Source organism: Vibrio mytili (assembly GCF_049563345.1).
GTDB lineage: Bacteria > Pseudomonadota > Gammaproteobacteria > Enterobacterales > Vibrionaceae > Vibrio > Vibrio mytili.
The window spans coordinates 2,016,884-2,247,569 of record NZ_CP110481.1; the positions used below are offsets into that span (position 1 = coordinate 2,016,884).

The following is a 230,686-nucleotide window of genomic DNA, read 5'->3' on the forward strand; positions in this document are numbered from 1 at the left end:
CCTCCCCAACCTGAACCACCGCGATGCGCTCTTTTGTCCCGACGGGAAGCTGACTTACAATACGTAACCCTTTGTTGCCTCCCATGGCTGGCACTTGCATGCGCTTGAGTAACCAAGCAAGCAAAAGAATGACGCCAATAACCAAAACCAGCGAACCGAGCGTTGCCACTAAATCAAAGCTACTTGGTGCCGACGGAGATTGAGTTGCAAACGCAGAAGCAGAAAAAACACTGAGCATTAAACTCAGTGCTCCAACGGTGTTTATCGGTATGACACGCAAAATTCGGCTCATCGTTAACGCAACTTTTTAATGCGTTCGGTTTGGCTGATCACGTCGGTTAAACGAATACCAAATTTGTCGTTTACCACCACCACTTCACCATGGGCAATCAGCGTTCCGTTAACCAGCACGTCCAACGATTCCCCCGCAAGACGGTCAAGTTCAACCACTGAACCTTGGTTCAGTTGCAATAAGTTTCGAATACTGATCTGTGAGCGCCCCACTTCCATGGATATCGTCACTGGGATATCCATGATGGTATCAAGCTTACGCCGCTCGTCATCAGTAATAGGGTTTGATGTATCTTTTAGTTCCTCAAGCGGGGCTGCCAATACTTCATCCACATCAATTGAAGGCGCAGAGGGATCTTCGCCCAGAGCGGCTGCCCATTCATCTGCTAGCTTTTGGTCGTCACTTGGTTCCATTGTTTTATCCTGTGTTTCTTCTAGGCCCAAACTCAGTAAGGCGTCTTAATCTTCAGTTTCGTCGTCTTTTTCAAGTTCAGACATGATGTCCTTACCTAAAAAAGCTAAATCAGTTTTTACTACGTGAGGACGTTCAATTTCTTCCGATATTTGCACGGCTAACTTTTCGTCAGAACGCCCCATTTTGACGCGATATGTCGGTAAATCTTCGACGAACATGGTCGCATGTTCAGGCATCACGATTGGAATCACATCACCCGTTTGCAGTTCCATTAGATCCCGTAGCGAGATGTTTTTTTCCAGTAAGTTGACGCGGAAGTTTACCGGACAATCCATAATCTCTTCACGCAGCGCAGAGCTCCAGCGAACGTCTGTTTCCATCTTGTCCGACTGTACACCGGCATCCAGTAGTTCTCGGATGGGCTCGACCATAGAGTAAGGCATAACCACATGGAAATCACCGCCACCACCATCCACTTCGATATGGAAGGAACTCACAACAATGACTTCTGTTGGGCTGACGATGTTGGCCATACTTGGATTCACTTCTGAATCGAGATATTCAAACTCGACGCCCATCACGGGTGACCAGGCTTCTTTGTAATCTTCAAAAACCACTTTGAGCAGTAACTGAATGATACGACGCTCTGTTGGAGTGAACTCTCGACCTTCGATTTTGGCATGGAACCGACCATCCCCACCAAAAAAGTTTTCTACCAGAATAAACACTAACCGTGCTTCCATGGTAATCAACGCCGTGCCTTTTAACGGTCTAAAGCGCACCATATTCAGACTGGTAGGAACATACAGAGTATTCTGGTATTCACCAAACTTCATCATCTGTACGCCATTAATCGACACTTCCGCTGTTTTTCTCAGCATGTTAAACAGGCTAATACGCATATGTCGCGCAAAACGTTCGTTAATAAGCTCGAGCGTCGGCATTCGACCACGTACAATTCGGTCTTGAGACGAGAAATCAAAATTAATCGCACCTTCCGTCTCGTTTTCTACCGGCTCATCAACGTCATCAACATCGTCAACGCCGTGCAAGAGTGCATCAATTTCGTCTTGGCTTAATAGATCAGTCACGTTTTACCTATTGAATTACAAAATCAGTGAACAGTACTTTCTCAATGACGGGCTTACCGACTGCTGCATTGAGTGCCGCTTTAATGTCTTCGGTTGCTCGATCGCGTAACTCCACACGCCCGTTAGGAGCACGCAATTGTTCAACGGTAGCAGTCGCGAACGTGGATATTAGTGCGCTCTCAATCAATGGGGAATGGTAACGGGCCAACTGCTCGTTTTCGCTGCCACGCACCATCAGCTGCGCTTTGATTTGAACTAACCTTGAGCGCGAATCTCCAGTGACATTAAACACAAAAGGCTGCGCAAGATTGACATACGCGATGGGCTTTGCCACCTCATCTTGTTGAGTGTTCTCAACTGACGCAGCTTGCTCCGTATTGTCTGAGTTCATAAAGAAGAACGCCGCTGCACCGCCGCCGCCCAGTAATACTACTAGCGCGATAATGATAATTATGAGCTTACCTTTACCTTTTGGGGCTTCCTCACCTTGTAGCTGTTGTTCTGCCATTATTGTCTCTTTTTTTGTTCTCTAAACTTGTAGTTATAATACAACGTGTTATGCGTAAAAGCTGATCCCATCACGCTTTTGCGCAACTTTCAAATCAAGATTAACGCCGCCATCGACACTTTCATCAGCAACGCCCGAAAAGCCTTGCTCTGAGCTACCTTGACCACTTCGGTGCGATGCCGCATACCCACTTTGCTGCTGACCACTACTTTGTTGCTGGACCGAGGAGTCTGCTAATTGCATCCCCTGCTGGGCAAGCATTTCTCGCAAACGCGGCAGTGTCTGTTCGATCATATCTCGAGCTTGTGGGTTGGTTACCGTAAAATGTACGTTAGCTAAGTCGTTATTCATGGTCATACGGATCTGCATACGACCTAGCTCGGGTGGGTCAAGACGAATATCAAGATTTTTTAGGTTCTTCGACATCATCATTTGGACTTTTTCCGCAACTTGGTCATTGGCAAGCTCTTTCGTCAATTGCAATGGGAGTTGCGCTTGTTGAGCGAAATCCACACGCGCTTGTTGAGGTGTCGCCACTCCTTGCTGGCCCGTAGCCGCTTGCAGTTGTCCGGCTAGACCATGCTGTGGTTCAATTTTGTCTTGCTTCTCCGTCGCCGCTTTCAACACGCCCGCTGTTGCCGTTAATGCTGCGCGACTGTCTTCATTATGGCTCACCATTTGAGCGGCTGAATGGACGTTTGCGGCCACTAATGCCTCCGGCATGACAGATAACGCTGATTTTTCTATATTGTTTACTGGTATCTGTAAAGCGGCTTGCTTCACATCTTGTGATACGAGTTGTGAAGCCGCTTGCGCCACCGCTGCTTGGGAGGAAGAGCGTACTGCAGGCTGATCCAAACGTGCTGCATTATGTTCTGAAATTGCTACTTTTAGCTCATTAGGCAAGGCAACAAACTGCGCCAACTCCTGTTCAGGAATATCCGCGACTAATTCACCTGTCTGTAAACCTTCAATGACGTCTATTTCTTGCGAGGTCAGTGGTTGACCTTGCGCTAGTTTGGTATCAATCAAATCCAGCATTTGTAACGGCACTGTCTGCACGAATTGTACAGGATTGAATTCACTTGATACCGCATCAATTGGCATGGTCACTGCCTGGGCGCTTGGCTTAACCTGATTTACGTCTTGTACATCGCTCATTTGCCACTCAATTGGAGATGACTTAACTTGCCGTTCAGTCATCTCAATCGGGTTCCCGTCTGAATCTAACACAGGTTTGACGAATGCTTGTGATTCAGAGTTCGCACCACTTTGTTCAGGCATCGGCGTAGTACCATCAGAAGTAAGCCCACTATTTGCTTGGGTCCCATTATTTGCTTGGGTTAGCTGGGTATTCGCATCAAGGGGCAAATTATTGCCATGCTTTTGTGCCATGTCATCAATGGCCACACTCGTAGAGCCAGACATAGCAACACCTAAATCCGTGGTATCAACACTTTTAGACTCTGGCGAAGTAGAAGCAAAGTTTTCAGCGCGAGAGTGACTCATTTCTTTCGCCTGAAGGGTTTGGTTTGCTTGCGATATACGGCCAAGCAACTGTTGTCCCTCACCCATTGCATCAGCAACGCTGTGAGCATCAACATCAGGCTCTTGAATGTGAGTTTTGACCTTTGCAGAGGCATTCAGGTTGCCTGTGTCGGCGTCAACGCTAGCGACAACGTTGTCACTGCCATTGACCTCGTCTTTAGCCGTTGGGGTTGCAACTGGATTTGAGGTTGTGGCTGAAATTGGGGTTGAATCTTGAACGGATTCAGGTGCGTCTTCAGTCAACAGTACATCTGCTGTTTGCGAGGCATGTTTGCCTTTACCATCGGACGGCATTTCTTGATTGGATGAAATGGTTTGACGAGATGAAGAGTCGTTACTTTCACCAGTTTTCGCTGCGCCCTGGGCCGTGAGCGTTTCTTGTGAATCGTCAGAGCTTTTAGCCGCGGCATCTAACTTAGCATTTGATTGTGCTGGCTTTTGCGCATCAGTAAATACTTCAGATAAGGTTTGCAAAAAACCTTGTTTCTCTGAGTTTTCTGCAGACGCTTTTGACGAAGGCTCGGATACTGAGCCTTTAGGAGTTGCAGAAGCACCAGACAAATTCACATTCATAGAAAACCTTCTCGTTCATAGCGCGCATCACGTTGCAGACGAATAGCGCGATAGAGGCATAAACCGTAAAATGACTGCTTAAATAAGTACATGATCACTGACTTATCCAGATTGGTATAAACCACATTGCTAAGGTTCGAATTTGATTTTCACGCCCTTGCAACACACTTACCATGCAGTTACCTTGCAAAAATTACGCCAATAAAAAAGTAAAATTCCTGACGGAAATAGACGGAATGTAAAGGTAGGCGTCAACAATGCCTCGCTATAAAAAATGCCTCGCTTTAAAAACGTTTTGGTTTTCTGCTATAGAGCAGTGTAGAGAACTCATCCATCAGCTTCTGGTCTCGCTTTGACTCAGCCAACTGTTTTTCTTTCGCTCGTTTTTCCATCATCCATTGGTAGGATTGACGTTCTTTACGCACGTTGAGCCAATATTGTTGGCAGTTCTCGACTTGTTCTTTGAAATGGTTTTCAGCTTGTTTCTGTTTGGATAAGGTTTCATCAAGCTGAGTCAGGAAACGATTTAAGTGGCCGTATTGGCTGGCGGTTAAACCCGCTTGACCTCGGTCCACCAACTGCTGGCAATAATCGAGACGATACTTCTCGATTTGCTCAACTTGCTGGTAATAACCTTCTAACTCAGCGCGTGCTTTGCTTAAAGCCAATACCGCTTGATCTTCTCGCTCTTTCGCCTGTTCGAGCAGGAAGTCCATTGCATTTTCCATGATTGACTAACCACCTTATCTCATCACGTCTTAACCACTTAAGATGCTTTTCAACATGTTGACGCACATATCGTACGGCACGGATTCTTTCATTTTCTGTTGCAAGTATTCATCCAGCTTCGGCTTAATGGTAAACGCACCATCAATAGCAGGGTCGGTTCCAGGTTTATATGCGCCAATAGAAACCAGGTCTTGGTTTTTACGACAAATCGACAATACCTGACGTACGGCTTTGGACATTAGTACGTGTTCTTCGGTGGTAATTTGTGGCATGACACGGCTAACGGACTTCTCTACATCAATCGCAGGGTAATGACCCGCATCCGCCATTTCACGGGATAATACAATGTGGCCATCAAGTATAGCTCGGGAAGCATCCGCGATAGGATCTTGCAGATCGTCCCCTTCGGTCAGAACAGTAAAAAATGCGGTTATCGAGCCTTGTTCTGCCCCACCATTCCCTGCACGCTCTACTAGCGCTGGCAGTTTTGCAAATACCGATGGCGGGTAACCTTTGGTTGCAGGCGGCTCGCCTACCGACAGGGCAATTTCACGCTGCGCCTGCGCAAAACGCGTTAACGAGTCCATCAGTAACAATACATCCAAACCCTGATCGCGAAAATACTCCGCAATGGTTAAGGCGGTTTGACAGCCTTTTAAACGCATTAAAGGCGAAGAGTCCGCTGGCGCGGCAACAACAACGGAACGACGTCGTCCATCTTCACCGAGTATTTCTTCAATAAATTCTTTGACTTCCCGTCCACGCTCACCAATAAGCCCGACCACCACCACTTGCGCGGTCGTACCACGAGTCATCATACCCAGTGTCACCGACTTACCGACGCCTGAGCCCGCAAACAGTCCAATACGTTGTCCTTTCCCCACCGTCAATAAACCGTTAATGGCTTTCAAGCCAACATCAAGCGGTTCAGAAATCGGCTTGCGGGAGAGCGGATTGATCGGATCTGCACTAAATGATGCACGGTGCTCTGTATAAAGTGGACCAAGCCCATCAAGCGGGTTACCGACTCCGTCAATCACGCGCCCCAGTAGCTCCATACCAACTGGCAAACCTGCATCACTGGTCAGAGGCGTTACCTTCGCGCCAGGTAAAATTCCGGTAATTTGTTCACTCGGCATCAAAAACAGATTGTCACCAGAGAAACCAACCACTTCGGCTTCCATTTGACCAGACATGGTTTCCACCAAACACAAACTGCCGATGGGCGCACGACATCCTGTCGCTTCTAGCGTCAAGCCAACGACTCGCACCAATTTGCCAGAGGCAACAGGTCGCGTTGTTAAGCCTTCTACTTTGTAATTTTTTAAACGATCAGCGAGCGCTTGCATGGATTATTCGCCCTCTTGATGACGATTGGCACCACAAAAACTGTGCAGGACATTTTTGATGCGTTCTTCCATGCGGTAATGAATACTTGATTCCCCGGCTTCGATTTGGACATCACCTCGGTTTAATGACGGCTCTGCAACTAACGTCCAGTTTCGTCCTTCAAGATCCTCTTCGCCATACGAAGAGCGGATGATGGTGACATCTTCGGGATTGAGGTGTAGCGTGATTGGATGACCCGAAATCGGCAACGCCTCCACCGATTGCTTCACCGTATCAAGAATAATTTGAGGGTTGGTTTGAACCTCAACATGCACCACTTCTTTGACCAAACACAGCACCATGTCTACCAACTGTTTCTCAACTTGAGCATTCATAAGCTCCAGTGGCTGAGCAAACTGATTTGCAAGATTCATAAATACTTCAACCTGTTGCTGAATGTATTCTTGTCCTGCAGTGACACCTTCTGCTTTGCCTTGTTCTAGGCCTTCTTCATGCCCGGCTTGTAACCCTTCTTCCTTACCTTTTTCGTAACCTTGTTTAAAACCGGCTTCCTGACCCTGGTACAGACCTTCTTGATAAGCACCTTGCTTAATCAATTCAATCTGTTCTTCTGTTAATGCAAGCTCAGGCTCTTCTTCCGTTTCTTCAAAATCAGGTACCCAGCTGGGATCGTAGTTGAATGCTGTCGATTTAGCTTGTTTAGTTTTGGGATTGCCATAGTCCGGTAATCCCCAGCGCTGTGCTTCGACCATCTGATCGTCTTCATCAGGACGGATAAATCCACGTTTTCTCTCGCCAGTCATGGGTTACCTACTGTGTATTCAAGTTTGGAATGAAGGGACCTTGCCACAAATTTGGCAAGGCTATGGTAGTTGCAATGAAATTATAGGAATTCGTCGGCGCCGCCAGACAGCATGAGATCCCCAGCATCGGCCATACGACGTGCAATCGCCAAAATTTCTTTTTGCGCCGCTTCCACATCGGCGACACGCACTGGTGGCATTGCTTCTATGTCATCACGCATCATCTCAGCGGCACGCTTAGACATGTTCTTGAAGACTTTCTCACGCAGTGAATCATCCGCACCTTTGAGCGCTCGCTGCAACACGTCTTGTGGAACGTCACGCAGCAGCTTCTGAATACCTTGGTCGTCGACTTCGGCCAAGTTCTCGAAAACGAACATCAAATCTTGAATCTGAGTTGCCATGTCTTCGTCTTGATCGCGAATTTGATCCATCAAAATACCTTCGACGTTGTTGTCTAGGTAGTTCATGATCTCTGCTGCCGCCTTCAAGCCGCCAATTTTGGCCGCTTGCGCCCCAGCTTGACCCGCAAACTGTTTCTCCATGATTTCATTCAGCTCAGCTAATGCTGATGGCTGAACTTCTTCTAGGTTGGCTATTCGCATCATCAAATCCAAACGTACACGCTCTGGGAATTGGGACAGTATCTCTGCCGATTGATCCGCTTCTAGGTAAGAGAGAACAATGGTTTGGATCTGCGGGTGCTCGTTTATGATAATACTGGCGACTTGACGCGGGTCCATCCATTTCAATGAATCCAAACCTTTTGATCCAGTCCCCAACAAAATTTGGTCAACCAGGTTATTCGCTTTGTCTTCACCCAGCGCAGCAACCAGCGCATTTCGCATAAAGTCTTCGCTGCCCATGCCGATATTGGTGTACTTCTGAATGTCTTCTAAAAAGGCACGATGGACGGCAGACACTTTGTCCTGACTCAAATCTTTGGCACGAGCCATCGCACTACCCACACGTTGAACCTGCTTTGGCTCCAAGTGACGAATGATGCCTGCTGCATCTTGCTCATTTAAGCTCAACAACAGAATTGCCGCTTTTTCTTCACCGGTAATGGTTGAAGCGTCAAACTCAACTGGCAAGCCAGCGCCATTATCATCTTGAGGTACGATATCGTTAGCCATTATCATTCATCCAGTTTTTCACAACTTGAGCGGCAAGCTCAGGTTCATTTGCTACCAGTGCACGAACCGCTTTTAACACGTCTTCATCTTTATGCAGGTTCGGTAAGTCAATACTTGAGCCAAATTCAAATAGCTCACCACTTTCTATGTCACTGCCAAGTAAGCTGGTTTCACCATCGGCACCAATTGGCAATCCATCTGGTCCGTACATTTCTTCGCCATCATCACTCGCTGGGTTAAGCAGTTTCTTCATCGCAGGCCGCACCAGTACGAGTATCACAACAATGATCACTAGCGCACTGGCAAACCAGCGTACCCAATCATTAAAGTTTGGATGCTCCCAAATCGGTTGTTCGACAAGAAGCTCTTGTTCTGGCTCTGCAAACTTCACACTCAATACATTCAGCAGATCACCACGAGATTGATCGTAACCGACGGCTCCAATCAATACTTCTCTAATCGAATTGATTTGTGACTCGGACATGGGGGTATAAGTCACTTCGCCAGTATCTGGGTTAACCGCACGGTGATCTTTAATTGCAACCGAAACCGTTTGACGTGCAACCGTACCGGTCTGTTTACGTTCATGACTGATCGTAGTATCGAGTTCAAAGTTGCGTGTTGACTCTTTGCGCACGGAACCTTGACCAGTCAGTGAACCATCCTTCATTTGTGCGACATCTTGAGGAATCGAGGCGTCTGATGGCGGTTGGTTACTTAGCGCTCCTGGGATACCAGCAACCATATTGCCATTGTTGTAATCTTCAAGAGCGTATTCGCTTCGCGTTGCAGGAGTATTAGGATCAAAGCGCTTGCGAGTTTGCTCAACGGCACTGAAATCCATTTGGATATCAACTTGGGCAGTGTAATTGCCATATCCGAGAATCGGTAACAATACAGAATCGATTTTTTCACGCAGAGCCTGCTCTTGATTGCGTTCCAGCTCTTGCTCTTTACGACGAGCAGCAGAGGCTGGATCTTGAGAACCAGAGCTCAGCAAACGCCCATGCTGATCAGTGACAGTAATGCGTGAGGTTTTCATCCCTGGCACCGCACTCGCAACCATATCGACGATGGAATCCACCTCTTGCTGCTTGAGGTTTGCTCCTGTAGAAAGCGTAAGCGAAACCGAGGCCGATGCTTCTTGGTTATGACGCACAAACACGCTTTGTTTCGGTAATGCTAATAAGACGCGGGCTTTGCGAACTTGCTTCATTTCTTCAATGGCTTGACCGAGCTGACGTTCACGACTGAGCTTAAGACGCTCCTGTTCAAGACGCTGCGAAACCCCGAATCCCATATCTTGTAGTAAGATGTCGTCACCCGCAGCGGTTGCTTGGTTAACCCCCGCACGAACCATGCCCAGCTTGATTGAGTTGTAATCATTCGCCTCAACGGAAACGGTATTGCCGTCGAGCTTGTAATTGATTTTTTGTTGATCAAGATAGTCTAGAACGGGGATGAGTTCTTCAGTTTGATAAGCGCCAAGAGGGCGCATTTCTGGCTCTTTGACCCAAAAAAATAACATCACAATCAATGCAACGCAGATTGAAATCGACAGAACAAGTACAACCTGTCGAAGTAAATCGAGGTCACCTACTGCCATGTCAAATTTTGATGCACTGCGCTCTTCGAGATCTGGATTTTGACTTTCCATATCCAAATCAGAATTCGCGACTAAAGCAGCATCTGAACCACCGTCAGTAACGGTTAAATCTGTAGACTTGTCTGCCACAATTAATTACCTAAAATTACACTGGCATGTTCATGAGGTCTTTGTAGGCCTCAACGAGCTTATTGCGGATTTGTACAGTCGCATCGAATGCGACACTGGATTTGTTACGAGCGATCATCACGTCAGAGAGCGAGACATCCGCGTCACCGCGGTCGAATCGGGTTTGTAGATCGCCAGAGGCTTTTTGTAATGAGTTAACGTTGTTGATAGCGCTCGTAAGGAGTTCACCAAAATCCGCGCCAACTTTTGCACCCGTTGCTGCCGGTGCGGTATTGGTTGCTTCTACCATCATGGTGCGCATTTCTGCCTGAATACCATCAACTCTCATTACTACCTCGAAGCCAAAACTTTGACTATTAATAAAATTGTTTATTTATATAGCAATTTATATGCCATAAAAAAAAGATAAAAGCTCAACGCTTTTACCTTTTTTGTGTCGAGACAAGAGCTGTGTTTAATTAGGAATATCGATTCCGGCATCACGCATTTTGGCGAGCTTATAGCGTAGCGTTCTTGGGCTAATCCCCAATTTTTCTGCCATATCCTTGCGCCGACCCTGACAAGCAGTCAACGTTTCTAAGATGATGGCATACTCCTGATCGCGCAACTCTCCACCTAACCCTTCGCCAGCAGCCACGTTGCGATTCATTGTTTCAGCTTGAGCGACAGGCTTAACATCTGGCACCAGGGATTCCGTGTTCTGCACAGCAGCTTGAAGGCTATTGGCATCTTGCCAATCTAATCCTTCTAGTAAAATGTGTTCAGCGTCAATGTGGCTATTACTGCTTAAGATCAGCGCCCGTTGGATAACATTGTCTAATTCACGGACATTACCTGGCCACGGGTACTGCAATAGTTTGGCAATCGCAGACGCAGAAACTTGAGGAACAGGCATCCCCATCTTACTGCAATGACGCTCAACAAGGTGTTTGGCGAGCGGTTCAATATCACCTTTACGCTCAGTCAGTGCTGGCCATGTGATCGGAAATACGTTTAAACGGTAGTATAAGTCTTCTCGGAAATTACCTTCTGACACGTATTGCTTCAGGTCTCGGTTACTCGTTGCTAGTACGCGAACGTCTAATTTGATGCTTTTTCTGCTGCCCAGACGCTCCACTTCGCGCTCTTGTAAAACACGCAGCAATTTAGCTTGTAGGCTTAAGTCCATTTCACTGATTTCATCCAGCAAAATTGTCCCACCTTGAGCTTGTTCGAACTTACCTGGACACGCTTGAACGGCACCAGTGAACGCACCTTTCTCATAGCCGAATAATGTCGCCTCAAGCATATTGTCAGGAATCGCAGCACAGTTAATGGCAACGAATGGACCATCTTTACGGTTTGAAGCATTGTGAATGTAACGCGACATGACTTCTTTACCTGAACCACTTGGCCCCAGAACCATCACATTTGCATCGGTTTTTGCTACTTTGTCTGCGAGCGCCAGCAAACGTAGGCTCTTTTCATCAGCAACAACAGCATCACCATTATCATCCGTTTTTATTGGTGCGTATCGGCTGACCATATTGAGCAACACCTCTGGTGCAAATGGTTTTGCCATATAGTCAATCGCACCATCTTTCATGGCTGATACCGCGTCTTCAATATTGGCATACGCTGTCATAAGCAGGACGGGTAAATTCGGCCAATTCTGTTTAATGTTCTTGAGCAGCGCTAAACCACCCATTCCGGCCATTTGCACATCAGACACGACGATGTCAACGCAGTTCGCCTTCAGTTTCAGTAAAGCGTCTTCCGCACAATCGGCCTCCAACCACTCATAGCCTGCTAGAGCTAGAGTATCGACTAGGGCTTCACGAAGACCTTCATCGTCTTCTACGATCAGCACTTTGCTTTGCGCCATTATGATTCTCCTGTTATTGGCAAAAGCCGCTTATTGCGCTTTTGCTTGCATTCGCTCTAGCGGAATGCACATGGTGAAGCAGGCCCCATCGCCCTGCTCTGAAATGAGCTCCACTCGACCGTCATGGGCACGACATACCATTTGAACCACAGCAAGACCAAGCCCAGTACCTTGAGAGCGCGTGGTAAAAAACGGTTCCATGATCTTGGCTTGCAACTCTTTTGGAACGCCCGGACCGCTGTCTTGCACAGAGATACGTAATTCGCCGTTGACTGGACGGAAAAAAACATCAATTTGTGATGCTTTGCCAGCTATCTGAATAGCGTTCATGACGAGGTTGCTCAGTGCTGAGGCAACAGCATTCGAATTTCCCATCAACTCCGTGTGCTCTTGTTCCACTTCGAGAAAGTAGTCGATGTTATTATTTTTTAACGCGGTCTCAACCATAGGTTGGTACTCTGCAACGAGCTGAGCAATCGTAAAAGGTTGGATGACTTTGTTGTCCCCGCCTTTTGCAAACAACAGCATATCGTTGACCTGCTTTTCTAGATCGTGCAATCGATCCATTAACTTGTTCTGAAAGCGATCGCGTGTCGCAGAAGGTAAATTAGGTGCAGACAAGTTTGACGCGTAAAGCATCGCACTCGATAACGGCGTTCTGACTTGATGAGCGAGTGACGCCACCATTCGACCCAATGACGACAAGCGTTGCAAATCACTGACTCGAGATTGCAACAAGCGTGTTTCGGTTAGATCCGTAATCAAGATAAGTTGACCTGTCGCGGAAGCAGAAATGGCTAAACGAACTTTACGACCATTGCGCAAGGAAATTTCATGACCGTCGTCTTCCCGTGGATCAAACACGGTTTGAATGATGTTAAACCACTTTTCATCGACCAATTGAACTTCTAGGATTCGATGTGCTTCTGGATTGGCCTCACGAACGATTCCGTGCGTATCAAGAAGAATAACTCCAGCAGGCATGACGTCTAACACCTGCTTGTAGCGTTCGACTTGGTTTTCTACTGAGTCTAAATGGGATTGATTCGTGTTGGTGTCCATTCACTGCCTGTCGGAATATCGCCGTTAAAAACTAAAATAGCTTAGTAAGCAATAAGCGTACCAAGCTATTTTTTGTTAATAATCAACACATTAATATGGTGACAAGAAGTTGACACAGAACGAGGACGGAACAAAAGCTTAACGTTGTAGATTATATTTACGCATTTTCTCAACCAAAGTGGTACGGCGCATACCTAGCATGTCTGCCGCTCTCGCCACGATACCCGCTTGCGCTTCAAGCGCTTGGCTGATCAAATTCACTTCCATATCAGCTAACAACTCTTTTAAGTTTACGCCTTCTGGGGGTAGCTCTTTTGGAGCATCTACGTTGTGTACGATCTCGCTTTGCTCTTCGAGAGAGAAAGTCCCAGAGAAAATATCTTGGAATACATCACGCTCTTGTTCTTCAATGGAAGCGAAGGCATTGTCTTCTGGTTGAAACTCTGGGATATCGCTATAACGGTATTTTGTCGGCAAATGATTCACGTCCACCAGGCTATTGGGATACAAAATAACCATTCGCTCAACTAGGTTCGCCAATTCACGTACGTTGCCAGGCCAAGAATGTTCCATCAAAGAATTGATTGCACGCGGCGTGAAACTGATTGGGAGTCCACCCTCCGCTTCCAAGCGAGCCATCAACTCTCTCAGCAAGAGAGGAATGTCTTCTTTGCGATCTTTTAAGCCAGGCATTTCGATTGGAAACACATTGAGGCGATAGAACAGATCTTCACGGAATGTCCCTGCTTCAATCATACTTTCTAGGTTGCGGTGCGTCGCAGCGACCACACGAACATTCACTTTGATGGTGTTATTACCGCCCACTCGCTCAAAACAGCGCTCTTGAAGGACACGCAACAACTTCACTTGCATTGGCATTGGCATATCGCCAATTTCATCAAGGAATATAGTACCACCTTCAGCAAGCTCAAACCGCCCTTTACGCGCTGTCAATGCACCAGTAAATGCGCCTTTTTCGTGGCCAAACAATTCACTTTCTAACAGCTCTGCGGGAATGGCTCCACAGTTTATCGGCACAAACGGCCCATCACGAAAAGCGGAGTGATAATGAATATTACGTGCCACCACTTCTTTACCCGTTCCCGATTCGCCAAGAATCAATACATTAGCCTCGGTTCCCGAGACTTGTTCGATAAGGTGTCGAACTTCTTGAATGCCGCCGCTTTGACCTACTAAGCTACGAAACAGCGTATTGTCTCGCGTACTAGGCACAACATTTACGCCTTTGCGACCAAGGAAGTTTTTACAGTGACGTAATGCATCGCTTAACTGCGGGTAATTTAAAGGAAGATCCAGCTCTCCAACAAAGTTTGGTAGGTGATCAACAGACAACGGAAAGTCGCCCATTAAAAGAAGTGGGATATGGTTGGCACGACTAAGATGAGTCACCACGTTGGTAGATGCTGAGCCAGCCTCTATATTGCCCACGATACAGCCAGACCACAAACCAGACCAATCTAATTCGATCAGTTGATCGGAGCTAACGGCCTCGCAGCTTTCTCCAACAAACTCCAATATATTGCTCAGATTCAAACGACTCGTTGCGTCATCATCAATTACAAGCAGCTTTGCCAAACCTTGCATAAGTTAGATTGATCGCCTTTATTTTAGGTGCGTTGCAGCCAAATTTGATACTGTGCTTTGAGAGTGTTTATTAGGGAGAATCGACAACATTCAAACACGACAAAAAATAAGAACAGCGGCAACAAAAAAGCCATTAGGGCTACTAATGGCTTCTATTTTATTTAATTCTATAAATAAGGCAACCAAGCAATGCAAAGCACTATGTTTGATTGTGACCTTGATGCACAATTAGTTGCGCAATTAACGTTTATACCAATAACAACTGTAACATCCTGTTTTAAATATAAAATAAACGTAAATAAACTATATTCCGACTTCAGTTGCGGTTAGGTTGTGATATTCCGTAGGAATCTGGTCCCAAGCAGATTTTATCTCGCGAATGATCTCGATCACATCGTCGATTGGTTGTGGATCATTCTGGTGATTTGCCGCTGAAATTTGCGTAATCATAAACTCGTACAGCGCATCCAGATTCGTTGCCACATCACCACCATCATCCATAGATAAACAACTGCGCAATGCGATGACAATATCCAATGCTTTACCTAGGCGCTCCCCTTTTGCGGGAATGTTGCCGGCTTGCATGGCAGCTTTACCTTGAATCAGGCGCTCGATGGCTCCTGCCATAAGCATTTGAATGACTTTGTGCGGAGAAGCCGCGCTTAGCTGGCTGTCGACTGATACCTTTTTGTATGCTTGCAATGAACCGCGCATAGTAATCCTCTTTTATGTAAATTTTTTGTACTGCTGAAGCGAACGCTGACCATATCGAAACTTGTGCAGCTCTTTTCCGACTTTAGACGTTTCTGATTGCATCAGCTGGACAATATTTTTGGTTCGAGTAAGCAATTTCTGCCACTCTGCATCCTGCTTTACCAAAGGGTTTTGTTGAATTAATGGCAACAGGTTTTGCAATAACTGTTCCCTAATATCGACCAAGCGAAGAATTTCTTCAGTGTTGACCACTTCTTTTTCTAATTCTTGAGTAATTAATTGATCTAGGTCGTTAATTTCTTTCAGTTCAGCGTGCATTTATCACCCCAAAGCACTCATCAATGCACCAAGCTGACCTTGCATTTTGCCTGTCGCATCTTGCATCGCGGCAAATTTATCGTGCGTGCGCTGCTCTAAACTGTCCATGCGGCGATCCAGTGCCACCTGATCATCGTTTAAACGATAATTTTGTTCGGTAAGGCTTTTTTCTCTGGTGCGGATACTACCTGTGATACCCGTAATGCCATGAATAGCATCTTCCACGCGCTTAGCGAAACCGGCATTGCCCCCAAAAAACTTTTCCAACTCATTAAAGTTGTTGTTCAACTGACGATCGAGCATATCGTAATTGATTTCCAGGGTTCCTTGACGCGTGGTAGTGATACCAAACTCCGTTAGGGACTTGAGGTCTTCTGGCGCGTTCTCAATCCTGCTAGAGAAAACCGATTTTAACCGGGTATCCGCACTACGTACCGTGCTGTCTCCAGCTAATGGTCCTTTTTGCCCTGTTACTGGGTCAACACCAGAAAGCGCTTTGGACGTTTGATAGAACGCGTTGTAAGCCTGTACGAAACTCTCGATATCGCTACGCACACTTTGACGGTCATATTCAACACCGATCTCTGCGGGTGGCTTATTCGGTTCTGATTTCCCTTTTAAGGTAAGATCCACACCTTCAATAGCGTCTTCAATGACATTATTGTGGCTTGATAACTTCGCCACACCATCTAATAAAACCATCGAATCTTGGCCAGCTTGGACTTCGCTCATGCCTCGATAGCCATCAAACATTGTTTGAGCGAGAGCAATTTTTGCTTCTGCTGCGTCGATCTTTTCTAACCGTTCACGCTCTTTAGGCTCAAGCTTAGCGCGTTGAATCGTCTTGGCTTGCGCTTCGGTCAGTTCACCCTTCGCGACTCTTGCATCCAGCGCTTGTTTTTCTTCCGCGATCTTACTTTCTATTTCGGCTTTTTCTTGTTCAAGAAGCTGCTTTGCTTCTTGGCTGGTCACATACGAATCCGTTAAAGTACCGGAGGCTGAATTGTTCCATCCAGGCACATCTGGCGCTTTCTCGATCGCTTTTTCATCCAGTTCTAATTCCGGCTCTTCATAAGAATCGAGTAATGTACCGGATGCGGTTTCGGTCCAGCCTGGAATACGGTCTTCAGGACGCCAACTTGCACGCTCTTTCGCTGCATCTAACGCCTCTTGCCCAGCTTTTGCCGCTTCAGCACCAGCTGAAGAGATCGGCGTACTCGATCCGCTATCTGCCGCTTTTTCCGCTAGAGGAGGTATAATATTGCCGTCGGCATCACGGATTGTAGACGAATCAGATTGCTCCGGTGCTTGCAATGGCCCCAACACTTCTTCAGCCGCCGCACGGGCTTCGGCAAGTGCATTAGTACGATCTTCTAGGGTTTGGAATTCAAAATATTTTAGTGGGTTACCCTTTTCGGCATCCACACTGACTTTGAGCTGATGGTCTTTACCCGAAAGATTCGAGGCAAGAATAAGACGTGGTCCATTGACATCATTGATGAGGGAGGCTCGCACGCCGGGGTTATGTTTGTCGCCATTAATGCCACGAACGATATCAACAAGCTTGGCATTGGAACGAACATTAACATCAAAGCTGTCATCACCCATCGAAATCTGCAGCTTACCAGGACCAAACTTTGCGTCTTCAGGTAAAACATCAGACGCAACTTTATGGCTCTGTGCAAGCTGCAATACATCGATAGCATACTTACCAGCTATGGCATCCGTCGTTGCTGAGGCTGATACGATATTCTCGTCCGTGGTATCTACGGTCCGAACAGCGAACGCTTTCTCCTGACGAAAATTCATCATCAAGTTTTTCATCGTATCTAACGATTCTCTGAGTCGCCCGTAAGCACTGATACTGGCGTCAATCGTCATTCGCTCATTGTCGATGCGTTGCTGCTTTGGCACACGCTCCGCATTGACAATTTTGCTGACCATGGAATTGATATCCATGCCACCAGACATCCCCAAAGGGCCTAAACTCATCAAATCACCTCAAAAAACAACTACACTTTATCAACTAACAAACCGCTGTTGGCTGTGTGTTCAGCTAAGCGACGCAGTACCACAAGCATTTCTTCATCAGGAATTTGACGAATCACGTCACCGGTTCTGGCTTCGTAAATCGTCACGACGTCTTTGCCGGATTCTTCATCCACGCGAAACGCCAGTCCTTTGTTTATGGAACTCACAAATTCATTCATTTGTGCGACCATTTTTTCACGCTCTTCTCTGTTTAGCTCCTGACGGCTTTCTGCCATCTTAATCGCAGCTTTTACAGAGAAGTCGTGTCCGAGGTCTTCGGTTCGCTGAGACGCTCCCCCCTCGTTTGAAGTTGCTGTGTTAGGCGCGCCTATGCCCATGTCATTTTTGAAAGCAACATTTGTGCCATTAGGTGTACCGTAAGGCTGGATGTTCGATGTATAGGAGGATATATCCATTACAATCTCCCTTGAACCTTATGGTCAGTGACAGAAACTATCACCTAAATGACCTATACGGTTTACCTAATTAGCCTAACAAGCTAAGCGCGGCAGACGGTGACTGCTTAGCTTGAGCTAAGATAGAAGTACTGGCTTGTTGAAGGATTTGCGACTTAGTCATCGCGGTGGTTTCCTTCGCGTAATCCGTATCTTTAATGCGGCTCTTAGAAGCATTAACGTTTTCGTTAATGTTGTCTAAGTTGCTAATGGCATGGTTGAAACGGTTTTGGAAAGCACCAAGAGATGCTCGTTGGCTATCTACTGACTTCAATGCGCCATCAATAACCGCAACCGCCTCTTGAGAACCCGCTACCGATGTCACGTCAATATCTTTAACTGTCACGTCTTTTGCGTCACCAAAACCGATTTCACCAGCAAGGTTGCCTGAGAACTCAACATCGCCAGTTACTTTCTGTGATGAAGCAAAAACTTGTAGCTTGCCATCTTCACCCACTGAGGCTTTTACATCTTCGTTTTGACCGTTGATGTACGTGGCAAGCTGCTCAATATCATCGCCCTGTTTCGCGTTGATCTTGATCTCTTGCTCTTCACCTTGTTTGTTGGTGTAACTCAATGTAAGTTCAGTGTTATCACCAACAGCCCAAGATGCATCTTTACCTTCTTCAGCAGCGTAGCTTTTGCCACCCATCGCTGTAGTATCAGAGCGTAAGTTACCCATAGAAAGCATCACTGCTTCACCAGAGTCGGCACCGATTTGGAAAGATTGTGTACCGTAGGTACCATTAAGAAGCTTGTTACCACCAAACGACGTAGTCTCAGCGATACGGTTTAGCTCGTCATTAAGTGCAGTCACTTCTTCTTGAATCGCAACGCGCTCAGCTTTTGAGTTAGAACCATTCGCAGATTGAAGCGATAGATCACGCATACGCTGTAGGATATTAGTCGACTCATTCATCGCACCTTCAGCAACTTGTGCAATAGAAATACCGTCGTTTGCATTTTTCACCGCCATGTCTAAACCACGGCTTTGTGCAGTCAAACGGTTTGAAATTTGTAGACCTGCCGCGTCATCTTTCGCGTTATTGATTTTATAACCCGAAGACAAACGCTCCATGGATTTTTGCTGACCTTCAGCGGCTTGGTTTAGGTAACGCTGTGCGGTCATCGCAGAAACGTTAGTATTAACGTTAATCGCCATAATTGATCTCCTTAAGGCTGTAGTGAATGTACCGTCGTGTCTCTCACCTCACTTAGGTACATCTCATTTCTCTCAGTCCCTTTAACGGCGCCCGACGAATATCCTTTAGGAGATTTTTTGAGTTTTTTCGATTTTTTTCTTTGACTTACAAAAATGTGATCGTTGTAAATTCGCCCTCATCTCTGGCCATGAACACCGATTAATCTCCGACCCAATAAAAAACCCAGCCGAAGCTGGGTTTTAGTCGCTCATCTCTCACCACGAGCCAATGGGGTTCTAGGGTCTGTTAAGGCTTAACCTAGCAGACTTAGCGCTGAGTTTGGCGCTTGTTTCGCTTGTGCCAGGATAGAACTTGACGCTTGCGATAGAATTTGTGACTTGGTCATCGCGGTGGTTTCTTTCGCGAAGTCAGTATCTTTGATACGGCTCTTCGACGCGTTCACGTTTTCGTTGATGTTATCCAAGTTGTTGATGGCATGGTTGAAACGGTTTTGGAACGCACCCAATTCTGCGCGGTGGCTGTCCACGTACTTCAATGCTGCATCGATAATCGCGACTGACTCTTGCGCGCCACCCACGGACGTTACATCAATAGTGTTAACTGTGACTTCTTGTCCATCACCAAAGCCAAGCTCACCCGCCAAACCACCAGATAGTGATACTTCACCATCAACTTTGTTGTTACCGGCAAAAATTTGCAGTTTGCCATCTTGGTCCACTGACGCTTTCACTAGGTCTGTTTGACCATTGATGTAGGTTGCAAGCTCTTCAATATCATCGCCTTGCTTTGCGTTAATGGTGATCTCTTGCTCTTGGCCAAAGCTGTCTGTCAGGCTGATGTTAAGATCAGAACTGTCTGCAGACACACTCCAGTTTTTGTCTTTCGCGTTTTCAGCTTGGTAGCTGACACCACCCATCATTTTGTTGTCTGAGCGCATGTCTTTTAGCTCAAGCATCACGGCTTCACCGTTGTCTGCGCCGATTTGGAACGACTTAGCACCATGAGTACCGTTTAGCAGTTTGTTACCACCAAAAGACGTGGTTTCTGCGATACGGTTTAACTCATCATTCAATGCCGTCACTTCTTCTTGAATCGCCACACGCTCTGCTTTTGAGTTCGAGCCGTTTGCTGATTGTAGCGATAAATCACGCATGCGTTGCAGAATGTTGGTCGTTTCGTTCATTGCGCCTTCAGCGGTCTGGGCAATGGAAATACCGTCATTCGCATTACGTACCGCGACATCCAAACCGCGACTTTGGACATTCAAGCGATTGGAAATTTGCAGACCCGCTGCGTCGTCCTTCGCGCTGTTGATTTTAAAGCCTGAAGATAGACGCTCCATCGACGTTTGTTGAGCGGAGTTTGCGTTGTTTAGGTAACGCTGAGCGGTCATTGCTGATACGTTTGTGTTTACATTCACTGCCATGGTGATTTCTCCAATTGATTTTCCGGTGTAGCGGTTTCCGACGTCTCGGAAAACCAAGTAGTTCTCTCAAAGTTACTTTTATTAACGACACGCACCCTGATTTCTTTAGAAAATTTTTTGGATTTTTTCGAAAATAATTCGTTTTGAGGACAAATTGCACTGAAGTAAGTAAAAACACAAAAAAACGTTAATTTTTGCTAAAGCTTGTTTTCAATCTGTCGATACAAGCTGTTTTTTCCCTAATTTTTCAGCGGTAGTGACAATAGGAATGATAGTGAAATTAACCTAACAAAGATAAAACAAGATTTGGGCTTTGTTTTGCTTGAGCTAAAATAGAGGTGCTGACTTGCTGCAAAATCTGCTGTTTCACCATTTGCGTGGTTTCTTTGGCGTAGTCGGCATCTTGGATACGGCTGTTTGAAGCCGCTAAATTTTCGTGGATATTATCGAGATTATTGATCGCGTGATTAAAACGGTTTTGATACGCACCTAACTCTGCACGACTGCTGTCTACGTACTTCATTGCCGTATCTAATACTGCAACCGCACGCTGAGCGCCACCAACACTGGTGATATCGATATTATCGACCGCTTCATAACCTGATAACGCCAAGTCTAGCTCATTCGCCAAACCACCAGAAAAGGACACCGTTCCCGATGTTTCTTCTCCAGCCATGAAAATCTGTAGCTGCCCTTTTTCATTCACCGAAGCTGATACTTTATCCGTTTGACCATTAATATAAGTGGCCAGTTCTTCTATATCATCACCAGCTTTGGCATTAATCTGAATTTCTTCACTATCACCGAACCGGTTGGTAAAAGTCATGTTTAAATCGCTGTCATCCGGTTTTACGCGCCACAACTCACTCGCTCTACCTTGTGAAACATAACTAAAGCCACCCATTTCGATACCATCCGTTCGCATCGACTTCAGTTCGATTTGCACCGCCTCTCCAGACGCGGCGCCGATTTGAAACGCGGACTGGCCAAAAGCGCCATTCAATAGCTTTCGTCCACCGAAAGATGTGGTTTCCGCGATGCGATTTAATTCGTCATTCAGTGCCGTCACTTCTTCTTGCAACGCAGTCCGTTCCGCTTTGCTGTTTGAGCCATTAGCCGACTGAAGCGACAAGTCACGCATACGTTGCATAATGTTGGTCACTTCATTCATCGCCCCTTCGGCGGTTTGCATTATTGAGATTCCATCGTTCGCGTTACGTACGGCCACGTCTAAACCTCGCATTTGAGCCTGCAACCGGTTGGAAATTTGCAAACCTGCAGCATCGTCTTTTGCGCTGTTAATACGCTTCCCTGAAGACAAACGCTCCATGGATTGATTCAACATATCGGTTGCACTGGTCAAATGACGTTGTGCGACAAGTGCTGCAACATTGGTATTAACGGTGATCGCCACGAATAAAGGGTCCTAAAATTAAGGCTCTGGACTGTTATCGACCATACGTGACAAAGGTTTAGTGATTTTTAAGCAGGCAAGATGAGAGGTAATAAGACTAAGCGGCAACAAAAATGGAAACAAAAAGCCCTCCGGTTGGAAGGCTTAGGGCATCGTATGCAAGACGATTATTTGATAGCCAATTCCGCTAACATTTCTTGTGAGGGAGCGAAGAAATAAGCGCCAGTGACTGCATTGGTAAAACGTAACAGTTGATCGGTTTTACCGTCAGTGACGCCATACATGCTCTCAAGCATGACTTTGATATTGTGTAACGTGTGGCAGTAACAAATGAACAGTAGACCATGGTCGCCCGTGGCAGTGCCATATGGCAAACTGTGGCGAACGATCTTCAAGCCTTTGCCTTCTTCTTTGATGTCCACGCGACCAACATGCGACGCTGCTGGAACATCTTCTAACTCAATGGAATCTGGCTTCGTTCGACCAATCACTTTTTCTTGTGCTTTTACATTCAAACGATCCCATGCTGGCAAATTGTGCTCAAAACGCTGCGCCATGACATAACTACCACCAGCATAGGGACCATCTGCAACTAATGCGACTTCGGCGCGAGCCATCCCTTTGGGGTTCTCTGTTCCATCAATGAAGTCGGTCATATCACGAGCGTCTAGATAACGATAGCCGTAGGTTTCATCAACAACCGTGACATCGTCTGATGTCTCCATCAGGAATTTACGCAAAATATAAAAGTGTAAATCGTGACGAGTAGAATGACAGTGAATTAGTACATCAACATCTGAAGCTGGCGCGACAATGTCACCTTCGCCTAACTGTGGGAAATCGATCAACTCTTCTGGTGCATCAATGTTTAGGTGCTGCCAGAATGACTTAGTAAATGCGATAGAGAGTGTCAGGTCAGCACCTGGCTGACTGATATTTAACTCTTTAACCAGATCGGGAAGTGCCTTAATTTTCGCCAGTACACTTTCACGATTTTGATTAACTTTCAATTGAGTAAACAGTGCAAATGGTCCGGCTTCTGGCACGATTGCCGTTTGAGCTTGTGACATGGAGGTTTCCTCTATACTTTTGCCCAGATGGGAAGTTCTTGTTTAATGCTTTGATGACTGCTTTTCATTCTGCTCGAAGTGTGGAACATTGAAGCAGTCCTTTACCCACCGTCCGTTGAGAAGGTAGATAATAAACCAAGTTAATAGTGTAATGGTCAGCGCATTCGCCCAGTTGAAAACACCGTGTTCTAGATAGACATGATACATGGTTTGGACGAGTTGGACTCCAGATAAGATCAAAGTCACTTCACGTCCGTACTTTGTAAGCGAATTAATCTTCGGTCGGTCTGGGTGGCGTAATCCCATAAACCACATCAATAACAAACTTGGAATACCCATCGACAACCCCAAATACAGGGTACTGGAATCGGGGTATGCGATCGCCAAAATTTTACTACCGCTATCACGACTGACGCCAGCCATGGCAAAAACCACCCAAGAGCGCGCAAGGAACATCCATCCTAACCACACCATCACCGGCGCTTTCAAAAATCCATGAGTGTCATATTGATCAAAGGAATAGCGCACAATATTGTCTTCTTTGTTTCTATAAAGCACTGACTTTACCTGATTCGCTCCGCCCTGAGAAGTCACGGTCTTGTCGTCATTTACTGATAACGTCGCACTCTGACAGTGGGAGGTTCATTTCAACGCGTTGGGCAGGTAGACTAGGCGCAGATAACCATCCATATTGAATACAACCATGAAGAAAAAAAGCACAGCAGTTCCCTCTCAAGAAACCCAAACAGAAGCCATGAAGATAGCAAAAGCGACCCAGAAACCTGGACAAACCAAGGATCAAACCAAGCTGATCGCACAAGGCATAGAGAAAGGCATTGCGCTATATAAAAAGCAGCAGAAAGAAAAAAATCGCCAGGCAGACAAAGTAAGAAAAAAGCAACAGAGAGAAAAACAGCGTCAACCACAAGAATCAACCGAGAACGAAGCTCAAATGACTGTGGAGACAAAGTCAACGAGATCGAATATTCTGCCTTGGGGTTTACTTATCCTAAGTTGGATTGGTTTTGCAGCTGCTACTCTTATAGAACATTCTTTTTTGTAAGATAGGGTATGCGAAAACTCATTGCTTTAAGCGCGACGCTGTCGCTTTTGGGTTGTTCAGCGACACCACTGAAACCCCATGATGAAACTCAACGGGTTACCGTACGTATTGATAGCCAATTTGATCCAGAGCACTGTGAATACTTAGGTGAAGTCACCGGCAGTGAAGGACATTGGTATAACTACTTGTTCTACACTAACCCAGACATGATAAAAGGTGCTATCAACGATTTAAAGAATAATGCTTTGGACATCAACGCAGATACGGTTTTCATGGTTTCTCCACAGTATTTCGTCACTTCTTTCACGTTATTAGGAAGTGCGTACCGCTGTCAGTCGTCATTACGAAATATACCAAAATAACCTCAAGCGAGAATGATAAAAAAGCCAGCAATTGCTGGCTTATGCACGAAATCCAAGGCTGTTAGCGATGTCGGTTTCCCTCTCTAAGACCCATTGACTATCAAAAGGACCCCAGTCGGAAAGCTGATAGTAGCCGTCATTATGGCGACGACCATCCTGAACAAATATAAGCTCAATGCCGATCCCGGGTAGTGCCTTGAGTACATCTTGAATTGTACGACGAGGCCACCCCGTTTTTTCGATTAACTTTGGTACGTTTGGCCTTTCTAGATTCTCCACTAACAAGGCCAGATACAGCCGCCTTGCAAAAACAGGACTCAATTCCATTGACACCTCCTAAAATTGTGCTGACTCATTATTTCGTTTTTGCACAGCGAGATGTTGCGTTTGATCAATAACTCGACGTATCCAAGCGATTTAGGTGGTTCTTTAATCATATTTAAGAAAATAAAACGCAAGCTAGGCATGGAATGAAATTTATTCACACTCTGCCTCTTTATCAGCTTGATTGCTTCTTGGTAGGATGCTGGAATAGTCAGAGAAACCAAAACAAAAGCATATAGACTGCCTTTCTAAGATAAAAGGAACCATTATGACGATTACCATGTTCGGTATTCCAAACTGCGATACGATAAAAAAAGCCAAGAAATGGTTGGATGCAGAAAGCATCGCTTATGATTTTCATGATTACCGTAAACAAGGGGTTGACGCAGAGATGGTGACAGAGTTTTGTCACGCTCTAGGTTGGGAGCAAGTACTTAATAAACGTGGCACCACGTACCGCCAGTTAACTCAAGAACAAAAAGACGCCCTCAACGAAGAAAATGCGGTGACTCTACTGATAGAAAATCCAGCGATGATTAAGCGCCCAATCCTCAAAGTGGATGGGCAACTTCATATCGGTTTCAAAGCAGACCAATACGCGACTATTTTTAACTCATAGATCTATTTTTTAACTCATAAATAAAGGAAAACTCAAGGATGACAGACAGTCCAGTATTAGCCCTTGCTAAAGACCTGATCAGCCGCCAGTCCGTAACTCCTGAAGATGCAGGTTGCCAAGACCTGATGATAGAGCGACTGAAAGCCCTAGGTTTTGAAGTGGAAGTGATGGTGTTTGAAGATACCACCAACTTCTGGGCGCGCCGTGGTACTGAAGCGCCACTGTTCGCTTTTGCTGGCCATACCGACGTTGTACCAGCGGGTAAGCTTGAGCAATGGGATACACCACCATTTGAGCCAACGATTAAAAATGGTTACCTTCACGGGCGCGGAGCAGCGGACATGAAAGGGTCGTTGGCCTGTATGGTCGTCGCCGTCGAACGTTTTATTGCTGAGAACCCTGATCACAAAGGCTCTATCGGCTTTTTGATCACTTCTGATGAAGAAGGCCCGTTCATCAACGGCACAGTAAGAGTAGTGGAAACATTGATGGAGCGTGGCGAGAACATTGATATGTGTATCGTCGGTGAACCATCAAGTACTGACATTGTCGGTGATGTGGTGAAAAACGGCCGCCGCGGTTCGATCACAGGTGATCTCACGGTTAAAGGTACCCAAGGTCACGTGGCATACCCTCATTTAGCCAACAACCCTGTTCACGCCTCTTTACTAGCCATTCACGAATTAGCGACAACAGAATGGGACAAAGGCAATGACTATTTCCCGCCTACCAGCTTCCAGATCCCCAATGTTTCTGCAGGAACCGGTGCATCCAATGTTATCCCTGGGGAGTTCAATGTCCAGTTTAACTTGCGTTTCAGTACCGAGTTGACCAACGAAAGGATTGTTGAGCGTGTCACTGAGACACTGAACAAATACGATCTGAACTACGATATCGATTGGACATTTAACGGCGAACCGTTCCTTACCGATACTGGCGCGCTGTTGGATGCTGTTGTTGTAGCGGTCAGCGAAGTGAACAACACGAAGCCTGCTCTACTAACAACAGGTGGCACGTCTGATGGTCGCTTTATCGCCCGCATGGGAGGACAAGTCGTGGAGCTTGGTCCAGTCAATGCAACCATCCATAAAGTCAACGAGTGCGTGAAAGTAGACGATTTAGAAAAGCTAACGGACATGTACCAGAACACGCTGACTCACTTGCTCGCAAAATAGCGGTCTATCGCGCAACCAACGAGAAAAATATGACGCCATCGCAACTCACCGGAACCACCAACACTCACCTTCAATCAACGATGATTGGTCAGAAAGCGTTTCTTCTGCATTCAGAAGTCGCCAACGACCTGCTCGCGGTGATTGAGGCCGCGACGCTTGCCGGATTCAAAATGGAAATCGCCAGTGGTTTTCGTGATTTCAGCCGTCAGCGATCGATATGGAATGGAAAGTTTGCCGGTGAGTTGCCTGTTCTTGATTCAAACTCGGCGCCACTGAATAAAGAGGATTTGAGTGATGAAGAAAAACTCATGGCGATCTTACGTTGGTCTGCCCTACCAGGTGGCAGTCGACATCACTGGGGTTGCGATTTTGATGTCTACGCGCGAAATCTATTACCAGAAGATGTCCCATTAAAACTGGAACCATGGGAATATTTACAAGGACATCAAAACGCGTTTTATCAATGGCTGACTGCGCATCTTGATGAGTTTGGCTTTTTCTTTCCCTATCAACATGACCTTGGCGGCGTTGCAGTCGAACCCTGGCATATCAGTCATAAAGTCATTGGCCAACAATGCTTGTCTCAGCTCACACCTGAGATTCTTAAAGGTGAATTGACACGACAAAATCAACTCGGTGCTATTGCCGGATTAGAAGTTATCCTAAATAATCTAGAAAAGATTATGTCGACGTATATTTGCAATATCACCCCACCACCGGAGGCACTATGATTGAACTGCTGACTAACCCGTGGGTTATTATCATTGTGGTGTTAAGTGTCGTTATCGGTAATATCGCGGCACTGAAATACACAGCCAATACGAAGCTTGGCCAAATGGATAAGACTCGTAAAAGCGACTTAGACAAACTGAATGAGCTTGATAAGCATCGTGACGATAATAAAAGCAAGGACAAAAGTCCGCACTAACGCTCGCTAGCCAATGCCACATCCCCATAAAACAAAACGCAATACCAAAACGCACACCAAGAAACACACACTAAAAAGGGACCATAATGAGGTCCCTTTTCTGTTTAAGCACTTATTTACTGTGATTGGTATTACTGCTGTTCCACCACGGCAGACATCACAGGGACAAGCGAGTTCAAGAATTGCTCTTCAACCGGTTTACCAGAAGAATCGGTAATATTAACCGAAGTACGGTTACCCAAATCGCCGAATAGGAACGTATATTTACCCGCTTTCAGATCAACAGGCTGAACGCCGATGTCATTCCAAAACTCATCATCCGGAGATGCGTACGTCGCCACGACAGTACCTTGAGACTGAGTACGTTCGTCAATTTTAAAGCCCATTTTAGGCAGAATGGTTGGTAATCGCTGCCATAACACATTGTATTGTGCACGAGCAATAATAACAGGAAGACCACTACGGTCTTTACCCATCGTAATCGGGATTTGTTTTACTAACTCTTGCGCTTGACGTTGCGCTTCTGCGCGCTGATTTTGATCGTAGCGAGCGGTGACCAAGTTGGTCATGAACACATTGTAGCGTTCTCGATTGGTTGCGGAGACTTGCTTAACCTGATTACCTTCACGCCAGTCAATCAAGCTGACATTAAATCCATATCGACCACCCGAGTCTGTACGCGTGATCTCATATCGGCTGCCAATTTCCATGTCTTCATCAGCAGCGTTCCAAGTCACCCAGCCAGTCTCTATACGACTGTCTGTTTGACTTTCTACTGGAATTTTCTTGGACTCGACCATGCCAAGTACAGTTTGCCAAACCTTGTCCAATTCATTTTCACGCAACAGCCATAGTGTCACTTCACCGTTGTTATTACGCTCAAGGCGTGCGCCTGGAATAAGCTCCAACACTTGCTGTGGTGGTCGAATATCAACGTCTTTACCGATGCCACCAGAAAAATTCCCTTGAGGAATTTGATAATTTGGATACATCTGAGGCTCTGAGCCTTGTGGAACCTTCCACGTGCCCAAACTCGGCGTATTTAAATACTCGAAATCGTCTTTAGCTTGACGACGCTGTGTAGCACCACCCGAACAGGCAGTTAATACGAAAACAGCTAATGAACTTAACACTAACTGGCTTGAAAGCTTCATTTATACTCCTAAAACACTGAGGGCACGTAAGCCCTCAGCATGAACTTCAGTCCTAGGGCCTGTTGATCTTTCCCGGTTAAATTTTGTTCGAAAGGTCAACAGACCCTAGTGTTCAATCTTAATAAATACCGGCGTCTTTCAACGCCTGTTCCACGATCGGCTGCGACTTTTCTGACAGTGTCGTTAGCGGCAAACGCAAATCACCAAATTCAATTAAACCAAGCTTGTGTGCCGCCCATTTTACTGGAATCGGGCTTGCTTCAATAAATAGATTTTTATGCAGCGTCATCAAACGCTGGTTAATGACTTCTGCTTCTTCGTACTGACCTTCACTTGCCAAATGGAACATGTCTGCCATGTCTTTGGCTGCAACATTGTTGGTTACCGAGATAACACCATCACCGCCAAGTTTAACAAAATCCAATCCTGTCGCATCATCACCACTGAGTAAGATAAAATCTTCGCCACAAAGTTCACGATGAATTGCAACTCTGTCTAAATCACCTGTCGCGTCTTTAAGACCGACAATGTTTTTCAGCTTTGATAAACGACCTACCGTCTCTGGCTGCATATCTACGGCAGTACGGCCCGGAACATTGTAAAGAATAACCGGTACGTCGCTCGCTTCAGAAATCGATTTATAGTGTAGGTACAAGCCTTCTTGCGTAGGTTTATTGTAATACGGTGTCACACTAAGGAAACCTGCAATACCTGAATCTGCCAGCAGTTTGCTGAATGTCACGGCTTCGTGAGTCGCATTCGCGCCCGTCCCCGCAATCACTGGGATACGACCGTTTGCAAATTCAACCGTTTTATTCACGACCTTCACATGCTCTTCAATGGTCAGTGTCGCTGACTCACCTGTCGTGCCTACTGCAACAATACCGTCTGAACCCGCTTCAACGTGATATTCCACCAGTTTCTGTAGACCGTCAAAGTCTACTTCACCATCCGCTTTGAATGGCGTGATCAGCGCTACGATACTTCCCGAAAACATGTTTATCTCCCTTATTTAACTCTTTCTGCATGGTACTGTAATGCCATTGACAAACACAAGAGTGTAAACTCGCTTATAAAGTGAATAATTATCAGTTGTTAGATGTCTAGCAACTAATTTACTGCGAACACACAACATTTTGACAATGTTATTCGTTTTTGGCCTGCTCTCTTAGATGAGACAGCGATTTGACTTGTCCCCGAGACAACCCTTTTTTGCTCTATTCCCCTGCCTTAAACAAGCTAAAAAACGCACTGAGTCGATATTTCTCGGCCGTATCTGTGCTAACATCTCTACTATTGAGAGAACGGACAAGAAGCTTATTTATGAAGCAACATCTGGTACTTACAGCAGTAGGAAAGGACCGTCCAGGCATTTGTAACCAAATCGTCAAGCTGGTTACTCAAGCTGGCTGCAACATTGTTGATAGTCGCATTGCGATCTTCGGTAATGAATTCACCCTGATCATGCTGCTTACGGGTAACGCCAACCATATTACTCGTGTCGAAACCCAACTGCCTTTACTTGGGCAAGAACATGACTTGATTACCATCATGAAACGTACCGCAGCACATGAACTGCTCGATAACAGTTATACGATGGAAGTCTTTATTGAATCTGAAGATAGACCAGGCCTAACTGAAAAATTCACTCAGTTTTTTGCTCAGCAACATATCGGTTTAGACTCACTCAGTGCGCAAACCATCAGTAAATCCAAAGTTCAATTAGACAACGACCAATTTCATATTGCTATTACAGCATCGGTTAGCGCTGACTGTAACCTCATGCAGTTACAAGAAGATTTTAATGAACTTTGCCAGTCGCTCAACGTACAAGGTTCACTGAATTTCATTAAAAACACAATATAATATCAATCACAGTAAAGGAAATAATGATGAATACGCTGACAGCAGGCTCGCCAGCACCCGCCTTCTCATTGCTCGATCAAGACGGTAATACCGTTTCTCTAAGTGATTTCAAAGGCAAAAAAGTCCTTTTCTATTTCTACCCCAAAGCGATGACTCCAGGCTGTACAACACAAGCCAAAGGTCTACGTGACATTAAAGCAGAACTCGATGCCCACAATGTCGTTGTTCTTGGTGTAAGCATCGATCCAGTAAAACGTCTGGGTAAGTTCATCGAACGTGATGAGCTAAATTTCACCCTACTTTCTGATGAAGATCATGCTGTTGCAGAACAGTTTGGTGTCTGGGGCGAGAAGAAGTTTACCCTTAGAAAAAAAGAATGACAAAAAACCTTGATATATTTTTATGACAAATCTATCTTTGATGTGTGGGTAGCATATCGAGGATTGTTTTGTGATAGAAACGTACAAAGAAAAATGTTCTGATGTTTATGATGACTACAGACTGCTTTCTATCGAAGTCGATACATTAGCAAAGCTGAAAGTCTCTACAAATACCGATACTGAATCAGGAGAAGTGACATACTCTCCTGACCTCTCTCCCTCCAATCTAAAGTCACGCATAAAGAGAACCGATATCATCGTTGCCCCTGATGGTAGAGTGGTTTATCCACAGTCTCTTTACCTAGTATCTAAATTGCGTGGTGAAGCGGCTGTAAAAGACACAGGTTCAATCGCAAAAGGTTTGCTCGCTTTCACTCGTTATTTGGATTCGACTCACCACTCTCAAGTTGACGAAGATGGTCATGAAATACCATGTGAATACCTAACGTATAAAACCCTATCGAAGTACGAAGAAGAAGGTGCTCCTTGGCGATTTGCTGAGTTCTTGCTTGCGAACTGCAATGATATTGAAGGCTCTAATGGCAGCGAGGCTTTTAGTTTATCTACCGCTCGCACCTATATGGGCGTGGTAATTGGATTCTATAAGTGGATGCAAAAATACGGCTACATTAAAAATAACGATAAAAATATCGTTACCCACTACACCACAGAGACAGTGCATCAGGAGTTAAACCAACACGATATGCTGGCTCACACAAAATCTGGCTCTCAGCGCACTTATGAAACTTCCAATATCATGAGGATGTTCCCTAAAAAACAAAATACGCCTGCTCACAAAAAGCTCAAGCCCATGCATCCCGAGCACAAAGTCTTATTTAATGAACATATAACATCACTCCCAAAGACGATAAAACTCATCTTTCGCCTATGTGTCGAAGCAGGACTTAGAATAGATGAAGCCATTCACTTCCCCGCTCACGATATCGGAAACGCTGACTACAGTGACTTGGAAACTGTACCAGTCGCGATTACTCACACCAAAGGCAGTAAGGCGCGTACCGTAGAAATCCCCATCGAACTGTACGAAGAACTAGAGATACACAAAGAAAGTCACGCGCAACTTAAAAACCTAAACAAGCGCAATGAGCTTATTCAGGCAGGCATCGAAATGGACACCGTTGAGTACCTATTTCTCTCAAACAAAGGTGTGCCTTATTCAGCCAATACATTAGAAACGCACTTTTCAAACCTTAGAAAGCAGATTCACGAAGTGGACTCTTCTTGGTATTACCGAATTCATGATTTACGTTCTACCTTTGCAACTCACTGGCTTTGGGATAAGTCAAAAGAGCGAAATGTTAGCTATGACTACCTTATGGGTGACTTAGCGGAATTGATGGGACACGCCAGTACATCGACCACTGAAAAGTACATTCAGTACATGAATAAGCTAGACGACCAAATCAACACGGCCAAAGGCAAAAACCGCAAAATAAACGGAGGTTGGTCGTAATGGCGAAAAGTAAAATCGCAAAACAGTCCAAAGCCGTCAAGCATGTGCGGAACAATCAAAATGTTGTTCCTTTGAATCTTGATATTCCTTATAAAGATAATAAATCAACTAGAGTAAAGCAGCTCGATGTTTCTCACCTATTGTATTTTGGGGCTAACAAAGAAAACGAAAAAATAGACAGTCGAACCGTATGTATCAGGTCTTTTTGCAAAAAAGCTCATCAATATGTCAGCAATGGCAAGTCTGCACAAAGCGTCACATCATACTATGAGAACTTACGCGCTTACCTTGTTTTTTGTGATGCACTAAATGTTGACCCATTCTCCGAAAGTGGCTATTTGAAGTATGCAGGCAACGATGGCGAGTTAAGGCATCGTATTAAGATTTTTAACCCTTCAAAACGCCTGTGGGAATACAATCATGGAGATGAGTTAGGCATTAAAGAATCGACTACTGCGGCAGTGCTTTCAAACATTCGAACTGCACTTGAATGGTGCGGCCTGCCTATTTCCGATTGGGCTAGGCACCACAGAGGGTTTGCAGGGGATAAATCGCCATTTAAGGGATACTCCGATGAAGAAGAAAAGCTTCTAGTGGAACGATTAGGGGCGTTATTTTTCAGTCTTTCGCCGCAGCTCATAGCCGCAAAAGAAAACAGTACGCCTTTACCTGAAACTCTACCTCTTATCATTAGTCTTGGCTTGCATGAGGAAGCACTTCAAATTCCGACATCATTAAATGTGAGAAAAGGAGTGCGAAAGAATAATGGCATTGCTGTTAATCCAGCCTCAGCTTTTAACCTAACAATGGGCGCGGCCTATCACTTAATGTGCTTTTTTACCTCACTGAATGACGGCAACATACGACAAATCGCCCATCCAATCGATGTTAAAACATCAGAGCGTGATAAGAGCTTACAAGTAGTCAAGGTCTCAAGCTATAAGGCGCGTTCAAGCAGCGAAGTCGATGCCCTTTTGGTGGGTGAGCCGTTTGACGTTGATAAGCGCGATGGCGTGAGGTTTATAAAGCTACTAGAACGGTTATCCAAACTCTACGGCAGCGGTAAAGATGGCTCTGAATTGCTTTTTACTCTCAATAATCGCGCAGATGTCAATGATACCTTTAATTTGCAAGAGATAAATAAAGCGCTCGTCAACCAACTGCACCTATTATCGCCCCACCGAGCGGGTAGCCTACCTTGGTTTAAAGAGCTGTTTTACGCCTACCGAGACCAACAAGCCATTAGGTTAAAAAAGACCGTGAATCATTTAGGTCGCACGGTTGTGCATAAAGAGACACAAGCAACTTCCAAAAGTCATATGGGGCAAGGGGCGACCAATAGTGCCTACTGCATTTTATCTTGCTACACAGACTTGCCACTTAAAGGGATTTTACTACCGCTTACCTATTCTGAAATTGATAACGATGGCAGTGCTACCGTTTCTTTTAACTATAGGAGTGGCGAAGTTGGATATTTCAAAGTCCCCGCTTCTGATTTAACGCTTATTAAAGGTATTGAGCAATTTGCGAAAGAAAAAGCAGACAAGCAGCCTAAGAAGTACGAACGGCTGCTTTTAGCAAGAACCTCCAACAATGTTCCTTCTGATTGGGAAGGTATTAGTCCTATTTCAGCAACTCTCATGAATACTTGGTCAATTGAACCCAACCATTACTATATATCCCTTCAATCAAGTCGCTGGCGAGAAATGAGTAGCAATCAAGCCTATGCGGAGGGCGGTATTCAAGCCGTTCAGAGCTTGCTCCAAAATAAGCGAGACACAATAGAGAAAAGTTACGCAAACGGGCTTCCACTACATAATAAAGTGATTCTTTCTCAAGGCATCGAAGTCATCGGAAATCTCTTTGATAATGACTTAGAGCAAGCAAAAGCTGCTGTGGCTAAAAGGCGCGGCATTCCGATGTTGACATACGAGGAAGGTGAGAAAAAGCGTAAAACCAACCCCAATGGAATTGCTTGTGATGGGAAGCAAGTCATGATTGATGGTAAGAATACACAACGTGAAACGAACTACGCGCTAGGCGCAGACTTACCTTGCGCCGAGTTTGATATGTGCTACAAGTGCCAATCTGCCAAAGCGGTAGATGACGTTGACGCTATTTATAAGCTGATTTCAACCATTGATGTTTTTAAAGAAGGGCTTGATATGTTTCCTGACTCGAAAGGGGATGTTCTAGAAAAAATCGAAGCGTATGAGTATACGCTAGATGGGGCAAGTGACGATGTATTTGATGAAGCCATGAAAAAATTCAATACCCAAGGTCGTCATCCAAGGGTGTCCATCGACCATGCCATTCTATTGATGTAATTGCGGAGGCTCACATGATAAAACTCTCTGACCTAGAACACCAAAACAAGCTTCTTAAAGCGCAACAAAACGTTGGCGCTCATACAAATTACTTAATGGATGTATTAAAGCCAGCGATAGAGCGCGGGGATTGGGATGAACTCGAAGCGCTTGATATAGGCTTTACGGTGACAGGTGAATCATTAGGTAAAATTGGCAATAATGAGGCTTGGAAGAAGTTGCAACTTCATTTTGAGCCGCAGGCAAAGAGGATATACACTCTAGATTTTACCTGTGATGGCAAGGTGATTGAGCGCAACCTAAAAAATGAGCTTATAACTCTCATACTTAAAATGATGTGGCTTTCACCTCATAACCATTCCTTTAGCACTCTTTATCACGCGCTAAAAGATCTAAAAAAAGTCATCAACCCGCTTTTAAATGAAGGAGTTAACACGCTATCAGCGCTTAACTTTGACCGACTCGAAACGTGGGTGCTAACGGGTTTTACCGATATCGACTTTGAAAGAGAGTTAATTTACAACGGGTTAAATCGCCTTTATAAAGAAGCCAAAGGTTTACCCTTTGAGGTTAACCTAAACAAGAAACTGAGCGCCTCAGATTTTGGTTTAACCCTTAAAGAAGCGAAGCAATATACCGTTATTCCACAAAGGCTTTACTATGCGGGGCTTCAAAAATCGGAAGAACTAATTAATCAGGCTTATGCTGTGCGTCACGAGCTAGAGCAACTGGCAGATTACATTACCTCTTATTCTGACAAAGCCTATGCAGGTTATGCTAAGTATCTTGTCAGTGGTGATGCTAGAAAAAAAAACGGTGATATTACATGGTACTTAGCCAAGTCGAAATCTAGTAAAGAGCGCACCACCGCTTTCCAACAAGCTTTCACAGCGCTTAACTCACCAAATGAAGAAGAGACACTGGCTCTCGCACAACTCTATAAACCAGAGATAGAACACGATTATTTAGATAGATTCCATCTTGAGCGAAAACTAACGATTGTGCAGTGGACAATCACCAGCTTAAGAGAGGCGCTAGCACTTTTCAAAAAGCTAAGCGGTGGCTGCCTATGGGGATTAATGGCAAGAGCAGGAATGAGAAGCGATGAAATGTATAACCTGAACACAGTTCAGGGCTGCACCGAAGATATCATTGATCGCCAGACTATACACGTTATCCATGCAAACCTTTCAAAGACAGCAAAAGGCTCTCAATCAATTCAAGATGAGTTTGTCACAACAGAGATTGGCATGAAAGCTTATGAAGTTCTTCAAGCGCTGCATACACCACTTAGAAAAATACACCCTAGTTCACAATCCTTCTTTCATAAAATAACAGGGGATTTCAGCGAATTAGCAAAAAAAGAGCTAGGAAGACACTCTCAGGCTTGGTTTATAAATGCTATGGGTGAAGAGATTGCGCTCACCAATGAAGATTTAATTGACCTAAAAATATCTGACCCTAATTTATCGTTTGAAGTGGGTAAGAATTACGAATTTGCACTACATCAACTTCGCCGCTCCTTTGCTTACTACTTGATAGGCTTTGAGCTATGTCACTTCCCGCAACTCAAACAACAGTTCAGTCATGTGTCTATGGCAATGACACGGCATTACGCTAAAAATGCCAGTAAGTTTCAAAAAATCAGACAGAAGAAAAAGACACTTGCGAACGAAATTGATAACGAGCGAATTGATCAAAAAGCTCGTGTTTATTTGAGTATCTATGAGAGATTGGCAAACAAGAAAAGAGTTGCAGGCGGTAAAGGCAAGGAGTTTGCTAAAAGCATAACCAAAACAGAGCGAAACTTATTCACAGACAAAGTGGATAATGACATGCTTTCTCTTAATTTCTGGAAAAAGCAACTTCGAGATAAAAAACGACACCTTCATGCGGTTGCGCCTGGGATATATTGCACTTCAACCACTTGTGGATTAAGAACGCTTGTTAATCTACTTGAATGTGTGGACTGCAAGAATGACTACATCGTGGATGCCGTATTTGCTGAGGCAAAGCGTAAAGAAGCTGAAATTCACATGCTTTACGATATTGAAAATAATGAACTCACTCCACAAACTGCCGCCCAATCTTACGCTAAGATTCAAGCGGCTGAACGTATTATGAGTGATTTAGGTATCGACTACGAACCTGTTGTTTTCCCTAATGAAGTTACTGAGATACTCATCCCATTTGGAGTGGTTTCATAATGTCACAGGCAACAAAAAAGAAACTCATTGACGCATTAGAAAGGCTGTTGAGCGGTGATGTAGCAAAGCTAACATCGAAAGAGCTACGTAATAAGGCGCGAAAAGGCAAACTCAAAATAAACAACAGCAGCGTTGAAAAAGAAGCTGGGCTTTCTGTTGGCGCACTCAGAAGGCACAACGATGTCGTTCTGATGATAAAAAACAAATCATTAGAGGTACAAGTTGCTCAGGATGAAACCGCTGACTCTCCTGTAGAAGTGCTTCAAAAAGAAATAAAGGCGCTCAAAGGTGAACGAACGCAAGCCAATAAGAAGAAAAAAGAATATTACGATGAGGCTCAAAGTCATAAGGAGGCGTTGGCTACTCAAGCAGCTATTCATGTAAAAGTAGTTCAAGAGCTTATGGATATGCTGCATGAGAGTCAGCGAGAAAAAGCTATGGATAAAATCGTCTCGACTCGTTTAGACAATGTGGTTGCACACCAATTTAGAAAACCGAAGTAGTTAGCACTTCCATTTAACTTCGTCCTGTTTAGAGTAATCACTAGACAGGACACTTAATTGTCGATAAAAATGTATGATCTAACGTAATAAAAATGCTCTAAAAAGGACGTAGTGAAAAACGCTACGCAAATACCATTAATTGAGAAAGTAAGGAAAAGCAAATGGCAATCGAAGCTGGACAACCTGCACCAGATTTCACTCTGAATGACCAAGACAATAACCCAGTGACGCTCTCTGAGCTTCAAGGAAAGAAGGTACTACTCTACTTCTACCCACGCGCTTCGACTCCAGGCTGTACCGTTCAGGCTCAGGGATTGCGTGACACGAAAGCTGAACTAGATGCCCACAATATTGTTGTGCTTGGTATTAGCCCTGACACCCCCAAAAAGCTGACGAATTTTATCAACAAGCAAGAGCTTAACTTCACTCTACTAGCTGATGAAGAACACGAAGTTTGTGAGAAGTACAGTGTTTGGCAACTCAAGAAGTTCATGGGTCGTGAAAATATGGGTGTTGTAAGAACAAGCTTCCTGATTGATGAGTCTGGTAAGCTTGAGCATGTATTTAACAAGTTTAAGACCAAAGATCACCATGAAGTTGTACTGGACTACCTAAACAACAAATAACCGTCCATGAACAGTTAACTCTTCACTTGGGGGCAGGCATGATTGGTTACATTCGAGTATCAGATTCACAGAGAGCCGATGGTGAATCTCAAAGAGAAGCTATCAAGGCGTACGCAGCTAAACATGGCATCCAAATATCAGATTGGATCGAAGAACATGTGTCTGCCACCAAGACAGAACTGAGTGAGCGGAAGTTATATTCCCTCATCTCCTCTCAACAAAGCATCATTGTATCGGATATAACTCGTTTGGGTCGCCACAAGGTTATGGAGTTAGTAGGTGCGATAGGCCAAATCGCCTCATATGGTGAGCTACATTTGGCATATAACGACACCATCATAAGTTCAGGAAACGTTGATAACGCTGAAATCATTTTTACCGTTATTGGGCAGTCCTTTGCCAGCGCAGTAGAGGCTCAGAAACGCTCTGAACGAGCTAAAGCGGGTCATGCTAAACGCAAGGCCAAAGGACTATCATCTGGCCGCCAGAAGGGACAGAAGGTTAGATCCAAGCTTGATGAGCATACAGCGTTCATATTGAATATGCTTGACTCTGACAAGTCGAAGGCTGAGGTTTTAAGAAAGCTTAGTGACAAAGGGGTGCAAGTATCTCGAAGTCGTTTCTACTCTTGGCTGGAAGACCGTGGCCTGCATAACAAGAAAGCAGAGTTTCAGGCTGACATGTTCACTGAGTAGCCAACTCGATGCTGAGTTAGCCCTGAGCATACTTGGCTAGCTCACTTTTGCCCCGAAATGAGTTACGTCTCGCGAAAAGATGCGAGTAGTCAGCTACTTTTTGCAATACATATTTTAGTGAAAAGGCAAGAAGCAATGCCTACCTCCATTACAGGCACTAAACGTTTTGAATATACGCATCTAATTGATTAATCGTCGACATCTAGTAAAGTAGTTGTACCTGAAAATGATCCACCTAATTTCTGGAGAGACTTAAGTGTTTGCTAGGATAGAAAAGCTGTTAAATTCACTTCAGCATCATGTAGATAAAAACATTGATGAAACGCTTTATCAAAACAAGGCGTTTTTATCTAGCGAGTGGAACCTTTTAGAACACAACATATTGCGTTGGTCTCAAAGACATAGGTATTACATCTTTCTTCTCTTCGTCTTATCTAGCTTACTCGTTGCCAATTTATTACTCTGGAAAGAAGAGTTAACCCCATTTGCCCTTGAGTATTTCCCTCACTGGAACAAACTCATTGACTGGCAAGGAGCTTTTCTTGCAGGTCAGTTGACCATTATCGGTGTTGTTTACCCCCTTGTCATTGGTTTGATTGGTGTACTTTTTCAGAATAAGTCAGCAAAGAAGACACTATTTCCTATTTATCAGATGTATTCTGGCTTCATGTTTGCTGGATTGAGTGGATTATTTTTGTCTATTTTTATAATTGCAGGCTATTTCCTCAGTGCTAGTATCGAACAGTCAACTTATCTATCGATTTGCATAACTACTGCACTATGGCTTACATTCAACATCTTATTAACAAGCTGGTTTTTTGCGACCACTTTCTTGATGTTGGATGAAACGAAACGTGATAGGTTAATTGTTAGGTTCACTATTCATGAGCTTTGTGAAATGGATATTAGGCAAAGAATTCATGAACTATTATTACTCAACTCCGTTCGGAATAAGATTCTAGTCAACCCTAATGAAGATCTGCTAAAAGTTAGCACTTATAAGTTCTCTGATGAGAAGTACAACGAAATTATAATTCCGTCAACAGATCCAATTCGGATTACAAATGTTTACTACGCAACAATCAACGCGCTAATTCATTACCAAGTTAAGAAGCTAAAGATACTTCGTTGGTTTAATCGGCAGAGCTTTGGAAAGTGGTTAGTTTCAAGAAAAGGTTTTAGCGGGCTTAGCTTTGACTTTAATGCTAAGCCAGAGTTCGTACTACAACCTGTATGGACGAAGAAAGGTGAAACTGGTCTAGTAGTTGCCAGATATGTAGACTTCAATTTGGGCTGGATATCTAAGCTACTGATTAAGAATAGCGTTACAACAACGAAAAAAGAAGTTGATTATGACAAAAGCCTGACGTCCATGATGTTAGGTCTTGTTGGTTCAGCTAATGATTCTATCCGTGAAAAGAATATCGGCGAATTCAAAACTGCTTTAGCCAATATCGTAAAGTGGCACACTGAGATAGCTTCTGCTTTAAGTTTCTTAAATGATAACAAGGAAGATGACAATTGGCTATTGCTACCAACGACCAACTTTTTCAGTAGAAGTTATCTCGATGAAATTTTGACAGAGTATTATCGAATAGCTAGATCTGCTGTTGAACTAATTCCTGAAAACATCGAATTTTATGACGAAGTTATTTCCTTACATAAGCGCCTATTTGCTGGGCGAGAAAAGTTGGTTACACGTGAAGGTTTCTCATTGATACAAAGCAGTTACTTTACTTGGTCATTATTGATGGAGTGGCGCTCTTACAGTTCTTCTTCATCAGATATACGCTTAGCTAATAAATATGAAGATGTGCTTTTTGACTTCGTTGGCTCATGGGAGTCTTGGCTAGATTATATTGAGCCTAGATATCAACGACTTGATAGCCTAACTGATTCACTACCCTTTTATCTCGCTCATTTAGAATTTACAGCTCATACCGCAATATCTGCATTAAGGTATGACAATGTTGAGGCGGCTGGTTGGGGGGTTGATATGCTAAACAATTGGTGTGAGACACTTTCAGTGAGAGATTACGGCCATGGGTTCGAAGAATATGGATGGCACTCAGAATTAGTGACCCATAATATATTGCTTAAAGGTTTAGATGACAAGTTGTGGGCTATTATATTAAATGGTTATGAATTTAATTCTCGGTCTGCTTTTTATATTGCATTTGAGAATGCAGCGCTTGACCTTAGAGTTATTACAGCATGTTATATTTTGCTCAAGCCTAACTTAAATGATGATCAAGTAAGAAAATATATTAGAGCATTACTTTCTAACGCTGCGATTCATCCAACTGGTGCAATTGCTCGTGGAACGAAGTCCGTATCTAACGCTAGTGATATAGTTGGGGTGTATATTAGGCATAGAGATTACTCTAATAATGGCTATGGCTCATGGCTTTCAGGAGTTCTTGAGTCTTTTGGGCGAGTTAATGAAAAGAGAAGAGTATCAGGGCGTATCTATTCAGGTTGGGGGCGTAATGATCCTCAAAGTATGAATGCGGCTTACATAGAGATAGCCGTTTCACTTTCAAATAGCGAATGGCAACTGGGACGTCAATGGTTCGATATTGTATTTTCGGATGCATTTCGTCATCAAGATCAACAATCCCTTGTTAGTGACTTACAAGAGTGGCTTAGATTGGTCGACGAAATCAAAGAACCATTCCTTATCTCTAGAGAACAGTTTGATAGTTACCTAGATAATTTTAAAAATTCAGTTCAACGAGTTATAGAGCAAATAAATCAAAGACAGAGTGAATTAGTGGCAGAAGCGGAAATTGATGAAGACCTTCTAACACAATTTGGTTTGATTTGTTCCGAGGGTCTTATAGGCAAAACCCCGAACTTAGAATTCCCAATCAGCTTATTTAACTCAGTTGGTTTTAATGGTGATATTGTTGATGATACCTTATATAAATTAAACATACAGGAGTACAGAAAAGAAAGGGTTGCCAAAGGTATTGATACCAATAGAGCAATCAACGAGAAAGGTTGGCTAAAAGAATCAACAAGGTCTAATGTTCAAGCTAACATTTTAAGAGAGATATTACGTTACAAAACATCTGATTCAAAAGTTTATTCCAGTGTCGAAAATAATATTTTTGACATTTTAGATATAGCAAGAACCATTACAAATCCTATTTTGTTTTCAGGAAGCTCAGAGTTAAAAAAGTTGCTTAGAGAAGCTAGGTACAAACCAGAAGTAGCGAATAAATACAATATCTCTTTTATTGATGGCTTCGGAAAAGATTATATATGCAATTTGGGTGGTGTTATTGTATATAATCTTTATTTTTCAGACATCAACTTTAGTTTATTGACTACTAGAGAGTTATTTGAACATATTGAATTTGGCAAGATAATGGATGATCAATTTGTAAAAGTAAGTTACAAGCCATCTCAAAGTGCAAATGTCGGTGAATTATCAATAAATTATTGGATGCAAGTTACTTTAGCAAAAGATCTACCTTGTATTAAAACTGAAATAAAGAACACAGATAAAAGTGATGATAATCAAGTACTATTGAGTAAGGCTACAACACTTTAGGTGGTTTGACGTAATTTTAGTAATCTCTATTTGGTGAGCTAGAGCAAAGAACCTAGCTCACTTTTGTCCAAAAGTGAGCTGTGCGATGTCGAGTGTGGGTGTACGATTAAGTCACACTGTATAATAAAATCTGTCAGATCGTGTATGAGTTAGTACAGCTTATGTAAGTCGTCAAAATAGCTATATTTATGTAGTAAATTGATGCATACGTCTTGGGCTTAATCTTCATCTGGAATCAAATCATAGATAGAACATTTGAGTGCTTTAGATATCGTAAACACCTTTTCTAAAGTCACGTTTTTTTCACCGCGTTCAAGTACACCAATATAGTTCAAACTAAAGCCGCACTGTACAGCCAGTTCTTTCTGTAAAAGACCTGTCTTTTTTCTTTGTTCTGAGAGTTTTTCACCAAACTCAATCGCAATCTTATTCTTCATTCATTCTTGTAGAAAAGAACAAAACACACTATAGTGTGTTTTGTGATTGTATTATCACACAGTTAAGCCAGTTTGCCGCTGATACCTTGACTGTATACCTACCCACTGGCTACTGATGGGAGTCAGACCAGTGGGTTTTCATTTCAAACACTATACACGTAATGATGAAACAAGTTGATTTTATAAGGCTCATTTCGAGTCATCTACCATCTACTTTTTCAACAAAAGAACTTTTGTTGATACTCACGAAGCTATTTCCAGAAAAAAGCGAGCGAGAAATGCGTAAATGCATGCATAACCATCTGTATCGTTTAGAAAAACAAAGATTGGTAAAGCGTCTTAACTCGAAAGGTACGGTCAATGCTTCTTTCGAAGCTCTTTTTCTATTTGAATTACAAAAATCCATCGACCTAGAAGGTGTTGGTGAGAGCCTTCGTAGCATTGATTCGCACCGTGAACGGTTAGAAAAAGACAAAGTCCTTATATTGAAAAAGCAGGAAATCCTAGAGCGGCTAAAACGAGAGCACCACTCGTTCAACCCCCAGATAAACAGTAAGTTATTGGCATTAACTTCAGATTTAACAGATAAAAGTCTTGAGCTAGAAATCATTGGTGAATTATTGAATGAGAGTGAAACTCAGAGCAATCAAGAGCAGTCACTAGCCAATAAATATTGTTATGAGCCTCTGAAGGTGTAACACACATCTAAGGTTATATGGTAGAACAGCAAAAAAGTAGGGTTCTTTAAGAACAGTGCTTTCTTACTGATTAGGATAAAATGGGGTCGATACTGACAAACTCATTTCTGCCCCAAAATTTGTTAGATACGGGAACTAAGCTACATAAATTCCCGCACCACTCCAACCCTTTGGGTATGTTGTTTATTTCCAGCCCCATTTCATGCGGTCGTATAAACACACTAATTTCTTAAAGTTGCTCGCATAACTTGAAACTTTGTAATCGAGCTTATCTTCATTATCAAGTAGAAATTGGCGCAATAAGTCCAAATCAACTTTCTCTGCGGATAGATAAGGAATATATGCTGAAGCGTTCTCCGCAGTGCATTTATCAATAATATCCTGTAATGATGAGTGACGATAGTTCCTAAAAAAGGACTTCTTATACGAGGCTACGCCTAACTTCTTAAAATCACGGTTAATTGCTTTATCCAAAGTGTAGTCAGATGCCTCATACGCGTCTCTATCATCAATTCCTAACTGTCTGAGATACTTGAAGATAGGGACGTTTGGTGAATTTTTTAATGCGCGGGGAGCGACATGTGTCAATACCTGTTCGCAATCATAACCACCATCATCATGGAGAATGTCTCGATACAGGTTTGCTACACATACTTGTTCATAGCCCAAGATAGAAGGCCCAACTGGCTGACTAGTCGCTACTCCGACGCCAACGAGAAACTCCACATCGTCTTTACTCTCTATTTCATCAATATCAACGACGCATATTTTTTTCTCAGGCTCAGAGGATTGCACCAACTCGTATAGTTGCTCTTTGCAGTATCGTAAAACTCTAGCGGGTATCTTTCTTTTAGTTGCATCAATAGCCTCGTAGACTGGAGAATAGTCATCAGTTTTTACGAGAATAAGGGGTATTTGAATGCCATCAATTGAGAGGTAGGTATCAGAGATGTTAGGCTTTTCACCTGCGCTCAATCGTTGTACGAATATTAAGTTTTGGCGCAACTTTTCAATGTTATCTTTACCGATGCAGTTTGAGATAGCTTTGAGCAAGCTGCTAATATTTTCATCCGAAATGGAGTATCCAATGAATACGATAGGGTGCTCAACAAACAATGTAATTAATTTTGCTGCTAAGTAAGTGTTCTTCTCGTTAAAGTCTTGATAGTCTGAGTCTGTTAGGACTAATGAGTCTGCATTAGTTGAGCAACCATGAATTTTGTATATCTCGCCAATTTCTTGTGGATTGGAAAAGAGCAGTTCTTCCTGACCAACGTAAGTGGTGTATTCAGGAAAAAGCTGTTCAATAAACATATCCCAGTTTGTTGTAATCACTCCATCAACATTTAAGTTCGCTAGAAGCTCTACTTCTTGCTGATAACCTGACTCTTTTGCTTTGTCTTGATTCAAAGTTGATAGATAAACCGCAATTTCAATCCTCAATGCTGAGGTTTGGTCTACAATTTTGGACTTATATCGCTCGACACTGGCTTTATACTCTGGAGCTGACCACCAGTATTCATTAAAGTCTTTAGCAAGGAGGCTAGCAATCTTTGGGTAATTTCCATCTGCCGATGCTAGATAATACTCGAAAGGCTTCCCTGCTACACAAAAGCGCGTCAGTAACCCTTTCCAATCTTCCAAGCCTAAGTATCGTCTAGAAAAGCCAGAGCCTAAAAATAGGAACGGCCCAGCAGCCTTACTATTGAAAATATCTATTAACCTTTCTTTTACAGCCATAAAGCCTCCATCTATATAGCTGTAAATTCTACACTTTTCTTTCGGTGAAGTAATCTGGTTAAGCAATAGGTCTCATTGCGCCTAAATTGAACTCATTAGATACTCCAATTCCATTTGTCGGAGTGATTCTAGTAGGCGTTGTAACAGTGTTTTGTCCATAGGTGTGTTTGAAAATACTAAGCATTTTCTAGAATCCTTGCCCAGTCAAACCTCTCAATCTTAGCTATGACTAATTACCCCTGTACGCGGGTAAAATTAACTTTAACCCCTGAAGGGGATAAAGTGCTAATATCCTCTGTGTGGGGGGAGGGAGTTTACATTGGAGGCAGATATGCTCATAACAAGTCCTAAGCAGTTAGGAATATACTTGCGTGATGTACGAAGGAATCAAAGGCGCAACCAAACCAAAGTCGGAGATATTGTTGGCCTAAAACAGACAACGGTATCGAAAATTGAACGTGATCCTGCTTCCTCCAGTATCGAAAGTCTGATGCGCCTGCTGTCATCACTAGATCTTGAGCTACACATTCAAGACAAAGCTGTAAGCCGTGAACAAGCGAATCTTCATGATCCTGATGATTGGTAAATCCTATACAACTCTATCGCTAAGTTGTTCTCACTAGCTGACTCGTCATTGCCCTTTTCCGTGAGACAACTAGGAAGGTATCCTTCTCGGTTGCTTTCCAGTTCTAAGAAACACTTATAATCGTATTCTCGGTCGCTGTAATGAGCTTATCCCACTAAACGTGTGTGAACTACGAATCTTATGGCGTCTCAGTAGATAGTTGTAGATTACGAAAACTTTTCATCAACCCGTGGTGAATCGTGATGAACTTATGATTATTTATCGAATAATCAATAATTTGGATGGGTGAACAAAAAAAGTTAGATTAGAAAAACTTTTCATCAATCTGTGATGAACCTTAATGAATTTTAAAAGAAGAATGCTCCTTGGCTTTGTTGCTTAAATCGATGGAACTAAATCAAGAAGTTACGATCTGATCGGCTACACCCCTCAATTGTCGTAGCTTCATGCCTAATGACTATCACAAGCAGTCGCTATCAGAGACAGCAATGTATCGAGTGAAACAGTTGTTAGGTGGGAAAGTAAGTCTGAGAAACTACAACGCTCAAGTTGGCGAGACTTACGCTATGATCAAAGCGCTGAATAAGCTTCAGGGTTAGGTATACTAGAAACTAAGCGCACGTTTAATAATCAAGCGCTATGGGGACAAGCATGTCTTCTCTCTGAACTAAGCACAACAAAACCGCACATTGCTTCAGATGCTAGCAGAACGGTAGATCATTCATTTTCCAATTTAGTTGAGTAAGTAGCTATTTAATACGTTCAATTTGACGTCTTCATCTAGCCCTCTCATGAATGATTATTCACTTAATCGTAAGGCGCTACCACTTAGTCAGTCACAGAATTCAGATAGAGAACGAAACTACCAGCTAAAACAGTTCTGCCCCATTTCGGTTTAGAGTAAAAGCTCATTTACATGTTATTCATCACTCTTTGCCTTACTAGAAGTAATGGCATGGAGGGATAGGATTATACGGAACCTTTCTGCAATCTACCTCTTACACCCTTACAATAATCACATAACTTTCTAATAATCCTTGAGTTGCTTACCTATGGCGAGGAAGATAGAACAAAAGCACATGTAGAGAAATTCCCCCTAGAAAGCGTCAAATTCAAAAGGAAGCTCGTGGATATACTTAACAATCGAGAAATTGCAATTTCGTTATGGCTGTTGGCAATTACGATTTACATATCGTCATCTTCTAGAATGGCTGAGGTCAGGAGCTGTTTTAAAGAGGTGCTGTCAGCTTTCTTTGTAAAACAGATAATTACTGTCCTTTGTTTAATGATCGCTTATATGGCGATTGTCATTTCTTGGCTTTCCGATTTAGGTCTATGGAATGCAGAACAGCTCAAAAACACCGTTTTTTGGTGCGCTTCCGTAGGGTTCATGTCGTTGTTTAAACTTGAACAGATCAAAAAGGATAAAAGTTTCTTAAAACAGTCAGTCATAGACAACTTAAAACTACTAGCGATTCTTCAATTTATCGTTGGTGTATACACTTTCTCTCTCTGGGTTGAGGTTCTGTTAGCTCCAGTTTTAGCACTAATTGTAGCCATGTTAGCTATTGCTGAAACCGATAAAAAGCATCATCAAGTAAAGGTTCTGCTTGAACGTTGCCTATCTTTATTTGGGGTCGTTTTAATCATTTACACTTTGTACATGTTGACGACCAACTTTGGTGAGTTTAGCAAAGAGAAAACTGCGTATGATTTCTTCGTTCCCCCCTTGTTGACTCTTTGTTATTTGCCATTTATTTACGTCACGCTTGTTTATACGACATACGAGAAAGTTTTCATTAGCCTTAATTCAAAAATAAAAAATGGATTTCATAGGTGGATTGCTAAAGTCTACGCTTTAATATTGTTTAATGTTCAACTTGGCTCGCTGGAGCGATGGTCAAATCAAGTTGGCAGAGTAAATATAGAATCACACTCTGATCTATTGGAGACCTTCAAATACATATTTAAAGTGAGGTCTGCTGAGAAAAAAATAAAGGAAGTTCCAAAAGAACAAGGCTGGAGTCCTTACGAAGCTAAAGACTTTCTCTTTAAAAAAGGACTTAATACTGGCTTCTACAATAGGGTCTTTGAGCAGGAGTGGTCAGCATCATCACCAATGGAAGAATTTGGTGGTGGAGTTATTCAGAATAATATTTCTTACTACGTTGAAGGAACTGAAGAAGTTGCAAATATACTTAAGCTCAAAGTTAACGTGAATGATGATGCTAGATCTCTACAGGCGCGAGAAAAGCTAGAGGAAATCGCGCAAGCTTTGAGCATCTCTAGTTTGAATAAGCCATTGTCTAAGAAGATGAAAATGGCTATTTCACAATGTGAGCCATATTCTGAAATACTTTTGGATAAGAAAATTTCACTGGTTGTAGAAAAGTGGCCAAACCATACGTTTAATGGATATGATATTAAATTTATAATATCCATTACCCAACCAGCCGCTGCTATTAAACAAACTTACCGAAGAGTGCGGCGTTAGCTATTAATTATCAGGTTTAAAATTTGGAGTAGTAAGTGAAGATTTTCTTGGATACGAATGTTTTTTATAACAACTGGTTTGCTAATAACCCAAACTTTAAACTTATGTTCCACTATCTAAATAATGAAAACGAAGATTTGTTACTTTCAGAGCTAGTTGTTAAAGAAGTTGAAAACATTAGGAATCGAGAACTCGAAGAATCAGTACTAGAAATTGAACGATTAGTAAAGAAAATGGAGAAACTTAACTCCAAAAAAATTAAATTCTCCCCAGATGACTTGGGTGTTGATATATATGATTTAAATGAAATCCTGTCTAATAAAGTAGACTGGATTGACTCCATAAATTACGAAAGTATCTCACAATCTTTAGTTGTTAATAGAGCGCTGAAAGGTACGAAGCCCTTTACTGGTCAGGAGAAGGGGTATCGAGATACGTTGATATGGCTTTCTTTCCTAGAATACTTGAAAGAAAAGGATATAAATGGTGAAATAATCTTTATTACAAATAATAAATCTGACTTTTTTGAAGTTAAAAAAAAGAAAATAAGATTTCATCCAGACCTTCAAAAAGATATAGATGAATATGGAATAAAAGCAAAAATTACCCCATACCTTAATCTATATGATTTTGTTAATGATAAAATTGATAAAGATGATCACGCGATCGACAAACTCGCACTAATCAATGAACTTGATGATTTTTTTATCGATGAAACGGATGATTACCTTAAAGGTATGAAAAACTCGCAGCTTTCAGAACTGTTTTCAACAAACTTATTTTCCGATCGATTAACCGATGTTCTAGACATAGATGTTGTCAACTGGGATGGTGTCGAAGATCCTGAAATTCATTCAGTTAGCAAACTATCAGGTGATGATGTTTACATTAGTTGCTACTACGAGATGCGTGGTATTAATATGACAATATCGATTGATGAAGTTGAGTATAATCAACACATGGAAGAAATTGAGTCTCTACATGAGTTTATCGAGGTCGAGATAGATAAAATTAATGGTATCGCAAAATTACTATTTGGGTTCCGTATTAATATCAATGCAAGCTTTATTTATGACATCAAGGATGAGGCTCCTAGGGAATTAAGCGTTGAGTATTTCAACTTGTAGACAGGTAGAAAACATTTAAGAGTGATTCTCAATACTCCGCACATTCGTTTTGCTTGGGTTCAGTGGTTGTCGCGGCTATGCATTGTGTAGATGCTCGTTAGTGCCAACTATGTGTGTTTGCCATACTTGAATTAATTCATTTATAGCTAATTTAGATAATTGAATAAAACGCTTTTGTCCAAAAACGTTTCACAGAGCCAAGCTTTGGGACAAGTGTATATGTGAGCACCAAGCGATGCCATCGTAATGACTATCAACTTATAGCAACGCCTTAGTTTTTATGACAAGTTTGCGCTTGGAAAAGTGTCAAAATCAGCCCGATATACAAAAAATTATGACAACTGCTATAATTGAGGTTCAAAAAGAGAAGTCATTAACCTATCTCACTGTTAAAGATAGATTTTGATGGAAATCGTCATAAATTGAGTCAAAATAAATTTCCAAGGGTAGCACTTTATGGGAAAAATCTACGATGGCTTGCATCGTATTAGCTTCCTAATCAATGAAGACGGTGTGATTGAACATGTTTTCAATAAGTTTAAGACCAAAGATCACCATGAGGTAGTTCTGAACTACCTAAACGAAAACGCTTAATCGTTCGCTCGATAATGACTAAATAAGCGATGCTAACTAAGCAAAGAAAGCCCAACACTTGTTGGGCTTTCTTTTCTTCATGAACGTTCTTCTAATCAAAAGAAGCATTCCGCGCTTTGTTCTTCAATAGGAACGGCTTACTCTTGAACGGGCTCGTTATCTTCAGGGCTTGGTAGTGCATGCCAAACCGCTTTCACTAAGGTTGCCAGTGGAATGGCAAAAAAGACGCCCCAGAATCCCCACAGACCGCCAAACACCAACACAGCCACAATGATAGCAACCGGGTGAAGGTTCACTGCTTCAGAAAATAGGACTGGAACCAATATATTGCCATCCAAGGCTTGAATGATGCCATACGCGAGCAATAGCCAGTAAAATTGTGGTGTCATCCCCCACTGGAACAAGCCGACAATCGCAACCGGTACCGTGACAGCAGCAGCGCCAATGTAAGGAATAAGCACAGACAACCCAACCGCAACCGCTAACAGCGCGGAATAACGCAAATCCAAAATAGCAAAGGTTACATAGCTGACGCTACCGACGATAAGGATCTCCAGCACTTTGCCGCGAATGTAATTGGAGATTTGCTCGTTCATCTCATGCCAGACTTTGTTCGCCAGTCTGCGGTTCTTCGGTAAAATGCCACTAGCCATACTGAGCATCTCTTCTTTATCTTTTAACAAAAAGAAAATCAGTAATGGCACTAAGATCAAGTACACCGCCAACGTTGCTATGCTGACTAAGGACGCTAATGACCCTTTTACAACACTTTCACCCAGTCCGAGTGCCTGATTTTTCGCGTTAGTCACAATCGTCTCTACGATTTCTAAGTTCGCCAGTTCTGGGTGACGTTCAGGCAATGTCACAATAAACTTCTGTAAGCCATTGTACATATTGGGGATATCGTTAATCAGGTTACCGACCTGTGTCCAAATTGTTGGCACTAAACCAAACAGAGCGATTAACATAATACCGACAAAAACCAGCAGAACGATAATCACCGATAGTGTTCGTGGCATACCTAAACGACTCATTTTTACCACTGGCCACTCAAGTAGATAAGCCAGTACGATGGCAACCAATAACGGAGCGATCAAATGTCCAAAGAAATAAATGGTGATAAACCCGAACAGCAAAATCGCGACAAGGCTGACGGCATGAGGGTCTGAGAATCGACGTTGATACCAACGACTTACCATTTCAAACATCTTATTCGGATTCCTTATTGAAAACGGTCAATATGTAGTGCTCTGCTGTAGATTGGCAATCTACTGTGTACCCTTGAGTACGTAGATAATTTACAATGTCTTGTTTAGAGCTACGATCCACCACTTGAATAACAAGCTGATGATTATGCTGCGTTTCTTCATTAAAGACTTGAGCAGCGTGACGCTTCGCAAGTAACAGTGCCATAGGACAGCGTTCCTCACGTAAATCAAGTAACATCGATTCCATTGTTTTGCTCTGCACTTATGATAGGGTTGTATTGTAACGGCTTTTTGAGCTGGAGCTAGCACTTCTGACACGATTTGACCCACACCTCAAAGTTGCTTGGGTATATAAATAATTTACGAAACCAATTCGTGCATCACAGGTCTTATAGTTAGCATATTCATACCCATAAGCAGCTGGAGGAAATACGCCTTCAACCGTATGCAGTAGGTATTTTTGGAGAACCTTTAAACCGTATGTTAAAACGCACTCGATCGCTAGTTTGCTTATGCCTTGCCGCCGCAATGAGTTCGCCTAGTTCTTATGCCAATAGTATTGATTTACCCGATATCGGAACCGCCGCAGGCAGCACACTTTCCATCGATCAGGAGTTGATTTATGGTGACGCATACATGCGTATGCTCCGAGCTAGCAAACCGATCATAGATGATCCGGTTATTAATCAATACATCGATACTCTTGGGCATCGCTTGGTCGCCAATGCCAATGACGTAAAAACACCTTTTAAGTTTTTTATGATAAGGGATCGCAACATCAATGCCTTCGCATTTTTTGGCGGTTACGTTGCGCTGCACTCCGGTCTTTTTTTACACGCGCACACAGAAAGTGAATTGGCCTCGGTTCTTGCTCATGAGATAGCACACGTCACCCAGCGTCACTTAGCTCGTAGCATGGAAGAGCAAGCCAGACGCTCACCAGCGACAATGGCCGCCCTTGCAGGCGCTCTGCTACTTTCCATTGCCTCACCAGAAGCTGGTATGGCTGCAATTACCGCCGCGACGGCAGGAAACATGCAGAGTCAAATCAATTATACTCGCTCCAACGAGAAAGAGGCCGACCGTTTTGGTATTGCGACACTGGCGAAAGCAGGTTTCGATGTGAAAGCAATGCCACGTTTTTTTGGCCGCTTGGCTGATGAGTATCGCTACGCAAGTAAACTGCCGCCAATGTTACTCACCCACCCGCTTCCTGAAGATCGTGTGGCAGACAGTCGACAAAGAGCGGAAACTTATCCACCAATGCGCGTTGTTCCCTCGATTGATTATCATTTGGCGCGGGCACGTATCGTCGCTCGTTATGCAGGAATCGACGGGCAAGCGGCATTAAGTTGGTTTGAGCGTACTCAGAAAAAAGCCTCTGCGGATATTGTTCCATCGTTCGATTATGGAAGAGCGCTGGTTTATCTCGATACTAAACGCCTAGACAAAGCGGAAACGCTGCTAAACAAGCTGACACGTCAGGACCCCAATAACCCGTTTTATCTTGATGCGATGTCTGATTTGTACATCGATAAAAATCAACCAGAGAAGGCAATCGACATGCTCAGCAAAGCACTTTCGCGGAACCCGCAAAATAAAGTGCTGACGATTAATTATGCCAACGCTTTGATAAAAGCGAACCAAAATGCGCAAGCGGTTCGCACGCTCCAGAGATACACTCATAATAACCCAGAAGACGCAAATGGATGGCAGCTCATCTCGCAAAGTTATCATGCTCTGGGTCGTAACGATGAAGAGCTGGCTGCACGAGCCGAAATTTTAGCGCTACGTGCAAACTGGAATAAAGCGATTCAATATTATAGTGAAGCAAGTAAAATGGCCAAACTGGGCAGTCTAGAACAGGCACGATATGATGCTCGAATAGACCAGCTCATGATCTTAAGAGATCGATTCATGGCATTACAATAACGAAACGGAGAAAACCATGTCAGTCGTGATTTATCACAATCCACGTTGCTCAAAGAGCCGTCAAACACTCGAATTATTAGAACAGAATGGCGTGACGCCGGAAGTCGTGAAATATTTAGACAACCCGCTAAGTGTCGACCAACTGAAAACACTTTATGCGCAACTCGGCTTTTCTTCAGTGCGAGAAATGATGCGTACCAAAGAAAGCGACTATAAAGATCTTGGCTTAGGGGACGCATCAGTCAGTGACGAGCAACTTTTTCAAGCCATGGAACAAAATCCAAAACTGTTTGAGCGTCCTGTTGTGGTTGCAAACGGCAAAGCGAAAATTGGTCGCCCACCAGAGCAAGTGCTGGATATTCTATAGATGGATTGCCAGATCCTGATTTTGTACTTCAGCCGTCATGGCTGCACAAGACAACTGGCAAGACAGATAGCAAGAGGAGTCGAGTCGACTCCTCAATGCGAAGCAATTTTGCGTACAGTTGAAGAATTGTCATTTCACTCACAGCCTCAGCCCGATCCAATTGTTACTCTAGAGGAACTGAAAAAATGCGATGGTCTCGCTTTCGGCAGCCCGGTTTGGTTTGGCAATATGGCTGCACCACTAAAGCACTTTTGGGATCAAACAACACCATTATGGGTAAGCGGTGATCTCATCGATAAGCCAGCTTGTGTTTTCACCTCATCGTCATCCATGCATGGCGGGCAGGAAACCACATTGCAAAGCATGATGACGCCCTTGCTGCATCACGGAATGGTGGTGCTGGGTATTCCTTATGCAGAACCTGAATTGCACTCTACGGAGTCTGGAGGGACACCCTATGGTGCAAGCAGTGTCGGCGAAGCATCGAGCCTTTCCGCCGAAGAAGCACGCCTCGCACAAGCATTGGGTAAAAGGCTGGCATCCGTAGCATTAAAGCTCAAGACCAGCGTAAATCAAGGATAGTTCAACGATGTCTGATCATTTAGACCAAACCCCCTTAGGTACACAGGCGAAAACGTATCGTTACCTCGCTTTGTTTGGCAATTTATCGCTGTTAGCTTGGGTCGCGATTTGGCAGCTTGTGCTATCCCCGCACCCACACCTAAGCAGCTCGACTCTGGCAATTGCATGGTGTATACCACTGTTGCTTCCTTTGCCTGGAATTTTGGCCGGAAAGCCTTATACACACGCTTGGGCGAACTTCGTATTAATGCTGTATTTTTTGCATGCGTTAACCATTTTGTATGTGGATAACGGAGAGCGCTGGTTAGCTGCGGTTGAATTACTACTCACGTCTGTGGGCTTCGCTGGCAACATTTTGTTTGCCCGAGCGAGAGGTAAGGAGCTGGGCCTAAAACTCAAACGTTTATCCCAAGTTGAAAAAGAAGAGAAAGACAAGTTTCTAAATTAGTCGGCTTAGTCATAAGTTTTTGATAAAAAAGAGTCGCCATTGCGACTCTTTTTTATTGCTATTTAGCTTCGCGACGACTGCCACTCATAAACTAAATCATACTGCTCTTGTACTGGCTTTTTGCTCGGTTGAACAGGGGACGGGCTATCTTCTAAAGACGACTCAGTCACGTCGGCAATAGCAGGAAGCGCCCCTTCTCCATCAGCAGACTCAGTAGAGGTCGCCCTCTCCTCTTTTTGTATCGTAGTTTCCCCTTTCATTTCGGTCGCAGGAGTAAGTTCAGCCACTGGTTCATCAATCATATGCAATCGAGAGATAGAAGCGGCTTGCTGCTGAAAAGAATCTTTGGACGCAAGCAAGTGAAGTTTTAATGTTAGCTCGTTCCCCTGAACTCGTTTGATCTCACTGCTCGCCACTGAGTTGAGCTGCTTCAATGTATTTTCTAGACGGAAAAAATCCGTTGCTGAATTAACGTTACGCACTTTCATTACCAAAACGTTGGATGGCTGCTCCGTCACAACCACAGCATTCTTTTTCGCATAATAATCAGCAAGACCATTCACCATGGCTTTAATCGCCTGTTCACCCGTTGCAGAGCCACTACGCGGTGGCTTAGGAGAAGCAGAGACGGATGAAGGAGACTGGTCGTATAACGTCCACCGTATCGTATCCTTTTGCACACGTAAGATAAGCAAAGCATCTACCGGATACCGCTGACTCGCTTGGGCGATAGGCGTGATAAAATCGCCCCAAACATCAGAGACCTCTATTCCAGTCACATCATCAAAATCTCCAACAGGAATCGTAACCGGCAACCCGCGCGTCTCAGCAGCACGGCGCAATTTTTTAATGTTCGGAGAGTCAGAGTTTTCCCAAGCGATGGTGCGATCATAGCTTTCTTCTTCAACCATCCAAACAAGAATATTGGCGCGATTAGGTGACCAAGACGGCAACTGTGCCTGATTCAAGAGTGATTGTATCTGCGTACCATTGAACTGCATTTTTAAGCTCGCTTTACCATCCACTCGGCCGTAACCCAACTGAGAAATGTAACGTGAGCTTGACTCCAGCGCCTTTTGAATAACTGGGTTTTGTAAGGAGGAATCCGACCCCGTCGCTCGGACGATAACATCTTTCATACCTTGTTGACGAGCCATAGATTCAGCATCGCTCAACTGACGGTCGATCACCGCTTCTGCATGATAAATATCCACTTGCGTCAGGGCATGTACGGGGAGAGTTAAACAACCTAAAAGTAACAGAGCAAAATAGCGCATAGTTTTCTTCATCCTTAAAACACAACGACAAATGATAAGCAACGCGCAGAGGTCGAGCAAGATAGTGACAGAGGAAATACCGCTAAATATGACACACTTAATATTAATTTTATCAATTTATCATACTGTGTAGCTTATATTTCCTGATAATCAGTTTTATGTCCCTATACGAACGAGCCACAATAATCACCTAATAGCATAAAACACACATACTCTAAATATTTGTAATAAGACAACTCGCAATTCATCCCTCTGTTTTGTAGAATTCACGCGAAATTTTGATCTAAACAGCATTGCAAACGTTTGCTACATGCTAATATCCGCCAAATTTTTTGAATAGGAAATGATTATGAAAAATGCGTTACAAGGCGCTCAAATGCTCTTTGTCGCTTTTGGTGCACTGGTTCTCGTGCCGCTTCTGACTGGTCTCGATCCCAATGTCGCTCTCTTCGGTGCTGGTGTCGGTACTCTTCTCTTCCAATTGATCACTAAACGTTCTGTCCCTATTTTCCTTGCTTCTTCCTTTGCGTTTATTGCTCCTATTATGTTTGGAATCCAAACGTGGGGAATCGCTGCAACCATGGGCGGTTTGATGGCTGCCGGCTTAGTTTATGTTGCGCTTGGTGCCATGATCAAAGTTCGCGGTGTCGGCTTTATTCACAAGATTTTACCTCCCGTGGTCGTAGGGCCGGTGATCATGGTCATTGGTCTCGGCTTAGCACCTACTGCCGTCAATATGGCGATTGGTAAAACGGGTGACGGTGGCGCTCAACTAGTCAACGGTGATGCCGCAATCATTATCTCTTCTGTTTCATTATTAACAACGATTGTGCTCAGTGTCTTTACCAAAGGCTTCTTAAAGCTGGTTCCTATTCTTGGCGGTATTTTGGCTGGATACGCGGTGTCACTATTCTATGGCGTAATTGATTTTACCCCTGTGGCACAAGCGGCTTGGTTAGCGATGCCTAACTTCACTACGCCCGAGTTTAATATCAATGCGATTCTGTTCATGATTCCAGTTGCCATTGCTCCTGCCGTAGAACACGTGGGTGACATGCTCGCTATTTCGAACGTGACAGGTAAAGATTATCTGAAAAAACCAGGATTACACCGCACCATTACCGGCGACGGTATCGCTACGATTGCAGCATCTATGGTTGGTGCACCACCAAACACGACTTATAGCGAAGTAACGGGGGCCGTGATGCTGACTAAAGCGTTCAACCCTGTAATCATGACTTGGGCAGCGATTACCGCTATCGTTCTTGCGTTGGTTGGTAAGCTTGGTGCAATTCTTCAGACCATTCCAGTGCCTGTAATGGGCGGCATCATGATCCTGCTGTTTGGCTCTATCGCGACTGTGGGTCTTAATACCTTAATCAAAAACCATGTTGACCTGCATAAATCTCGTAACCTAGTGATTGTTGCAGTGACACTGGTTTTTGGTATCGGCGGCATGGCTTTCGGCGTTGGCGAGTTCAGTCTTCAGGGTGTCAGTTTGTGCGGCATAGTGGCAATTATTCTGAACTTAGTGCTACCTCATGACCTAGGTGAAAACCACGTCGTTGACAACGCTCAAATGGAAGAACAGAAGTAAACGGTCCACTTTTTCCAATCAAAAACAAATATAAAAAGGCTTGGTTTTTAACCAAGCCTTTGTTTTTAATTCAATTTATAAGAATCAAGGTCGCGCTTATTTAGTACCAAAGATCTTATCGCCCGCATCACCTAGGCCAGGGACAATGTAACCTTTGTCATTGAGTTTCTGGTCAATTGCTGCGGTGTAAAGTTCTACATCTGGGTGCGCTTTTTCTAATGCTTCAATCCCTTCTGGTGCTGCCACTAAAACAAGCACTTTGATTTGGTTACAACCTTGCTCTTTAAGTAAGTCAATGGTTGCAATCATCGAACCGCCAGTTGCAAGCATAGGGTCAACCACAAGAGCGATACGTTCTTCGATGTTTGAGGCCAGTTTGTTAAAGTATGGGACTGGCTCTAGCGTCTCTTCATCACGGTAAATACCGACCACACTGATACGCGCACTTGGTACGTGCTCAAGTACACCATCCATCATACCGAGACCTGCACGCAAGATTGGCACTACGGTTACTTTTTTACCTTTGATTTGGTCGACTTCAACTGGGCCATTCCAACCATCAATGGTCACTTTTTCTGTTTCAAAATCCGCTGTTGCTTCGTAAGTAAGTAGGCTACCGACTTCTGTCGCTAGCTCACGAAAACGTTTCGTGCTGATATCACCTTCTCTCATTAAACCAATTTTGTGTTTTACTAGAGGGTGTTTTACTTCAACAACTTTCATGTCCATCTCCGGCTATAGTTGGCAATATTTAAATAAACCTTCAGATTATACATAATTTTGACGAAGATAGCAGGCGATATCACCAAAGAAAAAAACCAGCGCAAACGTTTGCTATCTGTATTTAAGCACTGGTAGAATAGCGCCGTTTTCATATCCAACTTAAATACCGAGGACTTCCCTGTGAGTGGTAATAACTCTTCTCTTAGTTATAAAGATGCTGGTGTAGATATTGATGCAGGTAACGCGCTTGTCGATCGTATTAAGGGTGCCGTAAAACGTACTCGTCGCCCTGAAGTGATGGGTGGTATCGGTGGTTTTGGCGCACTGTGTGAGCTGCCAACTAAATACAAACAGCCAGTATTAGTGTCTGGTACTGATGGCGTAGGCACCAAACTTCGCCTCGCTCTGGATATGGACAAGCACGACACCATCGGCATTGACCTTGTAGCAATGTGCGTGAATGACCTTATCGTACAAGGGGCAGAGCCATTGTTCTTCCTAGACTACTACGCAACAGGCAAACTGGATGTCGACACTGCTGCAGATGTGGTGTCTGGCATTGCAGAGGGCTGTGTTCAAGCGGGTTGTGCTCTTATCGGTGGTGAAACAGCGGAAATGCCGGGCATGTACGAAGGCGAAGACTACGATGTCGCGGGTTTCTGTGTTGGCGTAGTCGAAAAAGAAGACGTCATTGATGGCTCAAAAGTCGCTGCAGGCGATGCTCTTATCGCGGTAGGTTCAAGCGGCCCCCACTCAAACGGCTACTCACTTATCCGTAAGATCCTTGAAGTGTCAGGTGCAAACAAAAACGAAGATTTAGCTGGTCGTACGATTGGTGAGCATCTTCTAGAACCGACTAAAATTTACATTAAGTCAGCGCTTAAGATGATTGAGAAGTATGACATCCATGCGATTTCTCACATCACAGGCGGTGGCTTCTGGGAAAACATCCCACGCGTTTTACCAGAAGGCACAAAAGCAGTGATCGATGGCAACAGCTGGGAATGGCCTGTTATCTTTAATTGGCTACAAGAAAAAGGGAACGTTACGACGCATGAAATGTACCGCACCTTTAACTGTGGTGTTGGTCTGATCGTCGCCCTACCAAAAGACCAAGCAGACGCAGCCGTTGCGCTTCTTAAAGAAGAAGGCGAAAACGCATGGGTCATTGGTGAAATCGCTCAAGCTGAAGCAAATGAAGAGCAAGTAGAGATCAACTAACTTATAATACCAATTCCAGCAATCTTCTCATCATTCTTGCTGGTTAAAATCGCTGATAGCTGCGTTATAATTTTTGTAATTAGAACCACTAGTTACCGCAAATTTTGTCTTGCTCTAAGCGATTTTTCCTACGCAATTTTATGACAATAAAATTACTGGCATTGGTATATTCAAGCTCAAAAAATGAAAAGAATGAGGATACTAGATGACTAGGTCCTCATTCTGCTATCTGGAACCTCGAAAACCATTTTGATAGTAGGTACTTTTAAAGGATCTACAATTTTAAGGCAGCCTCAACACATGAAAAATATAGTGGTCCTCATTTCTGGTAGCGGTAGTAACCTGCAAGCCATTCTAGAAGCCTGCGATGCCAGCATGCCCAACGCGCATGTTTCTGCTGTTTTCTCAAACAAAGCAGACGCGTACGGATTGGAGCGAGCTAAGCAATTTAATGTGGATGGTCACTTTGTCGATCCTAAAGCATTTGACTCCCGTAACGCCTTTGATGCGGAACTCATGAAACAAATCGACCAGTATCAGCCAGATGTCGTTGTTCTCGCCGGTTACATGCGCATTCTTAGCAGTGAATTTGTCCTGCATTACATGGGTAAGATGATTAATATCCACCCTTCGCTACTGCCAAAATACCCGGGGCTACATACCCACCAGCGCGCAATTGACGCTAAGGACAAAGAACACGGTACCAGCGTTCATTTTGTCACTGAAGAACTCGACGGCGGTCCGGTAATACTGCAAGCCAAAGTGCCAGTCTTTGCTGACGATGATGCAGACACGCTTGCAGCCCGCGTTCAAACTCAAGAACACAGAATTTACCCAATGGTGACTAACTGGCTAGTCGAAGGTCGATTGTCGATGCAAAACGGGAAAGCTTGGTTGGACGGAAAAGAACTCGGCGAGCACGGTTACGCTGCAGAGGACGAGTAATACACTCTCCACCTAGCACAAAATACCCTCCCTACCCCGAACAAAAACAAAAGGCAGTCACACGACTGCCTTTTTCGTTGTTCTAGAGGTTATCTTTACTCTAACGGCTCAGCCGGTGCTTGATTCCCGGGTTTTGGTGCAGCAAATGGCACATCAGCGAGCTCATGCGCATTGTTTTTCACCAGTTCTCCAAAATGAAACAGCCCATATTCACCCGGCTTCATGCGTTGCCATTCTTCATTACCTGTTAACGGTTGAGTGGCGATAACGGACACAATGTCGTTTGGCGTGGTCTCTTCCTGAAAGTTGATTTCGACATCTTCATCAAGCAAAGCAGCTTTGCCAAATGGCGCTCTTCGCGTGATCCAATAAAGGTGATTGGTGCAATACGTCATGACAAATTCGCCATTACTAAGCAGCATGTTGAACACACCTTTGTCTTTTAACTGAACGCAACATTTAGCCACATAAAGGAAGACGGATTCCATATCCTGAGGAGGCTCAGGGTAACGATCTTCCATCTGTTTCAGCAACCAACAAAAAGCGAGTTCACTGTCGGTTTCTCCAACCGGTCGGTGCCCACCTGTATGCAAATCTTGGTAGTTAGATAACTGACCATTATGTGCAAACGTCCAATACTTGCCCCACAACTCACGTGTGAACGGATGGGTATTTTCGAGATTGACCCCGCCTCGGTTTGCTTGGCGAATATGACTCACCACTGCACAGCTTTTTATTGGGTAGTTTTGCACCAGTTCGGCGATCTTAGAGTCACAGCTTGGCTTAGGATCTTTGAAGGTTCGAAACCCCTTTCCTTCATAGAAAGTTATGCCCCAGCCATCGCGGTGTGGACCTGTTCGTCCCCCGCGCTGCATCAACCCCGTAAAACTAAAACAGATATCTGTAGGAACATTGGCGCTCATGCCGAGCAATTCACACATGGTTTAATGAACCTCTTGCCTAGAATTATTCCATTTCTTTTTCAATTAACTGAATGATGATATGGATGATTTTAATGTGTATTTCTTGAATACGATCCGCGTAACCAAAATGCGGAACACGAATTTCAATATCTGCCAAGCCTGCCATTTTGCCACCATCTTTACCTGTCAGCGCGATGGTTTTCATGCCTTTCGCTTGTGCCGCTTCAATGGCTTTTAAAATGTTTGCCGAGTTCCCAGACGTCGACAAGCCAAACAGAATATCACCTTTGCGTCCCACTGCTTCGACATAACGTGAGAATACAAAGTCGTAGCCAAAGTCATTACTCACACAAGAAAGGTGGCTTGGATCTGAAATTGCAATGCCAGCGTAACCTGGGCGATTTTCACGATAACGACCAGTCAACTCTTCGGCAAAGTGCATCGAGTCACAATGAGATCCACCATTACCACATGACAATACTTTGCCATCGTGTTTAAAAGAATCGGCAATCATTTTCGCCGCGGCTTCAATTTGCGCAATGTTATGGTCATCGCTTAAAAATTTGTTGAGCACTTCAGCAGCTTCGTTCAGTTCGCTTCGAATCAGATCTTGGTACATAGGAGGTTCTCTTTTTTATTTCGGTCATCGGCATGCGGTTGCTTTGCCGGTGCAAATGGCTCTGATGCTGAGTCGTTCTCACAGACCCCAACATATTGAGAGTATCTGGGTATAGAGTTTACCCACAAACAAGAATTAGTGTCGATAGAGATCCAACAGATTTGAATTTTTGACACAAATAAACCCCATAACCTGGCTACAAACTCAGCACTGACAATATAAATTTAGAACATTAACTCTACTTGGATCACTTTTTGACCAAATCAGTATTTTACATTTCGTTAATAAATTGGTTACACTTGCAGTAACTGGTTAGACCTCTTACCTAATCGCAGACATACAACACATATAACGTCTGAAAAGGAAATACATATGGATATCTTGCTCTCAATCGTTGCACTGTCAATGACTCTTAGTGTCACGCTCTATCACCGAATGGCACTGGTAAAATCCGTCGCTTCACTGACCTTAGTAATGCTGGTTCTGTCACTCCTTGGCAGTGTAAACATTATCGGTTGGGGCATTTATGCGCTGCTCGTAGCTGTCTTTGCCGTTCCTACCATACGTCAATCTCTCATCAGCCGAAAAGCTCTTGCCCTATTCAAAAAAGTCTTGCCTGCGATGTCTCAAACAGAAAAAGAGGCATTGGATGCAGGGACCGTTTGGTGGGAAGCAGAGCTGTTCAAAGGCAAACCGGAGTGGCAAAAGCTGCACGCAATTCAGGCACCGAAACTGAGTGCGGAAGAGCAAGCCTTTCTCGATGGTCCCGTCAATGAAGTATGTGCCATGGTAAATGACTTCCAAGTCACCCATGAAATGGCCGATTTGCCTCCAGAAGTATGGCAATACCTGAAAGATCACAAATTCTTTGCCATGATCATTAAGAAGAAATACGGTGGATTAGAATTTTCTGCTTATGCCCAATCTCTAGTTTTGCAAAAACTGACGGGCGTTTCAGGGGTGCTTTCTTCTACCGTTGGCGTACCTAACTCATTAGGTCCTGGCGAACTACTGCAACATTACGGAACCGAAGAGCAAAGAAATCACTACTTACCTCGCCTTGCCGAAGGGAAAGAAATCCCGTGTTTTGCCCTGACCAGTCCAGAAGCGGGCTCGGATGCGGGCTCGATTCCTGATTTTGGCGTGGTGTGTAAAGGTGAATGGGAAGGCAAAGAAGTTCTGGGCATGCGCCTTACATGGAATAAACGCTACATTACCCTTGCCCCTGTCGCGACTGTACTTGGCTTAGCCTTTAAACTGCGAGATCCAGAAGGTTTGTTGAGTGACAAAGAAGATCTCGGTATCACGTGCGCCCTGATTCCAACTAACGTAAAAGGGGTCGAAATTGGTAATCGTCACTTCCCGCTGAATGTGCCATTCCAAAATGGTCCAACGCGCGGCAAAGACATCTTTGTTCCTATCGACTTCATTATTGGTGGTCAGAAAATGGCTGGCCAAGGCTGGCGTATGCTAGTTGAGTGCTTGTCTGTAGGCCGTGGCATCACCCTACCGTCAAACTCAACGGGTGGAATCAAGACCGCCGCAATGGCGACTGGTGCATACTCACGAATTCGTCGTCAGTTCAAACAACCAATTGGCCATATGGAAGGCATTGAAGAACCACTCGCTCGTTTAGGTGGTAACGCTTACGTGATGGATGCCGCGAGTAACCTTACTGTCGCGGGAATTGATTTAGGCGAAAAGCCATCGGTTATTTCAGCGATAGTGAAATACCACTGTACCCACCGCGGTCAGCAGTCAATTATTGATGCGATGGACATCGTCGGTGGCAAGGGCATCTGCTTAGGCCCATCTAATTTCTTGGCGCGTGGTTATCAAGGGTCGCCAATTGCGGTAACGGTTGAAGGCGCAAACATTTTAACCCGTTCTATGATCATCTTCGGTCAGGGTGCGATTCGTTGTCATCCTTACGTACTGGCGGAAATGAACGCGGCGTACTCTGAGACAAATGATGCAGTAGAGCAATTCGATAAAGCGCTCGCCGGCCACGTCAGCTTTACTATGAGTAATCTAGTTCGCAGTATTTGGTTTGGTTTGAGCGATGGTCTGGGTTCCTCAGCGCCCACCAAAGACGCGACTAAACGTTATTACCAGCAATTGAACCGCTACAGCGCAAACTTAGCGTTGCTGTCTGATATTTCGATGGCGGTACTCGGCGGTTCACTAAAACGTAAAGAGCGTTTGTCTGCCCGTCTTGGTGATATATTGAGCCAATTGTACTTGAGCTCTGCGACACTCAAACGTTTTGAACAGGATGGCCGTCCGATAGAGGATTTGCCTCTGGTTCATTGGGGCTTACAAGACAGCTTAAAACAGGCAGAAACGGCAGTAGATGAGTTTTTAGCCAACTTCCCAAATAAAGTGATTGGCCGTGCACTGCGCGTTTTAATTATGCCATTTGGTCGCGTACGTAAAGCGCCAAGTGATAAACTAGACAGCAAGGTGGCACGTATTCTACAAACGCCAAGTGCGACGCGTTCTCGTATCGGACGTGGTCAGTACTTAGAACCAACCGAACATAACCCTGTAGGTAAGATTGAGCTGGCACTGTCTGTGATCCTGCAAGCAGAACCAGTGTTCGATAAAGTCTGCAAAGCACAAGGCAAACGCCGTCCATTCTTACGCTTAGATATGGTCGCTCAAGAGGGTTTAGAGCAAGGTATAATCACTCAAGAGGAAGCCGCGCTTCTAAAAGACGCAGAACAACATCGTTTGGATACAATTAATGTCGATGACTTTGAGCCAGAGTTATTAGCCGCAAAGCCGCTTTACCCAAAGATGGAACATGTGGCATAGAACGTCGCGACGTTAACACATCACTAAAATAGCAAAACGGGAGCGTTCACAGGCTCCCGTTTTTTTGTTTGTGTTTTGCTTGTTTGTATAGAGGAGATTTACAAGGGGTCTACCGATGAAGGGGGCTTATTTCTGGACGAATCTATTCGCCTGCTCACCTAAATCCCACGCTCAGATAGTCACTACCCTAAAAATAAGAATCATTCATACATTCTAAAAATAAACTTAAGTTGTATTATTGGGGTTCCAGATTAACCAATGTCATAATATTGAGGTCCCATGATTGAGACAATCTCCCTAAACAAGGTATCTTACTGAATGTACCCCACGGCTTCAGAATTCAGAAGATTGAATTGTCTGCAAGGCAGGTAATTCCCGCTACACCAAGCATCTTTAGGCATTTGGGTTTTAAGGTATTTGGGTATATCGACAAATGGAATTGCCGAGGTTTTGTTGAGTTATGAATACCAATCAATCAGTTAAACTACAGTCATTGGTCTATCGCGATTTCCTACGTAGCTCTCTCATACCGCTATTGGTTATCGAGGTGTTATTACTCGCCTTGTATTTTGGTATCAACCTGTACATTTCCGATAAAAACCGTTCTGCGCTGATTTCTGAAGTAAAACAATCTCTCCGTGAAATCACAACCAATGAAGCACTGCGGGTCAATCAGCACCTCCAAGAAGTCACAAGACTTGCGAAGATAATGCAGTATGACCATGAATTATTTTTCAGTTCAACCCGCTGCTTTCTCCCGAATGGAAACCCAGAGTTTGCGACGCATGCAAACGGGGTTTATTACAAAGTAAACCCTGTTGGTGCGAGCGTCTATTACTCAAGCTCAACCCATATTGGTGAGAAAGAATCGCTAAAGGCTAAATGCAGCGAGTCTCTAGATCCTCTCCTTAAATCCATTGTAGATAACAATCCGTCGGTGACTCAAGCCTACCTGAATACCTGGGATAACATGAACCGGCTGTACCCATTCATGCCAGACGCTCCCGCTCAATACGGGCCTGTTCTTAACATGCAAGAATTTAACTTCTACTACGATGCGGACCAAGCGCATAATCCCAGCAGAGGAAACGTATGGACAGAGGTATATCTAGACCCTGCAGGTCAGGGATGGATGCTCTCAAACCTCGTGCCTATCTATCGGGGGGACTTCCTAGAGGGAGTCAGTGGCCTCGATGTAACGGTAGAATCATTTGTTGAAAACATCTTAAATCATAAGTACCCCTGGGAGTCAGCATCACTCGTCATTGATGCAAACGGCACGATTCTAACCATGCAAGAAGCGGCTGAACGTTTGCTCGACCTTCAGGAAGTAAAACACCACACGTATAAAAGTAGTGTCACTGGCACCGTTAAAAAACCTGACTACTTTAACCTATCGCATATCGTATCGTTCTCAGACGACGAAATTTATTTACTCAGCAACAGCAATGCGACATTAGAGATTAAAATGAACGGCATTAACTACATTGTCGATTCTCAATTAATCCCAGAAACAGGCTGGCGGGTCATCACTTTCGTGAATACCGAGTCTTTTCTTACGCCTATCACCAGCCTAAAGCAACTCTCTGACCATTTAGGTCACTTGGCTATTCTGGCGATGATCATCTTCTATGTCGTCTTTTTTATGTACCTTCATTGGAAATCCAAACGATTGGCCCAAGGCATCGCAACTCCCATTGAAGCCTTAACAGAAGCAACCAGTAAGCTGGGAAAAAACTGGAGCATGGAACGACTCGTTGAGTCACGAATCGATGAAATTCAACGGCTAAACCGAAACTTTCAAAGCCTATTTACAGAGTTAAAATCACGCACTGAAGAGTTAGTTGAATCGGCCACCAGCATCCGAGTTCAGAAAAGAGAAAAAGAACTATTAAAGAAACTTGCCCAAACAGATTCCCTGACAGGCATCCCGAATCGCCTCAAGTTAGATCAAGTTTTGCTAGAAAATCATAACAGAGCGACGAATGAGCAGTGCGCCTATGGCATATTGTTGCTGGATATTGATTACTTTAAGCAAGTGAATGATCGCTATGGGCATCACGCCGGAGATCAAGTACTTAAGGAAATATCGATAGTGCTGACTATAAAAGTTCGTGACTCTGATATCGTCGGTCGTTGGGGTGGAGAGGAGTTTTTAGTAATATGTCAGGATTCAGACATGACAACTTCGCTCGATTTGGCGGAAAGATTACGTCAGGCAATCGAAACTCACGTATTTCCTCAATGTCACTCTTTGACCATCAGTATTGGTGTCGCATCCTATCAACACGGTGATAATATTCGTAGCCTGCTCTCACGGGCAGACAAAGCGCTTTATCAAGCGAAAAGTGAAGGCCGCAATAGAACCTCTTGCTTAAATTTGGATACCTATCCACGCGATACTGATGCTTCTACACAGTTCGTAGCGCCATCACAACCACCACTTTAAAAATGGATTATACTTTACAGTAACTTACCCCTACCAATGGAAGATTGATTGGCTAGACGAATTTTTGCGCAGTGGTTTCCCGGATTAGTTCAGCTCAAGCAGTATGAAAAATCGTGGCTTGCTCACGACTTTAGAGCTGCACTTTCTGTTGTGGCGGTTGCTCTCCCCGTTGCTATCGCTTACGCACAATTAACTGGCGTGCCGGCTATCGTTGGCTTGTATTCCTGTGTATTGCCGATGCTACTTTACGCGTTGATGGGCACGTCAAGGCAACTCATTGTTGGTCCGGATGCGGCAACGTGTGCGGTCATTGCCGCTGTGGTTACGCCTCTAGCAGCGGGTGACCCAACTAAACACTGGCAGTTAGTAATGACCATGACCGCTATGACTGGTATTTGGTGTGTGCTAGCGAGCCGTTTTAAATTAGGGATTTTTGCTGACTTTCTCTCGCGCCCTATCCTACTAGGGCTACTTAACGGCGTCGCGCTCACTATTATTGTCGGCCAATTCGCAAAAGTGGTCGGCTGGCGATACGAACAGCGCTATTTACTCGAACGATTATGGGAAGCGCCACAACGTTTAGCGGATGTTCATTGGCCCACGGTGTTACTGAGTATCACGACCGTTATGGTTTATTTGCTGACGAAGCGCTACCGTCCAGCTTGGCCTGCTGCCATGCTTGCAATTTTGGTGACGACCGCTTCGGTCTGGCTGTTTAACCTTGACAGTATGGACGTAGCGATAGTCGGTATCACTCAAGGCGGGTTCCCACAGTTTCAGGCACCGCAGTTTGAATTAGGAGAAGTGCGGGAACTGGTAATGCCTGCTCTAAACCTCGCCATCGTCAGCTTTGTGAGCATGATGCTTACCGCACGCAGCTTCGCTGCTAAGAATGGTTATGACATCGACGCTAATAAGGAATTTCAAGCACTAGGGTTCGCGAACATTGCCTCCGCGTTTTCACAAGGATTCGCTATAAGTGGTGCAGACTCCCGCACTGCAGTTAACGATGCCAATGGTGGGAAATCACAACTGGTATCAATCATTGCTGCGCTGACGATTGCGCTGATTGCGGTATTTGTCTACCAACCATTGCAGTTTATCCCTATCGCATCCTTGGGGGTGGTTTTAATCATCGCTTCTCTATCACTGCTTGACCTAAAGGCGATATGGAAATTAAGGCAGCGTGATAAAGACGCCTTTTACCTTGCGGTGATTACCTTCGTTTCAGTGTTACTCATCGGTGTGATTCCCGGCATTACTTTAGCCGTGCTGTTGGGGCTGTTTCAGTTTTTACGCATCGTCATGCGCCCAAGCGACCAAATATTAGGGCTGGATGACAAAGGGACCATTCGCACCGTTGATGGCTCAGGAAAAGCATCCCCCATTCCAGGCATGATGATTTATCGCTTTAACTCACCCCTGACTTATTTTAATGCGCCGTATTTTAAGCGTCGGTTATTAGAGAACGTAGAACACACACAAGACGTGGGTTGTGTCGTTGTGGACGCAGTATCGAGTTTCACACATCTTGATTTGAGTGTGATGGCAACACTCGCCGACATTCAAAGCATATTAAAAAAACGAGGAGTCCGCTTGGTCTTGGCAGGACGAAAACGACGCTTACGGAAATGGTGTGAACTGACGGGAATCAGCACGAGTGATGGCGGCATCTTGCTGCGCGCAGACATGTATTTGGCGATCAAACTTAGTGGCTGTTATCAAAACGCCGTCGACGAAGGACAAATTCCAACTCTTAGAAAAGAGCCCGATTTGGATCAAACTCCGAAACCGATACCAGAAGTTGCTTAAGTTTATACTACTTTAGTTAAGGTTAGACTCAATACGGAACGCTTTACAAATTCCAGCGTTGTATAACGGCCTATGTTTGGTTATTATTCGAACAATATTTTTGGAATAAACATCACACCACTCATCCATTAGTTGTAGAACAGGCTTAGATGTAAACAGAACATATTAAATATGTATAACTGGGATGTGTAAATTATAAAAAGGAAAACCAGTGGCTAAAGAAGTTCATAGCTTTGTAGCAGACAGACTATCGGAAGTGGTTCATACCAAGCATCATCGCCAAAGAACGATGATATTTGCGTTGACAATGTTTGGTATTGTTTTTCTCGCTTCATTTTCAGTCTATTGCTTTTACGAAGGAAAGATATTGCTTGCATCGACCTTAGCAATATATACGGCCTTTTCGTTGCTTACCATATGGCTACTTAGAACATGGAGTACCATTGGTTTATTTTTTCTTACTGGCATCATCTATTCTTTAAGTTTGTATCTCATTTATAGTGGCGGATTCGAAGGCACTGGTCCATTGTGGGTTTATCCGTTAGCGGCAATCGGCATATTCATCAATAGCTTTAAGCATGGAATCATACTGTCGTTTCTTTTTATTGTCGTAGTCTTCCTAACGTTTGCACTTCAGCTACCCGTTTATGAATACTCTTCTGTGACATGCATCCGCTTTGTTATTACCCTTATCGCCTTAAGCGGGATGTGTCACATTTTGATTTATTTTCAATCTCAAATGGATGATTACATTCTAAAGATGCACAAAGAAGGCGTACATAAATTGGCGTATATTGACTCGCTAACTAAACTCGCTAACCGTTCAAGTTTCAATTCTATTTTGCATCACTCAAACCAGTTAACACATACTCATCGCAACGCGCTCATTTACATCGATCTAGATAATTTTAAGAGCATTAACGACAACTATGGGCATAGTTATGGTGACATCGTTTTGTCGGAGTTTGGCACTAAATTAAAGGAACTCATTCAGAGTCGGCTTGGGGATAACGTCGGCCCTTACGATGTAGCTCGCATCGGTGGTGATGAATTCGCTATTTATGTAAAGAAATACGTTGATAAGAAACATGTTGTAAGTCTCGCCGAAGAAATCATTGCATTGTTTGCCAGCACACAATTGAAGTCACTACAAGAAGTGGTTAATGATGTTAGTGCAAGCATCGGTATTGTATTTGCTGATACGAAGTCCTCAGACTTAGGAGAATGCTTAACGATAGCCGACAAAGCCATGTATCAAGCAAAGATGGCGGGTAAAGGCACAGTTAGGATAGCCAGTTAACGGCTAAACCAAACAACAAAACGGAGCCATTCGGCTCCGCTTTATGATGATGATGTTGTCTTTAACCAAGCAATCGTTACTTTTTCGGCATCGTCAGTTGCATTTCCGGTATTGCTTCTCGCTTTGCTTTAATCTTGCGCCATACAAACCAGACCAATAAACCAATCAACAATGCAATAAGATTCCCTACAGCAATAATGACAATATTGCGTTTACGTTCCGCTTCGCGCTCTGCAATGATACGCTTTTCTAACTCTATTCTGTGCTGCTCTGCTATCTCTGCTTCTTTGGCTAAACGTGCTTGCTCAATATTTACATCGTTGACGACACTGAATGTCTGTTCAGGTATCGGAAAAACAAGGGGACGCTGGGTTGCAAAGTCAGTCGCATAGATGTTGCCTTGCCATGAGTTCTTACCAAGCAATGCGTCATTACTGAGATTGAGCGTTAACGTCATCCCATCTTTTGATACCTGACCTTGGCTGTAGCTAACAAACCCATCAGGGGAGTCATGCTGAACATTCGCAGCAATTGACCCGGGTTGAATCATGCCTTGCTCGCCACTAATAATCAGTTGATGTGCTTTTTCAGGATCACGAGATTGCACAAAAGTACGGGAGATAGGACTAGGATAAACCAATACGATTTGCTCTTGAGCGCGCAAGAATACACCATTACCTGAGGTAATCCGTGCGCGGTACTTACCCGGCTCTACATCAATTGGCAGTTGAACAGTGAAGACACCATCACCCGCGTATTCATCTAAACCACGACCATCATCAGAAAATTCCCCCACTACTGTACTGAGTGGCCTCGCTTCTTTCACCAGTTCCTCTTCGTTTTCAACAAACTGAGTAAAGGTAACTCGTAGATTCACCCGGTCGAGGAAGTCTCGTAAAATGAGTGGCTTATCATTGGATGTCAGACGAGCAGTAAACTTGAGCGCCTCTCCATTGTATAACTGGCTTGGAAAGACGTCGCTGCTTAACTTTAAATGAGAAATTAAGCGGATATTGTTTTTTGGGGTGACTTTCCCTACCGCTTGCCATGGACCCGGCATTGGGGCGTCCACCGAAATAATATCGAGGGAAGGTTCCTGATACCATCGGACATTGTCATACGAACCCCACGCATAATATTTTTTACCATCCGGGCGGACTAAAACGACTGGCTGAGAACTCTTCTCACGATAAACCAAAAACGTAATTTGCTCGATAGTAGGATCGACGCGAAAACGGTTATCCAGTAAAGACATAGTCGACTCGTTCGATGCACTCACCAAACAAGTCCAAGTCGCCAATAACGTGACCAACAAAGCCCTCAGCATAGTTTCTCCTATTGACCCCAGAGGCAATCTTTCACCAGTTCCATTCTTTTCTGGTGCGCTTCTAGTTCATCGGCACTGGCACGCAAAACCTTTAGTCCTTTTCTTGTTTCGACGCGTCGGATGGTTTCCACCCCACCTTCTTGTTTGTTGGCATTAAACTCAAGACTTGTTTGCCCACCCGTCATGAACAAGTAGACGTCTGCGAGAATCTCCGCATCGAGCAAAGCCCCGTGCAATGTACGGTGAGAGTTATCAATACCGTACCTTTCACAGAGAATATCGAGGTTGTTACGCTTGCCAGGGAAGATTTTCTTCGCCATCGCGAGGGTATCGGTCACTTTACAGAAGTCGCTCGTTTTTCCGATATTTGGATCGAGCATCTCAAACTCATTGTCCATAAAGCCGGTATCGAAGGGGGCGTTATGGGCGACCAGTTCTGCGCCTTTGATGAAATCAAGAAACTCTTGATGAACACTGCGGTATTCTGGCTTATCCACCAAAAATTCATCGGTAATACCGTGTACTTCAACCGCTTCAGATTGAATTTCACGATCCGGCTTTAAGTAAACGTGGAAGTGACGTCCAGTCAGCTTCCGGTTTATGATCTCCACGGCACCGATTTCTATGATGCGATGCCCCATATAGTGTGGACCACCTTCTCGGTTCATACCCGTGGTTTCGGTATCAAGAACAACGATGCGGTTATATTCAGAATTGCTGCTGGTATTCATAAGGTTATGTATGTCAGACTATGCTTTAATAATGTTTAGGCTAATAGTACCAAAAAATATGACCAAACACGTTGAGATTTTCACTGACGGCTCCTGTTTAGGTAACCCGGGACCAGGTGGTTACGGCATCGTTTTACGCTATAAAGAGACTGAAAAAACGCTGTCAAAAGGTTTCACACTTACTACCAATAATCGCATGGAGATGTTAGCAGCGGTTGTCGCATTGCAAACTCTCAAGGAGCCATGCAAAGTCACACTGACAACTGACAGCCAATATGTTCGTCAGGGCATCACACAGTGGATTCATAACTGGAAAAAGCGTGGTTGGAAAACCGCCGATAAAAAGCCAGTTAAGAACGCGGATCTCTGGCAAGCGCTCGATCAAGAAACCGCTCGCCATCAAGTCGACTGGCACTGGGTAAAAGGTCATGCAGGACATAGAGAAAACGAAATCTGTGACGAGTTAGCCAGAACAGCCGCAGAGAACCCTACTGAAGAAGATACAGGCTATCAAACGCCATAACTCCGAAATATAAAGGTTCTCCTATTAAGTACGACTTAAAATTAAGTGCGTCCGTGCCTTTGCTTTGACGCATTCCTGATCCCAGTCCCCTCTCGATTCATCACCCCAAGTGGCGTCAACTTTTTCTTTAATCGCCAATGAGGTTTGATTGGTTTGAGAGGGTAAGTTCGCTTGCGAGCAACGATAAAGTATAAACTTCCCATCGGGGATGCCCACTCTCCTAAACTGTTTTCAAGCCAGGTCCATAGTGTTCGATACCGAGTCATTGGAAACAGAGCATAACGGTCACAATGAATCACCTGATAGTTCAATAAACCTAACCAATCTTTGACACGATTCGATGCAAACATTCGCCCACTCCATGGTAAATTATGCTTACGCCAAGGCAGTAAACTTGCCAGCCCGGTAAAACTGAATGGATTAAAACCGGTGAGAATCAAATAACCATCGTCTATCATCACCCTATCCACTTCTCGCAACAACCGGTGGGGGTCAATTGCATAATCAAGCTGATGCGCAAGTATTACGCAATCAAAACTTTTTTCAAAAAAGGGCAATTCATAACCATCTGCGATAACATTATGCGATGGATTGTGGATATCTACGTTGACTTGGTGTTGAATATTACAATTAACGCTGGTTAGCTCACAGCTCAACCCGCCCAGTTTGAGTAAATGGTAGCCGAAAAGCCTTGGGCACCACTCATCCAGTCGGGTTTGAATCGACTCAAGAACCCAAGGTCCGTTGGTCATATCTGACCACGTTGACGGGTGTGGTATCGTTTTGTTGCTGAGTGCTGGTTTCATTAACCACCTGACTAATAATGGGTGACGGAGAACGAATCGTGTTAGAGATCAAAAGCATACCCGCATTTAATGATAATTACATCTGGCTAATACAAAATAGCGATAAGCGTTGTGCTGTTGTCGATCCGGGCGACGCAAAACCCGTATTGGAGTATTTGCAAGCCAACGAGTTAACTTTAGAAGCTATCCTGATTACACACCACCACAACGATCACATTGGTGGTGTTTCAGACTTAGTTCGTGCTTTTCCGAAAGTAACAGTGGTTGGCCCGAAAGCCGAACCTATCCCAACCTTAACCACCCCAATGGAGGAAGGTGACAAGTTAGAACTATTTGGTGAAATATTTATGGTTCTCGGCTTACCAGGCCACACATTAGGTCATATCGGTTATGTAGGAGACAGCAAACTGTTTTGCGGTGACGTCCTTTTTTCAGCAGGCTGTGGACGTATTTTTGAAGGCACACCAGAACAGATGTTCGAATCGCTCAGCAAAATTGCCTCGTTACCAGAAGAGACTCAGGTATTTTGCGCTCACGAGTATACCGCCAGTAACGTTGCTTTTGCCCTTGCTGTAGAGCCTGACAATGAGCAACTACGCCAATACCGAGATGAAGTTAATCGTCTGCGCGCACGCAATATTCCTACCCTTCCCACCACTTTACGCAAAGAAAAATGGATCAACCCATTTTTGCGAACAACAAATTCAGAAGTCATCAAATCCGTTGCAAATCGTATTAAAAACAGCGACCCATGCTCAGTTTTTACCGCTTTACGTGCGTGGAAGAACGAATTTTAACCAATTTTTGCTTGTAAGTTTACAAGACCTCAGTATCATCTTGTCTGATTTTCGAGAAGCGCCACTGGCGCTTCTCTTACGTTTAGGGAGATGTAAATCTAGTTGAAGTTCTCCCACTTGCATATTGTTCCGCTCAAAAGCCACAGCTTACCCAGTGTAACGGCTTACTTATGTATCAGCCGTTGCGGGTCGCGAACAGTATTTGATAGAGGTTCGCCTCTGTCGTTAATGTTTACAAGATGTCTATTATCTCACAACTGCCACGTAGCTCAGACTGCGCGACATGCAGGAGAAGATAACAAGGCCCTAACGAGGCTGATTTCATGCGTTTGAAGTACAGTTTGGCGTTGGTGTTATTGCTTTCTGGTTGTCAAGTGACCTCTCCAGAATCAACAACAGCAACCCCAGAAACCAACAAAGCGGAGCTTGCTGCAAAACAAGCAGCGAAAGCGGAAGCTAAAACGAAGCAAACGGTGACGAAGAAAAAAATCGTCAAGTTAACGCCAAAAGTGCTTTCTCCTCAGGATCAAGAAGATGTGTGGCAACGTATTGCAATGCAACTTGAAATGGATATTCCTGACAACAAAACCGTCAACTATTACCGTACGTGGTATTTAAAGCACCCAAACCACCTTAAGGTGGTTTCTGAGCGTGCCAAGCCGTTTCTTTATATGATCACAGAACGTATAGAGGAGCGAGGCCTTCCGATGGAATTAGCACTATTGCCTGTGGTTGAAAGCTCTTTCGATGCCTTTGCCTATTCGCACGGTAGCGCGGCTGGATTGTGGCAGTTTGTGCCTGGTACCGGAAAAATGATGGGATTGGAACAGAATTACTGGTATGACGGACGCCGTGACGTTGCCGCTTCTACCGATGCTGCTTTGGATTACTTAGAGCAATTGAACAAACGTTTTGACGGCAGTTGGGAGCACGCTATCGCTGCGTACAACAGTGGCGGTGGTCGCGTGTCACGAGCAATCCGTAAAAATCGCAAGCTTGGTAAACCCATCGACTTTTTCTCACTCGACTTACCGAAAGAGACCAGCAGTTACGTGCCAAAACTTTTAGCGCTTGCTGATGTCATTGCAAATCAAGATAAATACGGCCTTCACATCCCTACTATCGACAATCAGCCAGTATTAGCAAAGGTCGATCCACAAGAACAGTTGGATTTAGCGATCGCGGCGAAATACGCGGGTATTAGTGTTAAGGAACTGCAAAGCTATAACCCGGCTTACAACCAATGGTCTACCTCACCGAATGGCCCTCATGAATTACTTATTCCTATTGAGAAGAAACAAGCGTTTTTGGCTCAAGTGGAAGAGAACCGTGGGAAAGGCATGAAAGTGGCACGCTACAAAGTTAAATCCGGCGATTCACTTGGTGTACTGGCAAGAAAATACGGCACAACAGTCAATGTCATTCGTCGTGCAAATGGCCTTTCCGGAGACAATATCCGTATCGGTCAATACCTGATGATCCCGACCTCGACTAAAGATGACTCTCAATACGCGTTGTCTGCTGATAACCGCTTGAGCAAGATCCAATCAACCGTCCGTGGTCAGTTTAAACTCACCCACGTTGTTCAATCTGGTGAAAGTTTATGGTCCATTGCGCATGACAACCATGTGTCCTATAAGTCTCTCGCCAAATGGAATGGCATGGGCCCCAAAGACACTCTTAAAAAAGGTCAAAAAATCGTTATTTGGAAACAAGCATCCAGCAAGAGCACGGTTCGCACTGTGTTCTATAGCGTTCGTTCGGGAGATACGATCAGCGCGATTGCGAGTAAGTTTAAAGTGAAAACTAACGACATCGTAAAATGGAACTCATTGCCAAAAGGTAAATACCTACAACCAGGGCAAAAGCTCAAATTGTATGTTGATGTAACCAAGGTAAGTGCATGAAACCATCAAACAACCCTCTCGTGATGTTGTTGGACATTTTTCGCTCTCCAACCTCTTGTTTTTTGGCGTTATACCAGCATGGGGGATGGGGATGGCAACCTTTCATCGTCTTGATGATCAGTCCATTCCTATTCTGGGGAGCGTACTTCTCAAATGTCGACTTTACTTGGTTAAGTAATCAGCTTGCGAATCAGTTTCAGCAAATTGACCCGCAACAAGTGGAATTGCTGGAACCCAATACCTTGATGGCGGGAGCGATCATCAATGATGTGGTAAATCGCTTTGCTTCACTCCTTTTGCTGGCGCTCTGGTTCTTTTTAGCCACCAAATCGAGCCAACAGCAATACGGATACTGGAAATGGTTTGCCGCCTCTTGTGCCATCCTATTTCCAGCGGTTTTGGGCGATATCGCTAGCTATGCCAGCTTGCTGCTTAAGTACGGCGAGGTCATGACATATGCAGCAGATCTTAACAGCTTAAACGGCCTGTTAAAGCTACCGTTGACCAATGAATGGTGTCACTTTGCCAGCTCGCTTCCTCTTTTACTGCCTTGGTACATTGTCTTGGGTTACGGTGTGGTGCTGACCTGGACGGAGTTTGAGCGCGGACAAGCGCTTGTCATCGCTAGCCTGCCATGGGTTGTATTTTATCTGGCATGGGCAGCCTACATCGTTGTCACTTAGTTACATAGTGGCTGCAGAGAAAAGCCGTATCTGGGTGTCATCTCACTGTTGCTGCAACGAAAATGACACCAACAATGGATTATGATCGGAAGCGTCGCTCTGCGGCGCTTTCGCGTTTTTAAGCACTAAGCCACGGTAAAAAACATGGTCTAAGGGCTGACCAGTAACGAACTGAGTACGATGATCTGGAACAAAGTTCGCCTCTTTTAATTCCGCTTCTTGCAATGCGAGCTTCATTGCGGCTATCCGCTCTTCACTCCAACTATTAAAGTCACCAGCAAACAGAACTGGTCCCTCGTGTTGGTTCAAAAGCACCTCTAATGTCGTAAGCTGCGACAAATACTCCTCGGTTCCTAGCGTAAAATTAATCGCATGGACATTGATGACGGCAAGTAAGTCGCCATTGCTCAAACGATATTGGCTATACAGCGCTGACTTTGGCAGCCTTAACCAAGGTTCTCTCGACGTATAAGCACACGCTTTGATAGGCAGAGCCTGAGCAATGCTGATCACACCAGCCCCACTTCCTAACGCTTTAAACGCGCTGACCTGATTGCTCATCCAATGACCATCCACTAACCACTGTTTAAACCTGTCAGTCATGCTGGCCTCTTGCAACAGCAATAGCTGTCTATCGGAAGACAGCGCGGTTAATGCACGTTGCCAGTTCGGTTTGTTCTGCTTATAAATATTCCAGATCAAAACATTTATCTCACCATTTTTATCTAGAAAGTGCGAATCATCAAATTCCATACACTGAATATTTTCAGTCACTTGACTCCCTTTCTGGGTAACAATCTGAGGATGTTCAGGTACAGTAAAGACTATTTGAAAACTTACAACAGCGGCGAACATAAGAAACGCTAACGCCAGAAAAAAACGCTTAAACATAATGCTACCTTGAAATATGTAACCTGAAACAAAAAGGGAGCCGCGGGCTCCCTTTTAGCTTAATCAATTTTTTATCTTAGCCTATAACATGACCATATAATGCTGATATTAAATCGCTTCTTCGTCTTCTTCACCAGTACGAATACGGATAACACGATCAATGTCTGTCACAAAGATTTTGCCATCGCCAATTTTACCTGTTTGCGCGGTTTGAATAATTGTCTCGACACATTTATCAGCAACGTCAGCCGTAACAACGATTTCCAGTTTTACCTTAGGTAGAAAATCGACCATGTACTCGGCACCACGGTACAACTCTGTATGCCCTTTCTGACGACCAAAACCTTTTACTTCAGAAACCGTCATCCCTGTGATACCAACATCAGCTAATGCTTCTCGAACATCATCCAATTTAAATGGCTTGATAATCGCTTCAATCTTTTTCATGTTCATCCCTTAAACTTCAGTCGTTTGCGCTTATTATCGTTTAGCGGCCCACAACATTCAATATTTCTCTCCATCAAGAACTAAATATACTCATTTTAGTAACATTTATTTGATCATTAGTCACAGAGCCTCTCGCAATTGAAAAAATCAACAACGCCTGAGGGCTAGCTATCAAAGGCTCGAATAATACGCGGCCAAATTAGCCATATCACTCTCGGAGAGGATTGAAGCCTGAACTTGCATAACCGCAGCCATTCCACCTGCTCGCTGTTTGTTTTTGTACGCTTTCATTGCATTGAGTAGGTATTGCTCATTTTGCCCTTTGAGATTAGGATAACCGGGAATCACCGCAATACCATCAGCGCCGTGGCAAGCCACACACAACCCAGACTTAGCCTTTCCGGCTTCGACATCGCCGCTGGCAAATGCGTGACCACTGAGTAGAGCCAAAGCCACCAGACTGTTCACAACCCATTTATTCGCTATCCATTTGTTCATAATTTTCCTTAGCCATTCACGATTGCTCCTGTCGTATCAATATAATCTGAGAGACTTTACAAATACTTGCGCCAGATCAGTTCACCGTCTTGTCCACTAAACGCACGATCGACAAACAGCCCTGCTACGGCTACAACTTGATCCTGATACATGAGGATTGGTGTTTGACGACGTTGCCAGCTAGGTACCTCATACTCTTGAAAGAGTTTTTTCAGTTTACGGCTATGCACGCGTGTCGTTGGGTGTGCCGATAAGCCCTCGGGGTTAAAGGTCACTCTTAAGCGTTCGGGTTGAGGCGGAAATGCAATGTTTGGCTGACTTGATGATGACGTCAACAGCAACTCTCCGAGATTATTTGGAAGCTTGAGTTCTGTATTAATTTGGATTGGACTTTGCCATCCGCTAACATCTCGACTTTCATCCACCCAATACAACTTGCCTTTGAATCGACGGACTTCCCCTGCTTTCAACTTAAGCTGTGGGTTGGCATCTTGCTGTGCTAATGCCACTTGTTGCCAAATCAACTGCAATTGAACTTGAGTAGGCATTTGAACACGCATCTTTGCGAACCACATGCGAATAAGACGCGCCCTTGCGAGATCACTATGCGCTGTCAGCTCTGCGATATCCAGGCTCATATCTGTTTGGAGAGTGCGAGCAAACGTTGCCTCAAGTAATTCATCCAGAAGAGACTCTTGTTGTGCACATAAAGTAGCACTTCGTTGAACGGCTTGATGGAGGCCTGGCCAACGTTTAGACAATTGAGGCACAATATGATGGCGCAAAAAATTACGGTCGAAACGCGTATCTTGATTACTCTCATCTTCAACCCAATCTAACTGAAGATTAGCGGCTGCAGACTCAATCTGCTCCCGTCGTATGCTCAGCAATGGGCGAACTAAAGTACCACCAGCATAAGGCATGCTTTCCGCCATAGAGGCAAGTCCTTTTGGGCCACTACCACGCTTAAGTGCCAGTAAAAATGTTTCCACTTGATCGTCGGCATGCTGACCCGTAAGCAGGAGATCGCCCTTGTGAACGTATGCAGCTAAGGCTTGATAACGTGCTTCACGGGCCTGGAGCTCGAGGCTTTCTCCAAGAGTGGTATCAATCTGCACATGCTCTACCGAACAGGCGATACCGGCTTGCTGAGCCCACAATAAGCACTTTTCGGCCCATTCATCGGCATTGTTACTTAAACCGTGATGCACATAAACCGCACGACAAGATACTGAGTGCTCATGTTGATAGCGACTTAAGAGGGCCAACAATAGGCGAGAGTCAACACCACCACTGAATGCCAATGTAATATTAGTATTCGGTTGATAATGTTGGCTTAAAACATGAACAAAGTGCTGGTAAAGCGATTCCATAATTCATCCAATCGATATAAAAAAGGGTTGGACATACATCCAACCCTTTCTATTCTAACTCGATTTCAGAAAAATTTATCCGTTATCTTGTCAGAGCTCAGCAGTAACCGTAGCTCATTAGGCGCTGGTAACGACGTTCACGCAGTGAGTCTTCATCCAACTGCTCGAGATCTTCTAGCTGGCGAAGCAAAGTGGCTTTCATGTTCTCAGCCATTTGAGCATGATCGCGGTGTGCACCGCCCAATGGCTCCTCGATGATTTCGTCGATAAGCTCAAGCTCTTTAAGACGCGGAGCGGTCAAACCCATCGCATCTGCTGCTTGTGGTGCCTTATCTGAATCACGCCACAAGATAGATGCACAACCTTCAGGAGAAATCACCGAGTAGGTTGAGTACTGAAGCATGTTCACGTAATCACCGACACCGATCGCTAGTGCACCACCAGAACCGCCTTCACCAACCACATTACAAATGACCGGTACTTTTAACCCTGACATTACTTTCAAGTTTTTCGCGATAGCCTCAGACTGACCACGCTCTTCAGCACCCACACCAGGATATGCGCCTGCCGTATCGATGAATGTAATGATAGGCATGTTGAAACGCTCAGCCATTTGCATTAAGCGCAGTGCTTTGCGGTAACCTTCCGGTTTTGGCATACCAAAATTACGTTTTACTTTTTCTTTAGTCTCGCGACCCTTTTGATGACCAATGATCATGACAGGACGACCTTCTAAACGCGCCATCCCCCCCACAATCGCTTTGTCATCAGCAAATGCACGATCGCCCGCTAATTCATCAAACTCTTCGAATGCATAGCGAATGTAGTCCAACGTGTAAGGACGTAATGGGTGACGAGCCAATTGAGCAGTTTCCCATGCACCTAGATTACTGAAGGTTTTCTTCTTCAGTTCTAGGCTTTTCTTCTCAAGCTGTTCGATTTCTTTATCTAGGTCAACCGCAGCATCACCGCCGTGGCGCGAAACGTCACGTAGGGCTTCGATTTTTGCTTCTAATTCTGCAATTGGCTTTTCAAATTCAAGAAAGTTTAGGCTCATCTATGAATCCTTGTTGACTCAGCGTCTAACACATTGCGCTGAATTTTAGTTAAATTCGAGTTCTACTTGGCTTTTACCAAGCAGCTGTTTTAAATCGTCGATTAGTGTATCACTTGGCGTTACTCGCCACTCGGTGCCCAATGTTAACCGCGCTCTGGCGTCGGCACGCTGGTAGTATACATTGACGGGTACGGTTCCGGCTTTGTGCGGCTCTAAAATACGACTGAACTGATCAAAAAATTGATCAGAGATCTGAGTTGCATCTATCGATACCGACAAGCCACGCGCGTACTTTTCACGCGCGCTGCCGAGATCCATAACTTCACGCGCCGACATTTTAAGCCCACCGTTGAAGTCATCAAAGCTGACCTGTCCAGAAATCACCAAAATTTTGTCTTTTTCTAGTAGTTCAGCGTATCTATCAAGCGCATCAGAGAACAACATCACTTCCATACGTCCACTGCGGTCATCTAGTGTCATAAGACCGATGCGAGTTCCGCGCTTGGTTGTCATCACTCGAGCAGCGATCACTAACCCTGCAACCGTTACCGACTGGTCGCGACGTGTTGGGGTCGCATCTTTAAGTCGACAACTGGTGTATTTATTAAGTTCCTTTAAATAGGCGTTAATGGGATGTCCGGTCAAATATAGGCCTAGCGTATCACGCTCGCCTTCTAACCACACCTTTTCTGGCCACGCCGGAACTTGAGTGTATTTGTGCTCCACTTCATCAGGCGCATCGGTTAACACCCCAAACATATCAGTTTGGCCAAACGCCTCAGCTTGGTGGTGTTGGCTGGCCGCTTTCACCGCGTCGTTCAAAGATGCCATCATTGCCGCCCGGTGTGGACCGAGTCTATCTAATGCACCAGCGTAGATCAGCTTTTCAATCACGCGCTTGTTCACCCGCTTTAAGTCAACACGAGCACAGAAATCAAACAGGTCTTTAAAGTACCCGCCTTTGTTCCTTGCTTCTAATATCGCATCGATTGGACCTTCACCAACCCCTTTGATGGCACCGATACCGTAAACGATGGCACCGTCTTCATCAACATTAAACCGATACAAACCTGAATTGATGTCAGGCGGTAAGACTGTGAGCTTCATGCGGAAACATTCATCCACCAACCCGACAACCTTTTCGGTGTTGTCCATATCCGCGGTCATCACCGCTGCCATGAACTCAGCAGGATAATGCGTTTTCAGCCAGAGCGTTTGATAAGACACCAATGCATATGCGGCAGAGTGCGACTTGTTAAAGCCATAACCGGCAAACTTCTCTACCAAGTCGAAGATTTTCATCGCCAACTCGCCATCAACACCGTTTTTTATCGCGCCTTCTTCAAAGATAGCACGTTGCTTGGCCATTTCTTCGGGTTTTTTCTTACCCATAGCACGACGCAGCATATCCGCACCACCGAGCGTATAGCCCGCCAGAATCTGTGCGATCTGCATGACCTGCTCTTGATACAAAATGATGCCGTAAGTCGGATCGAGTGTTTCTTTAAGAGATTCGTGTTGCCAAGTTTCATCTGGGTAGGAGATCGCTTCTCGACCATGCTTACGGTCAATGAAGTTATCTACCATGCCAGATTGCAAAGGCCCCGGGCGAAACAATGCCACCAGTGCGATGATGTCTTCAAAACAGTCGGGCTGAAGGCGCTTGATCAGTTCTTTCATACCCCGTGATTCCAGCTGGAATACCGCGGTCGTTTCTGAGTTTTGCAGCAAACGGAACGAGGCGGGATCTTCCAGAGGTATCGATTCGATACGAACGGGATCTTTTCCTTCACGTTCCAAACGTGGGTTGATCAGGCCAAGTGCCCAGTCAATGATGGTCAGTGTACGTAAGCCCAAGAAGTCAAACTTTACCAATCCCGCCGTTTCGACATCATTTTTATCAAACTGGGTGACTGGAAAGTGCCCTTCTGCATCGGCATAAATTGGTGCAAAGTCGGTAATAGTAGTGGGCGAAATAACCACACCACCCGCGTGCTTACCAGCATTTCGCGTACAACCTTCCAAAATATGGCACATGTCGATGAGTTCTTTGACCTCCTCATCGGCTTCATAAAGCTCTGGCAGCGCAGGTTCGGCTTTGAAGGCCTTATCCAGCGTCATGCCCGGATCGGGCGGAATCAACTTAGAAATACGGTCAACAAAGCCAAACGGATGCCCAAGCACACGACCTACGTCTCGTATAACCGCTTTTGCCGCCATGGTACCAAAGGTGATAATCTGTGATACCGCATCACGACCATACATCTCGGCAACGTGGTCAATCACTCGGTCACGTTTATCCATACAGAAATCGACGTCGAAGTCGGGCATGGAAACACGCTCAGGGTTCAAGAAACGTTCGAACAGCAAATCGTATTCAAGCGGATCGAGATCGGTGATTTTAAGCGCATAAGCCACCAACGAACCCGCACCCGAACCACGACCTGGACCAACCGGAATATCGTTGTCTTTCGACCACTGGATAAACTCCATTACGATCAAGAAGTAGCCGGGAAACCCCATTTGGTTGATAACGTCCAGCTCGATTTGAAGACGTTCGTCATATTCTGGACGGCGCTGCTTACGCTCTTCTTCATTAGGGAACAAAAACTCTAAACGCTCTTCCAGCCCTTCTCGCGATTTCATGACCAAAAATTCGGTCTCTTTCATCCCTTCGGTTGGGAAGGCTGGCAGGAAGTATTCGCCAAGGCGCACTGTGACATTACAGCGCTTAGCGATTTCGACACTATTTTCCAACGCTTCCGGTATATCCGCAAACAGCTCACACATCTCCTCTTCGGTACGGAGATATTGCTGTGGACTGTAGTTTTTTGGCCTGCGTGGGTCTTCTAACGTGTAACCATCGTGGATTGCGACACGGATTTCATGCGCATCAAACAGATCGGCGCTAAGAAACACCACTTCGTTGGTCGCAACAACTGGCAGATCTTTTTGTTCAGCCAACTCGACTGCAAAATGGAGATAGGTTTCCTCATCTGGACGGCCAGTACGAGTCAACTCCAAATAGAATCGATCTGGAAAGTACTGCTGGTAAAAATCGACACAGTTTTCGACGATCTTGTTGTTGCCTTTGAGCAATCCACGTCCGATTTCACCGCTTTTGCCCCCAGACAAGACAATCAAGCCTTCGGACATTTCTCCTAACCATGATTTGTCAATCACAGGATGATGTTGGATATGACCGCGCAAATAGGCTTTCGAAATAAGTAACGTCAGGTTTTTATAACCGACATTATCTGCTGCTAGCAAAGTCAACTGCGTAAGTTCTTCACCGAACTCATCAGATTGCATTTTAAAATCGGCACCGATGATAGGCTTAACACCGCAACCATGTGCGTTGCCATAGAACTTGACCAAGCCACACAAGTTGGTGAAATCAGTCAACGCCATCGCTGGCATACCGAGCTCAGCGACTTTCTTAACTAACGGTGGAACTTTACTGATACCATCCACCATCGAGTAATCACTGTGAATACGAAGGTGGATGAACTTGGGATCTGACATTAACAGTACCGTTGTAACTCTACTTTGTTTGGAAGTTTAACCTACTAGGCTATGGTTGATAACTGCCATCGCCGCTATTTCTCTTATTCTATGCCAAGCGCTTTCTTTACTGGCTTAAAGCTCTTGCGATGTTCACTGATCACGCCATGCTGCTCTATCGCCTCAAAGTGCGCTTTGGTTGGGTAACCTTTGTGTTTAGCAAAACCAAATTGTGGATATTGTTTGTCGAGCTCTTCCATCTCTTGATCGCGCACCACTTTCGCGATGATTGACGCCGCGCTGATCTCAGCGACCCGTAAATCCCCTTTGACGACAGCTTGTGCATCCATGTCAAGTACAGGACAACGATTGCCGTCAATCAATACTAAGTCAGGGTCCACATTCAGACCTGCGACAGCCCGCTGCATTGCGACCATCGTTGCTTGGAGAATATTTAACTCATCGATTTCTTGTGGCGAACATCGGCCCACAGCCCACGCCAACGCTTTCTCTTTGATCTCAGGGAGCAATGCCATCCGCTTTTTCTCACTGAGTTTTTTAGAGTCGTTCAAGCCCTCGATGGGATTATTCGGATCAAGAATCACGGCTGCAGTGACGACATCGCCAACGAGCGGTCCACGCCCTACTTCATCGACACCTGCAATGCGCTGATAACCTTGCGGATATTCAAACAGCGGTAACTCAACTTTTGCTTTCGTGGTCTTTGCGGCTTTTGATGCTTGGGTTTTCACAACCATGATGTCTCTATTTCTCTATCAGTGTTAATACGGCCTGAGCGGCTTGTTGATCGGCGTCTTTGCGAATCCAGTGATGCATTTCTGTAAACTTGCTTATCATCTCATGGTTATCACTTTCCAATAAACGCGAGACTTCACCAAATAAATTCTCTGGTGTGCAATCATCTTGTAGGTATTCTTTGACCAACGCTTCATCGGCAAGAATGTTCGGCAGCGACACGTATTTTGTCTTGAGCAAGCGTTTGGCTAAGAAGGCAGTCAAAGCGTTAACCCGATACCCCACGACCATTGGACGTTTAAGCAGCATACATTCCAATGCAACCGTACCAGAAGCTAACATCACAACATCCGAGGCGGTAATCACATTTCGGGCAGTATCATCAACCAGCTTAAAGTCGAGATCCGGGGCATACTCCTTCCAAGCTTGTTCAAATTGTTCACGCCGTTTTTGGTTAACCAGAGCCACAACAAAACCCAAATCAGGGTATTTTTGATGCAATAGCTTGCAGGTTTCAATAAACGGTTGCGAGAGCATTTTTAATTCACTCCCGCGACTGCCAGGAAGAACCGCTAACCATCTTTTATTTGGCGCTAAACCGAGTAATTCCCGGGCAGGAGCCTGCTCAGACAGCATGGGGATCGCATCTGCCAAAGTATGTCCGACAAACTCACAAGGCACATTAAATTTGTCATAAAATGCTTTTTCGAACGGAAGAAAAGCGAGAACCAAATTCGTCGCGGCTTCAATTTTAAAAATTCTCTTCTGACGCCAAGCCCAAACAGATGGACTTACGTAATGGACCGTTTTAATTCCGGCCTGCTTAAGATCAAGCTCAAGTCGTAAATTGAAATCCGGCGCATCAATACCGACAAACACATCGGGCGGGTTTTGAGTGAAGTATTTCACGAGTTCGGCTTTCACTTTCAATAGCCTTGGCAGCCTACCGAGCACTTCCACTAGTCCCATCACCGCGAGCTCTTCCATATCAAAGAGTGACTCACAACCCTGAGCTATCATTTTCGGCCCACCAATGCCGACAAACTCCGCGTTAGGGTATTTCTCTTTTACCGCTTTGATGAAGCCTTCGCCAAGCGTATCTCCAGAGAGTTCTCCAGCAATGATGCCGATGCGTAATGGTTTATTCATTTGATTCGTCCTATCCATAAAACACAAAAAGATCGCAGCCCGGTAGAGGGCGCGATCTTTTCCACTTAATTGATCATCACTTGTATATTAACGAATGATGCCACGTTCCGTGGTTTCTAGAATATCAGTGAAGCGTTTTACAGCCGGCCACTCTTGCGCCATTTCAGCAAGAATTGGTTTCACTTCTTCTAACGTCTTACCAGAGCGGTAGATTTCTTTGTAGGCTTTTTGTAGCGCTCGAATCTCTGGTTTTTCAAAACCATTTCGTTTTAAACCAACAAGGTTCAAACCAAACGGTGTGGCATGGTTACCTTGTGCGAGCACATAAGCAGGCACATCCTGAACCACAGCAGAACAGCCACCGACGTACGCATATGCTCCAACGGTACAAAATGGATGGATAGCAGAAAGCGCCATCACACCGGCATGGTCATCAACGGTTACGTGACCACCAAGAATAGCGTTGTTACCGATATGAGTATGGTTACCAACAACGACGTCATGAGCTACGTGAGCATTCACACACAGTAAATTGTCATCACCAATAACCGTTGTCGCTTTGTCCTGAACCGTACCACGGTGTATTTGCACTGCTTCACGAATAACGTTTCGATCACCAATAACGACCGTTGTGTCTTCACCACCGTACTTTTTATCTTGGTTCTCTTCACCAATGACAGCATGTGGGAAAATACGGTTGTCTTTGCCGATCTTAGTATGGCCTTTAATCACAACGTGAGACATGACTTCAGTACCTTCACCAATTTCCACCGTAGAGGTGATATAGGTAAATGGTCCAACAGTCACATTAGCGCCAATTTTAGCGCCATCTTCAACCACCGCTGCCGGGTGGATTTGGGCGGTTTCATGTATCATATTAAAACTCTCGACGAGCACACTTCAACTCAGCTGAACATACAACTTCACCGTCAACTTTTGCTACACCACTAAATGCAGCAATCCCACGGCGCTCTTTTAGAAATTCCACTTCAATGACCATTTGATCACCAGGCACGACTGGTTTGCGGAATTTAGCACCATCGACACTTGCAAAGTAATACAGTTCGTTCTCAGTTGGCGCACCAAATGATTTAAATGCTAGGAGGCCGGTTGCCTGTGCCATTGCTTCCAGAATCAAAACACCAGGGAAAACCGGTAATTGAGGAAAGTGACCAGTGAACTGAGGTTCGTTAACCGACACATTTTTAATGGCATGAAGGAACTTCTCTTCTTGGAAGTCAATCACTCGGTCGATCAATAAGAATGGGTAGCGATGAGGGAGTAGCTCTCGGATCTCAGAGATGTTCATCGTTTTCTTTTCAGTAGTCAAAGTCGTCTTCCTATATCAATACTTACAACCAAATAAGGTGACACCATATTAGCAAAGTATAACTAGCAAGGTGTATACCAACTTGGCAAAGAATATATTATTAGCTTGTCATTATAGAAGAAAAAGACCCGCATTTCGCGAGTCTTTATAAAAAACCTGAGATTGAGGAATTAAGATTCCTCTTTAGGTTCCAGTTGTTTCTCAACCGCTTTAAGGCGCTTATTCATCTCATCGATACGATGAACTCGAGTCGCGGTTTTACGCCACTCTCGGTTCGGTTGTAACGGTATGCCTGATGAATAAAGGCCTTTTTCTTCGACACTGCGCATCACCATACTCATGCCAGTGATCGCCACACCATCCGCGATGGTGATATGACCATTCAGTACCGAAGCGCCGCCGATCTGACAGTATTTACCAATTTTAGTACTGCCAGCGACAATAGTACCACCTGGCATCACTGTACCATATCCGATCTGCACGTTATGACCGATTTGTAACTGGTTATCTAAGATGACGTTGTCTTCGATGATGGTGTCTTCTAAAGCACCACGGTCAATCGTCGTACATGCACCAATCTCAACACGGTTCCCGATACGGACAGAGCCCAGTTGAGGAATTTTAACCCACTCACCGTTGTCGTTTGCATAACCGAAACCATCAGAACCGATCACCGCACCCGATTGAACTAAGCAATCAGAGCCTAGGGAGACTTCGTGATAAACAGTAACATTAGCCCAGAGCTTAGTATTGTTACCGAGCTTAGCGTTCTTACCGATAAAACAACCCGCACCAATGATGACATCGTCACCCAGCTCGACGCCAGTTTCGATCACAGCATTAGCACCGATTGAAACGTTTTGACCGATTTTTACGTCAGCGGCGATGACCGCACTTGGCGCAATATCAGTTGCAGGTTTTGGCGTGGTATCCATTGCCTGAACCGCACGAGCAAAAGCAACATAAGGGTCAGAAACAACCAACGCATTACCAACGCACTGCTCTTTATGCTCAGCTTTTACCATTACAACGGTTGCTTTACACTCAGATAAGTGCTTGGCATATTTTGGGTTAGACAAGAAAGTGACATCACCTTCCTGTGCTTTATCCATCGGGGCAACACGGTTAACAACGAGAGACTCGTCACCAAATAGATCACCGCCAGTAATTGTTGCCAACTCGGCTAATGTTAATGTATTCATAACGTCTTATTTTAGAGCTTTAATTACGTCTTCAGAGATATTGTACTGTGGTTTACCGTACTGTAGTGCTGAGATGTCAATGACAAGGTCGTAGCCTTTGCTCTTAGCGACTTTTTCTACTGCAGTTTGAATCGTTTTAAATAGTTTCGCTTTTTCTTCAGCTTCGCGACGAGCACTTGCTTTGTCTAGTGCTTGTGCTTTCACTTTGTATTCACTGTCGAGTTTTGCGATATCAATACGCAGTTTTTCAATTTGATCTTGACCTAGAAGCTCGCCATCACGCTGTAGCTTTTCAATTTTCGTTTTCGCTTGCGCTTGAATCGATTTCAGCTCATCGGCTTTACCCTTGAAGTCTTTCTGCATTTTTTGCACAACAACTTCACGCTGAGGAAGCGCTTGAAAAACTTGAGCTGTGTTTACATAAGCAATTTTTTGTGCCGCTTCTGCAGCGTTTGCAAACATTGACGAGCTCAGTACAAGAAGGCCAATTCCAGCCGCTTTGATCATTTTATTCAAAATATTTTCCTCTTTAGAAGGTTCTACCGATAGTGAATGTGAAGAATTCTTCGTCATCGCCATCATATTTCTTAACTGGTTTCGCTAGTGAGAATACTAGTGGCCCCATAGGAGACATCCATTGCAACGCCGCGCCATATGAAGAGCGGAAATTGGTTGGATCTGAGTAATCGTAATAATACTTGTCGCCGTACTCTGCACCTGCGTCACGGTAATCAAACTCGGTATCCCAGACACTTGCCATATCAAAGAAGATACTGGTACGAATTTGACTGCGTGCTTCGTCTGATGCAAATGGCGTTGGCACGATAAGTTCCAGACTTGCCAATGCAACAGCGTTACCACCGACCGAATCTTCGGTTGCGGTATCTGCACCATTGTTTGAGCCTGAGTAGTCACGATACACCGCTCGAGGACCTACCGAGTTGGAACCGAAACCACGCAGGGTTGTAAAGCCACCCGCGTAATAGTTTTCGTAGAATGGGAACAAGTTATCGTTACCATCTGTTTGACCATAACCATTACCGTAACCCAAGCGCCCACGGAACAGGAGCGTAAACTCATGCTTTTCTGTCAGCGGCATGTATTGACGAACATCATACTGAAGTTTGAAGTACTGAACGTCAGAGCCAGGTACGGTCATTTTATAAAACGCACGTTGGTGGTTACCCGCTGTCGGGAAGTAACCACGGTTTAGGTTGTTGCGTGTCCAAGAAATATTGATATCAAAATCATTGGTGTTTAATGCACCTGAGGAATCAATATTGTCCGCCTGAGCCTGCAAGAATTGCTCTACCTGTAAGTAAGGCGATAAGTTACCAATCTTGTTGTGAGTATAGCCGACACCAAATTCAAAACGATTGAGCTCATCAAATGGGAAACCCCACGTTAGGCTCGCACCATAACTTTCGTTGGTATAGTCAACGATACCCGCTTCTGACGCTTCAAATTCGTTGTAAAAGACTTTACCACCCAAGCTCACACCATCTAGGTTCCAGTATGGGTCACGATAATCTAAACTCACGTTCTTTTGATAGTCGTTCATCATTGCGTTAATACCAACGCGATTACCACTACCTAAGAAGTTGTCTTGTTGCAAACCGACCTGGAAGCTCACGCCTGATTCTGTACCGTAACCGACACCGAAGTTCACACTGCCTGAGTTGGCTTCTTTAACTGAGTAAACAAGATCGACCTGGTCGTCACTGCCCGGTACGCGAACCGTCTGAACATCGACTTTTTCAAAGTATCCAAGACGGTTTAGACGAGTTTTACCCGTTTCAATCGACTTCGAATTCAACCAGCTTCCTTCCATCTGACGCATTTCACGACGGAGGACTTCATCTTTTGTCGAGTTATTGCCAGTAAAGCGAATATCACGAACATAGATTCGATTGCCTGGGTCCACATTCACAACGAGAGAGACTTCTTTGTTAGTATCATCAAACTCAGGGATGGTATTCACTTTCGGGTAAGCATAGCCAGCTTCACCTAGCTCACGCTTGATCCCCTCTTCCATCGAGGTGACCAGAGAACCGTTGTAAGTTTCCGCATTTTTGAAAGGCACCATGGCTTTAAAATCGGCGTCTTTACCGATCAGATCCCCACGAAACTTGACATCTTTAACGGTGTAAACGTCACCTTCATCAATGCCAAGAGTGACGTACACACCTTTCTTATCAGGAGAAATGGCAACGTGCGTTGACTCGACATTAAACTTTAAGTATCCACGATCTAGGTAGAAGGATTTCAATGATTCAATATCCGCAGCAAGAACTTGCTTTTGATATTTTTCATCAGCTAGGAAGTTCCACCAAGGCACATCAACATTCAAATTAAAGCGGGATAGCAGCTCTTCGTCTGAAAAAGCCTCATTGCCCACAAAGTTGATTTGCTGAATCTTAGCAGACACGCCTTCGGTAAATACGAACTTCAGATCAGAACGATTACGCGGCAACGGCGTAACCACCGCTTTCACTGTTGCGTTGTACTTACCTACACTGTAGTAGAAGTCTTCCAAGCCTTTTTCGATGTTACTCAGCGTAGTACGGTCGAGCGCTTCACCTTCACGAACACCTGATGCGTTCAGGTTTTCTTTCAGCTGCTCTTCCTTAATCGCTTTGTTACCCGAGAAGGAAATGCTAGCGATGGTTGGACGCTCTTTAACCTGAACAACCAACACATCTCCGTTACGCAGTACTTTTACATCTTCAAAGTTTCCAGATGCATAAAGCGCTCGGATAATCTCTGAAACATCACCTTGATCAATGCTATCACCAACACGTACCGGCATTTTCAATAATGCAGCACCCAGTGCGACGCGTTGCAATCCATTGATCTGAATATCTTGAACTACGAAGTTCTGTGCTCCATTTGCAGACACACTGGTCGCCAGTAAACTTGCAAATAGAATTCGCTTAATCGCCATATTTGTTTTAATTATTCCTTGCTACTGCTGTTGTCTCTGAACTATCACAGACGAGTAAAATCGTTAAATAGCGCTAACGCCATGAGCGAGAAGATGATCGCACCGCCAATGCGGAATCCCATTTCCTGTATTTTTTCAGGAACTGGGCGTCGAATAATGGCTTCAATTGCAAAAAACAACAAATGACCGCCATCCAACATTGGTAAAGGAACGAGATTAATAATCCCTAGGTTAACACTAATCAAAGCGAGAAAACCTAAAAAATAAACCAGACCGTAATCTGCGGTTGCCCCGGCACCTTTAGCAATTGAAATAGGACCGCTTAAATTATTTAGCCCTACATCTCCGACAATCAGCTTCTTAAGCATACTGATTGTTAAGCCAATCACTTGACCGGTTTTGTCCATCGCTTTACCAATGGATTCGAATACACCAAACTGCAACTCAAAGCGATAACTTTCAGGCCATTCTGCGACCTCTGGGGCGATACCCGCGAATCCAATTATCTCTTTGTTAGCTAGCTCACGGCTATCAGGCGTCAGGGTCAAAGATTGATGATAACCTTCACGCAAAACCGTTATTTCCATCGGTGTATTTGGGTTTGAACGAACCGCATCAACCACTTGTTGCCAATCACTGATTGTTGCGCCATTTATCGCAACAATTTCGTCTCCAGGTAAAATACCGGCTTTCTCTGCCGCACCACCCTCAGTCACCTGCTGTATCGAGTTATAGATCTCTGGAGTATACGGTGTAAACCCTAATGAGTGCATCGCAGACTCGGTCTCCGGATCAAACTGCCAATCACGCAGGTCAAGCGTTTTTGTTACGTCGGAGCCGATCTCATCATTGGATGCGACAGTAACCGTCATCAAATCATCACCAATATGAGAAATCAATCCCATATTAACTGATTCCCAATCCGGAGTTTTGATACCTGCAATCGCTTTTAGTTCCATTCCAGATTCAATTCCGGCTTCTGCAACGATCGAATTGGGCGTTATTTGACCAACAACAGGCTTAACCGCGGGTACGCCAATAAGAAACACTAACCAGTAAGCAAAAATTGCGAAGAGGAAATTAAAAATAGGACCCGCTGCAACAATAGACGTTCGTTTCCATAGCGGCTTATGATCGAAGGCCAAATGTTTTTCATTTTCCGGCACATCGTCAACACGGCTATCGAGCATTTTAACGTAGCCACCTAACGGGATCATCGAAACACTATATTCAGTTCCGTCTTTACCTTGCTTACTCCAAATTGACTTTCCAAAGCCAATCGAAAACTTTTCAACTTTGACGCCGCAACGGCGAGCAACCCAAAAGTGGCCGAACTCGTGCACAGCGACCAAAATACCCAGCGCAACGATAAAAGAAACAAGATTCCATAAAATACCAGTCATTAGCGTCGCTCACGTTTAGTTTCTAAGACAATAAATAGTTTCTAGGGCAATAGTTCGTGCCATTCTATCTAGCTCAAGCAAGCTTTCCAAGCTATTCACATTCTCACCTTTGCAGCTTGCACTCATTTTGTTCAAAACTGACTCATTGATACGTCCAATATCAGTAAATTTAATCTGATTGTTAAGAAATGCATCAACCGCCATTTCATTGGCCGCATTGAGAGCCGTTGTCGCATGTTGCCCTTCATAACACGCATCAATGGCTAATTTTAAGCATGGATAACGCGCGAAGTCAGGCTGTAAAAAAGTCAGTTCACCAACTTGTGTAAAATCTAGTGGCTTTACACCAGCATCGACTCGGGATGGGTAAGACATCGTCAATGCAATTGGCGTTGCCATATCAGGCTCGCCCATTTGAGCTAAGACGGAACCATCACGATACTGAACCATGGAATGAATAACAGATTGTGGATGAATGATCACTTTAAGCTGCTCTCGAGCTGCATTAAACAACCATTTCGCTTCTATGTACTCCAATCCCTTATTCATCATCGTTGCTGAATCAACCGAAATCTTTGGTCCCATTGACCAGTTAGGATGAGCAATCGCTTGTGCAGGAGTCACATGCTCCAGTTCTGAGATGTCACTGTAACGAAACGGGCCACCAGACCCCGTCAACAAAATATGAGAAACACCGTGCTGCTCAAGACTGCCATGACCTAAACTGGTCTGAATCTGCTCTGGTAGACACTGAAAAATAGCATTGTGCTCACTATCAACGGGAAGTAATTCTGCGCCATATTTTTCTACAGCATCAATAAATAGTTGACCAGACATAACCAAGGCTTCTTTGTTGGCCAAAAGCACACGCTTACCAGATTTGACCGCCGCCATCGTTGGTAACAAACCTGCTGCACCGACAATCGCAGCCATAACGCTGTCGACCTCTTGCAAAGAAGCAACATGACAAAGCGCATCAACGCCTCCTAACACTTCTGTCTTCGGCGAGATGCTGGCAAGTTCAGACTTCAATACCAGAGCGGCTTGCTTGTCAGCCATCACCGCATACTGAGGTTGCCATCTTTGGCACAATGCGACCATTTTTTTAACGTTCGTGCTCGCTGCGAGCGCAACGACAGAAAACCGCTCCGGATTTTGTTCGACTACTTTAAGTGTGCTCGCACCAATTGAGCCAGTTGCACCGAGAATCGTTAACTTTTGCATGTTGTTAGACCGTTAGAAAGACACAGGAGCGGTGAATCCGCTCCTGATAAATTAGAACACGTAGTATAGAAGAGCAAAGACTGGAAATGCTGCGGTTAAACTGTCGATACGATCGAGCACGCCGCCATGACCGGGGATAATGTTACTGCTGTCTTTTATACCTGACGCGCGTTTGAACATACTCTCGACCAAATCGCCAAGCACCGAAATGACAACGGTGACAAACGTAATAAACACCATATGTACAGGGCTTGTAAATTGGATATCAAACCAACACGCAAATCCCCAGCCCACAATCAGTGCGGTAATAATACCACCAACCAAGCCTTCAATGGTTTTGTTGGGGCTGACATTTGGCGCCATTTTACGTTTACCTAAACTCTTGCCAGTAAAGTATGCGCCACTGTCAGCGGCCCAAACTAACAAACATACGTACAACACCAGTTTCGCACCATAATAAGGTTCTACGCCGATATCTGATGCTCTTAATATGATCACGCTCCAAAGGAATGGTAGCAGGGTTAAAAAACCAAATAGGTGTCGCAGTACCCGACTGTTCTGCCAAACCGTGGCATTTTTAGGATAGGTAATCGCCATTAAGCTCGCGATTATCCACCAGCCAAAACCCAAAGACAGCATCACATAATGTGGCAACGCGAGGTGATTGAGGCTATTTACATCCGGCGAGATGTACACGAAACTGAGTCCCGTAGCCACAAGCGCTGGGACAAGAGCAAAAAGACGAGAAGTACTTCCAGTGAACTGGGTCCACTCCCAAAACCCAATGAACGTTATCGCAGTCAGTGCGATAACAAATCCCATTAGCGGTAATTTAAAAATGCCTAAAATAACCAAGGGAGCTAAAATTAGTGCCGTTATTATTCTTTGTTTCAAACTAACTAGTCCTTATTGAGCAGCCATCAGTGCCTTAATTTGTTCACCAGTACAGCCAAAACGACGTTCACGGTTAATAAACCAGGTGACCGCTTCAACAAGACTGTCTTCATCAAATTCAGGCCAGTACTCTTCCGTAAAGTACATTTCAGCATAAGCCATTTGCCACAACATAAAATTGCTGATACGGCACTCACCACTGGTGCGAATCAATAAATCCACTTCCGGTAAGTCTGCCATAGTCAAATGCTCAGTGATTAACTGCTCATTGATATCTTCTACACGAATTTCACCGTTACGAGCTTTGGTCGCCAGCGTTTTCACTGCTTCTGTGATGTCCCATTTGCCACCATAATTGGCCGCAATGTTAATCACCATACCAGTATTGTTTGCCGTTAGCTTTTCTGCCTCAAAAATTTTATTTTGTAAGCGCTCACTAAACCGGCCAGTATCGCCAATGACTCGTAATTGTAAGTTGTTTCTGTGTAGTTTCTTTACTTCACTCGACAGGACTGAGATAAACAGTTCCATCAAAAGACCAACTTCTTCCTCTGGGCGACGCCAGTTCTCACTACTAAAAGCAAATAGCGTCATGGCTTTAATACCAAGTTTTGAAGCTGCGGCTACTGTTTTGCGAACCGCATTGACGCCTTTTTTATGGCCAAATACGCGAGGTTTTCCTTTGGACTTCGCCCAACGACCATTACCGTCCATTATGATGGCGATATGCTTAGGGAGGGAATCAGAGAAGGATTGAGAATTTTGCATAGGGAGTTAAATGAGTTCCATCAGTTGGACAGATTAACATAAAAAAACGCTGAGCTGCGAGCACAGCGTTTTCCAACAGTGATGTAGGTGGGAGTATTAAACTTCCATCAACTCTTTTTCTTTTGCAGCAAGAACTTCGTCGATCTTCTTAACTGCAACGTCAGTCAGTTTTTGAATTTCTTCTTGCGCTTTACGATCTTCATCTTCAGAAATTTCTTTGTCTTTCAACAGCGCTTTAAGATCGTTGTTTGCATCACGACGGATATTACGCACAGCAACACGACCGCCTTCCGCTTCACCACGTACAATCTTAACGAGATCTTTACGACGTTCTTCGGTTAGCGGTGGTAGAGGAACACGAATAATGGTGCCAGCAGACATTGGGTTTAGACCAAGATCTGACATCATGATCGCTTTTTCCACTTTTTGCGTCAGCTCTTTGTCGAAAACTGTGATTGCAAGAGTGCGTGCATCTTCTGCAACAACGTTTGCAACTTGATTTAGTGGAGTTGCAGCACCGTAGTACTCGACAGAAATACCTGACAATAGGCTTGGGTGTGCACGACCTGTACGAACTTTAGAAAGGTTGTTCTTTAGCGATTCTACGCTTTTGTCCATGCGCTCTTGCGCGTCTTTTTTGATTTCGTTAATCACGGTTTCACCTTAAAAATGTCATCTTTCCTAAAGAAAGGCTTATACCAATCACCTTAAAATAAGTGATCAGATATAGCGTAGGACAAATGCTTGAAAACAAGGCACAGATTTTGGAAAAGTAGTGACACTTATCATCCAAAATTGTAACGCAGTTATCGAGTATTTTAACAAGCTAGAATGAGCAGTTATTTACTACGATTAGTATTATAGGGTTGAGCAAGACTCAACGCCACCCAACATAACTGAGCAGCGTATCGTATTATGCGTCAGCGTTGATCAGCGTACCTTCAACTTCACCCATTACCACGCGGCGTAATGCACCTGGCTTATTCATGTTAAATACACGGATAGGCATTTTATGATCTCGAGCAAGAGTAAACGCTGCCAAATCCATCACTTTTAGCTCTTTATCCAGAACTTCAGCGTAAGATAGCTTATCATACAGTTCTGCGTCTGGGTTTGCTACTGGGTCAGCAGTAAATACACCATCAACTTTCGTTGCTTTTAGCACGATATCTGCTTCAATTTCGATACCACGCAGACATGCCGCAGAGTCCGTGGTAAAGAATGGGTTACCAGTACCCGCAGAGAAGATAACTACGCGGCCTTGACGTAGCTCACGAATCGCATCCGCCCAATTGTAGTCGTCACACACGCCTTTTAGCGGAATGGCAGACATAACACGAGCATTAACATAAGCACGGTGAAGCGCATCACGCATAGCTAGGCCATTCATAACCGTAGCAAGCATGCCCATATGGTCACCCACGACACGGTTCATACCTGCTTCTGCAAGGCCTGCACCACGGAACAAGTTACCACCACCGATAACTACACCAACCTGAACACCCAGTTCAACCAGTTCTTTCACTTCTTGCGCCATACGGTCAAGAACCGCAGGATCGATACCAAAACCGTCTTCACCTTGAAGAGCTTCACCACTTAGTTTTAATAAAATACGTTGATACGCTGGCTTAGGGTTCGTAGTCATGGAGTTTACCTTCCAAAGAGAGTTGTTGATTAACAGTCATGAATAAACACAGTTACAATAAACACAGTCACGCTGAATCCATTCATCACGGTTAATCGATTACTTATTGGTCATAAAAAGACCGCAGCCTTGGCTACGGTCTTAACTTTATGCAATCTCTAAGGATTAACCTTTTTGAGCTGCAGCAACTTCTTCAGCGAAGCTCATTTCTTCTTTCTTCTCGATACCTTCGCCTACTTCTAGACGAACGAACGTAGAAACTGAAGCGCCTTTTTCTTTCAGCATTTCGCCAACAGATTTCTTAGGCTCCATGATGAACGCTTGACCTGTTAGAGAGATTTCGCCAGTGAATTTCTTCATGCGGCCAACAACCATCTTCTCTGCGATTTCAGCAGGCTTGCCTTCGTTCATTGCGATTTCAACTTGAACCGCTTTCTCTTTTTCAACTACGTCAGCTGGTACGTCTTCTGGGTTAACGTACTCTGGCTTAGAAGCAGCAACGTGCATTGCAACGTGCTTAAGCGTTTCTGCATCGCCTTCGCCAGCAACAACAACACCGATTTTCTCACCGTGACGGTAAGAAGCAAGAGCAGTACCTTCAACGTACTGTACACGACGAATGTTGATGTTCTCACCGATTTTAGCAACTAGTGCTACGCGAGTGTCTTCAAATTGAGCTTGTAGCTCTTCAACTGATGCTTTTGAAGCTAGCGCTGCAACAGCAACTTCTTCAGCGAAAGCAGTGAAGTTACCGTCTTTAGCAACGAAGTCAGTTTGGCAGTTAACTTCAAGAAGAACAGCAACGCCGTTTTCTTCTTTGATGATGATTGCGCCTTCAGCTGCAACGTTACCAGCTTTTTTAGCTGCTTTCGCTGCGCCTGATTTACGCATGTTTTCAATTGCTAGTTCGATGTCTGCGTTTGCTTCTACAAGCGCTTTCTTACATTCCATCATGCCAGCGCCAGTACGCTCGCGAAGTTCTTTAACTAGAGCAGCAGTTACAGTTGCCATTCTGTCTTCCTCGTTTGATTCGAAATAAGGTAAAAAACAGGGGCCTAACATTGTCGGCCCCCATTACTAACTATAACTTAGTTTATGCTACACAAAGGTTGCATGTAGACTAAGTGTGACTTAGAGCCGCTATTATTCAGCTTCTACGAAACCGTCTTTTTCAGCAACTGCAGCTACGTCTTTGTTACGACCTTCAGATACCGCTGCACCAGCAGCGTTTAGGTATAGCTGTACTGCGCGGATAGCGTCGTCGTTACCTGGGATGATGTAGTCAACGCCGTCTGGGTTAGAGTTAGTATCTACCACAGCGTATACTGGAATACCTAGGTTGTTCGCTTCTTTAATCGCGATGTGTTCGTGATCTGCATCAATTACGAATAGAGCGTCTGGTAGGCCGCCCATATCTTTGATACCACCAAGAGATTTCTCTAGCTTCTCCATTTCACGAGTACGCATTAGAGCTTCTTTCTTAGTTAGTTTATCAAAAGTACCGTCTTGAGATTGAGCTTCTAGCTCTTTTAGACGCTTGATAGACTGACGAACAGTTTTGTAGTTAGTTAGCATACCGCCCAACCAGCGGTTGTTAACGTAGTATTGGTTGCTTGCAATAGCAGCTTCTTTAACAGCTTCAGATGCAGCGCGCTTAGTACCTACGAATAGAACTTTACCTTTTTTCTCACCAACTTTAGCTAGTTCAGCTAGAGCGTCGTTGAACATTGGTACAGTTTTTTCTAGGTTGATGATATGAACTTTGTTACGAGCGCCAAAGATGAATGGCTTCATTTTTGGGTTCCAGTAACGAGTTTGGTGACCGAAGTGAACACCAGCTTTAAGCATATCGCGCATTGATACAGTTGCCATTTTAAAATCCTCTATGGGGTTAGGCCTCCACATCCCCCATAATTCCGACTAAGCTTCTGCTCAGCACCCCGGAACATGTGACGGAATGTGTGTGATTTAAAGATAAAAGTTTGTTGGATAAAAGCATGCTTCGCCGTTCAGTATTCTCTGAACGAAGACAACACTCCTCTATTCCGGCGCGCTTTATATCATATTTTAGCGTACTGTGGCTAGAAAAATAATTTCTTATCCTTGTTAATTGAGGGATATTTACTTCCTATAATCTCTATTAGTCAAATAAGAATGACTCATATTCTTAACTCACTTGGGTTCACCACATGTTGTCTGTTAGAATGCCGCCATTCGCACGCATAAGTGCTATCGAATAAGTAGAGAAAACCAATGTCAATCAAGATTAAAACCGCTGAAGAAATCGAACGCATGCGCATCGCTGGTAAGCTTGCCGCAGAAATTCTAGAAATGATCGAGCCACACGTCCAAGTCGGCGTTACGACAGAAGAACTCAACAAAATCTGTCATGAATACGCTCTAGAAAAAGGCGCGTATTCTGCTCCCCTTGATTACCATGGGTTTCCTAAATCTATTTGTACATCGATCAACCATATCGTATGTCACGGTATTCCTGCTGAGAAAGATGAAATCGGTAGCAATGGACAAACCAAACCGGCCGTACTGAAAGATGGTGACATTATCAACATCGATATCACGGTTATCGTCCCTAACGATGAGAATGCAGATTTAAGTGTTCGTCCTCAAGGCTACCACGGCGACACATCAAAAATGTTCTTAGTTGGTGACGTTTCTCCAGCGAATAAACGCTTGTGCATGGTCACTCAAGAAGCGCTTTACGTAGGTATGCGCACAGTAAAACCTGGCTCAACCGTGGGCGACATTGGTACAGCGATCGAGAAGTACATCAAAGAAAACAATAAGAACAACCCGCGTAACAAGTTTTCAATCGTGAAAGACTTCTGCGGCCATGGTATCGGTGATGAATTCCACGAAGAGCCACAAGTTGTTCACTATAAGAATAAAGATCGCCGCGTACTCAAAGAAGGCATGTGTTTCACGATCGAGCCTATGATCAACGCAGGCAAGTTTGGTTGCAGTGTCGATGCTGAAGATGACTGGACGGTATACACAGGTGACGGTAAAAACTCAGCGCAGTACGAACACACGATAGTGGTCACTAAAGAAGGTTGTGAAGTCCTCACACTGCGTAGCGATGATACGATCCCTCGCCTGATGAAAAACGCCTAAATGTTTTGATGGCCCACTATTTTATATCCCCGCTCATGCGGGGATATTTTTTATCTGCCAAAGATTTGTTAAATTGCTTTAATTAGTCGCTTGCACGGATAGCAAATATGTCACTACAGTCCCCTTTAGCGTTGACCGATGAACAGATCAACGTTGTTGAGCTTAAACAAGAGCTCGAGAAGTTCAGCTCTGATCAAATACAAGACTTCATCAACCACCAGCCGGTCACGGATCTAGTCCTCGCCCGAGCCAAGTACATGGATCAACTGCTGGCTCGCCTATGGAACCATTTTGGCTTCAATGAGATCTATAATATTTCCCTGGTTGCGGTCGGTGGTTATGGGCGTGGTGAGCTGCACCCATTATCAGACATCGACATCCTTGTATTGTCGAATAACAAACTACCATCGACGCTCGAAGCAAAAATCAGCGAGTTCATCACCCTTTTGTGGGATTTAAAACTTGAAGTCGGACATGCTGTTCGTACTGTCAAGGAATGCGCAGAGATTGGTCGTGATGATTTGACGGTTGCCACCAACCTTCAAGAAGCTCGGTTATTATGTGGCAGCGAGGATACCTATCAAGCGCTTAAAGAAGTGGTCCTCTCTGATTCTTTTTGGCCAAGCGAAACCTTTTATCGAGCTAAAATTCAAGAACAACGAGAACGCCACGCTCGTTATCACGATACAACATACAACCTAGAGCCAGACATTAAGTCTACCCCTGGGGGACTGCGTGATATCCATACGTTAAGTTGGGTCGCACGCCGTCACTTTGGCGCGACCTCTTTGCTGGAAATGAGCAAGTACGGATTTTTAACGGATGCTGAGTACCGTGAACTAGTCGAGTGTCAGGACTTTCTCTGGCGTGTTCGTTTCGCCTTACATATGGAGTTACGTCGATACGATAATCGTCTGACCTTTGCTCATCAGGCACAAGTCGCAGAAAATCTGGGCTACGTTGGTGAAGGCAATCGCGGCGTTGAGATGATGATGAAAGAGTTTTACCGAACTCTTCGCCGCGTGGCAGAGCTAAACAAAATGCTGCTCAAACTGTTTGATCAAGCGATCATCAACGGTGGTGTAACTGTCGATGCTGTCATTATTGATGCCGATTTCCAGCGCAGAGGGCCATTAATTGAAGCTCGTAAGCCTGCCCTATTCCAAGCTCGACCAGAAACCATTCTGGATATGTTTATACACATCGCCAATGACTCAACCATCGAAGGGGTGAGCCCTCCTACCCTACGTCAGTTAAGAACCGCTCGCCGTCGTCTGAACAAGTTTTTACATACGATACCAGCAGCGCGTGAAAAGTTTATGGCGTTATGTCGTCACCCAAATGCACTACACAAAGCGTTTACTTTAATGCACAGACTGGGGGTAATGGCTGCGTATTTACCGCAATGGAGCCAAATCGTGGGTCAGATGCAATTTGACTTGTTCCACGCCTATACGGTTGATGAACACAGTATGCGATTGCTCAAGCACATTAACCGCTTCAGTGATCCAGAAAACCACGAAAAGCACCCTATTTGTTGTGACATTTACCCTCGAATGCAAAAAAAAGAGCTGTTGATCATTGCGGCCATTTTTCACGATATTGGCAAAGGCAGAGGGGGTGATCACTCGGTAATTGGTGAAGGAGAGGCTTATGACTTCTGTATAGAACATGGCTTGTCCAAACCTGAAGCCAAACTCGTCAGCTGGCTGGTTAGACATCACTTGCTTATGTCTGTAACGGCGCAGCGCCGGGATATTTACGATCCAGACGTGATTACAGAATTTGCTAAAAAAGTACGCGATGAAGAATCACTTGAGTACCTCGTTTGCCTAACTGTCGCTGATATTTGCGCAACAAACCCAGAACTTTGGAATGCCTGGAAACGTACATTGCTAGCAGAACTGTTCTACTCAACTCAACGAGCTCTTCGACGAGGCTTGGAAAACCCAGTCGATGTTCGTGAGCGTATTCGTCACAATCAGCAAATGGCTTCCGCAATGTTGCGTAAAGAAGGATTCGCTGCACGAGAGATTGAGGTACTATGGCAACGCTTTAAAGCCGACTACTTCCTGCGTCATACTCATACTCAGATTGCGTGGCATTGTGAACACTTACTACGGATGGATGACGCCAGTAAGCCACTGGTGTTGATCAGCAAAAAAGCGACGCGAGGCGGTACGGAAGTGTTTGTTTATAGCAAAGATCAGCCGGCTCTGTTTGCGACCGTTGTTGCTGAGCTCGACCGTCGCAACTTCAACGTCCATGATGCGCAAATCATGACCAGTAAAGATGGACACGCGATCGATACTTTCATTGTTCTCGATCAGCAAGGGGAAGCCATTGATGAGACCCGTCATGCTGCGGTCATTAAGCACCTAACCCACGTGTTAGAAGATGGACGCCCGACCAAGATTAAAACGCGTCGCACACCGCACCAGCTTCAACACTTTAATGTCAAAACCAAAGTGGACTTTTTGCCCACAAGAGGGAAAAAACACACTTTAATGGAATTTGTCGCATTAGATACTCCGGGCTTGCTAGCGAGAGTAGGACGTACTTTTGCCGATTTGAACATCAATATTCATGGCGCAAAAATAACCACCATTGGTGAGCGCGCAGAGGATTTGTTCATCCTGACCAGCGACGCTGGGGGAAGATTAAGTGAAGAACAGCAGGATGAACTACGTAAAATCCTTGTCGACAAACTGTCTGACTCTGACCCTGCGTAGTTGTAGATAATAAAACCAGGAGTGAGCAAGGTTGATAGAGATCTTGCCCACAACTTGTTCGATTAGATTAAAAAGTCGCTATCTAGCGCACAAATAGGCTGCTAAAGTTATTACTGAAATTATTTCAGTAAAATAGAGGTAGCCTATGTATCCACACCTCACTGGTTTGGGCATCCATGATCCAAAACAGATTGAACGTTACTCCCTTCGTCAAGAAGCTCACAAAGACGTACTAAAGATCTACTTTCTTAAGCAACCTGGCGAACTCTTCGCTAAAAGTGTCAAGTTCAAATACCCACGTCAAATTAAAAATGTGCTTGTGGATAGCGGCAGTCATCGATATCGAGAAGTGACAGAAATCAACCGTAACCTCACGCTCGTTATTGATGAACTCAATAAAATAACTCGACCAACAAAAGCACCCGAAACAGACGTGAAAGAAAAAATCCTCTCGGATCTTCGTCACCTAGAAAAAGTGGTATCAAGCAAAATAGCTGAAATTGAAGCCGATCTCGAAAAGCTCAAATAACAACGACGTTCATACCTCCAGAATTCAAATAAACGGTATTTAAGTAAAAAAGAGGTGGATACTAATTCCCACCTCTTTTGCATTGCGCTCTGCTCACTTATTCATTGAGCACTAGACTACGTCATCCCACCCAAAGCGCTCAAATAGCCCTTGCCATGTTTCATCAAAGTTCGCTTTCATCATCATGCTTTCCCCAGTAAAAGGGTGCACAAATTGAAGTTCTGATGCATGCAACAACAGGCGATGTGACACAAACTCATCACGGAAAAGTTTATTGTGTTTACCATCGCCGTGCGAAGTATCCCCGACAATTGGGTGACGTAAGTGCGCCATATGACGACGCAACTGATGCTTACGCCCAGTCTTAGGTTTCATTTCAATCAAGCAATAACGTGTCGTCGGGAACTTCCCCGTAGAATAAGGCACTTCGACTTTAGCGAGTGGCTTGTATGCGGTGACCGCGTCTTGCGCTTCTTTATTCTGGGAAGCAAACTTATCCGCAATCTTATCCAACTCAACTTTTAATGCGTAATCTAATACGCCCTCTTCCTCAATCCAGCCACGAACGATTGCGTGATAGGTTTTTTCCATCTTGTGTTCGGCAAACATTGGCATGACCTGGGAAGCCACTTCACTAGACAGAGCAAAAACCAAAACGCCTGACGTTGGACGATCTAAGCGGTGCAGAGGAAAAACATGCTGGCCAATCTGGTCACGTAAAGTTTGCATCACGAATTGCGTCTCGTGTTTATCTAACCAACTACGATGCACTAACATTCCTGCGGGCTTATTTACCGCGACAAAGTATTCGTCTTGATAAACGATCTCCAACTCAACGGGTGCCAAAGAGATTGCGGTTTCTTGTTCAGTCATACAGATTACTTACATAATTCGTCAATAGAGTGGATGGTAATAAGTAGCTCAGAATATTGCGGAGCTTGCTTCCATGCCTCTGAGAAATAAGGCCCAATGGCGAACCCTTTCGGCAAAGGCTGGTTGTGTTCAATCATTGCACGCATTCTTGCAATAAATATCCACTGCAACCACTCATGGGGATGCAATGTATCAATCGCAAACGGCTCAACACTTTGCAACGCTTGCACCGATGGCTTTGATTGTTGCCAAAGGTCATACTGTTGCAATTGCTGTTCAAGTTGGTGAAGTAAGTCGACCAATTGGGTATTTGTTGCCATTAATTCTGTCTCGAACCTTGAATTAGCCAATAATGATACCATTTCTTGTGAAAAGAACGTTAGGACGTCGTATTTAATGGAAAACCTACATACCCTCACCCAACTGCTGAATAACAGCAATTGTGATTACCAGATCTTCGACCTTGGCCGCCGTATCAAGACCATCGATAAGCTGCAATTTATCGATATAGAAAAAGGTCAGTGCCCTTATCCATTCCCAATGCAACGCAAAGCTCACTTAGCGATAGCGTACTGGAATGAACAGAAACAGCCTTGGATTTGGTTTTTGAAATTCGAATTGGACGAGCGCGGTCTGTTAAAACAAGCCGATATAGGAAACTTCATCAAATATGTCGTCGAGGCAATGGGGACACGCCTGAGTGATGACATGTCAGAGAAACAGCAACAAAAGCTGTCTAACAACCCTTATACTTTCAAGCCATCCGAAGACAAAATGGCCGTATTCCATAGCCAAGTTCGTGCATATCTCGATCTTCCTACTAGCCAATACTATGAGCACGCCCAACACTACTTTTCTGGGGGACTGGGATGGGATAATTGGCAAACCGTTGGCTTGCAAGGCATTACAGATATGGCGGCGAGACTTGAAAGAGAGCAAAACACGGTTACGCTGCGCAAAGCCCTCAAACATCTGCCCAACGAGCCTTTATATGCGTTATTAGGCGCTCTCGAGCATGTGGAATTGCAAGAACGACTCGCTCAACGCATCGCTGAAAAAGCACAACAGGAAATCGACAGCAGTGAGCCTGATCTATTTCTGCTCGCAGCGTTAATACGTGCACTAGCTGGAGCACCAAACAAAACAGCGCTTCCCGTACTAGAGGCGATACTAAAAAGTCCGCGATTCAGCCATCAAGAAGTTCTGATTGGCGTCGCAGGTCGTGCCTGGCACTTATTGGCAAGTAAAGACATTGCCGAGCAGTTTTTATTACGCCTCGCACAAACCGGCAATCAAGCGTTGTTCAATCAGTTATTTGCAGATTTAGTCATGTTGCCTGAGCTGAGAATGGTATTGTTACCCTTGCTTCATTCTAATCCATCTGAAGAGTTAGCTCATGCACTGTTGAGCTTACAACAGGCAACCAAAGGATAAACAATGATTGGTGATCTGTTAGCAATTTTAAGTTTGTGTTTTTTCTGCTTTCTTTTTTGGCAGCAGAGACGCCAATCTGAGTTAGCCAAAGCCGCGATTACACGCAAATGCGATCAACTGGAACTTCAATTGGTTAGCATTGCCTTTGGCGCTCACAAATTAAAAACGCCAGACGGGCGCTGGCGTTGGCATACAGTGTATCACTTCGAGTTTTCTTCTCTTGGTGATGATTGCTACCAAGGTCATTTAACCATGGTCGGATTCAGGCCGCAGAACTTTCATTTGCCGCCCCATCGTTTATAAATACCATCTCAAAGTAAGGGCCATACATGTCCTTACTTTCACCTTTTTTCACAAACCCCAGCTTTTCTAAAACAGCGATCGGCGCATGATGACGACTGTTCACATTAGCGGTTACTTTGTGAAGGTTCAATTCTCGACACGCCTTAGGGAAAAATGCTTTCAAAGCCTCAGTGGCCAATCCTTTCCCCCAGTAGGTTTTATCAAAAATAAAGCCCAATTCCGGTTCTGAGTTCAAATGAGCAATAAAAATATGACCCATATAGTCTCGGCTACGACTTTCTAACACAGCCAAGCTATAAATATTTTCATCGTCCAGCATTTCATCAAATGCTTGCTTAGCTGAAGCGACTGTGAGAGGACCGTTCATTTCCGCTCGGTTTTTTGCACAGCAATTCAGCATGACAAATTCGAGTTGTAATGATTCAGTATAAGGTAGAAGAAACATTCTTCTGGTTACTATGGCCACATCTGTTCCTTGATTACAGCAAACCTAATTTATATCCGCATACCCAAGCTAACAAGTACAAGGGAATGGCGAGACATCATGTCTTTATCTAGAAGCCGAAAAATGATACCAACTGGTTGGAAAGAAAACATGCCCAGTATTGAGTGCAAGCAAATATAACGTTGTTCTAATAATGTACTGTTATATGGTCGATTTTATACTTTTAAGACGAATTCGGTTAGCAACAAATGTGTAGGAACATTCCTTTTAACGGTAAGCGTGATTGTGCTCATAATAAGAAAAACCCCGATACGCTGGTATCGGGGTTATAGTCTTACTTGCAGCAGTCCGGCTACTCATTATGCTCCATGCATCATCCGTAATAGTGGCTGAATCCGTCAGCTTAATCCTTGCATCGCCGTCCTAGCGGTGTCCTTATCATCCTGAAAGCTAACATTCCCCGTTAGCGCACATCACTTGTTCCTTGAGCGGTGTCCCTGGCATCTTCCTGATGCGGTCCTAATCCTCAATCCTATGAGGGGTCCATTGTCTTTCCTTAGTCATCAACATCCTATTGATGATTGTGTCCTTACAATGTCCTTCGCTCCATGCTGATTATTCATCCTAAATAATCAAATCGTCTTCCTGACGATAACCAAGTCCTTGGCTGTTTCCTGTTCCGTGTCTGCTTCCTGCTGACAAGTTCTAATTTACCCTTTTTCCTTCCATTCGCAATCTACGTGAAAAAAATATTTTAATCCCCCTTCAAGCGGAAAATAAATTTTTCCTTTACTATCAAAACTTTAAAAATAAAAAGAACATTTTAACTGATAGCGAAAACGTTTTCTCTCACAACTGGTGTGAGAGATCTCTTACAACCCCCTTTCCAAATTGCCATTCGCCAAAATCAATGACACAACGTATGATGTTAGAAGCCATTTTAGTAGGGACCAAAAATGTTAACTCAAGACGTCACTAAAGAATTAGAAGCAGTGATGACACAGCTGCAACAACAAGGCAAAGAGCCAACTGTCGCATTAGTAAAAGCACGCATGAAAACGCCTGTGCCGATGCCTGCGATCATTGCCACAATCAAGAGCTGGAAAGGCACCAACCGAGTGCCAAAGATTGAAATTGCCGCATCAAGCACGCCAGAACAAACTCGAATTACAGAACTGGAAGCCGTTGTTGCGACATTGACGGCACGAATTGATGCTTTGGAAGCAAAACTGAATGAGAAAAAATCATGAAGCTTTGGATTGATGCTGATGCCTGCCCTAAAGTGATTAGAGAGACCATTGTTCGCGCAGCAGAACGAACCGGAGTTGAGTGTACGTTCGTCGCCAACCATGTCGTTCCCGTTCCTAAAAGAGCCAACATTCACTCGCTTCAAGTACCAGCGGGGTTTGATATCGCTGATAACGAAATCGTAAAACGGGTTGAAGCGAATGATTTGGTGATTACCTCTGATATTCCGTTGGCGGATGAAGTGATCACAAAAGGGGCATTGGCATTGAGCTCTCGAGGGGAGCTATTTACAAAAGACACGATCAAAGCACGCCTTAATGTTCGCGACTTTATGGAAACGATGCGTTCAAGTGGTATTCAAACTGGCGGTCCTGCCGCACTGTCTCAAACTGATCGTCGTGAGTTTGCCAACCACTTAGATAGAATATTAGCGAAACGCTAAACATCAGCCTTCTATCAAACACAGCCTCTTAAATGACAAAAAGCCCGCGCATTCGCAGGCTTTTTTCGATCTGTGTGAGGAACACTCTTACTAAGGTGTGTAGTACGTCGCCGCACCTGGACCGACAGGTAGACCGAAGACGAATACCCATAGGTAGAACAACACGCTCCAACCCACAATAAAGCAGATTGAGTAAGGGAGCATGGTCGCAATGAGCGTACCAATACCAAGATTCTTCATGTAACGAGTCGCCACCGCCAGAATCAGACCAAAGTAGCTCATCATTGGGGTGATGATGTTGGTGGTTGAATCACCGATACGGTAAGCCGCCTGGATAGTTTCAGGAGCATAACCTACCAGCATTAACATCGGGACAAAGATAGGCGCTGTGACAGCCCACTGTGCTGACGCAGAACCAATCATCAGGTTAATGAAGCCACACATCAGGATGAATGCGAAGAACAGCATTGGGCCAGTCAGACCGATGTTCTGCAAGAAATCAGCGCCTGCTACAGCAAACACTTGACCGAAATTCGTCCACTTAAAGAAAGCGACAAACTGAGCGGCGAAGAAGACCAGTACAATGTACATGCCCATTGAAGACATGGACTTCGACATCGCATCAATGACATCACGATCCGTTTTCATTGTGCCGACAACTTTACCATACACAAAGCCTGGAATAGCAAAGAATACGAAGATAAAGGCTACGATACTCTTCAGGAATGGCGAACCTGCTACGGTACCGGCATCAGAGCGTAGCACGCCGTCTGCTGGAACAATTGTCCATGCCAATAGCGCTGATACTGCAAGAACCGCAATACCCGCCATCTTCAGACCTTTCTTCTCTTGATCTGTTAAGCCGCCCATCTTGTCGTTAGACAAATCTTCTGCCGCTTCTTCTTCACTGTATTTACCAAGCTTTGGCTCAACGATTTTTTCGGTCACAAAGGCACCGGTAATCGCAATAAAGAAAGTTGAAACGAACATGAAGTACCAGTTTACTTCAGGACCTACCGTATAAGTAGGATCAATCATCTGTGCTGCCGTTTCAGTAATACCTGAAAGCAGTGGATCAACGGTGCCGATAAGTAAGTTTGCCGAGTAACCACCGGATACCCCCGCAAAGGCTGCTGCCAGACCAGCGAGAGGATGACGTCCTAGAGAGTGGAAAAGCATTGCGGCGAGTGGAATCAGTACCACATAACCTAGCTCAGAAGCCGTATTCGAGATAATACCTGCAAACACTACCGTGACCGTCACCATGCGTTGTGACGCCCCCATGACTAGGCCACGCATTGCTGCTGAAAGAAGCCCTGAGTATTCCGCGATCGCAACACCGAGCATCGCAACCAATACGGTACCTAACGGAGCAAAACCAACAAAGTTTTTCACCAAGTTAGTCACGATAAGTTGTAAGCCTTCAGCGTTGAGTAGGCTGACTACATGAATCATACCATCCGCGGAACGACCACTTGCCCCTTCAGGGCGAGGGTCCACAACCGAGACTTCGAAGTAACCTGCAATACCCGACATCACCAGAATGGCTAAACAGAAAATGGCAAATAGTGTGATCGGATGGGGCAATAGGTTCCCCAAATATTCGACAGTATCTAAAAAGCGCGTGAACAGCGACTTTTTAGGCGAGTTTTGTTTAATTGAAGCAGATGAACTCATCTGTTCCCTCCTTGTTTTTATTCCTGTGCAAAAATGACAAAGATGTCAAAAAGCGAGAGGAGGGTACTCGAGCAATAAGTTAAAACAAAAGTCAAAAAGGTTACAAAGTGTAAATTAAAGTCGAATAATTAACCACTAAAATACACAAAAACCAGATTATTCATCCATATAAAAACCAACAAGTGACATTATAAATTGTGACATAACTAGCATTGCACCAAATTGTTCTACGCTTTATTTCTGTACCGCTTTAAACCTTGGGTTTGTTTTACATAGGACGTATAACCGCCCTATTCGCTTCACTACTTGGCAATCAGGATGACGGCGTAAAGCACTTTTCAATGATTTCACAACTTTCATTCTTTACTCCGAATATCTTCAATCTTGCTGTTACATTATGCCGTACCAACCGACAGTTATTATCAATAATAAAAGCAAGCAAAATTTGTGATATTTTTGATGTAAATAAATCCAGAAGATACCAACTATGTATTCCATTGAGCCTATCGGCATCATTGAAAGCCCATACAAAGAAAAATTCGCAGTACCGCGTCAACCACGCTTAGTTCCCTGTGCCAAAGCCAGAGTCCAATTAGTAGGCGAAGCGAATAGCCCAGAAGCGGTTCGAGGCTTAGAACATTTCTCTCATGTATGGCTGCTATTTTTATTTGATAAAAACTTAGCAGCCGGTTGGAAACCGACCGTTAGACCGCCTCGTTTAGGCGGTAACAACAGAGTAGGCGTCTTTGCTTCTCGATCAACGTTTCGCCCCAACGGCATTGGTATGTCCGCCGTTGAGGTCAAAGGAATCAGCAAAAAAGGGGACCAAATATACCTTGAACTAGGTAGTGTCGACTTAGTCGATGGAACACCGATTATCGATATTAAACCCTATATCCCCTACTCAGATTCCATTCCAGATGCACAAGGTGGCTACGCAACCGAGGAACCAGACAAAGCACAGGTTACTTTTTCACCATCGGCATTGACGATACTGGAGAAGCACGCCGATACTGAATATATGCTCTCCCTGATTGAACAAGTTCTAGCACAGGATCCACGTCCTGCTTACAAGAAAAATAAGCCGGACGACAAAGAATACGCGGTAAATTTGTGCGATATGAACGTGAAGTTTGTTGTATCAGATAACTTAATAACCGTTACCGCGATTGAAAGCTTTTGACGAAGCCAATTGGCTGATATTATAGACGGCTAATTATTTTCCCATTGTGGGATCGACATACACAGATCAACCTTGGAACTGTGTATTTAACTTAAATAAACGGATAAATTTAATGCGTACCAGTAATTATCTTCTTTCAACTCTGAAGGAGACTCCAAACGACGCAGAAGTAGTGAGCCATCAGCTCATGCTACGTGCAGGTATGATCCGTAAGCTGGCTTCAGGTTTATACACCTGGCTACCTACTGGTCTACGTGTACTGCGTAAAGTCGAAAACATCGTTCGTCAAGAAATCGACAATGCAGGCGCAGTCGAAACGTTGATGCCCGTTGTTCAGCCGTTTGAACTATGGGAAGAGACAGGTCGCAGCGAAAAAATGGGCCCCGAACTGCTGCGCTTCGCTGACCGTCATGAGCGTCCGTTTGTTCTCAGCCCAACAGCTGAAGAAGTGATCACTAGTCTGGTGCGCAATGAAGTAAGTTCTTATAAACAGCTTCCATTAAACTTGTATCAAATCCAGACAAAATTCCGAGACGAACGTCGCCCTCGTTTTGGTGTGATGCGTGCTCGTGAATTCTCAATGATGGATGCGTACAGTTTTGATATAGACAAAGCAGGCCTGCAACAGTCCTATGATGCAATGCACGATGCATACTGCAAAGCATTTGACCGTATGGGCCTAGATTACCGCCCTGTACTAGCAGACAGTGGCGCAATCGGTGGCAGCGGTTCTCAAGAGTTCCACGTACTGGCAGAAAGCGGTGAAGACCTCATTGCATTTTCGACTGAGTCAGACTACGCAGCAAACCTTGAAAAAGCAGAAGCGTTAGCACCTGTCGATGCCGCACCTGCACCGACTCAAGAAATGACGCTGGTCGACACACCAAACGCAAAAACCATCGCGGAATTGGTAGAACAACATGGCCTGCCAATCGAGAAAACCATCAAGACGTTATTTGTTAAAGCGTCTGATGAGGTTGAGGCGCCAATCATTGCGCTTCTTGTTCGCGGTGACCATGAACTCAACGAAGTCAAAGCAGAGAACCTTCCGCAAGTTGCTGCTCCATTAGAAATGGCAACAGAAGAAGAGATCCGTGCTCTTGTCGGCGCAGGTCCTGGTTCTCTTGGCCCTGTTGGTCTAAAACTACCGTTCATCGTTGACCGTAGCGTTGCAGTAATGAGCGACTTTGGCGGCGGTGCAAATATCGACGACAAACACTACTTCGGTATCAACTGGGGTCGTGATGTAGAGCTTGGTCAAGTAGAAGATCTACGCAACGTAGTTGAAGGCGATCCAAGCCCATGTGGGCAAGGCACGCTTCAGCTTAAACGCGGTATCGAAGTCGGTCATATCTTCCAACTTGGAACGACCTACTCTGAAAAAATGAACTGTAACGTATTGGGTCCTGACGGTAAGAGCGTCACACTGGAGATGGGTTGTTACGGCATTGGTGTATCACGCGTTGTTGCGGCCGCAATCGAACAGAACCACGATAAGTACGGTATCATCTGGCCTGACGCGATTGCACCATTCCAGGTTGCCATCGTTCCAATGAACATGCACAAGTCAGAAGAAGTCAAAGAAGCGGCTGAAAAGCTATACGCTGAATTGACTGCAATGGGCATTGAAGTGCTGTTTGACGATCGTAAAGAGCGCCCTGGTGTCATGTTCTCAGACATGGAGTTGATCGGTGTGCCACATACGGTGGTTATCGGTGATCGCTCAATGAAAGAAGGCAACTTCGAATACAAAAACCGTGCGACTGGTGACAAAACACCAGTACCGATGACGGATATCGTAGAGCATCTTAAGTCTCAACTGAAACTTAAGTAATTCCGTCGCGATTTCCATGTGATGTCATCGCAAACTAAATAAGAAGGTTGGCTTTTGTCAACCTTTTTTATTATACCAATCACAGTAAATAAGTGATCAGAAATAGCGTAGGAAAAATGCTTGAGAACAAGGCGCAATTTTTCGATAAGTAGTTATTCTACAATCAACCTACTTTATAAACGAAAAGGCAACGAAGTTATCGAGTATTTTAGCAAGCTAGAATGACCAGTTATTTACTACGATTGGTATTACTCACTCGCCTTCCCTATTCACGTCGTTAATCTTTGGTTCAGCTTTTTATTAGTACACTGCTCTCATCATCAATAAGGAGGTCAGTTATGGATCTAAAAAGTCTTCTAAATCAAGCTCTCAAGTCTGACTTACTCAAGCAAGGTGCCGATGCGTTGGGCCAAAAAACCAGTAATACCAAATCACCATCAAACTCAAATAACCTCAAAACGCTAGGAGCAGGTGCGATAGGCGGCGGTCTTATCGGTATGCTAGTGGGCTCAAAGAAAAGTAAAAAGATGACAAAGAAAATAGGCACAGGCGCATTGAAAGTCGGTGGAGCGGCCGCACTTGGGGCTCTGGCCTACAAAGTTTACAACGACTGGCAAGCGAAGCAGGAAATGCATGGCACTCATGAAACGTTTGACCCAGAAGACAGTAAACACAGTGTATTGATCTTAAAAGCGATGATTGGTGCTGCAAAAGCCGATGGACATGTCGACGAAGAGGAGATGAGCCACATTGAGCAAGCCTTAGTAGACATGGGGGCAGATGATCACGTTCGTCATTTAGTGCATCAAGAACTAAACAAACCGCTCGATCCTGCCGAAATCGCCAATCAGGCAACGTCCCCTCAACAAGCGTCAGAAATTTATCTCGCGTCTTTAATTGTGGCTGATGAACAAAATTTCATGGAAAAGTCATACTTACAAGAGCTGGCCAAACAGCTTCAGCTTTCACCAGAGGTGACAAAGCAATTGGAATTACAGATTCAGTGATTAAATATCGCTCAATTCACGCCTCAACTTGAGCCAAAACAATGCTCTTCTTTGAGTTTCAAAACCGCTGTGTGTATATTTGAGAACAGTGATCACTTTTAAGGAATATGGCATGCAAGTATATGGCTGTTGTGAAATGGTTCGTGAACTTTGGGCTCAAATCGGTAGTGGCGATCAGGCCTATATACCTCAGGCAATTGCTTGTGCAGTAAAAGCACTCAATGACATTGCAGCAGATGAGTCTCTTCCCCTAGAAACGCGCGAAAAAGCCGCTTTTGCTGCCGCGAACTTGCTGATTTCTGATTTTGAGGACAAGCAATGAACCTAGCAAACTTTGAGTCGATGGATACGGTGATGCTGATGAGCATCGTTAACATGAAATTGCGTGATGATTTTAACGGTGATCTCGATAAGCTAGTGGCTTTCTTTGACATAGACCGTACCGCATTAGAAGCGAAACTCGCCTCTGCTGGGTTTGACTATCTGCCGGAGGCAGGTCAGTTCCGTTAGTCTCCTTTACGGCGGGGTAAGCAATACAAAAAGGGCTTGATGAAACCATCAAGCCCTTTCCTTTGCCTACGTCTTTTTAAACGAGACATTATTGCGGTTACTTAGCCAAATGAAGCCCAAATTACCGTCGCAACGAGCACCGGACAAACAAACTTCACATACACTGGCCATAACTTACCAAACCAACCTTGGCTGAATTCTGGGAAGCCCTGTTCAAGCTCCTTAACTTTGGAGTGACGACTCCATACCCAGCCACCAAACAAACAGAATAACAATGCCGCCGTTGGCTGAAGATACTGAGTGGCAACCGTGGCGACCAAACCAAACATTTCACCAAAGTTATAGACGATGACCACACTAAACAGAGCAATCAAACCGCCCAGCACCCAGCTTGTAATGCCACGTTTGGTATTAAAACGTTCACTCACAAGCGCAACCGGACACTCCAACATCGAGATCGAAGATGTCAGCGCCGCAATAGTCAGTAGCAAAAAGAACACAATAGAGAACAGTTGACCCAGTAAACCTAAGCTATCGAACATCAGTGGCAATACGGTAAAAACTAACGTGTCTGAGCTGAGAAGAGAGCCATCATCCGCGTAAATCTGGACACCTTTTTGCATCGCGACAAACATCGCTGGCATCACAACCAAGCCGGCAATAAACGCCACTGCGGTGTCTACTAACGTCACGTTCATGGCCATCTTTGGCAGGTTCTCTTTCTTACTTAAATAAGAGCCGTAGATAAGCATCGAACACCCACCAATCGTCAGCGAGAAGAACCCCTGCCCCATCGCCGCCAACATCAGCTTTCTATCCCATATTTTATCAAAATCAGGGACCAAATAGTGCTTAAGGCCTTCCATTGCACCGTTTTGCGTCATGATATATACAAACAGCAATGCAAACAGCACAAACAGAGCCGGCATTAGACGCGTTGACCACTTTTCGATACCTTGTTTAACGCCACCTTGTACGATCAAAACGGTGAGAATATAAAAAACAATCGTACCAAATAAGTTACGCTCGACACTAAAGCCTTTAAACCACGCAGTCAGTGCTTCCATACCCATAATGTCGGTGATTGCGCCAAGTAAAAAGCAAATCAACCACCCCCCAACAATCGAGTAGAACGCCAATACGGCACTCGGGACACTAAGGCCAATCCAGCCAACAAGTCCCCCCAGTTTTTTGCCTATAGGGTTCGGGGTTAACGCACGCATACTGTCTACTGGGTTCGCTTGACCATGACGACCAATCGCCATTTCGACCACCAGCATTGGGAAAGCGACGATAAGAATCAGCACTAAATAAACCAACAAAAACGCACCGCCGCCGTTACTTGCTGCTTGCGTAGGGAAGCCCCAAATGTTTCCCAAACCCACAGCTGCGCCCGCGGCCGCTAAAATGAATCCGAGACGAGAGCCAAAATGCTCGCGAGGCTGAGAAGATGTCTGTTGTGTCATACCACTCACACAAAATATCAATGAACTAGTTAGCTAGTACAATATAGAAATATCAACTAAGCAGCAATAGGAACTAGGTTAAATACTCGACAATCGGGACCGTTAACAGACATTCAGTTTGTAAAGTTATACATACATCTCAGTTTAATTCGAAATGAAAAAAGAGCGCCAATGGCGCTCTTAGTTGTTTACTTATAGGAAATAGGTCTCGCTCAAGCCCTATAAGTAGGGAGAGACAAGTGCCTAACGCTCTTAATTTAAATTGTAAACACTCGGTAGTCGTTGAGTTCTGGAATTTTCTTCAGCAAATCATTTTCTTCATCAGCCATATCATCCAATGACTCACAAAGATCGTCTGCTTGCTTCTCGACTTTTTTCGAATGCTCTGCAAGACGTTGTTCAACTTTCGCACTGAGCTCCGCCATCGCTTCCGACAACGCAGTAAGGTTTAAACCACCATCGTCCTGCATCTTAGTCGACAATGCGGCAAACGTACTTGAAAGAAACTCTTTATTGAAAATTTCTTGTGCTTTTTCGAAATCATCAGTCCAGCTTTTAGTCATCGACTCAAAGCTATCTGCGGGAAGAATGAAATCACCATCTTTGTAATAGCGGGATTCAATATCTTCAAAAAATGCCTTGATAGACACTTTGACGTTGTCGTAAGCATTGGGCGCATCCAAACTTTTGGCAATGTCGTCTATAATGTCATTGGCCAGTTCCAAACCATCACTTGCTAATTGTTTTACCTGAGGAATATAGGCATTCATTTTGTCACGATAGTCGCCAATCGCCGCTTTTTGGTCAGCGTCGAGTTCAATGGACTCACCCTTGATCACTAAGTTACCATCCTCATCCACTACAGCCGTATCACCGCTTGTTTGGCGAATTTCAAGACTTTGTCCGTCCATACGAACTTCATTATGGATGTCTACGCGACATTGAGCTGAGTAGCCACCAAAACTGATCAGCAGCAGAGAGAGCGTAAGCAGTTTGTTCATATATTTCTCTTTAGTTCTAAATAACCCTGTTAAACATAACACTGACTTATCTTTCTGGTGTCAGCAAACCGTTACAATTTCATAACCAATTGTTTTTGAGTCGATGTGAATACTGACCTCTTCGTCTTGCTCTTTTCCGATCAAAGCGCGTCCAAGCGGAGAGCTCGCCGTTAATACGAAGACCTCTTTTCCTTGCCATTCAACCATTAAGCCACCGGAACATGGCCCTATGAAAAAGTGCCGCTCGTGTTCCTCTTCATCAACGAGAACAACATAAGCACCAACATTGATCGGACAATCGGTAAAATCACGACTCGCTAATGATCGATACTGGCGTAGCTCTCCTTCACTTTCTTGCACGCGCATCGCTTGACCATGAGCTAGATAAGAAGCCTCTAATGCTAACGTATCGTATTTATGCTCTGGAACCGTCTCCTCATCCGTCGCGGCGTCAATCGCTCGCTGGGTAGAAGCCTGCGCAATGTGAAGTTTTTCTTCCAATTGTTGAATGATTATTTGGACTAGATCTGCTTTGTTCATACTTTTAAGACGCGTTGTTGGCCTACAGATTATGGTATTGTGAGCGAGTTTATCACTAAATTAAGGTTTCCCTATTATGCAAAGTGTCCAATTGCAGCAAACACTTCAATCGGTTTTTGGCTTCGACTCATTACGTTCAGGTCAACAAACCGTCATTGAAGCAGTAATGAAAGGTCACTCTGCCGCTGCAATCTTTCCCACAGGTTCAGGTAAATCACTTTGCTATCAATTACCCGCTACCCAATTACCTCATTTGACATTAGTGATATCCCCTCTTCTCGCACTCATGAAAGACCAGCTTGGTTTTCTGAAAAACAAAGGGATTGCCGCCGCTTCCATCGATAGCAGCCAAAGCCGAGAAGAAACGCAGCAAATCATGGCAGGGGTAAAAAATGGACACATCAAGATACTGATGATCTCGGTAGAAAGACTAAAGAACGAACGCTTTCGCGAGTTTATTCGTCAGATCCCGATTTCATTGATGGTGGTAGATGAAGCGCACTGTATCTCTGAATGGGGTCACAACTTCCGTCCCGATTATCTGAAGCTGCCGCAATATCAACGCGAACTGAATATCCCTCAGTCTTTATTGTTGACTGCTACTGCCACACCCGCAGTCATTGACGACATGCAGCAGAAATTCAATATCGCGAGGGAAAATATTACCGTAACTGGCTTTTACCGTCCTAATCTAGATATATCGGTGATTCCTTGCCAAGAGTCGGAAAAGCAAACCCAACTCAACGACATCATCGCAGCAGCGCCAAAGCGACCAACCATCGTTTATGTCACTCAGCAACAAACCGCTGAGTACGTGGCAAAATCGCTCATCCATATTGGTATTAACGCACATGCTTACCACGCTGGAATGAAGAGTGACATTCGCGAACAGATTCAATTGCAGTTTATGACCAGTCAAATCGACTGCATCGTCGCGACAATCGCGTTTGGTATGGGCGTTGACAAAGCGGACATTCGTCGTGTTATTCACTTCGACCTCCCCAAGTCTATTGAGAACTATGCACAAGAAATTGGCCGTGCCGGGCGTGACGGGCAACGCTCCGAGTGTATTTTGCTGGGGAATGCATCAGGCTTAATGGTATTAGAGAACTTTGTTTACGGCGACACGCCTGAGCTAAGCGCGATTAATTATGTCCTGCAGCAAGCGCGTGAACATGCTCCTCAATGGGAAGTGGTTCCCCTACGTTTATCTCGCGATAGTAATATTCGCCAGTTGCCTTTGAAAACACTGCTCGTATATTTAGAACTCAAAAAAGTTATCAAAGCAAAATACAGTTATTTCGCTGATTATCGCTTCAAGTTCATTAAAGAACAGTCTTTTATTACCAGTCAATTTCAAGATGAACGCCGCCAGTTCGTCGAGGCGATTTTTACTTGCTCCAGCAAAGCGAAAGTGTGGTGCCAAGTGGATATGGAAGCGTTATGGATCAACTACCGTGCTGAGCGAAGTCGAGTGGTTGCTGCTTTGGATTACTTCCACCAAAAGGGATGGATCGAACTAGAGAGTAAACAGCTGACTGATGTCTATTCCGTTCTACCCATAGAAATGAGCAATGAATCCCTCACCCAAGAGTTATATCAACTGTTCCAGTCCAAAGAGAACAAAGACATCGAACGCATCCGCACAATGTTGGATTTGTTTCAATCTTCACACTGCTTAAGTTATCAATTGGCTCACTATTTTGCCGACTTTAATGCGCCTACTCACTGTGGTCACTGCTCGGTATGTCGTCAGAAGGTTGCCGTTTTTCCTACCGAAAGTAAGCCTGAGCCAGAAATCGAGCAAGTGGAGGTTTGGATTAACGAGTACGTGCAATTGTCTCCAACAACCATCAGCCACGATGCTGTCGCGAGATTCTTATGTGGCATCAGCACACCGTTAGTTAGCCAACTAAAAGCGACCAAATTATCCGGTTACGGTGCAATGGCGAATGTGTCATTCGAAAAGGTGAGACAACAAGTCGAAGCCATACGATCTTAAAAGGGTTAACCAACCAGCTTGTCATGTGGGTAGAGTAGCAGTCTACTCAAATGACACTATCACCAGTTCAGGCTTATCTGCGTATTAGATTGACTTTCCTTGGGCTCTAAACCAACCGACAAACCAATCAAACGAATGCCACGCCCATTCGCTCGTGACAAACCTTCCTTTAGCAGCTCTAAGAAAAAAGACTTATCAAGGCGATTGAATTTGTGCTCTATGGTGGTTTGTTGGAAGTCATCAAACTTGAACTTAAGACCTTGCCGTATGATATTTTTATCATTCGCGATCTTATTAAACCGCCTCTCAAGCTCTAGGTACAACAAATCAATCGCTTGTAAGCATTCTTGTTCAGTATGAATATCTTTAGCAAAGGTTCGCTCCACGCCCAACGACTTCCTTATTCTCGTTGGCGTAACCTCTCTTCCATCAATACCATGGCAACGCTGCCATAACGAGCTGCCAAACTTACCAAACTGTTTCAATAGCTGATGTTGATCATAATTTTTGACATCAACACCTTTATACAACCCCAAACTGTTTAATTTATTGAGTGTTACTTTACCTACTCCTGGAATTTTGCCTAAGTCTAACGCCTCGACAAAGCTTTCTATTTGGTCCGGTGTGATAACACAAATTCCATTTGGCTTATTGATATCTGACGCTACCTTAGCCACAAACTTGATGGGGGCAACGCCTGCACTTGCAGTAAGGTTTAACTCTGACTCAATAGACTGACGAATATCCTCAGCAATGAGTGTGGCTGAGCCTTTAAATAATGGGGAGTCACTAACATCAAGGTAGGCTTCATCAAGCGACAAAGGCTCGATAAGATCGGTGTAGCGAGAGAAGATCTGGTGAATCTGCCTGGATACTGCTTTGTACTTATCCATGTTACCCGGGATAACCTTGAGATGAGGGCAAAGCTTTAAGGCGTGGGCTGTTGCCATTGCAGAGCGAACCCCATACTCTCGCGCTATATAATTACATGTAGAAATCACACCACGACGATCCTGAGAGCCTCCAATGGCTAAGGGGATCGTTCTTAGTTCAGGGTTGTCTCTCATCTCGACCGCAGCGTAGTAGCAATCGAGATCGATGTGAATTATTTTACGAGTCATATCTTTTTTACAGCGGTGTAACACGCTGGCACTCACCAAGCACTGTTTATAAAAACAGTATAATCAATCCTTGTTGAGTATGCATTAAAAATTGACCGAAACCAGTCCCAGCCTGGAGTGACGGTCTATCGCTAGATTCTGACTTTCAACGTTTTTAGTCTTGAGAGCCCTTTATATTCAACTGTTCTCAAGATTCAGAACTTCATTAAGGTGAAAGCTCATGACGTTTACATGAATGCGGAGGGCAAAGACGGTAATGATGAACAAAAAGTGTTTAAGTAAGTTTTTATAAAGAAGGTGAAAACCACTGCAGATTATTAGTTTTTATTAATATACCTTTCAGCATTAGCAAAAAGTTTATCACATACTTTTTTCTGAGTTATATACTCAGACGTACCTTCTACCATAGTATCAAGAATTTCTTTAGCGTCTTGGTAGCTTTTCGCCATGACAGCAAAACGCTCTTCAAAGTTGTTTTTTTGTGTTTTTTTGCTCGACTTTCTTACTGGCTTTCTCATATCTTTTTCTACCTTATCGATCCCAAAGCAATCTTTGTTCTCGTTTTAACAAAATATTTTCGATTTTTCTTGTCTTATGAACGCTGTCAAAGCTTTCATTTGGACATATCAATTATCACCCTTCTCTTATCGACCTTTACTTTCAGGAGGTTTTTGTTCGTTAAATAAACAAACATGAGCAAAGAGGCGGGGATGTTCTCTAGGTAAAGCTTGTGGCTTCAATACGTTGTGAGTTAACCAACGTTTGGGTACAGGCCAGGCTCTTACTGTAATGAGGGGATTTTTATTCTCAATAATTAAGTATACAAATAAAAAGGTCTCGCCAAATAGGTGAGACCTTTTTAAAGAAACTTATGCTAACGTAACGTTGCCTGCTTGTGGGCCTTTGTTACCTTGTTCAACATTGAAAGACACTTTTTGGCCTTCAGCTAATGTTTTAAAACCTTCGCTAGCAATTGATCTAAAGTGAACAAATAGGTCTTCACCACCGTTATCAGGAGTGATAAATCCAAAACCTTTTGTTTCATTAAACCATTTTACTGAGCCAGTTGTTTTATTTGACATATATATCTCGATACATTGATTGAATTAAAAAGAAAGCTACTAAATAAGGAATGAAGAAAAAGGTATCGCAGGATAGACATGACGAAATTAATCGTAAAACTGAGAAAATCTTGAACTAAATATGTTATCAATAGCTCACTATTAGAGCTGACGACACTATACACTAAGTACACATAATAGATATACATTTCTTCATTAAATTTTATCACCTATAAAATCAACAACTTATAATAAAAATATTCGCAACATTTCAAGCTTAATTCAATTAAAATCGACAATATTATGGTTGTAAAACCGATATTCAATATGGGGATTACGCCTGAGCCTCACTCCAAATTCCAAATAGAGTCCATCAGTGCCGAACGGTGAAGCCGGCACGACGATAGATCGTCTAAGCGTTAATGAACGCTTGAAGTGCGCGCTGAGATGCTAATATCTGCTCATTCAGCTTGGCTTTGCATTGACAGTACTCGCTCACAGGTTCTGCCGCTCCCTCAATACGCTCACAGGTTTTCATTAAGGCGATTAACCCCAAACTTCCCGCACTGCCTTTTAGCTTATGAGCCAAGCTTTTCACGTTGGTATTGTCATTAAGGCTGGCTGACAACTCGAATTGTTCAAGGGCTTCTGAGCTGCTTTTTGCAAATAACTCGATAAGCAGCACGATTTTTTCTTTCCCTAGCACATCCAGGTCTGATTGAAGGACACTTGGTTCGATAATGTCTAATTCATCTTGATTTAAGAGTGTAGATTCCACTCTATGAGCGGTCATCATTGACTCTCTGCCATTAACCCTTTCAGTAGCGTCACAAATTTTACCTTGTGGAAGACGTCGTTGCTGATCATCTAATAACGTCTGTATTAAGCTCGCTAGTCGTTCTTTGGAAAGCGGCTTGGGTAAGTATCCATCAAAACCCGCGGCTAAGTAGCGTTCAACTTCCTCTGAAAATACGTGCGCGGATACCGCGACCATAGGCGTGGTTTTCAAATCATGGTTGTCCGCTCTAGTACGCTCTATCTGCTTAAGTTGCTGAATCAATTCTGCTCCATCACAATCTGGCAAATTAATATCCACCAATGCAATATCAAAGTTCTGCTCAGAAAAGCGTTTTTTGGCCTGTTGACCGTCTACTGCCAGCACAACCTCATGCTGCATACTTTCTAAAAAACCTTGAGCAACAATTCGATTTACTTCATTGTCTTCCACAAGTAATACTTTGGCACGCACGTTACAAGGCGAGCTGGCCACAATAGCAGCGTCTATGGCTTCACTAGGTTGTAATGGAACTGAAAACCAGAAACAGCTTCCATGACCTTGTTCGGAGTCAACACCTATCTTGCCATTCATCGCTTCGATGAGACGTTTACTAATAGCAAGTCCAAGACCCGTTCCTCCTGCTTGATTGCAGCCCCCTTGCGCCTGTGTAAAAGGTTCAAAGAGTAATTGTTGGTCTTTCTTAGTCAGACCAATCCCCGTATCGGAAACTTCAAACCGGATTAGGGATTCATCCACTGGATCGAGGCTAACGTAAATATCGACTTCTCCTTGCTCAGTAAACTTAATCGCATTGCCGACTAAGTTGTTCAGCACTTGACTGAGTCGGGTCATATCACCTTTCCAAAAGTGGTTAACATCACTTTCGATATGATAAGAGAAAAGCAGATTTTTCTCTTGCGCTCGACTCTTCATCAATTGATAACTTTCCTCTACCATTTGATGAAGATCGAAACCTTGATTGCGAATGTCTAAATGTCCGGCCTCAATTTTAGAGTAATCTAAAATATCGTTAATAATAGCCAGCAGTGTCTTACCACTGCCGTTGATGATTTCAGCGTATTGCCTTTGTACCGGACTTAACCCCGAATCTATCAGCAAACGAGCCGTTCCTAATACGCCATTCATTGGCGTGCGAATTTCATGGCTCATGGTTGCTAAGAAGGCTGTTTTCGCACGGTTTGCTTGTTCTGCTTGGTTGCGTGCTTTGGCATGATTTAATACCTCCTCGTTCAAGCGATCGTTTGCCTGCATTAACTGTGAGGTGCGTTTTTCGATAAGATTTTCGAGTTGCGACTTGTGAACTTCGAGTTCTTGTTTAGCTGCCGCTTCGCTCTCTGCTACAACCTTGAGTGCTTGTGCAGTATCCCTAGCGGTGATAATTGCCCGCCCCATATGCGCAAGTTCATCTTTTCCCTCAACGTTTACGTCTACCGCTAAGTTACCTTGTGCCACCGACAGCAGTGCAGATGAATACTCAGCTAGCCTTTTCACCACAGAAAGATACACCACTCGCCAAACAATCAGCACCAAAATCACTAAACTCAATATCGAAATGACCGTTAGTGACCATTGGGCTCGTTGCAGTGAATGAGTCAGTTCATCAATGGCGAACGTGGTTGCTTTATTAGAATTGTCGACCAATTCGCTCACGGTACGATTCAGTTCTGCAAACAACTCCAAGGTCTCTTGTTTAAGCTGTTGTGCCTGTTGATTATTTTCATATTTCTGAATGAGCATGGTGAACACGACTTTTCGCTTACCTAGCTCATCAATAAGTTCACTCATTTGCTTCGATCGTGTTGGGTCTTCTACCGCTAATACACGACGTTTCATAATGGTAAGATTAGTTAGAAACTCACTTTGTACTTGCTTTAAACGATCAATATTACTTAGCGTTCTTGCTTCTTCTGTTTGGTTAAGCATCTTGAAGGCAAGAAGGTGGAGTTGGTGCAGACGGTCCGCAAGATCTAAATCTACCTCGACAAGAGCATCAAGCGCCTGATAAGCGCGATTTTTGTCATTTGACTCCAGTAAATCATAAATATGGGTCACGTTCGCGACAGTGATGGTGCTGGTATTTTGTACCTGAGTCCGAGTGAGTTGCTCTAGCTCTTCACTGATTAGCCGCATGTCTTCAACGAGACGCTTTATCTCCTCGGTTAACGACAGCCTTCTCTCTACTGTTACACCTAGCTCGGCTAAATTATTAATCACACTTTGAACATGGCTTGCTAACGTATCCAATACCGCCGTATTAAACGTATCACTGCCTAAAGTTTGAATATGGTTGAGTAACGAATCCAGCTGTTCGAATACAACTCTACCTGCTTCCTTTCGTTCTCGCTCATTTTGCGCATTGGACAATATCTGCACTGAGGAAATGATTTGGGTGCTTAACTCTGATACCTGCCTAGCTTCGAGCATTGAGGGGATGGCAGTATCAACGACATTTCTTTCTGTCTTTGCAACCAAAGAGAAGCCTGATACACCAATAACTGTAGATATAATCACGAGGGTTGCCATCGCAATAAAAGACAACAACAGTTTACGACCGATGCTTGCAGGGGCTAACAGCATAAATGAATGACCTTAAGATTCACGTTAGTTTTGGGTTCGTTCACAACCATAACGGCGAGTATTGAGACAAATTTGCAGTTATTATTTCTGTACTTGTGCAAAGCCTAACGTTACTAAGCACAAGCCTTTATTGTACATCTTAACTTGTGGTATAGCCCCTGTCATTTCATCTAATCACGCAACATGACATCCAGTTGATCAACCAATTCTGCCCAGTCAGCATCTTCGTCAATCGCCTGCTTCAAAAAGGCGGCTTGTGATCGTGTCCAAAAACTGGCTTCATGCAACACAACCGAGTCACGCTGATGACGGTGGTGATTAACGAAGTCTTTGATTTCTTCAGGTGAACTTCCTAACCCCAGTTGCTCAAAAAGATCGGACATTCCATGTTGATGCATTTCCATAATGATCTCCTGTTAAAACGATTGATGACTCTATATCAATCGTAGTAAATAACTGGTCATTTGGTAATAGAGAAAAAATAACCCAGCCGAGGCTGGGTTATATAGTTGGTTTTGTTACCCGTTAGTTTAATGCGAACGATTAAGCAATACGGTCTTTTTCCCAAGCCGCGAGCTTTTCTGCACGCGCCGCTTCACGAGCTTCGCGCTTTTTACGTGCATCACACGGTTCTGGACAGTTACATACTTTCTCGATACCAACGGCACCAAGACCACCACAGCTGCCTTTCACGACTTTCTTTTGAAAGATATAACCGACCGCCATCGCTGCTATCACTGCAACAAATACGGCAAATGTAATTAGAAATGTACTCATAAGAACATGCTCACTTCTTGTAGTTACTTGTTCATAACTTAGTTATTTATTCATAAACGGCTTGTAAGCTTCTGAAGCCAGTTCTTTAAAACCATCATCAGTCTTAACAATCATGAAGGCTGGGATACCATTTTCATTCGCGATAGCCATGCCTTTTTCTGCACCTAACACCATCAAGCCCGTAGCAAGTCCATCGGCTGTCATTGATGACTTATCCAATACCGTCACTGACACCACTTTGTGATGAATCGGCTTGCCCGTCTGTGGGTTAATAATATGAGAGTATCTCACACCATCGCTCTCAAAGTAATTACGATAGTCTCCGCTTGTTGCAATTGCCATATCGCCCGGCTCTATGATTTCCTGAATTGATCGCTCATCGACCGTCGGTTTTTCAATCGCAATACGCCAAGGTACACCATCATGGTTAATACCTTTTAGACGCATTTCACCGCCAACTTCTACCATATAGTTCTGAATACCTTCAGACTCTAAGTAATTCGCAACAACATCAACCCCCCATCCTTTCGCGATCGTAGAAAGGTCGACATATAACTGAGGCAAGTCTTTAGACAAAAAGTTTCCGTCTACCGATAAATGATGGATACCTGTATTCGCTTTGCGCTCAGCGAGCTCTTCGTCTGTTGGTACTACGTCCGGACGCGCTTCCGGTCCAAAGCCCCACAAGTTCACAAGAGGTCCTACCGTGACATCCAGTGCTCCCAACGTCAGGTGATTTAGTCGTATCGCTTCTTTTACTACCGTTGCAGTTTGAGGAGATACTTCAAACGGTTCATCAGTCGCATGCTGGTTGAACAGGCTTAACTCCGAGTCTTGGCGATAAGTTGACATTTGATCATTCACTTCTTCAAGCAAGCGATCAATCTCTGTATGTAGCGCTTTTGGTTCAGGCAAACCGTCTTGTTCGATGTATTTTATATTGTACGTAGTCCCCATCGTTGGGCCACTCAAATGAATTTGCTCATCAGGCTGTTCACAACCAGCCAAGATAATTAAAGAAGCGAATGCAACAAGCCACGTTTTCACTTGTTTACTCCCATTATTGTTGAATTGATATGGGGAATGAGATTGTTTTAGCAATCCAATTTCCTATAACAACTGGTGGTGCTTCGGGTTTAATCTAAAAAATAATGGCTAGCTAAAGTTAGCTAGCCATTCTATCAACGTCATTTCAATCAGTTGAAGCTGCAAACAACAAAACGACAACTTCAAATGAAGCGAAATTTAGCCACCAAAGTCATCAAGTAGGATGTTTTCATCTTCTACACCGAGATCTTTCAGCATGCCGATAACTGCTGCGTTCATCATTGGTGGACCACACATGTAGTACTCACAATCTTCTGGAGCTTCATGATCCTTCAGATAGTTTTCGTACAGTACGTTGTGGATGAATCCTGTGTAACCATCCCAATTGTCTTCTGGCATTGGATCAGAGAGCGCACAGTGCCATACGAAGTTGTCGTTCTCAGCCGCTAGGCCATCGAAGTCTTCTACGTAGAACATTTCACGCTTAGAACGTGCACCGTACCAGAAAGACATCTTACGCTTAGAATGTAGACGCTTAAGTTGGTCGAAGATGTGCGAACGCATTGGTGCCATACCTGCACCACCACCAACGAATACCATTTCAGCATCAGTGTCTTTCGCGAAGAACTCACCAAATGGACCAGAGATCGTACACTTATCGCCTTCTTTCAAAGACCAGATGTACGAAGACATGATACCAGGTGGTACGTCAGGATTATTAGGCGGCGGCGTAGCAATACGCACGTTCAGCATAATAATGCCTTCTTCTTCTGGGTAGTTAGCCATTGAGTAAGCGCGGATAGTCTCTTCGTTTACTTTTGACTCATAACGGAACAGATTAAATTTGTCCCAGTCTTCGCGGTACTCTTCAGGTACATCGAAGTCAGCGTATTTCACGTGGTGAGCAGGTGCTTCAATCTGAATGTAACCACCAGCACGGAACGGTACTGATTCGCCATCAGGGATTTGCAGCTTAAGCTCTTTGATGAATGTCGCTTTGTTATCGTTAGAGATAACGGTACATTCCCACTTCTTAACGCCGAAGATTTCTTCTGGAAGCTCGATGTCCATGTCAGTTTTCATTGCAACTTGACATGCTAGACGCTCACCTTCACGCGCTTCACCTTTAGTAATATGGTCAAGCTCTGTAGGGAGGATATCACCACCACCAGATTTAACTTTTACGCGACACTGACCACAAGAGCCACCGCCACCACAGGCAGAAGAAACGAAAACACCAGCACCAGCTAGAGCGCTTAGTAGTTTACCGCCTGGTTGTGTAACGATCGCCAAGTTAGGGTCGTCGTTCACAGAAATTGTAATGTCACCTGTTGGTACAAGCTTAGACTTAGCGAAAAGAATCACTAGTACTAGAGCCAGTACGATCAGAGTAAACATCACTACACCAAGAATAATGTCCATTGACTATTCCTTAATTGTTGCGGTTTACCCGACTTACAGTTGAACACCAGAGAAAGACATAAAGCCTAACGCCATTAGACCTACCGTGATGAACGTGATGCCAAGACCACGAAGACCAGGAGGTACGTCAGAGTACTTCATCTTCTCACGGATACCTGCAAGAGCAACGATGGCTAGCATCCAGCCCACACCAGAGCCGAAACCGTAAACAACCGATTCAGCAAAGTTGTAGTCACGCTGTACCATGAAAGATACACCACCGAAGATTGCACAGTTTACTGTGATCAACGGAAGGAAGATGCCAAGCGCGTTGTACAGAGGTGGGAAGAAACGGTCGAGAACCATCTCTAGAATCTGTACAAGTGCAGCGATTACACCGATAAAGGTGATGAAGTTTAGGAAGCTAAGATCGACTCCTTCAACTAAAGCGTTTTCTCTCAGCACTAGGTTGTAAACAAGGTTGTTCACAGGAACGGCGATAGTAAGTACTACCACAACCGCGACACCTAGACCAAAAGAGGTCTTAACTTTCTTAGATACCGCAAGAAACGTACACATACCTAAGAAGAAAGACAAAGCCATGTTTTCGATGAAAATCGATTTAACTAACAGACTAATGTAATGTTCCATGACGTCCTTACTCCTTCGCTTCTACTTGTTCTGGTTTCAGAATACGGATTACCCAGATCATGAAGCCGATTAGGAAGAATGCTGACGGTGCGAGAAGCATCAAGCCGTTTGGTTGATACCAACCGCCGTTGCTTACTAGAGGTAGTACTTCCAGACCAAATAGTTTGCCTGAGCCGAACAGCTCGCGGAAGAAACCTACAGTAATAAGAACGAAACCGTAACCCAGACCGTTACCGATACCATCAATAAGTGATGGCACTGGCGCAGATTTCATTGCAAATGCTTCAGCACGACCCATTACGATACAGTTGGTGATGATAAGACCAACGAAAACTGATAGCTGTTTCGAGATATCGTAAAGGTAAGCTTTCAGCACCTGGTCTACCACGATTACTAGCGAAGCGATGATAGCCATCTGCACGATGATACGTACGCTGTTAGGAATGTGGTTACGGATAAGAGAAACAGAGAAGTTAGACAATGCCGTTACAAACGTAACCGCTAGCGTCATAACAAACGCGGTTTCCAGTTTAGTTGTTACTGCCAGAGCAGAACATACACCAAGCACCTGCAGTGCGATTGGGTTGTTATCCAATACTGGCGCTAGAATGCTCTTTTTAACATTTTGTGCACTAGACATTAGTTCAGACCTCCGTCACGAACTTTTGCTAGGAACGGACCAAAGCCCATGTCACCTAACCAGAAGTCAAATGTATGTTGAACACCGTTACTAGTTAGTGTCGCACCTGATAGGCCATCAACACCGTGCTCAGAACCCTGAGGCGCCCCACCTTTCACGACTTTAATCGCTGGCTGGTGGTTCTCATCGTACAGTTTTTTGCCATCCCACTGAGCGCGCCAAGATGGGTTCTCTACTTCACCACCAAGTCCAGGAGTTTCACCTTGCTCGTAGTAAGTAATACCAGAAACCGTGTTACCGTCCGTTTCAACAGCTACAAACGCGTACATCATTGACCAAAGCCCTTTACCGTGTACCGGCAAGATCACTTTTTGAATTTCGTCTTGGCCTTTAACTAAGTACACCACGGCAGTTTTTGCGCGGCGACGAATGTCAGCCAAATCTTCTTCTGGAGTCAATTTAATTGAGCGTTGTGCATCTTTTGATGCTGCACGTTGATCATAAGTCGCTGCATCACCTTCAGTAAAGTTACCTGTTTCAAGGTCAACTAAACGAGGTTCAATGTACTCGGCAAACAGCTCAGGTACTTTTTTACCGTTTGCCTCAATGCCTGCAACTTCAACGATCTTCGATTGCTTATCTAGGACAGCGTTCGCTTTTTGCTTATCACGCAGACCTACCGCTGCTGTTGATACGATGATTGAACAAACAAGGCTCAACCCGATAACAACACCCAGCGTCTTTTTAATGCTGTCGTTATTACTTGCCATATCGTGCTAGTCTCCGCTTGATGTTCTTCTCAATAACTAAGTGGTCGAACAGAGGTGCAAACAGGTTCGCGAATAGAATCGCCAGCATCATACCCTCAGGGTAAGCTGGGTTAACTACACGGATAAGAACACACATAACACCAATTAACGCGCCATACCACCACTTACCTTTGTTGGTAAATGAAGCTGATACAGGGTCTGTTGCCATAAAGAACATACCGAATGCAAAACCACCTAGAACTAGGTGCCAGTGCCATGGCATGTTGAACATTGGGTTCGTATCAGAACCGATCACGTTGAACAGCGTTGACGTCACAATCATACCGATCATGACACCCGCAATGATGCGCCATGAAGCAATTCGCATGTAAACGATCATTGCTGCACCGATCAATAGTGCAAGTGTCGATACTTCACCGATTGAACCTGGGATGTTACCGATGAACGCATCCATCCAAGTAATAGGAGCACCTGAAACTGTGTTTACTAGTGCACCGTTACCACCCTGAGCCCACTGGCTAAGCGCCGTTGCACCAGAGAAACCATCAGCAGCAGTCCAAACGACGTCACCCGAAATTTGTGCCGGGTAAGCGAAGAATAGGAATGCACGGCCTGCTAGTGCAGGGTTTAGGAAGTTGCGACCCGTACCACCGAAGATCTCTTTCGCTACAACAACACCGAAGGTAATACCTAACGCGGCTTGCCATAGAGGAAGTGTTGGTGGAACGATAAGCGCGAAAAGGATAGAAGTGACAAAGAAACCTTCGTTAACTTCGTGCTTACGCACCATACAGAACAGCACTTCCCAGAAACCACCAACGATGAATACCGTTGCGTAGATAGGCAAGAAGTAAGTCGCGCCAAGGAGCATTTTACTGCCAACCCCTGCATCAGCGGATATGGTCCCACCGAACATTTCGGTTAGCCAGTAATGCCAATTACCTGCGACTACTGTTGCTAGTTGGTCACCAGCATGCATGTGAGTCAATGCTGCGATAGCTTGGCCACCCGCGTTGTACATCCCCCAGAACATTGCTGGGAATACCGCGAACCAAACCATGATCATGATGCGTTTTAGATCAACGCTATCACGAACGTGCGAGCTTCTCTTTGTTACAAGACCCGGTGTATAAAACAACGTTGCTGCTGCTTCATAAAGGGCAAACCACTTCTCGTGTTTACCGCCAGGTTCAAAGTGATGCTCGATGTCTTCAATAAACTTTTTAAGAGACATGAAAATTACCCTTCCTTCTCGATCTTATCTAGGCATTCACGAAGCAGTTGACCGTACTCGTACTTACCAGGACAAACAAAGGTGCACAATGCTACATCTTCTTCATCTAGCTCTAGAGCGCCCAGTGCTTGTGCACTGTCAGAGTCGCCTGCACATAGATCGCGAAGTAACAGAGTAGGCTCCATATCTAGTGGCAATACACGCTCGTAGTTGCCAATTGGAACCATTGAACGATCACTACCGTTAGTCGTCGTTGTCATGTTGAACAACTGACCTTTGAATAAGTGACCAAGGAATGAGCGAGTTATCGAGAACTTGTTTTTACCAGGCATTGCCCAGCCAAACAGCTCTTTTTCGTAGCCTTCACGAAGTACAGAAACCTGTACGTGGTAACGACCTAGGTAGGCGTGAGGACCCGTAGCGTGTGTACCGGTTAGTACAGAGCCAGAAATCACACGAACGTCACCTGGCATTAACTCGTTATCCACTACATCATCAAGGCTAGCACCAAGTGTTGTGCGAATAAGGCGAGGGTTATTTACCACAGGACCTGCTAGAGAAATCACACGGTCAGTGTATAACTCACCAGTGAGGAACAACTTACCAAACGCAATAACGTCTTGGTAATTGATGCTCCACGCCACATTTTCTGCATTGACTGGATATAGATAATGCATGTGGGTACCCGCGAGACCTGCCGGGTGAGGACCATCAAAGACATGTTCTTCAATGTTCGATTGAGAAGAGCGAGGTAGGCTAGTACCTGTTTTACATACGTAAACCTTGTCTTCCGTGAGGGCTGAAAGAATATCTAAACCCGCAATGAACGCTTCTTGTTGTTCATTAATGATCAACTCAGGCTTCGCAGCAAGTGGATTAGTATCCGTTGCTGTTACGAAAATAGCCTTAGTAGAAGACTCGATTGCTGGAACCTTGCTAAACGGACGAGTACGCAAAGCGGTCCAAAGGCCAGATTCAACCAATTGAGTCTTGATCGCCTCACGATCTAAACTTGCTAGTTGAGCGGCTTCAAACTTATCGAAAGTTACCTGTTCTTCACCTGCAACTTCAATCACAACAGATTGAAGCACACGCTTAGCACCACGGTTAATCTCGATCACTTTACCGGCTGCTGGTGCAGTGAATTTCACGCCTGGGTTCTTTTTGTCTTCAAAAAGAACTTGCGCTTTCTTCACTTCATCACCAACGCGGACATGCATGGTTGGACGCATGCCAACGTACTCTTCGCCAAGCAAGGCGACTTTTTTGATGGTCTTACCATCATTTATCACCTGGGATGGAGTTCCTGCAATAGGAAGGTCCAAGCCCTTTTTTATTGTAATCATACGCACTTGCACTACTTTTATCGGGAAAAAGATTCTTTTGATTGCGTAACTTTTAGACACGACATTAGTGTCCGGTTTCGGTGTTGTTTTAAACACCAAAATCGCAACATCCTTTTTAAAATCTCATCACACAAGAAGGTGAGAGACTCATCAGGTGCCGTAGTTTAGCATTTTTTCCAAACTTGATGCCATGACCAATCATGCGAATAGAGCGGATATTTGGGCGGAAGAAGGTTTAACAGCTTAAAGAATACTCATATTTTTGACCGAACGCACAAATGCTCACACTGGATCGATTGCTTTCAAAACGGTCAGATTCACTACGTATAACAAGTGGTAATTTTCTGTCACATGTTGAAATGTTGTTAATATTTCAAAACATCAGCCACATGCATTCATCGTGACAATTCGTGAGGCACTCTACATAATCTCAGTCGATAAAATGTTTGACCGAAGAATAAAATAACAAAAAAAAAGATGGCTTTTGCCATCTCCTTATCTATTTATCTGTTTATCCATCGCCAACAGATAAATTGGGTGCGAACACATAAACGCTAAAATGTGACTTATATACTCGAGTCACTTCAAGGGGCCTATTCAGCGAGAACTTATTGACCGCCACCGACACACATCGGGCTATCAGGTGCGCCATTTTGTTCACGCTTCCACTCCTCGTCAGTATAGGTATGAATCGCCAACGCGTGAATGTGATTGTCTAATTCATCCGCGAGAGTTTGATGAACTTGGCGATGTCGACCGATCAAGCGCTGTCCCTCAAAACAATTACTCACCACAATGACTTTAAAGTGACTCTCTGAACCTGGTGGCACATTGTGCATGTAGCTTTCGTTAATCACTTTTAAATAACTTGGTTGCAACTCACTATGCAATTTTTTCTCTATGATTTCTTGGATCATATTCGTTCCTCCTGATGTTAACTGGATAAGTATATACTAAAAACAAGGGACAGTATCTTCTCAAATCCGTCGCTTACTATCCCAAAATCACCTCGAGATACAGGGCTCAGAACTGCTTGAGGTAACTTGGGCACATTGGCGAAAAGAAATAAGATAATTAAGAAATTTCACACCTTTTTTGTATCTAGACACGTCATCATCTGAGACAATATTGCACTCGTTTATCGAATCAACTTACGTTTATCTATGAAAACCGAATTGAACCTTCATGGTCGAAGCCTGACGCTTCACCGTTTCCCCAAACGCACAAACGAAACGTTACAAGCTTGGGATGCAGGTGATGAGTACCTGATCAATCACGTCGAAGAACTGGCACTGCCAGAGAATCAAAATATCCTCGTTATTAACGATAACTTTGGCGCACTTGCATGCTGGTTTTCAGATAAACATCGTGTCACATTAATGAGTGATTCTCATATTTCTCATCGCGGCACTGAACTGAATTTAAAGCAAAATAGTGCTAACAACGTGACTATGCTCACCACGTTGGACGCGGTACCCAACGATACAGACGTGGTGTTGATGCAGTTACCCAAAAGTAACCGTCATCTGATCTGGCTCCTCAGCCAGCTGAGAAAAACACTCCCTGCATCATGCCCCGTCATAGCGGTAAACAAAGCAAAAGAGATCCACACTTCAACACTGAAACTGTTTGAAAAATATTTGGGCAGCACAAAAACATCGCTTGCATGGAAAAAACACCGTTTGGTCTTTTCCCAAGCAGACGCAGCGCCAACCATTGATGTCGAACCAATCACGATTTGGTCGGTCGATGGAGAGGACATTCAGCTGAAAAACATGCCAAATGTCTATTCAGGTGAAAGCTTGGATTTGGGTGCTCGTTTTATGCTCCAGCATATACCACAAGATCCTTCCATCAATCACATTGTTGACTTGGGTTGTGGCAACGGTGTCCTGTCGGTAAAAGCAGGTCAACTCAATCCCACAGCACGTTTAACCTGCGTCGATGAAAGCTTTATGGCAGTAGAGTCGGCCAAACTAAACTTAGCAGATAACCTAGGCAAAGAGCGCGATGTACGCTGTATCACGAATAACTGCTTAGATGGCTTTGAAGCCGACAGCTGCGAACTTGTAATGTGTAACCCGCCCTTCCATCAGCAGCAAGCCATTACTGACCATATCGCTTGGCAAATGTTCTGCGACGCAAAACAAGTTTTGAACCAAGGGGGGAAGTTACTTGTCATAGGAAACCGTCACCTTGGCTACGATACAAAGCTAAAGCGCCTATTTGGCAAAGAGAATGTGAAACTTATCGCTGGAAACAACAAGTTCGTTATTTTACAGGCGACAAAAAATCCTGCTAAATTAGACGCAAAATAAGCTCCTTACTGAGCAAACCGTTTACAAGGAATAATAAAATGAAAAAACTGGTACTCGCGGCTTCGGTTGCATTGCTTGCTGCATGTTCATCTTCTCAAGCACCTAGTCAACAACAGCTAAACTTGATGCCGGAAACCACACTCAGCACAAACCCAATAGTGCAAGGTAAAACGTACAGCATGATCAGTAAAGATGTACGCGCGGCTCAGTACGTTGCTTTAGTAGACAGCGGGCATTCCAACATTTTGCCTCTCCACGCCAAACAAAACTTGCGTATCACCTTAGAGGAAGCCCTTGAGAAACAATTCTCATCGCAAGGTTTTCACTCAGATCTACGTAGCAATAATGTCGTCGAGCTGTCTGTGATGGAAGCGCTCGTAAACGTTAAGCATTCAGCCATGGAAAACGACATGGATGCGAAACTGGTCTTGCAACTGACAGCAGAAACACCACAAGGTAAGTTAGTTAAGACCTACACAGGAACAGCACAACGCTCGGGCGCATTTAGCGCATCTGATGAAGATATCGAGCAAACCTTAAATGATGTAATAACACTTACTCTGGAAGAAATTGGTAACGATCCAGAGCTTCGTCAATACATGCAGGAACGCTTCTAATGTTACGTAAAGCCATACTATCTTTTGCGCTATTAAGTTGTAGCGTATGGGCTGGTCCCAAAGTTGAGTTCGAAACCACAATCGGCTCTTTTACTGTTGAACTTAATCAAGAAAAGGCACCTATTACGGTTGAGAACTTCTTGAGATATGTCGAGGATGGTAGCTATGCTGGTACTATTTTCCATCGCGTGATTCCCAACTTTATGGCTCAAGGCGGCGGCTTTAATCAAGACATGGAAATGGTCAAAACCTATGCACCAATAAAAAATGAAGGCAATAACGGTTTAAATAACGATCAAGCCACCATCGCAATGGCGAGAACCAATGCGCCTGACTCGGCAACTCGTCAGTTCTACATTAACCTAGTCGACAACGACTTTCTGAACTATGGCGCTCGCCCACCGGGTTACGCGGTTTTTGGTCAAGTGACCAAAGGCTTTGAAGTCATCCAAGAGATGGCAAAACAGCCAACCTCGTCATCAGGTGGAATGCGTGACGTGCCAGAAACGCAAATTGTCATTACCAAAGCCACACGAATAGAATAACGTAGCTTAACGAGTGCCCTCGATACTGAGTCCTAAGTACAGAGTATTGGTACGAAGTAAATGAGTGGTTCAGAAATAAGATTCAAGCCATGCTAGCATGAGCCATTTTTACCGCGGTTTCAGTACTTATCATATCGACTGTACTTATCATGTTGACAGTACTTATCGCGTTAACAAATAAGCTCTTTGAATTTTCAAAGAGCTTTTTCTTTCCACAGCGTCACTAATCTGGATTTACCTATGTCTTCATTACCTTCCATCACTTGGTTGGAAACGGTAAAAAGTTACCTTGATAAACGTTTGTTATGGGTCTTTATGCTCGGTTGCTCTAGTGGCTTCCCTTGGGTACTGATCGGCTCAAATATGTCTGGCTGGCTTAAAGATGCTGGATTAACCCTCTCCGCTATCGGTTATTTTGGTAGCGTCTTTGCTGTCTATGCCATTAACTTTCTCTGGGCTCCTTTAGTTGACCGAGTTAAGTTACCTATGCTTTACCGTTTATTAGGCCAAAGACGTAGCTGGATATTCTTTTGTCAAAGCATTGTATTGGTAGGGACAGTCCTCATCGCTGGCGTTAATCCGGCAGAGAATTTAATCTTGGCTTCGATATTGGCCTTATGTATTGCCACTGCGTCAGCCACACAAGATATTGCTATCGATGCATTTCGTATCGATACCTTTCCAAAATCAGAAGCCTCCAAGCTTCCCCAAGCTTCCGCTATGGCGGTAACAGGTTGGTGGACCGGCTACTCTCTTCCTGGCTATTTAGCGTTCATTAACGCAGACAGTATTGGCTGGAATGGTGTTTACTACGGCATGGCGCTGATCGTCGTTCTGTTAATGATCTTCACGTTGTTAGTGGGCGAGCCACAAACACAACGAGAGCAATTACAATCACAAGCGGAACAACGTCATAAGGAAGTGGTTGGTTCAAAAATCGTCGCTTGGTTTACCGTGACGGTCATAGAGCCATTCTTAGACTTCTTCAACCGCAACGGCGTTAGAGTAGCTATCACGCTATTATTATTCGTCTTTCTATTTAAGATCGGCGAAGCGTTTTTAGGCCGTATGTCGATTGCATTTTATAAAGATATTGGCTTTAGCAACGAACAAATAGGCTACTACTCTAAGTTGATTGGCTGGGGAGCAACCATCTTCTTCACCATCATTGGCAGCATGTTTAATGTTCGCTTCGGGATTGTTCGAGGCCTGATGATGGGCGGTATTGCAATGTCAGCCAGCAACCTGATGTTTGCGTGGATCGCTTCTGTTGGACCAAACGAGCACCTCTATCTGGCAACAATTATTGTTGATAACTTTACTACCGCGTTTTCGACCGTTGCATTTGTTTCATTTCTTACTGTTCTTACCGGTCAAGCATTTTCTGCGACTCAATATGCGCTGCTTGCTTCTTTGGGTAACTTCGGGCGGACGACATTGGCGTCTTTCAGCGGAGAGTTCGTCGACTATCTCGACAACTGGAGTGCCTTCTTCGTCCTAACGGCAGTCATGGTGATTCCAAGCTTGATCATGCTTTACTCTCTGCGCCACTACTTCGACGATCTACTGGAAAAAGCCAGAAACAGAGATTAAATCTGCTCGAAGTAACTCGCACAAAAAGTCACGCGAAAGCAAGTAGACAACAAAAACGACAAAGCCACCAAACATTTTGGTGGCTTTGATTTTAAGGATAAACAAGAAGTCAATGTAACAAGTATTCTACGGATAGAGACCTTTACCAAACAAGTTAAATACTCTCGCAACACCTTGGGTAAATATCATTGGCTCAGTCAGTGCAGTCAAACACAAGCAGTCTTCCCCTTTCTTAGTAAACGGACTGTGCTTCACTGAGGCGTCTCTTATCATTAAATCCCCTTCGTGGTACTGCCCATCTTCATCGCTAAAGCTGCCATGAAGGACGAGGGTTGATTCCAATCCCTTGTGCGTATGCTGAGGCACCTGCACATTTTCTCCGATATACATCAAACTCACACGAGCGTCTTCGCCCAAATCAATCTGTGCACTGAAAACTTTCCCGCCATAGCTTCGCCAGTCACTAATTAAATCGGCAAATCGAGTCAAGGTATTCGGAAGTGCAAACGTCTTTCCTGCAACTGACACGTCAGCATAATCGCGTATGACCACGTTATCGACAATAGGTTCTGCATTGACAATGTCACTTAGCATCACATCAAACTCACGATCGTACTCTGATGGCGTATCGCTAACGATGTTCGCTTGGCTTGCTTCAACCTGATTGACATAATCCCTACACTGACGACATGTTTCCAAGTGCGTCGCGACCATAAGCCCAGAAACTGCATCAATGCTGCCTGAAGCATAAGCCTCTAACACGTTGTTATCTGGATGATTATTCATAACTGCTCCATATGCATTGAGTGCCTTAATTTTTCCACCGCGAGTCTTAACCGAGATTTGACGGTCCCCAAGGGAATGTTGAACATTTCTGCGACTTGCTGATGAGGTAGCTCTTCAAGATAAACGGCTTGTAACACTTCCCTTTGATTTTTGGGCAGAGTACCTAAAAACTTCACGACCTGATCTTTTAGTAAGTCTTGCTCCGGTGAATAATGATCGACAAGGTCAGGTGGATAATACTCTGAAGGCCAGATATCATCCGAGTGAATATGCAGTTCTTTTCCTTTCTGTTTTCTCAACAGATCAAAACATAAGTTACGGATGATTGTGTATATCCACGTTGATAAAGCACTCTTCTCACCATTGTAAAGATGAGCTTTATGCCAAACCGTTGCCATGGTTTCTTGCACCATTTCCATCGCAACTTCTTCATTACCCACATGCTTGTAGGCGAACTGTTTCAACTTGGGAGCATAAAAATGGAAGACAAAAGCAAACGCGTCCTTGTCACGCGCTTTCACTTTATCCATGTAAGCGCACCATTCTTTTCGACCCAATTTTTGTTGGCTCTCACTCATCATAATCGGCCTTAATTATAGGGAGGAGAGCACTCCTCCCATCCATTCCTAATCTGTGATGTCGTCAACTAACAAGTTAAAGCCGCCATTGTTACCATCGTCTATCGCAACAACTTGGTAAACCACACCATCCATTAAATCTACTGGTGCCGAATCAACAGCGACAACGCTTGGATCGCCCGCGACTGTTACAGTGACGTAGTAGGTACCCGCTTCAACATAAAGACCTTGTATACTATCTTTATACGTAAAGTCCGTTATTGCTGGATCACTTCCATCAATTCCCGCACTTGTTGTGAGATAAATGTCCACTTTATCGGCTACCGGATTAGCCGCCGCGTGAGTGATATTGAGCGTCGCACTGGTCGCCACTGCTCTTCTCATATCTTCTACCACTAATGGTTCGATATCGATAGAAGGACTGACCACACCGACCGCATATACACTGTAGTCCTTGCCCCCTTCAACCGATAACCCATTGACGTCAATGATCGGATCCGTCGTGGTACCATCAACAAACACATCGATATCATAAGCATCAGGAGCCAAATCTAGATAGCCTCGAATTTCTTTAAACGCTAAGTCGGCAAGTGGTGCGAATGACGAGCCGTTGACATTAACATCAACAGCTGGTGCACCATCAACAAGGTGCCCGACTCGGGCTTCTGCTTGGCTTCCCATATCTTCAATCATAGACGAACCAGAGCCATCCAGAACTAACAACTTAACTGGAGAGGTACTGTTCGAGTCTCCGGTTTTTATCGCCGCTATGGTTAAGTTGGCGTCGCCGGCAAGTGAAACCGTTCCAGAATCAAACACAACGGTGTCACCAACAGCAAGTCGAATTTGATAATCATCCGCTGGGATATTCAAAACATCAGTCGAGCCTTTGTAAGCAAGATTAGTAGCCGTTGGACTCGCGCTCGCTAAATCGAGGCCAGGCTCAGTGACATAAACATCGACTGCTGGTACGCCTGAAGCAGCGTGCACAACTTGTACATCCAGGCTATTGGCATCCGCCATCGATTCGGCATCTCGTGTCACGACCAAAGGTTCAACCGCATTTGGACTGCCATCCGCATCACCCACGACGAATACGCTGTAATTCAAATCTGATTCGAGTTCAAGCTCGGTTCTAGGAACGACAGTAGCGACCTCGTCACCGGGTAATTGCACATCAACTTGCACTGAATTCATACCGGCTCGTACTTTTTTAAAACCGGAACCAACACCATAATCAACGTCGGTTAGTGTTGCTTTATCATTAAGCCAAACATTGGCTAAAGGTGCATCTGACACCGCATGTATCGCCTGTACATTGGAATACTCGACAGTGTCGGAATCTGAACCACAAGCAGTTAGACCCATGACCACTGCCAAACATGCCAGTGCGTGTTTTACTCGTTTCATAATCTTGCTTCCTTGTTGTTAGGAGCTTCAAGTGCTTGATTCAAAAATAGTAGTGCCGGCAGGCAATCCTCTGCTCCTGCCAGTTTTTCGAATAAGCGGCAATCTAGCGGCAATAGCTCAAGCCAACGCTGCGTGACCCATACTGGGTCATTGTAGAAGCAGTCTGCATAGAGAGAACCGAGTTGGGGAAACTCTTCATAAACGTATTCCAACTGTTGACTTAAGTAGTAAAAACTGAACAACTCATGAGGAGCCTGCCAATTTTCCATCCACTCTACTTCTGCATGCCTCAAACCGTCTTTATCCGCTCTAACTCGCTTAACCTTAAACCGTTTCTCACCAATCACTGTTATGCCAAGAAGCCCATCACTTAATGTTTCAAAATCAACGATTCGAACTAAAGTACCTATCGAACAAACGTCACCAACTTCTTTCGGATCGCTGTTATTCCCTACTAGACAGACGCCAAAACCACTATTTTGTCGACTACTCTCTTTCACCATACGTACATAGCGTGGTTCAAAAATGCGCAAATTCATTTTGCCATTTGGAAGCACGACCGAGGTAAGTGGGAATAACATAACTTCATTCATTGATAAGTCCTCTATATGTTCAACTTCTAATACGAGAAGATTATCAATCCGATCACTTACTAATTTTGTTGGTTAATCGACTGGCTTAAAAGTTAAGAAAATACACACAAGCACCGATCCGAATCACATATTTATTGCAATGAAATGCAAACTCAAAAAAGTTCCGATAAATAGAATAATTATGTGATTTATATCACCAAAAAGGTTTAGTTTTGCATCTTGTGTCACTTTCATTTGAGATTTTTATCGCTATTATTCACGCCAATTGGATAGCGCAGCACAGATTGCGTGTTCTAAACCATGACAAACATAGAGAGTCCCCTTATGCGTAAATCACTTTTAGCTCTTAGCCTTCTAGCAGCGACCTCAGCACCAGTTTTGGCGGCTGACTATTCTGACGGCGATATCCACAAAAACGATTACAAGTGGATGCAGTTCAACTACATGTACTCAATTGATGAAATGCCACGAGTTAAAGGCGCTGACGATAACGCCCACGATTACCTAGAAATGGAATTTGGTGGTCGCTCTGGTATTTTCGACCTATACGGTTACGTAGACGTATTTAACCTAGCGACTAAAGATGACCAAGATAAATCAACATCTAAAGATAAGATGTTTATGAAGTTCGCACCACGTATGTCTCTAGATGCGGTAACTGGTAAAGATCTATCTTTCGGTCCTGTTCAAGAACTATATATTGCATCTCTAATGGAATGGGGTGGTGACAACGGTGGTGTAAACAACCAGAAAATCGGTTTAGGTTCTGATGTAATGGTTCCTTGGTTAGGTAAAATCGGCCTAAACCTGTACAGCACTTACGATGGCAACAACAAAGGTTGGAACGGTTTCCAAATCTCGACTAACTGGTTCAAACCATTCTACTTCTTCGAGAACGGTTCATTTATCTCTTACCAAGGTTACATTGATTACCAATTTGGTATGGATGATGATGCTGGTAACAAATTTGGTACTACCGCGTCAAACGGTGGTGCAATGTTCAACGGCATTTACTGGCACTCAGATCGCTTCGCGGTTGGTTACGGCCTGAAAGCATACAAAGAAGTATATGGCGTAAAAGACGGTCTACAAGTTGCTCCTGGTGTTGAGCTAGAATCGACTGGTGTAAGCCACTACCTAGCGGTAACTTACAAGTTCTAATTGAACCACTAAGTTTGCTCAAAAATGGCGCCTCTCGGCGCCATTTTTATTTGCTTTCCTTTTTCCCCTCATTATCCTTGCAGCAAACCTTTTTTATTGAGAGCGTTTGGTGAATATTGTCATCTTAGGTCCGGGAGCGGTTGGCTCACTCTGGGCTACAAAACTTAATCAAGCAGGACATAACGTCTCGCTTTGGAGTAGAACCTCCGAACGGGAAATGGCTCTCAGTCTGGATGACTCTGCAGCAGTCGCGTTTGTTAATCAACAGCCTGCCAGCGTACAAAATGCCGATCTACTTTTAGTCACCGTTAAAGCGTGGCAAGTCGAAGCGGCTATTACGCCATTATTGCCTCATATCCATACCGACACCATCATTATGCTGATGCACAATGGTATGGGGTCAGCCCAGCACGTTGCGAAAGTGCTAGCGAACAATCCGATTGTATTAGCCACGACGACGCACGGTGCCTACAAACCAAACAAACAGCAAGTGCTCCACACAGGCCACGGAGCCACTCAAATTGGTGGTTTCAACGCATCAGGGGCACAGTGTGAGTTTCTTCAAGGCGTTCTTGACCATGCGCTACCTGACGTCAAATGGACTCCCGATATCCATTCCGCATTATGGACTAAACTTGCTATCAACTGTGCCATCAATCCTTTAACAGCGATCCACCAATGTAAAAATGGAGAACTGGTGAAAGCAAATTTTCAGGATACGATGAAACGCATTACGCAGGAATTGGCCAATGTGATGAACAAGGAAGGAGTTAATACGGATTTTACTGCGCTATTTCAAACTATCATGCACGTCGTCAATGCAACCGCAGAAAATTACTCTTCGATGAGGCAGGATGTACAACACAAACGCCGCACTGAGATCGATTTTATTACTGGGTACTTATTGCAAGCGGCAGACAAACATCATATCGATACGCCGGAAAACCGGAAACTTTATCAACGCATCAAACAAATAGAACAAAGCTGGACAAACTAATGACTAAAAAAATTTTAGTGCCCATCGCACCCGGTACCGAAGAAATGGAAGCGGTGACTGCCATTGATACACTGGTTCGAGCTGGCTATGACGTCACGGTCGCGAGTGCTGCATTTGATGGTTCCCTAACCATGAAGGCTTCTCGCGGTGTCACTTTAACGGCCGATTGCAAGTTGGTCGATATAGCGGATGATGAATTTGATGTCATCGTACTCTCTGGTGGTGTCGGGGGAGCAGAAGTATTTCGCGATAGCCCAGTCATGCTAGAGATCCTCAAGCAGCATATTTATGATGGCAAACTGGTCGCAGCAATCTGTGCTTCCCCGGCTTTAGTTTTACAACATCATGATTTGTTTCCAAACGCATTGATGACTTGTCACCCTAGTTTTCAGTCACACATACCAGAACAAAACTGGCGCAGTAAACGCGTCACGATCGATCTAAATCACAACCTTATTACCAGCCAGGGCCCAGGCACAGCATTAGAGTTCGCGATCGAAATCATCATCAAGCTTGATGGTAAGAAGCATGCATGGAGCGTCGCTGAACCTATGGTGACCATTCCAACCTTGCATTACCATAAGATAGGCGACGAGTAATGTTTGACGTTAATGCAGTAAGAAGCCAGTTTCCCGCTTTAAATCAATCAATTAATGACACCGAGTTGGTTTACCTCGATAGCGCAGCAACCACGCAAAAACCGCAATGTGTGATTGACGTGATTCAACATTATTACAGCGCACAAAATGCCAACGTTCATCGCGGTAGCCACAGTTTAACAGCAAAGGCGACCAGCCAATTTGAAGCTGCGCGCGATACCGTGACGCGCTTTGTAGGTGCCGAGAGTTCAAAAGAAATCATATGGACTCGTGGCGCCACTGAAGCTCTCAACCTTATCGCTCAAACATACGCTCGCAGTACCTTACAACCAGGGGATGAAATATTAATTAGCGAGATGGAGCATCACGCGAATATCGTCCCATGGCAAATTGTGGCTGAACAGACCGGAGCAAAGGTCGTTAAAGTCCCAATGACCACGGAATGCCAGTTCGATTTACCAGCCTTTCAATCACTGCTGTCTGAACGGTGTAAGATTGTTGCTTGCGCGCAAATCACTAACGTAACCGGTACTCGCCAGCCCATTGAAAAAATCACTGAAATGGCTCATTCGGTTGGTGCTGTCATCGTCGTGGACGGTGCACAAGGCATTGTTCATGAGCCTCTCAATCTCGCTGCGCTCGATATCGACTTCTATGTTTTTTCCGGACACAAGCTTTATGCGCCTGCAGGCATTGGCGTGCTATATGGAAAGTTAGCGCTTCTCCAAGCCATGCCACCTTGGCACGGCGGAGGGAAAATGGTCGAACGAGTATCATTTGAAAAGACCACGTTTTCAGGTTTACCCGGCAAGTTTGAAGCTGGTACCCCAAATGTCGCAGGGGCAATTGCTTTAGCAAAAGCGATCGAATGGTATCAAGGTTTTGATCATCAAGAAGTTGAAGACCATTTACACGCATTACAGCAAAAAGCTTATGAGGCACTAAAGCAATTGGATGACATTCGCATCATTGGCTACCAGCCCAATGCTTCTGTACTCACTTTTGTGATGGATGGCGTTCATCACCAAGATATTGCAACCCTGTTGGATCAACAAGGTATCGCAGTGCGTGCTGGACATCACTGCGCGCACCCCTTAATGGATGCGCTCGGGGTCAAAGGCACGATTCGTGTTTCTTTTGGTATTTACAATACCCAAGAAGATGTTGATAGGCTGATTGCTGGTGTCGAGAAAGCGGTGGGGATGTTGTAAGTTAAAAAAGGTCCTAGGTTTAAAACAAGGGCCTAGGAAGAGAAAGGTCCTAGGGGATTCAGGTCCTAGGTCCTAGGAAAAACACGGATTACGGATTACGGATTACGGATTACGGATTACGGATTACGGATTACGGATTACGGATTACGGATTACGGATTACGGATTACGGATTACGGATTACGGATTACGGATTACGGATTATTTTCAAACACCTAGCTCGGATGTCAAGCAACTCTGTACTCTGTATTCCAAAACCACAAACTCAGAACCCGAAGTTTTACACAAAACCATCAATGCGCTCCTCCGTATTCCGTAAGCGCAGCGTTCCGTGTTACAAAACCGCAAGCATCGATGCTCAAAAATAAACACCGAGGCCTCGAGTATTACGCCTAGGACCTAGGATCCTAGCCACCTAGGACCTTCTTTTCTACCTAGATCCTTTTTTCTTTATTTCTTCTACAATCGCTTTCAATCCGTTTCCGCGAGAGGGACTCAGGTGAGCGACCAAACCTAACTGGTCAAAGTACTCGTCTATGTCGAATGCTTTGATTTGCTCCGCCGTTTTTCCGTTATACGCTGCCATCACAAGTGCAATTAGGCCACGTACGATGCGCGCATCAGAATCGGCACAGAAGTTCCAGACACCGTCTCTCTCCTGGCTGACTAACCAAACCAAGCTTTCACAACCGGAAACCGTTACTTGCTCAGATTTTAATTCATCTGGCATTGGCGGCAGTTTTTTTCCCCATTGAATGACCTGACGGTAGCGATCTTCCCAACCTTTAAATTGCTGCATAGTGGCAACAATATCGTCACTGGTGATTTCAGAACCGAATGGGGAAACAGGAAAATCCGTCATGGTGCTTTCTACTCTCTACAATCAATTATTTTTCTAGAATTCATTACTTTTTGTGTTTTTGAATCAGCTTTTCCACGATGCGTGAAACGGCCACGAAGCCGAATGTTGCTGTCACGACGGTTGCAGCACCAAACCCACTGGCACAGTCCATACGCTTTGGACCTTCAGCGGTGGATTTAACTCCACATACCGAACCATCCGCTTGTGGGTATTTCAACTGCTCGGTAGAGAACACACAATCGATGCCGAATTTACGCGCAGGATTCTGCGGAAAATTATGGTGACGACGCAACGTGTCTTTAATCTTTTTCGCCAACGGATCTTGAATCGTTTTGGTAAGGTCCGCCACCATGATTTGAGTCGGATCCACCTGACCACCCGCACCACCGGTGGTAATCACTTTGATTTTGTTACTGCGACAGTAAGCCAGCAGTGACGCTTTTGCTTTAACGCTATCGATCGCGTCCAACACATAATCGTACTCTTTACTTAGGTACTCGTGTTGATTATCCGGAGTGATAAAATCATCGATCAAATTGACTTTACACTCAGGGTTGATCAGCTTCACTCGCTCAGCCATCACTTCAATTTTGCTCTGGCCAACCGTACCTGACATGGCATGGATTTGACGATTAATATTAGTGACACAGACATCATCCATATCGATCAACGTCAACTCACCAATTCCGGTGCGAGCAAGCGCTTCTACCGCCCACGATCCTACACCGCCAATCCCAATCACACACACATGCGCAGCGCGAAGAATTTCAACTTCGCTATTACCATAAAGACGACGTGTGCCGCCGAAACGTTGATTGTAATTATCGGATGCCGGAGTATCGAGTTCGCGCATAGAAAAATCCAAATGAACGGTAGAAAAACAAAGAGTGCGATTTATACGCACTCTTTGAAGAAATGTCTAGGTAAGAGAGGAATCCTCTCCTATCAGACTATTATTGTATCTTTTCTGGCGACAAAGCCCAAGGGGCTTGCGTTGGCGTATTTTCTAGTCCGAGCTTCCAAACACGACCAAAATGTTTGTAATGACCAGCCTCATTCCCCGCTCTCGCACCAATACCATGATAAAGATCCAGGTGATTACGTTTTACCGCGCCGCCTGTATCCAACACAATCAGCATACGAAGTTGATGCACACCACTCCAGCTCCCATCCGCATTCAATAATGGCACTTCTGCCAAAATTGGCGTCCCCATCGGTAAAATAGAGCGATCACCCGCTACTGATGCCATTGGTAACAAAGGAATACCTGCCGACCCTGTTACAGGTGCGCCCGCTTTAGGAGCGAAAAAGACATAAGATGGGTTTTGTTCTAATAGCTCACGAACGGTGGCTTCGTCTTGTTTCGCGACCCAGTCCTTAATCGCTTTTAACGACATGTCTTCACGCGCAACTTCACCACGATCAATCAAGACACGACCAATACTCACGTACGCTTTGTTGTTTTTACCCGCGTAAGCAAAATATTCTAATGTATCGTCATCTTCATAATGAACATAGCCACTGCCCTGCACTTCCATCATGAAAGGATCTATCAGGTTAGGCGAATAACCTAATACTGGGGCTTTACCATTTAGAGCACCGTTGTATATTTCTGCGCGAGTTGGGCAATTAGAAGAACAGTTTGGCTTCCCATAAACCGGGTATTTAAACGTCTCATTTGGTCGGTGGCGTAACTCCATCACAGGCGAGAAATAGCCTGTAAATAAAACATTGCCTTGTTTATCTGCGCCCCCCAACTGCGCGGCTTTTATGCCATAAGCATCGAGCATCGCGGTATCACCACTTTGCTGGGCCCACTCATTCAATTTTCGGTAAAGCGGTTGATACATCCGAGCCATAGACGGTGACTTGATTATGACCTGTTCGGCTTGCTTATTAAATTCAGTAAAATCACGCGGTTTGTCTGACTTAACCACGTCGACTTTGTTTAGAATTTCAGAAAATTCACCATCGACGTACTGCTTCGCAAAATCGTTGGTGTCTTTGTCGCTGAGCGTTGGGTTGGTGTCGCTTTGCTGGGCGCAACCAAAAAGTAAACTCAAAGAAAGGATAGGGAGGAGTTTTTTTAACACGTGTCATTTCCGTAGTAAAAGATAGCGAAAGGATGGCAAACAAATACACACAAGGCAATTGAAAAGCAACGCTAAAGTGTTTCAATACTAAGCGAACGATTCGACTTGTTGCCATTTCAGACTCGCGGCGGATGGTACCAAAACCACATGCAACCAATTGTCCAGAAAATGTCTGGACGCAAACTTTTATACTCAAGTGACTCAAGATGCGGATTCAGAGCTGCATCAACGAGTTTAGATCAAGATAAATTAACGGATTGCTTTGGTAGAACGCTCTTGCAAATGGAAAACGGGCAAATAGTGAGCGTTCGCGTTTAGCTTCATTTCCGTATAATTTTCGTGATCAACAAAATCAAAGTGTCGCTCAGCATCCCCCACTCGATAAGAAAACGAGTCGCCATCGAACTTGAATGACGTTGCCACAAGTGAATCATTGACGCTCACACCACGTTCACTCAATACAATCACTTCTCGGGCATAAGGCGCTACGTTTTGCTCTACCCACTTTCCATAAATCATTGAGTTAGAGTTGGTTGGAGTGACATAGCGCGTAAACAAATCACTGTACAACATACAAACCACGACGGTACCAATGACTGCCAAAAGCATAAGAGAACGCTCAACCCACTTACGTAATGTGGTTTTTTTTGCTCCCAGAGAGGACGATATCATTGTGTTATTGCTGCCTATCATCAAAAAATGAAGGTCTATATTATAGCGTTAAAACCTTCCTTATTTTGACCTTAACTAAGCTTTAGAACAGATTTGTGCGGTCAACCTCTAGCTCTCTCGAAACGTCATATACTCAAACCAACAACTATCTTAATCAATTGTACCTTTTGGCAAAATTTCACCTTGCCATAAGGTGAATAAAAAGACATTATTTAAGCATAAATAAACAACAGGAATGGCTGTAGTGAAAATTCGTAGTACCGCACTCGTAAAAGGATTCCGACAATCGACACCTTATGTGAATGCACACCGTGGCAAGGTCATGGTTATCATGCTTGGTGGCGAAGCGGTTGCCCATAGTAATTTTGGCAACATAATCAATGATATTGCTTTAATGCATAGTCTCGGCATTAAAGTTGTTGTTGTTTATGGTGCGCGTCCACAAATAAACCAGTTATTGGAAAGACAAAACCTGACTACGCCATACCATAAGAACATTCGAGTCACTGATGAAGAGTCGCTATCAGTAGTTATGCAAGCCGCCGGCCAAATGCAGCTTACGATCACTGCTCGCCTTTCCATGAGTCTGAACAATACGCCAATGGCAGGAACGGAACTGAGTGTCGTATCTGGTAACTATATTATTGCTCAACCTTTGGGCGTGGATGATGGCGTTGATTACTGCCATACAGGAAAAATTCGGCGCATTGATACGGATGCGATCAATCGTACGCTCGATCAAGGCTCCATCGTCCTATTAGGTCCAATTGCGAGTTCAGTCACCGGGGAGTGTTTCAACTTACTTTCTGAAGAAGTCGCCACACAACTCGCGATCAAGCTCGGTGCCGACAAGCTGATTGGCTTCTGTTCTGAACAAGGGGTTATTGATGACAACGGCAATGCAGTTGCAGAACTTTTGCCTATCGAAGCTGAGCACGTCTTTAAAACACTCACCGAGAGAGCGGAAAAAAATGTCGAACACGATACGGGGACCTTACGCTTCTTGAAAGGCTCTATTGCTGCGTGTCGAGCCGGTGTCCCTCGAAGCCATCTGATCAGTTACAAGGTCGACGGTGCTTTGATTCAAGAACTTTTCTCTTTTGACGGTATTGGTACTCAAGTTGTCATGGCCAGTGCAGAACAAGTCCGTCATGCAAGCATTGATGATATTGGTGGTATCTTGGACTTAATCAGACCATTAGAAGAGCAAGGCATCTTAGTCAGGCGCTCACGTGAGCAACTCGAGCAAGAAATTGGCAAGTTCACTATTATCGAAAAAGATGGCTTAATCATTGGCTGTGCGGCGCTCTACCCATACCCTGAAGAACGCAAGGCCGAAATGGCATGCGTGGCCATTCACCCAGATTATCGAGATGGAAACCGTGGTTTGCTGTTGCTCAACTACATGAAACACCGCTCTAAATCAGACAATATTAGCCAGATTTTCGTACTGACCACGCATAGCTTGCATTGGTTTAGAGAGCAAGGTTTTTATGAGGTGGGCGTAGACTATCTACCAAGCGAAAAGCAAGGCCTGTACAACTTTCAGCGTAAATCAAAAATCCTAACGCTGGATTTATAGCACTAATATTTATACTCAAGTAACTTCAAGATGCTTGAGTATATGTGCAGCTTGAACCTAAAAGGGCAAGCTGCGCAAAAAAACATCAAAACTCAAACATTATATTGATATCTATCACACTTTTTTCTTTGCAATATACATTCAACTGTCTATAATTCGCGCACCAACGGTTGATAATCAACCAGTTGAAATGGATCTAGGTGATGTGCATACACCTTCACCCTAAAATACTGAGTAATAAAACACTCGGTGTTTCACATCAAGGACAGCGGTTGATCTTACGTTAATTAAGCTGAGACGAGCACTGTTATGAAAACTGTAGTTTGCAATTCACTACAAAGCTTTTGGGATATGGCCGACAACGAGTTTTTAGAAGGCTTAAATGTTCACTGTGTATTCCCTGCTAATGATGCCATTCGCGAATTTATTCTAACGCGCCAGCAACAATATAAATTCCGCAGCATTTCCTTTACGAGCGTATTTACACAGAACACCTAAATAGAGACCGAGCCATAGCTCGGTCTTTTATTAATTAGTCAATCTATCCACCAATCCACTGGCTCGGGTAGTTTTGACTCTGATTCCTCGCTTAAGCACATTGAGCTCGGCATACAGCGCCAAACGCTTCTTCGCACGAGTGATACCGGTGTAAATCAGCTCGCGGGTGAGTATCGGACTAAAGTCCGGTGGTAGAATCATCAGAGTGTAGTCGAACTCACTACCTTGTGATTTGTGAATGGTCATCGCGTAGGCCGTTTCATGCTCAGGAACTCGGCTTGGCAATACTGATTTTACGCTGCCATCAGGCAATTCAAAAAAGACTTTTAAGCGCGGATTCTCTTCGCTGTCGTCGCGCATACAAATACCGATATCACCGTTATACAAACCCAAACCATGATCATTACGGGTGACCATGACTGGCCTGCCGTGATACCAAACTTCATCTTGTACCTGAATCAGCTTACGTGCGGCGAGCGCTTTCTCAATACGTTGATTTAACCCGGCCACACCAAAATCACCTTCGCGAATCGCGCACAACAATCGGCATTGGTTAAACGTATCGAGTACCGCTTTTGCTTTGTGAGTAACAGACTCCGGTTCCCCAGTATTTGGGTCGATGTTTTGTTGGCCGATACGCTGAAGGTAGTGACCATATTCCTTCACTAGCGTCTGAACCATATGATTGTAGTTTTGGCTGCTCAGCGCGAAATGTTCAATATCGGCAAACTCTCTCGCCCAAACATTATCAACACTAACCGCAGAACCTGAGTTAACCGCTTTGGCTAGCTGACCAATCCCCGAACGTGCATCGAATCGGTAACTCTTTTGCAGCATACAAAGACTGTCAGCAATACTGGAGGTAACCAAGCTGTTCGAGCTATGCGTTAAAGTATCAAAGCCCGTTAGCTTTGCGACAGCAGCAGCCTGCTCTTTGCTGTAACCAAATGCATGGAAAGAACAGATATCGCCAAGCACCGCTCCCGCCTCTACCGAAGCAAGTTGATCTTTGTCTCCAAGTAAAATCAACCGGGCGTGTTTAGGTAACGCATCAACGACTTTGTACATCATGGGCAAATCAACCATGGATGCTTCATCGATGACTAAGATATCCAAATGTAGCGGGTTATGTTTGTTATGACGAAACTCCGCACTATTAGGAATTGCCCCCAACAAACGGTGCAAAGTACTCGATTCTGTTGGAATTTTCGCTTTTAACTCCGGAGAAACAGGCAGCTCTTGCACTGCTCTACCTATCGACTCGGTTAATCGTGCGGCCGCTTTGCCCGTTGGCGCCACCAGCTTAATGGTGAGGTTTTTCTCTTGTGTGGCCTGCTCAATTAAAGCGGCGAGCAATTTGGTTACCGTGGTTGTTTTGCCCGTTCCTGGTCCGCCAGAAATCACTGCAAACCGACGAGTTAACGCAACCGCAGCAGCGACTTTTTGCCAGTTTACACATGCTAAAAGTGGCACAAGCTCATCCAGTGACTGTAAATCCTGAACTTTACTCGCTTGACGTAAAACCGAGTCAATGGCGGGCCAATCCAACCTATCGCTCTCAACCACATCAAGATGATCACACACCAATTGCTGGCGCTGGACTTGGTTATTATTCCCTATCTCAGTCGCTTTAATTAATGCATTAAAAAGAAAGTGATACTGGCGCGCAAATAAATGGTTGAGTAGTTCAGATAACCGAGCAAATTCTTGCGGCGCTAAACTAACCGCAGCCCCCAATTGATGAAGCTTCTCTGCCAATGTAACTTCATAATGCCAATAGCGATGCAAGTACAAGCGTTCGCCATCAAACATCAATGGTAACGCTTCTCCTTGTTCGCCAACCAAAGGAGAGGAACGCAATACTTCAATCCAGTCAATACGTTGCAGATGTGTATTGAGTGCTAACGCTGACTCACCAAACAGCCCCAACTTGCTGGCGAAGTCGTTCGGCTGACCTTGCAAGTCATAAAGAGATAAACAGATATGACCCTTACCAAGCTCACTACTGACTACGCCAGCGATAAAAGCCAGCGCCTGACCAACGGGTTGTTGCTCGCTTGGTTCATGCTTGACTTGAGCATAAATAAAGCGTGCGAACTGGTAGTCAATCTGGCGTATCGTCCCCTTGCGCGCGAGCAAATTCAGTGCATCCATTAAGCTGGCTTGGTCAGATGAAAAATCATGAATTGTCGTCATTACAGTAACTCCATCTGCCCAGCTTGAGTAGAACGTGTATCCGGCGCTTGCCCATCGATCAGGCGGTCCATCTCTTGTAAAAACTCTAAAGTAGGTTTAGCGGAAAAAATGCCGTGATCGCTTTGCCCGTCCATACCACGTAAGAATAAGTAATACACACCACCAAAGTGTTGTTCATATTGATAATTAGCCAGTCGGCTGCGTAAAAAGCGATGCAGAGCCAGGGCATAGATTTGATACTGCAAGTCATACCGGTGATCAGCCATTGCAGACTTCAATGCTTCGCCATGATAATGCGTCACGTCGTCCCCAAGGTGATTCGACTTCCAGTCCAGCACGTAGTACTTACCTTGATGTTCAAACACCAAATCGATAAACCCTTTCAGCATGCCTTGTACGGTCTGAAATCCTAAGTCCCCCGCTTTGGCAGATAATGGATCATGTCTCTGAATCACGCGATTTAACGCTGGTGCAGATAAGACTTTAATCGGCAACAAAAACTCCATTTCAACCAATCGCTGCGGTGGTGCTTTTTGATTGAGCAGCAGAGATTTGCCATCCAATGGCGTAGCCAACACGGTGTCTATTAACTGCTGTAGAATGGGCAACCACTCTTCGTCTAATTGCTCACTCTCCATCAAGCTCAGAATAATTCGCGTATTCTCTTCCGTCATGGCTGATTGGGTAAACTCTATTTCCTCGAACAAACTGTGCAGGAATGTTCCCGGTCGCGCACCACGTGGAAAGGTAAAAATAGAACGCTCTGGCTCAACCAAATCGGCTTCATCATGCTCTTCTGAAGAGTCAATATCGAAGCCAGTCATCTCAATGGTCGCGTCGAGTTCTGCATGCTTGGAACCCTGCTTCACTAAGCCAGAGTAACTGGTGATGCGCCAATGTCTGTCAATTGGGTTTTGCAGCTCTTTCGCCGTCAGGTTCTGTACCTCTTCTTGAGGAGCAACGTAGGCCTCCTCAAGCTGCTTCGGCGGATCGGTTATCACGACACAACCAGGCACAATACTATCGAGATTATTTTGCTGCTGCTTTAGCCCCTGGTATAAATCGTCGATTCCGCCTTCTTGTCCATTTTGCACCAAATAACCAATTGCACTGCGATGTACTCCTGTTGGTTCTTTCGTCGAACGACCATTACGTAGTGGCGAAGCACCGATAAAACAAGCGTAAACCGCACGGGTTAATGCCACATAAATTAGACGGAGATCTTCAGCCAGTCGCTCTTTGTCCGCTTGCTTCATCGAAGCGTCATTCCCGGTGATATCCAGTACGGTACGACCGCTAGCCTCATCATAATACTTAGCTTCGCTGGCCTCTCGATAGCTAAATACAAACGGCAAGAATACAAGGTCATACTCCAAACCTTTCGATTTGTGAATGGTGACGATCTGCACCAAATTACGTTCTGATTCTAGACGCTGAATCTGGTCATCACTGCCACCCAGACCATTTTGCGCATCGCTGATGGACTGTGCCAACCAACGCAGTAAACCGTGGTCACTGTCTAATTCATTGCTGGCTTGCTGAAGCAATTCCCCTATGTGCATGAGATCGGTTAGGACTCGCTCACCGTTGTCACCTTGCGCGCTTGCGCCTTCTTCCAACAATCGTTCAGCAATATGACGCTTGCTTATCACCGCACGCAGCATAGGGAGTACACCACGTTGAACCCAAAGTTTGCGATATTCTTTAAACTCGTTAACGGCGTTTTCCCATGCGGTTTCATCGTTATTCAGTGCATCTAGGTTCGCGGCATCCAGCGCAAATAACTCAGACGCTAAACTCGCTCGCAAGGCCCGGTCATTTTCTGGCGTAAGGACCGCTTGTAGAAGACGCTGTAAATCTTGCGCAACTGAACTAGTGAAGACACTATCTCGGTTAGATAAGTACACACTGGCAATGCCTTGGTCTGCCAAAGCCTGCTTAATCATTCGGCCTTCACTACCGGTACGAACCAATACCGCAATATCACCCGCTTGAACCGACTGTTGTTTTTCACCGTTCACCAGACTCGCCTGCCCTTGCTTAGCATGGGTTAGTATGGTTTGAATTTGGCTCGCGGTAGCCTCTGCCATTCGGCTTAAATACTCCCTTTTCGGCAATGGTTTATCGTCAGCGTCTTGCAACCAGTACGTCAATGCAGGTTGCTTTTGACCACCCATGGTCCAAATGCGTTTATCGGCATTTGGACTGTAATTAACCGGTAAGAATGGAATGTCCGAATCATAGATAAATGGACTGTCTGGTAAATCAAAAACCTGATTCACTGCCCGGACCATATCCGCGCTGGAACGCCAGTTGGTACCGAGAGTGTAGTGGGCACTGACTTGATTTCGCGCTTTAATATAGGTGAAAATGTCCGCGCCACGAAACCCATAGATCGCCTGTTTTGGGTCTCCAATCATGAACAAACCACATTCTGGGTTATTCAGATAAATACGGCTGAAGATGCTGTATTGCAACGGATCGGTATCTTGGAATTCGTCAATCATAGCAACGGGATACAAAGTGCGAATTCGCTCTGCCAGCAACCCGCTTTCATCGGTATCTATGGACGCTGAAAGTTGTGTCAACAAGTCATCGAACGACAGCCACTGCTTCTGGCTTTTTGCGTTGGCTAACATCACCCGGCAATGTTCAATCGCATGGGCAAGTAGCGGCGCTTTTAAACTGATGGGGTTGGCGAGAAAGGTTTCAATCGCGGCAAAAGCCGCATGCTGAGGCGCGGTACCTTTCGGTGTTTTTTCCTCAAGTACATTCTGAGCAAACTTCTCCAGTTTATCCGGATAGTCGTAGCCAGTGGTTTCCGTCGCGGCCCATCCATTCACAACCTCTAACCAAGTCGGCAAAGATTTTTTGGTGTAGCTACGCTTGTTAATGTCAGAATCGGAAATCAGCGTCAAGAAGTCTTCTTGGCTTTCCCGCCATAGCGCTTTCAGCTCATCAATTCTTTTCAGGTTTTCAGCATGAAGATCCGCTAAGCTGCCTTGCATCGCAGGTACAGACAAGCTCAAAGGTGCGCCGGTTAAATAACGGCCGATATCACCTAATAGTGCTGACGGAGAACCCCACAACTGACGAATCTCCCCGGCGAGATTAAAGGGTAACGGATAGAAGTTACGTCGCCAGTAATCCGCCACTACCTGAGCTTTTAGATGGCTTTCATCAGTGACAAATTCATTATTAAATCGACTGCCGGATTCAAAGGCATTTTGGGTCAGCATACGCTGACAGAAGCCATGGATCGTATACACTGCGGCTTCGTCCATTTGGCGTTCCGCTTGCAGTAGAATCTCAGCCGCTTGTTGGCGATCGTCTATTTCTTCAAGCAATGGCTGGATGACTGGATCAGCACTTTTCCCACGAGCAAAAGCAATGCGTGCATCATGAATCCTAGCTCGAATACGGTCACGCAGTTCCGCCGTCGCAGCTTCGGTAAACGTCACCACCAATATTTGGTCCACGGTCAAAGGGACGCGATGTTTGGTTTCTGCACTGCCGTGCCCAAGCAAAAGGCGCAGGTATAATCCAGCGATCGTAAACGTTTTACCTGTACCAGCCGATGCCTCAATTAATCTTGCGCCATGCAAAGGAAACGTCATCGGCTTTAGAGGCGTTGGCTGAACTGTCTGCTGGGCGCATTGTGATTGCACCGTATTTTCTAATTCTTCACCTGACATGTGGACCATTGCTCTGAATCTCTCCGGCTTGTCGACTAATCAAATTGTGATCTATCGTAAAAATTCTTATTAATCTGTCTGTTAAGTATGAGTGTTTAAAGTTTTGTGGGATCTTTCTCACGGTTATCCGTCCGTTGTACCATTACTATCCCCGTCATGAGATAAACCAAGCCTATTTAGGCGTGGCAACTCAAACGAATTAAGTAAAAGAATCATGGTCCCTCTGACCCTGTGGCCGTACAGCGAACGCCCTACACAAAATAATGATTTTCTGGCGGCCACCCTACTCTTCTAAGCTTTATTTTTCTTTTATATCTTCTGCGTCTTGCGCTGCTAAGCGAGCACCTTGCAGGACTAATGCCGTCAACAAGCGCACTTCTTCTGCTAGCTCATCATTCCACGCAGGCCAAATGCGCGAAATATAAGCATTATTGCCTTCGCCAGACGTCATGTAGCCATCGTTAAATGTATCGGCCATTTTCTTCAACGACTTCTCTTCATCATCCGCCCATTGACCGCGACTAAAGCCCGCTTCGACACAAGCTAACGCCGTTTTAGGGAAGTAAGGTAAAGGCTTGGTCATGCCTTCAAAGAACAAACGAACTAACTCAGCTAGAAGCCGTTTCGCATACTGGGCATCGGCAATTTCTGGATAAATCAGATGCATAGCACCTTCTTTGCGATCGTAACCAATTAGATGCGTTTTCTTGCCACAACCCGACGCGGACATAGCCAGATGGTCAATCCAAGCGGAGAGGTAATCCTGCGCTCGAATTTTACCGCTTCGATAACGAATCAACCCGGATTGATAGCACTGAGTAAGCCAACCAGTCAGACGTACCTTCTTTTGCTCGCTCTCGTTGTTTTCAAATGAGGAATCAAACACAGAATCAAAAGTCAGATCGATTTCTAAATCCTCTTGCGGAGCTCCAGATAAAAACGCCAACTTATCGACTAACTCTTCCGCTTGAACCCGGTTCGTTTCAAACTCAATATCGCCGAAGGCTCCCACAGGTAATTTCCCTTGTGCACGTTGCTCATGCATAAAGTGCTGGAGCACATCCGCTTTTTTTTCTGGTTGGGTTAGCGCGGTATCAAGTAAGGTACCTAACAGCTCATCACGCATTTGGTAGCTTTCCAAGCCGCCGAGTACGAATGGCTCATCGTCTTCCATAACAGGCAGTGGCGGCTCAAACACCACCTTTAATCGACGGTTAAAAAAGTATTGTACAGGTAGACGCCAAAAACGCTGGAGCTCAACCAAATCAAGCTCAATTGGAAACGTCGCGCCGAGTAGGTAATCATCCAGCGCTCGATTAAAGTCACCGCGAATGTGACTCTGAGAGTGACTACTTTGGGTTAACGCAGCCGGAATCCACTCTTTCGCATAGCTGGCATTCACCCCTTGGAATGCACTGGGGCTAAATGGCACCATGGCGTGCGTAGTCACGATCGCTTGCAACAAGTTATCGCCGGACTCGTCCACAGGTGTATCTTTGTCACTGCTTAAACAGTAGTTTTGGTGACAATACTCCATCAACTCAGACACAAGTACCGATGGCACCCGTTCGGTATTGTCTTGAATAGAGCGACCGACGTAACTGATATACAAGGTTTGTTGCGCAGATAGCACGGCTTCTAAAAATAAGTAACGGTCATCATCTCGGCGAGAACGGTCCCCGGGTTTGGTTCTACCGGTCATCAAGTCAAAACCTTCTGGCGGCATTGAACGTGGATAAACACCATCGTTCATTCCCAGCAAACACACGGTTCTAAACGGGATCGAACGCATTGGCATCAAGGTACAAAAGTTCACTTGTCCAGCGAGGAAGCGTTGGCTAACGCGAGTACCAGACAATTTATCTTGCAAGTACTGGCGGATAATTGCAGGCGATAGCGCGTCATCAAACGCGGCGTCCGCTAGCTGTTCTTTAAGTTGGCTGAGTGTGTCACGAATCGACTTCAGCGCCATTTCACCTTCTAACTCGACGGAGAAGAAGTCATCCAGCAGCGAAACGAGTGTTTCGCGCCAACCATCAATAGTTTCAACATGAGAAAGCTTGCTACGATATATACTGATTTGTTGGATAAAGTGCGCTAATTTCCCCGCAAGCTCTGCGCCCATACCTTGCACTTCGTTGTAGGGAGAGACACTGCATTGCTCGGTTTCAAACAGACCTGCCGAGTCTGGCATTGCATAACCCAATAACATGCGCTCAATCCCAAACTGCCAGGTATTTTGACGAGTTTCAGGCAATTCAAACTCCCTACCAGTGTTAGCGTCTAGCCCCCAACGAATACCGGACTCTTCAACCCATTGCTTAGCTTGTAAGAAATCATCTTCACTCAATTCAAAACGCTGCAAGATCGCCGGAGTTTCGAGCAGTTCAAGTAATTCTGATGCCAAACAACGCGTGTTAGGTAAGTTCACTAATTGCATGAACGCCGCAAGAATGGGGCTTTCTTGGTCCGCAGTTCGGTCCGAGATCGAATAAGGGATAAAGCGCTCACCCGGTGCATTCCCAAAGACCGCCTGAATCGCAGGGCTGTAGGCATTGATGTCCGCGACCATGACGATAATATCGCGCGGTTTTAACGTTGGGTCGGCATCGAACATCGCTAAGAGCTGATCATGCAGCACTTCCACTTCGCGCATTGGGCTGTGACAAGCATGCACGCTTAATGATTTATCCGCCAAACTGACGATCTGTTTGTGGCGACTGTTGTCGATTTGCTCATCATCTTGATGCTCTTCGAGATTCAAAATATCCGCCTGCAATTGATGGAGCAGACTGTCACGTGCAACATCCACAAAGGCTTCAATCTCGTGGGATTCAAGCTGAGAAAGCAGATACATATTATCGCGCCCAAGTTTCCCCATCGACGCTAATAGACTGTTTCCGACGACGTCCGTGTGCAGTTCATCAACCACATTCTCTTCTAGTGAGCCTTTCAACTGTTCAGTTTCGCCCCGCACTTCGGAGTGATCATCCTGCCAAACCACATGCTGCCGGTGCTTAGCCGCCAAACGAGCCAGATACTTGCGGTCACGAACTTCACCCCAGTAGTAACGACAAGGGTTAGTGAACATCAAATGTACGTCGATGTGCTCACCAATGGCTTTAAGTGCGTCCATATAACGAGGTGGCAAAGAAGAAATACCAAACACAAACAGGCGCTTTGGCAAGTGGGTAACATTGCCGTTTAACTCTTGTAATGATTGAGTAGAATTTTCTAACGTGTCGATAAAATGTTCGTACAAATTGGCGCGGTGATAAGGCGACTGCCCTAGCGCGACCGTATGGTCATACAGCGCTTGCCACAGAATCGGTTGCCACGGATGCTCACCTTCCAATTCGGGAACTCGTTGCCCAGCTTCCCAAGTTGCAATCCACTCCGGACGGTACACCAAATAACCATCAAAAATATCGGCAATTTTTTCTGACAATTGGTACAACTTGGAATGATCACTGTCGTCTTTAAGATACTGTGCTAACGGTGAAAAGGCTTCTTGGTCTAATAACCCCGGCAATAAATGCATTAACTTCCACGTCATGGCTTCTTTATTAAACGCACTGCGCTTCGGTACATCAGGCAGAACCTGAGTGAACATTTCCCAAATGAACGTAGCGGGAAGAGGGAAATCAATGTTCGCTGCGACACCAAATTCTTTTGCAAGCTCCATTTTTAACCACTGCGACATACCAGGGCTTTGCACTAGAATTTGTTCTTTTTCGAATGGATTTTCCAGCGGACTGATTCGAATCAGTTCCACAAGGAGTGATTTGAGAACGTCAACTTGATTGGAGTGGTAAACAGTAAACAAAGTAGGAACACCGAGTGCCGATTGAAACTGTTAGCTAGCTTAGCACAGCCCGATTTAAACCCGCAGCGTTGTCGTTAGTTGAAATAACAAAAGGTTAGATAACGCTCAAATTGTCATCTTCCCCCTATAGCCCTAACCACAACAAATGACGTTTGTTTAGGACAATGACCTCAACACCGACTACAATGTTAATAACTTGTTACTCATCCCAAAAGAAGAGATTAACGCGTGCATCTCATCACCAGATCTCGCTCAAGTCCAGCTTTAAGGTTAAATGTTAGGAACCAAACATTTAGCAAATATATACAACGACAATCATAACGATAAGGAAAGTTAGGGGTTCACGATGGAACTTATAACCAACTACTACCACGCGCTTCTCGCTTCCTTGACCCACATTGAAACATACAGCCAGATTGGCATTATTTTGTTGATCTATTTAATGGCGTACATTCTTGCCAACCGCGTCTACAAATACATTCCGATTTTAAGAGAAACTCCAACACCGGATAATTATGACCCGATTCGCGCGCTTGCTTATCGCTGTGGGAAACTTCTATTCCCCATTTTTGCCATATTGCTATTAAGAATTTCACTGGAATTCAGTCAACTTTACATAACGGGAGGCTGGGTCATCAAAGTCGCCTTTGCGGTTGCGATTCTTCTGCTGTTTAATTCATTTATTAATTTGCTGATCAGAAACCCACTTGTCGCCCATATATTCAGATGGGTTGGCATGCCTATTATTATCTTTTATGGCATCGGTATACTCGACGACATCATTCTTATTCTTGAGTCGATGTCGATTGACCTGGGCAACATTCATATCTCGGCCTACGGCTTAGTGAGAACCTTGATTTTTGGCTCGTTACTTTTTTGGCTCGGACGCGTTTCCAACGTAACCGGACAAACCATTATTCGTAAGCAGAAATCTCTGGATTTTCGTACTCGCGAAATCGTCGCTAAGGTGTTTGAAGTTGCACTTTTCTTCACCGTCATTCTGTTGATCCTACAACTTATGGGCATCAACCTGACTACGCTTGCTGTATTTGGCGGTGCTGTCGGCGTTGGGCTTGGGTTTGGCTTGCAGGCCATCGCATCTAACTTCATCTCAGGGATCATTATTATTTTCGACCGCTCAATTTCTGTCGGAGACTATATTGAACTTGAAGACGGCCGAACTGGCGTCGTGACCGAGCTGAATATGCGTTCAACCACATTGGAAACGTTTGATGGCAAGGACATTGTCGTCCCTAACGAAAAGTTCATTTCCAGCTCATTTACCAACTGGACTCATAAGAATACTAAACAACGTTACCGCGTTGACTTCTCTGTCGCCTATAAAACCGATGTTCGCAGTATGGTGGAATTGATTAAAGACGCCGTCGCGTCCCACCCACAGGTATTGAGTGGCCCCAAGGTGCCTTTCGAAGAGCGCCCAGATTGTGAAATTGATAGCTTTGGCGACTCAGGCATCAACATGTTTGTCGAATTCTGGATGGAAGGCATTGACGATGGTCGCAACCGGGTTGGCGGAGATTTGTTGCTGATTATCCTAGAAACATTACAAGAAAATGGTATTGAAATCCCCTTCCCACAACGCGATATTCGTGTGGTCTCTAACCACTCTGATGAAGAGATTTCTCCTAAATAATCAACATACCGTGAATTGCATTTGGGTATCGTGACTCAATTTCAGTGACTGTAACTTGCAGTACGTTCTGTTTTATCTAATGATCAAGCACTGACGTTTACTATGATTAAACTGTTTACCGTTACTCAACCAAGGCGCTTGAAAACAACCTGCCATGACAAACCATATTTCTCTCAAGCAACTCAAGGTGTTTACCACCATCACCCAGCATAAAACCCTGACGTCTGCATCGGAGAGCTTGTTTCTTTCCAAAGCAGCAGTGAGCATGACGTTGTCTGAACTCGAAAAGCAAATCGGTCATCACCTGTTTGATCGTGTCAATAATCGACTTATTCTCAATCAGGAAGGCCAAAAACTCCTGCCTTTAGCCGATGAGTTGCTCAATCGCGCTGAAGATATCGAGAACCTATTCGAAGGCAACCAAACCTTAACGGGATTCCTAAAAATTGGGGCCAGCGACACGATTGGTAATCAAGTCGCACCTTATCTGCTCAGCGACTTTCGCCAGCACACCCTGCACCGTTCGCAAAGCTTATTCATCTCCAACACGGCACAAATCTGTGACATGCTGACGGACTATGAACTGGATATCGCGCTAATCGAGGGTAAAACGCTGCATTCAGAGTTGCAATCCACTCAATTTAGTGAAGATGAAATGTGTGTCATTTGCGCGCCAGACTATGCGGCTGCACACGATGGCGTGATGAACCTCGCTGAATTAGAAAACAGCGAATGGATACTGCGTGAAGCGGGTTCTGGTTCACGTGAGTTTTTTATGCGCGTTGTCGCCCCTCGCTTGGAACATTGGCATGAAGCGTTTCAACTCAATACCACCGAAGCCTTAATCAACTCGGTTTCCGCAGGCTTGGGGCTTGGTTGTCTGTCCCGTTTGTCTGCTGAGCCAGCTATCCTGGATGGCCGAGTCAAAGTGTTAGAAATGCCGCTCGATATGAAGCGTCGCTTTTGGTTACTGGTGCATAAAGAAAAATACCAAAGCCCTTTACTGAAAGCCTTCATTGAGTTTTGCCAACATTGGCAAAGAAAAGATCATCTTCACGCCAAGCAGAACGTTTCAACATAAACCGAGATAGTTTAAATGCTGGTCAGTTAGTTGTGCGTGCCTCTCATTCTTGAGCTAGTCACTAGACTTGGCTAGTCAAAAACTGTATAAAAAGCCAGTATCAATACACCAAATTAGGGGACCAACCATGGCTGTAATCGTCAAGTACGTGGTAGAACGCAATGGAGAAGAGAAAATGACTTTTACCTCTAAAGCGGAAGCTGACGCCTACGACAAAATGCTGGATATGGCAGATGAACTTTTTTCTCTGCTAGGTAAAAGTGAACTTCTTGAAGAGGAAAGTAAACAAGAAGACCTCGCTATGTTCCTTGCACAAAATAAAGAAGAAGTACTGTACGCTCTAGGAGCAAAACGTCGACCTGCACCCAAAAAAGCAAAAAAGCTTGAAGCGGTTGAAGAAGATAAAAACGAAGACGCCGCATAGGTCAAAATAAGGGCCTAGTTTTTTTCTAGGCTCTAGGTAGCGTTTGTTGAGACTTCTGTGCTTAATATACTTTTCGAGCTTATCGCTTTGGAATACTGATTACAGAGTACAGAAGTTCTTGTTCTAAGAAGCGAGGACTGTTCCCGTAATCTGTGTTCCCAAAACCACAAATTCAAAAGATACGATAAACCCCGAAGTCCCAGCGTTCTCCCCTAGGACCTAGGATCCTATAACCTAGGACCTTTCTTAATGCCCCTAGAACCTTGTTCTGACCTGTAACCTTATCGGTATTCCGTAATCTGTATTCCCAAAACCACAAATTCAAAAGACATGATAAACCCCGAAGTCCCAGCGATCTCCCCTAGGACCTAGGATCCTATAACCTAGGACCTTTCTTAATGCCCCTAGAACCTTGTTCTTACCTGTAACCTTATCGGTATTCCGTAATCTGTATTCCCAAAACCACAAATTCAAAAGACACGATAAACCCCGAAGTCCCAGCGTTCTCCCCTAGGACCTAGGATCCTATAACCTAGGACCTCTGTTTTCTCCCCTATAACCTTTATTTTTCTGGTTGGAAAAATATATCGACTAAAAGACAAAAGGTATCCATCTACGGACTTTATCGATTTCTTCCCTTTAAACTCCTCAATAGTGTCATTATGATGGCTACCACTTACTTAAAGCTCTTGCCAGAGAATGGCGAGATTCAAGACTCAACACATGGAGATCAACTATGGCTTTCTTTTCTCTCGCCTTTGGTACGGCAACTAAAAATCGCGACGGCAAAATCATCGAAGCGTTTTTTCCAAATCCAGTTCTTAACCCAAGCGAAGCACTGGTTAATGCCCTAGCGGCAGTAGCTGGTTACGAGCAAGGCAACCAAGCTATCGAGATCTCTGCCGCGCAAAGCGCAGAACTTGCAGCAGCATTTGAAGCAAACGGCGATACAGCAAACGCTTCATTCGCAACTAAAGCCGCGGATTCAGCACAGCCGCTTGTATTGGTTATTCTTGCGACTGATGAGCAACCACAATCTGTGGCTGAAGGCTTCCTAAAACTTCAACTTATTTCTAACCGTCTAGTGAAACCTCACGGTATTGTACTGGATGGTATCTTCGGTCTACTGCACAACATCGCGTGGACTAACGAAGGCCCAATCGACCTACCTGAACTAGCAGATCGTCAAATCGAAGCACGCCTTGCTGGCCGCGCACTTAGCGTAGATTGTGTAGACAAATTCCCTAAAATGGTGGATTACGTTGTTCCAACTGGCGTTCGTATCGCTGACACTTCTCGCGTACGTCTTGGTGCACACGTTGGCGAAGGTACGACAGTTATGCATGAAGGTTTCATTAACTTCAACGCAGGTACGACTGGCGTGAGCATGGTCGAAGGTCGTATCTCAGCTGGCGTTGTCGTTGGCAACGGTTCAGACATCGGTGGCGGTGCCTCTATCATGGGTACGCTATCAGGCGGCGGTAAAGTGGTTGTATCTATCGGTGAAAACTCACTACTGGGCGCAAACGCAGGTCTTGGTTTCCCACTAGGTGATCGTTGTACTCTTGAATCAGGCCTATACGTAACGGCGGGTACTAAAGTACGCATGCTGGATAAAGAAGGTAACGAAGTAGAAATTGTTAAAGCTCGCGATCTAGCAGGCGTATCAGATCTACTATTCCGCCGTAACTCTCAAACAGGTCAGGTTGAGTGTCTTGCCAACAAGAGCGCGGTTGAACTGAACAGCGAACTGCACTCAAACAACTAATTTTTTTGAATTAGAATCTAAAAATCCCCCAGCAGAAATGTTGGGGGATTTTTGTTTCTCTAACTTTGCAAAATCACTTAGTTACTACGGTTAGTATGATTCAAGAAACTGACCGCTTTGTCAGGGAAGTCGGTAAACAAACCATCGACTTTGACTTGATTGTAGAAGATATCCATCATACCTTCGAAGCTATCCGTGTAAGCAGGAATACGGCCTGGATCGGCTCGGAACGTATAAGGATGAACCTGTAAACCAGCGTCTTTTGCCGCTTTCATGAGAGGCTTAATGATGATGTTATCTTTGGTCGACTTGTCATCCACCAGCATCGGCTTCCATGGACCAATCCCTTGTGCATAATCAGCAACTTTTTTCATGCCACCCGCTTCAAACATCCAGTCATAGCTATATGGTGTTGCGGTATCGCCTTGATAAACCATGGTTTCATTCCAATCCGTATAAGCCATTAATTGAACCAGTTTTAAATCCATATCCATTGCTGGCATCAATTCGCTATTAATACGTTGCAGTTCATTGGCATCAAAGCACTGCAGGTAGACTTTGTCATCTTGGGTGTCGTAACCATATTGCTTTAAGACTTTAAGAACCGCTTTGGAAATATCTTTGCCTTCATGGCGGTGGAACCAAGGGGCTTTGATTTCTGGATAAATACCGATGTCGTAACCCAATGTCTTATTCAGGCCTTGAATCAGCTCAATCTCTTCAGCAAAGGTAGGGACTGTAAAATCCGACTGCCACATCGGGAATCGAGTTGGGTAACCCGCCACTTTTTTCCCATTGTCGTCGAGATTAAACCCTTCCGTGACTCGCAGCGATTTGATTTCAGCCAACGTAAAGTCAATCGCGTAGTAGCGTCCATCTTTACGTGCACGATCGGGATATCGCTCCGCAACATCCGTGACTCGATCCAGATAGTGATCATGCAAAACCACCAACTTATCATCTTTGGTCATAACCACATCTTGTTCGATATAATCGGGTTTCATTGCATAAGCAAGTGCTTTTGCTTCCAAGGTGTGTTCCGGCAAATAACCAGACGCACCACGGTGAGCAATCACGACAGGCTTCGCAATCGCCCCCACAGATAAGCCGATCGCCAAAAAAGTAAGACATATAGACGTTGTTTTCATTGTTATTCCCTTTAGAAAAGCGAAAAGCAGCATGCCACTGCTTGTTTAAAGATACATGACGCTAGCATTTTCTTTGCGCGCTTTTTAACGTTCATGCTCGTCCGACCAAAACGTGCCCAAGCACAATCGATAGCCAGCAATCCGTAATAAAGCAATATCTGAGAGTAATTTAACGTTAACAATGTTACATATAAATTAACGAATACCATAAATCACGAACGACATTGGTTACTTTCAACATCACAACTCAAATTAAAAACGAAGAAAAAAGCTCAAAAATGCTCATATAAGTTTTCATTAAAAAGACAGAATGAGACCTCTATAAGACGTTAGCACTCACGATAGGTCAATGAACAGCCGTTTGTACTTAACCTGAGCTCACGCTGTCCAGACACATACAGAAACCAGTAAAAACTTATATTTTTTAATTATTTAGGTTTATTTTTCATACCAAAACTGAACAACAAACCACCTTTTACACTCTAGCATCACAAAACTCCTCTTACCAGTTGCGTATTATTTTTTACCTCGGTAACTTAAACCACAACATGATCATCCATGTTTAACAAGCAAGGTTATAATATTTCTTTCATGATCAAAACATGCGCCATTTAACAAAAAATAAGAGTTTCCTTAACATTTTTATGCTCTAACGCTCATTTATAATGCTCGTTTATTTTCGAAACCGAATAAATGTGCAAAATACTACCCTGCTAAATAAGCAAAAATAACTAAAGGACTCTTAACATGACAATCAACAAACACCCTTCCCTGCTCGGAGAATGTTTGGCGGAATTTATCGGTACCGGACTGCTTATCTTCTTCGGTGTTGGCTGCGTAGCTGCTCTCGTATTAACCGGAGCATCATTTGGACAATGGGAAATTAGCATCGTATGGGGCTTCGGGGTCAGCATTGCTATTTACTGTACAGCTGGCGTTTCTGGTGCTCACATCAATCCAGCCGTAACCATTGCACTTGCGCTGTTCCATGGCTTTGATAAGGCGAAAGTCGTGCCATATATCGCAGCTCAACTACTCGGTGCATTTTGCTCTGCCGCTTTGGTCTACAGCTTGTACGCCAACCTCTTTACTGATTATGAAATCGCACACAATTTCGTTCGTAGTAGCCAAGAGGCCTTAGCAACCGCAGGGATTTTTTCTACCTATCCACACGCTTCGCTTTCTTTTATGGGTGCGTTTGCTGTTGAATTTGTGATTACTGCCGTTTTAATGTTTGCCATTCTTGCGCTGGGTGATGAAAGTAACGGCGCGTCTCGAGGGGCGATGAACCCTCTCTTAATTGGTATTCTTATTGCTGTGATAGGTGGCTCACTTGGTCCATTGACTGGCTTTGCTATGAACCCTGCGCGTGACTTTGGACCTAAACTGTTCGCTTACTTCGCGGGCTGGGATTACGCCCTGACTGGTGCGAAAGAGATTCCATACTTTATTGTTCCAATTCTTGGTCCAATTGCAGGCGCTTGCTTTGGTGGCTGGCTCTACCCGAAAGCGATTGCAGCTTACCTTCCAAAACAAGGCCAGGGCTGTACCATACCAAATCAATGCGATGCAGAAGAAACTGAACAAGCGCGAGCTTAACCACTGACTAAAATATAAATAACGAAACAAAAAGGATTCTTACCATGACTGAGCAAAAATACATCGTTGCCCTAGACCAAGGCACCACCAGCTCTCGCGCAGTAATTCTTGATCATGACGCCAATATTGTCAGCGTTGCTCAACGCGAATTTACTCAGATTTATCCTCAAGCAGGTTGGGTCGAACATGATCCAATGGAAATCTGGGCAACACAGAGTTCAACCTTAGTGGAAGCATTAGCGAAGTCAGGCATCCGTAGTGACCAACTAGCCGCTATTGGTATCACCAACCAGCGTGAAACAACCATTGTCTGGAACAAAGAGACTGGCAAACCCGTTTACAACGCCATTGTCTGGCAATGTCGCCGTACCGCAGAAATCTGTGAAGATCTCAAACATCGCGGGTTAGAAGACTATGTGCGTGATAACACAGGCTTAGTGCTTGACCCATATTTTTCTGGCACGAAAGTGAAGTGGATTCTTGATAATGTCGAAGGCGCGCGTGAAGATGCTGAAGCTGGCAAACTCTTGTTTGGTACTGTCGATACTTGGCTAGTATGGAAAATGACTCAAGGTCGTGTACATGTGACAGACTACACCAATGCTTCTCGAACCATGCTATTTAATATCAACGATTTATGCTGGGATGCGAAACTGCTGGATGAACTGGGTATTCCTGCATCAATGATGCCCGAAGTAAAACGCTCATCGGAAGTCTATGGTAAAACCAACATCGGTGGTAAAGGGGGAACTCGTATCCCTATTGCTGGTATTGCAGGTGACCAACAAGCAGCACTGTACGGACAAATGTGTGTAGAAGCAGGTCAGGCAAAAAACACCTACGGCACGGGTTGCTTCTTATTGATGAACACCGGGAAAGAGAAAGTCACCTCAACCCATGGCCTATTGACGACACTAGCATGTGGCCCAACCGGGGAGCCAGCGTACGCACTGGAAGGTGCAGTCTTTATGGGAGGGGCGTCAATTCAGTGGCTGCGCGATGAACTTAAGATCCTTAATGGTGCTGAAGATTCAGAATACTTCGCCACGAAAGTAGATACATCAAATGGTGTGTACGTCGTACCAGCATTCACGGGCCTTGGCGCGCCATATTGGGATGCGTACGCTCGAGGCACGATCGTTGGCTTAACAAGGGGCGTCAACTCAAACCATATTATTCGAGCAACTTTAGAAGGCATTGCTTACCAAACGCGTGATGTACTGGACGCAATGCAAGCGGACTCCGGCATAAAACTGGCTAACCTCCGAGTTGACGGTGGTGCTGTCGCGAATAACTTCCTGATGCAGTTCCAATCAGACGTACTCAACACAGAAGTTCACCGCCCTCAAGTGACGGAAGTCACCGCCCTTGGCGCGGCATATCTAGCGGGACTCGCTGTGGGGTACTGGGGTAGCCTTGATGAACTACAAGATAAAGCCATTCTCGATCGTACGTTCGAGCCTCATGAAGATGAAGAGAAACGTAACCGTCGCTATAAAGGCTGGAAACGAGCGGTGAAGTGTGCGCAAACTTGGTCCTCGCTTCACGACGAAGACGATTAACCATCACAAAACGAAAAAAAGAGCGCTGTTCGAGCGCTCTTTTTTTGCATAAAACCGCCAATTCCTTGATGCCTTCGCTTCTCACAACGCGCAAATTCGAGCACAATATCCTCAAATAGCCTCAAATTGTTCGATGAATTTGAGAAAAACATTTCGAAGATGAAGCATTGGACGTGCTCAATGCATTATGGAGTGGCAAGTGAAGCAAATACCTAGACACCAACAAATTGTCGATTTGGTGAAAAAACAAGGCTATGTCAGCACCGAGGAATTGGTAGAACGGTTCAATGTCAGCCCACAGACCATACGACGCGACCTCAATGAACTCGCAGACGACAACAGAATTCGTCGCTATCATGGTGGTGCGACCATACCTCTTAGTTCTGAAAACACCTCTTATAACACACGAAAAGCACTGAATTTTAATGAAAAAGATGTCATTGCCGAAGAGGTCGTTAAGCATATACCAGATGGTGCCACACTATTTATCGACATTGGTACGACACCAGAAGCTGTAGCACGAGCACTGAATAAACATCACAAGCAGTTGCGCGTTGTAACCAATAACATCAATGTCGCGACGATCCTTTTCCCAAATCCAGAAATTAAAGTGATATTGGCAGGTGGCGAAGTTCGTAACCGTGATGGTGGCATCGTTGGTGAAGCGACCCTAGATTTTGTAAAGCAGTTCCGCCTCGATTTTGGCATTCTGGGTATCAGTGGGATTGATTTCGACGGTTCTCTATTGGATTTCGATTACCACGAAGTGCGAGTAAAGCAGGCCATTATCGACAATAGTCGCAGTGTATTTCTTGCTGTTGACCATACTAAGTTTGGTCGCAATGCAATGGTCAAGCTGGGCAACATCGCACAATTAAACATGATATTTACCAACCAACAACCACCCGAAGAAATTTTGGCGATCCTAAAAGAAGCCGCCATCCCTTTAGAAGTCGTACAGGCCAACACCGCGATTGATGACGAAATAGAATAAATAAATCACGTAAACTTGAACCTTTAAATGACCTCTGCCTTAATTAGACAGAGGTTTTTTTATGCACAAATCACACAAAACGCTCAAAAACGAAAATAAATAATGACCACAAACGAAACCTAGGATACGATTACACCATGTTCCAAAATGCTCGTTCGCTCACAAAGAGGTCAAATTTATGAGTATACAAAAAAATGCTTCCACCACTGACTCATCCACTCCATTAGACTTAATCGTAATCGGTGGCGGCATTAATGGTGCTGGCATCGCGGCAGATGCTGCTGGCAGAGGTTTGAGTGTTGGCTTGTATGAAGCCAATGATTTCGCCTCCGCGACTTCGTCAGCAAGCTCTAAATTGATTCATGGTGGACTGCGCTACCTTGAACACTATGAGTTTCGTTTAGTTTCGGAAGCGCTCGCGGAACGCGAAGTCATTCTTCGTAAAGCCCCTCATGTCGCGTTGCCAATGCGTTTCCGTTTACCTCATCGCCCTTTTTTACGCCCAGCTTGGATGATCCGTTGCGGCTTGTTCCTTTACGATAACTTAGGTAAACGTACGACACTGCCAGCGAGTAAAACCGTCAACCTAGCGAAGTCTGGCCTGTTAAAACCAGAGATAAAAACCGGATTTGAATACTCTGACTGCTGGGTAGATGATGCGCGTTTGGTGTTACTCAATGTGCTTTCCGCTCGCGAAAATCAAGCTGAAGTTCGTAACTACTGCCGAGTCGAAAAAGCGCATCGCGAGTGCGGTATTTGGCACGTCACCATCCACGATATGATGACGGATCAACGTTTCGAGCGCAGAGCAAAAACGCTGGTTAACGCTGCTGGGCCTTGGGTAAAACAGTTTTTTGATGATGGACTGGAACAAGTGTCTCCGCGCAACATCCGTCTTATCAAAGGTTCACATATTGTTGTTCCTCGTATTCACAACGAGCCACAGGCCTACATTCTGCAAAACAAAGACAACCGTATTGTGTTTATGATCCCCTATTTAGATCAATTCTCAATCATTGGTACAACGGATCTCGAATATCACGGTGATCCACGTAACGTCGAAATTTCTGAAGATGAAGTGGATTACCTTATCGATATCGTTAACCAACACTTTGTCCATCAGTTAACGCCAGAAGATGTCGTGTGGACATACAGCGGCGTGCGTCCACTGTGTGATGATGAATCTGACTCACCTCAAGCGATCACCCGGGACTATACTCTGGAATTGGACGCAGAATTCGACCAAGCGCCACTGCTGTCTATCTTTGGGGGTAAGTTAACGACCTATCGTAAACTGGGTGAAGCTGCAATGAAAAAGCTTGAACCGTTTCTGCCAAACATGGGGGGTAACTGGACAGCAAATCAAGCGTTACCCGGCGGAAACTTCAGCTGTAGTCGAGAGCAATTAGCGAAGCAAATTCATACTAGATACGCTTGGGCACCAGAAGCGTTGATCCTACGCTATGTCACTCAGTTTGGGACACAAACGTGGGCATTGATGGAAGACGCCACGTGTGAAGCTGACCTAGGTCATGAATTCTCTGCGCAAGCAGGCGGCGTTTATCAACGAGAAGTGGATTACTTGATGAACCATGAAATGGCCATGACAGATGAAGACATTCTTTGGCGCCGCACCAAGCTTGGCCTTTACATGAGTGATGACGAAAAACAATCACTGTCAGCCTACTTAAAAGAAAAATTGCAACAGAAAGTCATAAGCCTATCGCAAGTCAGTTAGTCTTTCATTCTTTCTCCGTATAGCCTGCCACGTGCAGGCTTTTTTCGTTTGCTCTCCATCGACTTTTCGTAGATATTGACATTGATATTCATCGTTCAAATAAAGATAGGCTCACGACAAGGATAAATAGATGGGTTTTATGATTGATCATTGGGATTTTTCTACCCAAGTTGCCACCGCAAACGAATCAACACCAGACCGTCCACCCGAGAAGATACAAGCGAACCATTGGTATCACTGTGAAAGACAGCATCCTGATATTCGCACTTGGTTGGAGAAAAACCAAGTCCCTCGAGCAACGGTAGAACACCTACTCGCCGATGAAAGTCGCCCCTCTTTTCACCCTTTGGATGACGATAACTTTATGTTGATTCTGCGTGGCATCAATATGAACGATAACGCCTCACCTGAAGATATGTTGAGTGTTCGTATTCTCTATTTTCAAGGCGCATTGATTTCAACACGCAAGATTCCGTCGCGGGCAATTATGGAGATTAGACAGGCACTGGCGGAACAAAAAGGGCCAAAAAGTTTAGCGAGCCTTCTCAATCAAATTATTGAAGGGCTAAATGGTAAAATCGACACCTACCTAGATACCATTGAAGACACCTTAAATCATTTCGATGTCCATGATGAATCGACACACAGACACATCGCAGCTCAGAAGGCATTGATTGCAATCAAACGTTTTATCCGCCCTCAGCAATACGCGATTCGTGACTTGATCGAGTCGGATTCAAGTTTGGTTGTTTCCAGACCGCATCAATATCGATTCGCCCACAACAACATTACTCGAATCAATGAAACGTTGGAGTTCTACCTCGGTGAAGTTGCTCTTTTTCAAGAAGAAATCAAACACTACCGAGACGAGAAAACCAATAAAAACAGCTACTTGTTCACTCTAGTTGCCACCATATTCTTGCCCACCAGCTTCTTAACGGGTTTACTGGGCATTAACATAGGCGGCATGCCTGGTGTGGACTCTTCACAAGCCTTTACCTGGTTCTGTGTCGCGCTGGTCGTGATTTTTGCTCTTGAATGGATGCTGTTTAAACGCTTAGGCTTTACCGCCAAAAGTGATGAATGAAGCCTAAATTGCATGAAAACGAAAAGAGGAGCACTCAGCTCCTCTTTCTCTAAAAATTGCGTCAGCCGGGATGACCATCAACTCGAGGGGTAATAAGCATCACGCCAAAACGCCACACAAACAGACCAAACGCGACTATCCATAACCCACCGCTAATATCAATCCACAGCATCATATTGGCAGGATCCAAGATCACCGCGAAGCTGCGTACGATGGCAGCCAGAATCACCGCTGCGAACGCAATACTCATGTTCGGGCCTTTATAAATCATTCGCCCAGTATGCCCCATCGTCACTCGAGCAATCATTGCCAAAATCAACCCACCCAATGCACCAATGGCAAACAGGTGAATCAGGTTATGGCTCGCGAAGGCATTACTCCACACGCCTCGCAAGATTAAGCTTAATGGTAAGCACAGGTAAGCCGCATGCAGGGACCAAACCAAAGGTTCACTGAGTGTTCGCCATGGTTTCCAACGCAGAAAGCGCACCAACTGTGCTAACCCTGCAAATAGCATCAATGGGTTGCCAAGCTCAACAAAGGTGACCGGGAAAAAGCTCAGGATAAACAACATCAACAACGGCAAGTTCGCTAACCAATCAAGCCACAACATTGGTTGAGCTTTTTCGAAATCAAACCGACGCGCGGTAAAAAATGGGATGACTCGCCCACCCATGACGGAAAGCAGTAAAGTAAACCACCACAGCATCGCTTGCCACACAGCCGAAGATGAAAATGGCGGCATACCCTTTATCGTTGCGTAACTGGCAAAATTCGCGAAAATAGCGAGAAAAAATAGCGGAACAAAGAAGAGATTGCGCCACCCTTTCGAGCGGTAGACCCGAATACCAACCTCATACGCGACAAAAAGTAAGAATAGCGACTCAATAATGCTGGTAACCCATAACGGAGTAGACGTCCACAGTAACAACCTTGGCGCTAACCATAACGCAAAAATCGCCAACAGTGTGTAATGCTTGGTGCCATTGATGCCCGTCCAGTTTTGCACCGCAGTAAGCACAAAGCCAGCAACAATCGCCATTGAAAAACCAAACAACATTTCGTGCACATGCCACCACAATGCAGGTACAGCAAGTGCATCCGGCTGACCAGCTTGAAACATCCACACCCACAAAGCTACCGCTATGATCGCATAGATGGAACCAAACAGAAAAAACGGCCTAAAACCTAAACGCAGCCATGCGGGGATCTTTTCTTCCACTTTTTTATCGGTAATGTTCAGCATTATGTTGCCCTCAAGCGTTGCTTTACCCTGATGAACTCAACTACACGATGAATGTTACCATAAACATGTATAAAAAATACATGTTAAAAACTAAGACTCCTCTTTAGGGGTAAAGTTTGTGCTTAAGAGCGGGGTTAGGTATAAAAGAAGTGAGCGAATACAAAACAAATAAAGCAAAGGAAAAGTCAGATGTATATCTTTGGTTATGGCAGCTTAATCAATGCTGCGTCACGAAAGTTAACCGGTCAAACAGGCGAAGCCATTCCCGTGATCGTTCATGGCTTAGTCCGTTACTGGGGAAAAATCGATGACAGCTATACCCTATCCCCCCTCGTAGTTAATCAAGGTGAAGGACAGGTCAATGGCGTGTTGCTGGAGGTCGATGAATCAGCATTAGCAGAATTTGATCGCCGAGAGCGCGGCTACCACCGAATTCCGGTTCAAGCTCATCAGATAGAAGCCGAGACGTCGTTTAACCGTGATCACGATATCTGGGTGTATGTTAAAGATGAGCCATTGCCGCCATGCTCAAAGAGCCCAATCATGCAAAGCTATGTCGATACCGTACTAGCAGGGTGTTTAGAAGTCTCTCACTCCTTTGCTGAGCACTTTGTTCACCACACAGTTGGCTGGCAACATGCGAAAGAAAACGATCGTCACCAGCCTAAATACGGCAACCTTGCAGGGGTCGAAGAGCATCATTATGAGTTAATTGATAACTTAATCGCTCAACATCGCTAAGGGTAACGTTTACACAATAACAACCTTTTAAATTACAGAGAGTAAGCTATACAGCTCTCGTTCCTGATAATAGAAAATTGCACTTGTTACACATTGGGTGTTTAATACCGCATATTCGATTTATTAGTCAGTGAAGGTTCACGATGGCAACCATTAAAGATGTGGCAAAAGAAGCCGGCGTGTCCGTCGCCACCGTTTCTCGGGTGATCAACAAATCCCCTAAAGCAAGCCAGTCTTCGATTGATGCGGTCACTTTAGCAATGAGTAAGCTCGGTTATCGTCCGAATGCCGCCGCTCGTGCCCTTGTCAGCCAAAGCACCAACACCATGGGCGTGTTGGTGGGTGATGTCTCTGATCCATTCTTTGGCACGCTGATCAAATCCGTTGATACCGTCGCACGTGAAAACGGCAAGCACATCTTGATTGGTAATGGCTACCACAACCCCAATGATGAACGTCAAGCGTTAGAGTTACTGATAAATAGCCGATGTGACGCGCTAGTCATCCATGCGAAAGGCTTATCTGATGAAGAATTGATTGGCTACGCCAAAGAAGTGAAAGGCATGGTATTGATCAACCGGCACATACCAGAGCTGGCCGATCGCTGTATCTCACTTGATAACTACAAAGGGTCGTATCTCGCCACAGACTATTTAATTCGTCATGGACACAGCAAAATCGCTTATATTGCTTCTTCACACGACATTGAAGATACCGATCAGCGCATACACGGCTATCAAGCCGCGCTCAAAGATAATGGTATTGTGCTTTCGAAAAGCTACATCGAATATGGTGAGCCAAACAGTGATGGTGGCGAAGCCGCCATGACCAACCTGTTGACGAAATCATTAGATATCACAGGCGTCGTGGCCTATAACGACTATATGGCAGCTGGTGCGCTCATCACGCTGGATCAAAATGGCCTTCAAGTCCCTGAAAAAATCTCGATGATTGGCTTTGACGACGGCTTAATTGCTCGCTTTGTTCACCCTAGCCTAACCACCATTCGTTACCCCATCGAGATGATGGCTGAACGAGCCGCTCGCTTAGCGCTGGCATTATCGCGCGATGAACCAGGCGAAGACGAAACCGTTGTTTTTAGCCCAACGTTGGTGAGAAGACATTCGGTAGAAAAGCGTTGAGCTCGCGCCTGAAGGCTGGGTGGTAACGCATAGCTAGTAATAAAAAAATGGTGGGAATATTACCCACCCAAACGCTATCTAAAACTCAAACTTATACAGCCTGATGCTGATAGCAACCCCCTAAACTCAACACTATATTGAGCTCACTCACAATACTTCAACCAGGCCTGCGCCTTCTTTAGCTTGGCAAACATAAATGGATTCTTTCAAGCCTGTGGCCGCTTGGTAGTTGGTTTCTACCGCTTCTTTAACTTGATCCACAAGCACTGGTGGCACAAGCGCCACAATACAGCCACCAAAACCACCGCCAGTCATGCGCACACCGCCTTGCTCACCGATCACATCTTTGACCATATTAACCAACGTATCTATCTCTTTAACGGTGATTTCAAAATCATCACGCATAGAGGCGTGTGACTCAGCCATCAATTCGCCCATACGTTTCATATCGTGTGAACGCAACGCCTCTGCTGCTTTAACAGTACGATCATTTTCTGTGATGACATGGCGAGCGCGCTTAGCCACCATTTCATCCATGCCTGCTGCTTTTTGATTAAACTGCTCGATCGTCACATCACGCAATGCTTTGACACCAAAAAAGCGCGCGGCTTCTTCACACTGTTCACGACGGGTATTGTATTCACTGTCGACCAACCCACGCTTCTTATTCGAGTTGATGATAACGACAGCCATATCTTCTGGCATGGAAACCGCTTGAGTTTCTAGACTACGGCAGTCCAAAAGCATCGCATGATTTTCTTGCCCTTGTGCCGAAATCATTTGATCCATAATGCCGCAGTTACAGCCAACAAATTCGTTTTCCGCTTGCTGACCATTGAGAGCGATTTCAGCCTGACTAATTTCTAGATTAAACAGCACTTTAAATGTCTGACCGATAACCACTTCAAGCGCCGCAGAAGAACTCAACCCAGCCCCTTGAGGCACGTTACCACTCACCGAAATATCCGCACCACTCAACTGATAGCCACGCGCCAGCAAGCACTTCACCACACCACGAATGTAGTTCGCCCACATTTTGTCTTGTTGAAAGGTGATTTCCTGAGTGATATCAAATTCATCCTCGGCATCTTGGTAGTCCACCGACACCACTCGTACGATGTTGTCGTCACGCTTCGCCGCAGCCACAACCGTTTGATAGTTGATCGCACATGGCAATACAAACCCGTCATTGTAGTCTGTGTGTTCCCCAATCAGATTGACACGACCAGGCGCTTGAATAATATGCGTCGGCGCATAGCCCAATACGGTGTTAAAGGATGTTTTCACATTTTGTATTAAATCAGACATAGTAAAATCTCGTTTTTTTTATTTTTAAAAATATATGAGGTTAAGGTCCTAGGGAAAACGATTTTGAGGTCCTAGGGAAAACAAAGGTCCTAGGATTTTTGAGGTCCTAGGATCCTAGGTTCTAGGTCCTAGGGAAGGAAAACAGAATACTGAATACGGAGCGCTTCGCTTACGGAATACGGAGGAAGGCTGAACCTCTGTATTCTGTAATCTGCAATCCGTAGTCTTTTCCTAGGACCTAGAACCTCTCTTTTCTCCCTAGGACCTTGTTTTTCCCCTAGGACCTTGTTTTTTCCTTATAATGCACCTCACTCAAATCACGCAGGCGTTGTGCGGCTTGTTCTGCAGTGAGATCACGCTGGCTTTCCGCTAGCATCTCGTAGCCAACCATAAACTTACGAACGGTGGCGCTGCGTAGGAGTGGTGGGTAGAACAGGGCGTGAAGTTGCCAATGGTCGATATCTGTACCCTCTTCAAAAAACGGTGCGTAGTGCCAGCCCATCGAGTAAGGGAAAGAGCACTGGAATAGATTGTCATAACGGCTGGTGAGCTTTTTGATGGCAACCGCGAGGTCATCACGCTGCACATCCGTTAACTCGCTCATGCGGCGAATATGCGTTTTTGGCAACAACATGGTTTCGAATGGCCACGCCGCCCAGTACGGCACAACAGCAACCCAATGTTCAGTTTCGACCACGATGCGCGAACCATCTTTAAGCTCTGCTTGCACATAATCCACCAACAAGTTGCTGCCGTTTTCTTGGTAGTAAGCTTTCAGGTTGTGCTCTTTGCGCTCAATTTCATTGGGTAAGAAACTATTCGCCCAAATCTGACCGTGTGGGTGAGGCTGTGAACATCCCATCGCCTCGCCTTTATTCTCAAACGCTTGAACCCAAACGTAATCTTTACCCAGCTCTTCAATTTGATCGTTCCAGGTATCAATCACCCCACGAATCTTATCAACGGGCAGTTCAGGCAATGTTTTGCTGTGATCGGGAGAAAAACAGATCACTCGACTCAAACCACGCACACCTTGGCTTTTGAACAGCGGATTGTCTGATTCAGGCGCATCAGGCGAGTCCACCATCAGCGCAGCAAAATCATTATTGAACACATAGGTTCCTTCATAATCCGGGTTCACATCTCCGGAGATGCGCTCATTGGTCGGGCACAGAAAACACTTCTCGTCGTATGCTGGTAACTCAGCAATGGATGGCTTTTCATCCGCACCACTCCAAGGACGCTTGGCACGATGAGGGGACACTAAAATCCATTGACCAGTGAGCGGGTTGTAACGACGGTGTGGATGGTCAACAGGGTTAAATTCAACATTCGACATAGTACTTACTCAACTTTTAAAAATTCTTTTTCGTTTCTCGGCTTTGACTTTGACCTAGGGAGAGAAAACTGATTACTGAACACGGAGCGCTTCGCTTACAGAATACGTAAGGAAGACTTAACCTCTGTATTCCGTAATCCGATCCCCCTAGGACCTAGAACCTAGGACCTCTGGCTTACAGCTTGATAGTTATTCCACAATATTATTCTGGGGAATAACCTTGCGGATTGTTCGATTGCCATTTCCAAGTATCGGCGGTCATCTCAGCCACAGAGCGAGTCGCTTTCCAACCTAGATCTCGTGCTGCTTTATCGGTACTAGCCCAACATTCGGCAATGTCACCTGGGCGACGAGGACACAATTCGTAAGGCACTGGCTTTCCGCAAGCCGCAGCGAATGCCTCAACCATTTCCAGCACACTCGAGCCTTTACCAGTCCCAAGGTTATAAATATGCAAACCCGCTTTTTCACCGACCGCTTTCAGCGCGGCAATGTGACCATCGGCTAAGTCCATCACATGCACATAATCGCGGACCCCAGTACCGTCCGGGGTTGAGTAGTCATCACCAAAGACTGACAGCTTTTCACGTCGCCCGACGGCCACTTGCGCGATGAACGGCATCAAGTTATTAGGAGTTCCTTGCGGATCTTCACCCATAGTGCCAGATGGATGTGCACCCACAGGATTGAAGTAGCGCAGTAATGTGATGCTCCAGTCGTTCTCTGCATGAAACAAATCACTCAAGCATTCTTCCACCATGTGCTTACTGCGCCCATAAGGATTGGTCGTCGCGCCCGTTGGGGAATCTTCAGTGATCGGAACAATGTCTGGATCACCATAAACCGTTGCGGAAGAGCTAAACACGATGCTCTTGACGCCAGCTTTTCTCATGCTGCGTGCCAGAACCAGAGAGCCATTGACGTTGTTGTCGTAGTACTCCAATGGTTTCACTACCGACTCACCCACCGCTTTTAAGCCCGCAAAGTGAATAACGGATTGAATATCGTGCTGGGCAAAGACCGAATCCAAAAACGCTTCATCACGCACATCACCTTGATGAAACACGGGTTGCTTGCCTGTGAGTGCTTCAATTCGGCTTAACACTTCCATTTTTGCATTGCATAAGTTATCAACAATGATTGGCTCCATGCCTGCTTCAATCATTTGCACACATGTGTGACTGCCGATGTATCCCATACCGCCTGTGATAAGAACTTTCACTTTGCTTCTCCTATTACTGCCCGATAAGTGCGTAATTGAGCTTTTAACCGCATTCATCTAGCAAATTCGCTTAACTGGCTAAAAGTCTAGCAATCAATTCCTATTCAGGTCCGTGATCAACATCAAGTTGTGTAAACGTTTCCACAAAATTCCATTAAAGTCTCGATTCACACTATTAGGAGAAAGAAAGTAAGAGAAAAAACGAAAGGCAGAGCGATGAATCGAGTAACTACTGAAGACGAAAAGTTTGTGAACGCATAAGCGCCTGTTTAAAATGGGCAAACGCTCAAACAAGGTGAGCTGTGCTAAAGGGAAGAGTAAGAAGTAAATGGCGAAATTAAAAGACATTGCGCAAGAAGCCGGCGTCTCACTTGCAACGGTATCGCGAGTATTGAATGACGATCCGACAATCAATGTAAAGGAAGAGACTAAGCTGCGCATTAAGCAGATCGCAGCAAAGCTTGAGTACCGCACCAGCAGTGCGAGAAAAGCCAAAGGCACAACACACCGACATCACTTTTTAGCCCTGTACAGCTACCCTCAAGCAGCAGAAGCCAGCGATCCCCACTACTTGTCGATTCGCCACGGAATAGAACGCCAGTGCGATAAATTAGGCATCGCGCTGAGCCATTGTTTTGGTCCAGAACTGGATATTGAAACCAAAAAGATCACGGGCGTCCTTTTAGTCGGTAAACCATCCCCTTCACTCACCGATAAGCTGCCGAAACGGCTCATAAATAGCATTTGCTGTATCAACTTTTCAGTTCCAGAAAACCCGCATGATAGTGTCGATATTGATCGCGCCCGAATCGCCAATCAAGTGATTGATTTATATATAAATCAAGGATACCAAAGTGTCGGTTTTATTGGAGATAAACAGATAAAAAGCCGCGCAGAAACTCCCAATAAAACACACCTAAGTGAAAGCGTTGTTCAGCGTGAGGACTTTTTAGATCATGGTAGGCTAAAAGGTCTTTTATCTGAACAAGACATCTACTGGAGTGACAACACCAGCCAGTCGGGATATGACGTAGCGAAAGCAATGCTGGCTCAAGATGATGTCCCAAATGCATTATTCATTTCATCCGATACCATCGCCATTGGTGTCCTTCGTGCCATTCATGAACACGGATTACATATTCCAGATGATATCGCGTTGATTAGCGTGAATGACACCCCAACCGCACCATTTACCTTCCCGCCTTTGTCAACAGTGTGCGTGCACCCTGAAGTAATGGGCGCTCAAGGTGTGAACCTACTGGTCGAAAAAATCCGCGACAATCGCTCCATACCACTGCGGGTGACACTACCAAGCCAGCTAATGCTGCGCGGCACCACCAAGCCTTTCTCAGATGCTTAGGTTTTCTCAGCTCACTCCCGCGAATTGCTAATTGCTAATTGCTAATTGCTAATTGCTAATTGCAGATAAATAAAGCGCATTTGATTGAACAAAGGAATAAGGTAAAACGTTTTCACTAAACTCAGTAAATCATATTATTAAACATTCACGCCATAGTGATTAACTCGGAAAGTAGCGCTCGTAACCAAATGCCTTTTTCATCATTGGTTCGACTGGTGTGCCACACCATTGCAATATCAAAATCCGCTACTGAAATCGGCGGTTTCACTGTCACTAAGTTATCTGAGAAGCCTTCTGCAAGCGCCATTTTCTCCGGCACGATAGCAATTAGTTCACGTTGCTTAAGCAATTTTCGTATGGTGAGAAAGTTACGCGAAGCCACCGTCACTTTGCGGCTTAAACCGTGTTCAATGAGCTTTTGGTCTACTTGTGTCTTTAAGCTGCCATCGGGGCTCACTAAAGCGTGTTCGATGTCGGCAAACTGTTGAACCGACAATGTATCCTTTCCTTTCAATACCCGCTTATCACACAAGCAAACGTGCCTTTCTGTGTACAAGTATTCACTGGTAAAGTTGTCATCTAATATCGGTATGCTGCCAATAATGACGTCCAATTTATCACTCTCGCTTAATCCAACGTAATTACTGCGATTCACGTTAACAAAGCTGATTTGTGCTTCGGGTGCGCATTGGCGAATGTGGTCATAAATCTTTGGCGCAAAGATAAATTCCGCGTAATCCGTTAAACCAATACGACACACGCCCGTGTAGCTATCGGGTTGGAAGGAGGATTTAGTAAGCAATTCTTTGGCAATGGAATCCAATAGATGATGCACGACCGGTGCGACCTGATGCGCATGCTCAGTCGGTTCCATCTTATGCCCTTTGCGCTCAAACAGCGAATCATCCAGCAATAGCCGAAGACGCGATAAGCTGTGGCTCATGGCCGACTGGCTGACGAAACTCTTTTCCGCAGCCAAGCTGACACTTCGATAACGATAAAGATAAGAAAACGTCACCAACAGATTCAGATCGATGTTACGCCACTGGATATCTTCTTTCATTCAAACCCAATCCCATTTCATTCATAGTTTTCATTAAATCTATTAATTGGAGTCATTTTATGTGAATGGGTAAATTGGCAACAGCGGAATTTTAGAATATTGAACAGGATCAGCATGTTTACCATTTTCAAAACCTTCTTCTGGCTCGGATGGATCAGCTTTGGCGGTCCCGCAGCACACATTGGTTATTTTCGTCAAACCTTTGTAGAGAAGTTGAAATGGCTCGATGACAGCGAATACGCACAAATCGTCGCATTGAGTCAGTTTTTACCCGGTCCAGGTTCAAGTCAAGTGGGGTTTGCCTTAGGCTATAAACGCGGTGGTTTAACTGGTGCATGCGCAGCCTTTCTTGGATTTACCCTACCTTCAGTTTTAATTATGCTCGTATTGGCCATGGTCAGCAGCCAAATCACCGATACCACTGTTTTTCAAAACATCGTGCATGGTTTAAAACTGTTAGCCGTTGTTGTCGTAGCGGATGCAACGTGGGGCATGTATAAAAACTTCTGCCAAAGCAAACTGACGGCGGGTTTGTGTGTCTCAACCGCGATTGCATTACTGGTGGCACCAAGTTTGTGGACACAAATGGCGGTATTGATCGTTGCGGGCTTAATTGGCACGCGCTTTCTTCGTCAGCCATCAACGGCTGAGAGCAAACCGTTTAAACCAACTCTCGCACCATTGGTGATATTTGCTCTGTTGTTCATTGGTTTGCCTTTGTTCGCGCATACTCTCCCAATACTCGGCCTGTTCAGTGACTTTTTCCAAGCTGGCAGTTTGGTGTTTGGTGGCGGTCATGTGGTACTGCCTTTGTTACAGAATATCGTTGGTGATCAATTGAGCCAAGACGCATTCCTAACTGGTTATGCCGCAGCGCAAGCAGTACCGGGCCCGATGTTTACTTTCGCAACATACATCGGTTATCAAATGTCTGCAACGCCAATCCTCGGTGCCCTGATCGCCACCATTGGCGTATTCCTCCCGGGCTTTCTCTTACTGCTTGGTGTACTCAAAAACTGGCAAGCACTGGCAGGTAAACCCAAAGTCTCGGGCGCGATTCTTGGCGTCAACGCTTCAGTGGTTGGTCTTCTACTCGCTGCACTTTACCAACCGGTATTCAGCAGCGCCGTAACTGCCCCTACCGACATCGCCTTAATCATTGCAGGGTTCTATCTGCTTAAGAAACTGAACGTATCGATACTGTGGTTGATTATGTTTTTTGTGGGGATGGGAGCAGCGGTTGGTATTCAATAAGTGCGCAAAATAAAATGTTAGCTAAGTAGAAATATGGGAAAATTCGCCGTCATGTGGCGATTCCCTTACCTATACTCATAATACGTAAAATCATGAGTAAGGTGTGATGTTCAAGACGGAACAGTTTTCACTACAAAAACAATACCCTACGCTGCTACTGTTCTTTATTCTAGGCGGAAGCATATTACTGAGCTTTACTCCCTATTGGCTTGATCCTACTACTCTATTTGATAATAAGCGCTTTTTTATTATCTTTTATCTGCTATGCACAGCGATAGTTCTTTTAGTCTCATGGTCCGTGCGTGAAAAAGTCATTGTATCTCTATCCACTTTGTCACGTACGAATGGCGTATTATTAGCCTTAGCAGTCGCTGCGGCGACTGTTGCCAACTTTACCAGCTTGTACTGGGTCAAGTCACAAGCCGTATTTAGTTACGCGCTGATGCTGATGATTGTCACCACTTTACTGACGGGTGTCATCCTAAAGCATAAAAATATCATTTTACGCCTTTACGTGTGGTTAACATTCACGATATTTCTTTCCGTTTTTCTTTTCCATATCCTCGCTACTTGGCAAGGTGATATTCCAAACTATCGCTACTTGTTCAGCTTTGTAAACCCAAGAAACATAAACCATATTCAAATATGGCTGATACTTCCCCTGCTTTACTGGGCCTGGAGTAACAAAGGAAAAGCGAAGTCCTGGATGTTCGCTATTCCGGTCGTTATTCATTTTAGTCTGCTGCTTGCTCTGGATGCGAGAGGAGCTGTCATTGCCAGTTTTACGGGCATCTTACTTTGGATACTGCTCTCAGAAAAAAAAGTAGAAAAACTCAAGTGGGCCCTGACATTGGTGGCTTGTGGGCTTCTCCTCAAATGGCTGTTGTTCACGCCGCTGCCGCAGTATTTTATTCATGGGGTTTGGCCTGACGGACAAGGAGAAATTCGCTTAAGCGACTCAAACCGACTGAATTTATGGTCGAATGCCATCGCAATGATGTCATTTTGGGGACACGGCGGAGACACCTTTGTTTGCAACAACGATGTCATTGCCCACTCCCCTCACAATTCCATTCTGCTAATGGCTGTCGAATGGGGAGTCATCACCGCGCTTTGTTATATCATGTTATTACTGCATATCTTCTATCGCGTTTGCATCACCACAGATGAGACGCTTCGCATCTTAGGTCTCACCGTTTTATCCGGATTTGCCTACAGTTTTATTTCTGGAGTCCTCAACACTCCGTTGAGTCAAGGCCTCGCGACTATATCAGTAGCTATATATTGGGCAAGTGTTAGAGAAGTAAATACATCAGAGAAAGAATCAAAATCTCGCTTACTCTCGTCAAAAGAATCAACACTTGCCCACCTCTGTCTGATATTTATCGCGCTTTGGTCTCTCATCTTCATTGGCTATAAAACTTACCAAAGAATAGACAACAACCAATATCGCCACATCAAGTTAGACTATTACATGCCTCAATTTTGGAGAGAACAAAATTGTATTGACGCAGAACCGAAGTTAAAAGTCTCTTCCAAGCTCTAGCGTTGGTTTTAAGAACATTAGTTAGCTCTTGATATTGATAAAATACGGCCATTGATTAGGCTATAATGTAAACAATCCAATTCTGTGATAGAGAATGAATTTGTAATAGATAAAGTTCACAACGTCAGATTGTCCATTTTCAACTATGCTTTGTTAAATCAGACGAAGTTTACAATGGGATAATGATGGCACAAGAACGCAAACTATCAATCACTATCACTTGGCGAGAAAGAGTTGACGTAGAGTTAAGCTCTATAAAAAAACATTTACTTGTTGACAAGGTGCTGTATCTATACAGCCTTATTACCACATTCATTATCTATCTTCTTTCATATTTCGTGGACTCTAACATCGCATATTCTTTTATAACCTACCTAAAAACGATGGGAGTCGCACTTTATATAACTGGAATATCACTTAGTATTTATTATTATTTATACTTAATTTTAAATAAAGAAAAGTATATATTGAAAAACTTCTTTGCCAAAATAAGAAATTTCGTATTCCCTGTAGGTAGGATAATATCGATTTTTATATCCCTTCTAGCCTTAAACTTAATATTTTCAAATCATACTTTTTTAAAATCTCTGATTCCGGAAATTAACCCATTTAAGTGGGATATGATTTTTTCAGAAGTTGATAAGTTTATTCATTTTGGATTCTACCCCTGGGAAATTACACATGCAATATTCTCATCTCCGTTATCATCACTAGCGATAAATTTTGCATATAATATCTGGTTCTTCTTTATGTGGGGACTGTTAATATTTTTCATAGTCTATAAAAACAAACCTCAATTGAGGCAACAGTTTTTATTATGCTTTTCTTTGTCTTGGATGATAATCGGTGTTTTTTTTGCCACGATATTTTCTTCTGCAGGTCCATGTTTTTTGGAACTTATAACAGGAAATAATCAATATGCACCATTAATGATCAAGCTTACAAACCAAAATCAGTTCCTTATGGATATGCAAATAGGTAAATTATGGGCTCTACCAACACAGCAACACCTTTGGAAAGAATATATGACACATGCAAACAGTATAGGTTCCGGTATTTCTGCCATGCCAAGTATGCATGTTTCCATAGCAATTATTATGGCACTAAGTGTTTACCGGATAAATAAAAAAATAGGTTTTTTTGCTTATGCTTACGCTATATTAATATTGATAGGATCAGTACATCTTGGCTGGCACTATGCAATAGATGGTTATGTATCTATTTTTCTAACGATAGCTCTATGGAAATTAATTGGATACTTAGTCAAAAAAGATAAGATCATTAAAATATAAATAATAAAACATGGAAAAACTTACAATGATAATGAAAGAAAATGTAGATATAAGAATAGCATTAACAATATTTTCTGCAGTATTTGTAAAATCAAAAAACCTGCAAAAGAAACAATTATCATACTAAATTTAGAACTAAGAATTATTATTCGCACCAGCTATATTTATTTACAATATTATAATATTTAGCGCTTTAAAATTAATCATAAAATCATATTAATATATATTTTTATTAATACATAACATTCAAACAATAATGCACATAATTATTATCTTTTTCATTTCTACTACCTCCATTAAATAGAAAAAACTTTTACAACTCCTGACTAAATAGAATTAAAAATTCGCCTCAATTTCTCAAGACGAATTTTTATTTAATAGAGAACAAATAATTATATTTTGGTCTATACGCATAATTGTCAATTATTTTAATTACACTACTGAAAAAACGCTTTTGAAGTATCTCTATCTGCCCTTACCATCGCCAAAGCACGCTCTAAGTTTTCATTGGCTTTGGCGTAGTAAGAAGGACTTTTGTCAATAGCTTGCTGTAGGTATGGAATCGCCTCACCCGGTTCATCACGTAAAATTAAGAAGTAACCGACACTATTTAGCGCTTCGGATGGCGTCATATGACGACTGAAGATACCAAGCGCCTTACGCGGCTCGCCTCTTGCGATTGCAATCAACCCTAGGTTATTAATTGCTTTTTCATTGTTGTTGTTTAGGTTTAAAGCTGAATTGGTGAAGTGCGCTGCTTTACCGTAATCGCCAACCATATAGTAGGAATAGCCGATACTGACTAATGCATTTTCGTTGTATGGTTTAATTTCAAGTGCTCGACGTAAGAATGCTTGTGCAGTTTCATGGCGGTTATTGACATCATAGAGGACGCCCAACCCTACATATGCATTAACTGGAGAACTCTCATCGTACCTCAAAGCCATTACTTTTTCGGTCGTGATTGCATTAACAACGAGATCTCCCTGACCACCTAACCGAACTTGGTCCGCATTGAGGGCTCGTAGATAGTAGTCAATACCAACATCTTTACGCCCTTGCTTAGTATAGAGCTTACCTAGCTCTTCCAATGACCCTATATGATTTGGGTTTTCAGCCAAAGATGCTCTGAACGATCGATCTGCTAATTCAAAGTCACCTTTTGCTTCGTGAATACGACCAATAGTGTATAACGTTTTATCTTTATGTACGCCATTTTCAAATGTGAGTGAACGGATGTATTCGTATAACGCCAAATCAGTATTCTTACTGGTTAGGGCTCGATCACCCCTCTCAATCGCCTCAGACTCGCTCAAAGGAGGTTCTTCACTGGTGAGTGATTCAACTGGCTTGCCAGAATACAGGCTCTTATCAAAATTAGACTGCTTGGTTTCGTTATTTGCACATCCGGAAACAAATAATACTAAAGTAATCTGTAAGTAAACTTTCCACATAGTCGTCCCTTAAAATGCTTGATTTAAATTTTTATTTAGAAAGAGCTTCTACAAGAGTGATTATCGACGGCCCTATCGCTACGATAAAAAAGCAAGGCCATATAAATAACACCATTGGAAACATCATTTTTACTGGTATTTTTGCTGCAATTTCCTCTGCAGCTTGCTGCCTTCTGTCACGGTAGTCCTCTGTGTATTCGCGCAATGAGTCTACTAAGCTCCCCCCCATCCTCGAGGCATGCCCTAGCATACTCGCCAACCCCATAAACTCCTCTAGTCCAGTACGAATAATCATCTCTCGAAGACTTTCCGGCATAGACTTCCCTGCTTGAATTTTTGCGCATACAGTATCAATTTCATCGGCCAAGTCAGGATGGGATATTACCATTTCGTCAGCAACACGTCGCAAAGATGCATTAAATCCCAAGCCAGACTCCGTACAGACGACCAACAAATCCAGCAAATCAGCCATGCCCGAACGAATTCTTTCTTTTCGTTTTTTGACCATTTTTTTTAAAAAAAAGTCGGGTAAAAATAAGCCAATAAAAACGCATACAATCATTAAAGTGTAAAGCTTATTAGATAGAGGAAGAACCACATAAAAACCAACAGCGATAAAAATACCTAAAATTGTAGTTAACGATTTTACCGCATAAAAAAGGGATAGTGCATTTTTCTGATGAAAGCCCGCATGCATTAGCAATATCCTAGTAGACTGCTGCTCTTTTTCACTTGAGGATGAAGAAAGAGGTGCTAAAGACTCTAATGTATTGAGAACCTTTTCATTGGTTGATGTTGTATGTTTTTCTTCTCCTGAAGATATCTCAGCAAGTTTACGTTTTATCGGGGAATTTACACCTACGACCATGTAACCTACCGTCATGACGATTAACACAGTTGTTATAAGAACAAATAACATAAACAACATTTCTTGACTTATATTAATATTCGCCAGAAAATTAACGAGAAAATCCATACCTACACCTCAAAGTTTACAATTTTTCGAATCCACATAGATCCAATAAATAATGAGATCATTCCACCGATGATTAATTTAATGCCCGTAGGGTGGTTATGCAAAATAGCGATATAAGATGGTTGAAATATAGAAATAGCAAAATACATTACAAACGGAGCTAATACTAAAACCCAAGCTGACATCCGAGATTCAGCTGAGACTGTTTTTATTTTTCTAGCGAGTTTAAATCTTCCTCTCAAGACCACAGACAGTTTTTCTATATTCTCGATCAAGTTGCCGCCTGTTTCTTTTTGTAATAATACTGCACTCGAAAATGCCATCATAGATACTGTAGGTACTCTTTCTATCATCTGCATAATCGCCAAACGCATATCATAGCCATAATTGAGCAAGTTGAACGTGTTCTTAAACTCGGGACCTATTGGCTCTGGCATCTCTCGGCCGACTTCACCAAACGCTTGGCTGATCGGTTGTCCTGCCTGTAGTACACGCTTAATAATATCTAACGCTTCAGGAAGCTGCTCTTCGAACTTCATTAACCGATCGCCGATACGCTTCTGAATCAAAAAATATTCAACAACCCAAAGAGAGAATGCTGCCCCCACACACATGTACCAAGGTTGGCTAAATAGTAATAACAACAAGGCAACGATGACTCCGGCAAAAAAGGAAAGAAACAAAAATTTACCAAATGTCATATCGACACCGGCCAACTCTAACTTTTTCTTGAAGACTTCAAATAGAGAAAATTGCACTAAAAATCGCTCAATACCAGAAAGTTTTTTCAGTGAGTTTTCTTTCAATAAAGAAATACTCTCCTGATCAATGTGTTTATGGCTCTCTTTAATACGTTGAATAAGATGTCGGTGTTTAACTTTCTTACCTGCAGACGGCATGATTAACGCTTGACTGATAAAAAATACCGACAAGAACAATAACAGCATAAACAGTGGTAATTGGCCGCCCATAGTGCCTCCCTAACGTATTTTTTCGTTGAAGATTTCAAAAGGCAGATCAAGGCCTCTTTTAATCAACTGGTCATGACAATCAGGAACGATGCCCGTGGCAATATAATCACCGATGACATTACCGCTCTCGTCCACTCCCTGTCTTTGAAACTTGAAAATCTCTGACATGGTGATCACTTCACCTTCCATGCCATTGATCTCTTGAACACTGACCATACGACGTTTCCCGTCTTCTTGTCGGTCCATTTGCACCACAAGATGAATCGCGGAAGCGATTTGAGATCGCAAGTTTTTAGTTGAAACATTCCACCCAGCCATAGAAAACATGTTTTCAACTCGGCTTAACGCGTCACGAGGTGTATTGGCGTGAATAGTCGCAAGAGATCCATCATGACCGGTATTCATGGCAGAGAGCATGTCTACTGCTTCACTGCCCCTGACCTCACCAACCACTATGCGGTCTGGTCTCATACGCAAAGAGTTTTTCACTAATTCTCGTTGGGAGATTTCACCTTTTCCTTCGATATTGGCTGGCCTTGTTTCCAGGCGCACCACATGCGGCTGCTGCAGTTGTAACTCCGCGGAGTCTTCGATGGTAACAATGCGTTGATCGGATGGAATAAACCCTGAAAGAATATTGAGTGTGGTTGTTTTACCCGAGCCTGTCCCTCCCGAAATTAGGATGTTCATTTCACCTACAACGGCTGCATTGAGGAATTTTGCCATTTCAGTAGAGAGAGAGCCCAACTCTAATAAATTGTCCATATTCAAACGTTCGACCGCAAAACGACGAATCGATACCGAAGCACCGTCAATAGCGAGCGGTGGGATGATGGCGTTAAAACGCGAGCCATCTTTTAAACGAGCATCCACCATTGGCGAAGACTCATCAATACGTCGACCCACTTGGCTTACTATTCGGTCGATAATACTGCGCAAGTGGCGATCATCGAGAAAAGTATGGGGAGTTTTTTCTAACTTACCAAAGCGCTCAACAAAAATACTCTTCGGTCCATTCACCAAAATATCCGATACGGTTGTGTCTGCTAGCAGCGGCTCCAGTGGTCCCAAACCAAAAATTTCATCTTCAATCTGACGAATCATCCGGTTTCTGGCTTCCGAGCTTAATGGGTGAGTCTGATCTTCAGCAATCAAGTGAACGACTGCTTCACGCAATTCCTCTTTTGCCCGGTCTTCTTGCAGATGTGATAGCAACCCTAAATCTAACGTATCTAAGAGTTTGCTATGGTAATAGTGCTTGATCGCCTGATCACTTTCTAACTGCTTTCTCTCAGCTTCCATTGCTCGAATTTTCTCATCAATCGATGCCGTTTGAGCAACAACGTTACTTTTCGAATCAGAATCGGATCTGTGAGTTTTCTTCTCATTAGCAGTCACCAGCTCTGCCTCTGGAAACGTACTGCCGATATTTTTGCGTTTAAAAAACATAGCAACTCCCTGCTAAGAAAATAATCGACCTAACCAACTTTGTGCTTTTTCGTTGCTAGGTGTCTCTAAACCGTGTGATATCTCTATAAGTGATGACTTGATGGGACAATTTTTTTTCGTTTGCACGATTGGCTTACCCAAGTTGGAGCACTCCATTGCCAATGCGTAGTTATTAGGGACTAAAAACATTTCCCTATTTGGAAACGTTGCTTCAATATCTTTGAGCGTAATGGAATTTTTCTTTTCATATCGATTCACCACCAGCTTGACTTGATCACCCGATAAGTGGTGATCGAACTGCAATGTTTTCAAATAGTTGGCCGCGTGCTTGATCGAGGTGACGTTTTGCTGCATCACCAAATAGACATAAGAAGCAGGGCTGACTATATGCTGAAAGACATGTTCAACACCATTCGACATATCGACAAGAATGTGTTTATAAAACTGGCGTAACAATGGAATCAGAGCACTGACTTTCTCCGCTCGGTCATAGTTGTCTTTAATATTGTCAGAACTAAAGCAAAGATAATTAACCCCAGAAGCATGCCGATAAACCAAGCCATCCAGAGATAAATCGTCAAGGTCATCCATGGTATCGATCACATCATTAATACTGTATTTAGGTTTGCTGTTTAGATAGTCCGCCGCATCGCTAAACTGCATTCCCAAATCAATCAACAACACTTTGCCTTTAGAATATTCCGACAACGCGATGGCCGTATTCAATGCAACCGTCGTCGCTCCGGAGCCGCCTTTGGTATTGATAAAAAGCGACAATTCTCCCAACTCACTGCTAGAAACTTTTTCGTTGGCAATGTCCTCTAGCAGTGGCAACAACTCATAAAATCCGACTTCACGGTGAAAATAATCAGAAGCCCCGAGCTTTAATGCTAGCTTGAGGGAAGTGGTGTCTTGCTCATCGCCAAAAACGACCAAGGCAGTTTGATTACGTTGTAAGTTACCCTCGTTAGAATAAATATGTGCAACTCTTTGTGCCCAATTACTTCCAGCTTCAATATAAATAACATCCGGTGTTCTTCTGTCACCCAACGACGTTACTGCGACTTTATTCAAATCTAACAGTTCTCTATTTACATTGACGCACTTCGAAAGTTCCAAATCCATATGACTTTTGAACTCGGCTGTCGCATAAATTACCCAAATATTAATATTCGCTTTAAGAGAATATGTGCTGTTTGTTTTTATCTCTTTATCTAGTTCTACAGGTTTCAACATAATTACTCCCTCAGCAATTCTCATGCTCATTAAGGCCTGACTCTGGCCTTAATACCCCTAAACTTTCTGCTGGTAGAATCGTCTGAAATTCAGGGCTTGCACCGACAGCATTAATTAATAACGATAGAACTAAGAACTTGAACGTATAATCTGCTTCTGCTTTGACAAAACGAATAGTAGAAAACGTTGCGTTTAATGCATCAGTATCAGCAGGGGGCGATGTCAAGAATCCCGATACATCTACGTTATTACCATCCTTATCAAGATAGCTAATCGTCAAATTTTCCGCTGAAAACCCAGGTGGATAGAGCGCTGTTATTGCTGGAAGCTGAGGAATATCATCTCGATCAGCGATATAACAAACGGTGGCTAGACGAGCGGCCCTGCGGGTGACTTCGTTTGCCATCTGTATAGAATAAAAATAGAGCGCAAATTCCATAATAGAAAAAATAACTAAAAGCACTGCTAAAGCGATCAAAGTAAATTCAACCTGAGTTACACCTTTCTGTTTACGCAACCATCTGTTCATGGGGCCGTCCTCATCTTAGTTGATGCGCCAATCGTGAATGACAGCGAGTTATTCGTGAATGGAAGCGTGTTAAAGATTGGCACATAGGTATAAGTAGCAGAAAGTGTCACTTCTTTAGTTGCCGCTGTTGGTTGTGTGATAACTACATCTGATGTATCCAAATACTTTAGGTTTTTTACGTCGGCGTCGGTAGGTACGGGCTTACCATATACCACAATATTTTTAATTTTATTCTCATCAGCAATCGCCCCAAAGTCCAATGTCCCATAGGTATCGACTACCGCGTACCTAACCCCATTCTGCAGTGCTTTATTGATCTCCGTATACTGAATAAATGCTCGACTTACATCGATTAGTAATACAGCAAGCATGAGCAATACGGGTAAGCAAATAACAAACTCCAACGCGGCTAGACCACTTTGACGTTTCTTGATGCACCATATAAGAAAACTCGAATGTTTAACGTTCATACTAAGATGCTCCACCTAGAGGATCTTTGTAGAGCTGAATTTTGTATGGACCAATTGTGCTACCAGGCTCTACTCCCGTTGACGCATTTTTCACAGTGCAGTCTTCGAGAAATTGGCCATATATCTCTGATTCGTTGCCTTTTTTTTTCACTTGTTGTGTAATAAAAAAACAACCTATCCCTAGGACTTCCAAGTCCATTTTTCCGCCAGATTTTGGCGAACTATCACAATTCACGATAGGCACACGAAGTGTTCTTCTTCCTTCTTGACCCGACGGCTCGTAATAACTTGTGTTACAAATACCACCACTTTTACACGAATTTAACGCAGCGTAATAATCAGCATAATAAAAAGCATCTGGATTAGAGGTACTTTCCGCTTCTTTATACACAGATTCATAGTTGTCATAAGTAACATTGGACTCTTCTAAATACTTATCCGATTTAATTTCTTCTCCCGTATCGGTTGTATTACTAGATACTGCGTCAAATCGAGTATTCAATCCATCAGCAACGGGGCCAGTACCCTTACCTGTTTCAGTGTCAACCGTTTGACCAACAGAAATACAAGTATCTGAAACACCTGCCAGTAAGTCTTTTACGGTGTTTTTACCAGACCCAAAATCTAACAGATGGTAATTACCTGCACCTATACCACCATCTTTATGACCTGACGGCTTTAACACATGAATAGTTTCAGCAATTTTGTCAGTCTTAGCGTCATAATTGGGTTTCGTACTCGGTATATACCCCCAAGCAAGATCAGTTGCAGCAAGGTTTCCACACATACCTATTGGGGAGATATTACACGTACTCGTAATAGCTGCACTCGGACCAGCAACAGCGCTTGCAGACACATTCTTTCCAACACCAAATATATAGCTTAAGTATTGAGTTAAATTGACATTACTAACCGCGACACGAATATAAATGTCATCATCAGCTGTTGGTAAAAAAGAGGCTATATCCACAAAGGTTTGGTTATCAGTAGAAAAGGTAATAGAAATATTTTCTGATGTGTAAACTAACTCGTCATTACCAGTTGAAGTAGCAAAACTATTAAGTGCTGCAATAGCAGCCGTTTCAGCTAAATTTGCATCCCCGGTGTCGTCGGCTACTACAGCGGAGGCCAACGCAGCCGAATCTACGGCATTTTGCAAACGCGCTTTGTTTAAGACTTGGTGATTCAAATCCATTGCAAATGCCCCCATGCCAATCAAAATCAGCATGATTAGACTTATCAATACCAAAGTGATCCCTTGCTGTGATCGCCTTGATGTGATTATTTTTCTATACCGCATAGCAGCCTCCTAAGTGATTTACTCACTTATTTTTCTTAGCTACACCATTGTTGTTGTATACTTTTAAACTTGCTTGGGTACGCTCACCACTCCCCTCGGACAGATAACCTAAGTTTTCGTGCCAAGCCTCTGGGTTAAGAGTTTGCTCCGCGCGGAGTTGGTTCTTAGCGACACCAAGCGCTGGCTCGTTAGCGCATCCCCACAAGCCAAAGCAGATAAGACCAACGGTTAACTTAATTATGTTATTCATATCACTCACTTCCCTAAGCGTTTATAAGCTGTGTCCAAACTGCCCATCAGTACCGCCTTCACCTGTGGTAAATTGATAGTCTGGTTGATTTTGAGTACTCACACTTGCTTCATCATCAAGCTTGTATTTATCAAAATCTAAACTTGCCCCCTTCCCAAGCAGATAGAACTCCACATCGTTGGGGCTCACATAGCCATCAGTTGGTAATGTAATTCGGCGTCGATCTATTGGTTTAGCTAAACGTGGCGTAACAAGAATAACCAACTCGGTTTCACCAGAGGTAAACTGTTCACTCTTAAACAATCGGCCTAGCACGGGTAAATCAGACACCCCAGGCAAGCCTTCATCTACGTTTCGCGAGTTCTCGCTTAACAAGCCTGCGATTCCCATGGTTTGTCCATCGGCCAACTCAAGGGTTGTTCCAGCACTCCGAGTCGTAAGAGGAGGAATGTAATAAGCCGCATTGGTATCGCCAACGCTGTAGGTTACGACGCCGGAAGTGGCCAACTCGCTCACACTGACATTAAGCTTGAGATTTATCTTCTTATCACTCAGGATGTAGGGAATAAAATCAAGTGTGACGCCATACTCTTTGTAATCAATGGTTATGCCATCTTCATTGGGAACAGGAATCGGGAACTCACCACCTGCAACAAATTCTGCTTTGGTGCCACTAAGCGCGGTTAAGCTTGGTTCTGCCAATACTTTGGCCACACCATTTTGCTTAGCGATATCTAAGGCAAAGGTAAATAAGGTATTACTGTCGATAAACGATCCTAAAAAACCAAACTCATTCACTCCTGCATTACCACTCAATATCGGACCAATACTATCAATCGCTCCACCGACCGTTGTCGTTCCCCAAGTAATATCACCGCTTTTTTGAAAGAAATGAAAATTAGTATCGAAGGTGCGCACTAATGAACGCTGTACTTCAGCGACAGTAACTTCAAGCGTCACTTGTTGAGCGCCACCAATAGAAAGTAAGTTGATCACTGAACTCTCAGTTTCTTGGTCTTCGTTTTCATCTGCAGCTTTACCCGCCGCGAACGTTTCTGCGACTTTGATTGCCACATCCATATTTTGCTGATTACTCACAAGCCCTCGCAATACGATCTTGTCTTGAGTACTGTGCACTTCAATGCTTTCTTCAGGCAAAAACTGATGAAGCTTAGATTTTAAAGTATTCAAATCATGGGTTACTTCAACGTTAAATGACTCAATAATACGTCCACTGCGATCCCACACGGATACATTGGTGGTGCCGAGTTTTTTACCTATCAGATAGAGCTCGTTTGATCGCAAGACCAAAATATCCAAAATTGCTGGGTCACCCAGAGTCACTTTTTTCGCTTTACCCGAAATCATCAATTGGGTCGACTGGTGATGAGGTACGCTAACAAACCGTCCTGACTGCGCGGCAGCGTAGGTTGTGGTACTCGTGAGCACCATGATTAAGTGGCTTAAAATTAGTATTGTTCTTTTCATAATTCACCTAATTACTCACTCGTACATTTGAAGTTTGTGACCCTTTAATTACGGTCACGCTAGGTCGCGGCTTGTAGGTTCGTACTGGTGGTGCTTTGTCAATGGTATGCGGATTTCTCAATGCAAGCTGAATGCTACCTTTACTGTTTTCGGTGAGCAGTTTTTCTGCTTCTTTCGGCGTTACTTCTAAGGTTACGGCTCGCACGATAACTGGCTTGTTGTCGTTAGTTCTTGCCGTTTGGTCCACAGCCAACACTTTAAGGTTTTTTAGCACGGTTTTAGTGCCCCCACCCTTAGTGTTCAGCACATCAACCTTGTTCCCAGGTAACAGAAAACCTGCAACACCTATTACATCGTTAACGCGAATAGTCAGCGCTCGTTTGTCTTCTGGAATCATAGCCGCCAAAGTTACCCCCTCTCCAGGAACAGCAATGCGGTTTGGATTGATCAATTCACCTTTATAGATGGATGTCGCAACCACTTTGCCCACTGCCGACGCTGACTCTTTTAAGGTTGTTTCTTCAATCCAATCCACTTCCATCTGCTTAGTCGTTAGGTGCTTGCTTTCAATAATCACCCCGGGCTCTAAATCAGTGGCAGCAATAAGAACTGGGTGACGCTCGACTTCTTCTAATTTAATCGTAGGCTGTGTTTGGTTATCTAACCACTGTTTTGCAATCATCACTGCGCCCAAGCCAAAAGCGATGGATAACAGTAATAGCATGGCAATTTGCGTTTTACTCATGACTTCCCTCTCCTTTACTCATCCACGGTAAAATAGAGACCCCAAGCACGAGTCAATACCTCGTTCGACACCTGCTGCCCTATTTCCTCAAACAACAGAATATCTCTGCTTATTCCCAAAATGTCCTTTGGCAAACACGGAAAGAATCCCGTTTTAGTCTCGTCATGTAACTGTTTTAATCGGTCAAAAAAGCCTTCATCAAGCACAAGCTCATAGCTTTGTGCTAGCGCCATCCATAGTTGACAATATTCATCAAGCTCCAGTGGATTGAACTCAATTTTGTAGCCGAGACGACGTAAAAAAGCCGGATCGGCAATCGAGCTCGGAGACAAGTTAGAAGAAAATGCTAATGTTAATAGGAATGGCACAGAGATTTGTTGACCATTGGGTAACCCAAGATGGTCGACAAAATATTCCATAGGCACAATCCAACGGTTAAGCAGCGCATCAACAGGCATCGACTGGCGTCCTAAATCATCGATAACCAGAATCCCGTTGTTCGCCATCATTTGCAGGGGCGCGTTCCACACTCGGTTATGCTCAGAATGATTCACTTCCAGCATATCCATAGTCAACTCACCACCGACTTGAATATTCGGGCGTTCACACAGTATCCAGCGTTTATCATAATGGTCAGCCACTTTGACAAAGGATTTACTGTGTGAGTTATCAATGCGTTTGTGGTGATGTTCGGAAAACACTTTGATGATATTGCCATCTGCATAAACAGCATGAGGAATAAATACAGAGGTGCTTAAGGCATTGAGCACCCGTGCAGCCACATAACTCTTACCCGTACCCGCATGCCCATAAAGTAACAGTGCACGGCCTGAGTTGATCGCTGGTCCCAACACCGGGATTAGTCGTTGTGAGCCATACACATCGTCCAGTGCACGCTCTACATCCGATCGTGTAATCGGCTGATTACGTAGATTTTGCCGCTGCACGATATCCCAATATTGCTCTAAAGATACAGGAACCGGCCCCATGTACGCTTCACGGCGAAATGCCAACTCAGCTTCAGCCGTGCCTAATTCCGTTAACCCATAGCGTATGTTGGAATAGGAACTCGTCGCGCTTAACGGTTGATAGACTTCAACCCAACTACGACTGCGCATATGAGCCAGCGAGGATTCAACAATTGTTGACACCACACACAACCTATTCGACAACTCAATCAAGTCTGATTTGGGATAGGCAGCCAAATGTTTAAGCAGTAAGTGCTCCACCACCGCCATAGGAATGTCCAAATTATCTTCGGATACCGGAACTGGTGGAGGCGCTATTTGCGGCACTAAACTGTCTTTGAAGACCTTAGCCATAAAGTGGTGCCCTCCTAATGTTGGCACTTACTCATTGTCTTTGCCGGCAAGATATCAATTGCCAAACAAAAGATTCCATTCTGAATCAAGCATTAAATTAAATATATTCTGGTAGATCTAATTAAGATAAAAGTAGTACGCCAAACCAATGACTATCGCTGGTGCAAAAGGAATCACGAGTGGCTGCTTAGACTTCCACCCCGGTGTGACTTTCTGTATAGCATAGCCTTTGAATTGCTGTGTAAATGGTATGGTCGAAGATGCCATATGTAATGCTAGGTAAAAACATCCAATGACACCTCCGGCTATAATGATATAAGGTGTCACCTGCCACATAGTCTTAGCACCTAGCCATAATCCAATCACCGTCAATAATTTAACGTCACCCCCAGCCATGACACGGGTTATGTACAAACCAAACCCTATAGCGAAAGTGATTAAAAAGCCTTTGAGGTGAATTAACCAATCCAAATTAAATTGTTGAGCAAGACTAACTCCCACAACAAGAAATAGTGCACAAACCAGTTTATTAGAAATCCGGTGTCTCTGTGCATCAGAGACACCGATACAAATAAGTAATGACCAGATAATTAACTCAAGCATATATTTAACTTATCTAGATGTCTTAACTACCAGTGTTACTTATTTGACTTGAAACATTATCAAACTTCGCTTTTAAAGCCTGCCAGAAAGTCGTACCACCAACCAAGAATGCAGCCACTATCAACGCCGCACCTAAGATATACTCAAGAAGCGTCAGTCCTTCTTCATCATTCCAAAAGTCTTTTAATACTTGTGTGAACTTGTCCATTTTATTGCCCCCGAAAGATCACAGTGATTCGTGATCTTTGTTATTGATGTTAGTTTTAACCCCTTTACGAGACGTCATGTATTTGACGTTCGCTTATAACTTAGGTTAGCAAAGTGTTAGGACGTTAGGACTTTGTTAAGATTAAGTAGCACTTTTTTGCTCTATTGACTTATACTCAATCTAAAGTGAAAAATGAGACATGCATTCAAAAGAGTGATGTATCTATCACATTTACATGAATAACTTTCATAACCAAGACTAAAGGGTTACTTTTCATACTAGGATTAGAGAACAAAACTAAAACGAAAAGATGAGAGAAATTCTCAAGGACTGAGAATTATTCAGTATTGCTGTGTAATACACAGCGAGTCGTTTAATACATAACTAAAACTCTGTCCGAATTAGACACAAACTATTCTTTTATTCGCTAAGTGGGTTTTTATGGATAATCAAACCAAAGCGTATTGGATTGGGGAATCGCTGCAGTCGCTGCCCGATAAATATCGTACTGAATTTAAAAAATATTTTTCTTTGCAGGACTACAGTGACGACATTTCAATATTGAGTGATAAAGAGTCGAGCTATTTTTTTTATTACCAAACGCACGATCACAATGGACTGTTGAAAGGTGTCGTTACCTTATGTGAGAACCTAGATAAACGCCTAATTGTGGTGCACCCTCAAGCGGACACTCATATTGAGGCTAGTACCGAAACTCATACTGAGATGAGTACTGACGTGTGTTTGCCTCCCCAGCATGTTACTGCAGAATATTACCCTTTAAATCAAAGCACTATCAATAACTGGCTTTCTCAGGTCAAACTAAAATATTTCTTATCCAACAAAATAAACAGTGGTGAAATATCGATTACAAAAGGTGAAGAAGATATATCCCAAGTGATTAATTATATTATGAATAATATTGATAAGGATGTTCGCGAAGAAGATGCCGCGGCAATGTGTCACTATTCCCCGACGTATTTCTCGCGAGTATTCCATAAAAAAGTGGGCATGTGTTTTCGTGATTATATTACCACTAAGCGTATTTCATTGGCGAAACAAATGCTTACTGAAGATGATTCGACAAAGATTGCTTATATTGCTTATCAATGTGGTTATCATGATGTGTCTTATTTCTCGAGAATATTTAAAAAGAAAACCGGACTGTCTCCTGCCAGTTATCGTCAACAGTTTTGATTTGCGCCTATTTATCTTTTTATGAACACCTTTTTCGCGCTCGTCAAACCAACGGTAACGTACCAAAACTAACGTTACCGTTGCCACAGTTTTCGCCACAAGAGATTCACCACTTGTGGCTTATCATGCTAAAGTTAACATTACATTAACAACTATAAATTCAAATAACAGTTAACGAGATGACATGGAGTCACAGATGATGAGTCAGCCAAAATCTAACAGCGCGGCTGCTTGCGCTCTCCCACCACCAAATGAAATGATTCTCAAATGGGCACAAGAACGCCCGAATGAGGTTTATCTAAAGCAAATCATCAACCGACAGTTTGTCGAATACACCTATGCCGACGTGGCGGATCAGGCGCTTCGTCTGGTTAGCGCACTGCGCAAGCTTGGTATTCAACCTGGTGATAAAGTCGCACTAGTATCCAAAAACTGTGCAGAATGGTTTATCTGCGATTTAGCAATGATGCTGGGTGATTACGTCAGTGTGCCAATTTTCCCTACCGCTGGCGCAGACACCATCGAATACTGCATCACCCATAGTGAGAGTAAAGCGGTCATTGGTGGTAAGCTGGATGACCCTACTGCAACACAGCAGGTGATTGATAGTATCGCAGACCTTATCAGTATTTCATTGCCTTACGATACAGCGCCACACTGTCAATATCAGTTCAAACAACTCATTGATGATGCCGAGCCAAGTGAAGAACGCCCACAACATTACGACGATAAGTTGATGTCCTTGGTGTATACATCGGGAACGTCCGGTTTACCAAAAGGCGCGATGTTGACCTACGGCGCGTTCTCTTGGTCGGCACAGCAGTTGATCAATCATATTGGCATACAAGAAAATGACCGACTGTTTTCTTACTTACCATTGGCGCATATTACCGAACGGGTGTATATCTTTGGATCTTCCATCATGGGGGGTGTCCCAACCGCTTTCCCTGAGTCACTCGATACCTTTATTGAAGATGTCAAAATGCAGCGTCCTACCTTGTTTATCTCAGTTCCAAGACTCTGGACGCTATTCCAACAACGGATTCAAGACAAGCTTCCGCAAAAAACATTAAACATTTTATTGAAAATTCCATTCGTGAACTCGTTGATTAAGAAAAAGCTCGCGGACGGCTTGGGATTAGATCAAGCGCGAGTACTGGGCTGTGGCTCCGCCCCTGTATCTCCAGCACTGCTCAAGTGGTATCACTCTATCGGTCTGAACATCACAGAAGCATGGGGCATGACTGAATCATTTGCTTACAGCACACTGAATTATCCGTTCCGCGCGGATAAGATCGGCAGTGTGGGGAATGCAGGCCCGGGGATTGAGCTCAAGATCGCGAGCGATGCGGAAATCATGGTACGCAGTAAAGGCTTATTCTCCGGTTATTATAAAAATGACATAGCCACTCAGGAGTCGTTTGATAAAGAAGGCTGGCTGCACACTGGGGACATCGGCGCGATTGATAATGACGGATACTTGACGATACAAGGTCGTAAAAAAGACAACTTCAAAACCGCCAAAGGCAAGTTCGTTTCCCCTGTTCCGATTGAGAAAAAGCTGTTCGAATATAGCCGCGTGGAAATGATGTGTCTGATTGGATTGGGCTTACCTGCACCGATTCTACTTGTGGTTCCGCATGACTTCCCTAATTTCGATAAACAGCGCTATGCTCGCTCGACCAAAAAAGTGATTGAACGAATGAACCAAGAGCTGGCGTCTCATGAGCAAATTAAAGGGGTGTTGATGATCAAAGAGCCGTGGAGCATTGAGAATGGCATTCTCACGCCAACGTTAAAGATCAAACGCCATGTGTTGGAGCAAAAGTATCACGAGATCGGTCACAATTGGCCTAAAGGTGAACTTGTTCTTTGGGAAGAAGATTTGTAATCGCTATACCGATCGTAGCAAGTTACTGTGATTAAAACCAAACACTCCTCAATAACATTTGAGGAGTGTTTGTCTTTTTTCATTCAAACTATTCTCTCCAAAATGGTTTTCCAATCTCTTTAAGTACCTGTTGCTTTTCTACCCCAATGTCATCCCATAGATGCTCCGGTATCTCACTTAAGTGACGACGAGTTCGATGATTCCTTCTCCATAGAACAAGTTTAGATATAGTTAACTGAACCCAGCTTTGTTGCGTCGTTAACAAGCTTTGATCGCAAGTTCGTGTAAGGCTTTCCATCTCTTCGGCTCCTTATGTTTTGTTGACCACTTAATAATCAGCGACTACCCTGATATCCTCAAACGATAGAATCTGCCATTGAGTTAAGGAAAACTAATGTGAAAGATCGAATGCCACCACTGCAAGGCTTGTACTACTTTTTTATTGCCGCACGCGAACAAAGTTTTAAAACCGCCGCCGAGAATCTGTTTGTTACTCCAGCAGCGATTAGCCAACAGATACGTCAGTTAGAGGAGTTTTTAGGAACCGACCTGTTTGTTCGTCAACATAGGAAAGTTGTTCTAACGCCAGAGGGGGAACTGCTATATAACCAAGCAGAGATAGGCTTTAGCCATTTGCGGCAAGGCGTTCGTCTAGTTAATCAAGACCCCAACCCAAACCAGCTTTCTATCTCAACTCTGCCTTCCTTTGCTCACCACTGGCTGGTACCCAAAATCACCGCCTTTAGACAGCGTCATCCAGAATTGTCGCTACTATTGGAACCGACTAACGAGCTAGTATCTTTTCAGGATAGTCAGATAGATTTATGTGTTCGTTACGGTTTGGGAAACTACCCAAATATAGAATCGCAATGGTTGATGGATGAAGCCTTTTACCCTGCTTGTCATCCCGTTTATCAGCAAGAACACGGCATCTATACCATTGAAGATTTAAGTAGGTCAGAACTTATCGAAGATCTTTGGCCCGACCTCGATTGGAATATGTGGTTAGAAAGAGTTGGACAACGAGCGGCCAAACCAGCACTAAAATACAGCGGCTCCCACCTTGTGCTTGAGGCTGCGATATCACTGCAAGGTGTAGCTCTTGTTAAGCACAGTTTAGCATATCAGTATTTTCAAACTGGAAAGTTGGTTCGTATTGGTGATATCGCCATCAAACCTAAATTTGCTTATTATTTATGTGCACCCAAAGGCTATCTACAACGCCCCAAAGCACAACTGTTTGCAAAATGGTTGAAAGAAGAGATCGAAAAGTTTGAAAAGTCCGTTAATCGCGACTTTAACACTATCGAGCTAACAGACCGATGGACTTGAACAGGATAACGAAGTTTAGCATCGTAAAAACAAAAAGCCCCGCACTTGGCGGGGCTTTGAAATCATAGAGTTAACTTAAGAATTACTTCTTAGCGTTACGCTCTTTAACTTCTGCGATTACTTGCTCAGCAACGTTTGCTGGACAAGGTGCGTAGTGTGCGAACTCCATAGAGAACTGACCACGACCAGAAGTGATAGTACGTAGGTGACCGATGTAGCCAAACATTTCTGATAGAGGAACGTCTGCTTTAATACGAACACCAGTCGCGCCAGCTTGTTGGTCTTTGATCATACCACGACGACGGTTAAGGTCACCGATTACATCACCAACGTTATCTTCTGGAGAGAATACGTCAACGTGCATGATAGGCTCAAGAAGCTGTGGACCTGCTTTAGGCATAGACTGACGGAATGCACCTTTCGCTGCGATTTCGTAAGCGATTGCTGAAGAGTCTACTGCGTGGAAACCACCGTCGAACAGTTCAACTTCTACGTCTAGAGTTGGGAAGCCAGCTAGAACACCTTCGTTCATCATGCTCGCGAAGCCTTTCTCTACTGCAGGCCAGAATTCTTTAGGTACGTTACCACCAACAACTGTTGATTTGAACGTAAAGCCAGAGTTTAGCTCACCTGGTTTGATACGGTAGTCGATCTTACCGAACTGACCAGAACCACCAGACTGCTTCTTGTGCGTGTAGCTATCTTCAACTGGTTGAGTGATAGTTTCACGGTAAGCTACCTGTGGAGCACCTACTTCTAGCTCAACGCCGTAAGTACGCTTAAGGATGTCTACCTTGATGTCTAGGTGAAGTTCACCCATACCTTTCAGGATAGTTTCGCCTGAATCTTCGTCAGTCTCAACTTGGAATGATGGATCTTCTGCAACCATTTTACCGATCGCGATACCCATTTTCTCAGTTGAACCTTTATCTTTTGGAGATACAGCAATAGAGATTACTGGTTCTGGGAAGATCATTGGTTCTAGAGTACATTCGTGCTTAGGATCACATAGAGTGTGACCAGTTTGAACGTTCTTCATACCAACAACAGCGATGATGTCACCCGCTTGCGCTTCAGTGATCTCGTTACGGTCGTCTGCTTGCATTTCACACATACGGCCGATACGCTCAGTTTTACCTGTCGCAGAGTTAAGTACTGTGTCGCCTTTCTTCATCACACCAGAGTAGATACGGATGAAAGTTAGCGCGCCGAAGCGGTCATCCATGATCTTAAATGCTAGCGCACGTAGTGGCTCGTCTGCAGATACGATCGCTTTTTCACCAGTTGGTTCACCAGTTTCAGGATCAGTTAGGTCTTGTGGATCAACTTCAGTTGGTGATGGTAGGTAATCAACAACCGCGTCTAGTACCAACTGAACACCTTTGTTCTTGAACGCAGAACCACAGAAAGTTGGGAAGAACGCTAGGTCACGAGTACCTTTACGGATACAACGTTTTAGGTCTTCGATAGAAGGCTCTTCACCTTCCATGTAAGCTTCCATTAGATCATCGTCTTGCTCAACTGCAGTTTCGATTAGCTCTTCACGGTAAGCTTCAACGTCATCAACCATGTCAGCTGGAACGTCTAGTACTTCGTAGTTTTCTGGAAGACCTGTGTCATCCCATACGTATGCTTTACGAGATAGCAGATCAACAACACCAACGAAGTCATCTTCACGACCGATTGGAAGAACCATAACTAGTGGGTTTGCCGCTAGTACGTTCTTAACTTGGTCAACAACGTTGTAGAAGTCTGCACCCATACGGTCTAGTTTGTTAACGAAGATCAGACGAGATACTTCTGATTCGTTCGCGTAACGCCAGTTAGTCTCTGACTGAGGTTCAACACCACCAGAACCACAGAATACACCGATACCACCATCTAGTACTTTAAGTGAACGGTATACTTCTACAGTAAAGTCAACGTGTCCCGGAGTATCGATAACGTTTAGGCGGTGACCGTTCCATTCACAAGTTACCGCTGCTGATTGGATAGTGATACCGCGCTCAGCTTCCTGTTCCATGAAGTCAGTTGTAGACTCACCGTCATGTACTTCACCAGTTTTGTGGATTTTACCAGTAAGCTTTAGAATACGCTCAGTGGTGGTAGTTTTACCCGCATCAACGTGCGCGAAAATACCAATGTTTCTGTACTTTGATAAATCTGCCATTGTCTTACTCTGTTTATAAGGTATAAATTGCGCGCAGAGTATAACACAATCTGTCAAGACTGATACCCTTGCGTGCAGATGGAAAGAAAAAAATTAAATCGTAAATATTCCGTTCCCAAAGGATAGCTGAATACCACAATTTATGTACTTTATTCGATCTTGTTCACTCACTAAAAAGCGAACAATTTAGATACGGTTATCTCGAATATGAGAACCTCATAACTCATCGAAGGCTTCAATTGCCTCTGATAGTTTTTTGACTCCGTGAACTTGCATACCAGCAATACCACCTTTCGGCATATTCGCTGCTGGAACGATCGCTTTTTTAAAGCCGTGCTTAAAGGCTTCGTTCAAACGTTCTTGTCCACTTGGTACCGGACGAATTTCACCCGCCAAACCAACTTCACCGAAGATCACGACATCTTTGGGTAACGGACGATCACGGAAACTGGATAATAGCGCCATGACTAAGGCAAGGTCCGCACTGGTTTCGGTTACTTTAACACCACCGACGACATTGACAAAGACATCTTGGTCCGCCATTTGTAAACCACCATGCTTATGCAGCACAGCTAATAATAAGGAAAGGCGGTTTTGCTCCAGCCCCACTGCTACGCGGCGTGGGTTTGCCAATTGAGAATAATCCACCAGCGCTTGAATTTCGACCAGCAACGGACGCGTGCCTTCCCAAACGACCATCACGGATGAGCCTGAGGTTTCTTCTTCGCCTCGCGAAAGGAAAATCGCCGACGGGTTACTCACCTCTTTTAACCCCTGTCCGGTCATGGCAAACACACCAAGTTCATTCACCGCGCCAAAGCGGTTTTTATGACTGCGTAATGTTCTGAAGCGGCTATCCGTACCGCCATCCAATAACACAGAACAATCGATAATATGCTCAAGCACTTTCGGACCAGCCAGTGTGCCATCTTTGGTGACGTGACCGACAATGAATACCGCCACATTGTTTTGTTTGGCGTAACGTGTCAGTGCCGTGGCCGACTCTCGTACCTGCGCTACGCTACCGGGTGACGATTGCACATCTGATACATGCATGACCTGGATTGAGTCAATCACCATAATGCGCGGTTGCTCTTTCTCTGCGATTTGGCAAATTTTGTCGACATTTGTCTCAGATAACATTTTTAAATGATCTTTTGGCAAACCTAACCGAGACGCGCGCATCGCGACCTGCTGCAAAGACTCCTCGCCTGTCACATAGAGCGTGGGCATTTGTGCCGATAAACTGCACATCGTTTGCAAAAGCAATGTCGATTTACCAGCGCCTGGGCTACCGCCAATGAGAATAGCGGCACCCGGTACTACACCACCACCGAGTACGCGATCCAGCTCTTTAAAGCCGCTGGTAAAACGTGGCACTTCTTGTAAGTCAATTTCTGACAGCGTTTGTACTTGCGCTTCTGTGGCTGACCCAGCATATCCGGTCAAACGTTCATTGCGAGCCACCGTGGGTGATGCTGCAATTCGCACTTCAGTAATGGTATTCCAAGCGCCACACGCATTACATTGTCCCTGCCAACGTGGGAAGTCCGCGCCACAATCATTACAAACATACGCTCGTTTTGCTTTCGCCATGATGCCTCGATGAATTCAATATCCGATATTTTCGACAAATGTGACCAAGCCTATCACTAGACCCCGATGGACTTAAGTTATAATCTGCTAGGCCGATAACCATAAAATAACGACATACTCTAACAGAAATAATGCAGCAATCTGAAATACTCTCTCTCGCAAAACGACTTATTCCCGTTTATGGATCGCAAGACTTTGATTTTGTCCTAGGTCAGTTGACAGAGGAAGAAGCGCCGTCGGTAAAAATCCTAGTTAAGATTGAGCTAAACCGTCTGATGGCTCCATGCAGTAAGAGCATTGATTTAAGAGGTCGCGTTCAGGGTGAGTGCAGAAAATACATCTTAGATGACATTCCACACTGGTTAGATGATGTTGCATTTAATGCCTACCATAAGAACATCAAAAAATTTGGTGGCTATACCGAAGGCATGTGGGAAGCCTTAAACAACACTCGCAATAACTTCCGAGTCATGGGGCAAAATACGTCGCAAGACACCACCGCACCGTTAACCGATCCTAAAAGCCCTTTTCTGGCTGAGCCGATTCACTTTGGTTACGATTTAAAACGTCAAGAAAAGCGCTTAAAACTTCAGTCGCAAGTTGAAATATGCCTATCCAAAGGTCAACTATTACATGGCGTTAGCATCGATCTGTCTAATTCTGGAGCAAAATTTAAAGTACCAAGCGCCTTCAAGTACAGCCTGGGAGAAGTCATCCAAGTGACATTTACCGAGTTTTCCAGCAATTCGGAACTCCCAGGTATCGAAAAACCACTCGCCTACCGAGTGTTAGCCGTCGATGACTGTTACGAGAATGATGCCATTTTATATCTAAGAACCATTCGTGTTAGCGAAACCAATATCATCAGCCAAATCATCGATGAAGCATTGAATAACAGTACCAAACGTACACAACACGACAATCAAGACAAGATCCTTAGCGCGCGAACACACGGCTATGAGCATATCGCATTAAAGCATACCAGCACCCTGCCCTTATTCTTTGAAGGCAGTGAGCTCAAACTCGCCATGTTGACGCCCAATAACCAGCAGGTTTGGCAGTACTGGCATGATGAACGTAATCAGCAAGTGTTTGGCTCTTTATTGCATAAACAACGAATTAACTCACTGATCGCGCCAGGCGTGACGGGGACAAGCAACGTGCTCTACTCCTTTACTCATGAGCATGAGCAGAAAACCTATTTTTATTCGATGCTAAGACCCGAGGCCAGCCGTGAGCAACGCAAGTTGTTTTGGCATATTGGAGCAAAGCGTAAAAGCTGGCGAGTGTTCCGCATCTCTATTTTCGAGTTATCAGGGCAAGAAAAAGCCGACTTGGCTTCCTTCTCGTCGGAACTGGCTGAACAATCACACTCGCTTACCCACGTGGGATTTCTGCAAGAGATTGCTGATGAGCAATCTGGACAAGATTACCTCCTGTCCGAAAAGCCTCGTCTCGCCGCCAACGCGATTAACACCTTCCGTCACCCTAGAAAAATCATTGGCAACCCAAAGGGCATTTATTTTGATGCTAAATCTCGACGCAAAGAGCCGCGTTATCGCTTTAAAACCCCTTTAGAACTCAATACAGGGCAGACAAAAACTGCAGGATTTACCGCTGATATTTCTAAACATGGACTTGGTATCCGACTAGATGAACCGACTTTGCTGCGCTCCGGGCAACAGGTACAGATTCATTTTCGTGAACTACAGCTGTACGATAAAAAGCTGCCACTCTCTGCAGTACCTTATCGAGTTGTGAGAGTCAGTCCCAATGGTCGTAGCGTTCAACTGAAGATGGATGAAAGCAGTAAACTGCTGCGAGTCATCGCATTTTTCAGCAGTATTATCGAGCACAACCAAGACAAACTGATTCAACAGCAAGAAGTACTACCGAGCAACGATCTGCTAGAAAGGTTGCACAGTGTGTTGCTATCAAGAACGCTAAGTGCGCCAGTGTTTATTAGTAAAAGTGCAGGCTCTACTTCATCGTTATCAACCCCAGTAATCGGCGTGAATATGCCGTTACCCAAGTACGTTGAGTTGTTCGCCCGCTTAGGACACGATAAATCGTTTGCTCTTGAGCCTATTTTTAAAGGAAGAACAAACACGTTAATTGCCGAAGCGATCAAGCGAGTCGAAGGAGCAACCGTTAAGTATCACGATCTTTATATAAGCACGGCTAAAGTCGGCAGCAAAATTACGGCGTTTAACGCTCATTTACATCAAGACTTTGCCAATGCGAAAGAACGAATTCATTTTATTAAGCAGGCGCGAATGAAAGGGGATGTATACGTACTTCGTATCTCGACAGCACCGATTTTTGATCCGATGACTTCCCTGTTAGAAAAAGAACTCAGTGAGTTAACTCTCTTGAGTGTACACCAAGCCCGGAAACTGGAAAAAGAGCTCACCTCATTGGTCGGCTATTGTGAGCTTAAAGACATCACCGAAGAAGTGATCGTCCGGCTCGAGTTAACGGAATAATCTTAATCGTCAGCCGAAACCAAAAAACACCGCTGTAATTTGCGGTGTTTTTTGGATCTGTATTTATTGTAAAGTCCTACAAGTCGTGGAAAGCTTGAGCCAAAAAACAGGCTCAACTGTTACGGTTTCGACTTCCAACTGATTTTTTGCTGTTTAACCAGTGAACCCGATAAGATGCACAGTACCCCGCCTAAACCGGCATAGCGCACAGCGGATTGAGCTTGTGCTTCCACTTTAGGTTTCGCATGGTACGCGATACCCAATCCAGCCACCGACATCATCACTAGGTCATTGGCACCGTCACCGACAGCAACCGTATTATGTTGTTCGATTTCATATTCGTCCGCTAATTCGACCAGAATGTCAGACTTCACTTGTGCGTTTACCACATCACCCAATACTTTCCCGGTCAGTTTTCCATCAATGATTTCCAACTGATTAGAGTGAGCAAAATCTAATCCTACTTTTTCTTTAATGTAATCCGAGAAGTAGGTAAAACCACCCGAGGCGATCGCGGTTTTCCAGCCCAGTGCTTTCAGTGTGTTAATGAGAGCTTCAAAATCTTGCATGAAGGGTAGTTGACTGCGTACTTGCTCTAGAATGGCTTCATCCGCGCCTTTTAATTTGCCAACACGCTGACGAAGGCTCTGCTCAAAATCGAGTTCACCTTGCATTGCACGTTCAGTGACTTCAGCAACCTCTTCACCCACTCCCGCAAGTTTGGCGATTTCATCAATACATTCAATTTCTATTGCGGTTGAGTCCATGTCAAATACGATAAGCCCTGGTGCGGATAAATCTGGTACCTCATTCAGTGAGGCGTAATCTAAATTAAGGCTGTTTAAAATGGTTTCATGCTCTGGAGTCAGTTCCCCAGCCATTAAGGCAACTTCGTATTCCCCGACCTTCCAAGTATCCTGAACGGGGTTATAGAAACCGGTATAGAAGTCGATATCTTCAAAATGCTTTGGTGAAAGGTATTGCGCAAAAATAATCCAATTTGCTTTGGCTTTATCCAATTGAGAAGCAAACCGAGTTTCGGGAAGTCGCTTTAAAAGTGTTGTATGTTTTCTGATAGGCAAGCTTTTTGACGCGTCCATGTATATAATCCTTTATGACTTTGCTAAAACGTTACCTCAACACGCTAAAAAGGCAAGTCTTTGTTTTATTTTCAATGGATGAGTAAAGAGCATGAGTGAATCCTTGTTCTCTGTGAGAAATGCCTTAAGAATTTTAGCGCTGATATTAGTGTGCGTGATGTTATTCATGACCATTAAAAATAGCGTGGTGATCAGTAAAGGCAATGAGAAAATTCAAGCTCAACAGCTTGAAACACTCACCAAAGTTTTGATTTCTCAGGCATCGTTGTCTGCGAGCGAAATGATCTTAACCAAAGATCAAGAGCGGCTATTAAAGCTAACTAATCAGTTGGCGCAAGACCGATTAGTATTCGATGCGACGATTTATGACGCTGAAGGCATTCGTTTAGCGTCCAGCGAAGAGGCGTTATCGGTACGAGAAGTGCTAGGGTTAGATACACCACTGGCGACAGCCTCTATTGGTCGACAACAGTTAGTCGAACCAGTTTTTGCTGATGGCGCCGTGATCGGTTTTGTTCGCGTGACCTTTGAAACTGGGCGCGTGACGGCTATTTCGGACCACCATTATCGTAAAAGCGATCGCTACATGTACATGATGGTATTGATGAGCTTTGCCTGTGGCATGCTGTTTATTATGATCTTGCGCAGACAACCGATTCGGCGCAAGAAAGCAGAAAATCTGCTGCTGACGAAGTAACGCGAAAACCATCGCTCATTAAGGTTAAAGTCGTTCGTTCAAACTGTTTCATGCTATAACCAGCACACGTTAAAGTAATACGTGTTCACAATAAAACGGCCCGCAATTGCGGGCCGTTTTGATACTCTGGAGTTAATTGAGAAGAAGACTACTCTTTATCCCCTAAAAGAACAGAGTCTAACGCAATCAACATCATGTCATTAAAGGTAGTTTGACGCTCGTCAGACGTGGTTTGTTCACCGGTTTTGATGTGGTCTGAAACCGTACAAATGGTTAATGCCTTTGCACCGTATTCCGCCGCCACGCCATAAATGCCAGCCGCTTCCATTTCTACACCGACGATGCCGTATTTGTCCATCACGTCAAACATCTCAGGATCCGGCGTGTAAAACAGTTCTGCCGAGAATAGGTTACCCACTTTGACGTCGATACCGCGCGCTTTTGCCGCTTCTTCTGCGGCACGGACCATTTTATAGTCCGCGATAGCTGCAAAGTCATGATCTTTGAAACGAATGCGGTTGACTTTCGAGTCCGTACACGCGCCCATACCGATCACGACGTCGCGCACTTTAATGTCTTCGTTGACGGCACCACAACTGCCGACACGAATCACTTTCTTCACACCAAAGTCTTTGATCAGTTCAGTCACATAAATAGAGCAAGAAGGAATACCCATACCGTGCCCCATTACCGAAATCTTGCGACCTTTGTATGTACCGGTGTAACCGAACATATTACGTACGTCACACACTTGAACCACATCTTCAAGGAAGGTTTCTGCGATGTACTTTGCACGCAGTGGATCACCAGGCATTAGTACGACGTCTGCGAATGCACCCATTTCGGCGTTAATATGAGGAGTAGCCATAATGTTTTCCTTACTATTTTCTTTTATCTCTAGCACTCCACGAATAAAGCCCAGAGTTTTCTCGTTTCCGACAGCGATTTAAAGCTAAATAGAAAACTAGGAGCAAAATACGCCCCTAGTTTTGTTATTTTAATCATCTATTGATTATAGAAAATTCTTTCCGTAATCCATTGGCGAGGTCCCAAAGTGGCTCGCTAATGTTTGACCAATATCCGCGAACGTATCACGACGGCCTAAAGAACCAGCAGGTACTTTTGGTCCATAAACCAATACTGGAATGTGCTCGCGGGTGTGATCGGTACCAGGCCATGTAGGATCACAACCGTGGTCTGCGGTCAGGATCAGTACATCATCTTCTTGCATGAGTTCAAGCACTTCATTGATGCGACCATCAAAGTACTCTAGCGCAGCGGCGTATCCCGCAACGTCGCGTCGGTGACCGTAAGCAGAATCGAAGTCGACAAAGTTAGTAAAGACGATGGTGTTATCACCCGCTTCTTTAATCTGCTCAAGCGTCGCTTCAAATAGAGCTGGAATGCCAGTTGCCTTCACTTTCTTCGTGATGCCGCAGTTTGCGTAGATATCCGCAATCTTACCGATAGAAACGACATTGCCTTGTTTCTCGTCGGCAAGTTTCTGCAAAACGGTTGCTGATGGTGGTTCAACCGAGAGATCACGACGATTGCCAGTGCGCTCAAACTGACCTTTACCCGGACCAATAAATGGGCGCGCGATGACACGGCCGATGTTGTAATCTTCTAGCTCTTCACGAGCGATTTGGCAAAGTTCGAGTAAGCGATCTAGACCAAATGTCTCTTCATGACATGCGATTTGGAACACGGAGTCCGCCGAAGTATAGAAGATAGGTAAACCCGTCTTCATGTGTTCTTCACCTAAGTCGTCCAGCACCTGTGTACCTGATGCGTGGCAGTTCCCAAGGAAACCGTCCAGACCTGCACGCTCGAGAATACGGTCCGTCAACGCTTTCGGAAAGCTATTTGCTTTGTCACTAAAGTAACCCCAATCAAACAGAACTGGGACACCTGCGATTTCCCAGTGACCAGATGGAGTGTCTTTACCTGAAGAAAGCTCAGCGGCATGACCGTACGCACCAATAATTTCGGCACTGGTATCCAAACCCGGAGCAAAGCGACCTGTTGATTCTTTATGCGCCATCGCCAAACCTAATTTAGATAAGTTTGGCAGGCGAAGTGCGCCTTGGCGTTGATCGTTATCTGCTAAACCTTTTTCACACTGATCTGCAATGTGACCTAATGTATCAGAACCCACATCACCAAATTGCTCAGCGTCCGCTGTTGCACCGATACCAAACGAATCTAAAACTAAAATAAATGCTCTTTTCATTGCTGTTCCTTCGGTCCACTCCCTCATTTTAGGGGGGCAGGCCTTATGTCATAATTTATTGCTTATATCCAACCAGATCCTGAAATACGATCGATTGATTAAATGTCTTCAGCACGGATTTGGCGATAAACTTCAGGCGTTGGCGTGTATTCACCACCCACTTTAATCGCACTGCGCAGAGATTTAGCGGCTTCTTCCCACTGCTCTTCAGTGCGCGCGTGGATAACGGCAAGCGGTTTATCGCTGTTTGCCTCCTCACCAAGGCGGATGAACTCATCAAACCCTACTGCATAGTCGATTTCATCGGTAGCAACACGGCGACCACCACCCATTGCAACCACAGCCATGCCAATAGCACGCGTATCCATAGCGGAAACGATACCGGTGTCATTTGCGTATACAGGTTTGATAATGTCTGCTTTTTCTAGGTAGTTTTCGTAGTTTTCTACGAAGTCTGCAGGACCTCCTAGGCCAGCAACCATCTTACCGAAACACTCTGCAGCTTTACCGTTGTCTAGCACTTCCATCAGTTTGGCACGAGCATCTGCTGTATTTTCTGCCAGCTTGCCTAGCACCAGCATTTCTGCACAAGATGCCATCGTCACTTCGAGAAGGCGTGGGTTACGATATTCACCCGTTAGGAAACGAACCGCTTCACGAACTTCCACCGCGTTACCGGCTGAAGAGGCCAGAACTTGGTTCATGTCTGTCAGGATCGCTGTGGTTTTGGTGCCAGCGCCGTTTGCGACTGCGACGATCGATTTTGCTAGCTCTTCTGAGGCTTCGTAAGTGGGCATAAATGCGCCAGAGCCGACTTTTACGTCCATCACTAGCGATTCCAGACCCGCAGCCAATTTCTTCGATAAAATGGAGGCCGTAATCAATGAGATGTTGTCTACCGTTGCGGTAATATCGCGAGTGGCGTAAACACGCTTATCCGCTGGAGCCAGATCACCCGTTTGACCGATGATCGCCACACCGGCGTCTTTCGTTACTTGACCAAACACATCATTGCTCGGCGTAATGTTGTAGCCAGGTATGGACTCAAGCTTATCTAACGTACCACCCGTATGACCAAGACCACGACCAGATATCATTGGCACAAACCCACCGCATGCTGCCACCATTGGACCGAGCATGAGAGATGTAACGTCGCCAACGCCACCTGTTGAGTGCTTATCTACAATCGGACCACCGAAATTCATGTGGCTCCAGTCGATAACCATGCCTGAATCACGCATAGCACACGTTAGGGCGATACGTTCATCCATAGTCATTTCATTAAAGAATATAGTCATAGCAAACGCCGCGATCTGACCTTCAGATACGGTATTATTTGCTACACCTTGAATGAAGAAGTTGATTTCGTCTGCGGTAAGTACTTCACCGTCACGTTTTTTACGAATGATTTCTTGTGGTAAATACATTAGTGCCTCCCAAGCTTTTTTATAAGCTGTGGTAACAGTAGGATAAAAATAAGGACAAAGGTTGGTAGCACTATGGTTGGTGCTACCAATTCAGACGTAATATTGGAATTAGTAAGCCGTTGGGTCAGCTTTTTCGTCTGTCACTTCTAATGTATTTAGTAGATTGGTTAGCAGGCTAGATGCACCGAAACGGTAGTGACGAGCATCAACCCAGTTGTCACCTAGGATTTCGTCCGCCATTGCTAAGTATGCTGCTGCATCTTCAGCCGTGCGCACACCACCAGCTGGTTTGAAACCAACCGTTTCTGCAACACCCATGTCACGAATCACTTCAAGCATCATACGTGCGTATTCTGGCGTTGCGTTTACCGGCACTTTACCCGTTGACGTTTTGATGAAGTCAGCACCTGCTTCAATACAGATTTGAGATGCTTTCTTGATCAGTGCCTCTTCTTTTAGTTCACCGGTTTCAATGATGACTTTAAGAAGAATATCACCACATGCTGCTTTACATTGCTTAACTAGTTCAAAGCCTACTTTTTCGTCACCAGCCATCAGTGCGCGGTATGGGAAAACGACGTCAACTTCGTCAGCACCGTAAGCGACCGCCGCTTTTGTCTCTGCAACTGCGATTTCGATGTCGTCGTTACCGTGAGGAAAGTTAGTCACGGTTGCGATACGAACGTCTGGTGTACCTTGCTCTCGAAGTGTCTTCTTAGCAATAGGAATAAAGCGAGGGTAAATACAGATTGCAGCTGTGTTGCCTACCGCTGTTTTCGCGTCATGACATAGTGCGATGACTTTTTCATTCGTGTCATCGTCATTTAGCGTAGTTAGGTCCATAAGTTTAAGTGCACGTAGTGCTGCTGCTTTTAAATCGCTCATTTCTATCTCCGATCAATATTCAAAAAAATCACTACTTCGCCTCTCATTACTTCTCTAACTATAATCAACAAGTAGAAATAATGTGAATAAATGGCAAGGCAGTCTATTAATGAACGGACTTGGTTCCTTGAAGACTCGGCATAGTCAGCAAATATTCTATGCCAATTGCTATCCTTGTCACCGCACAGTACCCGTTTGGTCTATGGCACAACAATCTATGATTGCGGTCGTTTTTATATCAGCTTTGTTCGCAAAATGTCGACGAAGCTTGATATTGCAGGGCAATTCATTTGCCCATTGCGAATGTAATGTTCATTACGTAATGAATACATTATAGAGTTTCACCGCAAAACTATAGCACCAAATAGAGCGCAAACGGTTTGTATCTCAAAATTTTTAAGTATCCGCTCTTTTGGTGAAGCGCTCTTGTTAACAGAGTGATGTTAAGAAAAACCCGTTCACCGAAAGCCATCTTCATTTTAGGGTCCCCAAAACGAAAAATGCCCCGCAGCAATCTCTTGCTACAGGGCATGATGTAAAACGGCGTCTATATATTAAAAACCCGTACTAAATTACAGAGCTGCAAGGCTTAAGCAGAAGCCTGCAATTGTCGCTGCCATAAGGTTAGACAACGTACCAGCAAGTACTGCTTTCACACCCATGCGAGCGATGTCGCTACGACGGTTTGGCGCAAGGCTACCCAGACCACCTAGTAGAATCGCAATAGAAGAAAGGTTCGCGAAACCACACAGTGCGAATGAGATGATTGCGGTTGTCTTCTCAGACATCACTTCACCTGTCGCTGCAATAACTTGAGCATTGTCACCAATGTAAGGAGTGAAGTTCAAGTAAGCAACAAATTCGTTAACCACGATCTTCTGACCGATGAATGAACCAGCTGTTACCGCTTCTGCCCATGGAACACCGATTAGGAATGCTAGTGGAGAGAATGCGTAACCTAGGATTAGCTCTAGTGTTAGTTCAGGCATGCCGAACCAACCACCGATGCCACCTAGCATACCGTTGATTAGCGCGATTAGACCAACGAATGCGATTAGCATTGCACCCACGTTAAGTGCAAGTTGTAGACCAGAAGCCGCACCGCCCGCTGCTGCGTCGATGACGTTAACTGGTTTGTCGTCGCCGCCGTCCATCGCTTCTTCGATACTTTCGTGAGGCTGATCCGTCTCAGGGTGAAGGATTTTAGCGAACAGTAGACCACCTGGTGCTGCCATGAATGATGCCGCAACGAGGTACTCTAGTGGAACACCCATAGATGCGTAACCAGCTAGTACACCACCAGCAACAGAAGCTAAACCACCACACATTACCGCAAATAGCTCTGATTGAGTCATTTTTGGAACGAATGGACGAACAACTAGAGGTGCCTCTGTTTGACCTACGAAAATGTTAGCCGCTGCTGACATCGATTCCGCACGAGAAGTGCCAAGGGCTTTTTGTAGTGCACCACCAAGAATCTTGATAACCCACTGCATAACGCCAATGTAGTATAGAACTGAAATCAGAGCAGAGAAAAAGATCAGTGTAGGAAGAACACGGAATGCGAAGATGAAACCACCGCCACCGAAGACTTCGAACATCTTGTCAGAAACAAGACCACCGAACAGGAATGATGAACCATCGTTACCGTAGTTGATAACGTTAGATACACCAGAAGAGAAACCGTTTAGTAAATCACGGCCCCAAGGTACATAAAGAACAAATGCCCCTAATGCGAATTGGATAGCGAATGCACCACCCACAGTTCTTAAGTTGATAGCTTTACGGTTAGATGAAAATGCAAATGCAATAGCAAGAAGCACTACCATACCGACTAGGCTCATAAACAGGCTCATAGTTTATGACTTCCTTATAAGTTATTAATTGGCGTGTAACAAAATGGAGCTATAAAGCGGGGGCAATTATACTCATGCCACAACAATTAAAGTAATGCCACCTTCACACTTTCCTATCACATTCATGGTTCATTCACCGACTTTTGTGATAAAACTCACAACAACGAAGAGAGTAATTTCAGTTTCAAACACTATCTTTAGATTTTATTCACATATAGAGAAAGCAAAATTGCTATTTATCCATAGTTGAGAAGCAATCGATTGCTTTTTGCAGCTGCGTAATATTGCCAATTCATTTAGCACATGAATGAGTTTCTCTGGATGGTTTGGCTCCCCTTGATAGCCAAGTATAGGCATATCTGGAGCGTCAGTTTCGATGACGAGCTTGTCTATTGGTAATTTTTGAACCGCGTCGCGGGTTTTATTCGCTCGAGGGTAGGTAATTGTTCCTCCGACACCAATAAAAAAACCTAATTTGATCCATTCCATCGCTTGCTGATAGCTCCCTGAAAAAGCATGTAACACACCGCCTCTTGGCAAATGGGCTACCTTGACCAATTGAATAAGTCGGTTATGCGCTTTACGACTGTGAATAATGACAGGTAAATCAAAGCGGCGAGCGAGTTCAAACTGAATATTAAGTGCTTTTTCTTGTCGCTCTGCGGGCACATCTATCGCAAAGTCCAAACCGCACTCGCCAATGGCAACACACTGACGGTTTCTTTGCTCTAAATACTGCACTAGTTGAGGTAAAGATTGTTCAAAGTCGGGTTGCAAAAAGTAGGGGTGAAACCCCAACGCAAAATACAGGCTTGAGTATTGATGGCTTAACTCCCGGATACGAGACCAGTTTTGTGGACCAACAGAAGGGATGATTATTCTCGACACCCCCTGCTTTGCTGCTAACTGCTGCTGATGCGCAAAGTCCTTTTGAAACACATCAAAGTCAAAATGACAGTGGGTATCAAAGAGCTTCATGCTTATTCTTCAGGTCACTTGGAGAAGGTTTCGACACAGCATTCTCTCCTTCATCACCATTGATTGGATCTTTTCGGTAAGGCACGCAACTGCGCTTTTGATCTGGAGTTAGTCCCATTTCTTTACACCAGTCGTCGTAACGTTTTAACCCACGTTTAAACCAATTCATCTGCTGCCCTCTCAGTGTGATGCCAATCATTAAAAATAAAAACGCCCTTGGCTAAGTGTATAGCCAAGGGCGTTTTAAAATCCAGTCGCTAACTCATCGCTTTGGAACGTGCTCTTTCCCGAGAACGCTGATAATTAGTGTTCGCGGGTTGCTCGGAACTCAATATCCGGGAAACGCTCTTTTGCAAGGTTTAGGTTAACCATGGTAGGCGCAATGTAAGACAAATTATCCCCGCCATCCAAAGCCAGGTTTGCTTGGTTTTTACGCTGGAATTCATCCAGTTTCTTCGCATCATCACACTCAACCCAACGGGCCGTTGCAACGCTTATTCCTTCGTAAATCGCTTCTACATTGTATTCAGACTTCAAACGCGCGACAACCACATCAAACTGAAGCACACCTACCGCACCAACGATTAAGTCGTTGTTTTGTAGTGGTCGGAATACCTGTACCGCCCCTTCTTCAGAAAGCTGAACCAGACCTTTGAGCAGTTGCTTTTGCTTAAGTGGATCTTTAAGACGAATACGACGGAACAGCTCAGGAGCGAAGTTCGGAATACCAGAGAACTTTAGAGACTCACCTTGCGTGAAGGTATCGCCAATTTGAATCGTACCGTGGTTATGTAAACCGATAATGTCGCCCGCATAAGCGTGTTCTGCGCGAGAACGATCACCGGCCATAAAGGTGACTGCATCAGAGATACTCACTTGCTTGCCAAGACGAACGTGGTTCATCTTCATACCTTGCGTATAAGTCCCCGAAACAATACGCATAAATGCAATACGGTCACGGTGTTTAGGGTCCATGTTCGCTTGGATCTTAAACACGAAGCCAGAGAACTTTTCTTCTGTTGCTTCAACTTCACGCTCAACCGCTTGACGCGCTTTCGGCGCTGGCGCCCACTTTGTCAACCCATCTAACATATGGTCCACACCAAAGTTACCTAGCGCTGTACCAAAATAGACTGGCGTTAGGTCACCCGTTAAGAACATTTCCAAGTCAAACTCTGGACATGCGCCCATCACTAACTCTAGCTCTTCACGTACGCTTTCTGCGAGATCTGCCCCAACCTTTTCATCCAGTTCAGGGTTATCCAATCCCTTGATGATTCGAACTTCTTGAATCTCATGACCATGACCTGATTCATACAAGATCGTTTCGTCACGGTGAATGTGATATACACCTTTAAACTCTTTACCACAGCCGATAGGCCAAGTGATAGGTGCACACATCATGCCCAACTCATTTTCGACCTCGTCCAAGACTTCCATTGGATCACGAACGTCACGGTCAAGTTTGTTCATGAAAGTCACGATCGGTGTATCGCGCAGGCGCGTAACTTCCATCAATTTTCGAGTCCGGTCTTCGACACCTTTCGCAGCATCAATCACCATCAAGCACGAGTCTACTGCCGTCAGTGTACGATAGGTATCTTCAGAGAAATCCTCGTGTCCCGGAGTATCAAGAAGGTTAACCAAACAATCATTGTAAGGAAACTGCATCACAGAAGTTGTAACCGAGATACCACGCTCCTTCTCCATTTCCATCCAGTCAGATTTAGCGTGTTGTGATGAACCACGACCTTTCACAGAACCCGCTTTTTGAATCGCGTTTCCGAATAAAAGCACTTTTTCAGTGATGGTTGTTTTACCCGCATCCGGGTGGGAAATAATCGCGAAGGTTCTACGTTTAGACACTTCGCTTAGAAAAGGTGTATTTGACATGAAAATAGTCTTCTTTGATGTCTGAAGGAACGCTGGTAAAGCCCCCCTTCTTTTAGATTCAGTTTTGCGCGGTATTCTCGCTTATTATTGCTTAAGGAGCAACAGATCGCTGACAGGCAACTGATTGGCTTTGGCCTCACTGACTGGCTTTATGGGAGCCACTCAAACCAAGTCAATGGAAATAGCGTTCGAATGCTAGTGAAAGAACATATAACTCATGATGATCGCATCTTCTTTGCCATTCCCCGAATTCGCGGGGTAATAATTATAGCGTCGATCCAACTCATTGAAGCCCGCTTGCTCATAAATGTGCAGTGCAGACACATTACTTTCCCTTACTTCTAGCCAGGCACTTTCCGCTTTTACTTGCTGACAATGACCTAAGAAGGCATCTAACAGCTTTTGCCCATAGCCCTGCCCTTGCTTGCTCGGCTTAACAGCAATGTTTAATAAGGTCACTTCTCCGACAATATTCTGAGCATAAAAGTAGCCAATGATTTCATCGCCATCTCGCATAACATGATGACAAGCGCCACGACTGGATAAATCACGGATTAGAGACTCAGCCCATGGATGAGAGTGTGCTTGTTGCTCAATTTGCCAAATATGATCCAAGTGTTCGGCACACATGGGAATAATTTCAATCGTCATGGATTTAACCTAGAAAATGCGTTATGAATAAGAACAGATTTGCTGCCAAAGAGCACGTTTTTGTTGGTTGTTACCATCAATATTTTGCAATAAAGGCGAAATAAGTTGCTTGGCATTTCCGCATTGCATCGCTTCACACCCAGCAAACCATATCCACTCTAACTGATGCTCCCCGAGAAGTGGTAAACGTTGCGGCTCTATATGCATCGCTTGTTCGAGCGATAGTTTCATACTTTTAAGTATGTTTTCGAACAACACGACAAGCTGACCTTCTGGACACGACGGTGAGATAAGCAGCAACTTACATGTATCGGGTAAATCAATACTTTCCGCTTGATAACCGGATAGTTTTTCTGGGTGAATCAACTCCCATGTGCTGATCCCCATTTCAGATAAATACGCTTTCTCGTTAATCGACATTTTTTCATCACCTGTTTAAGCGGCGCTTATCGTATCAAATGTAAGCGTGAAATAACAAAGCCCACTATCCAAATTATGCCATTCAGATAGCGGGCTTTGTATAACGATCAGTCTGGGAACTTAAAGCTCAGCAAACTCCGGAGCATATTCAATCCGGCCAGCGCGGCCAGCGCATTGACCTTCAACAAGTTCTGCAACACGAAATGCACCAGCAGGCGCATCAAAAGCGCAGTCAAACCCCATGTCTTCGCCAGCGATAAAGCCTTGGCGCGCATAGTAATCAGGCTCACCAAGTACAACACAAACTGGATAACCAAAATCACGCAGTGACTCGAACCCTTCCTTGATAAGCTGTGCAGCAATGCCTTGACGTCGATAATCTTCATGTACTGCCAGTGGCGCAAGCCCTTGCCAAGATAAATCTTCACCATTTAAGGTCACAGGACTAAATAAAGCATGACCAATCACTTCCCCTTCATCGGTGCACGCGACCAAAGACAGAGTGAGTTTGCCGTTTTCACGTAAACGCATCACTAAGTTTGCTTCAGCATTAGTTGGAAACGCGTGTTTCAATAAGCGGTCAATGGTAAGGATGTCCGCAGGGGCTTCAGTTCGAATAAGCATTCGCTACTCCGGTGTTTTGTGCTGGCGCTTGAGCCCCTTTTTGAACAAAGTCAGCTAAGTGGTTCAGAGCCGCCTGCATTGCTTTTGGTAACTGCTCTAAGTCAACACTGTCCATTAAATTTTTCACTTCTAAACCGAGCTCGGTATCACCTTCAATTGATAAGCGACGCTGAAAAAATAAGGTATCAGGATCTTCTTTACGACCAGCAATCAGTACTAAGTCGTTTAGGTTACCACTAAAACTCACGTCTTCCAGTACAGGTTTATCAGCAACGATCAATTTTTCTTCTTGGTAACTGATATACCAAGCTAAATTCATGTCCTTGATTGCGACTTTTAACCATTTATCCTCAAGAAACTCAAAATCCCCATCCTCTAACGCTTCTTTAAAGACCATTTTTAGCCCTTCCAATAACGCTTTTCTCTGAACTACTTTTGGTAGAAACTGAACTGGCGATCGCAAAATTGAAGGTGCATTCTGTACTAGTTGACTGCGAATCTTGTTTAACACACTCATTATCCGTTACTTTGTCATCAGGCTGGTAATAATACGTAATAGTGAGCGGTTTATCCCTGTTATGTATCAATAAAGTGCTTGTTTCACGTGATAGAGATAAAAGTATGGGTATGATCTCGATTTCAACGTTAAAGTCTCACAGCTTGAGATCATATGCGTTATAACCATACACGATCTTTGGCTGGACATAGAAAGCTAAATACAATCAAGTCAAAACGTTATATTGCGGTCAACTATGGTGCGCTAACAGACAAAGTGGCATTAATCTAAGCGGATTACTTTCGTTTAAACGATGAATTAATCGTGCTTTAATATGCAGTTAAATACTTATTTTGCCTGCTCGTTATGCATAGTATGATTACAGGGATGAATATAAACAGATGAATAATCTGGCTCATTGGAGATCGGTAACCCACTAATGCCTTCCCAACAACTACAACATTGGTTTGCCAAGCTTACCTCAAATAGCCCATTCTTTTTTGCCATTCTCGATAAAGAGCACAATTATCGAATGGTGAGTGATCGCTACTGTGACATTGCAGGACTTAATCACGACGAAATGGTTGGTCTAAACGATAGCCAGGTGCTCGGGGAGCAGTTCTATAAAAAGCTTTTGCCGTATTATCAGCAAGCGTTCAAAGGGGCTCATGTTGAAGCAGAAGTCACATTAGACGAAACAGAGATAGAGACTAGCCTCCATTTTAGCTTGTCACCTGTTGTGGAACAGGATGAAATCCAATTGATTATATTTCATGCTGTCGACACGTCTGAAAAGCATATTCTCGTCCGTTCTCTCGAAGAATCAGAAAGCAAGTTCGTAAAGCTGACCCAGCTATTACCCGACGGCTTGTTGTTGGTTGAAGATGACATTATTATCTCCGCCAACCCAGCATCAGCCCGATTATTGGGCTTGCAGTCGCCCCATGAATTACTGGGTGAGGAATTTTCTCGTCTGTTCATTGATGAAAACAGTAAAAAGGCCTTCAGTCACCGATTAAGCGCGTTGATCTCTGATAAGCCATTTATATGCTTAACCAGTGCTCGTTGTGGATTTGAACGCAAAATACAATTGCATGCCGATTCGGCGAAAGCAATCGGCACCGAGTCACAAATCGTACTCATCCAAGATGCCGACGATAAACCTAAGCTATTGTCCACGACTTCAAAAGAAGATGCCCATATCGACTCATTGACCTCTCAATACAACCGCTTTGGATTTACCAAACGTCTCGAACAATTTATAAAAAAGCAAACGCCTCTACTCGTTTTCTATTTGGATATCGACAACTTCAAAAACATCAATGATTCGCTAGGTCATCACATTGGTGACAAAGTCATAAAAGAAGTGTCAATGCGACTAGAGCGCTTATTGCCAGAACAAGCCATTATTGGTCACCTAGGTAGCGATGAGTTTGGCATTATTCTTCCCGAGCCTGAACATCACCGTATCGCAGAGATCGTGTCCGACCAAATCATCACTTTGATCAATCAACCATTTGATTTACAACATTTTAGTAAACGTTTAGCTTGTTCTATCGGTAGCGTACGCTATCCAGAGGATGGTCAAGACGCACGTATATTGCTGCAAAATGCAGATACGGCGATGTATGAAGCCAAAGATCGTGGCCGCAATCGTCTGATAAAATTCAACGATCAGATGAACAAAGAAGCACGAATGCGTTTGTGGTTAGAGATAGAGTTACAAAAAGCGCTGCAAAAAAACGCGTTAGAGGTGTGGTACCAACCCAAAGTTAATGCGCGCGACTTCAGCATCAACGGCGCAGAAGCATTAGTTCGTTGGAAACATCCTGTCGAAGGCTATATCAGCCCGGGTTCGTTCATCCCAGTGGCCGAGCGTGCTGGATTGATTGAACATCTTGGGCGAGTCGTCATGCGAGAAGTTTTCAGTACCGTCAAGCGCTGGAAACAACAAGGCATACTGCCGGGACGCGTGGCGATTAACTTATCTCCGGAACAATTTGGCAACCCTCAGCTCATTGATTATATGGAAAAGTTACTGCGTTCTACTGAGCTTGATCCTAGTTGCATCACCTTTGAGCTTACTGAAAGTGCCGTCATGAGTGATAGTGAACATACTCTGCAGATGGTCAATGCCATAAAGAAACTCGGGTTTACTCTGTCTATTGATGACTTTGGCACTGGCTACTCATCACTGTCCTATTTAGCGCGTTTCCCTATTGATGAACTAAAAATAGACCGCGCTTTTATCACTGATATCGACATCTTGCCGAAACAGGTCACTGTGATTGAAAACATCATCAACTTGGGGAAATCGCTCGATTTGACAGTGGTAGCTGAAGGCGTAGAAACTCACCAACAAGCGGCTTTATTATCAAACCTTCAGTGCCATTCAATTCAGGGCTTTCATTTTTATCGACCTCAACCAAAGCACGAGATCGAAGAGTTGTTCGCACAAAATCGTCGCCATAAGAATTAATCCACCTACTCTCAAGGGGTAAATGTAGACTTTATTGAGCTAAACCTAACTTAGGTCAATTTTGCCGTTCATAATTCTTCATAAAATGCAGGCACCTTTTTATTCTCTATGATTATGTGCATATGGAACTCTTGTGTCCTGCGGGTAACTTGCCTGCGTTAAAAACCGCGATCGATTGCGGTGCAGATGCCGTTTACATCGGCTTCAAAGACGACACTAATGCTCGTCACTTCGCTGGCCTGAATTTTCACGGTAAAAAACTCGAAAAAGCCGTGCAGTATGTTCATGACCGCAACAAAAAAATCCATGTAGCACTCAACACATTTGCTCATCCAAATGGATTTGAACGTTGGACCAATGCGGTCGATAACGCTGCTGCGTTGGGGGTTGATGCGCTCATTGTGGCAGACATTGCTGTATTGGATTACGCAGCACGTAAGTATCCTGAACTGGAGCTTCACCTTTCCGTACAAGCCTCAGCAACCAACGTTGCTGCCGTGAACTTCTACAAACAGAACTTCAACGTGAAACGCGTCGTTCTACCGCGTGTTCTCTCGATCCATCAGGTCAAACAACTGTCACGGAATGTTCCTGAAGATGTTGAATTAGAGGTGTTTGCGTTCGGTAGCCTATGTATTATGTCTGAAGGACGCTGTTATTTATCCTCGTACATGACGGGGGAGTCTCCAAACACCGTCGGTGCCTGCTCACCTGCGAAGTACGTCCGCTGGCAAGAAACCGAGCAAGGCCTCGAATCTCGCCTAAATAATATTTTGATTGATAAATACAGTGCAGGGGAAAACGCGGGTTACCCTACGCTGTGCAAAGGTCGTTTTGAAGCGCAAATCGATGGTGATAAAAAGCGCTACCACGCGTTAGAAGAGCCCACCAGTTTAAACACATTGTCTATGCTTCCTGAACTTTTTGCCGCCAATGTTGCATCGGTAAAAATAGAAGGTCGCCAACGCAGCCCAGCCTATGTAGAGCAAGTTACGCGCACTTGGCGCGCCGCGATTGATCGTTACCAAGCAAATCCAGAAGTTTACCAAGTCGAAGCGGCTTGGGATGCCGCACTGGCTAACGTTTCTGAAGGTACGCAAACCACGTTGGGTGCTTATCACCGTAAATGGCAGTAGAGATTAAGATGGAAAACTCAATGAAATATGCACTTGGCCCACTGCTGTACTTCTGGCCAAAACAAGATATCGAAGCATTTTACTTACAAGCGAAAGAAAGCTCAGCAGACATCATCTACCTAGGTGAAACCGTTTGTTCAAAACGCCGTGAGATGAAACCTGCCCATTGGTTCGATATTGCCAAAGACCTGTCTGCATCCGGTAAGCAAGTCGTTCTTTCCACCATGGCGCTGTTAGAAGCACCGAGCGAAGTTAACATCATGAAGAAGTACATCGATAATGGTGACTTCGCGATTGAAGCAAATGACGTTTCTGCAGTTCAACTGGCGTCTGAACACAAAGTCCCATTTGTCGTTGGCCCAGCAATTAACACTTACAACGCGCACACTTTGAACTTATTTTTGAAACAAGGAATGACTCGTTGGTGTATGCCTGTGGAGCTATCTCGTGAATGGCTAAGTGAGACTCTGGCGCAATGTGAAGATCTAGGTATTCGCAACCAATTCGAAGTCGAAGTCTTTAGCCACGGCTATTTGCCCTTAGCCTACTCTGCTCGCTGCTTCACTGCACGCGCAGAAAATAAAGCAAAGGACGACTGCGAAACGTGCTGCATTAAGTACCCAACAGGAATACAAGTATGCAGCCAAGAGGGACAAGAAGTCTTCAACCTGAATGGCATTCAAACCCAATCGGGTTACTGCTACAACCTGATCAACGATCTGCCAAGCATGCAAGGCCTGGTTGATGTCGTTCGCTTGAGTCCTTTAGGCGTAAGTACCTTCTCGGAATTGGATCGCTTCCGATCTAACGAGCAAGGTTCAAACCCTGACAAACTAGCAAGCCGTCAATGTAACGGCTACTGGCATCAACTGGCTGGCTTAGAAGTGAAGAACATTTAACTCTTCCGACAAAACAAAAGCGAGGCCCTAGCCTCGCTTTTCTGTTTTTACTGCCAAATTAAGACGTTTGCGTACTCGGTTCTATCGGTCTCTCCACCATCAGCTTTTTGATGTCACGCCAAAGCATACTCATCACAACCAGACTTAACGCAATATTAGATAGCGGGAACGCAATCCAAATGCCTGTCACACCCAACAGTTTTGGCATGATGAACAAGAACGGCAGTTGAATAAGCATGTTCCCCACCGTCACAAACATCGCCTTACTGCCTTTGTTGACTGATTGATAGTAAGCCCCAGCGACGACCAAGAAACCATCAAGGAACAGTGCGAACATGTGGAGACGAATTCCCACCACAGTACTTTCGATAAGCTGTGGATCTGCATCGTTAAAGACGGATACAAGCTGATACGGGAAAAGATTCATCAACACCACGAACACGACACCACCTAAAACCGATGTCCCCATCGCGATTTGTAGCAACTTACGAATGTTATCCTGATTTCGTGCGCCATGGTTGTAGCTCACTAACGGCTGCATACCACTGGCAATGCCTTCCGCCACGAGATAATAGACCGTCACGATGTAACCTAAAATAGCGTAAGCGCCGATCAACAGCGGGCTGCCGTATTGAGCGAACAACGCATTGTGCAGAGCCACCATCGTCGAGCCATAAGCGTACATAAAAAAGCTGGATGTACCGATAAGCACAATTTTAGGAATAGCATCAAATTGCACG

At 44.4% G+C, this 230,686-nt stretch carries 207 protein-coding genes and 3 pseudogenes (2 of these 210 cut by a window edge); 82 read left to right on the forward strand and 128 right to left on the reverse strand.

Annotation, left to right across the window (positions count from 1 at the left end):
* The 23 genes from fliO to ONE56_RS09365 all read right to left on the reverse strand — a co-directional run.
* On the reverse strand, positions 1 to 292 hold the 5' portion of the coding sequence (gene fliO / locus ONE56_RS09255; RefSeq protein ID WP_423839720.1) for a flagellar biosynthetic protein FliO. Its footprint begins 140 nt before the window's first position; 292 of the gene's 432 nt are visible here — the first part of the coding sequence; it begins with the start codon at positions 290 to 292; its stop codon lies beyond the left edge, outside the window.
* A 2-nt stretch (positions 293 to 294) separates the two neighbouring features.
* Entirely contained in the window at positions 295 to 705 is a 411-nt protein-coding gene (fliN, locus tag ONE56_RS09260; protein ID WP_423839721.1) for a flagellar motor switch protein FliN, read from the reverse strand.
* Between the two features lie 45 nt (positions 706 to 750).
* Positions 751 to 1,797, reverse strand: a complete 1,047-nt coding sequence (fliM, locus tag ONE56_RS09265) for a flagellar motor switch protein FliM (protein ID WP_041155656.1) — start codon at positions 1,795 to 1,797, stop codon at positions 751 to 753.
* Between the two features lie 7 nt (positions 1,798 to 1,804).
* Complete coding sequence (gene fliL / locus ONE56_RS09270; protein ID WP_423839722.1) at positions 1,805 to 2,305, reverse strand: flagellar basal body-associated protein FliL; 501 nt, start codon at positions 2,303 to 2,305, stop codon at positions 1,805 to 1,807.
* Between the two features lie 48 nt (positions 2,306 to 2,353).
* On the reverse strand, positions 2,354 to 4,426 hold the full coding sequence (locus ONE56_RS09275; protein ID WP_423839723.1) for a flagellar hook-length control protein FliK: 2,073 nt from the start codon (positions 4,424 to 4,426) through the stop codon (positions 2,354 to 2,356).
* Positions 4,427 to 4,710: 284 nt separating this feature from the next.
* On the reverse strand, positions 4,711 to 5,154 hold the full coding sequence (fliJ, locus tag ONE56_RS09280) for a flagellar export protein FliJ (RefSeq protein ID WP_041155653.1): 444 nt from the start codon (positions 5,152 to 5,154) through the stop codon (positions 4,711 to 4,713).
* A 30-nt stretch (positions 5,155 to 5,184) separates the two neighbouring features.
* Positions 5,185 to 6,504, reverse strand: a complete 1,320-nt coding sequence (gene fliI / locus ONE56_RS09285) for a flagellar protein export ATPase FliI (protein ID WP_423839724.1) — start codon at positions 6,502 to 6,504, stop codon at positions 5,185 to 5,187.
* A gap of 3 nt (positions 6,505 to 6,507) precedes the next feature.
* A complete protein-coding gene (fliH, locus tag ONE56_RS09290) occupies positions 6,508 to 7,308 on the reverse strand; it encodes a flagellar assembly protein FliH (RefSeq protein WP_423839725.1) in 801 nt (266 codons plus the stop codon).
* Positions 7,309 to 7,388: 80 nt separating this feature from the next.
* Positions 7,389 to 8,444: a flagellar motor switch protein FliG gene (gene fliG, locus ONE56_RS09295; RefSeq protein ID WP_041155651.1), complete on the reverse strand. Its 1,056-nt coding sequence runs from the start codon at positions 8,442 to 8,444 to the stop codon at positions 7,389 to 7,391.
* Positions 8,437 to 10,179, reverse strand: coding sequence for a flagellar basal-body MS-ring/collar protein FliF (gene fliF / locus ONE56_RS09300; protein ID WP_041155650.1), 1,743 nt, complete (start codon positions 10,177 to 10,179; stop codon positions 8,437 to 8,439). The genes fliG and fliF overlap by 8 nt, the downstream gene beginning before the upstream one ends.
* A gap of 16 nt (positions 10,180 to 10,195) precedes the next feature.
* Positions 10,196 to 10,507: a flagellar hook-basal body complex protein FliE gene (gene fliE, locus ONE56_RS09305; protein WP_041155649.1), complete on the reverse strand. Its 312-nt coding sequence runs from the start codon at positions 10,505 to 10,507 to the stop codon at positions 10,196 to 10,198.
* Between the two features lie 126 nt (positions 10,508 to 10,633).
* The gene (locus ONE56_RS09310) at positions 10,634 to 12,043 is read right to left on the reverse strand and encodes a sigma-54-dependent transcriptional regulator (RefSeq protein ID WP_423839726.1); all 1,410 of its coding nucleotides are present in this window, start codon (positions 12,041 to 12,043) and stop codon (positions 10,634 to 10,636) included.
* Positions 12,044 to 12,073: 30 nt separating this feature from the next.
* Entirely contained in the window at positions 12,074 to 13,105 is a 1,032-nt protein-coding gene (locus ONE56_RS09315) for a sensor histidine kinase (protein WP_041155647.1), read from the reverse strand.
* Between the two features lie 138 nt (positions 13,106 to 13,243).
* Complete coding sequence (locus ONE56_RS09320; protein WP_423839727.1) at positions 13,244 to 14,710, reverse strand: sigma-54 dependent transcriptional regulator; 1,467 nt, start codon at positions 14,708 to 14,710, stop codon at positions 13,244 to 13,246.
* A gap of 303 nt (positions 14,711 to 15,013) precedes the next feature.
* Entirely contained in the window at positions 15,014 to 15,424 is a 411-nt protein-coding gene (gene fliS / locus ONE56_RS09325; protein WP_041155645.1) for a flagellar export chaperone FliS, read from the reverse strand.
* A gap of 12 nt (positions 15,425 to 15,436) precedes the next feature.
* Positions 15,437 to 15,742: a flagellar protein FliT gene (locus tag ONE56_RS09330; protein ID WP_423839728.1), complete on the reverse strand. Its 306-nt coding sequence runs from the start codon at positions 15,740 to 15,742 to the stop codon at positions 15,437 to 15,439.
* A gap of 3 nt (positions 15,743 to 15,745) precedes the next feature.
* Positions 15,746 to 17,734, reverse strand: coding sequence for a flagellar filament capping protein FliD (gene fliD / locus ONE56_RS09335; RefSeq protein ID WP_423839729.1), 1,989 nt, complete (start codon positions 17,732 to 17,734; stop codon positions 15,746 to 15,748).
* Between the two features lie 20 nt (positions 17,735 to 17,754).
* The gene (gene flaG, locus ONE56_RS09340; RefSeq protein ID WP_423839730.1) at positions 17,755 to 18,189 is read right to left on the reverse strand and encodes a flagellar protein FlaG; all 435 of its coding nucleotides are present in this window, start codon (positions 18,187 to 18,189) and stop codon (positions 17,755 to 17,757) included.
* A 70-nt stretch (positions 18,190 to 18,259) separates the two neighbouring features.
* Entirely contained in the window at positions 18,260 to 19,390 is a 1,131-nt protein-coding gene (locus ONE56_RS09345; RefSeq protein WP_331437320.1) for a flagellin, read from the reverse strand.
* Between the two features lie 293 nt (positions 19,391 to 19,683).
* Complete coding sequence (locus tag ONE56_RS09350) at positions 19,684 to 20,817, reverse strand: flagellin (protein ID WP_415679241.1); 1,134 nt, start codon at positions 20,815 to 20,817, stop codon at positions 19,684 to 19,686.
* A 280-nt stretch (positions 20,818 to 21,097) separates the two neighbouring features.
* Positions 21,098 to 22,231: a flagellin gene (locus tag ONE56_RS09355; RefSeq protein ID WP_423839731.1), complete on the reverse strand. Its 1,134-nt coding sequence runs from the start codon at positions 22,229 to 22,231 to the stop codon at positions 21,098 to 21,100.
* 167 nt (positions 22,232 to 22,398) lie between these two features.
* Positions 22,399 to 23,301, reverse strand: coding sequence for a Dyp-type peroxidase (locus ONE56_RS09360; RefSeq protein WP_331437735.1), 903 nt, complete (start codon positions 23,299 to 23,301; stop codon positions 22,399 to 22,401).
* A 42-nt stretch (positions 23,302 to 23,343) separates the two neighbouring features.
* On the reverse strand, positions 23,344 to 23,829 hold the full coding sequence (locus ONE56_RS09365) for a DUF2919 domain-containing protein (protein WP_041156075.1): 486 nt from the start codon (positions 23,827 to 23,829) through the stop codon (positions 23,344 to 23,346).
* A 175-nt stretch (positions 23,830 to 24,004) separates the two neighbouring features.
* Between ONE56_RS09365 and ONE56_RS09370 the strand changes: the two genes are divergently transcribed.
* Positions 24,005 to 24,364 (forward strand): DUF2956 domain-containing protein, encoded by a 360-nt coding sequence (locus ONE56_RS09370; protein WP_423839732.1) that lies wholly within the window; start codon positions 24,005 to 24,007, stop codon positions 24,362 to 24,364.
* Positions 24,365 to 24,372: 8 nt separating this feature from the next.
* Positions 24,373 to 24,726, forward strand: coding sequence for a DUF4156 domain-containing protein (locus ONE56_RS09375; RefSeq protein ID WP_423839733.1), 354 nt, complete (start codon positions 24,373 to 24,375; stop codon positions 24,724 to 24,726).
* A gap of 39 nt (positions 24,727 to 24,765) precedes the next feature.
* Here ONE56_RS09375 and ONE56_RS09380 read toward each other — a convergent pair whose 3' ends face one another.
* Positions 24,766 to 25,053, reverse strand: coding sequence for a winged helix-turn-helix domain-containing protein (locus ONE56_RS09380; protein WP_041156064.1), 288 nt, complete (start codon positions 25,051 to 25,053; stop codon positions 24,766 to 24,768).
* Positions 25,054 to 25,318: 265 nt separating this feature from the next.
* Between ONE56_RS09380 and ONE56_RS09385 the strand changes: the two genes are divergently transcribed.
* From ONE56_RS09385 to ONE56_RS09400, 4 genes are read left to right on the forward strand one after another with little or no spacing between them, the layout of a single operon-like run.
* Positions 25,319 to 25,669 carry an ArsC family reductase gene (locus ONE56_RS09385; protein ID WP_423839734.1) on the forward strand — a complete coding sequence of 117 codons (351 nt, stop codon included), beginning with the start codon at positions 25,319 to 25,321 and terminating at the stop codon, positions 25,667 to 25,669.
* 38 nt (positions 25,670 to 25,707) lie between these two features.
* Positions 25,708 to 26,844 carry a succinyl-diaminopimelate desuccinylase gene (gene dapE / locus ONE56_RS09390; protein ID WP_423839735.1) on the forward strand — a complete coding sequence of 379 codons (1,137 nt, stop codon included), beginning with the start codon at positions 25,708 to 25,710 and terminating at the stop codon, positions 26,842 to 26,844.
* Between the two features lie 29 nt (positions 26,845 to 26,873).
* A complete protein-coding gene (locus ONE56_RS09395) occupies positions 26,874 to 27,575 on the forward strand; it encodes a M15 family metallopeptidase (RefSeq protein ID WP_423839736.1) in 702 nt (233 codons plus the stop codon).
* Positions 27,572 to 27,772: a DUF2897 family protein gene (locus ONE56_RS09400; protein ID WP_423839737.1), complete on the forward strand. Its 201-nt coding sequence runs from the start codon at positions 27,572 to 27,574 to the stop codon at positions 27,770 to 27,772. The genes ONE56_RS09395 and ONE56_RS09400 overlap by 4 nt, the downstream gene beginning before the upstream one ends.
* Positions 27,773 to 27,903: 131 nt before the next feature.
* Here the strand turns inward: ONE56_RS09400 and bamC are convergent, their stop codons facing one another.
* Together bamC and dapA are read right to left on the reverse strand one after the other, a co-directional pair.
* Positions 27,904 to 28,926, reverse strand: a complete 1,023-nt coding sequence (gene bamC / locus ONE56_RS09405; protein WP_041156059.1) for an outer membrane protein assembly factor BamC — start codon at positions 28,924 to 28,926, stop codon at positions 27,904 to 27,906.
* Positions 28,927 to 29,044: 118 nt separating this feature from the next.
* Positions 29,045 to 29,923: a 4-hydroxy-tetrahydrodipicolinate synthase gene (gene dapA / locus ONE56_RS09410; protein ID WP_331437740.1), complete on the reverse strand. Its 879-nt coding sequence runs from the start codon at positions 29,921 to 29,923 to the stop codon at positions 29,045 to 29,047.
* A gap of 326 nt (positions 29,924 to 30,249) precedes the next feature.
* Between dapA and ONE56_RS09415 the strand changes: the two genes are divergently transcribed.
* From ONE56_RS09415 to ONE56_RS09455, 9 genes and pseudogenes are all read left to right on the forward strand, one after another.
* Complete coding sequence (locus ONE56_RS09415; RefSeq protein WP_041156057.1) at positions 30,250 to 30,792, forward strand: glycine cleavage system protein R; 543 nt, start codon at positions 30,250 to 30,252, stop codon at positions 30,790 to 30,792.
* Between the two features lie 26 nt (positions 30,793 to 30,818).
* Positions 30,819 to 31,151: pseudogene (gene bcp / locus ONE56_RS09420) on the forward strand (thioredoxin-dependent thiol peroxidase); the annotation flags it as partial.
* A 91-nt stretch (positions 31,152 to 31,242) separates the two neighbouring features.
* The gene (locus ONE56_RS09425; RefSeq protein WP_024699242.1) at positions 31,243 to 32,646 is read left to right on the forward strand and encodes a tyrosine-type recombinase/integrase; all 1,404 of its coding nucleotides are present in this window, start codon (positions 31,243 to 31,245) and stop codon (positions 32,644 to 32,646) included.
* On the forward strand, positions 32,646 to 34,973 hold the full coding sequence (locus ONE56_RS09430; protein WP_017790067.1) for a hypothetical protein: 2,328 nt from the start codon (positions 32,646 to 32,648) through the stop codon (positions 34,971 to 34,973). The genes ONE56_RS09425 and ONE56_RS09430 overlap by 1 nt, the downstream gene beginning before the upstream one ends.
* Before the next feature lie 14 nt (positions 34,974 to 34,987).
* Positions 34,988 to 37,180 carry an integrase gene (locus ONE56_RS09435; protein ID WP_017790066.1) on the forward strand — a complete coding sequence of 731 codons (2,193 nt, stop codon included), beginning with the start codon at positions 34,988 to 34,990 and terminating at the stop codon, positions 37,178 to 37,180.
* Positions 37,180 to 37,683 carry a hypothetical protein gene (locus ONE56_RS09440; protein WP_024699243.1) on the forward strand — a complete coding sequence of 168 codons (504 nt, stop codon included), beginning with the start codon at positions 37,180 to 37,182 and terminating at the stop codon, positions 37,681 to 37,683. The genes ONE56_RS09435 and ONE56_RS09440 overlap by 1 nt, the downstream gene beginning before the upstream one ends.
* Positions 37,684 to 37,844: 161 nt before the next feature.
* Positions 37,845 to 38,309, forward strand: coding sequence for a thioredoxin-dependent thiol peroxidase (gene bcp, locus ONE56_RS09445; protein ID WP_017790064.1), 465 nt, complete (start codon positions 37,845 to 37,847; stop codon positions 38,307 to 38,309).
* A 38-nt stretch (positions 38,310 to 38,347) separates the two neighbouring features.
* Positions 38,348 to 39,004 carry a recombinase family protein gene (locus tag ONE56_RS09450; RefSeq protein ID WP_017790063.1) on the forward strand — a complete coding sequence of 219 codons (657 nt, stop codon included), beginning with the start codon at positions 38,348 to 38,350 and terminating at the stop codon, positions 39,002 to 39,004.
* Between the two features lie 256 nt (positions 39,005 to 39,260).
* The gene (locus tag ONE56_RS09455) at positions 39,261 to 42,563 is read left to right on the forward strand and encodes a hypothetical protein (protein WP_423839738.1); all 3,303 of its coding nucleotides are present in this window, start codon (positions 39,261 to 39,263) and stop codon (positions 42,561 to 42,563) included.
* A 218-nt stretch (positions 42,564 to 42,781) separates the two neighbouring features.
* Here the strand turns inward: ONE56_RS09455 and ONE56_RS09460 are convergent, their stop codons facing one another.
* Positions 42,782 to 43,000 carry a helix-turn-helix domain-containing protein gene (locus ONE56_RS09460; RefSeq protein WP_025793016.1) on the reverse strand — a complete coding sequence of 73 codons (219 nt, stop codon included), beginning with the start codon at positions 42,998 to 43,000 and terminating at the stop codon, positions 42,782 to 42,784.
* A gap of 161 nt (positions 43,001 to 43,161) precedes the next feature.
* On the opposite strand from ONE56_RS09460, the gene ONE56_RS09465 reads away from it, so the two are divergent.
* Positions 43,162 to 43,698, forward strand: a complete 537-nt coding sequence (locus tag ONE56_RS09465; RefSeq protein ID WP_139351508.1) for a hypothetical protein — start codon at positions 43,162 to 43,164, stop codon at positions 43,696 to 43,698.
* Positions 43,699 to 43,881: 183 nt separating this feature from the next.
* On the opposite strand, the gene ONE56_RS09470 is transcribed toward ONE56_RS09465, so the two are convergent.
* The gene (locus ONE56_RS09470; RefSeq protein ID WP_025793012.1) at positions 43,882 to 45,438 is read right to left on the reverse strand and encodes an SIR2 family protein; all 1,557 of its coding nucleotides are present in this window, start codon (positions 45,436 to 45,438) and stop codon (positions 43,882 to 43,884) included.
* A 331-nt stretch (positions 45,439 to 45,769) separates the two neighbouring features.
* Between ONE56_RS09470 and ONE56_RS09475 the strand changes: the two genes are divergently transcribed.
* From ONE56_RS09475 to ONE56_RS09495, 5 genes and pseudogenes are all read left to right on the forward strand, one after another.
* Positions 45,770 to 46,024, forward strand: a complete 255-nt coding sequence (locus tag ONE56_RS09475) for a helix-turn-helix domain-containing protein (RefSeq protein ID WP_025793011.1) — start codon at positions 45,770 to 45,772, stop codon at positions 46,022 to 46,024.
* Positions 46,025 to 46,482: 458 nt separating this feature from the next.
* Positions 46,483 to 46,623: pseudogene (locus ONE56_RS09480) on the forward strand (IS5/IS1182 family transposase); the annotation flags it as partial.
* 527 nt (positions 46,624 to 47,150) lie between these two features.
* Positions 47,151 to 48,518: a hypothetical protein gene (locus ONE56_RS09485; protein ID WP_025793009.1), complete on the forward strand. Its 1,368-nt coding sequence runs from the start codon at positions 47,151 to 47,153 to the stop codon at positions 48,516 to 48,518.
* A gap of 35 nt (positions 48,519 to 48,553) precedes the next feature.
* Entirely contained in the window at positions 48,554 to 49,645 is a 1,092-nt protein-coding gene (locus ONE56_RS09490; protein WP_025793007.1) for a PIN domain-containing protein, read from the forward strand.
* 453 nt (positions 49,646 to 50,098) lie between these two features.
* Positions 50,099 to 50,239, forward strand: a pseudogene (locus ONE56_RS09495) (thioredoxin-dependent thiol peroxidase); the annotation flags it as partial.
* A gap of 137 nt (positions 50,240 to 50,376) precedes the next feature.
* Here the strand turns inward: ONE56_RS09495 and ONE56_RS09500 are convergent.
* Entirely contained in the window at positions 50,377 to 51,447 is a 1,071-nt protein-coding gene (locus tag ONE56_RS09500) for an AI-2E family transporter (RefSeq protein ID WP_331437741.1), read from the reverse strand.
* Position 51,448: 1 nt separating this feature from the next.
* Positions 51,449 to 51,685 carry a sulfurtransferase TusA family protein gene (locus tag ONE56_RS09505; protein ID WP_041156055.1) on the reverse strand — a complete coding sequence of 79 codons (237 nt, stop codon included), beginning with the start codon at positions 51,683 to 51,685 and terminating at the stop codon, positions 51,449 to 51,451.
* 242 nt (positions 51,686 to 51,927) lie between these two features.
* Here ONE56_RS09505 and ONE56_RS09510 point away from each other — a divergent pair, with 242 nt between their 5' ends.
* From ONE56_RS09510 to ONE56_RS09525, 4 genes are read left to right on the forward strand one after another with little or no spacing between them, the layout of a single operon-like run.
* The gene (locus ONE56_RS09510) at positions 51,928 to 53,379 is read left to right on the forward strand and encodes a M48 family metalloprotease (protein WP_423839739.1); all 1,452 of its coding nucleotides are present in this window, start codon (positions 51,928 to 51,930) and stop codon (positions 53,377 to 53,379) included.
* 16 nt (positions 53,380 to 53,395) lie between these two features.
* On the forward strand, positions 53,396 to 53,746 hold the full coding sequence (gene arsC / locus ONE56_RS09515; protein ID WP_041156053.1) for an arsenate reductase (glutaredoxin): 351 nt from the start codon (positions 53,396 to 53,398) through the stop codon (positions 53,744 to 53,746).
* The gene (gene wrbA / locus ONE56_RS09520; RefSeq protein WP_041156052.1) at positions 53,747 to 54,328 is read left to right on the forward strand and encodes an NAD(P)H:quinone oxidoreductase; all 582 of its coding nucleotides are present in this window, start codon (positions 53,747 to 53,749) and stop codon (positions 54,326 to 54,328) included. It abuts the gene before it with no gap.
* A gap of 7 nt (positions 54,329 to 54,335) precedes the next feature.
* Positions 54,336 to 54,776 (forward strand): DUF2069 domain-containing protein, encoded by a 441-nt coding sequence (locus tag ONE56_RS09525; protein ID WP_423839740.1) that lies wholly within the window; start codon positions 54,336 to 54,338, stop codon positions 54,774 to 54,776.
* 62 nt (positions 54,777 to 54,838) lie between these two features.
* On the opposite strand, the gene ONE56_RS09530 is transcribed toward ONE56_RS09525, so the two are convergent.
* Positions 54,839 to 56,053: a DUF2066 domain-containing protein gene (locus ONE56_RS09530; protein WP_423839741.1), complete on the reverse strand. Its 1,215-nt coding sequence runs from the start codon at positions 56,051 to 56,053 to the stop codon at positions 54,839 to 54,841.
* Between the two features lie 349 nt (positions 56,054 to 56,402).
* Here ONE56_RS09530 and ONE56_RS09535 point away from each other — a divergent pair, with 349 nt between their 5' ends.
* Positions 56,403 to 57,650, forward strand: coding sequence for a uracil-xanthine permease family protein (locus ONE56_RS09535; RefSeq protein ID WP_331437743.1), 1,248 nt, complete (start codon positions 56,403 to 56,405; stop codon positions 57,648 to 57,650).
* A 96-nt stretch (positions 57,651 to 57,746) separates the two neighbouring features.
* Here ONE56_RS09535 and upp read toward each other — a convergent pair whose 3' ends face one another.
* Positions 57,747 to 58,373 (reverse strand): uracil phosphoribosyltransferase, encoded by a 627-nt coding sequence (gene upp / locus ONE56_RS09540; protein WP_041156049.1) that lies wholly within the window; start codon positions 58,371 to 58,373, stop codon positions 57,747 to 57,749.
* A 180-nt stretch (positions 58,374 to 58,553) separates the two neighbouring features.
* Between upp and purM the strand changes: the two genes are divergently transcribed.
* Together purM and purN are read left to right on the forward strand one after the other, a co-directional pair.
* Positions 58,554 to 59,594 (forward strand): phosphoribosylformylglycinamidine cyclo-ligase, encoded by a 1,041-nt coding sequence (purM, locus tag ONE56_RS09545; protein WP_423839742.1) that lies wholly within the window; start codon positions 58,554 to 58,556, stop codon positions 59,592 to 59,594.
* Positions 59,595 to 59,894: 300 nt separating this feature from the next.
* The gene (purN, locus tag ONE56_RS09550; RefSeq protein WP_423839743.1) at positions 59,895 to 60,539 is read left to right on the forward strand and encodes a phosphoribosylglycinamide formyltransferase; all 645 of its coding nucleotides are present in this window, start codon (positions 59,895 to 59,897) and stop codon (positions 60,537 to 60,539) included.
* Between the two features lie 95 nt (positions 60,540 to 60,634).
* Here purN and ONE56_RS09555 read toward each other — a convergent pair whose 3' ends face one another.
* Entirely contained in the window at positions 60,635 to 61,480 is an 846-nt protein-coding gene (locus ONE56_RS09555) for a class II glutamine amidotransferase (protein ID WP_423839744.1), read from the reverse strand.
* A gap of 25 nt (positions 61,481 to 61,505) precedes the next feature.
* On the reverse strand, positions 61,506 to 62,081 hold the full coding sequence (lpcA, locus tag ONE56_RS09560; RefSeq protein WP_041156046.1) for a D-sedoheptulose 7-phosphate isomerase: 576 nt from the start codon (positions 62,079 to 62,081) through the stop codon (positions 61,506 to 61,508).
* 372 nt (positions 62,082 to 62,453) lie between these two features.
* Between lpcA and fadE the strand changes: the two genes are divergently transcribed.
* From fadE to ONE56_RS09580, 4 genes are all read left to right on the forward strand, one after another.
* Positions 62,454 to 64,898, forward strand: a complete 2,445-nt coding sequence (gene fadE, locus ONE56_RS09565) for an acyl-CoA dehydrogenase FadE (RefSeq protein ID WP_423839745.1) — start codon at positions 62,454 to 62,456, stop codon at positions 64,896 to 64,898.
* Between the two features lie 460 nt (positions 64,899 to 65,358).
* Positions 65,359 to 67,347 carry a sensor domain-containing diguanylate cyclase gene (locus tag ONE56_RS09570; RefSeq protein ID WP_423839746.1) on the forward strand — a complete coding sequence of 663 codons (1,989 nt, stop codon included), beginning with the start codon at positions 65,359 to 65,361 and terminating at the stop codon, positions 67,345 to 67,347.
* A 48-nt stretch (positions 67,348 to 67,395) separates the two neighbouring features.
* Entirely contained in the window at positions 67,396 to 69,159 is a 1,764-nt protein-coding gene (locus ONE56_RS09575) for a SulP family inorganic anion transporter (RefSeq protein WP_041156045.1), read from the forward strand.
* Between the two features lie 211 nt (positions 69,160 to 69,370).
* Positions 69,371 to 70,459 carry a GGDEF domain-containing protein gene (locus ONE56_RS09580; protein ID WP_423839747.1) on the forward strand — a complete coding sequence of 363 codons (1,089 nt, stop codon included), beginning with the start codon at positions 69,371 to 69,373 and terminating at the stop codon, positions 70,457 to 70,459.
* Between the two features lie 76 nt (positions 70,460 to 70,535).
* On the opposite strand, the gene ONE56_RS09585 is transcribed toward ONE56_RS09580, so the two are convergent.
* Together ONE56_RS09585 and dnaQ are read right to left on the reverse strand one after the other, a co-directional pair.
* The gene (locus ONE56_RS09585) at positions 70,536 to 71,786 is read right to left on the reverse strand and encodes a TIGR03503 family protein (RefSeq protein ID WP_423839748.1); all 1,251 of its coding nucleotides are present in this window, start codon (positions 71,784 to 71,786) and stop codon (positions 70,536 to 70,538) included.
* A gap of 8 nt (positions 71,787 to 71,794) precedes the next feature.
* A complete protein-coding gene (dnaQ, locus tag ONE56_RS09590; protein WP_041156042.1) occupies positions 71,795 to 72,517 on the reverse strand; it encodes a DNA polymerase III subunit epsilon in 723 nt (240 codons plus the stop codon).
* A 58-nt stretch (positions 72,518 to 72,575) separates the two neighbouring features.
* On the opposite strand from dnaQ, the gene rnhA reads away from it, so the two are divergent.
* A complete protein-coding gene (gene rnhA, locus ONE56_RS09595) occupies positions 72,576 to 73,040 on the forward strand; it encodes a ribonuclease HI (protein WP_423839749.1) in 465 nt (154 codons plus the stop codon).
* Positions 73,041 to 73,081: 41 nt separating this feature from the next.
* Here rnhA and ONE56_RS09600 read toward each other — a convergent pair whose 3' ends face one another.
* Positions 73,082 to 73,846 (reverse strand): methyltransferase domain-containing protein, encoded by a 765-nt coding sequence (locus ONE56_RS09600; protein ID WP_423839750.1) that lies wholly within the window; start codon positions 73,844 to 73,846, stop codon positions 73,082 to 73,084.
* 38 nt (positions 73,847 to 73,884) lie between these two features.
* Here ONE56_RS09600 and gloB point away from each other — a divergent pair, with 38 nt between their 5' ends.
* The 3 genes from gloB to ONE56_RS09615 all read left to right on the forward strand — a co-directional run bounded on the left by gloB (position 73,885) and on the right by ONE56_RS09615 (position 77,233).
* Positions 73,885 to 74,643: a hydroxyacylglutathione hydrolase gene (gene gloB, locus ONE56_RS09605; RefSeq protein WP_331437750.1), complete on the forward strand. Its 759-nt coding sequence runs from the start codon at positions 73,885 to 73,887 to the stop codon at positions 74,641 to 74,643.
* A gap of 323 nt (positions 74,644 to 74,966) precedes the next feature.
* Positions 74,967 to 76,550 (forward strand): lytic transglycosylase, encoded by a 1,584-nt coding sequence (locus ONE56_RS09610; protein ID WP_041156039.1) that lies wholly within the window; start codon positions 74,967 to 74,969, stop codon positions 76,548 to 76,550.
* A complete protein-coding gene (locus tag ONE56_RS09615; RefSeq protein WP_041156038.1) occupies positions 76,547 to 77,233 on the forward strand; it encodes a YIP1 family protein in 687 nt (228 codons plus the stop codon). Before ONE56_RS09610 ends, ONE56_RS09615 begins: the two co-directional genes overlap by 4 nt.
* Before the next feature lie 42 nt (positions 77,234 to 77,275).
* Here the strand turns inward: ONE56_RS09615 and ONE56_RS09620 are convergent, their stop codons facing one another.
* The 21 genes from ONE56_RS09620 to rpsB all read right to left on the reverse strand — a co-directional run bounded on the left by ONE56_RS09620 (position 77,276) and on the right by rpsB (position 100,190).
* Complete coding sequence (locus tag ONE56_RS09620; RefSeq protein ID WP_423839751.1) at positions 77,276 to 78,124, reverse strand: endonuclease/exonuclease/phosphatase family protein; 849 nt, start codon at positions 78,122 to 78,124, stop codon at positions 77,276 to 77,278.
* Positions 78,125 to 78,232: 108 nt separating this feature from the next.
* Positions 78,233 to 78,571: a nitrogen regulatory protein P-II gene (gene glnB / locus ONE56_RS09625; RefSeq protein ID WP_041156036.1), complete on the reverse strand. Its 339-nt coding sequence runs from the start codon at positions 78,569 to 78,571 to the stop codon at positions 78,233 to 78,235.
* Positions 78,572 to 78,742: 171 nt separating this feature from the next.
* Positions 78,743 to 79,069, reverse strand: coding sequence for a c-type cytochrome (locus ONE56_RS09630; RefSeq protein ID WP_423839752.1), 327 nt, complete (start codon positions 79,067 to 79,069; stop codon positions 78,743 to 78,745).
* 56 nt (positions 79,070 to 79,125) lie between these two features.
* Entirely contained in the window at positions 79,126 to 80,442 is a 1,317-nt protein-coding gene (tilS, locus tag ONE56_RS09635) for a tRNA lysidine(34) synthetase TilS (protein ID WP_331437753.1), read from the reverse strand.
* Between the two features lie 97 nt (positions 80,443 to 80,539).
* Positions 80,540 to 81,499 (reverse strand): acetyl-CoA carboxylase carboxyl transferase subunit alpha, encoded by a 960-nt coding sequence (gene accA, locus ONE56_RS09640; RefSeq protein WP_041156034.1) that lies wholly within the window; start codon positions 81,497 to 81,499, stop codon positions 80,540 to 80,542.
* 45 nt (positions 81,500 to 81,544) lie between these two features.
* Complete coding sequence (gene dnaE / locus ONE56_RS09645; protein ID WP_415679243.1) at positions 81,545 to 85,024, reverse strand: DNA polymerase III subunit alpha; 3,480 nt, start codon at positions 85,022 to 85,024, stop codon at positions 81,545 to 81,547.
* A gap of 83 nt (positions 85,025 to 85,107) precedes the next feature.
* Complete coding sequence (gene rnhB, locus ONE56_RS09650) at positions 85,108 to 85,761, reverse strand: ribonuclease HII (protein WP_331437755.1); 654 nt, start codon at positions 85,759 to 85,761, stop codon at positions 85,108 to 85,110.
* A gap of 7 nt (positions 85,762 to 85,768) precedes the next feature.
* The gene (lpxB, locus tag ONE56_RS09655; RefSeq protein ID WP_041156033.1) at positions 85,769 to 86,908 is read right to left on the reverse strand and encodes a lipid-A-disaccharide synthase; all 1,140 of its coding nucleotides are present in this window, start codon (positions 86,906 to 86,908) and stop codon (positions 85,769 to 85,771) included.
* 87 nt (positions 86,909 to 86,995) lie between these two features.
* Positions 86,996 to 87,784 (reverse strand): acyl-ACP--UDP-N-acetylglucosamine O-acyltransferase, encoded by a 789-nt coding sequence (gene lpxA, locus ONE56_RS09660; protein ID WP_041156032.1) that lies wholly within the window; start codon positions 87,782 to 87,784, stop codon positions 86,996 to 86,998.
* A gap of 1 nt (position 87,785) precedes the next feature.
* Entirely contained in the window at positions 87,786 to 88,238 is a 453-nt protein-coding gene (gene fabZ, locus ONE56_RS09665; protein ID WP_423839753.1) for a 3-hydroxyacyl-ACP dehydratase FabZ, read from the reverse strand.
* Between the two features lie 170 nt (positions 88,239 to 88,408).
* The gene (gene lpxD, locus ONE56_RS09670; RefSeq protein WP_423839754.1) at positions 88,409 to 89,440 is read right to left on the reverse strand and encodes a UDP-3-O-(3-hydroxymyristoyl)glucosamine N-acyltransferase; all 1,032 of its coding nucleotides are present in this window, start codon (positions 89,438 to 89,440) and stop codon (positions 88,409 to 88,411) included.
* A gap of 6 nt (positions 89,441 to 89,446) precedes the next feature.
* Positions 89,447 to 89,956: an OmpH family outer membrane protein gene (locus ONE56_RS09675; RefSeq protein WP_041156071.1), complete on the reverse strand. Its 510-nt coding sequence runs from the start codon at positions 89,954 to 89,956 to the stop codon at positions 89,447 to 89,449.
* A gap of 13 nt (positions 89,957 to 89,969) precedes the next feature.
* Positions 89,970 to 92,384: an outer membrane protein assembly factor BamA gene (gene bamA / locus ONE56_RS09680; protein WP_331437757.1), complete on the reverse strand. Its 2,415-nt coding sequence runs from the start codon at positions 92,382 to 92,384 to the stop codon at positions 89,970 to 89,972.
* 44 nt (positions 92,385 to 92,428) lie between these two features.
* Positions 92,429 to 93,787, reverse strand: coding sequence for a sigma E protease regulator RseP (gene rseP / locus ONE56_RS09685; protein ID WP_423839755.1), 1,359 nt, complete (start codon positions 93,785 to 93,787; stop codon positions 92,429 to 92,431).
* 15 nt (positions 93,788 to 93,802) lie between these two features.
* Positions 93,803 to 95,011, reverse strand: coding sequence for a 1-deoxy-D-xylulose-5-phosphate reductoisomerase (gene ispC, locus ONE56_RS09690; protein WP_331437759.1), 1,209 nt, complete (start codon positions 95,009 to 95,011; stop codon positions 93,803 to 93,805).
* Positions 95,012 to 95,062: 51 nt separating this feature from the next.
* A complete protein-coding gene (locus ONE56_RS09695) occupies positions 95,063 to 95,905 on the reverse strand; it encodes a phosphatidate cytidylyltransferase (RefSeq protein ID WP_041156029.1) in 843 nt (280 codons plus the stop codon).
* A gap of 12 nt (positions 95,906 to 95,917) precedes the next feature.
* Positions 95,918 to 96,673: an isoprenyl transferase gene (locus tag ONE56_RS09700; RefSeq protein WP_041156028.1), complete on the reverse strand. Its 756-nt coding sequence runs from the start codon at positions 96,671 to 96,673 to the stop codon at positions 95,918 to 95,920.
* Positions 96,674 to 96,769: 96 nt separating this feature from the next.
* Positions 96,770 to 97,327: a ribosome recycling factor gene (gene frr / locus ONE56_RS09705; protein ID WP_041156027.1), complete on the reverse strand. Its 558-nt coding sequence runs from the start codon at positions 97,325 to 97,327 to the stop codon at positions 96,770 to 96,772.
* A 259-nt stretch (positions 97,328 to 97,586) separates the two neighbouring features.
* Entirely contained in the window at positions 97,587 to 98,318 is a 732-nt protein-coding gene (gene pyrH / locus ONE56_RS09710) for a UMP kinase (protein WP_041156026.1), read from the reverse strand.
* Between the two features lie 165 nt (positions 98,319 to 98,483).
* The gene (gene tsf, locus ONE56_RS09715; protein WP_041156025.1) at positions 98,484 to 99,329 is read right to left on the reverse strand and encodes a translation elongation factor Ts; all 846 of its coding nucleotides are present in this window, start codon (positions 99,327 to 99,329) and stop codon (positions 98,484 to 98,486) included.
* Between the two features lie 132 nt (positions 99,330 to 99,461).
* Positions 99,462 to 100,190, reverse strand: a complete 729-nt coding sequence (gene rpsB / locus ONE56_RS09720) for a 30S ribosomal protein S2 (RefSeq protein WP_041156024.1) — start codon at positions 100,188 to 100,190, stop codon at positions 99,462 to 99,464.
* Positions 100,191 to 100,571: 381 nt separating this feature from the next.
* Between rpsB and map the strand changes: the two genes are divergently transcribed.
* The 3 genes from map to ONE56_RS09735 all read left to right on the forward strand — a co-directional run bounded on the left by map (position 100,572) and on the right by ONE56_RS09735 (position 104,711).
* Entirely contained in the window at positions 100,572 to 101,450 is an 879-nt protein-coding gene (gene map / locus ONE56_RS09725) for a type I methionyl aminopeptidase (RefSeq protein ID WP_331437760.1), read from the forward strand.
* A gap of 107 nt (positions 101,451 to 101,557) precedes the next feature.
* The gene (glnD, locus tag ONE56_RS09730) at positions 101,558 to 104,182 is read left to right on the forward strand and encodes a bifunctional uridylyltransferase/uridylyl-removing protein GlnD (protein WP_423839756.1); all 2,625 of its coding nucleotides are present in this window, start codon (positions 101,558 to 101,560) and stop codon (positions 104,180 to 104,182) included.
* A 145-nt stretch (positions 104,183 to 104,327) separates the two neighbouring features.
* The gene (locus tag ONE56_RS09735; RefSeq protein WP_331437761.1) at positions 104,328 to 104,711 is read left to right on the forward strand and encodes a DUF3461 family protein; all 384 of its coding nucleotides are present in this window, start codon (positions 104,328 to 104,330) and stop codon (positions 104,709 to 104,711) included.
* Between the two features lie 111 nt (positions 104,712 to 104,822).
* Here ONE56_RS09735 and truC read toward each other — a convergent pair whose 3' ends face one another.
* Positions 104,823 to 105,584 (reverse strand): tRNA pseudouridine(65) synthase TruC, encoded by a 762-nt coding sequence (gene truC, locus ONE56_RS09740; protein WP_423839757.1) that lies wholly within the window; start codon positions 105,582 to 105,584, stop codon positions 104,823 to 104,825.
* A 5-nt stretch (positions 105,585 to 105,589) separates the two neighbouring features.
* On the reverse strand, positions 105,590 to 105,904 hold the full coding sequence (locus ONE56_RS09745) for a YqcC family protein (RefSeq protein WP_423839758.1): 315 nt from the start codon (positions 105,902 to 105,904) through the stop codon (positions 105,590 to 105,592).
* Positions 105,905 to 105,980: 76 nt separating this feature from the next.
* Here ONE56_RS09745 and ONE56_RS09750 point away from each other — a divergent pair, with 76 nt between their 5' ends.
* The gene (locus tag ONE56_RS09750) at positions 105,981 to 107,018 is read left to right on the forward strand and encodes a DUF3549 family protein (protein ID WP_423839759.1); all 1,038 of its coding nucleotides are present in this window, start codon (positions 105,981 to 105,983) and stop codon (positions 107,016 to 107,018) included.
* Positions 107,019 to 107,021: 3 nt separating this feature from the next.
* The gene (locus ONE56_RS09755) at positions 107,022 to 107,321 is read left to right on the forward strand and encodes a DUF3301 domain-containing protein (RefSeq protein ID WP_084735844.1); all 300 of its coding nucleotides are present in this window, start codon (positions 107,022 to 107,024) and stop codon (positions 107,319 to 107,321) included.
* Here ONE56_RS09755 and ONE56_RS09760 read toward each other — a convergent pair.
* Complete coding sequence (locus ONE56_RS09760; RefSeq protein WP_041156017.1) at positions 107,281 to 107,766, reverse strand: GNAT family N-acetyltransferase; 486 nt, start codon at positions 107,764 to 107,766, stop codon at positions 107,281 to 107,283. The two genes, ONE56_RS09755 and ONE56_RS09760, sit on opposite strands and share 41 nt — an antisense overlap.
* 956 nt (positions 107,767 to 108,722) lie before the next feature.
* Here ONE56_RS09760 and ONE56_RS09765 point away from each other — a divergent pair.
* Entirely contained in the window at positions 108,723 to 109,016 is a 294-nt protein-coding gene (locus ONE56_RS09765; RefSeq protein ID WP_423839760.1) for a hypothetical protein, read from the forward strand.
* Entirely contained in the window at positions 109,013 to 109,456 is a 444-nt protein-coding gene (locus tag ONE56_RS09770) for a YaiI/YqxD family protein (RefSeq protein ID WP_041156015.1), read from the forward strand. Before ONE56_RS09765 ends, ONE56_RS09770 begins: the two co-directional genes overlap by 4 nt.
* A 90-nt stretch (positions 109,457 to 109,546) precedes the next feature.
* Here the strand turns inward: ONE56_RS09770 and ONE56_RS09775 are convergent, their stop codons facing one another.
* Together ONE56_RS09775 and ykgO are read right to left on the reverse strand one after the other, a co-directional pair.
* Positions 109,547 to 111,133: an AbgT family transporter gene (locus tag ONE56_RS09775; RefSeq protein WP_331437763.1), complete on the reverse strand. Its 1,587-nt coding sequence runs from the start codon at positions 111,131 to 111,133 to the stop codon at positions 109,547 to 109,549.
* Positions 111,134 to 111,367: 234 nt separating this feature from the next.
* A complete protein-coding gene (ykgO, locus tag ONE56_RS09780; RefSeq protein ID WP_423839761.1) occupies positions 111,368 to 111,493 on the reverse strand; it encodes a type B 50S ribosomal protein L36 in 126 nt (41 codons plus the stop codon).
* Positions 111,494 to 111,620: 127 nt separating this feature from the next.
* Here ykgO and tsaA point away from each other — a divergent pair, with 127 nt between their 5' ends.
* From tsaA to ONE56_RS09805, 5 genes are all read left to right on the forward strand, one after another.
* Positions 111,621 to 112,316: a tRNA (N6-threonylcarbamoyladenosine(37)-N6)-methyltransferase TrmO gene (gene tsaA / locus ONE56_RS09785; protein ID WP_423839762.1), complete on the forward strand. Its 696-nt coding sequence runs from the start codon at positions 111,621 to 111,623 to the stop codon at positions 112,314 to 112,316.
* 112 nt (positions 112,317 to 112,428) lie between these two features.
* Positions 112,429 to 114,150 carry a proline--tRNA ligase gene (locus ONE56_RS09790; RefSeq protein ID WP_331437766.1) on the forward strand — a complete coding sequence of 574 codons (1,722 nt, stop codon included), beginning with the start codon at positions 112,429 to 112,431 and terminating at the stop codon, positions 114,148 to 114,150.
* A gap of 338 nt (positions 114,151 to 114,488) precedes the next feature.
* Complete coding sequence (locus tag ONE56_RS09795) at positions 114,489 to 115,157, forward strand: tellurite resistance TerB family protein (protein ID WP_423839763.1); 669 nt, start codon at positions 114,489 to 114,491, stop codon at positions 115,155 to 115,157.
* A 112-nt stretch (positions 115,158 to 115,269) separates the two neighbouring features.
* Positions 115,270 to 115,479 (forward strand): YaeP family protein, encoded by a 210-nt coding sequence (locus tag ONE56_RS09800; RefSeq protein ID WP_331437768.1) that lies wholly within the window; start codon positions 115,270 to 115,272, stop codon positions 115,477 to 115,479.
* A complete protein-coding gene (locus ONE56_RS09805; RefSeq protein WP_041156010.1) occupies positions 115,476 to 115,667 on the forward strand; it encodes a DUF4250 domain-containing protein in 192 nt (63 codons plus the stop codon). The genes ONE56_RS09800 and ONE56_RS09805 overlap by 4 nt, the downstream gene beginning before the upstream one ends.
* Positions 115,668 to 115,768: 101 nt before the next feature.
* Here the strand turns inward: ONE56_RS09805 and ONE56_RS09810 are convergent, their stop codons facing one another.
* The 3 genes from ONE56_RS09810 to ONE56_RS09820 all read right to left on the reverse strand — a co-directional run bounded on the left by ONE56_RS09810 (position 115,769) and on the right by ONE56_RS09820 (position 118,674).
* The gene (locus tag ONE56_RS09810; RefSeq protein WP_423839764.1) at positions 115,769 to 117,133 is read right to left on the reverse strand and encodes a sodium-dependent transporter; all 1,365 of its coding nucleotides are present in this window, start codon (positions 117,131 to 117,133) and stop codon (positions 115,769 to 115,771) included.
* A gap of 257 nt (positions 117,134 to 117,390) precedes the next feature.
* On the reverse strand, positions 117,391 to 118,134 hold the full coding sequence (locus ONE56_RS09815) for a YggN family protein (protein WP_041156009.1): 744 nt from the start codon (positions 118,132 to 118,134) through the stop codon (positions 117,391 to 117,393).
* A 60-nt stretch (positions 118,135 to 118,194) separates the two neighbouring features.
* On the reverse strand, positions 118,195 to 118,674 hold the full coding sequence (locus tag ONE56_RS09820) for a GreA/GreB family elongation factor (protein ID WP_041156008.1): 480 nt from the start codon (positions 118,672 to 118,674) through the stop codon (positions 118,195 to 118,197).
* Between the two features lie 76 nt (positions 118,675 to 118,750).
* Here ONE56_RS09820 and ONE56_RS09825 point away from each other — a divergent pair, with 76 nt between their 5' ends.
* Positions 118,751 to 120,676 carry a RecQ family ATP-dependent DNA helicase gene (locus tag ONE56_RS09825; RefSeq protein ID WP_423839765.1) on the forward strand — a complete coding sequence of 642 codons (1,926 nt, stop codon included), beginning with the start codon at positions 118,751 to 118,753 and terminating at the stop codon, positions 120,674 to 120,676.
* Between the two features lie 59 nt (positions 120,677 to 120,735).
* Here ONE56_RS09825 and dinB read toward each other — a convergent pair whose 3' ends face one another.
* The 14 genes from dinB to bolA form a co-directional block, all read right to left on the reverse strand.
* On the reverse strand, positions 120,736 to 121,797 hold the full coding sequence (gene dinB, locus ONE56_RS09830) for a DNA polymerase IV (protein ID WP_423839766.1): 1,062 nt from the start codon (positions 121,795 to 121,797) through the stop codon (positions 120,736 to 120,738).
* Between the two features lie 317 nt (positions 121,798 to 122,114).
* Positions 122,115 to 122,315, reverse strand: coding sequence for a hypothetical protein (locus ONE56_RS09835; protein ID WP_423839767.1), 201 nt, complete (start codon positions 122,313 to 122,315; stop codon positions 122,115 to 122,117).
* A gap of 351 nt (positions 122,316 to 122,666) precedes the next feature.
* Positions 122,667 to 122,879 (reverse strand): transcription antiterminator/RNA stability regulator CspE, encoded by a 213-nt coding sequence (gene cspE, locus ONE56_RS09840; RefSeq protein ID WP_041156006.1) that lies wholly within the window; start codon positions 122,877 to 122,879, stop codon positions 122,667 to 122,669.
* 391 nt (positions 122,880 to 123,270) lie between these two features.
* On the reverse strand, positions 123,271 to 126,234 hold the full coding sequence (torS, locus tag ONE56_RS09845; RefSeq protein WP_423839768.1) for a TMAO reductase system sensor histidine kinase/response regulator TorS: 2,964 nt from the start codon (positions 126,232 to 126,234) through the stop codon (positions 123,271 to 123,273).
* Positions 126,235 to 126,404: 170 nt separating this feature from the next.
* Positions 126,405 to 126,638 carry a DUF2789 domain-containing protein gene (locus tag ONE56_RS09850; protein WP_041156005.1) on the reverse strand — a complete coding sequence of 78 codons (234 nt, stop codon included), beginning with the start codon at positions 126,636 to 126,638 and terminating at the stop codon, positions 126,405 to 126,407.
* A gap of 139 nt (positions 126,639 to 126,777) precedes the next feature.
* Positions 126,778 to 127,011, reverse strand: a complete 234-nt coding sequence (gene nqrM, locus ONE56_RS09855) for a (Na+)-NQR maturation NqrM (RefSeq protein ID WP_005436655.1) — start codon at positions 127,009 to 127,011, stop codon at positions 126,778 to 126,780.
* Between the two features lie 42 nt (positions 127,012 to 127,053).
* On the reverse strand, positions 127,054 to 128,058 hold the full coding sequence (locus tag ONE56_RS09860; protein WP_041156069.1) for an FAD:protein FMN transferase: 1,005 nt from the start codon (positions 128,056 to 128,058) through the stop codon (positions 127,054 to 127,056).
* Between the two features lie 198 nt (positions 128,059 to 128,256).
* Positions 128,257 to 129,480, reverse strand: coding sequence for an NADH:ubiquinone reductase (Na(+)-transporting) subunit F (nqrF, locus tag ONE56_RS09865; protein WP_041156004.1), 1,224 nt, complete (start codon positions 129,478 to 129,480; stop codon positions 128,257 to 128,259).
* A 33-nt stretch (positions 129,481 to 129,513) separates the two neighbouring features.
* Positions 129,514 to 130,110, reverse strand: coding sequence for an NADH:ubiquinone reductase (Na(+)-transporting) subunit E (gene nqrE, locus ONE56_RS09870; RefSeq protein WP_014232790.1), 597 nt, complete (start codon positions 130,108 to 130,110; stop codon positions 129,514 to 129,516).
* Between the two features lie 7 nt (positions 130,111 to 130,117).
* Positions 130,118 to 130,750 carry an NADH:ubiquinone reductase (Na(+)-transporting) subunit D gene (locus ONE56_RS09875; protein WP_331437774.1) on the reverse strand — a complete coding sequence of 211 codons (633 nt, stop codon included), beginning with the start codon at positions 130,748 to 130,750 and terminating at the stop codon, positions 130,118 to 130,120.
* Positions 130,750 to 131,520, reverse strand: coding sequence for a Na(+)-translocating NADH-quinone reductase subunit C (locus tag ONE56_RS09880; protein ID WP_041156003.1), 771 nt, complete (start codon positions 131,518 to 131,520; stop codon positions 130,750 to 130,752). Before ONE56_RS09880 ends, ONE56_RS09875 begins: the two co-directional genes overlap by 1 nt.
* Positions 131,510 to 132,754, reverse strand: coding sequence for an NADH:ubiquinone reductase (Na(+)-transporting) subunit B (locus ONE56_RS09885; RefSeq protein ID WP_041156002.1), 1,245 nt, complete (start codon positions 132,752 to 132,754; stop codon positions 131,510 to 131,512). The genes ONE56_RS09880 and ONE56_RS09885 overlap by 11 nt, the downstream gene beginning before the upstream one ends.
* Before the next feature lie 5 nt (positions 132,755 to 132,759).
* Positions 132,760 to 134,100, reverse strand: a complete 1,341-nt coding sequence (locus ONE56_RS09890) for a Na(+)-translocating NADH-quinone reductase subunit A (RefSeq protein ID WP_331437775.1) — start codon at positions 134,098 to 134,100, stop codon at positions 132,760 to 132,762.
* 608 nt (positions 134,101 to 134,708) lie between these two features.
* Positions 134,709 to 135,017: a transcriptional regulator BolA gene (bolA, locus tag ONE56_RS09895; protein WP_041156001.1), complete on the reverse strand. Its 309-nt coding sequence runs from the start codon at positions 135,015 to 135,017 to the stop codon at positions 134,709 to 134,711.
* A gap of 246 nt (positions 135,018 to 135,263) precedes the next feature.
* Between bolA and ONE56_RS09900 the strand changes: the two genes are divergently transcribed.
* The 4 genes from ONE56_RS09900 to ONE56_RS09915 all read left to right on the forward strand — a co-directional run bounded on the left by ONE56_RS09900 (position 135,264) and on the right by ONE56_RS09915 (position 139,173).
* Positions 135,264 to 136,418 (forward strand): methyltransferase, encoded by a 1,155-nt coding sequence (locus tag ONE56_RS09900; RefSeq protein WP_423839769.1) that lies wholly within the window; start codon positions 135,264 to 135,266, stop codon positions 136,416 to 136,418.
* Positions 136,419 to 136,456: 38 nt separating this feature from the next.
* Entirely contained in the window at positions 136,457 to 137,035 is a 579-nt protein-coding gene (locus tag ONE56_RS09905) for a YajG family lipoprotein (RefSeq protein WP_423839770.1), read from the forward strand.
* A complete protein-coding gene (locus tag ONE56_RS09910; RefSeq protein ID WP_041155998.1) occupies positions 137,035 to 137,580 on the forward strand; it encodes a peptidylprolyl isomerase in 546 nt (181 codons plus the stop codon). The genes ONE56_RS09905 and ONE56_RS09910 overlap by 1 nt, the downstream gene beginning before the upstream one ends.
* A 240-nt stretch (positions 137,581 to 137,820) precedes the next feature.
* On the forward strand, positions 137,821 to 139,173 hold the full coding sequence (locus ONE56_RS09915) for an AmpG family muropeptide MFS transporter (protein WP_331437777.1): 1,353 nt from the start codon (positions 137,821 to 137,823) through the stop codon (positions 139,171 to 139,173).
* 126 nt (positions 139,174 to 139,299) lie between these two features.
* Here the strand turns inward: ONE56_RS09915 and ONE56_RS09920 are convergent, their stop codons facing one another.
* The 4 genes from ONE56_RS09920 to ONE56_RS09935 are packed head-to-tail and all read right to left on the reverse strand — an operon-like array spanning position 139,300 to position 142,540.
* Positions 139,300 to 139,959 (reverse strand): ChrR family anti-sigma-E factor, encoded by a 660-nt coding sequence (locus ONE56_RS09920; RefSeq protein WP_423839771.1) that lies wholly within the window; start codon positions 139,957 to 139,959, stop codon positions 139,300 to 139,302.
* On the reverse strand, positions 139,956 to 140,540 hold the full coding sequence (locus tag ONE56_RS09925; protein WP_041155995.1) for an RNA polymerase sigma factor: 585 nt from the start codon (positions 140,538 to 140,540) through the stop codon (positions 139,956 to 139,958). The genes ONE56_RS09920 and ONE56_RS09925 overlap by 4 nt, the downstream gene beginning before the upstream one ends.
* Before the next feature lie 45 nt (positions 140,541 to 140,585).
* Entirely contained in the window at positions 140,586 to 141,947 is a 1,362-nt protein-coding gene (locus ONE56_RS09930; protein WP_423839772.1) for a DUF4397 domain-containing protein, read from the reverse strand.
* Positions 141,944 to 142,540, reverse strand: a complete 597-nt coding sequence (locus ONE56_RS09935) for an LON peptidase substrate-binding domain-containing protein (protein WP_331437778.1) — start codon at positions 142,538 to 142,540, stop codon at positions 141,944 to 141,946. The genes ONE56_RS09930 and ONE56_RS09935 overlap by 4 nt, the downstream gene beginning before the upstream one ends.
* Positions 142,541 to 142,864: 324 nt before the next feature.
* Here ONE56_RS09935 and ONE56_RS09940 point away from each other — a divergent pair, with 324 nt between their 5' ends.
* From ONE56_RS09940 to csdA, 4 genes are all read left to right on the forward strand, one after another.
* On the forward strand, positions 142,865 to 143,701 hold the full coding sequence (locus ONE56_RS09940) for an outer membrane protein OmpK (protein WP_423839773.1): 837 nt from the start codon (positions 142,865 to 142,867) through the stop codon (positions 143,699 to 143,701).
* Positions 143,702 to 143,810: 109 nt separating this feature from the next.
* Entirely contained in the window at positions 143,811 to 144,698 is an 888-nt protein-coding gene (panE, locus tag ONE56_RS09945) for a 2-dehydropantoate 2-reductase (protein WP_423839774.1), read from the forward strand.
* Positions 144,698 to 145,297: a DJ-1 family glyoxalase III gene (locus ONE56_RS09950; protein ID WP_423839775.1), complete on the forward strand. Its 600-nt coding sequence runs from the start codon at positions 144,698 to 144,700 to the stop codon at positions 145,295 to 145,297. The genes panE and ONE56_RS09950 overlap by 1 nt, the downstream gene beginning before the upstream one ends.
* Complete coding sequence (gene csdA, locus ONE56_RS09955) at positions 145,297 to 146,508, forward strand: cysteine desulfurase CsdA (RefSeq protein ID WP_423839776.1); 1,212 nt, start codon at positions 145,297 to 145,299, stop codon at positions 146,506 to 146,508. Before ONE56_RS09950 ends, csdA begins: the two co-directional genes overlap by 1 nt.
* Before the next feature lie 429 nt (positions 146,509 to 146,937).
* On the opposite strand, the gene csdE is transcribed toward csdA, so the two are convergent.
* From csdE to ONE56_RS09975, 4 genes are all read right to left on the reverse strand, one after another.
* Positions 146,938 to 147,369 (reverse strand): cysteine desulfurase sulfur acceptor subunit CsdE, encoded by a 432-nt coding sequence (gene csdE, locus ONE56_RS09960; RefSeq protein ID WP_041156094.1) that lies wholly within the window; start codon positions 147,367 to 147,369, stop codon positions 146,938 to 146,940.
* Between the two features lie 43 nt (positions 147,370 to 147,412).
* Positions 147,413 to 148,222 (reverse strand): tRNA cyclic N6-threonylcarbamoyladenosine(37) synthase TcdA, encoded by an 810-nt coding sequence (gene tcdA, locus ONE56_RS09965; protein WP_041156095.1) that lies wholly within the window; start codon positions 148,220 to 148,222, stop codon positions 147,413 to 147,415.
* A 100-nt stretch (positions 148,223 to 148,322) separates the two neighbouring features.
* The gene (gene mltA, locus ONE56_RS09970; protein WP_423839777.1) at positions 148,323 to 149,462 is read right to left on the reverse strand and encodes a murein transglycosylase A; all 1,140 of its coding nucleotides are present in this window, start codon (positions 149,460 to 149,462) and stop codon (positions 148,323 to 148,325) included.
* Positions 149,463 to 149,711: 249 nt separating this feature from the next.
* Entirely contained in the window at positions 149,712 to 150,134 is a 423-nt protein-coding gene (locus tag ONE56_RS09975) for a DUF2850 domain-containing protein (RefSeq protein ID WP_423839778.1), read from the reverse strand.
* A 244-nt stretch (positions 150,135 to 150,378) separates the two neighbouring features.
* Here ONE56_RS09975 and argA point away from each other — a divergent pair, with 244 nt between their 5' ends.
* Positions 150,379 to 151,716 carry an amino-acid N-acetyltransferase gene (argA, locus tag ONE56_RS09980; RefSeq protein ID WP_423839779.1) on the forward strand — a complete coding sequence of 446 codons (1,338 nt, stop codon included), beginning with the start codon at positions 150,379 to 150,381 and terminating at the stop codon, positions 151,714 to 151,716.
* Between the two features lie 309 nt (positions 151,717 to 152,025).
* Positions 152,026 to 152,214: a hypothetical protein gene (locus ONE56_RS09985; RefSeq protein ID WP_331437784.1), complete on the forward strand. Its 189-nt coding sequence runs from the start codon at positions 152,026 to 152,028 to the stop codon at positions 152,212 to 152,214.
* Between the two features lie 30 nt (positions 152,215 to 152,244).
* On the opposite strand, the gene recD is transcribed toward ONE56_RS09985, so the two are convergent.
* The 3 genes from recD to recC form a co-directional block, all read right to left on the reverse strand.
* On the reverse strand, positions 152,245 to 154,410 hold the full coding sequence (gene recD / locus ONE56_RS09990; protein WP_423839780.1) for an exodeoxyribonuclease V subunit alpha: 2,166 nt from the start codon (positions 154,408 to 154,410) through the stop codon (positions 152,245 to 152,247).
* Positions 154,410 to 158,114 carry an exodeoxyribonuclease V subunit beta gene (gene recB / locus ONE56_RS09995; protein WP_423839781.1) on the reverse strand — a complete coding sequence of 1,235 codons (3,705 nt, stop codon included), beginning with the start codon at positions 158,112 to 158,114 and terminating at the stop codon, positions 154,410 to 154,412. The genes recD and recB overlap by 1 nt, the downstream gene beginning before the upstream one ends.
* Before the next feature lie 289 nt (positions 158,115 to 158,403).
* Entirely contained in the window at positions 158,404 to 161,931 is a 3,528-nt protein-coding gene (gene recC, locus ONE56_RS10000) for an exodeoxyribonuclease V subunit gamma (protein WP_423839782.1), read from the reverse strand.
* A 346-nt stretch (positions 161,932 to 162,277) separates the two neighbouring features.
* Here recC and ONE56_RS10005 point away from each other — a divergent pair, with 346 nt between their 5' ends.
* From ONE56_RS10005 to dapD, 4 genes are all read left to right on the forward strand, one after another.
* A complete protein-coding gene (locus ONE56_RS10005) occupies positions 162,278 to 163,585 on the forward strand; it encodes a mechanosensitive ion channel family protein (protein ID WP_423839783.1) in 1,308 nt (435 codons plus the stop codon).
* A 154-nt stretch (positions 163,586 to 163,739) separates the two neighbouring features.
* The gene (locus ONE56_RS10010; RefSeq protein WP_041156102.1) at positions 163,740 to 164,666 is read left to right on the forward strand and encodes a LysR family transcriptional regulator; all 927 of its coding nucleotides are present in this window, start codon (positions 163,740 to 163,742) and stop codon (positions 164,664 to 164,666) included.
* A 127-nt stretch (positions 164,667 to 164,793) separates the two neighbouring features.
* Positions 164,794 to 165,090, forward strand: coding sequence for a YebG family protein (locus ONE56_RS10015; protein ID WP_041156103.1), 297 nt, complete (start codon positions 164,794 to 164,796; stop codon positions 165,088 to 165,090).
* 736 nt (positions 165,091 to 165,826) lie between these two features.
* The gene (gene dapD, locus ONE56_RS10020; RefSeq protein ID WP_423839784.1) at positions 165,827 to 166,858 is read left to right on the forward strand and encodes a 2,3,4,5-tetrahydropyridine-2,6-dicarboxylate N-succinyltransferase; all 1,032 of its coding nucleotides are present in this window, start codon (positions 165,827 to 165,829) and stop codon (positions 166,856 to 166,858) included.
* Between the two features lie 77 nt (positions 166,859 to 166,935).
* On the opposite strand, the gene glpQ is transcribed toward dapD, so the two are convergent.
* Positions 166,936 to 168,006: a glycerophosphodiester phosphodiesterase gene (glpQ, locus tag ONE56_RS10025; protein WP_423839785.1), complete on the reverse strand. Its 1,071-nt coding sequence runs from the start codon at positions 168,004 to 168,006 to the stop codon at positions 166,936 to 166,938.
* 747 nt (positions 168,007 to 168,753) lie between these two features.
* Here glpQ and ONE56_RS10030 point away from each other — a divergent pair.
* The 5 genes from ONE56_RS10030 (at position 168,754) to ONE56_RS10050 (ending at position 174,986) form a co-directional block, all read left to right on the forward strand.
* Entirely contained in the window at positions 168,754 to 169,605 is an 852-nt protein-coding gene (locus tag ONE56_RS10030; protein WP_423839786.1) for an MIP/aquaporin family protein, read from the forward strand.
* Positions 169,606 to 169,649: 44 nt separating this feature from the next.
* The gene (gene glpK, locus ONE56_RS10035) at positions 169,650 to 171,167 is read left to right on the forward strand and encodes a glycerol kinase GlpK (protein WP_041156107.1); all 1,518 of its coding nucleotides are present in this window, start codon (positions 169,650 to 169,652) and stop codon (positions 171,165 to 171,167) included.
* Between the two features lie 199 nt (positions 171,168 to 171,366).
* Complete coding sequence (locus ONE56_RS10040; RefSeq protein WP_415679248.1) at positions 171,367 to 172,161, forward strand: DeoR/GlpR family transcriptional regulator; 795 nt, start codon at positions 171,367 to 171,369, stop codon at positions 172,159 to 172,161.
* A gap of 178 nt (positions 172,162 to 172,339) precedes the next feature.
* Positions 172,340 to 173,899 (forward strand): glycerol-3-phosphate dehydrogenase, encoded by a 1,560-nt coding sequence (gene glpD, locus ONE56_RS10045; protein ID WP_423839787.1) that lies wholly within the window; start codon positions 172,340 to 172,342, stop codon positions 173,897 to 173,899.
* A 130-nt stretch (positions 173,900 to 174,029) separates the two neighbouring features.
* Positions 174,030 to 174,986 carry a CorA family divalent cation transporter gene (locus ONE56_RS10050; RefSeq protein ID WP_423839788.1) on the forward strand — a complete coding sequence of 319 codons (957 nt, stop codon included), beginning with the start codon at positions 174,030 to 174,032 and terminating at the stop codon, positions 174,984 to 174,986.
* A gap of 61 nt (positions 174,987 to 175,047) precedes the next feature.
* Here ONE56_RS10050 and ONE56_RS10055 read toward each other — a convergent pair whose 3' ends face one another.
* On the reverse strand, positions 175,048 to 176,232 hold the full coding sequence (locus ONE56_RS10055; RefSeq protein WP_041156110.1) for an NnrS family protein: 1,185 nt from the start codon (positions 176,230 to 176,232) through the stop codon (positions 175,048 to 175,050).
* A 189-nt stretch (positions 176,233 to 176,421) separates the two neighbouring features.
* Here ONE56_RS10055 and ONE56_RS10060 point away from each other — a divergent pair, with 189 nt between their 5' ends.
* The gene (locus ONE56_RS10060; protein ID WP_041156111.1) at positions 176,422 to 176,973 is read left to right on the forward strand and encodes a gamma-glutamylcyclotransferase family protein; all 552 of its coding nucleotides are present in this window, start codon (positions 176,422 to 176,424) and stop codon (positions 176,971 to 176,973) included.
* 143 nt (positions 176,974 to 177,116) lie between these two features.
* A complete protein-coding gene (locus ONE56_RS10065) occupies positions 177,117 to 178,115 on the forward strand; it encodes a substrate-binding domain-containing protein (RefSeq protein WP_423839789.1) in 999 nt (332 codons plus the stop codon).
* Between the two features lie 147 nt (positions 178,116 to 178,262).
* Here the strand turns inward: ONE56_RS10065 and galK are convergent, their stop codons facing one another.
* From galK to galE, 3 genes are all read right to left on the reverse strand, one after another.
* Entirely contained in the window at positions 178,263 to 179,423 is a 1,161-nt protein-coding gene (gene galK / locus ONE56_RS10070; protein ID WP_423839790.1) for a galactokinase, read from the reverse strand.
* Between the two features lie 277 nt (positions 179,424 to 179,700).
* On the reverse strand, positions 179,701 to 180,762 hold the full coding sequence (locus tag ONE56_RS10075; protein ID WP_423839791.1) for a UDP-glucose--hexose-1-phosphate uridylyltransferase: 1,062 nt from the start codon (positions 180,760 to 180,762) through the stop codon (positions 179,701 to 179,703).
* Between the two features lie 202 nt (positions 180,763 to 180,964).
* Complete coding sequence (galE, locus tag ONE56_RS10080; protein WP_423839792.1) at positions 180,965 to 181,984, reverse strand: UDP-glucose 4-epimerase GalE; 1,020 nt, start codon at positions 181,982 to 181,984, stop codon at positions 180,965 to 180,967.
* Positions 181,985 to 182,312: 328 nt separating this feature from the next.
* Between galE and ebgR the strand changes: the two genes are divergently transcribed.
* Positions 182,313 to 183,344 carry a transcriptional regulator EbgR gene (gene ebgR / locus ONE56_RS10085; protein ID WP_423839793.1) on the forward strand — a complete coding sequence of 344 codons (1,032 nt, stop codon included), beginning with the start codon at positions 182,313 to 182,315 and terminating at the stop codon, positions 183,342 to 183,344.
* Between the two features lie 145 nt (positions 183,345 to 183,489).
* Here the strand turns inward: ebgR and ONE56_RS10090 are convergent, their stop codons facing one another.
* Positions 183,490 to 184,407: a LysR family transcriptional regulator gene (locus tag ONE56_RS10090; RefSeq protein WP_423839794.1), complete on the reverse strand. Its 918-nt coding sequence runs from the start codon at positions 184,405 to 184,407 to the stop codon at positions 183,490 to 183,492.
* A gap of 114 nt (positions 184,408 to 184,521) precedes the next feature.
* Between ONE56_RS10090 and chrA the strand changes: the two genes are divergently transcribed.
* From chrA to ONE56_RS10105, 3 genes are all read left to right on the forward strand, one after another.
* Complete coding sequence (gene chrA, locus ONE56_RS10095) at positions 184,522 to 185,661, forward strand: chromate efflux transporter (RefSeq protein ID WP_423839795.1); 1,140 nt, start codon at positions 184,522 to 184,524, stop codon at positions 185,659 to 185,661.
* Positions 185,662 to 185,959: 298 nt separating this feature from the next.
* Positions 185,960 to 187,207 (forward strand): O-antigen ligase family protein, encoded by a 1,248-nt coding sequence (locus ONE56_RS10100; protein ID WP_423839796.1) that lies wholly within the window; start codon positions 185,960 to 185,962, stop codon positions 187,205 to 187,207.
* Between the two features lie 185 nt (positions 187,208 to 187,392).
* Positions 187,393 to 188,499 (forward strand): phosphatase PAP2 family protein, encoded by a 1,107-nt coding sequence (locus ONE56_RS10105; RefSeq protein ID WP_423839797.1) that lies wholly within the window; start codon positions 187,393 to 187,395, stop codon positions 188,497 to 188,499.
* Positions 188,500 to 188,936: 437 nt separating this feature from the next.
* Here the strand turns inward: ONE56_RS10105 and ONE56_RS10110 are convergent, their stop codons facing one another.
* The 14 genes from ONE56_RS10110 to ONE56_RS10175 form a co-directional block, all read right to left on the reverse strand.
* The gene (locus tag ONE56_RS10110) at positions 188,937 to 189,953 is read right to left on the reverse strand and encodes a tetratricopeptide repeat protein (protein WP_423839798.1); all 1,017 of its coding nucleotides are present in this window, start codon (positions 189,951 to 189,953) and stop codon (positions 188,937 to 188,939) included.
* A 31-nt stretch (positions 189,954 to 189,984) separates the two neighbouring features.
* Positions 189,985 to 190,929, reverse strand: a complete 945-nt coding sequence (locus ONE56_RS10115) for a type II secretion system F family protein (RefSeq protein WP_423839799.1) — start codon at positions 190,927 to 190,929, stop codon at positions 189,985 to 189,987.
* A 2-nt stretch (positions 190,930 to 190,931) separates the two neighbouring features.
* The gene (locus tag ONE56_RS10120; RefSeq protein WP_423839800.1) at positions 190,932 to 191,900 is read right to left on the reverse strand and encodes a type II secretion system F family protein; all 969 of its coding nucleotides are present in this window, start codon (positions 191,898 to 191,900) and stop codon (positions 190,932 to 190,934) included.
* 9 nt (positions 191,901 to 191,909) lie between these two features.
* The gene (locus ONE56_RS10125; RefSeq protein ID WP_423839801.1) at positions 191,910 to 193,349 is read right to left on the reverse strand and encodes a CpaF family protein; all 1,440 of its coding nucleotides are present in this window, start codon (positions 193,347 to 193,349) and stop codon (positions 191,910 to 191,912) included.
* Positions 193,350 to 193,361: 12 nt separating this feature from the next.
* Positions 193,362 to 194,585 carry an AAA family ATPase gene (locus tag ONE56_RS10130; RefSeq protein ID WP_423839802.1) on the reverse strand — a complete coding sequence of 408 codons (1,224 nt, stop codon included), beginning with the start codon at positions 194,583 to 194,585 and terminating at the stop codon, positions 193,362 to 193,364.
* Between the two features lie 10 nt (positions 194,586 to 194,595).
* Positions 194,596 to 195,114 carry a TadE/TadG family type IV pilus assembly protein gene (locus tag ONE56_RS10135; protein ID WP_423839803.1) on the reverse strand — a complete coding sequence of 173 codons (519 nt, stop codon included), beginning with the start codon at positions 195,112 to 195,114 and terminating at the stop codon, positions 194,596 to 194,598.
* A complete protein-coding gene (locus ONE56_RS10140) occupies positions 195,111 to 195,584 on the reverse strand; it encodes a TadE/TadG family type IV pilus assembly protein (protein ID WP_423839804.1) in 474 nt (157 codons plus the stop codon). The genes ONE56_RS10135 and ONE56_RS10140 overlap by 4 nt, the downstream gene beginning before the upstream one ends.
* 1 nt (position 195,585) lies before the next feature.
* Positions 195,586 to 196,884 carry a pilus assembly protein TadG-related protein gene (locus ONE56_RS10145; RefSeq protein WP_423839805.1) on the reverse strand — a complete coding sequence of 433 codons (1,299 nt, stop codon included), beginning with the start codon at positions 196,882 to 196,884 and terminating at the stop codon, positions 195,586 to 195,588.
* 22 nt (positions 196,885 to 196,906) lie between these two features.
* Positions 196,907 to 197,134: a hypothetical protein gene (locus tag ONE56_RS10150; protein ID WP_423839806.1), complete on the reverse strand. Its 228-nt coding sequence runs from the start codon at positions 197,132 to 197,134 to the stop codon at positions 196,907 to 196,909.
* Positions 197,135 to 197,155: 21 nt separating this feature from the next.
* The gene (locus ONE56_RS10155) at positions 197,156 to 198,622 is read right to left on the reverse strand and encodes a type II and III secretion system protein family protein (protein ID WP_423839807.1); all 1,467 of its coding nucleotides are present in this window, start codon (positions 198,620 to 198,622) and stop codon (positions 197,156 to 197,158) included.
* 7 nt (positions 198,623 to 198,629) lie between these two features.
* Entirely contained in the window at positions 198,630 to 199,367 is a 738-nt protein-coding gene (gene cpaB / locus ONE56_RS10160) for a Flp pilus assembly protein CpaB (protein WP_423839808.1), read from the reverse strand.
* A 14-nt stretch (positions 199,368 to 199,381) separates the two neighbouring features.
* Positions 199,382 to 200,689 (reverse strand): AAA family ATPase, encoded by a 1,308-nt coding sequence (locus tag ONE56_RS10165; protein WP_423839809.1) that lies wholly within the window; start codon positions 200,687 to 200,689, stop codon positions 199,382 to 199,384.
* A gap of 117 nt (positions 200,690 to 200,806) precedes the next feature.
* The gene (locus ONE56_RS10170; protein ID WP_423839810.1) at positions 200,807 to 201,292 is read right to left on the reverse strand and encodes an A24 family peptidase; all 486 of its coding nucleotides are present in this window, start codon (positions 201,290 to 201,292) and stop codon (positions 200,807 to 200,809) included.
* A 22-nt stretch (positions 201,293 to 201,314) separates the two neighbouring features.
* Positions 201,315 to 201,500, reverse strand: coding sequence for a Flp family type IVb pilin (locus ONE56_RS10175; protein ID WP_423839811.1), 186 nt, complete (start codon positions 201,498 to 201,500; stop codon positions 201,315 to 201,317).
* A 441-nt stretch (positions 201,501 to 201,941) separates the two neighbouring features.
* Between ONE56_RS10175 and ONE56_RS10180 the strand changes: the two genes are divergently transcribed.
* Together ONE56_RS10180 and ONE56_RS10185 are read left to right on the forward strand one after the other, a co-directional pair.
* Entirely contained in the window at positions 201,942 to 202,697 is a 756-nt protein-coding gene (locus tag ONE56_RS10180; RefSeq protein ID WP_423839812.1) for a helix-turn-helix domain-containing protein, read from the forward strand.
* A gap of 199 nt (positions 202,698 to 202,896) precedes the next feature.
* Positions 202,897 to 204,588 carry an AMP-binding protein gene (locus ONE56_RS10185; protein WP_423840507.1) on the forward strand — a complete coding sequence of 564 codons (1,692 nt, stop codon included), beginning with the start codon at positions 202,897 to 202,899 and terminating at the stop codon, positions 204,586 to 204,588.
* An 88-nt stretch (positions 204,589 to 204,676) separates the two neighbouring features.
* Here ONE56_RS10185 and ONE56_RS10190 read toward each other — a convergent pair whose 3' ends face one another.
* Entirely contained in the window at positions 204,677 to 204,886 is a 210-nt protein-coding gene (locus tag ONE56_RS10190) for a DUF1127 domain-containing protein (protein WP_423839813.1), read from the reverse strand.
* Between the two features lie 98 nt (positions 204,887 to 204,984).
* Between ONE56_RS10190 and ONE56_RS10195 the strand changes: the two genes are divergently transcribed.
* The gene (locus tag ONE56_RS10195; protein WP_423839814.1) at positions 204,985 to 205,920 is read left to right on the forward strand and encodes a LysR substrate-binding domain-containing protein; all 936 of its coding nucleotides are present in this window, start codon (positions 204,985 to 204,987) and stop codon (positions 205,918 to 205,920) included.
* Between the two features lie 82 nt (positions 205,921 to 206,002).
* On the opposite strand, the gene fusA is transcribed toward ONE56_RS10195, so the two are convergent.
* Positions 206,003 to 208,090: an elongation factor G gene (fusA, locus tag ONE56_RS10200; RefSeq protein ID WP_041156133.1), complete on the reverse strand. Its 2,088-nt coding sequence runs from the start codon at positions 208,088 to 208,090 to the stop codon at positions 206,003 to 206,005.
* A 216-nt stretch (positions 208,091 to 208,306) separates the two neighbouring features.
* The gene (gene radA, locus ONE56_RS10205; RefSeq protein WP_041156134.1) at positions 208,307 to 209,686 is read right to left on the reverse strand and encodes a DNA repair protein RadA; all 1,380 of its coding nucleotides are present in this window, start codon (positions 209,684 to 209,686) and stop codon (positions 208,307 to 208,309) included.
* 131 nt (positions 209,687 to 209,817) lie between these two features.
* On the opposite strand from radA, the gene ONE56_RS10210 reads away from it, so the two are divergent.
* Positions 209,818 to 212,172, forward strand: a complete 2,355-nt coding sequence (locus tag ONE56_RS10210; protein WP_423839815.1) for a PilZ domain-containing protein — start codon at positions 209,818 to 209,820, stop codon at positions 212,170 to 212,172.
* A gap of 119 nt (positions 212,173 to 212,291) precedes the next feature.
* On the opposite strand, the gene serB is transcribed toward ONE56_RS10210, so the two are convergent.
* Positions 212,292 to 213,272, reverse strand: coding sequence for a phosphoserine phosphatase (serB, locus tag ONE56_RS10215; protein WP_423839816.1), 981 nt, complete (start codon positions 213,270 to 213,272; stop codon positions 212,292 to 212,294).
* A 91-nt stretch (positions 213,273 to 213,363) separates the two neighbouring features.
* Between serB and ONE56_RS10220 the strand changes: the two genes are divergently transcribed.
* Positions 213,364 to 213,969, forward strand: a complete 606-nt coding sequence (locus ONE56_RS10220) for a YtjB family periplasmic protein (RefSeq protein ID WP_041156137.1) — start codon at positions 213,364 to 213,366, stop codon at positions 213,967 to 213,969.
* A 148-nt stretch (positions 213,970 to 214,117) separates the two neighbouring features.
* Here ONE56_RS10220 and deoD read toward each other — a convergent pair whose 3' ends face one another.
* The 12 genes from deoD to ubiT all read right to left on the reverse strand — a co-directional run bounded on the left by deoD (position 214,118) and on the right by ubiT (position 225,447).
* The gene (gene deoD, locus ONE56_RS10225) at positions 214,118 to 214,837 is read right to left on the reverse strand and encodes a purine-nucleoside phosphorylase (protein WP_041156138.1); all 720 of its coding nucleotides are present in this window, start codon (positions 214,835 to 214,837) and stop codon (positions 214,118 to 214,120) included.
* Positions 214,838 to 214,981: 144 nt separating this feature from the next.
* Complete coding sequence (locus ONE56_RS10230) at positions 214,982 to 216,202, reverse strand: phosphopentomutase (RefSeq protein WP_331437818.1); 1,221 nt, start codon at positions 216,200 to 216,202, stop codon at positions 214,982 to 214,984.
* A gap of 98 nt (positions 216,203 to 216,300) precedes the next feature.
* Positions 216,301 to 217,629, reverse strand: a complete 1,329-nt coding sequence (gene deoA, locus ONE56_RS10235) for a thymidine phosphorylase (RefSeq protein WP_041156140.1) — start codon at positions 217,627 to 217,629, stop codon at positions 216,301 to 216,303.
* A gap of 108 nt (positions 217,630 to 217,737) precedes the next feature.
* The gene (gene deoC / locus ONE56_RS10240) at positions 217,738 to 218,514 is read right to left on the reverse strand and encodes a deoxyribose-phosphate aldolase (protein ID WP_041156141.1); all 777 of its coding nucleotides are present in this window, start codon (positions 218,512 to 218,514) and stop codon (positions 217,738 to 217,740) included.
* 572 nt (positions 218,515 to 219,086) lie between these two features.
* The gene (locus ONE56_RS10245; RefSeq protein WP_041156142.1) at positions 219,087 to 220,370 is read right to left on the reverse strand and encodes a NupC/NupG family nucleoside CNT transporter; all 1,284 of its coding nucleotides are present in this window, start codon (positions 220,368 to 220,370) and stop codon (positions 219,087 to 219,089) included.
* A 204-nt stretch (positions 220,371 to 220,574) separates the two neighbouring features.
* Positions 220,575 to 221,348: a TatD family hydrolase gene (locus tag ONE56_RS10250; RefSeq protein WP_331437820.1), complete on the reverse strand. Its 774-nt coding sequence runs from the start codon at positions 221,346 to 221,348 to the stop codon at positions 220,575 to 220,577.
* The gene (locus ONE56_RS10255) at positions 221,335 to 221,517 is read right to left on the reverse strand and encodes a DUF5363 family protein (RefSeq protein ID WP_041156159.1); all 183 of its coding nucleotides are present in this window, start codon (positions 221,515 to 221,517) and stop codon (positions 221,335 to 221,337) included. The genes ONE56_RS10250 and ONE56_RS10255 overlap by 14 nt, the downstream gene beginning before the upstream one ends.
* A gap of 134 nt (positions 221,518 to 221,651) precedes the next feature.
* Positions 221,652 to 223,241: a peptide chain release factor 3 gene (gene prfC, locus ONE56_RS10260; RefSeq protein ID WP_331437821.1), complete on the reverse strand. Its 1,590-nt coding sequence runs from the start codon at positions 223,239 to 223,241 to the stop codon at positions 221,652 to 221,654.
* Between the two features lie 195 nt (positions 223,242 to 223,436).
* Entirely contained in the window at positions 223,437 to 223,892 is a 456-nt protein-coding gene (gene rimI, locus ONE56_RS10265) for a ribosomal protein S18-alanine N-acetyltransferase (protein ID WP_041156144.1), read from the reverse strand.
* 21 nt (positions 223,893 to 223,913) lie between these two features.
* Positions 223,914 to 224,312, reverse strand: a complete 399-nt coding sequence (locus ONE56_RS10270; RefSeq protein ID WP_041156145.1) for a DNA polymerase III subunit psi — start codon at positions 224,310 to 224,312, stop codon at positions 223,914 to 223,916.
* A 120-nt stretch (positions 224,313 to 224,432) separates the two neighbouring features.
* Complete coding sequence (locus ONE56_RS10275; protein WP_041156146.1) at positions 224,433 to 224,936, reverse strand: GNAT family N-acetyltransferase; 504 nt, start codon at positions 224,934 to 224,936, stop codon at positions 224,433 to 224,435.
* Positions 224,920 to 225,447 carry a ubiquinone anaerobic biosynthesis accessory factor UbiT gene (gene ubiT, locus ONE56_RS10280; RefSeq protein ID WP_331437826.1) on the reverse strand — a complete coding sequence of 176 codons (528 nt, stop codon included), beginning with the start codon at positions 225,445 to 225,447 and terminating at the stop codon, positions 224,920 to 224,922. Before ubiT ends, ONE56_RS10275 begins: the two co-directional genes overlap by 17 nt.
* 424 nt (positions 225,448 to 225,871) lie before the next feature.
* Between ubiT and ONE56_RS10285 the strand changes: the two genes are divergently transcribed.
* The 3 genes from ONE56_RS10285 (at position 225,872) to ONE56_RS10295 (ending at position 229,946) form a co-directional block, all read left to right on the forward strand.
* Positions 225,872 to 227,911, forward strand: a complete 2,040-nt coding sequence (locus tag ONE56_RS10285) for a sensor domain-containing protein (protein ID WP_041156147.1) — start codon at positions 225,872 to 225,874, stop codon at positions 227,909 to 227,911.
* Positions 227,912 to 228,033: 122 nt separating this feature from the next.
* Complete coding sequence (ubiU, locus tag ONE56_RS10290; protein ID WP_423839817.1) at positions 228,034 to 229,047, forward strand: ubiquinone anaerobic biosynthesis protein UbiU; 1,014 nt, start codon at positions 228,034 to 228,036, stop codon at positions 229,045 to 229,047.
* Between the two features lie 20 nt (positions 229,048 to 229,067).
* Positions 229,068 to 229,946, forward strand: a complete 879-nt coding sequence (locus ONE56_RS10295) for a U32 family peptidase (protein ID WP_423839818.1) — start codon at positions 229,068 to 229,070, stop codon at positions 229,944 to 229,946.
* Positions 229,947 to 230,004: 58 nt separating this feature from the next.
* Here the strand turns inward: ONE56_RS10295 and vmrA are convergent, their stop codons facing one another.
* Positions 230,005 to 230,686: the 3' portion of a sodium-coupled multidrug efflux MATE transporter VmrA gene (gene vmrA, locus ONE56_RS10300; RefSeq protein ID WP_423839819.1), read on the reverse strand. Its footprint extends 665 nt past the window's final position; only the last 682 of its 1,347 coding nucleotides appear in the window; its start codon lies off the right edge, out of view; the stop codon is at positions 230,005 to 230,007.

Coding starts and splice junctions, on each gene's coding strand:
- fliN (WP_423839721.1), bottom strand. CDS start 705: ATGGAACCAAGTGACGACCAAAAGCTAGCAGATGAATGGGCAGCCGCT.
- fliL (WP_423839722.1), bottom strand. CDS start 2,305: ATGGCAGAACAACAGCTACAAGGTGAGGAAGCCCCAAAAGGTAAAGGT.
- ONE56_RS09275 (WP_423839723.1), bottom strand. CDS start 4,426: ATGAATGTGAATTTGTCTGGTGCTTCTGCAACTCCTAAAGGCTCAGTA.
- fliJ (WP_041155653.1), bottom strand. CDS start 5,154: ATGGAAAATGCAATGGACTTCCTGCTCGAACAGGCGAAAGAGCGAGAA.
- fliI (WP_423839724.1), bottom strand. CDS start 6,504: ATGCAAGCGCTCGCTGATCGTTTAAAAAATTACAAAGTAGAAGGCTTA.
- fliH (WP_423839725.1), bottom strand. CDS start 7,308: ATGACTGGCGAGAGAAAACGTGGATTTATCCGTCCTGATGAAGACGAT.
- fliG (WP_041155651.1), bottom strand. CDS start 8,444: ATGGCTAACGATATCGTACCTCAAGATGATAATGGCGCTGGCTTGCCA.
- fliE (WP_041155649.1), bottom strand. CDS start 10,507: ATGAGAGTTGATGGTATTCAGGCAGAAATGCGCACCATGATGGTAGAA.
- ONE56_RS09310 (WP_423839726.1), bottom strand. CDS start 12,043: ATGGCGCAAAGCAAAGTGCTGATCGTAGAAGACGATGAAGGTCTTCGT.
- ONE56_RS09315 (WP_041155647.1), bottom strand. CDS start 13,105: ATGGACACCAACACGAATCAATCCCATTTAGACTCAGTAGAAAACCAA.
- ONE56_RS09320 (WP_423839727.1), bottom strand. CDS start 14,710: ATGCAAGGTTTGGCAAAGCTGCTTGTAATTGATGATGACGCAACGAGT.
- fliS (WP_041155645.1), bottom strand. CDS start 15,424: ATGCGCGGTTCATTGCAAGCATACAAAAAGGTATCAGTCGACAGCCAG.
- ONE56_RS09330 (WP_423839728.1), bottom strand. CDS start 15,742: ATGCACGCTGAACTGAAAGAAATTAACGACCTAGATCAATTAATTACT.
- fliD (WP_423839729.1), bottom strand. CDS start 17,734: ATGAGTTTAGGCCCTTTGGGGATGTCTGGTGGCATGGATATCAATTCC.
- flaG (WP_423839730.1), bottom strand. CDS start 18,189: ATGGATATATCCTCCTATACATCGAACATCCAGCCTTACGGTACACCT.
- ONE56_RS09345 (WP_331437320.1), bottom strand. CDS start 19,390: ATGGCGATTAACGTTAATACTAACGTTTCTGCGATGACCGCACAGCGT.
- ONE56_RS09350 (WP_415679241.1), bottom strand. CDS start 20,817: ATGGCAGTGAATGTAAACACAAACGTATCAGCAATGACCGCTCAGCGT.
- ONE56_RS09360 (WP_331437735.1), bottom strand. CDS start 23,301: ATGTCACAAGCTCAAACGGCAATCGTGCCAGAAGCCGGACCATTTGCA.
- ONE56_RS09370 (WP_423839732.1), top strand. CDS start 24,005: ATGAAGAAAAAAAGCACAGCAGTTCCCTCTCAAGAAACCCAAACAGAA.
- ONE56_RS09375 (WP_423839733.1), top strand. CDS start 24,373: ATGCGAAAACTCATTGCTTTAAGCGCGACGCTGTCGCTTTTGGGTTGT.
- ONE56_RS09380 (WP_041156064.1), bottom strand. CDS start 25,053: ATGGAATTGAGTCCTGTTTTTGCAAGGCGGCTGTATCTGGCCTTGTTA.
- ONE56_RS09385 (WP_423839734.1), top strand. CDS start 25,319: ATGACGATTACCATGTTCGGTATTCCAAACTGCGATACGATAAAAAAA.
- dapE (WP_423839735.1), top strand. CDS start 25,708: ATGACAGACAGTCCAGTATTAGCCCTTGCTAAAGACCTGATCAGCCGC.
- ONE56_RS09395 (WP_423839736.1), top strand. CDS start 26,874: ATGACGCCATCGCAACTCACCGGAACCACCAACACTCACCTTCAATCA.
- ONE56_RS09400 (WP_423839737.1), top strand. CDS start 27,572: ATGATTGAACTGCTGACTAACCCGTGGGTTATTATCATTGTGGTGTTA.
- bamC (WP_041156059.1), bottom strand. CDS start 28,926: ATGAAGCTTTCAAGCCAGTTAGTGTTAAGTTCATTAGCTGTTTTCGTA.
- dapA (WP_331437740.1), bottom strand. CDS start 29,923: ATGTTTTCGGGAAGTATCGTAGCGCTGATCACGCCATTCAAAGCGGAT.
- ONE56_RS09415 (WP_041156057.1), top strand. CDS start 30,250: ATGAAGCAACATCTGGTACTTACAGCAGTAGGAAAGGACCGTCCAGGC.
- ONE56_RS09430 (WP_017790067.1), top strand. CDS start 32,646: ATGGCGAAAAGTAAAATCGCAAAACAGTCCAAAGCCGTCAAGCATGTG.
- ONE56_RS09435 (WP_017790066.1), top strand. CDS start 34,988: ATGATAAAACTCTCTGACCTAGAACACCAAAACAAGCTTCTTAAAGCG.
- ONE56_RS09440 (WP_024699243.1), top strand. CDS start 37,180: ATGTCACAGGCAACAAAAAAGAAACTCATTGACGCATTAGAAAGGCTG.
- bcp (WP_017790064.1), top strand. CDS start 37,845: ATGGCAATCGAAGCTGGACAACCTGCACCAGATTTCACTCTGAATGAC.
- ONE56_RS09450 (WP_017790063.1), top strand. CDS start 38,348: ATGATTGGTTACATTCGAGTATCAGATTCACAGAGAGCCGATGGTGAA.
- ONE56_RS09460 (WP_025793016.1), bottom strand. CDS start 43,000: ATGAAGAATAAGATTGCGATTGAGTTTGGTGAAAAACTCTCAGAACAA.
- ONE56_RS09465 (WP_139351508.1), top strand. CDS start 43,162: ATGATGAAACAAGTTGATTTTATAAGGCTCATTTCGAGTCATCTACCA.
- ONE56_RS09470 (WP_025793012.1), bottom strand. CDS start 45,438: ATGGCTGTAAAAGAAAGGTTAATAGATATTTTCAATAGTAAGGCTGCT.
- ONE56_RS09475 (WP_025793011.1), top strand. CDS start 45,770: ATGCTCATAACAAGTCCTAAGCAGTTAGGAATATACTTGCGTGATGTA.
- ONE56_RS09500 (WP_331437741.1), bottom strand. CDS start 51,447: ATGTTTGAAATGGTAAGTCGTTGGTATCAACGTCGATTCTCAGACCCT.
- ONE56_RS09505 (WP_041156055.1), bottom strand. CDS start 51,685: ATGTTACTTGATTTACGTGAGGAACGCTGTCCTATGGCACTGTTACTT.
- ONE56_RS09510 (WP_423839739.1), top strand. CDS start 51,928: ATGTTAAAACGCACTCGATCGCTAGTTTGCTTATGCCTTGCCGCCGCA.
- arsC (WP_041156053.1), top strand. CDS start 53,396: ATGTCAGTCGTGATTTATCACAATCCACGTTGCTCAAAGAGCCGTCAA.
- wrbA (WP_041156052.1), top strand. CDS start 53,747: ATGGATTGCCAGATCCTGATTTTGTACTTCAGCCGTCATGGCTGCACA.
- ONE56_RS09525 (WP_423839740.1), top strand. CDS start 54,336: ATGTCTGATCATTTAGACCAAACCCCCTTAGGTACACAGGCGAAAACG.
- ONE56_RS09530 (WP_423839741.1), bottom strand. CDS start 56,053: ATGCGCTATTTTGCTCTGTTACTTTTAGGTTGTTTAACTCTCCCCGTA.
- ONE56_RS09535 (WP_331437743.1), top strand. CDS start 56,403: ATGAAAAATGCGTTACAAGGCGCTCAAATGCTCTTTGTCGCTTTTGGT.
- upp (WP_041156049.1), bottom strand. CDS start 58,373: ATGAAAGTTGTTGAAGTAAAACACCCTCTAGTAAAACACAAAATTGGT.
- purN (WP_423839743.1), top strand. CDS start 59,895: ATGAAAAATATAGTGGTCCTCATTTCTGGTAGCGGTAGTAACCTGCAA.
- ONE56_RS09555 (WP_423839744.1), bottom strand. CDS start 61,480: ATGTGTGAATTGCTCGGCATGAGCGCCAATGTTCCTACAGATATCTGT.
- lpcA (WP_041156046.1), bottom strand. CDS start 62,081: ATGTACCAAGATCTGATTCGAAGCGAACTGAACGAAGCTGCTGAAGTG.
- fadE (WP_423839745.1), top strand. CDS start 62,454: ATGGATATCTTGCTCTCAATCGTTGCACTGTCAATGACTCTTAGTGTC.
- ONE56_RS09570 (WP_423839746.1), top strand. CDS start 65,359: ATGAATACCAATCAATCAGTTAAACTACAGTCATTGGTCTATCGCGAT.
- ONE56_RS09585 (WP_423839748.1), bottom strand. CDS start 71,786: ATGCTGAGGGCTTTGTTGGTCACGTTATTGGCGACTTGGACTTGTTTG.
- dnaQ (WP_041156042.1), bottom strand. CDS start 72,517: ATGAATACCAGCAGCAATTCTGAATATAACCGCATCGTTGTTCTTGAT.
- rnhA (WP_423839749.1), top strand. CDS start 72,576: ATGACCAAACACGTTGAGATTTTCACTGACGGCTCCTGTTTAGGTAAC.
- ONE56_RS09600 (WP_423839750.1), bottom strand. CDS start 73,846: ATGAAACCAGCACTCAGCAACAAAACGATACCACACCCGTCAACGTGG.
- ONE56_RS09610 (WP_041156039.1), top strand. CDS start 74,967: ATGCGTTTGAAGTACAGTTTGGCGTTGGTGTTATTGCTTTCTGGTTGT.
- ONE56_RS09615 (WP_041156038.1), top strand. CDS start 76,547: ATGAAACCATCAAACAACCCTCTCGTGATGTTGTTGGACATTTTTCGC.
- ONE56_RS09620 (WP_423839751.1), bottom strand. CDS start 78,124: ATGTTTAAGCGTTTTTTTCTGGCGTTAGCGTTTCTTATGTTCGCCGCT.
- glnB (WP_041156036.1), bottom strand. CDS start 78,571: ATGAAAAAGATTGAAGCGATTATCAAGCCATTTAAATTGGATGATGTT.
- ONE56_RS09630 (WP_423839752.1), bottom strand. CDS start 79,069: ATGAACAAATGGATAGCGAATAAATGGGTTGTGAACAGTCTGGTGGCT.
- tilS (WP_331437753.1), bottom strand. CDS start 80,442: ATGGAATCGCTTTACCAGCACTTTGTTCATGTTTTAAGCCAACATTAT.
- accA (WP_041156034.1), bottom strand. CDS start 81,499: ATGAGCCTAAACTTTCTTGAATTTGAAAAGCCAATTGCAGAATTAGAA.
- dnaE (WP_415679243.1), bottom strand. CDS start 85,024: ATGTCAGATCCCAAGTTCATCCACCTTCGTATTCACAGTGATTACTCG.
- rnhB (WP_331437755.1), bottom strand. CDS start 85,761: ATGGTTGTGAAAACCCAAGCATCAAAAGCCGCAAAGACCACGAAAGCA.
- lpxB (WP_041156033.1), bottom strand. CDS start 86,908: ATGAATAAACCATTACGCATCGGCATCATTGCTGGAGAACTCTCTGGA.
- lpxA (WP_041156032.1), bottom strand. CDS start 87,784: ATGATACATGAAACCGCCCAAATCCACCCGGCAGCGGTGGTTGAAGAT.
- lpxD (WP_423839754.1), bottom strand. CDS start 89,440: ATGAATACATTAACATTAGCCGAGTTGGCAACAATTACTGGCGGTGAT.
- bamA (WP_331437757.1), bottom strand. CDS start 92,384: ATGGCGATTAAGCGAATTCTATTTGCAAGTTTACTGGCGACCAGTGTG.
- rseP (WP_423839755.1), bottom strand. CDS start 93,787: ATGACTGGTATTTTATGGAATCTTGTTTCTTTTATCGTTGCGCTGGGT.
- ispC (WP_331437759.1), bottom strand. CDS start 95,011: ATGCAAAAGTTAACGATTCTCGGTGCAACTGGCTCAATTGGTGCGAGC.
- ONE56_RS09700 (WP_041156028.1), bottom strand. CDS start 96,673: ATGCAAAATTCTCAATCCTTCTCTGATTCCCTCCCTAAGCATATCGCC.
- pyrH (WP_041156026.1), bottom strand. CDS start 98,318: ATGACTACGAACCCTAAGCCAGCGTATCAACGTATTTTATTAAAACTA.
- tsf (WP_041156025.1), bottom strand. CDS start 99,329: ATGGCAACTGTAACTGCTGCTCTAGTTAAAGAACTTCGCGAGCGTACT.
- rpsB (WP_041156024.1), bottom strand. CDS start 100,190: ATGGCAACTGTATCAATGCGCGATATGCTTAAAGCTGGTGTTCACTTC.
- map (WP_331437760.1), top strand. CDS start 100,572: ATGTCAATCAAGATTAAAACCGCTGAAGAAATCGAACGCATGCGCATC.
- glnD (WP_423839756.1), top strand. CDS start 101,558: ATGTCACTACAGTCCCCTTTAGCGTTGACCGATGAACAGATCAACGTT.
- ONE56_RS09735 (WP_331437761.1), top strand. CDS start 104,328: ATGTATCCACACCTCACTGGTTTGGGCATCCATGATCCAAAACAGATT.
- truC (WP_423839757.1), bottom strand. CDS start 105,584: ATGACTGAACAAGAAACCGCAATCTCTTTGGCACCCGTTGAGTTGGAG.
- ONE56_RS09745 (WP_423839758.1), bottom strand. CDS start 105,904: ATGGCAACAAATACCCAATTGGTCGACTTACTTCACCAACTTGAACAG.
- ONE56_RS09750 (WP_423839759.1), top strand. CDS start 105,981: ATGGAAAACCTACATACCCTCACCCAACTGCTGAATAACAGCAATTGT.
- ONE56_RS09755 (WP_084735844.1), top strand. CDS start 107,022: ATGATTGGTGATCTGTTAGCAATTTTAAGTTTGTGTTTTTTCTGCTTT.
- ONE56_RS09760 (WP_041156017.1), bottom strand. CDS start 107,766: ATGTTTCTTCTACCTTATACTGAATCATTACAACTCGAATTTGTCATG.
- ONE56_RS09765 (WP_423839760.1), top strand. CDS start 108,723: ATGTTAACTCAAGACGTCACTAAAGAATTAGAAGCAGTGATGACACAG.
- ONE56_RS09770 (WP_041156015.1), top strand. CDS start 109,013: ATGAAGCTTTGGATTGATGCTGATGCCTGCCCTAAAGTGATTAGAGAG.
- ONE56_RS09775 (WP_331437763.1), bottom strand. CDS start 111,133: ATGAGTTCATCTGCTTCAATTAAACAAAACTCGCCTAAAAAGTCGCTG.
- ykgO (WP_423839761.1), bottom strand. CDS start 111,493: ATGAAAGTTGTGAAATCATTGAAAAGTGCTTTACGCCGTCATCCTGAT.
- tsaA (WP_423839762.1), top strand. CDS start 111,621: ATGTATTCCATTGAGCCTATCGGCATCATTGAAAGCCCATACAAAGAA.
- ONE56_RS09790 (WP_331437766.1), top strand. CDS start 112,429: ATGCGTACCAGTAATTATCTTCTTTCAACTCTGAAGGAGACTCCAAAC.
- ONE56_RS09795 (WP_423839763.1), top strand. CDS start 114,489: ATGGATCTAAAAAGTCTTCTAAATCAAGCTCTCAAGTCTGACTTACTC.
- ONE56_RS09800 (WP_331437768.1), top strand. CDS start 115,270: ATGCAAGTATATGGCTGTTGTGAAATGGTTCGTGAACTTTGGGCTCAA.
- ONE56_RS09805 (WP_041156010.1), top strand. CDS start 115,476: ATGAACCTAGCAAACTTTGAGTCGATGGATACGGTGATGCTGATGAGC.
- ONE56_RS09810 (WP_423839764.1), bottom strand. CDS start 117,133: ATGACACAACAGACATCTTCTCAGCCTCGCGAGCATTTTGGCTCTCGT.
- ONE56_RS09815 (WP_041156009.1), bottom strand. CDS start 118,134: ATGAACAAACTGCTTACGCTCTCTCTGCTGCTGATCAGTTTTGGTGGC.
- ONE56_RS09820 (WP_041156008.1), bottom strand. CDS start 118,674: ATGAACAAAGCAGATCTAGTCCAAATAATCATTCAACAATTGGAAGAA.
- ONE56_RS09825 (WP_423839765.1), top strand. CDS start 118,751: ATGCAAAGTGTCCAATTGCAGCAAACACTTCAATCGGTTTTTGGCTTC.
- dinB (WP_423839766.1), bottom strand. CDS start 121,797: ATGACTCGTAAAATAATTCACATCGATCTCGATTGCTACTACGCTGCG.
- ONE56_RS09835 (WP_423839767.1), bottom strand. CDS start 122,315: ATGAGAAAGCCAGTAAGAAAGTCGAGCAAAAAAACACAAAAAAACAAC.
- cspE (WP_041156006.1), bottom strand. CDS start 122,879: ATGTCAAATAAAACAACTGGCTCAGTAAAATGGTTTAATGAAACAAAA.
- torS (WP_423839768.1), bottom strand. CDS start 126,234: ATGCTGTTAGCCCCTGCAAGCATCGGTCGTAAACTGTTGTTGTCTTTT.
- ONE56_RS09850 (WP_041156005.1), bottom strand. CDS start 126,638: ATGGAAATGCATCAACATGGAATGTCCGATCTTTTTGAGCAACTGGGG.
- nqrM (WP_005436655.1), bottom strand. CDS start 127,011: ATGAGTACATTTCTAATTACATTTGCCGTATTTGTTGCAGTGATAGCA.
- nqrF (WP_041156004.1), bottom strand. CDS start 129,480: ATGGACATTATTCTTGGTGTAGTGATGTTTACTCTGATCGTACTGGCT.
- nqrE (WP_014232790.1), bottom strand. CDS start 130,110: ATGGAACATTACATTAGTCTGTTAGTTAAATCGATTTTCATCGAAAAC.
- ONE56_RS09875 (WP_331437774.1), bottom strand. CDS start 130,750: ATGTCTAGTGCACAAAATGTTAAAAAGAGCATTCTAGCGCCAGTATTG.
- ONE56_RS09880 (WP_041156003.1), bottom strand. CDS start 131,520: ATGGCAAGTAATAACGACAGCATTAAAAAGACGCTGGGTGTTGTTATC.
- ONE56_RS09885 (WP_041156002.1), bottom strand. CDS start 132,754: ATGTCTCTTAAAAAGTTTATTGAAGACATCGAGCATCACTTTGAACCT.
- ONE56_RS09890 (WP_331437775.1), bottom strand. CDS start 134,100: ATGATTACAATAAAAAAGGGCTTGGACCTTCCTATTGCAGGAACTCCA.
- bolA (WP_041156001.1), bottom strand. CDS start 135,017: ATGATCCAAGAAATCATAGAGAAAAAATTGCATAGTGAGTTGCAACCA.
- ONE56_RS09900 (WP_423839769.1), top strand. CDS start 135,264: ATGAAAACCGAATTGAACCTTCATGGTCGAAGCCTGACGCTTCACCGT.
- ONE56_RS09905 (WP_423839770.1), top strand. CDS start 136,457: ATGAAAAAACTGGTACTCGCGGCTTCGGTTGCATTGCTTGCTGCATGT.
- ONE56_RS09910 (WP_041155998.1), top strand. CDS start 137,035: ATGTTACGTAAAGCCATACTATCTTTTGCGCTATTAAGTTGTAGCGTA.
- ONE56_RS09915 (WP_331437777.1), top strand. CDS start 137,821: ATGTCTTCATTACCTTCCATCACTTGGTTGGAAACGGTAAAAAGTTAC.
- ONE56_RS09920 (WP_423839771.1), bottom strand. CDS start 139,959: ATGAATAATCATCCAGATAACAACGTGTTAGAGGCTTATGCTTCAGGC.
- ONE56_RS09925 (WP_041155995.1), bottom strand. CDS start 140,540: ATGATGAGTGAGAGCCAACAAAAATTGGGTCGAAAAGAATGGTGCGCT.
- ONE56_RS09930 (WP_423839772.1), bottom strand. CDS start 141,947: ATGAAACGAGTAAAACACGCACTGGCATGTTTGGCAGTGGTCATGGGT.
- ONE56_RS09935 (WP_331437778.1), bottom strand. CDS start 142,540: ATGAATGAAGTTATGTTATTCCCACTTACCTCGGTCGTGCTTCCAAAT.
- ONE56_RS09940 (WP_423839773.1), top strand. CDS start 142,865: ATGCGTAAATCACTTTTAGCTCTTAGCCTTCTAGCAGCGACCTCAGCA.
- ONE56_RS09950 (WP_423839775.1), top strand. CDS start 144,698: ATGACTAAAAAAATTTTAGTGCCCATCGCACCCGGTACCGAAGAAATG.
- csdA (WP_423839776.1), top strand. CDS start 145,297: ATGTTTGACGTTAATGCAGTAAGAAGCCAGTTTCCCGCTTTAAATCAA.
- csdE (WP_041156094.1), bottom strand. CDS start 147,369: ATGACGGATTTTCCTGTTTCCCCATTCGGTTCTGAAATCACCAGTGAC.
- tcdA (WP_041156095.1), bottom strand. CDS start 148,222: ATGCGCGAACTCGATACTCCGGCATCCGATAATTACAATCAACGTTTC.
- ONE56_RS09975 (WP_423839778.1), bottom strand. CDS start 150,134: ATGATATCGTCCTCTCTGGGAGCAAAAAAAACCACATTACGTAAGTGG.
- ONE56_RS09985 (WP_331437784.1), top strand. CDS start 152,026: ATGAAAACTGTAGTTTGCAATTCACTACAAAGCTTTTGGGATATGGCC.
- recD (WP_423839780.1), bottom strand. CDS start 154,410: ATGACGACAATTCATGATTTTTCATCTGACCAAGCCAGCTTAATGGAT.
- recB (WP_423839781.1), bottom strand. CDS start 158,114: ATGGTCCACATGTCAGGTGAAGAATTAGAAAATACGGTGCAATCACAA.
- ONE56_RS10005 (WP_423839783.1), top strand. CDS start 162,278: ATGGAACTTATAACCAACTACTACCACGCGCTTCTCGCTTCCTTGACC.
- ONE56_RS10010 (WP_041156102.1), top strand. CDS start 163,740: ATGACAAACCATATTTCTCTCAAGCAACTCAAGGTGTTTACCACCATC.
- ONE56_RS10015 (WP_041156103.1), top strand. CDS start 164,794: ATGGCTGTAATCGTCAAGTACGTGGTAGAACGCAATGGAGAAGAGAAA.
- dapD (WP_423839784.1), top strand. CDS start 165,827: ATGGCTTTCTTTTCTCTCGCCTTTGGTACGGCAACTAAAAATCGCGAC.
- glpQ (WP_423839785.1), bottom strand. CDS start 168,006: ATGAAAACAACGTCTATATGTCTTACTTTTTTGGCGATCGGCTTATCT.
- ONE56_RS10030 (WP_423839786.1), top strand. CDS start 168,754: ATGACAATCAACAAACACCCTTCCCTGCTCGGAGAATGTTTGGCGGAA.
- glpK (WP_041156107.1), top strand. CDS start 169,650: ATGACTGAGCAAAAATACATCGTTGCCCTAGACCAAGGCACCACCAGC.
- glpD (WP_423839787.1), top strand. CDS start 172,340: ATGAGTATACAAAAAAATGCTTCCACCACTGACTCATCCACTCCATTA.
- ONE56_RS10050 (WP_423839788.1), top strand. CDS start 174,030: ATGGGTTTTATGATTGATCATTGGGATTTTTCTACCCAAGTTGCCACC.
- ONE56_RS10055 (WP_041156110.1), bottom strand. CDS start 176,232: ATGCTGAACATTACCGATAAAAAAGTGGAAGAAAAGATCCCCGCATGG.
- ONE56_RS10060 (WP_041156111.1), top strand. CDS start 176,422: ATGTATATCTTTGGTTATGGCAGCTTAATCAATGCTGCGTCACGAAAG.
- ONE56_RS10065 (WP_423839789.1), top strand. CDS start 177,117: ATGGCAACCATTAAAGATGTGGCAAAAGAAGCCGGCGTGTCCGTCGCC.
- galK (WP_423839790.1), bottom strand. CDS start 179,423: ATGTCTGATTTAATACAAAATGTGAAAACATCCTTTAACACCGTATTG.
- ONE56_RS10075 (WP_423839791.1), bottom strand. CDS start 180,762: ATGTCGAATGTTGAATTTAACCCTGTTGACCATCCACACCGTCGTTAC.
- ebgR (WP_423839793.1), top strand. CDS start 182,313: ATGGCGAAATTAAAAGACATTGCGCAAGAAGCCGGCGTCTCACTTGCA.
- ONE56_RS10090 (WP_423839794.1), bottom strand. CDS start 184,407: ATGAAAGAAGATATCCAGTGGCGTAACATCGATCTGAATCTGTTGGTG.
- chrA (WP_423839795.1), top strand. CDS start 184,522: ATGTTTACCATTTTCAAAACCTTCTTCTGGCTCGGATGGATCAGCTTT.
- ONE56_RS10105 (WP_423839797.1), top strand. CDS start 187,393: ATGGCACAAGAACGCAAACTATCAATCACTATCACTTGGCGAGAAAGA.
- ONE56_RS10110 (WP_423839798.1), bottom strand. CDS start 189,953: ATGTGGAAAGTTTACTTACAGATTACTTTAGTATTATTTGTTTCCGGA.
- ONE56_RS10115 (WP_423839799.1), bottom strand. CDS start 190,929: ATGGATTTTCTCGTTAATTTTCTGGCGAATATTAATATAAGTCAAGAA.
- ONE56_RS10120 (WP_423839800.1), bottom strand. CDS start 191,900: ATGGGCGGCCAATTACCACTGTTTATGCTGTTATTGTTCTTGTCGGTA.
- ONE56_RS10125 (WP_423839801.1), bottom strand. CDS start 193,349: ATGTTTTTTAAACGCAAAAATATCGGCAGTACGTTTCCAGAGGCAGAG.
- ONE56_RS10130 (WP_423839802.1), bottom strand. CDS start 194,585: ATGTTGAAACCTGTAGAACTAGATAAAGAGATAAAAACAAACAGCACA.
- ONE56_RS10135 (WP_423839803.1), bottom strand. CDS start 195,114: ATGAACAGATGGTTGCGTAAACAGAAAGGTGTAACTCAGGTTGAATTT.
- ONE56_RS10140 (WP_423839804.1), bottom strand. CDS start 195,584: ATGAACGTTAAACATTCGAGTTTTCTTATATGGTGCATCAAGAAACGT.
- ONE56_RS10145 (WP_423839805.1), bottom strand. CDS start 196,884: ATGCGGTATAGAAAAATAATCACATCAAGGCGATCACAGCAAGGGATC.
- ONE56_RS10150 (WP_423839806.1), bottom strand. CDS start 197,134: ATGAATAACATAATTAAGTTAACCGTTGGTCTTATCTGCTTTGGCTTG.
- ONE56_RS10155 (WP_423839807.1), bottom strand. CDS start 198,622: ATGAAAAGAACAATACTAATTTTAAGCCACTTAATCATGGTGCTCACG.
- cpaB (WP_423839808.1), bottom strand. CDS start 199,367: ATGAGTAAAACGCAAATTGCCATGCTATTACTGTTATCCATCGCTTTT.
- ONE56_RS10165 (WP_423839809.1), bottom strand. CDS start 200,689: ATGGCTAAGGTCTTCAAAGACAGTTTAGTGCCGCAAATAGCGCCTCCA.
- ONE56_RS10170 (WP_423839810.1), bottom strand. CDS start 201,292: ATGCTTGAGTTAATTATCTGGTCATTACTTATTTGTATCGGTGTCTCT.
- ONE56_RS10175 (WP_423839811.1), bottom strand. CDS start 201,500: ATGGACAAGTTCACACAAGTATTAAAAGACTTTTGGAATGATGAAGAA.
- ONE56_RS10180 (WP_423839812.1), top strand. CDS start 201,942: ATGGATAATCAAACCAAAGCGTATTGGATTGGGGAATCGCTGCAGTCG.
- ONE56_RS10185 (WP_423840507.1), top strand. CDS start 202,897: ATGAGTCAGCCAAAATCTAACAGCGCGGCTGCTTGCGCTCTCCCACCA.
- ONE56_RS10190 (WP_423839813.1), bottom strand. CDS start 204,886: ATGGAAAGCCTTACACGAACTTGCGATCAAAGCTTGTTAACGACGCAA.
- fusA (WP_041156133.1), bottom strand. CDS start 208,090: ATGGCAGATTTATCAAAGTACAGAAACATTGGTATTTTCGCGCACGTT.
- radA (WP_041156134.1), bottom strand. CDS start 209,686: ATGGCGAAAGCAAAACGAGCGTATGTTTGTAATGATTGTGGCGCGGAC.
- ONE56_RS10210 (WP_423839815.1), top strand. CDS start 209,818: ATGCAGCAATCTGAAATACTCTCTCTCGCAAAACGACTTATTCCCGTT.
- serB (WP_423839816.1), bottom strand. CDS start 213,272: ATGGACGCGTCAAAAAGCTTGCCTATCAGAAAACATACAACACTTTTA.
- ONE56_RS10220 (WP_041156137.1), top strand. CDS start 213,364: ATGAGTGAATCCTTGTTCTCTGTGAGAAATGCCTTAAGAATTTTAGCG.
- deoD (WP_041156138.1), bottom strand. CDS start 214,837: ATGGCTACTCCTCATATTAACGCCGAAATGGGTGCATTCGCAGACGTC.
- ONE56_RS10230 (WP_331437818.1), bottom strand. CDS start 216,202: ATGAAAAGAGCATTTATTTTAGTTTTAGATTCGTTTGGTATCGGTGCA.
- deoA (WP_041156140.1), bottom strand. CDS start 217,629: ATGTATTTACCACAAGAAATCATTCGTAAAAAACGTGACGGTGAAGTA.
- deoC (WP_041156141.1), bottom strand. CDS start 218,514: ATGAGCGATTTAAAAGCAGCAGCACTACGTGCACTTAAACTTATGGAC.
- ONE56_RS10245 (WP_041156142.1), bottom strand. CDS start 220,370: ATGAGCCTGTTTATGAGCCTAGTCGGTATGGTAGTGCTTCTTGCTATT.
- ONE56_RS10250 (WP_331437820.1), bottom strand. CDS start 221,348: ATGAAGCTCTTTGATACCCACTGTCATTTTGACTTTGATGTGTTTCAA.
- ONE56_RS10255 (WP_041156159.1), bottom strand. CDS start 221,517: ATGAATTGGTTTAAACGTGGGTTAAAACGTTACGACGACTGGTGTAAA.
- prfC (WP_331437821.1), bottom strand. CDS start 223,241: ATGTCAAATACACCTTTTCTAAGCGAAGTGTCTAAACGTAGAACCTTC.
- rimI (WP_041156144.1), bottom strand. CDS start 223,892: ATGACGATTGAAATTATTCCCATGTGTGCCGAACACTTGGATCATATT.
- ONE56_RS10270 (WP_041156145.1), bottom strand. CDS start 224,312: ATGTCGATTAACGAGAAAGCGTATTTATCTGAAATGGGGATCAGCACA.
- ONE56_RS10275 (WP_041156146.1), bottom strand. CDS start 224,936: ATGCTTATTCGAACTGAAGCCCCTGCGGACATCCTTACCATTGACCGC.
- ONE56_RS10285 (WP_041156147.1), top strand. CDS start 225,872: ATGCCTTCCCAACAACTACAACATTGGTTTGCCAAGCTTACCTCAAAT.
- ubiU (WP_423839817.1), top strand. CDS start 228,034: ATGGAACTCTTGTGTCCTGCGGGTAACTTGCCTGCGTTAAAAACCGCG.
- ONE56_RS10295 (WP_423839818.1), top strand. CDS start 229,068: ATGAAATATGCACTTGGCCCACTGCTGTACTTCTGGCCAAAACAAGAT.